190 protein-coding genes, 2 tRNA genes, 7 pseudogenes and 1 riboswitch are annotated in these 168777 nt (G+C 38.8%); of the genes and pseudogenes, 51 read left to right on the top strand and 148 right to left on the bottom strand.

Features of this window, described 5'->3' with window-relative positions; genetic code table 11:
• Positions 1-389: 389 nt before the first annotated feature.
• Positions 390-999: pseudogene (locus ADI86_RS12360) on the top strand (IS5/IS1182 family transposase); the annotation flags it as partial.
• A 421-nt stretch (positions 1000-1420) separates the two neighbouring features.
• On the opposite strand, the gene ADI86_RS08315 reads toward ADI86_RS12360, so the two are convergent.
• The 12 genes from ADI86_RS08315 to ADI86_RS08370 all read right to left on the bottom strand — a co-directional run bounded on the left by ADI86_RS08315 (position 1421) and on the right by ADI86_RS08370 (position 16011).
• Positions 1421-1852, bottom strand: a complete 432-nt coding sequence (locus ADI86_RS08315) for a hypothetical protein (protein ID WP_049532566.1) — start codon at positions 1850-1852, stop codon at positions 1421-1423.
• Entirely contained in the window at positions 1845-2489 is a 645-nt protein-coding gene (locus ADI86_RS08320) for a hypothetical protein (RefSeq protein WP_049532567.1), read from the bottom strand. Before ADI86_RS08320 ends, ADI86_RS08315 begins: the two co-directional genes overlap by 8 nt.
• 246 nt (positions 2490-2735) lie before the next feature.
• Positions 2736-3413 carry a hypothetical protein gene (locus tag ADI86_RS08325; RefSeq protein WP_000615442.1) on the bottom strand — a complete coding sequence of 226 codons (678 nt, stop codon included), beginning with the start codon at positions 3411-3413 and terminating at the stop codon, positions 2736-2738.
• Positions 3391-4131 (bottom strand): hypothetical protein, encoded by a 741-nt coding sequence (locus ADI86_RS08330; protein WP_000590350.1) that lies wholly within the window; start codon positions 4129-4131, stop codon positions 3391-3393. Before ADI86_RS08330 ends, ADI86_RS08325 begins: the two co-directional genes overlap by 23 nt.
• On the bottom strand, positions 4128-4814 hold the full coding sequence (locus ADI86_RS08335) for an ABC transporter ATP-binding protein (protein ID WP_001025883.1): 687 nt from the start codon (positions 4812-4814) through the stop codon (positions 4128-4130). The genes ADI86_RS08330 and ADI86_RS08335 overlap by 4 nt, the downstream gene beginning before the upstream one ends.
• 170 nt (positions 4815-4984) lie before the next feature.
• The gene (locus ADI86_RS08340; protein ID WP_049532568.1) at positions 4985-6328 is read right to left on the bottom strand and encodes a sensor histidine kinase; all 1344 of its coding nucleotides are present in this window, start codon (positions 6326-6328) and stop codon (positions 4985-4987) included.
• Complete coding sequence (locus ADI86_RS08345) at positions 6321-7004, bottom strand: response regulator transcription factor (protein WP_049532569.1); 684 nt, start codon at positions 7002-7004, stop codon at positions 6321-6323. Before ADI86_RS08345 ends, ADI86_RS08340 begins: the two co-directional genes overlap by 8 nt.
• A 129-nt stretch (positions 7005-7133) precedes the next feature.
• The gene (locus ADI86_RS08350; RefSeq protein WP_049532570.1) at positions 7134-8501 is read right to left on the bottom strand and encodes a S8 family peptidase; all 1368 of its coding nucleotides are present in this window, start codon (positions 8499-8501) and stop codon (positions 7134-7136) included.
• Between the two features lie 173 nt (positions 8502-8674).
• Positions 8675-8962, bottom strand: coding sequence for a DUF5966 family protein (locus ADI86_RS08355; protein ID WP_049532571.1), 288 nt, complete (start codon positions 8960-8962; stop codon positions 8675-8677).
• Positions 8963-8975: 13 nt separating this feature from the next.
• Entirely contained in the window at positions 8976-9260 is a 285-nt protein-coding gene (locus ADI86_RS08360; RefSeq protein WP_049532572.1) for a DUF5962 family protein, read from the bottom strand.
• Positions 9261-9334: 74 nt separating this feature from the next.
• Positions 9335-15553 carry a DEAD/DEAH box helicase family protein gene (locus tag ADI86_RS08365; protein WP_193390665.1) on the bottom strand — a complete coding sequence of 2073 codons (6219 nt, stop codon included), beginning with the start codon at positions 15551-15553 and terminating at the stop codon, positions 9335-9337.
• A 47-nt stretch (positions 15554-15600) separates the two neighbouring features.
• A complete protein-coding gene (locus ADI86_RS08370) occupies positions 15601-16011 on the bottom strand; it encodes a thrombospondin type 3 repeat-containing protein (protein WP_049532574.1) in 411 nt (136 codons plus the stop codon).
• Between the two features lie 876 nt (positions 16012-16887).
• Here ADI86_RS08370 and ADI86_RS08380 point away from each other — a divergent pair.
• The 15 genes and pseudogenes from ADI86_RS08380 (at position 16888) to ADI86_RS11390 (ending at position 30883) form a co-directional block, all read left to right on the top strand.
• A complete protein-coding gene (locus ADI86_RS08380; protein WP_000420682.1) occupies positions 16888-17202 on the top strand; it encodes a YdcP family protein in 315 nt (104 codons plus the stop codon).
• A gap of 15 nt (positions 17203-17217) precedes the next feature.
• The gene (locus tag ADI86_RS08385; RefSeq protein WP_000985015.1) at positions 17218-17604 is read left to right on the top strand and encodes a YdcP family protein; all 387 of its coding nucleotides are present in this window, start codon (positions 17218-17220) and stop codon (positions 17602-17604) included.
• A gap of 28 nt (positions 17605-17632) precedes the next feature.
• Complete coding sequence (locus tag ADI86_RS08390; RefSeq protein ID WP_049532575.1) at positions 17633-19018, top strand: FtsK/SpoIIIE domain-containing protein; 1386 nt, start codon at positions 17633-17635, stop codon at positions 19016-19018.
• 2 nt (positions 19019-19020) lie between these two features.
• Positions 19021-19173, top strand: a complete 153-nt coding sequence (locus ADI86_RS11380; protein WP_031764745.1) for a hypothetical protein — start codon at positions 19021-19023, stop codon at positions 19171-19173.
• 22 nt (positions 19174-19195) lie between these two features.
• Positions 19196-20401: a MobT family relaxase gene (gene mobT / locus ADI86_RS08395; protein WP_049532576.1), complete on the top strand. Its 1206-nt coding sequence runs from the start codon at positions 19196-19198 to the stop codon at positions 20399-20401.
• 42 nt (positions 20402-20443) lie between these two features.
• Positions 20444-20665 carry a hypothetical protein gene (locus ADI86_RS08400; RefSeq protein ID WP_001009056.1) on the top strand — a complete coding sequence of 74 codons (222 nt, stop codon included), beginning with the start codon at positions 20444-20446 and terminating at the stop codon, positions 20663-20665.
• 116 nt (positions 20666-20781) lie between these two features.
• On the top strand, positions 20782-21279 hold the full coding sequence (locus tag ADI86_RS08405; protein ID WP_000342539.1) for an antirestriction protein ArdA: 498 nt from the start codon (positions 20782-20784) through the stop codon (positions 21277-21279).
• Positions 21280-21367: 88 nt separating this feature from the next.
• Positions 21368-21760 carry a conjugal transfer protein gene (locus ADI86_RS08410; RefSeq protein ID WP_000723888.1) on the top strand — a complete coding sequence of 131 codons (393 nt, stop codon included), beginning with the start codon at positions 21368-21370 and terminating at the stop codon, positions 21758-21760.
• Positions 21744-24191 carry an ATP-binding protein gene (locus ADI86_RS08415; protein ID WP_000331160.1) on the top strand — a complete coding sequence of 816 codons (2448 nt, stop codon included), beginning with the start codon at positions 21744-21746 and terminating at the stop codon, positions 24189-24191. The genes ADI86_RS08410 and ADI86_RS08415 overlap by 17 nt, the downstream gene beginning before the upstream one ends.
• A 2-nt stretch (positions 24192-24193) precedes the next feature.
• Positions 24194-26371 carry a CD3337/EF1877 family mobilome membrane protein gene (locus ADI86_RS08420; RefSeq protein WP_000804748.1) on the top strand — a complete coding sequence of 726 codons (2178 nt, stop codon included), beginning with the start codon at positions 24194-24196 and terminating at the stop codon, positions 26369-26371.
• The gene (locus ADI86_RS08425; protein WP_000769868.1) at positions 26368-27369 is read left to right on the top strand and encodes a lysozyme family protein; all 1002 of its coding nucleotides are present in this window, start codon (positions 26368-26370) and stop codon (positions 27367-27369) included. Before ADI86_RS08420 ends, ADI86_RS08425 begins: the two co-directional genes overlap by 4 nt.
• On the top strand, positions 27366-28301 hold the full coding sequence (locus ADI86_RS08430; protein ID WP_001224320.1) for a conjugal transfer protein: 936 nt from the start codon (positions 27366-27368) through the stop codon (positions 28299-28301). The genes ADI86_RS08425 and ADI86_RS08430 overlap by 4 nt, the downstream gene beginning before the upstream one ends.
• 313 nt (positions 28302-28614) lie before the next feature.
• Positions 28615-28662, top strand: a pseudogene (locus ADI86_RS12575) (hypothetical protein); the annotation flags it as partial.
• Positions 28663-28677: 15 nt separating this feature from the next.
• Positions 28678-30597 (top strand): tetracycline resistance ribosomal protection protein Tet(M), encoded by a 1920-nt coding sequence (gene tet(M) / locus ADI86_RS08435; RefSeq protein ID WP_049532577.1) that lies wholly within the window; start codon positions 28678-28680, stop codon positions 30595-30597.
• A 118-nt stretch (positions 30598-30715) separates the two neighbouring features.
• Positions 30716-30883: a cysteine-rich KTR domain-containing protein gene (locus ADI86_RS11390; protein ID WP_000336323.1), complete on the top strand. Its 168-nt coding sequence runs from the start codon at positions 30716-30718 to the stop codon at positions 30881-30883.
• Between the two features lie 59 nt (positions 30884-30942).
• On the opposite strand, the pseudogene ADI86_RS08440 reads toward ADI86_RS11390, so the two are convergent.
• Positions 30943-31287 (bottom strand): annotated as a pseudogene (locus ADI86_RS08440) (helix-turn-helix domain-containing protein); the annotation flags it as partial.
• 512 nt (positions 31288-31799) lie between these two features.
• Here ADI86_RS08440 and ADI86_RS08445 point away from each other — a divergent pair.
• Both ADI86_RS08445 and ADI86_RS08450 read left to right on the top strand, forming a co-directional pair.
• Positions 31800-32222 carry a sigma-70 family RNA polymerase sigma factor gene (locus tag ADI86_RS08445; RefSeq protein ID WP_000804885.1) on the top strand — a complete coding sequence of 141 codons (423 nt, stop codon included), beginning with the start codon at positions 31800-31802 and terminating at the stop codon, positions 32220-32222.
• Positions 32219-32449 (top strand): helix-turn-helix domain-containing protein, encoded by a 231-nt coding sequence (locus ADI86_RS08450; protein ID WP_000857133.1) that lies wholly within the window; start codon positions 32219-32221, stop codon positions 32447-32449. Before ADI86_RS08445 ends, ADI86_RS08450 begins: the two co-directional genes overlap by 4 nt.
• Before the next feature lie 225 nt (positions 32450-32674).
• Here ADI86_RS08450 and ADI86_RS12365 read toward each other — a convergent pair whose 3' ends face one another.
• Positions 32675-32926 carry a hypothetical protein gene (locus tag ADI86_RS12365; RefSeq protein WP_001845478.1) on the bottom strand — a complete coding sequence of 84 codons (252 nt, stop codon included), beginning with the start codon at positions 32924-32926 and terminating at the stop codon, positions 32675-32677.
• Here ADI86_RS12365 and ADI86_RS08455 point away from each other — a divergent pair.
• Both ADI86_RS08455 and ADI86_RS08460 read left to right on the top strand, forming a co-directional pair.
• Positions 32910-33113: an excisionase gene (locus tag ADI86_RS08455; protein ID WP_000814511.1), complete on the top strand. Its 204-nt coding sequence runs from the start codon at positions 32910-32912 to the stop codon at positions 33111-33113. The genes ADI86_RS12365 and ADI86_RS08455 overlap by 17 nt on opposite strands.
• Before the next feature lie 81 nt (positions 33114-33194).
• Positions 33195-34412, top strand: coding sequence for a tyrosine-type recombinase/integrase (locus ADI86_RS08460; protein WP_001291561.1), 1218 nt, complete (start codon positions 33195-33197; stop codon positions 34410-34412).
• 405 nt (positions 34413-34817) lie between these two features.
• Here ADI86_RS08460 and ADI86_RS08465 read toward each other — a convergent pair whose 3' ends face one another.
• The 25 genes from ADI86_RS08465 to ADI86_RS08580 form a co-directional block, all read right to left on the bottom strand.
• Positions 34818-37631 carry a phage tail tip lysozyme gene (locus ADI86_RS08465; protein WP_049532579.1) on the bottom strand — a complete coding sequence of 938 codons (2814 nt, stop codon included), beginning with the start codon at positions 37629-37631 and terminating at the stop codon, positions 34818-34820.
• Positions 37632-37642: 11 nt separating this feature from the next.
• On the bottom strand, positions 37643-40000 hold the full coding sequence (locus tag ADI86_RS08470; RefSeq protein WP_193390666.1) for a VirB4-like conjugal transfer ATPase, CD1110 family: 2358 nt from the start codon (positions 39998-40000) through the stop codon (positions 37643-37645).
• The gene (locus ADI86_RS08475) at positions 39951-40310 is read right to left on the bottom strand and encodes a PrgI family protein (RefSeq protein WP_002933260.1); all 360 of its coding nucleotides are present in this window, start codon (positions 40308-40310) and stop codon (positions 39951-39953) included. Before ADI86_RS08475 ends, ADI86_RS08470 begins: the two co-directional genes overlap by 50 nt.
• A gap of 53 nt (positions 40311-40363) precedes the next feature.
• Positions 40364-41218 (bottom strand): hypothetical protein, encoded by an 855-nt coding sequence (locus tag ADI86_RS08480; protein WP_049532581.1) that lies wholly within the window; start codon positions 41216-41218, stop codon positions 40364-40366.
• A 16-nt stretch (positions 41219-41234) separates the two neighbouring features.
• On the bottom strand, positions 41235-41477 hold the full coding sequence (locus ADI86_RS08485) for a hypothetical protein (protein WP_000627865.1): 243 nt from the start codon (positions 41475-41477) through the stop codon (positions 41235-41237).
• Between the two features lie 20 nt (positions 41478-41497).
• On the bottom strand, positions 41498-43375 hold the full coding sequence (locus tag ADI86_RS08490; RefSeq protein WP_049532706.1) for a VirD4-like conjugal transfer protein, CD1115 family: 1878 nt from the start codon (positions 43373-43375) through the stop codon (positions 41498-41500).
• Positions 43375-43863 (bottom strand): hypothetical protein, encoded by a 489-nt coding sequence (locus tag ADI86_RS08495; RefSeq protein WP_000093677.1) that lies wholly within the window; start codon positions 43861-43863, stop codon positions 43375-43377. The genes ADI86_RS08490 and ADI86_RS08495 overlap by 1 nt, the downstream gene beginning before the upstream one ends.
• Positions 43853-44152: a hypothetical protein gene (locus ADI86_RS08500; RefSeq protein ID WP_049532582.1), complete on the bottom strand. Its 300-nt coding sequence runs from the start codon at positions 44150-44152 to the stop codon at positions 43853-43855. The genes ADI86_RS08495 and ADI86_RS08500 overlap by 11 nt, the downstream gene beginning before the upstream one ends.
• A 333-nt stretch (positions 44153-44485) precedes the next feature.
• Positions 44486-45073, bottom strand: coding sequence for a CPBP family intramembrane glutamic endopeptidase (locus ADI86_RS08505; protein WP_049532583.1), 588 nt, complete (start codon positions 45071-45073; stop codon positions 44486-44488).
• Positions 45074-45075: 2 nt separating this feature from the next.
• On the bottom strand, positions 45076-45309 hold the full coding sequence (locus ADI86_RS08510; protein ID WP_000840776.1) for a hypothetical protein: 234 nt from the start codon (positions 45307-45309) through the stop codon (positions 45076-45078).
• Positions 45310-45321: 12 nt separating this feature from the next.
• Positions 45322-45702 carry an arsenate reductase gene (locus ADI86_RS08515; RefSeq protein ID WP_049532584.1) on the bottom strand — a complete coding sequence of 127 codons (381 nt, stop codon included), beginning with the start codon at positions 45700-45702 and terminating at the stop codon, positions 45322-45324.
• A complete protein-coding gene (locus ADI86_RS08520; protein WP_049532585.1) occupies positions 45695-46144 on the bottom strand; it encodes a hypothetical protein in 450 nt (149 codons plus the stop codon). The genes ADI86_RS08515 and ADI86_RS08520 overlap by 8 nt, the downstream gene beginning before the upstream one ends.
• Entirely contained in the window at positions 46128-47486 is a 1359-nt protein-coding gene (gene dcm, locus ADI86_RS08525) for a DNA (cytosine-5-)-methyltransferase (protein WP_049532586.1), read from the bottom strand. Before dcm ends, ADI86_RS08520 begins: the two co-directional genes overlap by 17 nt.
• A gap of 98 nt (positions 47487-47584) precedes the next feature.
• Positions 47585-48379, bottom strand: coding sequence for a replication initiator protein A (locus ADI86_RS08530; protein ID WP_049532587.1), 795 nt, complete (start codon positions 48377-48379; stop codon positions 47585-47587).
• Complete coding sequence (locus tag ADI86_RS12045) at positions 48376-48549, bottom strand: hypothetical protein (protein WP_080983215.1); 174 nt, start codon at positions 48547-48549, stop codon at positions 48376-48378. The genes ADI86_RS08530 and ADI86_RS12045 overlap by 4 nt, the downstream gene beginning before the upstream one ends.
• A 208-nt stretch (positions 48550-48757) precedes the next feature.
• A complete protein-coding gene (gene rlmD, locus ADI86_RS08535) occupies positions 48758-50119 on the bottom strand; it encodes a 23S rRNA (uracil(1939)-C(5))-methyltransferase RlmD (protein WP_049532588.1) in 1362 nt (453 codons plus the stop codon).
• Positions 50120-50192: 73 nt separating this feature from the next.
• Complete coding sequence (locus tag ADI86_RS08540; RefSeq protein ID WP_049532589.1) at positions 50193-51167, bottom strand: DUF1002 domain-containing protein; 975 nt, start codon at positions 51165-51167, stop codon at positions 50193-50195.
• A gap of 73 nt (positions 51168-51240) precedes the next feature.
• Positions 51241-51855 carry a cell wall hydrolase Pmp23 gene (gene pmp23, locus ADI86_RS08545; protein WP_049532590.1) on the bottom strand — a complete coding sequence of 205 codons (615 nt, stop codon included), beginning with the start codon at positions 51853-51855 and terminating at the stop codon, positions 51241-51243.
• A complete protein-coding gene (locus ADI86_RS08550; protein ID WP_000356103.1) occupies positions 51855-52829 on the bottom strand; it encodes a nucleoid-associated protein in 975 nt (324 codons plus the stop codon). The genes pmp23 and ADI86_RS08550 overlap by 1 nt, the downstream gene beginning before the upstream one ends.
• Before the next feature lie 7 nt (positions 52830-52836).
• Positions 52837-54093 carry a serine hydroxymethyltransferase gene (gene glyA, locus ADI86_RS08555; protein ID WP_049532591.1) on the bottom strand — a complete coding sequence of 419 codons (1257 nt, stop codon included), beginning with the start codon at positions 54091-54093 and terminating at the stop codon, positions 52837-52839.
• A 49-nt stretch (positions 54094-54142) separates the two neighbouring features.
• Entirely contained in the window at positions 54143-54574 is a 432-nt protein-coding gene (locus tag ADI86_RS08560; RefSeq protein ID WP_049532592.1) for a GNAT family N-acetyltransferase, read from the bottom strand.
• 1 nt (position 54575) lies between these two features.
• The gene (locus tag ADI86_RS08565; RefSeq protein ID WP_049532593.1) at positions 54576-55178 is read right to left on the bottom strand and encodes an L-threonylcarbamoyladenylate synthase; all 603 of its coding nucleotides are present in this window, start codon (positions 55176-55178) and stop codon (positions 54576-54578) included.
• The gene (gene prmC, locus ADI86_RS08570) at positions 55162-55998 is read right to left on the bottom strand and encodes a peptide chain release factor N(5)-glutamine methyltransferase (protein WP_049532594.1); all 837 of its coding nucleotides are present in this window, start codon (positions 55996-55998) and stop codon (positions 55162-55164) included. The genes ADI86_RS08565 and prmC overlap by 17 nt, the downstream gene beginning before the upstream one ends.
• Positions 55998-57077, bottom strand: coding sequence for a peptide chain release factor 1 (prfA, locus tag ADI86_RS08575; RefSeq protein WP_049532595.1), 1080 nt, complete (start codon positions 57075-57077; stop codon positions 55998-56000). The genes prmC and prfA overlap by 1 nt, the downstream gene beginning before the upstream one ends.
• Positions 57074-57664: a thymidine kinase gene (locus tag ADI86_RS08580; protein WP_049532596.1), complete on the bottom strand. Its 591-nt coding sequence runs from the start codon at positions 57662-57664 to the stop codon at positions 57074-57076. Before ADI86_RS08580 ends, prfA begins: the two co-directional genes overlap by 4 nt.
• A gap of 122 nt (positions 57665-57786) precedes the next feature.
• Here ADI86_RS08580 and ADI86_RS08585 point away from each other — a divergent pair, with 122 nt between their 5' ends.
• Together ADI86_RS08585 and mnmE are read left to right on the top strand one after the other, a co-directional pair.
• A complete protein-coding gene (locus ADI86_RS08585) occupies positions 57787-57969 on the top strand; it encodes a 4-oxalocrotonate tautomerase (protein ID WP_001117401.1) in 183 nt (60 codons plus the stop codon).
• A 137-nt stretch (positions 57970-58106) separates the two neighbouring features.
• The gene (mnmE, locus tag ADI86_RS08590) at positions 58107-59480 is read left to right on the top strand and encodes a tRNA uridine-5-carboxymethylaminomethyl(34) synthesis GTPase MnmE (RefSeq protein ID WP_049532597.1); all 1374 of its coding nucleotides are present in this window, start codon (positions 58107-58109) and stop codon (positions 59478-59480) included.
• A 46-nt stretch (positions 59481-59526) separates the two neighbouring features.
• Here the strand turns inward: mnmE and dapA are convergent, their stop codons facing one another.
• Together dapA and ADI86_RS08600 are read right to left on the bottom strand one after the other, a co-directional pair.
• Positions 59527-60462: a 4-hydroxy-tetrahydrodipicolinate synthase gene (dapA, locus tag ADI86_RS08595; protein ID WP_049532598.1), complete on the bottom strand. Its 936-nt coding sequence runs from the start codon at positions 60460-60462 to the stop codon at positions 59527-59529.
• A 55-nt stretch (positions 60463-60517) separates the two neighbouring features.
• Complete coding sequence (locus tag ADI86_RS08600; RefSeq protein WP_049532599.1) at positions 60518-61594, bottom strand: aspartate-semialdehyde dehydrogenase; 1077 nt, start codon at positions 61592-61594, stop codon at positions 60518-60520.
• 269 nt (positions 61595-61863) lie between these two features.
• Between ADI86_RS08600 and ADI86_RS12485 the strand changes: the two genes are divergently transcribed.
• Positions 61864-61986: a hypothetical protein gene (locus ADI86_RS12485; RefSeq protein ID WP_275043695.1), complete on the top strand. Its 123-nt coding sequence runs from the start codon at positions 61864-61866 to the stop codon at positions 61984-61986.
• 237 nt (positions 61987-62223) lie between these two features.
• On the opposite strand, the gene ADI86_RS08605 is transcribed toward ADI86_RS12485, so the two are convergent.
• A tRNA-Thr gene (locus ADI86_RS08605) sits at positions 62224-62296 on the bottom strand.
• 99 nt (positions 62297-62395) lie between these two features.
• The gene (locus ADI86_RS08610) at positions 62396-62905 is read right to left on the bottom strand and encodes a QueT transporter family protein (RefSeq protein ID WP_049532600.1); all 510 of its coding nucleotides are present in this window, start codon (positions 62903-62905) and stop codon (positions 62396-62398) included.
• Positions 62903-62999, bottom strand: a riboswitch (PreQ1 riboswitch). It overlaps the preceding gene by 3 nt.
• Positions 63000-63027: 28 nt before the next feature.
• On the opposite strand from ADI86_RS08610, the gene ADI86_RS08615 reads away from it, so the two are divergent.
• Both ADI86_RS08615 and mscL read left to right on the top strand, forming a co-directional pair.
• On the top strand, positions 63028-63459 hold the full coding sequence (locus tag ADI86_RS08615; protein ID WP_049532601.1) for a GtrA family protein: 432 nt from the start codon (positions 63028-63030) through the stop codon (positions 63457-63459).
• 80 nt (positions 63460-63539) lie between these two features.
• On the top strand, positions 63540-63920 hold the full coding sequence (gene mscL / locus ADI86_RS08620; protein WP_049532708.1) for a large conductance mechanosensitive channel protein MscL: 381 nt from the start codon (positions 63540-63542) through the stop codon (positions 63918-63920).
• A gap of 41 nt (positions 63921-63961) precedes the next feature.
• Here the strand turns inward: mscL and hemH are convergent, their stop codons facing one another.
• Positions 63962-65056 carry a ferrochelatase gene (gene hemH / locus ADI86_RS08625; protein ID WP_049532602.1) on the bottom strand — a complete coding sequence of 365 codons (1095 nt, stop codon included), beginning with the start codon at positions 65054-65056 and terminating at the stop codon, positions 63962-63964.
• Positions 65057-65209: 153 nt separating this feature from the next.
• Here hemH and pepT point away from each other — a divergent pair, with 153 nt between their 5' ends.
• The gene (gene pepT / locus ADI86_RS08630; protein WP_049532603.1) at positions 65210-66430 is read left to right on the top strand and encodes a peptidase T; all 1221 of its coding nucleotides are present in this window, start codon (positions 65210-65212) and stop codon (positions 66428-66430) included.
• Between the two features lie 72 nt (positions 66431-66502).
• Here pepT and ADI86_RS12490 read toward each other — a convergent pair whose 3' ends face one another.
• The 47 genes and pseudogenes from ADI86_RS12490 to ADI86_RS08845 all read right to left on the bottom strand — a co-directional run bounded on the left by ADI86_RS12490 (position 66503) and on the right by ADI86_RS08845 (position 103963).
• Positions 66503-66628 (bottom strand): hypothetical protein, encoded by a 126-nt coding sequence (locus ADI86_RS12490; RefSeq protein ID WP_275043696.1) that lies wholly within the window; start codon positions 66626-66628, stop codon positions 66503-66505.
• A 163-nt stretch (positions 66629-66791) separates the two neighbouring features.
• Positions 66792-67115 carry an LPXTG cell wall anchor domain-containing protein gene (locus tag ADI86_RS12580; protein ID WP_414717536.1) on the bottom strand — a complete coding sequence of 108 codons (324 nt, stop codon included), beginning with the start codon at positions 67113-67115 and terminating at the stop codon, positions 66792-66794.
• A 12-nt stretch (positions 67116-67127) separates the two neighbouring features.
• Positions 67128-71060, bottom strand: a pseudogene (locus tag ADI86_RS08635) (SIALI-17 repeat-containing surface protein); the annotation flags it as partial.
• Positions 71061-71477: 417 nt separating this feature from the next.
• Positions 71478-71549: pseudogene (locus tag ADI86_RS12525) on the bottom strand (YSIRK-type signal peptide-containing protein); the annotation flags it as partial.
• An 842-nt stretch (positions 71550-72391) separates the two neighbouring features.
• A complete protein-coding gene (gene pta / locus ADI86_RS08640) occupies positions 72392-73366 on the bottom strand; it encodes a phosphate acetyltransferase (protein WP_049532604.1) in 975 nt (324 codons plus the stop codon).
• 42 nt (positions 73367-73408) lie between these two features.
• Positions 73409-74305, bottom strand: coding sequence for an RluA family pseudouridine synthase (locus ADI86_RS08645; protein WP_049532605.1), 897 nt, complete (start codon positions 74303-74305; stop codon positions 73409-73411).
• Positions 74302-75120 carry an NAD kinase gene (locus tag ADI86_RS08650; protein ID WP_049532606.1) on the bottom strand — a complete coding sequence of 273 codons (819 nt, stop codon included), beginning with the start codon at positions 75118-75120 and terminating at the stop codon, positions 74302-74304. The genes ADI86_RS08645 and ADI86_RS08650 overlap by 4 nt, the downstream gene beginning before the upstream one ends.
• Positions 75104-75775 (bottom strand): GTP pyrophosphokinase, encoded by a 672-nt coding sequence (locus tag ADI86_RS08655; RefSeq protein WP_033683732.1) that lies wholly within the window; start codon positions 75773-75775, stop codon positions 75104-75106. Before ADI86_RS08655 ends, ADI86_RS08650 begins: the two co-directional genes overlap by 17 nt.
• Positions 75776-76530: 755 nt before the next feature.
• Complete coding sequence (locus tag ADI86_RS08660) at positions 76531-76911, bottom strand: PBECR2 nuclease fold domain-containing protein (RefSeq protein ID WP_049532607.1); 381 nt, start codon at positions 76909-76911, stop codon at positions 76531-76533.
• A gap of 37 nt (positions 76912-76948) precedes the next feature.
• Positions 76949-77899: a peptidoglycan recognition protein family protein gene (locus ADI86_RS08665; RefSeq protein WP_049532608.1), complete on the bottom strand. Its 951-nt coding sequence runs from the start codon at positions 77897-77899 to the stop codon at positions 76949-76951.
• Complete coding sequence (locus ADI86_RS08670; protein WP_049532609.1) at positions 77899-78234, bottom strand: phage holin; 336 nt, start codon at positions 78232-78234, stop codon at positions 77899-77901. Before ADI86_RS08670 ends, ADI86_RS08665 begins: the two co-directional genes overlap by 1 nt.
• 1 nt (position 78235) lies before the next feature.
• On the bottom strand, positions 78236-78529 hold the full coding sequence (locus ADI86_RS08675; protein ID WP_049532610.1) for a hypothetical protein: 294 nt from the start codon (positions 78527-78529) through the stop codon (positions 78236-78238).
• Between the two features lie 8 nt (positions 78530-78537).
• The gene (locus ADI86_RS08680) at positions 78538-80565 is read right to left on the bottom strand and encodes an SGNH/GDSL hydrolase family protein (protein ID WP_049532611.1); all 2028 of its coding nucleotides are present in this window, start codon (positions 80563-80565) and stop codon (positions 78538-78540) included.
• A gap of 5 nt (positions 80566-80570) precedes the next feature.
• Positions 80571-80834, bottom strand: coding sequence for a hypothetical protein (locus tag ADI86_RS08685; RefSeq protein WP_241486552.1), 264 nt, complete (start codon positions 80832-80834; stop codon positions 80571-80573).
• Positions 80835-80894: 60 nt separating this feature from the next.
• Positions 80895-81371: a carboxypeptidase-like regulatory domain-containing protein gene (locus ADI86_RS08690; RefSeq protein WP_049532613.1), complete on the bottom strand. Its 477-nt coding sequence runs from the start codon at positions 81369-81371 to the stop codon at positions 80895-80897.
• Entirely contained in the window at positions 81361-81822 is a 462-nt protein-coding gene (locus ADI86_RS08695) for a hypothetical protein (RefSeq protein WP_049532614.1), read from the bottom strand. The genes ADI86_RS08690 and ADI86_RS08695 overlap by 11 nt, the downstream gene beginning before the upstream one ends.
• Before the next feature lie 10 nt (positions 81823-81832).
• A complete protein-coding gene (locus tag ADI86_RS12050; RefSeq protein ID WP_162838032.1) occupies positions 81833-81985 on the bottom strand; it encodes a hypothetical protein in 153 nt (50 codons plus the stop codon).
• Positions 81978-82649 (bottom strand): hypothetical protein, encoded by a 672-nt coding sequence (locus ADI86_RS12135; protein WP_053092726.1) that lies wholly within the window; start codon positions 82647-82649, stop codon positions 81978-81980. The genes ADI86_RS12050 and ADI86_RS12135 overlap by 8 nt, the downstream gene beginning before the upstream one ends.
• Positions 82650-82666: 17 nt before the next feature.
• Positions 82667-83044 carry a hypothetical protein gene (locus ADI86_RS08705; protein ID WP_049532615.1) on the bottom strand — a complete coding sequence of 126 codons (378 nt, stop codon included), beginning with the start codon at positions 83042-83044 and terminating at the stop codon, positions 82667-82669.
• Positions 83045-83052: 8 nt separating this feature from the next.
• Positions 83053-83532 carry a phage upper tail fiber protein gene (locus ADI86_RS08710; protein WP_049532616.1) on the bottom strand — a complete coding sequence of 160 codons (480 nt, stop codon included), beginning with the start codon at positions 83530-83532 and terminating at the stop codon, positions 83053-83055.
• Between the two features lies 1 nt (position 83533).
• The gene (locus tag ADI86_RS12140; protein WP_049532617.1) at positions 83534-84580 is read right to left on the bottom strand and encodes a hypothetical protein; all 1047 of its coding nucleotides are present in this window, start codon (positions 84578-84580) and stop codon (positions 83534-83536) included.
• Positions 84581-84590: 10 nt separating this feature from the next.
• Positions 84591-85109 carry a hypothetical protein gene (locus tag ADI86_RS08720; protein ID WP_162489322.1) on the bottom strand — a complete coding sequence of 173 codons (519 nt, stop codon included), beginning with the start codon at positions 85107-85109 and terminating at the stop codon, positions 84591-84593.
• On the bottom strand, positions 85096-86151 hold the full coding sequence (locus tag ADI86_RS08725) for a baseplate J/gp47 family protein (protein ID WP_049532619.1): 1056 nt from the start codon (positions 86149-86151) through the stop codon (positions 85096-85098). Before ADI86_RS08725 ends, ADI86_RS08720 begins: the two co-directional genes overlap by 14 nt.
• Entirely contained in the window at positions 86148-86546 is a 399-nt protein-coding gene (locus ADI86_RS08730; protein WP_049532620.1) for a DUF2634 domain-containing protein, read from the bottom strand. Before ADI86_RS08730 ends, ADI86_RS08725 begins: the two co-directional genes overlap by 4 nt.
• The gene (locus tag ADI86_RS08735; protein ID WP_049532621.1) at positions 86543-86839 is read right to left on the bottom strand and encodes a DUF2577 family protein; all 297 of its coding nucleotides are present in this window, start codon (positions 86837-86839) and stop codon (positions 86543-86545) included. The genes ADI86_RS08730 and ADI86_RS08735 overlap by 4 nt, the downstream gene beginning before the upstream one ends.
• On the bottom strand, positions 86840-87805 hold the full coding sequence (locus ADI86_RS08740; protein WP_049532622.1) for an XkdQ/YqbQ family protein: 966 nt from the start codon (positions 87803-87805) through the stop codon (positions 86840-86842).
• The gene (locus tag ADI86_RS08745) at positions 87802-88464 is read right to left on the bottom strand and encodes a LysM peptidoglycan-binding domain-containing protein (RefSeq protein WP_049532623.1); all 663 of its coding nucleotides are present in this window, start codon (positions 88462-88464) and stop codon (positions 87802-87804) included. The genes ADI86_RS08740 and ADI86_RS08745 overlap by 4 nt, the downstream gene beginning before the upstream one ends.
• Before the next feature lie 14 nt (positions 88465-88478).
• Entirely contained in the window at positions 88479-90920 is a 2442-nt protein-coding gene (locus ADI86_RS08750; protein ID WP_162489323.1) for a tape measure protein, read from the bottom strand.
• A gap of 168 nt (positions 90921-91088) precedes the next feature.
• A complete protein-coding gene (locus ADI86_RS08755; RefSeq protein WP_049512800.1) occupies positions 91089-91490 on the bottom strand; it encodes a phage tail assembly chaperone in 402 nt (133 codons plus the stop codon).
• An 18-nt stretch (positions 91491-91508) separates the two neighbouring features.
• On the bottom strand, positions 91509-91973 hold the full coding sequence (locus ADI86_RS08760) for a phage tail tube protein (protein WP_049500573.1): 465 nt from the start codon (positions 91971-91973) through the stop codon (positions 91509-91511).
• A gap of 18 nt (positions 91974-91991) precedes the next feature.
• Complete coding sequence (locus tag ADI86_RS08765) at positions 91992-93275, bottom strand: phage tail sheath subtilisin-like domain-containing protein (RefSeq protein WP_049532625.1); 1284 nt, start codon at positions 93273-93275, stop codon at positions 91992-91994.
• Positions 93275-93475 (bottom strand): hypothetical protein, encoded by a 201-nt coding sequence (locus tag ADI86_RS08770; RefSeq protein ID WP_049532626.1) that lies wholly within the window; start codon positions 93473-93475, stop codon positions 93275-93277. Before ADI86_RS08770 ends, ADI86_RS08765 begins: the two co-directional genes overlap by 1 nt.
• Positions 93462-93884 (bottom strand): phage tail terminator family protein, encoded by a 423-nt coding sequence (locus ADI86_RS08775; RefSeq protein WP_049532627.1) that lies wholly within the window; start codon positions 93882-93884, stop codon positions 93462-93464. The genes ADI86_RS08770 and ADI86_RS08775 overlap by 14 nt, the downstream gene beginning before the upstream one ends.
• The gene (locus ADI86_RS10695) at positions 93874-94302 is read right to left on the bottom strand and encodes an HK97 gp10 family phage protein (protein ID WP_053092727.1); all 429 of its coding nucleotides are present in this window, start codon (positions 94300-94302) and stop codon (positions 93874-93876) included. The genes ADI86_RS08775 and ADI86_RS10695 overlap by 11 nt, the downstream gene beginning before the upstream one ends.
• A complete protein-coding gene (locus ADI86_RS08785; RefSeq protein ID WP_049532628.1) occupies positions 94289-94645 on the bottom strand; it encodes a hypothetical protein in 357 nt (118 codons plus the stop codon). The genes ADI86_RS10695 and ADI86_RS08785 overlap by 14 nt, the downstream gene beginning before the upstream one ends.
• Position 94646: 1 nt before the next feature.
• Positions 94647-95000 (bottom strand): hypothetical protein, encoded by a 354-nt coding sequence (locus ADI86_RS08790; RefSeq protein ID WP_049532629.1) that lies wholly within the window; start codon positions 94998-95000, stop codon positions 94647-94649.
• A 17-nt stretch (positions 95001-95017) separates the two neighbouring features.
• Positions 95018-95278 carry a hypothetical protein gene (locus ADI86_RS08795; protein ID WP_049532630.1) on the bottom strand — a complete coding sequence of 87 codons (261 nt, stop codon included), beginning with the start codon at positions 95276-95278 and terminating at the stop codon, positions 95018-95020.
• A gap of 15 nt (positions 95279-95293) precedes the next feature.
• Positions 95294-96208, bottom strand: a complete 915-nt coding sequence (locus ADI86_RS08800; protein WP_049532631.1) for a hypothetical protein — start codon at positions 96206-96208, stop codon at positions 95294-95296.
• Between the two features lie 27 nt (positions 96209-96235).
• Entirely contained in the window at positions 96236-96802 is a 567-nt protein-coding gene (locus ADI86_RS08805) for a phage scaffolding protein (RefSeq protein ID WP_049532632.1), read from the bottom strand.
• 144 nt (positions 96803-96946) lie between these two features.
• The gene (locus ADI86_RS08810) at positions 96947-97201 is read right to left on the bottom strand and encodes a DUF6275 family protein (RefSeq protein ID WP_049532633.1); all 255 of its coding nucleotides are present in this window, start codon (positions 97199-97201) and stop codon (positions 96947-96949) included.
• A 23-nt stretch (positions 97202-97224) separates the two neighbouring features.
• Positions 97225-97437 (bottom strand): crAss001_48 related protein, encoded by a 213-nt coding sequence (locus ADI86_RS08815; protein WP_049532634.1) that lies wholly within the window; start codon positions 97435-97437, stop codon positions 97225-97227.
• A gap of 59 nt (positions 97438-97496) precedes the next feature.
• A complete protein-coding gene (locus ADI86_RS08820; RefSeq protein WP_152906158.1) occupies positions 97497-97739 on the bottom strand; it encodes a hypothetical protein in 243 nt (80 codons plus the stop codon).
• Positions 97729-99279 (bottom strand): minor capsid protein, encoded by a 1551-nt coding sequence (locus ADI86_RS08825; RefSeq protein WP_049532635.1) that lies wholly within the window; start codon positions 99277-99279, stop codon positions 97729-97731. The genes ADI86_RS08820 and ADI86_RS08825 overlap by 11 nt, the downstream gene beginning before the upstream one ends.
• Positions 99248-100675 (bottom strand): phage portal protein, encoded by a 1428-nt coding sequence (locus ADI86_RS08830; protein WP_065428629.1) that lies wholly within the window; start codon positions 100673-100675, stop codon positions 99248-99250. The genes ADI86_RS08825 and ADI86_RS08830 overlap by 32 nt, the downstream gene beginning before the upstream one ends.
• Before the next feature lie 11 nt (positions 100676-100686).
• A complete protein-coding gene (locus tag ADI86_RS08835) occupies positions 100687-101943 on the bottom strand; it encodes a PBSX family phage terminase large subunit (protein WP_049532637.1) in 1257 nt (418 codons plus the stop codon).
• Entirely contained in the window at positions 101933-102379 is a 447-nt protein-coding gene (locus ADI86_RS08840; protein WP_049532638.1) for a terminase small subunit, read from the bottom strand. Before ADI86_RS08840 ends, ADI86_RS08835 begins: the two co-directional genes overlap by 11 nt.
• A gap of 1137 nt (positions 102380-103516) precedes the next feature.
• Positions 103517-103963 carry an ArpU family phage packaging/lysis transcriptional regulator gene (locus tag ADI86_RS08845; protein ID WP_049532639.1) on the bottom strand — a complete coding sequence of 149 codons (447 nt, stop codon included), beginning with the start codon at positions 103961-103963 and terminating at the stop codon, positions 103517-103519.
• Positions 103964-104092: 129 nt separating this feature from the next.
• On the opposite strand from ADI86_RS08845, the gene mazE reads away from it, so the two are divergent.
• Positions 104093-104308, top strand: a complete 216-nt coding sequence (gene mazE / locus ADI86_RS08850; RefSeq protein WP_016397663.1) for a type II toxin-antitoxin system PemI/MazE family antitoxin — start codon at positions 104093-104095, stop codon at positions 104306-104308.
• Complete coding sequence (locus ADI86_RS08855) at positions 104292-104645, top strand: type II toxin-antitoxin system PemK/MazF family toxin (RefSeq protein ID WP_000125658.1); 354 nt, start codon at positions 104292-104294, stop codon at positions 104643-104645. The genes mazE and ADI86_RS08855 overlap by 17 nt, the downstream gene beginning before the upstream one ends.
• Positions 104646-104665: 20 nt before the next feature.
• Here ADI86_RS08855 and ADI86_RS08860 read toward each other — a convergent pair whose 3' ends face one another.
• The 25 genes from ADI86_RS08860 to ADI86_RS08970 all read right to left on the bottom strand — a co-directional run bounded on the left by ADI86_RS08860 (position 104666) and on the right by ADI86_RS08970 (position 116885).
• Positions 104666-104887: a DUF3310 domain-containing protein gene (locus tag ADI86_RS08860; protein WP_049532640.1), complete on the bottom strand. Its 222-nt coding sequence runs from the start codon at positions 104885-104887 to the stop codon at positions 104666-104668.
• The gene (locus ADI86_RS08865; protein WP_049532641.1) at positions 104884-105276 is read right to left on the bottom strand and encodes a YopX family protein; all 393 of its coding nucleotides are present in this window, start codon (positions 105274-105276) and stop codon (positions 104884-104886) included. Before ADI86_RS08865 ends, ADI86_RS08860 begins: the two co-directional genes overlap by 4 nt.
• On the bottom strand, positions 105273-105422 hold the full coding sequence (locus tag ADI86_RS12530) for a hypothetical protein (protein WP_342666722.1): 150 nt from the start codon (positions 105420-105422) through the stop codon (positions 105273-105275). The genes ADI86_RS08865 and ADI86_RS12530 overlap by 4 nt, the downstream gene beginning before the upstream one ends.
• Before the next feature lie 198 nt (positions 105423-105620).
• Positions 105621-106169 (bottom strand): hypothetical protein, encoded by a 549-nt coding sequence (locus tag ADI86_RS08875; RefSeq protein ID WP_049532642.1) that lies wholly within the window; start codon positions 106167-106169, stop codon positions 105621-105623.
• Positions 106169-106495, bottom strand: a complete 327-nt coding sequence (locus tag ADI86_RS08880) for a hypothetical protein (protein WP_049532643.1) — start codon at positions 106493-106495, stop codon at positions 106169-106171. The genes ADI86_RS08875 and ADI86_RS08880 overlap by 1 nt, the downstream gene beginning before the upstream one ends.
• Entirely contained in the window at positions 106492-106752 is a 261-nt protein-coding gene (locus tag ADI86_RS08885; protein WP_049532644.1) for a DUF1372 family protein, read from the bottom strand. The genes ADI86_RS08880 and ADI86_RS08885 overlap by 4 nt, the downstream gene beginning before the upstream one ends.
• A complete protein-coding gene (locus tag ADI86_RS08890) occupies positions 106749-107492 on the bottom strand; it encodes a DUF1642 domain-containing protein (RefSeq protein WP_241486553.1) in 744 nt (247 codons plus the stop codon). Before ADI86_RS08890 ends, ADI86_RS08885 begins: the two co-directional genes overlap by 4 nt.
• Entirely contained in the window at positions 107485-107811 is a 327-nt protein-coding gene (locus ADI86_RS08895; protein ID WP_193390667.1) for a hypothetical protein, read from the bottom strand. Before ADI86_RS08895 ends, ADI86_RS08890 begins: the two co-directional genes overlap by 8 nt.
• Complete coding sequence (locus ADI86_RS08900) at positions 107783-107992, bottom strand: hypothetical protein (RefSeq protein WP_049532645.1); 210 nt, start codon at positions 107990-107992, stop codon at positions 107783-107785. The genes ADI86_RS08895 and ADI86_RS08900 overlap by 29 nt, the downstream gene beginning before the upstream one ends.
• On the bottom strand, positions 107979-108137 hold the full coding sequence (locus ADI86_RS11425; RefSeq protein WP_162489321.1) for a hypothetical protein: 159 nt from the start codon (positions 108135-108137) through the stop codon (positions 107979-107981). The genes ADI86_RS08900 and ADI86_RS11425 overlap by 14 nt, the downstream gene beginning before the upstream one ends.
• Positions 108138-108230: 93 nt before the next feature.
• Complete coding sequence (locus ADI86_RS08905; protein WP_049532646.1) at positions 108231-108539, bottom strand: VRR-NUC domain-containing protein; 309 nt, start codon at positions 108537-108539, stop codon at positions 108231-108233.
• Positions 108540-108790: 251 nt separating this feature from the next.
• Positions 108791-110395, bottom strand: coding sequence for a DNA primase family protein (locus tag ADI86_RS08910; RefSeq protein ID WP_049532647.1), 1605 nt, complete (start codon positions 110393-110395; stop codon positions 108791-108793).
• Positions 110331-111128, bottom strand: coding sequence for a bifunctional DNA primase/polymerase (locus ADI86_RS08915; RefSeq protein ID WP_049532648.1), 798 nt, complete (start codon positions 111126-111128; stop codon positions 110331-110333). Before ADI86_RS08915 ends, ADI86_RS08910 begins: the two co-directional genes overlap by 65 nt.
• A gap of 3 nt (positions 111129-111131) precedes the next feature.
• On the bottom strand, positions 111132-111614 hold the full coding sequence (locus tag ADI86_RS08920) for a DUF669 domain-containing protein (RefSeq protein WP_049532649.1): 483 nt from the start codon (positions 111612-111614) through the stop codon (positions 111132-111134).
• 3 nt (positions 111615-111617) lie between these two features.
• The gene (locus tag ADI86_RS08925) at positions 111618-113027 is read right to left on the bottom strand and encodes a DEAD/DEAH box helicase (RefSeq protein WP_080983219.1); all 1410 of its coding nucleotides are present in this window, start codon (positions 113025-113027) and stop codon (positions 111618-111620) included.
• Positions 112984-113685 (bottom strand): AAA family ATPase, encoded by a 702-nt coding sequence (locus ADI86_RS08930; RefSeq protein WP_049532651.1) that lies wholly within the window; start codon positions 113683-113685, stop codon positions 112984-112986. Before ADI86_RS08930 ends, ADI86_RS08925 begins: the two co-directional genes overlap by 44 nt.
• Positions 113682-114155, bottom strand: coding sequence for a siphovirus Gp157 family protein (locus ADI86_RS08935; protein WP_049532652.1), 474 nt, complete (start codon positions 114153-114155; stop codon positions 113682-113684). Before ADI86_RS08935 ends, ADI86_RS08930 begins: the two co-directional genes overlap by 4 nt.
• A gap of 2 nt (positions 114156-114157) precedes the next feature.
• Positions 114158-114505 carry a hypothetical protein gene (locus tag ADI86_RS08940; protein ID WP_049532653.1) on the bottom strand — a complete coding sequence of 116 codons (348 nt, stop codon included), beginning with the start codon at positions 114503-114505 and terminating at the stop codon, positions 114158-114160.
• Between the two features lie 79 nt (positions 114506-114584).
• Positions 114585-114926 (bottom strand): hypothetical protein, encoded by a 342-nt coding sequence (locus tag ADI86_RS08945; protein WP_049532654.1) that lies wholly within the window; start codon positions 114924-114926, stop codon positions 114585-114587.
• A gap of 134 nt (positions 114927-115060) precedes the next feature.
• Positions 115061-115252, bottom strand: coding sequence for a hypothetical protein (locus tag ADI86_RS08950; RefSeq protein ID WP_049532655.1), 192 nt, complete (start codon positions 115250-115252; stop codon positions 115061-115063).
• Positions 115233-115559 carry a hypothetical protein gene (locus ADI86_RS08955; RefSeq protein ID WP_049532656.1) on the bottom strand — a complete coding sequence of 109 codons (327 nt, stop codon included), beginning with the start codon at positions 115557-115559 and terminating at the stop codon, positions 115233-115235. The genes ADI86_RS08950 and ADI86_RS08955 overlap by 20 nt, the downstream gene beginning before the upstream one ends.
• Positions 115560-115571: 12 nt before the next feature.
• Complete coding sequence (locus tag ADI86_RS08960; protein ID WP_049532657.1) at positions 115572-115862, bottom strand: hypothetical protein; 291 nt, start codon at positions 115860-115862, stop codon at positions 115572-115574.
• Between the two features lie 105 nt (positions 115863-115967).
• Positions 115968-116111: a hypothetical protein gene (locus tag ADI86_RS12055; protein ID WP_162838033.1), complete on the bottom strand. Its 144-nt coding sequence runs from the start codon at positions 116109-116111 to the stop codon at positions 115968-115970.
• A gap of 216 nt (positions 116112-116327) precedes the next feature.
• Entirely contained in the window at positions 116328-116672 is a 345-nt protein-coding gene (locus tag ADI86_RS08965) for a hypothetical protein (protein ID WP_049532658.1), read from the bottom strand.
• Between the two features lie 3 nt (positions 116673-116675).
• Complete coding sequence (locus ADI86_RS08970) at positions 116676-116885, bottom strand: helix-turn-helix domain-containing protein (protein ID WP_049532659.1); 210 nt, start codon at positions 116883-116885, stop codon at positions 116676-116678.
• 101 nt (positions 116886-116986) lie between these two features.
• Between ADI86_RS08970 and ADI86_RS11815 the strand changes: the two genes are divergently transcribed.
• The 14 genes from ADI86_RS11815 (at position 116987) to ADI86_RS09035 (ending at position 125651) form a co-directional block, all read left to right on the top strand.
• On the top strand, positions 116987-117076 hold the full coding sequence (locus ADI86_RS11815) for a hypothetical protein (RefSeq protein ID WP_001810072.1): 90 nt from the start codon (positions 116987-116989) through the stop codon (positions 117074-117076).
• Positions 117077-117493: 417 nt separating this feature from the next.
• Positions 117494-117862 carry a helix-turn-helix domain-containing protein gene (locus ADI86_RS08975; protein WP_049532660.1) on the top strand — a complete coding sequence of 123 codons (369 nt, stop codon included), beginning with the start codon at positions 117494-117496 and terminating at the stop codon, positions 117860-117862.
• Positions 117862-118101, top strand: coding sequence for a hypothetical protein (locus ADI86_RS08980; RefSeq protein ID WP_049532661.1), 240 nt, complete (start codon positions 117862-117864; stop codon positions 118099-118101). Before ADI86_RS08975 ends, ADI86_RS08980 begins: the two co-directional genes overlap by 1 nt.
• A complete protein-coding gene (locus ADI86_RS08985) occupies positions 118101-118364 on the top strand; it encodes a type II toxin-antitoxin system RelE family toxin (protein WP_049532662.1) in 264 nt (87 codons plus the stop codon). Before ADI86_RS08980 ends, ADI86_RS08985 begins: the two co-directional genes overlap by 1 nt.
• A 12-nt stretch (positions 118365-118376) precedes the next feature.
• On the top strand, positions 118377-118757 hold the full coding sequence (locus ADI86_RS08990) for an ImmA/IrrE family metallo-endopeptidase (RefSeq protein ID WP_049532663.1): 381 nt from the start codon (positions 118377-118379) through the stop codon (positions 118755-118757).
• 51 nt (positions 118758-118808) lie between these two features.
• Entirely contained in the window at positions 118809-119405 is a 597-nt protein-coding gene (locus tag ADI86_RS08995) for a CD20-like domain-containing protein (RefSeq protein ID WP_049532664.1), read from the top strand.
• Between the two features lie 194 nt (positions 119406-119599).
• Complete coding sequence (locus ADI86_RS09000) at positions 119600-120745, top strand: tyrosine-type recombinase/integrase (RefSeq protein WP_049532665.1); 1146 nt, start codon at positions 119600-119602, stop codon at positions 120743-120745.
• Between the two features lie 133 nt (positions 120746-120878).
• The gene (locus ADI86_RS09005) at positions 120879-121448 is read left to right on the top strand and encodes a CYTH domain-containing protein (protein ID WP_049532666.1); all 570 of its coding nucleotides are present in this window, start codon (positions 120879-120881) and stop codon (positions 121446-121448) included.
• Between the two features lie 112 nt (positions 121449-121560).
• On the top strand, positions 121561-122520 hold the full coding sequence (locus ADI86_RS09010; RefSeq protein ID WP_001283823.1) for a ribose-phosphate diphosphokinase: 960 nt from the start codon (positions 121561-121563) through the stop codon (positions 122518-122520).
• A 9-nt stretch (positions 122521-122529) separates the two neighbouring features.
• Positions 122530-123645, top strand: a complete 1116-nt coding sequence (locus ADI86_RS09015; RefSeq protein WP_000639650.1) for a cysteine desulfurase family protein — start codon at positions 122530-122532, stop codon at positions 123643-123645.
• Between the two features lie 4 nt (positions 123646-123649).
• Entirely contained in the window at positions 123650-123997 is a 348-nt protein-coding gene (locus ADI86_RS09020; protein WP_000863540.1) for a DUF1831 domain-containing protein, read from the top strand.
• 7 nt (positions 123998-124004) lie between these two features.
• A complete protein-coding gene (locus ADI86_RS09025; RefSeq protein ID WP_049532667.1) occupies positions 124005-124220 on the top strand; it encodes a DUF4649 family protein in 216 nt (71 codons plus the stop codon).
• 82 nt (positions 124221-124302) lie between these two features.
• Entirely contained in the window at positions 124303-124944 is a 642-nt protein-coding gene (locus ADI86_RS09030) for a redox-sensing transcriptional repressor Rex (protein WP_049532668.1), read from the top strand.
• Positions 124945-124961: 17 nt separating this feature from the next.
• Positions 124962-125651: a gamma-glutamyl-gamma-aminobutyrate hydrolase family protein gene (locus ADI86_RS09035; RefSeq protein ID WP_049532669.1), complete on the top strand. Its 690-nt coding sequence runs from the start codon at positions 124962-124964 to the stop codon at positions 125649-125651.
• Here ADI86_RS09035 and radC read toward each other — a convergent pair.
• The 3 genes from radC to ADI86_RS09050 form a co-directional block, all read right to left on the bottom strand.
• Positions 125648-126328: a RadC family protein gene (gene radC, locus ADI86_RS09040; RefSeq protein WP_049532670.1), complete on the bottom strand. Its 681-nt coding sequence runs from the start codon at positions 126326-126328 to the stop codon at positions 125648-125650. The genes ADI86_RS09035 and radC overlap by 4 nt on opposite strands.
• A gap of 42 nt (positions 126329-126370) precedes the next feature.
• The gene (gene pcrA / locus ADI86_RS09045) at positions 126371-128662 is read right to left on the bottom strand and encodes a DNA helicase PcrA (protein WP_049532671.1); all 2292 of its coding nucleotides are present in this window, start codon (positions 128660-128662) and stop codon (positions 126371-126373) included.
• A 161-nt stretch (positions 128663-128823) separates the two neighbouring features.
• A complete protein-coding gene (locus tag ADI86_RS09050; protein ID WP_049532672.1) occupies positions 128824-130494 on the bottom strand; it encodes a formate--tetrahydrofolate ligase in 1671 nt (556 codons plus the stop codon).
• Between the two features lie 232 nt (positions 130495-130726).
• Between ADI86_RS09050 and coaB the strand changes: the two genes are divergently transcribed.
• The 5 genes from coaB (at position 130727) to ADI86_RS09075 (ending at position 133978) form a co-directional block, all read left to right on the top strand.
• A complete protein-coding gene (coaB, locus tag ADI86_RS09055) occupies positions 130727-131416 on the top strand; it encodes a phosphopantothenate--cysteine ligase (RefSeq protein ID WP_049532673.1) in 690 nt (229 codons plus the stop codon).
• A gap of 11 nt (positions 131417-131427) precedes the next feature.
• Complete coding sequence (coaC, locus tag ADI86_RS09060) at positions 131428-131979, top strand: phosphopantothenoylcysteine decarboxylase (protein WP_049532674.1); 552 nt, start codon at positions 131428-131430, stop codon at positions 131977-131979.
• Positions 131963-132526 (top strand): ECF transporter S component, encoded by a 564-nt coding sequence (locus tag ADI86_RS09065; RefSeq protein ID WP_049532675.1) that lies wholly within the window; start codon positions 131963-131965, stop codon positions 132524-132526. The genes coaC and ADI86_RS09065 overlap by 17 nt, the downstream gene beginning before the upstream one ends.
• Before the next feature lie 397 nt (positions 132527-132923).
• Complete coding sequence (locus ADI86_RS09070) at positions 132924-133451, top strand: ECF transporter S component (RefSeq protein WP_049532676.1); 528 nt, start codon at positions 132924-132926, stop codon at positions 133449-133451.
• Between the two features lie 11 nt (positions 133452-133462).
• Positions 133463-133978, top strand: a complete 516-nt coding sequence (locus ADI86_RS09075; RefSeq protein ID WP_000159184.1) for a transcription repressor NadR — start codon at positions 133463-133465, stop codon at positions 133976-133978.
• Here the strand turns inward: ADI86_RS09075 and ADI86_RS11435 are convergent.
• The 7 genes and pseudogenes from ADI86_RS11435 to ADI86_RS09105 all read right to left on the bottom strand — a co-directional run.
• Positions 133975-134115: pseudogene (locus tag ADI86_RS11435) on the bottom strand (NUDIX hydrolase); the annotation flags it as partial. The gene ADI86_RS09075 and the pseudogene ADI86_RS11435 sit on opposite strands and share 4 nt — an antisense overlap.
• A gap of 77 nt (positions 134116-134192) precedes the next feature.
• Positions 134193-135158: a substrate-binding domain-containing protein gene (locus tag ADI86_RS09080; protein WP_000789621.1), complete on the bottom strand. Its 966-nt coding sequence runs from the start codon at positions 135156-135158 to the stop codon at positions 134193-134195.
• 103 nt (positions 135159-135261) lie between these two features.
• Positions 135262-136206, bottom strand: coding sequence for an ABC transporter permease subunit (locus tag ADI86_RS09085; protein WP_004248623.1), 945 nt, complete (start codon positions 136204-136206; stop codon positions 135262-135264).
• A gap of 1 nt (position 136207) precedes the next feature.
• The gene (locus ADI86_RS09090) at positions 136208-137686 is read right to left on the bottom strand and encodes a sugar ABC transporter ATP-binding protein (protein ID WP_049532677.1); all 1479 of its coding nucleotides are present in this window, start codon (positions 137684-137686) and stop codon (positions 136208-136210) included.
• 13 nt (positions 137687-137699) lie between these two features.
• Positions 137700-138098: a D-ribose pyranase gene (rbsD, locus tag ADI86_RS09095; protein WP_000759833.1), complete on the bottom strand. Its 399-nt coding sequence runs from the start codon at positions 138096-138098 to the stop codon at positions 137700-137702.
• Positions 138073-138984, bottom strand: a complete 912-nt coding sequence (gene rbsK / locus ADI86_RS09100) for a ribokinase (RefSeq protein ID WP_000036807.1) — start codon at positions 138982-138984, stop codon at positions 138073-138075. The genes rbsD and rbsK overlap by 26 nt, the downstream gene beginning before the upstream one ends.
• On the bottom strand, positions 138984-139958 hold the full coding sequence (locus ADI86_RS09105) for a LacI family DNA-binding transcriptional regulator (RefSeq protein ID WP_000207599.1): 975 nt from the start codon (positions 139956-139958) through the stop codon (positions 138984-138986). The genes rbsK and ADI86_RS09105 overlap by 1 nt, the downstream gene beginning before the upstream one ends.
• A 135-nt stretch (positions 139959-140093) precedes the next feature.
• On the opposite strand from ADI86_RS09105, the pseudogene ADI86_RS11820 reads away from it, so the two are divergent.
• Positions 140094-140171, top strand: a pseudogene (locus ADI86_RS11820) (DNA-binding transcriptional regulator); the annotation flags it as partial.
• Here ADI86_RS11820 and ADI86_RS09110 read toward each other — a convergent pair.
• The 3 genes from ADI86_RS09110 to ADI86_RS09120 form a co-directional block, all read right to left on the bottom strand.
• Positions 140168-140635: an 8-oxo-dGTP diphosphatase gene (locus ADI86_RS09110; protein ID WP_000091556.1), complete on the bottom strand. Its 468-nt coding sequence runs from the start codon at positions 140633-140635 to the stop codon at positions 140168-140170. The pseudogene ADI86_RS11820 and the gene ADI86_RS09110 overlap by 4 nt on opposite strands.
• Before the next feature lie 22 nt (positions 140636-140657).
• Positions 140658-142646: an excinuclease ABC subunit UvrB gene (uvrB, locus tag ADI86_RS09115; protein ID WP_000610420.1), complete on the bottom strand. Its 1989-nt coding sequence runs from the start codon at positions 142644-142646 to the stop codon at positions 140658-140660.
• Positions 142647-142722: 76 nt separating this feature from the next.
• The gene (locus tag ADI86_RS09120) at positions 142723-143676 is read right to left on the bottom strand and encodes a CPBP family intramembrane glutamic endopeptidase (protein WP_049532678.1); all 954 of its coding nucleotides are present in this window, start codon (positions 143674-143676) and stop codon (positions 142723-142725) included.
• Between the two features lie 172 nt (positions 143677-143848).
• Here ADI86_RS09120 and ADI86_RS09125 point away from each other — a divergent pair, with 172 nt between their 5' ends.
• The 3 genes from ADI86_RS09125 (at position 143849) to zwf (ending at position 148392) form a co-directional block, all read left to right on the top strand.
• A complete protein-coding gene (locus ADI86_RS09125; RefSeq protein WP_049532680.1) occupies positions 143849-146014 on the top strand; it encodes an ABC transporter substrate-binding protein/permease in 2166 nt (721 codons plus the stop codon).
• Entirely contained in the window at positions 146014-146754 is a 741-nt protein-coding gene (locus ADI86_RS09130; RefSeq protein ID WP_049532681.1) for an amino acid ABC transporter ATP-binding protein, read from the top strand. Before ADI86_RS09125 ends, ADI86_RS09130 begins: the two co-directional genes overlap by 1 nt.
• A gap of 150 nt (positions 146755-146904) precedes the next feature.
• Positions 146905-148392: a glucose-6-phosphate dehydrogenase gene (zwf, locus tag ADI86_RS09135; protein ID WP_049532682.1), complete on the top strand. Its 1488-nt coding sequence runs from the start codon at positions 146905-146907 to the stop codon at positions 148390-148392.
• A gap of 45 nt (positions 148393-148437) precedes the next feature.
• Here the strand turns inward: zwf and ftsY are convergent, their stop codons facing one another.
• From ftsY to ADI86_RS12495, 19 genes are all read right to left on the bottom strand, one after another.
• Positions 148438-149721, bottom strand: a complete 1284-nt coding sequence (ftsY, locus tag ADI86_RS09140; RefSeq protein WP_049532683.1) for a signal recognition particle-docking protein FtsY — start codon at positions 149719-149721, stop codon at positions 148438-148440.
• A 3-nt stretch (positions 149722-149724) separates the two neighbouring features.
• The gene (locus tag ADI86_RS09145; protein ID WP_049532685.1) at positions 149725-150543 is read right to left on the bottom strand and encodes a Cof-type HAD-IIB family hydrolase; all 819 of its coding nucleotides are present in this window, start codon (positions 150541-150543) and stop codon (positions 149725-149727) included.
• A complete protein-coding gene (locus ADI86_RS09150) occupies positions 150543-151337 on the bottom strand; it encodes a Cof-type HAD-IIB family hydrolase (RefSeq protein ID WP_049532686.1) in 795 nt (264 codons plus the stop codon). Before ADI86_RS09150 ends, ADI86_RS09145 begins: the two co-directional genes overlap by 1 nt.
• A complete protein-coding gene (gene smc / locus ADI86_RS09155; RefSeq protein ID WP_049532688.1) occupies positions 151334-154873 on the bottom strand; it encodes a chromosome segregation protein SMC in 3540 nt (1179 codons plus the stop codon). Before smc ends, ADI86_RS09150 begins: the two co-directional genes overlap by 4 nt.
• Positions 154864-155562: a ribonuclease III gene (gene rnc / locus ADI86_RS09160; RefSeq protein WP_000661487.1), complete on the bottom strand. Its 699-nt coding sequence runs from the start codon at positions 155560-155562 to the stop codon at positions 154864-154866. Before rnc ends, smc begins: the two co-directional genes overlap by 10 nt.
• 288 nt (positions 155563-155850) lie before the next feature.
• Positions 155851-155922: transfer RNA gene (locus ADI86_RS09165), tRNA-Arg, on the bottom strand.
• 66 nt (positions 155923-155988) lie between these two features.
• Positions 155989-156975, bottom strand: coding sequence for a GMP reductase (locus tag ADI86_RS09170; protein ID WP_049532690.1), 987 nt, complete (start codon positions 156973-156975; stop codon positions 155989-155991).
• A gap of 173 nt (positions 156976-157148) precedes the next feature.
• A complete protein-coding gene (locus tag ADI86_RS09175) occupies positions 157149-158462 on the bottom strand; it encodes an McrC family protein (protein ID WP_049532691.1) in 1314 nt (437 codons plus the stop codon).
• Complete coding sequence (locus tag ADI86_RS09180) at positions 158449-160158, bottom strand: McrB family protein (RefSeq protein ID WP_049532692.1); 1710 nt, start codon at positions 160156-160158, stop codon at positions 158449-158451. Before ADI86_RS09180 ends, ADI86_RS09175 begins: the two co-directional genes overlap by 14 nt.
• A 153-nt stretch (positions 160159-160311) precedes the next feature.
• Positions 160312-161091: an L-threonylcarbamoyladenylate synthase gene (locus ADI86_RS09185; RefSeq protein ID WP_049532693.1), complete on the bottom strand. Its 780-nt coding sequence runs from the start codon at positions 161089-161091 to the stop codon at positions 160312-160314.
• A 27-nt stretch (positions 161092-161118) separates the two neighbouring features.
• Positions 161119-161712, bottom strand: a complete 594-nt coding sequence (gene leuD, locus ADI86_RS09190) for a 3-isopropylmalate dehydratase small subunit (protein ID WP_049532694.1) — start codon at positions 161710-161712, stop codon at positions 161119-161121.
• A gap of 9 nt (positions 161713-161721) precedes the next feature.
• Positions 161722-163104 carry a 3-isopropylmalate dehydratase large subunit gene (leuC, locus tag ADI86_RS09195; protein WP_049532696.1) on the bottom strand — a complete coding sequence of 461 codons (1383 nt, stop codon included), beginning with the start codon at positions 163102-163104 and terminating at the stop codon, positions 161722-161724.
• A 3-nt stretch (positions 163105-163107) separates the two neighbouring features.
• Positions 163108-163377 carry a DUF1294 domain-containing protein gene (locus ADI86_RS09200; RefSeq protein ID WP_049532697.1) on the bottom strand — a complete coding sequence of 90 codons (270 nt, stop codon included), beginning with the start codon at positions 163375-163377 and terminating at the stop codon, positions 163108-163110.
• Entirely contained in the window at positions 163374-164411 is a 1038-nt protein-coding gene (gene leuB / locus ADI86_RS09205; protein ID WP_049532698.1) for a 3-isopropylmalate dehydrogenase, read from the bottom strand. Before leuB ends, ADI86_RS09200 begins: the two co-directional genes overlap by 4 nt.
• 11 nt (positions 164412-164422) lie before the next feature.
• Positions 164423-165985 carry a 2-isopropylmalate synthase gene (locus ADI86_RS09210; RefSeq protein ID WP_049532700.1) on the bottom strand — a complete coding sequence of 521 codons (1563 nt, stop codon included), beginning with the start codon at positions 165983-165985 and terminating at the stop codon, positions 164423-164425.
• Between the two features lie 429 nt (positions 165986-166414).
• Positions 166415-167071, bottom strand: a complete 657-nt coding sequence (locus ADI86_RS09215) for an MmcQ/YjbR family DNA-binding protein (protein WP_049532702.1) — start codon at positions 167069-167071, stop codon at positions 166415-166417.
• Positions 167072-167114: 43 nt separating this feature from the next.
• On the bottom strand, positions 167115-167747 hold the full coding sequence (locus ADI86_RS09220) for a copper homeostasis protein CutC (protein ID WP_049532703.1): 633 nt from the start codon (positions 167745-167747) through the stop codon (positions 167115-167117).
• A 90-nt stretch (positions 167748-167837) separates the two neighbouring features.
• A complete protein-coding gene (locus ADI86_RS09225; protein ID WP_049532704.1) occupies positions 167838-168197 on the bottom strand; it encodes a YbaN family protein in 360 nt (119 codons plus the stop codon).
• 292 nt (positions 168198-168489) lie between these two features.
• A partial coding sequence (locus ADI86_RS12495) for an LPXTG cell wall anchor domain-containing protein (RefSeq protein WP_049532705.1) occupies positions 168490-168777 on the bottom strand: 288 nt, incomplete at its 5' end.

The following is a 168777-nucleotide window of genomic DNA, read 5'->3' on the forward strand; positions in this document are numbered from 1 at the left end:
TAAGGGAAGTCCCCAATATCTTTGAATGTTTAGAGTGCTTTTTTAAAACTAAATGACTATAATTCTTGGGGAAGCGCCAGAATTATCTTTAGTCACTTTTACCAAATCCAAGTTAAAATCGTCGTTACTCATTTTTTGAGTCCTCCTTAAAATTTTTTTATTTTTGTTCGAACAATTGAATTATAGAATTATTTTTTCAGAATATAATCAGAAATTGGCAATATAGAAAAAGTTTTCGACACGTTTTAATAAAATATTTGTAATACTATTTTGAATCTACTATGGATTAAATACTACACTAAGATTCGAAAACTATAAATTGATATAATATAGTTATAAAAACAAGATACGAAAAAGCAATGTAACTAACTCCTGAGAACTTTAATTTATTGATTAGTGTTAAAAAGACGCCTTACAAAATATGACATCCTATCTAGATACGACTTATAAATCCAAAAACATTAAGTATAGAAGAACAGTTGATATTAATCTTGAGTTATTCACTCTATTATCCAACTCAACGTCTTCTAGCTTTTGATTTTGGTAATGGAATAGCTACAGTCAACAAAACAATAACATGGGGAGAAGATATTCTTCTTTCTTCAAGTCGATTTTACTTAGACAACTTAGAAGAATAGCTATTGATGTCCCAGAAAGACCTTTTCAACGACCTAAAAGAAACACACCATAAAGACACAAATCAGACTCGCTTTAAAAATACATCATGCATGCCAATTAGTTTTTTTCAGATGGTCATACGCATGATTTTACTCACTTTAAAGAAAAAATGAATCATAGTTTAACAGAAAATCACTTGTCTGTGTGTATTTGAGTTATTTAGGCATTGTGAATCTTCATGAGAATACATTTATTCCTATTAAAAATTCTAAAAATCATCCATTGACTGAAGAGGATAAGCAGTTTAATAGAGAGAGGGCTACAATACGAATTAAAATTGAGTATTTTAATACTAGGTTTAAAACTTTTCAGATTAAGGAATAACCTTATCACAATCGAAAAAAATATTTGAGAATGGTCTATTTATTTCGGACTTTACTAAGTGAGACGTACTAATAATCATACTTCAAATATCTGATCCTTAACTATGCCATAAAAATACTTGTTAGTGTAATGTTCGCTTTAGTAAGTCAAGTGGACATTACCCATCCATAATTAGATATTAGCATCTTTTATATCAAGTAGTTTTGTGATAAAATGTAATTATTCCATATAAATTTTTTCTAATGATGGTTTAGTCTTTTATCATTAGAAAACTTATGGGACTTTTTTCAATAAAATAAGCGCCATAAGTTCTATAGGGGATTCACCCACTATAAAACTTATGGCGCCTATTTTAGATACCTAATATTATGTATTTTTTGCTTTTAAAGACTTTTACCCAGTCTCTATTATCTTATTTTTATTTACATTCGGTATTAAGTTTTATGAATTTTTCCTTATTAATCGTTCTTATTGCTGGCTTACTATCTGTAATAATCTCCTTCACTATATTTTCATAAATCTGTTCTGGGATATCACTTGGTTTTTCAGGAGATAGATATAGTTTAGGTATCATAGTATTATTTAATTTAAAAATCTTTTTTTTATCCACTACTGTATTGCGGACAAATGGAACTTTATCCCCTGCCCTTATCAAAAAATAACTTTCTCTGAACTTTTTATTTCCTCCACATTTAGCTATCATCGTAGCCTTATGAGTTTGACACTTAAACAATATCTTGTTATTTTGAACATTTGAATGACAGATATAATAATGCCTTATTAAGGCTAAATCAGAATTTACATCAGGGAAAGGCATTAAAACCTTAATAACATCCTTCTTGCTAATCAATGACTAATCTCCCACTTGATTCGACTTCAACATAAACTGGATTCAACAATTCCTCGTTTGTACTTAACGAATCCAGCAATTCTAAATGTTCCTCGTTTAAATTCATAAAATCCTCTTTTGAAAATACAAAATTCTTTTGATCTATCCTTAAAATTTCATAGTCGTAGTCAGGCTCCGAACTTTTTAAAAGGTCTAAAATTTCAATATCATCATCTGTAATATCTTTTTCGCTCATTGGAATTTGTTTTTTTCCAGCATCAATTTCTTCTTTATGAGTAGACCACATTTTAAATTGATGCGTCAAATCAGATAACTCGGAATCTGTCAGTGTATTAATAATAAATTGACTTATTCTAGCATTACTTTCATCAATATCAAAATCACATTGTTTTTGTTTAAGATAATCTTGAACTTCAGCTTCTCTATAGGTGATATCACCGTAAAAATTTGAAAATACTGGTCCATTTTTATAAGCTTTTAAATATGTAAAATCAGAGTCTTTTTTTTCTACAAATTGAAACATTTCATATAGAAACAAGAATTTTTGTAGTTGTAACTTTGAGAACTTAGTAATATCTTCTTGCTTGTTAAGCCAAGCAATCTTATCTAACATACTTTTGGAAGTATTTAAAACCATATTCTCCTCCTTATGATTACAAATAAAAACACAAGCACCACATCTGTCACCTGCGTTCATCTGTTTCCCTTCTATACTTATATAGTACAACTATGTATAACTTTTGTCAAGGAATTTCACTTAAAAAATCTAGTAGAGAATAGTTTGCCGGTAGTTTGGAACTTACTAGATTACGACATACCTGTTGTATGACAAATAAGCCACCCGTATGACGAATGGCTATGATTTTTCAGATATAAAATTACTCTACTTAGTATATGATTGAGCGCCTTTTCTGGTCACAATTACTAAATTAGCAACAAACAATAATACAACATAAAAAGTTAAAGCTAATAAATTAGTTGTGCTTCTAAAATTATTTTCTAAAATTATATTAACTGGTAAAATTACTGGAATCCAAAAAATATTAAGAAAAACTTTATTTGTTGCAAATAATATAAATAAACTTTCTACAACAGCAATAAGTAAATTGCCACCTTTCGCAATAAACAATGTCAATAGCATGTGGAAATGATTTAGCAATATTAGTAATAACCAACTAACTATTCCTACGTAAAAATAATATGAAAAGTGTTCTAACTCTATACCTACAACTACCCATAAAGGAATAGTAAGTAAAGATAATAGTAAATCTAACACAAAAATTTTCGCTCCCCATATACTGGCTGTATTTCTCGAGCCTTTAATATTCTGATAATTATTAGCATTGATTTCTTGTTCAGATACTAATAAAGTGATTATCGTAGTTATCATACAATAGCCTAACATGGGTAAAAAGATAATATTTTCCAATACAATTGTGTTATTTACAGATAATATGTAAATTGGAATTGTCAATAGTTGTATAGTAGACAAAATCAAAATAATGTATAGTTGATACGAACCTTTAAATTTAATCATTTCACTTTTTAGCAATTGGATCATTACTTAACCTCCAATTTAACATTAACAAAGAAACAATAAATAGAATCAATGATAGAAATACGGTAAATACTACCATTTTAACGTCTGTTACATGATTTGTTAAATCTAAATCTCCTGACGGTTTTATATACATAAGACTATAAGCAATTTTATAATGATATGTAAAAGGAAAGAAGAACCAAAAGCTACTTTGAGCGATAAAAGGTGCAACCAAAAAACAAATCAAGGAGTTAATAGATACTAAGATATAGGGGTTGATCCGTTTCGAAAATAGATACAAGAGTGGCAATACCCATATGGATGTTATCGAAATAAGTACTAAACAAATTAAGTCACCAATTATATTCAATGATATTAAGTCGCCATACAAAAAATTACTTGTAAATAATAATATAGCTAAAAACCATACGTTCGAAATGAGTAAATCTTTTAATTTTAAAAGTATCTTTACGATATATATTTTTATGCTATCATTTCGAAAGTATATATTCTGGAAGTTTCCTGCAGCTTCTTCTGCTTTATAATCATATAAAAATAACAATCCAATAAGCGTGTACAAAAAGACGGCTTCCCACCAATATATTGAAAAACTTTCTAGAATACTCGGTCCAACAAGTAATACAGCTATTAAAATCGACAATCCAGGAGCTATTATCAAGAATTTTTTGGATGTATTTTTTCGCTGTTTTAACCATTCTGATTTAAATATTTTTATCATATTGCGTCACCTCCATGAACAATTCTTATAAATAAAGATTCTAAATCATCACTTTGAACATTCGAACCATCGTAAAAAATTTGACCATCATGTAAAATAACAACTTTATCTGCCACTTTACTAACTTCATACAGTTGATGGCTAGATAAAAGAATTGTCATTCCTGATTTCTTTAAAGAAATCATTAAATTCAACAATTCCTTTATACCATCTGGATCCAATCCATTGGTAGGTTCATCTAAAATGAGCAAATCTGGACTAGTAATTATTGCCATACCTAATCCCAAACGTTGTTTCATACCTAAAGAAAAGCTCCCTGCTTTTTTCTTTCCCGTATTAGATAGCCCAATCAAGTTTAATACTTCATTAATTCGTTCGTCAGAAATGTCATATAACAATGCTCTTGTTTTTAAGTTATCATAAGCAGATAAGTTCATGTAGATAGCTGGAGTTTCAATAAGCGCTCCAATCTCATATATACCCGCATTTTTTTTCCCATTAAAAATAACCGTACCACTATCAGCATTTTCAAGACCAAAAATAATCTTCATAATTGTTGATTTTCCTGCACCATTAATACCTAATAATCCACAAATACTCCCCTCTTTTATTTCAAAAGAAATATTTTTCAGTACTTCTCTATCCTTATATGATTTTCTAAGTTTTTGAACTTGTATATTCATAACTATAATTCCTCCTTGTTTTATACTTGTATGTTATACTTTATTTTTCAAAATTTGTTCAGAATTTCCAATTTTACAAAATTAAAAAAATAGACAGTCCTCAATTTAGAAAACCATCTATTTTTATACATAACTATTATATGGAAGCTATCTAATATATCCTTACAGAATTATTTTTTAATAAGCAACGTCACTTGAGCGCCACCTCTATCTGGATTTGATAAAAACAATTCTCCTAAATGTCTAGTTGCAACTTGTTTAGCAAATGCTAACCCTAAACCATAGTGCTTATTATTCCTACCTTTATTCTCAGTATAAAATAACTTATCTGCATTTAATAAGGACTGTTCAGTAAAAGGCAGACCATTATTCCACACTACAAAATTAATATACTCTGTTTCCTCAATGATAGTAAGCGTAACTTTTTTTTCTCCAGAACTATATCTTGCTGCATTTGCTAAAATGTTAATTAATGCCCGATTTAAATTAAAGCGATTTCCCTTAAAAAATATTAATTTTGTAGTATTAATAATTTTGAAATCAACCTTTGCATTATTCATTACAGATTTCGCTTCTACTGACAGCTCACTTAAAAATTCGGATAAATGTATCTGTTCTCCATAATCTTTATCTTCAATTAGTAATCTTGAATAATCAATCATTGAACTAAAGTATCTTTCAAAAACTACTATACTGTTATTCATTGACTGAGTGTATTCCTTCTGTTGAACAGTCAAGTTAGTTAATTCAAGCAACTCTAAATTTCCCTTTAGTACTGTTAAAGGAGTTTTTACATCATGAGCTAATGCACCAACTTGAAAAGATAAATCTTCCTTCTCCCTTCTCTCTGATTTGAGTAAATTAGTTAACTCGTCGTCCTTTTGATATAATACAGAGAGAATTTCATCGAACTCTTGTATTTGAGCTGGAATCTTTTTTTCTTTAAATGTTAACTGCCCCATGTTTAAAGCTTTTTTTTGTATAAGTAGAAAATTTTTTGAAAATTCTTTTATTAATCTTGTAAGTGACCAAATGAGTAAAATCGTTTCGAAAACGAAGAAAAATAAATAAGAAAATAGATTAAATGAAATGTGACGCAAATTCGGATTAACAAACTCAGGTATCATGGGTTGCCTGACAGTAAGTACAATCTCTGAATTAGCATAATACCCATAATACACCTCACTATTACTTACAGATTCATTTTTATCAAAAACTTCTCGATAGGCAGGCAAATCCTTTTTTTGATAATTACCCTCTTCAATTGTACCTGTCTTGCGATTAAATACAACATAGTCAAATATAGAGTTATTCATTGCTTGAACTACATCACTTAAATTGCTGGTATCACTCACTGAAATTTCAATTTTAGAGTCGTATACATTTAATTGTCCTGTAAAAACAAGTAAATAAGTAAATATAAAAAATAAAAGTATACTCAGTAACGTACCTGTTACTAGTTCTAAAACAGTCCTTATTATACGTCCTCTAATTGTACTATTCTTCTTAATCATGCCACTTGTATCCCATACCTCTAACTGTTTTTATAGGATTAATTCCATAGGATGAGAATTTTAATCTTATTTGATAGATATACTCAGATATTGAACGAAAGAGGGTTTCAGCATCATCATCATAAACGTTTTCATATATATCTTGTACAGTAAAAATTTTTCTTGGATTGCTAGATAATAGCTCTATGATATCATATTCCCTACTTGTAAAGGCAAGACTATCTCCATTAATACAAACAATTTTTTCTTGTAAATAAATCGTTATTGGGGATAATTCTCGAACAATTTGATTACTTAATTCACCTTGTTTGTATCGTTCTTCTCGTTTGAGATTTGCAGCAACTTTGGCAATTAATTGATTGATGCTGAAAGGTTTTGTAATATAGTCATCTCCTCCTAAATTCAACCCTGATACTATATCATCTTCGGTATCTTTTGCACTAACAAAAATAATAGGAGATCTTACTTTATTTCTAATCTGCTTACAAATTTGCATACCATCTATATTAGGCATCATTACATCTAATAAAATCAAATCAAATCCTTTGAAATTATTAATATTGATTGGTACGGTGACTTCTTGATACGTCGTTACCTGATAGTTTTTCATCTCTAAAATAGTTCGCATCAGTTTCAAAATTTCAAAATCGTCATCTACAACTAATATCTTATACATTCTATCACCTCAAAATATTTTAGAGAACTATCTGCAAAGCTCCGTATTCTTGACAAAGAATAGTCTCAATACATCAATTTGTAATTGTTCTTTATTTTTTAAATTATATTTTTAAAAAATAGTACAAATCTATTTTACACTATCTTGAACAAAATTCGTAATATTTAATAATCTAATTTGAGTGCCGTCAATGTCATTACCTATACAGCAATTATCATACAATAATTTAATTACCTCATCTGGTTGATCTTTCAAATGATATTTCTCAATGATTAACCCAAGTGCTGCTGAAACCTTTGGTGTTGAAATGGATGTCCCATAAGCATAAGTATATTTCCCTTCAAGTGTCGGTACAATAACCCATTCTTTTTCAAATGTTTTATCATTTGCCCACTGTTCATATCCAACTGTTGCTAGTTTATGACTTCCTCCTCCTGTTGCATATATATCTATTACATTATTTCCTTTATTTGAAAAACTAGATACAAAATCGTTATCATTTACTGACCCTACTGTTACAACATTGTCTAATCCCGCAGGAATATCCATAACTTTTCCATCTATATGTGAATAATCCTTCCCCTTAAGTTCTCCAAGGTAATGTTTCAATGATTCTTGATTATTTAAATCTAGACCCTCATCACCTACTGAAGCAACAATTATTGAACCCTGACTATACGCATAATTGATTGCTCTCTGATAAATGTTAATTAATGCTGTTTGGTCATCTTCTATAGTTGAGTTTTTTAGCAAGTATTCACCCAAACTTAGATTAATAACATCAACATCATCTTTCGCTGCTTGAATAATTGCCTTTAATATCCACTGATCTTGTGCATTTCCTTTATCAAATACTCGATACATTCTAACTTTCATTCCAGGAGCAATACCTAAATAATTTCCGTTTGATGAAATCTGTCCAACCACAGAAGTTCCATGGCCTGTTTTATCTAATATATTTTGATTATCAATTAAGCCCGTTTCCAAATCCGCTGTAAAGTTCTTGACAGAAATAATATTTGAAGATACTTCTGGGTTATCGTAAGTAACACCTGAGTCTATCACACCAATAGTAGCTTCACCAGTAGATTTATGACTAAATTTTCTACCTGTACCAATACTCTTTTGCATATCCCATTGATAATCCCAAAAATTCATATTGTTAGTTGTAATTACACTTTCTCCATACAGATAAGTGACATTAGGCTTTACATTCATCATACCATCAATAACTATTTCTTTTATCGAATTATTATTTTCTTTCTTTATCTCTTCTTTACTTTTTCCAGTCGAAACAGTAATAAGATTTATTTCAGGAATAATATCGATAATTTGCATACCCTGTTTAATAAATTTTTGTTGGATAGTATCAACTGTTTCTGTCTCTTTCAGTAGTATATTATATTTAAAATCTGATCCAGCAGTCGCTTGAACTCCATGGACTGAAAAAAATAATGGAAATAATACTCCAACTGATAATAAGAACTTTTTATTCATATAATCCTCCTTAATGTTTTTATTTGAGATTATACCAGAGAAAATTCAGATTTTATTCAGAGAAAAAATCATCTTTACACTACTAGTGAAATTCAAATTTAAGAAAGAATCAATTTCTAAAATTTTTCATGTCCTAAAAACGGCATAAGTTTTGAACTTGTTCAGATTATTTTCTATCCCTTCTTCCACTTATATCCTGTCCAGCATGCTAAAGCAAGTAAAACTAAATTAAAGATGATAAAGAAAGTCGTAAAACCAAATAATCCATTTTGAGCTAAATCTGCCGTGTAAAGTTCAGTCTCAGTAAAGAACAGATAAATTCCATAACCCTCCACGAAAATAAGAAAACTGACAAAACCAATCAGGAAAAGTCCACTGGCAATAAGGAAGATCCTCCATAAAAGAATGAGAATTCCTCCTACTGCTAAAAAAATTACTGGGATAAGGAGTAAATCATTCATGACTTTCTCCTTTCTAATCAATCAACTGACGATAATGGGTGGCAAGAGAGGAATCAAATTCCTCTAGCTTTTGAACTAAGTCCAAATACTCCTCTTTCTCATGATCTTCAAAGTCCACACCTCGATGATTCTGAAGCGCGATTTCCAATTGACTAGTGAGTTCTCGTTTGGAAAAGCTGTAATCCCCTGTCACTTCCTCATAATGTTCCTTTAACTCCTTGTAGGCTTGGTATTCTTCAGGCGTTTGAAATCCCTGTACCAAAGCCTCTTCTAATTGATAATAGGTATCTTCCATCATAATCGTTACCTCGCTTTTTTCTATCTTTATTCTACCGCGCTTTTCTTTTCTTGTCCGCTATTTGTATCTATTTTTTAATCTAATTCAAAAGAAAGTTGTTCTTGCTTTTCTTTTCCTTTTTCATGGAATTGTCTTAAGGCCTGATCAATAATATCTAAATCCGTTTCTGTTTCAATCAATGGCGCGAGTACATCGTATTCGGCCTTTTTAGTTTGATAATCCTCTTCCTTTGGAAAATTTTTCTCAATTTCTACCTTAGCAGTAGTCCATTTATCCTTTAATTCATCCAATAAGTTCTGAGTTTTCACTTGGTCATCTTTAATGTGGTCTATCGTATGCTGAAGCCTTTGAATTGTCCCCAAAGGAGAATACAAATCCAAACTAACAGAATACTGATTTTCTCCTACAATCTTAACAGAGAAGGTTTCAGGAAGAGGCTGATTCGTTGGTAGACTAAGCATTTTAATGTCAAATCCTCGATAACTTGCTAGGGTTCGAAATTCTTTGCTGTCAGATTGATTATGACGGATAAGACGGTGTAGGGATTCACCTGCTTCAGCTCGTTGCTCAAAAACTTGTTTACCTATCGTCATAGAAAATGATTGGTCTTTCGACATTTCAGACTGTTGAATGTCGCCTTCATACTTGCTTAATCGTTTCTCAAGAATGGGCATATTTTCTTCACAGTAAGAGATTGTATGACGATAGTGATCCTTGCTGCGTTGAAAGGCGCGTCTTTGATTTTCTAATAGAGTTAGATCATTCTCTAGTTCCATCTTATATTTGAGATAAGGATTACCTGTTGCTAGTGCCTTAAAATCAGAAGCTGTCATAGTCTGTTCATCAATATCTTCCGCAGCACGAATCGGCTCCTTAGAAGTCATAATCTGCTTAATATAACGGAGTTTGTTCTCCTGAGTTGCCCATAGATAATTATCAAACGAACCTTTGGTAATATAGTGGTAAATATCCACTTCCTTGTTTTCATTTCCCTGTCGGATAATACGTCCATTACGTTGCTGAATGTCACTTGGTCTCCACGGTACATCCAGGTGGTGAACTGCTTTCATCTTGCTCTGAACATTTAAACCTGTTCCTCCTTTTTCAGTTGAGGCAAGAAGAACCCGAACCTCTCCTGCATTAACCTTTCGAGACAAGCTATTCTTCTTTTCATCACTATTGGCATCATGTACAAAGGCAATTTCCATACTAGGGATTCCTCTATCAACTAATAAAGCCTTAATCTCAGAATAAACATCAAAGCCATTATCTTTTTTCTTAGGTGTGCCAATATCTGAAAAAATCATCTGAGTAGCCTTATTTTCCATTCCCTCACGATAAATTCTTTCAACATTATCCACTACCTGAAGCAGTTTATGATTGTCTGCTAGACTATAACTAGAGTCCAATAAACGCATATCAATAGCTAATTTTCGTGCCTCACCCGTAATTTTTAACATGTTATCCTGACTTGGATCAACTGTTCCACATTTGACCGCATCTGATCTCATAACCAATTCTTCTAGATAGAGTTTCTGGTTTTCAGTTAACTCACTCTCAATAGGGATAATATGGGCTTCTGGTACAGGTAAATCCAACATATCTTGTGTTTGAATGTCGGCTGTTTCTTTATAGATTTTCATCAATTCAGGTAGATTGACAAACTTTTTAAATCGTTTCTTAGGCTGGTACTTATCCCCTGTAGGAGCTAATTCCATAGAGTTTTGAATTTCTCCAAAAGCACCTACCCAAGAGTCAAAATAATCAACTTGATAGCGTTTTAAGATATCCGGTTGAATGTAGTTCATCATAGTATACAGCTCACTAATTGAATTTGAAACAGGTGTTCCTGTCGCAAAGACAATATTTTTAAAATCATGTTCTTCCTGAATCTGTCGAACCTTCATTTCCATATCCACATTCTTCTTAGACGTTGTATTGGTAATCCCTGCTACATTTCCAAGTCCAGTAATTGGACGTATATTTTTAAAGTGATGTGCTTCATCCACAAAGAGAAAATCAATTCCTAAGTTCTCAAAATCAATAAAACTATCACGATTAAAGCGTTGGAGTTCTTCCAATTGTTTCTCAAGACCACTTATTGATTGCTCTGCTTCTTTAACGGTGTACTTATTTTCAGAATGTGTTTTAATCTCTCGTAGTTCATTCAGTTTATCCTCGATATAATTCATCTGTCTTTCCTTACTGACAGGGATTTTTTCAAATTGAGAATCCCCAATGACAATGGCATCGTAATCTCCTGTAATAATACGTGACACAAACTGTTTTCTTCTTGCCTTCACAAAATCTTTCTTAGTGGTCACAAAGACTTTTTTAGTAGGGAAAAATTTCATGATTTCTTGGCCAAACTGAGCAGACAAACTAGAGGGCACCACATACAAGGGCTTATGAACCATCCCCAACTCCTTTAATTTAAAGCCAGCACCAAGCATGGTCAAGGTCTTTCCTGAACCTACCTCATGAGCTAACAAGGCTCTTTTTTCTTCTACAATTCTTTGAATGGCATTCTCTTGATGAGGACGAAGACTGATGTTTTGTGCCAAGCCATCAATGACTAAATGGCTACCGTCATACTCTCGACTAACCGTTCGATTATAAAAACGATTATAACTTTCTTCAATGACTTGTTGAACTTCTGGATACCGTGAGACAAAGTCTTGAAAGAGTTCTTGTAAATGCTGCTCTTTTGCTCTTAGAACAGAGGTTTTTTCCAAATCTGTGATGGTCTTTTTCTTTTCCCCTTCCGTAACAGTCATAGTAATAGTCGGTTGGTTCGAATTAAGTAAATTCTCAAAAATCTTTCTTCCTGTATCATAACGTGAGCCACTGACTCCAAGACTACTATCTTTGGCACTTGGATAGCGATAAGCAAATGGTGTCCTTAAATGAACCTGCCCATCGACAGGATTCACTTCAATGACTTGTTCAACATCAGGCGAAGACAATTCAAATTCACGGTTGGTAAAACATTCAAAGGCAAATTTACCATAAACGGATTGAGGAATCCAACGTGACCCTATTTTAAACTCAATATCTGCCAGATGAATCCTTGGAGGGCGAACAGATTCTAACAAATCTAACGCATGAGTCCAATCACATTCTTGGTTGTTTTCCTCTACTAATAGTTGAACTACTTCTATCTTGTTGAGAATATCTCCTGACAAAAACTGGTTCTTAGAAAGATAATTTCTTTCCCCTCTTAAATAGCTTTCTGGATCCATTAAGATCTGGTCACCCAACTCATCTAAAATAGCTGCTTGGCTATGTTCAGGGTAAATTGATACCATAAAGTCTATATCAACCCCTCTACCATCTGATAAACTGGAGTTTAAGGCATCTAAAGCCGTTGAAACTCTTGTAATCACTCTCTCCGGCCTAACCAATGCTTTCTCAAAGGCTAAAGATTTTTTATATTTTACTTTCTGATCTTTAGAATCAATGTATTCATCTTCTAAACTTGCTAGTAAAGAATACTTATCGTCACTATCAAATAAGTTTCGATTGACTGAGACATTCAAGTATCCAAATTGGCTTACAAACCGATCATAGTCACGATTGAGTTTACTAAGTAATACCTGAAAATCTGTCCGACTATAATCTGGATGGCGTTGAATTTCAATTAAGGCTTGATAGGTCTCTCTCAAATCAACCATGCCCTTAATGCGACTAATATCCTTATCCGATAAGGGGCTTTCATAAAAGACCGTTTTTTTGAACAGTCCCTTATATTTCCCTCTTTTACTCGCTTCTTCTGACTTGTAAACATCTAGTGCTTCCTCTTCTGTCAAATGAAGTTGCACGAATCGGTCTATTTTATGTTCAGACAAAGAACTGTCCCAAGCTTTAAAATCTCCCTTCTCATCTACATAATAACTAATTTCGTCTACTTTTGAACTTTTCCGAATGCCATGCGTATCTCGGTAATAAATTTGATTTCCCTCATATCCAAAAGAATAGAGCGCTAAGTCCTCACGTATACGACTTGGGATAGAATTATCCACTTCTTCTTGGATAAAAACAGGTGCTTTCAAAGAATTGTCAATTTGTTTAGGTGCTTCCACATTCTCGAATGCTTTCATTATTTCAGTAGCTAATGTTTCTGATTCCCCCTTAACATTGAGGGTTCCTCCATTAAAATTACGTACTTCATATTCACCCAAAACTTGTGTATTGTATTTCCCATCAAAATAAGGATTGATCCAGACACGCTTATCCTCCTCAAAGGGAATAGAACCACTAAAAACAAGTTCCTCTTCATTAAGATTCTTTGCTTGATTCTTTTGAAAGAAGAGGAGATCTGTGGTCACTCGAGTACCTGCAATCTTTTTAAAAGCCGTATCCGGCAAACGAACTCCCCCTAAAAAATGAGTGTTGGTTTTAATCTCTTGTAAGACATTATCTGTCCGCTTATCCATTGTCCCGATAGATGAGATAATCGACACTTGTCCTCCGTCTCTTACTAAATCAAGTGAGTGTTTGACAAAGTAATCATGAATCATATAAGGTTTATCATAGTTTTTATCGGCAATGCGAAAATTTCCAAATGGAACATTCGTTAAGACTAAATCAAAACTATTATTTTGATAGGGAACTTCTTCAAATCCTCGCACTTCAATGTGGACATTTGGATGGAGTTGTTTTGCGATTTCGCCTGTCACACTGTCTAATTCAACCCCATAGAGTTCTGATTTATCTCGTATACTTCTAGGCATCGCCGCAAAGAAGTTCCCAGTCCCCATAGAAGGATCTAATATCCTTCCTCCCTCAAAACCATCATCCATTAATTTTTGCCAAATCTGGCGAATAATCATTGGGTCTGTATAATAGGCTGTGAGAGAACTTTGTTTCATGGTCGAGTATTCTGATTTACTTACTAAACTCTTAAGAGTTAAACGTTCTGCTTCATACTTTGGATTGAGTTCATCGAAAAATTCATTGGCAAGACCACCCCATCCAACATACTTAGCTAGTAGTTCTTGTTCTTCTGGATTCGCTTGTCGTCCCTCTTTTTCTAATCTTTTAACAAGGTCAATTGCAGCGATATTCGTTTCAATTTTTTCTCGATTTGTCTTAGGGTAAAAGTCCTCTAAATCATCTGGAAAAACGAAATCTTGAACAGGGATATCCAACTCTTCTATACTTGAAATAAGAGTTTCTGTTTCCTTATCCTTTTCATTTTCTTCTTCCAGATAGGAAAACAAATCTATTTCCTGACTTTCACTTGATGAATCAATCTCAATCTCTGAATCTTCTTTTTCAAGTTCTACAAGAGACAATACTTGTTCAATCTCTTCCAAACTGTTCAAGTATAAGATAGGATTTTCTTCAAATAACTGGTTGGAATCATTGAATAGCTCTAGGCGAACTAAGTCATTTAACTGGGCATTTTCAATCGAAACCAACTGAAATACTTGACCTTTATAACTTACTTGTGAACCGATTGGATATTCCCTCAAAGCTTCTTCTACAATTTTATCTACTTTAGATAGGGAATGAACTTCCACATTTTCTTCTACCTGGTCAATATTATCTAAAGGTAAGACCGCTTCCTCTACTTGCTTAGATTTTTCGCTTCTAGCCTTTACATCATCAAAATGAGTAATAATCTTCAGCTTTTGTGTCAGTGGTAGTTGTTGGTAGTTTCCTTCATGATGGACAAGATCCGTAACGGTATCTAAAGTAGCCATCAATTCTGAACCCAAATAGGCTAGAACATCTCCCTCTTTTTCTTCAAAATGAATCTCAAGAACCTCTTTTTCTAGTTCTTTGGAATCAACCATTAGAAGAAATTCCTCTATATCTCTACTAATGCGGTCAGATAGATTATTCGCAACCCGATAAACATTGACTAAATTGACCTCCTGATTCTGATGACATACAAGCTCACTTAATGGTGTTAGCTTTTCTTTTTCAGATTGGATGTAAAATCGAGTGGAAAGGTTATAGGTTGCGACTTCCAGAACTAAGTTTTTCTCAAAATTACTTAATTGAGATAATTTACCTAGACCCGCTTGCCCAAAATTTCTTGTGTAACTTTCTAAATCTTGGTCATTATTTTCAGAACTGGCCTCTAGGAAAGAAACAATATCTTGATGAAACGAATAGACATGAGGTATCTCTTCTATCTTACCCTCTTCAGCCAAAAAACTCTCTACCAAGTCCTGCCATTTCTCATCAAAATGTTGCGCTTGATATCGAAGAAATAGGTCCATTTTCTCCCTATCTTTTGGAATTGTTCCACGAAACATAGCCAATAATTGCATTACTTCCATACTCGCTCCTTTCATCTATACGAAAATAGGAGAATCACATGATTCCCCTACAACTCTATCTCCATTTCAACCTCTTGAGAACTGGTTTCTAAATCACTAGACAAAAGAGAAACGGCATCTGTTCTCATGTAGTAAGTATATAAGTCTTCTAGGTCTTGTTGGTTTTCAATCCCTGTTTCAATACTAATCAGAGCCTGTATAAATTCCTTGTAGTGACTCTCCATCATATCTGAAATCTTTTGTTTCATTTCCATAAATACTGAGGATGGTTCAGTTAAACTTGTTTGGTTTATGTTTTGTAAATCCTTTTCTAAGGGATTTGTTCCTTCTTCTACTTCCACTAAATCTGAACGTCCATCACCATCAGAATCTGCGCTAAGAGGATTGGTTCCTAGCGCCAATTCTTGAGCATCAGTTAGTCCATCTTGATCCGAATCACGTTGATAAATGGCTTCCATATACTTCCTTCTTTCCTAGTTAATCTTTTTTCACTCCAATCCTACCAAATATTCCTTGAAAGAAGTATCACAACAAAAAAGAGAACGAGCCAAAACTGCGTTCTCCTGAAAATGATAAAACATTACTATTAAAATAGATTACATGTAAAACTCTAATCAGGCAGAGCCTGCTAACTCATGACAGAAAAAGATGTTTAGCCTATAGTGCTGGCATTAAAAAATCCTCACACATCACGCAAGGAAATCGCTAAATAAAACAGGCTTTGACCATGTCGGGATTAATTGCAGCACATTCCAAGGATCCAGCTTTTTCTTTTTTTTATAATCGAATTTCCCAAAGAGTAAGCAAGATGAAGGCCGTCATTGCTTATGCTCATAAGATTCTCAGAATCATTTACAAACTACTTTCTGCCAAGCATACTTATCAAAAAGAGAAGGGGCTAGGACTGAGGAAACAGTTCTAACGCCAAAACTAAAAAATTTCAATTACACGCTAGTACAGGAATTGATTTTTTACGCTTTCTTACTGTTTTTTTAGAAAAAAATAGCATAAAAATCTAGTTATCCGCATAAAAACTGGACTTATCACACTTTATCAAGGTCAAAACCACTCAATTTACTACTAATTTACTACTTATGAATGAGCTTTGATACGACGATTTATCCTTGAAAAGTGAAGATATAAAGATACTTCCAATAAAATTTGAATATTTAATAGGTAGACACTTCAAAAAATGAGGTGTCTATTTTTTTACCCGATTTTGAAAGGAAGTGAACTTATGAAAACAAAAAATCAAGAATCAAAAGGTCGTTCCCCACTCTTTAAGACCATCAAACATTCATTCAGCCAATAAAAAAGAAAGGATAGGTAAAAATATGGAACTTAAATTTGTGATTCCCAACATGGAAAAAACATTCGGCAATTTAGAATTTGCTGGCGAGGATAAAGTCGTTCAGCGAAGAATCAACGGACGGCTAACTGTCTTATCAAGAAGCTATAATCTCTATTCTGATGTTCAAAGAGCAGATGATATTGTGGTGGTGCTTCCTGCTGAAGCTGGCGAAAAACATTTCGGCTTTGAGGAACGTGTGAAGTTAGTCAATCCACGTATTACCGCAGAGGGCTACAAAATCGGCACTCGTGGTTTTACAAATTACCTTTTACATGCTGACGACATGATAAAAGAATAAAGAAAGAGAGGAAAAATGATGAGATTAGCAAATGGCATTGTATTAGATAAAGACACGACTTTTGGAGAATTGAAATTCTCTGCTCTACGTCGTGAAGTGAGAATCCAAAATGAAGACGGGTCGGTTTCAGATGAAATCAAGGAACGTACCTATGACTTAAAATCCAAAGGACAAGGACGCATGATTCAAGTAAGTATTCCTGCCAGCGTGCCTTTGAAAGAGTTTGATTATAACGCACGGGTGGAACTTATCAATCCCATTGCGGACACCGTTGCTACTGCCACCTATCAAGGAGCAGATGTTGACTGGTATATCAAGGCAGACGATATTGTGCTGACAAAGGATTCTAGTTCATTCAAAGCTCAACCACAAGCAAAGAAAGAACCGACACAAGACAAATAGTCGCTAGGTAGAAAGGAGACTTTTTCGCATGAAACAGCGTGGTAAAAGGATTCGCCCATCTGGTAAAGATTTAGTCTTTCATTTTACGATAGCGTCACTCCTGCCTGTTTTCCTGCTGGTTGTCGGACTGTTTCATGTGAAGACAATCCAGCAGATCAACTGGCAGGATTTTAACCTATCACAAGCAGATAAGATTGACATTCCCTATTTAATTATCAGTTTCAGTGTCGCAATTCTTATCTGCTTGCTGGTAGCGTTTGTATTCAAACGGGTTCGCTATGATACGGTTAAACAACTTTACCACCGTCAAAAACTGGCAAAGATGATACTTGAAAACAAGTGGTATGAATCTGAACAGGTCAAAACAGAGGGTTTCTTTAAAGATAGTGCTGCTCGTACAAAGGAAAAGATAACCTACTTCCCTAAAATGTATTATCGACTTAAAAATGGCTTGATACAGATACGGGTGGAAATCACGCTGGGAAAATATCAAGACCAACTCTTACACTTGGAAAAGAAATTAGAGAGTGGCTTGTACTGTGAGCTGACGGATAAAGAGTTAAAGGATTCCTATGTGGAATATACTTTGCTCTATGACACCATAGCCAGTCGTATTTCTATTGATGAAGTAGAAGCTAAAGATGGTAAACTTCGCTTAATGAAAAACGTATGGTGGGAATATGATAAGCTCCCTCATATGTTGATTGCTGGTGGTACAGGTGGCGGTAAAACTTACTTTATACTGACACTGATTGAAGCCTTGCTTCATACAGATTCAAAACTGTATATTCTTGACCCGAAAAATGCTGACCTTGCGGACTTAGGTTCTGTGATGGCAAATGTCTACTATAGAAAAGAAGACTTGCTTTCTTGCATTGAAACATTCTATGAAGAAATGATGAAACGTAGTGAGGAAATGAAGCAGATGAAGAACTATAAGACTGGCAAAAATTATGCTTACTTAGGTCTCCCGGCACACTTCTTAATCTTTGATGAATACGTCGCTTTCATGGAAATGCTGGGAACAAAAGAAAACACCGCAGTTATGAATAAGCTGAAACAGATTGTCATGTTAGGTCGTCAAGCTGGCTTCTTTCTAATACTGGCTTGTCAACGTCCAGACGCAAAATATTTAGGCGACGGAATCCGTGATCAGTTTAATTTCAGAGTGGCTTTAGGTCGTATGTCTGAAATGGGCTATGGCATGATGTTTGGCAGTGACGTACAAAAGGATTTCTTCTTAAAGCGAATCAAAGGTCGTGGCTATGTTGATGTAGGAACAAGTGTCATATCAGAGTTTTATACTCCCCTTGTACCAAAAGGATATGATTTCTTGGAGGAAATTAAAAAGTTATCCAACAGCAGACAGTCCACGCAGGCGACGTGCGAAGCGGAAGTCGCAGGTGTGGACTGATCTTGCTGGCTGGTGTGGCAATAGCCACGCCAGCACTTACCCCCCCGTATCTAACAGGGGGGTACAAATCGACAGGAAACAGTCAAAAAAACATTAGAAAATCCTTTGGTTACAAGGGATTTACAAAATTTCAGCGTATGTCAAATGGGCTTTAAAAGTTGACATACGCCTTTTTGATTGGAGGGATTTTTACTGAATGAACAAACTTGGTTACAGCATTTAAAAGAAAAACGCTTGGCTTATGGACTATCTCAAAACCGTTTAGCTGTTGCGACTGGTATTACAAGGCAGTATCTAAGCGATATTGAAACAGGAAAAGTCAAGCCATCAGAGGATTTACAGCAGTCCCTTTGGGAAGCTCTGGAACGCTTCAATCCCGACGCTCCCCTTGAAATGCTGTTTGATTATGTAAGGATTCGCTTTCCGACAACAGACGTACAGCAGGTGGTCGAAAACATCTTACAACTGAAACTGTCCTATTTTCTTCATGAGGACTATGGTTTCTATTCTTATTCAGAGCATTATGCTTTAGGCGACATATTCGTCCTTTGCTCCCATGAACTGGACAAAGGAGTTCTGGTGGAATTGAAAGGTCGTGGGTGCAGACAATTTGAAAGCTATCTTCTGGCACAACAAAGAAGCTGGTATGAGTTCTTTATGGACGTTTTGGTGGCTGGCAGTGTGATGAAACGCCTTGACCTTGCCATTAACGATAAGACAGGGATTTTGAATATCCCTGTACTCACTGAAAAGTGCCAACAGGAAGAATGTATCTCCGTCTTCCGCAGTTTTAAAAGCTATCGCAGTGGCGAACTGGTACGCAAAGAGGAAAAGGAATGTATGGGAAACACCCTCTATATCGGTTCATTACAAAGTGAAGTTTATTTCTGTATCTATGAAAAGGACTACGAGCAGTACAAGAAAAATGATATTCCCATTGAAGACGCAGAAGTAAAAAACCGTTTTGAGATTCGATTGAAAAATGAGCGTGCCTATTATGCAGTCCGTGATTTACTCGTCTATGACAATCCAGAGCATACCGCCTTTAAAATTATCAATCGGTATATCCGTTTTGTAGATAAAGACGATTCCAAACCTCGTTCTGATTGGAAACTGAATGAAGAATGGGCTTGGTTTATTGGGAACAATCGTGAACGATTAAAACTAACCACAAAACCAGAGCCTTACTCCTTCCAAAGGACGCTGAACTGGCTATCTCATCAAGTTGCCCCGACCTTAAAGGTTGCGATTAAACTTGATGAAATCAACCAGACGCAGGTTGTAAAAGACATTCTCGACCATGCGAAACTGACAGACCGACACAAGCAGATTTTGAAGCAACAGTCAGTAAAAGAACAGGACGTGATAACAACAAAAAAATAACTCAAATACAAATTCATTGAATATAGAGAGGAGAACATTTTTATGAATTTTGGACAAAACCTTTATAACTGGTTTCTATCAAACGCTCAATCACTGGTGCTTTTAGCAATCGTTGTGATTGGCTTGTATCTTGGCTTCAAGCGTGAGTTTAGCAAACTGATTGGCTTTTTAATTATTGCGATTATTGCGGTTGGCTTAGTCTTCAACGCTGCTGGAGTAAAAGACATTTTACTAGAGCTATTCAATCGCATTATTGGTGCTTAAATAAAACCGTTCTTTTGTGGAATATAAGTGGTTTTCTTATGTTCCGCAAAGGAATGGTACACCAAACGAAGTGCGGTAGGGATTTTTGAATCTCTACAAAGAAAGGACGTGAATATATGGACGATATGCAAGTCTATATTGCGAATTTAGGCAAATACAATGAGGGCGAATTGGTCGGTGCGTGGTTTACCTTTCCCATTGACTTTGAGGAAGTCAAAGAGAAAATCGGCTTGAATGATGAATATGAGGAATACGCCATTCATGACTACGAGTTACCCTTTACGGTTGACGAATACACTTCCATTGGCGAACTCAATCGACTATGGGAAATGGTATCGGAATTACCCGAAGAATTACAATCGGAGCTATCTGCTCTGCTCACTCATTTTTCAAGCATTGAAGAACTAAGCGAACATCAAGAGGATATTATCATTCATTCCGATTGTGATGATATGTATGACGTGGCACGCTACTACATTGAAGAAACGGGTGCTTTAGGCGAAGTACCAGCTAGTCTTCAAAACTATATTGATTATCAAGCCTATGGTCGGGATTTAGACCTTTCAGGAACGTTTATCTCAACCAATCATGGGATTTTTGAAATCGTCTATTAAATCTGTCGGTACATTACTACTGGCAGATTTTCTATTTTACGGGGTGGCTCAATCAGCTACCCCTATTTTTTATGAAAGGATTGATTACATGAAGAAAATACGAAGCTATACCAGTATCTGGTCTGTGGAAAAGGTACTGTATTCTATCAATGATTTTAGACTTCCGTTTCCCATAACCTTTACGCAAATGACATGGTTTGTCGTGTCACTCTTTGCAGTGATGATACTTGGCAACTTGCCCCCTCTTTCCATGATAGAGGGAGCATTTCTCAAATACTTTGGGATTCCTGTGGCTTTCACATGGTTTATGTCTACAAAAACTTTTGATGGTAAAAAGCCTTATGGATTTTTGAAGTCTGTCATTGCTTATGCACTGCGACCAAAGCTGACCTATGCAGGAAAAAAAGTAACGCTTGGCAGAAACCAGCCACAAGAAGCCATTACAGCAGTTAGGAGTGAATTTTATGGCATATCCAATTAAATACATTGAAAACAATCTCGTCTGGAATAAAGACGGGGAATGTTATGCTTACTATGAGCTTGTTCCTTACAATTACTCATTTCTAAGTCCAGAACAGAAAATACAAGTGCATGATTCTTTCAGACAGCTTATCGCACAAAATCGTGATGGCAAAATTCATGCTTTACAAATCAGTACAGAATCCAGCATACGTTCTGCACAAGAGCGTTCCAAAAATGAAGTCACTGGCAAGCTCAAAGCGGTTGCCTATGACAAAATCGACCAACAGACAGACGCTTTAATATCCATGATTGGCGAAAATCAAGTGAACTACCGTTTCTTTATCGGCTTTAAGTTGCTTCTCAACGATCAGGAGTTTTCTATGAAAAGTCTTACCGTTGAAGCAAAAAATGCTTTGTCTGATTTTGTCTATGATGTGAACCATAAGCTGATGGGCGATTTTGTTAGTATGAGTAATGATGAAATCCTGCGTTTTCAGAAGATGGAAAAGCTCTTAGAAAATAAAATCTCTCGTCGTTTCAAAATCCGCAGGTTAGATAAGGACGACTTCGGCTATCTGATTGAACACCTTTACGGACAGACAGGCACTGCCTATGAAGAGTATGAGTACCATCTATCAAAGAAAAAGCTGGATAATGAAACGCTGATTAAATACTATGACTTGATTAAGCCTACTCGCTGTTTGGTGGAAGAAAAACAGCGATATTTGAAAATCCAGCAGGAAGATGAAACCGTCTATGTAGCTTACTTTACCATTAACAGCATTGTCGGAGAACTGGACTTCCCGTCCTCTGAAATCTTCTACTACCAGCAACAGCAATTTACATTCCCGATTGATACGTCAATGAATGTGGAAATTGTAGCGAATCGTAAAGCCCTATCTACTGTCCGCAATAAAAAGAAAGAACTGAAAGACTTGGATAACCACGCTTGGCAAAGTGATAATGAAACCAGCTCCAATGTGGCGGAAGCTCTGGAAAGTGTGAATGAGCTGGAAACCAATTTAGACCAAAGCAAGGAATCTATGTACAAGCTGTCTTATGTGGTAAGGGTATCAGCAAATGATCTTGACGAACTCAAACGTCGTTGTAATGAAGTGAAAGATTTTTATGACGATTTAAGCGTAAAACTGGTACGACCATTTGGGGATATGCTCGGCTTACATGAAGAATTTTTACCTGCCAGCAAGCGTTATATGAATGATTATATTCAATACGTGACCTCTGATTTCCTCGCTGGTTTAGGTTTTGGTGCTACTCAAATGCTGGGGGAAAATGAGGGGATTTATGTTGGCTACAGCTTAGATACTGGACGCAATGTCTATCTGAAACCTGCTCTTGCCAGTCAAGGGGTTAAGGGTTCAGTAACCAATGCGTTAGCGTCGGCTTTTGTTGGTTCGCTGGGTGGTGGTAAATCCTTTGCGAATAACCTTATCGTCTATTATGCGGTGCTTTATGGGGCACAAGCAGTGATTGTAGACCCAAAAGCAGAACGTGGCAGATGGAAAGAAACCTTGCCAGAGATTTCCCATGAAATCAATATCGTCACTCTGACTTCTGATGAGAAAAACAAAGGCTTACTTGACCCTTATGTGATTATGAAAAATCCCAAAGATTCTGAATCACTGGCTATTGATATTCTGACATTCCTTACGGGGATTTCCTCTCGTGATGGGGAACGCTTCCCAATCCTTAGAAAAGCCATTCGTGCAGTAACCAATAGTGAAGTACGAGGGTTGATGAAAGTGATTGAGGAATTACGGGTTGAGAATACGCCACTAAGTACCAGTATAGCCGACCATATCGAAAGTTTTACAGACTATGACTTTGCACATTTATTATTCAGTAATGGTTATGTGGAGCAGTCTATCAGCTTAGAAAAACAACTGAACATTATACAGGTTGCGGACTTGGTACTTCCCGACAAGGAAACTTCCTTTGAGGAATATACCACTATGGAGCTTTTATCCGTTGCTATGCTGATTGTCATTAGTACCTTTGCTTTAGACTTTATCCATACAGACCGAAGCATTTTCAAGATTGTAGATTTAGACGAAGCATGGAGCTTTTTACAGGTAGCACAAGGAAAAACACTATCTATGAAGCTGGTTCGGGCTGGTCGTGCTATGAACGCTGGGGTATATTTCGTGACCCAAAATACAGACGACCTCTTAGATGAAAAACTGAAAAATAACCTCGGCTTAAAATTTGCATTTCGTTCCACTGACCTTAACGAGATTAAAAAGACCTTAGCCTTTTTTGGTGTAGACCCAGAGGACGAAAACAATCAGAAGCGATTGCGTGATTTGGAAAACGGGCAATGCCTTATCAGTGATTTATATGGTCGTGTCGGTGTGATACAGTTCCACCCTGTATTTGAAGAACTGCTCCATGCCTTTGATACCAGACCACCTGTGCGAAAAGAGGTGTAAATGTGAAACCATCAATAGTAAACAGAATAAAATCAAACTGGACGCTGAAACGTCTAGGTAAAGTGGCAATGACAGTGGCTTTCACACTTGTGATTGCCATTTTTCTTTTAGCCATGCTGGGAACGGTGGTTCAAGCTGCGGGCTTGGTAGATGATACGGTCAATGTGGCAAATGAATACAGCCGATACCCACTTGAAAACTATCAACTGGATTTTTATGTGGATAATAGCTGGGGCTGGCTTCCGTGGAACTGGTCGGACGGGATTGGAAAACAGGTCATGTATGGACTATATGCCATTACCAATTTTATTTGGACAATCAGTTTGTATGTTTCCAATGCGACAGGTTACTTAGTACAGGAAGCCTATTCCTTAGACTTCATTTCCGCTACAGCAGATTCCATTGGTAAGAATATGCAGACCTTAGCTGGTGTGAGTGCAAACGGATTTTCAACAGAGGGTTTCTATGTTGGATTCCTCTTACTCTTGATTTTGGTTCTTGGGGTTTATGTTGCCTATACGGGACTGATAAAGAGAGAAACCACAAAGGCAATTCATGCCATTATGAATTTTGTGCTGGTGTTTATCCTATCGGCTTCCTTTATTGCCTACGCTCCCGACTACATTAAAAAAATCAATGACTTTTCATCAGACATCAGTAATGCCAGTTTATCACTTGGCACGAAGATTGTCATGCCCCATTCCGATAGTCAAGGCAAGGACAGCGTGGACTTAATCAGAGATAGCCTGTTTTCCATACAGGTTCAGCAACCGTGGCTACTGCTTCAATACAACAGTTCAGACATTGAAAGTATCGGTATTGACCGTGTGGAAAGCCTGCTCTCCACCAGCCCAGATTCCAACAATGGCGAAGACAGAGAAAAAATTGTTGCGGAAGAAATTGAAGACAGAAGCAATACCAATCTAACCATTACAAAGACCATTAACCGTTTAGGTACAGTCTTCTTCCTATTTGTCTTCAATATTGGGATTTCCATATTTGTATTCCTATTAACAGGAATCATGATTTTCTCGCAGGTACTTTTTATCATCTATGCTATGTTTCTGCCTGTGAGCTTTATTTTAAGCATGATTCCATCATTTGATGGTATGTCAAAACGAGCCATAACAAAGCTCTTTAATACCATTTTGACACGAGCTGGAATCACATTGATTATTACGACAGCATTTAGTATTTCAACCATGCTCTATACCTTATCGGCTGGTTATCCGTTCTTTTTGATTGCTTTTCTACAGATTGTGACCTTTGCAGGAATCTACTTCAAGCTGGGCGATTTAATGAGTATGTTTTCTCTACAGAGTAACGATTCTCAAAGTGTGGGAAGTCGTGTGATGAGAAAACCTCGTATGCTTATGCACGCTCACATGCACCGTCTACAGCGGAAACTTGGACGTTCCATGACTACTCTAGGGGCTGGGTCTGCCATTGTTACAGGTAAAAAAGGACAGTCGGGTTCGGGGAGTTCTGCAAGGACACAAGCAGATCACTCCCGACCAGACGGAAAGGAAAAATCAACACTTGGAAAACGTATCGGTCAAACCATCGGTACAGTAGCTGATACCAAAGACAGAATGGTAGACACTGCTAGTGGTTTGAAAGAACAGGTTAAAGATTTGCCGACCAATGCAAGATATGCAGTATATCAAGGAAAATCCAAAGTAAAAGAGAATGTCCGTGATTTAACCAGTAGTATTTCTCAAACCAAAGCGGACAGAGCCAGTGGACGCAAGGAACAGCAGGAACAAAGGCGAAAAACCATTGCGAAGCGTCGCTCTGAAATGGAACAGGTCAAACAGAAAAAACAGCCTGCTTCTTCTGTTCATGAAAGACCGACTACAAGACAAGAACAATATCATGATGAACAGACCTCAAAACAGTCTAATATTCAGACTTCATATAAGGAATCTCAACAAGCCAAACAAGAGCGTCCAGCAGTTAAGTCCGATTTTTCAAGTCCAAAAGTGGAACGCCAAGGCAATACCGTTCAAGAAAAAACCGTTCAAAAGCCAGCAACTTCAACCACTACAGCAGATAGAACTTCACAACGTCCAATCACAAAAGAACGTCCGTCTACTGTTCAAAGAGTACCACTACAAAATACAAGAAGTAGACCACCAATCAAAACCGCCACCATTAAGAAAGTCGGTAAGAAACCATGAAGTTGAAAACTTTAGTGATTGGTGGTTCTGGATTATTCTTGATGGTCTTCTCACTGCTTCTGTTTGTTGCCATTTTATTTTCAGATGAACAGGACAGCGGAATTTCCAATATTCATTATGGAGGTGTGAATGTTTCCGCAGAAGTGCTGGCTCATAAGCCTATGGTAGAAAAATATGCCAAAGAATATGGCGTTGAAGAATATGTCAACATACTTCTTGCGATTATACAGGTGGAATCGGGCGGTACTGCGGAAGATGTTATGCAGTCCTCGGAATCCCTCGGTCTTCCACCTAATTCATTGAGTACAGAAGAATCCATTAAGCAAGGTGTGAAGTATTTCAGTGAATTATTAGCCAGTAGCGAAAGGCTCAGTGTAGATTTAGAATCGGTTATCCAGTCCTACAATTATGGTGGTGGTTTCTTAGGGTATGTGGCTAATCGTGGAAATAAATATACCTTTGAACTGGCTCAAAGTTTCTCAAAAGAGTATTCAGGTGGCGAAAAAGTGTCTTACCCCAATCCCATAGCCATACCTATCAATGGGGGCTGGCGATACAACTATGGCAATATGTTTTATGTGCAACTGGTAACGCAGTATCTTGTCACAACAGAGTTTGATGATGATACGGTACAAGCCATCATGGACGAAGCACTGAAATATGAGGGCTGGCGATACGTTTACGGTGGAGCTTCCCCGACTACTTCTTTTGATTGTAGCGGACTGACACAATGGACGTATGGAAAAGCTGGAATTAACTTACCACGAACCGCACAACAGCAATATGATGTGACCCAGCATATCCCACTATCGGAAGCACAAGCTGGCGATTTGGTTTTCTTTCATTCTACCTATAACGCTGGCTCTTATATTACTCATGTTGGGATATACCTTGGCAATAACCGTATGTTTCATGCAGGCGACCCAATCGGTTATGCCGACTTAACAAGCCCCTACTGGCAACAGCATTTAGTGGGAGCAGGACGAATCAAACAATGAGAAAGGAAGATTTAATGATGAAATTTAGAAAAAATCAGAATAAAGAAAAACAGATACCAAAGGAAAAGAAACCTCGTGTCTACTATAAGGTCAATCCTCATAAAAAGGTTGTGATTGCCTTGTGGGTACTTTTAGGGCTTAGTTTCAGCTTTGCGATATTCAAGCACTTTACAGCTATAGATACTCATACTATTCACGAAACAACTATCATAGAAAAGGAATACGTTGATACTCATCATGTAGAAAATTTTGTAGAGAACTTTGCGAAAGTCTACTATTCATGGGAGCAATCCGATAAGTCCATTGATAATCGAATGGAAAGTCTAAAAGGCTATCTGACAGATGAACTTCAAGCTCTCAATGTTGATACAGTACGCAAAGATATTCCTGTATCGTCTTCTGTAAGAGGATTTCAGATATGGACGGTAGAGCCAACTGGCGACAATGAGTTTAATGTAACCTACAGTGTAGACCAGCTCATTACAGAGGGAGAAAATACAAAGACCGTCCACTCTGCTTATATAGTGAGTGTCTATGTAGATGGTTCTGGAAATATGGTACTGGTTAAGAATCCGACCATTACCAACATACCTAAGAAATCAAGTTATAAACCAAAAGCCATTGAAAGTGAGGGGACGGTTGATTCCATTACAACCAATGAAATCAATGAGTTTTTAACGACGTTCTTCAAGCTCTATCCTACAGCGACAGCCAGTGAACTTTCCTACTATGTGAATGACGGGATATTAAAACCAATCGGAAAAGAGTACATCTTTCAAGAACTGGTAAATCCTATTCACAATCGTAAGGATAATCAAGTCACGGTATCGCTGACAGTGGAGTATATCGACCAGCAGACCAAAGCAACGCAGGTATCTCAATTTGATTTGGTACTTGAAAAGAACGGGAGTAATTGGAAGATTATAGAATAACAAATATTGGTACATTATTACAGCTATTTTGTAATCACGTACTCTCTTTGATAAAAAATTGGAGATTCCTTGACAAATATGCTCTTACGTGCTATTATTTAAGTATCTATTTAAAAGGAGTTAATAAATATGCGGCAAGGTATTCTTAAATAAACTGTCAATTTGATAGTGGGAACAAATAATTGGATGTCCTTTTTTAGGAGGGCTTAGTTTTTTGTACCCAGTTTAAGAATACCTTTATCATGTGATTCTAAAGTATCCGGAGAATATCTGTATGCTTTGTATGCCTATGGTTATGCATAAAAATCCCAGTGATAAGAGTATTTATCACTGGGATTTTTATGCCCTTTTGGGCTTTTGAATGGAGGAAAATCACATGAAAATTATTAATATTGGAGTTTTAGCTCATGTTGATGCGGGAAAAACTACCTTAACAGAAAGCTTATTATATAACAGTGGAGCGATTACAGAATTAGGAAGCGTGGACAGAGGTACAACGAAAACGGATAATACGCTTTTAGAACGTCAGAGAGGAATTACAATTCAGACGGCGATAACCTCTTTTCAGTGGAAAAATACTAAGGTGAACATCATAGACACGCCAGGACATATGGATTTTTTAGCAGAAGTATATCGTTCATTATCAGTATTAGATGGGGCAATTCTACTGATTTCTGCAAAAGATGGCGTACAAGCACAAACTCGTATATTATTTCATGCACTTAGGAAAATGGGGATTCCCACAATCTTTTTTATCAATAAGATTGACCAAAATGGAATTGATTTATCAACGGTTTATCAGGATATTAAAGAGAAACTTTCTGCCGAAATTGTAATCAAACAGAAGGTAGAACTGTATCCTAATATGTGTGTGACGAACTTTACCGAATCTGAACAATGGGATACGGTAATAGAGGGAAACGATGACCTTTTAGAGAAATATATGTCCGGTAAATCATTAGAAGCATTGGAACTCGAACAAGAGGAAAGCATAAGATTTCAGAATTGTTCCCTGTTCCCTGTTTATCACGGAAGTGCAAAAAACAATATAGGGATTGATAACCTTATAGAAGTGATTACGAATAAATTTTATTCATCAACACATCGAGGTCAGTCTGAACTTTGCGGAAAAGTTTTCAAAATTGAGTATTCGGAAAAAAGACAGCGTCTTGCATATATACGTCTTTATAGTGGCGTACTGCATTTGCGAGATTCGGTTAGAATATCGGAAAAGGAAAAAATAAAAATTACAGAAATGTATACTTCAATAAATGGTGAATTATGTAAAATTGATAAGGCTTATTCCGGGGAAATTGTTATTTTGCAGAATGAGTTTTTGAAGTTAAATAGTGTTCTTGGAGATACAAAGCTATTGCCACAGAGAGAGAGAATTGAAAATCCCCTCCCTCTGCTGCAAACGACTGTTGAACCGAGCAAACCTCAACAAAGGGAAATGTTACTTGATGCACTTTTAGAAATCTCCGACAGTGACCCGCTTCTGCGATATTATGTGGATTCTGCGACACATGAAATCATACTTTCTTTCTTAGGGAAAGTACAAATGGAAGTGACTTGTGCTCTGCTGCAAGAAAAGTATCATGTGGAGATAGAAATAAAAGAGCCTACAGTCATTTATATGGAAAGACCGTTAAAAAAAGCAGAGTATACCATTCACATCGAAGTTCCACCGAATCCTTTCTGGGCTTCCATTGGTCTATCTGTAGCACAGCTTCCATTAGGGAGCGGAGTACAGTATGAGAGCTCGGTTTCTCTTGGATACTTAAATCAATCGTTTCAAAATGCAGTTATGGAGGGGATACGCTATGGCTGTGAACAAGGATTGTATGGTTGGAATGTGACGGACTGTAAAATCTGTTTTAAGTATGGCTTATACTATAGCCCTGTTAGTACCCCAGCAGATTTTCGGATGCTTGCTCCTATTGTATTGGAACAAGTCTTAAAAAAAGCTGGAACAGAATTGTTAGAGCCATATCTTAGTTTTAAAATTTATGCGCCACAGGAATATCTTTCACGAGCATACAACGATGCTCCTAAATATTGTGCGAACATCGTAGACACTCAATTGAAAAATAATGAGGTCATTCTTAGTGGAGAAATCCCTGCTCGGTGTATTCAAGAATATCGTAGTGATTTAACTTTCTTTACAAATGGACGTAGTGTTTGTTTAACAGAGTTAAAAGGGTACCATGTTACTACCGGTGAACCTGTTTGCCAGCCCCGTCGTCCAAATAGTCGGATAGATAAAGTACGATATATGTTCAATAAAATAACTTAGTGTATTTTATGTTGTTATATAAATATGGTTTCTTGTTAAATAAGATGAAATATTTTTTAATAAAGATTTGAATTAAAGTGTAAAGGAGGAGATAGTTATTATAAACTACAAGTGGATATTGTGTCCTGTATGTGGAAATAAAACACGATTAAAGATAAGGGAAGATACTGAATTAAAAAAATTCCCCCTCTATTGTCCGAAATGCAGACAAGAAAATTTAATTGAAATAAAGCAGTTCAAAGTAACTGTGATTACAGAGCCAGACGCAAAGACGCAGAGCCGATAAAATGAGATTAATACAATCTCATTTTATCGGCTCTTTCCGTTATGTATGGATTCTTTTAATTAGTCTTCGATGTTTCTTGCTTCGTTGATACCGCTGGCTAAAGATTCCATTAAGGATAGTTCTTTGTCTGTAAAGCTATCCATGTATTTCTCTATCTGTAATCGTCGGGTGCTTTTTACCAAGTTATTAGCAGGTAAGAAAAATTCATCAACGGAAACATGAAGTAACGATACAAGGTCATAAAGAACTTGTATGCTGGGGTGTTGCCCTTTATTTTCAATATTAGTTAAGTACCGTGGGTCAATTTCAATCAATGCTCCCACTTGTTCACGAGTTAAACCTCGTTTCAATCGAGCTTCTTTAATGGCTAAACCAAAGGCTCTAAAATCATATTTATCTTCTTTTTACGCATAGTAGACCACCTCTATACATTTTATTGTTCCTACTGAATTAAAAACAGGTATAGAAAAACGTGTTATATGGTTTATAGGTTTATATTTAATAAAAAGCACTACTAAACGCCAATAAAAAAAACCGTTATATGGTAGTGCTATTTACGCTGTTAAAATATTGTATATTACTTCCAAATGGCGGTTTGTTGGAGGTCAACGTCGCCATGAAGTACATCATATACAATAAATTTCCTTACATTGGGTTCTTGTCAAAAAAAGTCGTCTATCTGCAATAGATAAGTACGTCCACCAATGTGGTTTTATAAATCATATAGATAGAATAACAGAAGCATGTAAACAGAGAAATAAATCTGTTTATATGCTTTTTTGGCTATTCAGAACTTTTTTACAAAGTTTATTTATCAGTAATGCAACAAATCCCCCTTTCACATTGGGACTAAGAGTGAAAGGAGATAAACGAGCAAGGCTCACTTCCTTTCCTAGACAGAAAGGGGGTGAGAAACATGAAACCATCTTCTTTTCAGACCACAATAGAAAATCAGTTTGACTATATCTGTAAACGTGCTATGGAAGACGAGCGAAAGAATTATATGCTTTATCTTTCAAGGATTGCAAAGCGTGAGGTGTCCTTTTCGGATGTTGGCGATTATCTTGTTAGCCAGTTTGCGACAACAGATAACTATTCAACTGACTTTCAGATTTTTACACTCAATGGGTTATCAGTAGGCGTTGAAAATGATTTGTTGAGTGAAGCATTACGTGAGTTGCCAGACAAGAAACGTGAAATTCTACTGCTGTTTTACTTTATGGACATGAGCGATTCAGAAATTGCAGACCTGTTGAAATTGAACCGTTCTACTGTCTATCGGCATAGAACCAGTGGACTAGCCTTAATTAAAAAGTTTATGGAGGAATTTGAAGAATGAAAACACAATATCCTATGATTCCCTTTCCTCTCATTGTAAAGGCAACAGATGGCGATACCGAAGCGATTAACCAGATTCTACATCATTACAGAGGGTACATAACGAAGCGTTCCCTACGACTTATGAAAGATGAATATGGCAATCAAAGTATGGTCGTTGATGAAGTCTTACGTGGAAGAATGGAAACCAGACTGATTACAAAGATTTTGTCATTTGAAATTAAGTAATATCCTCTCTCCTTTCGTGGAAGCGTGCTAAACCATTCCACGCTTCCCGAACAGGGAGGTTTGTTATTCCACCAAAGCATATTGAGCTTTCAATGTGTTTTGATAGGCTAACGAGCCATTGTTCTTTGAAAACTGAATAAAAGTAATCGAATACGTTTCGATAAGAAAAGAGCCAACGGAACTAACCGCCATGACCTATCTTATAAAGATAGCGAGCGATTCATGTTAGTGATCCGAGAAGCAATCTTTAGCAGGATTGCCTGCAACGACATTCTTATCGTGATAATGATACTCCCATACAGTCAATAGTCCGAGCGTGATAAAACCGTCGCAGGCAATGAGTATGGCTACATGAGAACCATGCAGGGGTGGAACTCCCGTGAGCTTTGCTAAAGCTGTTCGATTGCTGGTAAAACAACTTTTATGAAATCCAAATAAGTGATTTGGAAAGGAGGATTTTATGAAGCAGACTGACATTCCTATTTGGGAACGTTATACCCTAACCATTGAAGAAGCGTCAAAATATTTTCGTATTGGCGAAAACAAGCTACGACGCTTGGCAGAGGAAAATAAAAATGCAAATTGGCTGATTATGAATGGCAATCGTATTCAGATTAAACGAAAACAATTTGAAAAAATTATAGATACATTGGACGCAATCTAGCGTCGCCAAAGGGTCTTGTATATGATAAAATAGTATTAAGTCGTATCAAGGCTCTTTCCATAAAGGAAAGGAGCAAATGCCATGTCAGAAAAAAGACGTGACAATAAAGGTCGAATCTTAAAGACTGGAGAGAGCCAACGAAAAGACGGAAGATACTTATACAAATATATAGATTCATTTGGAGAACCGCAATTTGTTTACTCGTGGAAACTTGTGGCTACAGACCGAGTACCAGCAGGAAAGCGTGATTGTATCTCACTTAGAGAGAAAATCGCAGAGTTACAGAAAGACATTCATGATGGTATTGATGTTGTAGGAAAGAAAATGACACTCTGCCAGCTTTACGCAAAACAGAACGCTCAAAGACCAAAGGTTAGAAAAAACACTGAAACTGGACGCAAATATCTTATGGATATTTTGAAGAAAGACAAGTTAGGTGTAAGAAGTATTGACAGTATTAAGCCATCAGACGCTAAAGAATGGGCTATTAGAATGAGTGAAAATGGTTATGCTTATCAAACCATCAATAACTACAAACGTTCTTTAAAGGCTTCATTCTATATTGCTATACAAGATGATTGTGTTCGGAAGAATCCATTTGACTTTCAACTGAAAGCAGTTCTTGATGATGATACTGTCCCTAAGACCGTACTAACAGAAGAACAGGAAGAAAAACTGTTAGCCTTTGCAAAAGCTGATAAAACCTACAGCAAAAATTATGATGAAATTCTGATACTCTTAAAAACAGGTCTTCGTATTTCAGAGTTTGGTGGTTTGACACTTCCAGATTTAGATTTTGAGAATCGTCTTGTCAATATAGACCATCAGCTATTGAGAGATACTGAAATTGGGTACTACATTGAAACACCAAAGACCAAAAGTGGCGAACGTCAAGTTCCTATGGTTGAAGAAGCCTATCAAGCATTTAAGCGAGTGTTAGCGAATCGAAAGAATGATAAGCGTGTTGAGATTGATGGATATAGTGATTTCCTCTTTCTTAATAGAAAGAACTATCCAAAAGTGGCAAGTGATTACAACGGCATGATGAAAGGTCTTGTTAAGAAATACAATAAGTATAACGAGGATAAATTGCCACACATCACTCCACATAGTTTGCGACATACATTCTGTACCAACTATGCAAATGCAGGAATGAATCCAAAGGCATTACAGTACATTATGGGACATGCTAATATAGCCATGACGCTGAACTATTACGCACATGCAACATTCGATTCTGCAATGGCAGAAATGAAACGCTTGAATAAAGAGAAGCAACAGGAGCGTCTTGTTGCTTAGTAGTACAAATGAATTTACTACTTATTTACCACTTCTGACAGCTAAGACATGAGGAAATATGCAAAGAAACGTGAAGTATCTTCCTACAGTAAAAATACTCGAAAGCACATAGAATAAGGCTTTACGAGCATTTAAGAAAATATAAAAAGATAATTAGAAATTTATACTTTGTTTCAAATAAAAAAGATGACTTACTGAACCTGTAAGCCACCTAGTCAGTCGGTTTATTCTGGTGTCTGCCACCGCTTGGCCCTTACGTCCAAGATTGCTATCGGATTTCGTTCTGGTGTCCGCCACCGCTTGGCCCTTATGTCCAAGATTACTATCAGATTGACCATGAGCCGACTACTCATCTACACTATTTATTCTACCTGAAAATGGTTAAAATTTCAAGTGTAAACTCTCCTATTTCGTAGTATAAGCAAAACTGATGGCACTATCTGCTTGAGAGATTTTTCTAAAGGTATAGTTAGGGTTGCCACCATAGTTTGTCTCAGACACAAGGAAAGAACCGTCATCATATACTTTCTCGACAAAAGACACATGACCGTAGATGGCTGGTGTGCCATGTGTACCTCCCACAAAAGAAACAATGGCACCTGCTCTTGGTGTAGAGCCCGTTTCTCCACCAAGACTTGAAGCTGTCGCAACCCAGTCCTGACCATTTCCCATGGTATTAATGATTGAAATCTTCTCTCCGTTTCTACCTTTTAGCTTTAATCCTAACTGGTTCATACGAGCCGCAACACCCCATGTACATTGTCCATAGGCATAGGCCATACCATCTCCACCACCAGGAACAGAATGATCATACAAGTCCCCACGAACCCCTTCAAGGGATTGTGGGTCACTCTTTGCCTGTCCTCCATTTGTTTGACTAAAGCCTTTTTCAATTTGATAATACCATTCCGTTGCTCTAGTTTGTCTTTCCAGTAGTTTGTCACCAGAATTTCCCTCCCAATAGGTGAGGAAGAGTTGGGCGAGATTGGCTGAACTGCCCGTATTTTTAAAGAAATCCTTTAACCAACTTTGATAGTAAGGACTATCCCCATGAAGCATAAAATCAAGTTGGAGGTCTAAATCATACCATTTCTTATTTTGGGTGCGTGCATAATTCAACAAGGCTGTATGACGTGTTGACCCATCTGCGGTATCTGTCCATTGCCCTAAACCTAGACCTCTATGAAGAATATTAGGATAAGCACCACTATAAATGGCTGGCCCTCCTATCGCTAACCAGTTTTCATCATCCCATGAGGAATCGGTAGCTCCAACTGGAGGAGATAAATAATCTCCCTCAGCTCGTTTAGGATTGATAGAAGACTCTACCGACCAATTTCCTAAAATAGCCGCAATGGCTTGGGGACTTGCCCCTTGAGATTTCAAAAACTCATAAATATGTTTTGCTCGTTCAAACTCATCACCACCAAACTGACCAATGGCAGGTAAGATAGTTGTCTGAAGTTGAATGACTTTTGGAAAATAAAATTGCGGATTGACGTACACCAATTTTTCTTTCTTGTTCTTAAACTTTTGATAGGAAACTTTCAAACCTGTATCGTCTGGTGTTTCACCAATAATATCACCCGTTAGGACTCTTGTCCCCTCAATCGCACGGCCATTATGAATAGAATACAAGGTTAATCGACTCTCATTCTCTCCTTTTCCGTTAGTGAGAATAACATTGTCGCCATCTAGAGATACAACTCCATCCATTGGTGCGACAATCGTTTGGTGAGCCTTCGCTTCTAGTAGAATGTACTCCTGAAGGGTAGGTTTTCCGTCTAGATCATAATATCCGTAACGATACGTCATGGTTAAACTATCTTCGTTGCTTTTCCCCTCAAATGGATTGTCCAATTCCTGCATGGAAGCATAGACACCTTCTTCTTTTAGTTCCTTCATTTCCTCTTGATCGTCTTTCGATAGTTTATACTTAGGAGTTTCATAGAGGTCTTGCATGGATTTCAAATCATCCCCATCGTTTAAATCATGCCACAAAGTAGACAGATAATCCTTGTAAGTTTCTGAACTAAATAAGTGAACTGGTTTGTCTAACTCATAGTCATGGAATTTAAAGTTCATATACCCCATCTCATCATCAACTTTTGTGTAGTAAGTAATTCCTTTGTCATTTGTGCGAGTATGTTCTGCATCTTCCCAAGTCAGGTGGGTATAAGCTTTTGTTAATTCAAATTCATCTTGTTGAATCAAACTAGCAGATGAAAATCCTAAAAAGAAGCTCATCATAAATAATAGAAGAAAGACTAATCCTCCAACTATCCAGGTTACAGGATTCCCAGCCGCAAATGTAAAGAAGGAAAAGGCTGCTTTTAGTTTTTGATAGATATTTCGGACACTTGTAAGGCCTTGTTTCTTTAATTTTCGATACCGATTTTTAAAGGAACTTGGATTATCTTTCGCTAGTTTCCATCCTTTCCCATCCTTAAAATGATGGTATCGCTCTTTTGTGTTGGTCAGTCTTTTCTTGGTAAAACGACCTGTTGCTTGTCCTGTTTTGACACTAGCTTTTCCAAGATTATAAGAAAGCCGACTGTAGCGTTTCCCTTTTCTAATGGTCTCTTGAAGTGTGCGATAGCCTTCTAAATCTTCATTTTCTGAAGCTAACTCTCCACCTTCACGTCCAAGGACATAAAGAAAAGTTTTGGCTTTCCTACTGACTTTTTTGGACTTATAGGCTTGTTTAGTAGATTTTAGATTCTCTTTTGCGGCCTTGACTTCTTTCTTAGCTTTTAATTCTTCTAAACTCTTCCCTTGAAAGAAAAAATTAGATTTTTGTTTCGATTCCTGACCATAAAGAAATTTTTGATTGGTTTTTCTTTCTTTACGACTCTCTTTTCTTTCTTCTTTTGCTTCTACATTGGCTTCTCTAAATTGCTTCTTGGCTATTTTCAATCGTTTCCTAGCATGAGGCAATCGTCTGTTTCTTAATTCTTTGCGATTCAAAAAAGAAGGAGGACTATTTTGAAGAATATGATTGTAGTCTTCATTTGCTTGTTTTACTCTAGCCTTTGAAGCTTCTCTCATCTCCTCTAGCTTTTCTTTTATCTCTTTTTTCCATGCTTTTTCATCCAGTACAGCGGAATCTTTTTTCTGTTTCTTCACCTCCTTCTTTCCTTGTTTCAAGAATTTCTTCTCATCTTTTAGACTTCTTCTAAATGCCTTTCGTGCACGTATGATTTCTCTTTTATCCTTCATTTACCTTCCCCTTAATTAGAAGCCATTTTATCAGGATCCGTACTCATGATATCAAACAATTGAGTACCTTGAGGAATCTTATTTTTAAAGGGAACGACAACGGAACCAGCTTTTATTAGTCCTGCCCCTTTTTCTGGATTGACTAGGTATTTTTCAAGTTCTTTTGACAATCCTAAGAGTTGAACCAATTCTTCTCGGTCATTTTTTGCTTGCTTGAGAAGAATCATAAATTCACTATTTGCAATAATTCGTCTACCATTTGGATCTAACAATAAGGTTTCGACGTTTTGAGTTATTCCAGTCGGACTGGCTCCATATTTTCTGACACGACTCCACAATTTAAAGAAGAAATCACTGGCATATTTATCTAGTAAGAGAAGCTGCATTTCATCAAAATAAATCCAGGTCTTCTTCCCTAATTTTTGATTCCGAACGACACGATTCCATATCTGATCAAAAACAACCATAAGAGCGATTTGTTTCAGCTCATCTCCTAACTTCTTAACGTTATAAATCAAGAAATTAGATCCTGTCTGAATATTGGTCTTATGAGAAAAAATATCAAGAGAACCTTCGACATACAGTTCCATATCAAGTGCCAAATTCTGCGCTTCTTCTTCTGGCTGTTGACTCAAGACAAAAACCCATTCTTCCAAAGAAGGCTCTTTAAATGACTGATAGGTGAGTCTGGTAACTCGGTCGATAATCGATTTTTCTCTTCCATCCATTTTTCTATCCAATAACTTGCCAATAAAGGATAAAAGAAATTCTGATTTTACCTTTACAGGATCTTCATCCATATTTTCCTCAGACAAGTCAAGGACATTGAGATAGGTTTGGGAATCTGGCGCAATATCAATCATTTCTCCTCCAAAAGCCCGGCCAATGACACTATATTCTGCTTCTGGATCCACGATGATAATTTCAGTATTTTCACCAGACTCCTTGATTTTGGTCGTGATAATTTCATGCTTGGTTGCCATCCCTTTCCCAGCTCCAGATATTCCTAAAATCAGACCAGACGGTGTATTTAATAGACTGCGATCAATGGTAATAATATTACTTGATATTTGATTGATACCGTAATATTTCCCACTACGGTCTTGTAAGTCTACTGAAGTCCATGGAGAGTTCACTGCTACATTAGATGTTAATAAACTCCGTGATACTCCCTCTAAAAAATCACAACCAAATGGCAGCAAACTATTAAAGGCTGCTTCTTGCATATATGGAAGTTTATCAATCATTAGGTCATTTGAGCCGGCCACTTGTTGAATCGTATCTAGAGCTTGTTTGAGTTCTTCTTCATCCTGACCAAAAACACCAATCAAAAAGACTGTTTGAAATAGTTTATCTCCTGTCTCGGTCATGGTTTTTAAGAGTTCTTCAGCTTCATCGATATTGCTTTCTAAAACATGGCCTACTTTTTCCAAATAGATACCTGTACGAGCTAGTTTTTGTTGTTCCCCAATCTTTTGGGATTCCATCAAGGTCTTCTTTGTTCGTAGTTTCTTCATGGCATCTGCCTTAGTCGAACTTTGAGCATGAAGGCTTACAATCAATTCCAAATCTCCTTGCATGAGGTCTCGGATAAACTGATCCCCTAATTCCATGCCGTAGTCTCTCACATAGACAATCTGTAATAAGCGGTCATTGATTTGTAGGTAATTCTTGTTTTTAAAATCCAAGAGATTAGGGGCTATGAAGTGACGAGTTGTCTGACCAGATCTCGTTAAATCACGGTAAGAAAAAGGAAGATGGTGTTCTCCTCTAAGCATATCCGCCAACAAGTTCACACGGTTTTCTCCAGCCAAGGATTCAAATCGAGCATCAATTTCTGAGAAACCACTCTTGAAATATTCTCCAATTTGAGACAAGGAGCGATAAGCTTGTTTGGGATTAGAATCCTTTCTACCAAAGCTAATCAGTTTCACAGCTGAAAAATTATTTTCACCACTGTCTAAATTCTGATTCATCATCCGATTCAATTCTTTACGATAGGTATCATATCCATCTTCTTTTTCCTCATACAAAACACTTTGTCTGAATTTTTCTAAATTCAATCTTTTATTAAAGATAGTCAATTGGAAGTTGGTTTGGTCATCTAAAGAGTTAATCAAATCAGAATACTTCTCAATGATTGCGCCCTTATCTTCTAAACCAACGGTCTGGTAATTGACATCACCAAGTAAATAGCTTTGTGAGAAATAATCTTCTTTTACCTGCATCAGACCATTTTGATATAGGGCTTGATAGGAAAGAGTATTAGCCGTAGAGGGTAACACTTCCTCTTTTTTCCCTTTAACTACTTCCTTTTTATTAGTCATTGAAGTTTTTTGCTTCTTTAATGTATTTGATTTTCTTTTCATGTTCAGGTCCTTTCTTTCCTGTAATTGTGCGTAGGGGAACCGTTAATTCAAAATGAAGACGGTATTTCAAATAATGTTCAAAATATAAATCATTGGGTTTATAGACTCCAAAAAGCATGAGGGGGATGGTAAAAGCAAACACAAAACCGTAAACAAACCAATCTCCAAATTGCCAGAAAAAGAGATTCAAGCCCAAAACAATAATTGTGACAATAAAGGCTGGTAAAACAAAGATGATTTGTCTTGTGGTGAAACCTAACCAAGCCCTGTGTTGGTATTTTGAAATGTCTTTAAAGACACGTGTATTCATGACTTTCCTTTCTAAAAAGGCTAAGAAGCATTCACTTCCTAGCCTTTATCTAATTACATACCTAAGATTGAGCGAGCCGTACGTTGAGAACCAACGAGGGCAATAATCAGTAAGATAGCTTGTACCAAACTACCAAACATAATCGCAAGTGATTGCAGGACTCCTGCACCATTTGAAACAGCTATTTTCCCAGCAGATTCAAACAAAGGAACAAGAGAAACAATCAGAAAAATGAGAACCCCTTGTACCGCATAGACCATAATATTTTTTAAATAGCCAATACCAATAGACTTCCACTCATCACTTAAAAATGTTGGAATCGTAAGAGGGGCAAATGGAATCATAAGATAGAGTTGAATAAATCGAATAGATACCAAAAGATTGTCCATGGCTGCACTTACTATCCGAACAAGCCAAATGAGGAGGGCGAAAAAGCCCACAATCATCCGGCCAATAAATCCTGACCCTTTTAATCCAGAGATGGTATCATACTTTGCCCCACCGTGTGCCACAATCGAGGCCACTTGTTCAATGGCATGACTCGCAATCCCGATGATGGCTTCTACAATGACGGTCGTGTTGGTAATTACAACTGCGACCATGATATAACTAATCAACATCGGGGCTAATGCTTCAAAGGTCATCGCTCCACCTGAGTTAGCAATTTTCTTTGCCATCTTCGAAAATTCTAAGATGAGAACAACTGATAAAATCGCAACTCCAATAGGCTGCATGACACTTTTAGTAATACTAGACATATAAGTCCATACTGTTGGATTATAGCTAGATAGGGATTTAATCAGATCTACCGTAGATTGTAAATCTACATTAAACCCTTCAAATAAATTTTCAGCTGATATTTTTTCAGATGCAAGGTAAACAAAGGGTGAGACTAAACTAAGATTCATGTCATTGTTTATCCTCCTAAATTGAAATCTGGGTTACAAAGGCTCCAGCAGCCCCGACCATAACACCACCGACAATTTCAAGAATGGCATTCCGAACACCTGGTCCACCATCTTTAATATTGGTTGCAAGATTGACAATCCCCACAACAACGAGAAAGGCACCAACTGCAATCAATCCCTTCTGTAACAAAGACATAGCTTGTGCAAACATAGCACTTGCGTCTACTCCATAAACAAAACCTTTAAAATGCGTAATCATCTATTTCCTCTTTTCTATTTTTATTTTAAACTAGATTCAAAGGTTAAATCACGAATTCTAAGGCCTTCAAGATGATTTTCTTGACTTTGATTCAAAGGATTGATTTGATAGTTCCACCACCGTTCATCGGTTTCTTGATTGGCTAGGTACTTCCAGTTTGGATGCTTGATGGAATTGTATTTTTTGCTTTTAAAGACTGGCATATTAGCAATTCGAACCAAGCATTCATGCCGTTTCATATTTCCGACTTCGTCAGTTGTCATTAAATCACGAGCAATCTTTTGATGAGAAAGGGATCCTGAACCTGTCTGGCCAAAGGAACGACTCGTATTTCGAACATCAATGGTTTGTTTACCGAGTAAGCCACTCATAAATTTAAAGGTATCTTCATCATTACCACCTAAATAGACTAAGCTATCACAGTTCCCCAAAATGGTTTTCCAAGCTTCTTTTTCTTTATAGAGTCCTTGAAGTTGGGCAATATTTTGTAGAATAGGAACGAGACTCATATTACGAGAACGAACTGTTGAGGTTTGTTCAGCAAAATCTGGGATTTCTCCTATATTTGCGAACTCATCTAAGTAGACTCTCACATGAAGAGGTAATTGCCCCTTAAAATCAATATCTGCTTGTCTTGTTAGAGTTTGAAATACGGTTGAAAAAAAGAGGGCTGAAAGAAAGCGAAAGGTACTATCGTTATCTGGGATAACTAAGTAAACCATTGATTTTTCCTGGCCCCATGTCTTCATATCAAGTGTATCTCTTTTGGTCAAATCCATGACACTTTGAATATTGAAGAGGGCAAATTTAGCAGTGGTTACAGCTATAACAGAATCCAGAGTCTTATCCTTATAATTTTGAAAATCTGCCCAATTTCGCATGGTAAAATTTTCAGTTCCATACTTTTTAGCATAATTTTCAAATAGAATTTCTAAGACACTTTTTTCTTGGTTTTCACCCTTAGATAAGTGTTTAATGAGTTTTGAGATTTCAGCAAAACTTGGATAACGCCCTCGTTTTTTTCGCTCTTCCACTTCTTTTTTTTGACGTTTCAACAAGTTTTGGTATTTCTTTTGACTTAAACGACTTTCTTCTATGAGTTGTTCTCTTGTTTTGGGTGGATTATAGAAATCGACCAAGTAGGAGGCTAAAGCTCGGACCAAAGTCATAGAAGCTTCATCCCAAAATGGATCACTACGGGATCCAGAGCCTTTGGTATTATTAAAATAAACCGTCAGCATGCGATTCAAATCATTTTCTGTCTCTATATAGCGAAAAGGATTGAAGCCATCTGAGTTCTTCATATTGACTAAATCTAGCACCTTTACTTGATAGCCATGTTCCAAAAAGAGTCTTCCTGTTTTCTCAGCTAAGTGATCTTTAGGATCCACGACAATATTTGAACTATTCATCTGAATCAGATTGGGTTTTACAAAGCGAAAGGTCTTCCCACTTCCTGAACCTCCGATCACCGCAATATTCTTATTTCTATCATATTGGGGTGGTTTTTTATCTAATAATGTCAAACGAACATCTTGTGCTAAAATCGTATCATGAGAAAATTCCTTACCGTAAAAGAGCTTCTTTTCTTTTAGAGTTCCAAAACGGGCGCTCCCGTATTCTACCCCTTCTCGGTATTGTTTTTTACCAGTCTCTAGATAGAGATAAACCAGCAACATCATCACAAAGCCTAGTAGAAAAAAAGCACTTGATTTTCCAGTAAAAGAAACATTCCATGGCGACTGAAGAACTTCATCTTGCCCCTCCATCAGAAGATGAGTCCATTTATCTAAGCTATTTCCAGTATAGGAATCATACAAAAGCGTCAAACGATGAAAAAGATAGCCTAGTAAGATGCCTAACAGTGAGAATAATAGGAATTTCTTTCCACTGTACATCATCTCACCATCTCTTTCTGTTTGACGGCCCCTTCTTGTCTAAAGGTAATTTGGGATTTAGCCTCATCAATTGCATCGTCTAATGACTTATCCATGGTAAAATCAGCTAATTTCTCCGGATCATTAACCATTTTTTCTAACAGATGGTCTAAATGATTGTCCAGAATCGAACGGTCTTTCGTGTAGAAATGTAGAGAATCCCCTTGCCAAGCGATGGCTAAAGGAATCTCTTCTTTTTCTAAAAAAGCTTTAAATTTCTCTATATCAATTGGTTTGTCTAAAAAATCTTTTTTCAGATTAATCGTATCAATCGAATAAGGAGATTGTAGCAATTCTTCTAATTTCTGCACCCCTATCTTATAGGCGGAATCCTGTGCTAAAGCCTGACGCCTAGACCATTCTAGAATCTTTAAGAGACTTTTGACAGTAAATAAAAGACTACGCTCTGCATATTGAACTGCCATTCGTTCCTGTTGTTCAGAGGACATCTGATGCCTCCTTCTTCACAAATAGCAGCTTTCCTTCTTTATAACGATAAGCTATCAATTTCTGACGTTGCTTAATCGACTTAACAACCTGCAGTAGATCTCTCGAATAAGGTTCTCGAAGAGTAACTTCTACTGCTTTCCCATTAACGATACCAACACGTTTAAATTCAATGTAGTCTTTTTTGAGATGTCCTAAGCCCATACCAAAAGGAAAGTGATGAATCAATTGGATGGTACAACCACCTTTATTTCCCATTTGTTTCAAATCATACAAGTTTACTACCTTCATGATTAACTCCTTTATCTAGTTTGTCGCATCGTTTAAGTCTGGTAACGATAAACTCCGTGTCTGTTAGAAAATTCTCACACACGTCTTGTGCCAGTTGCCCTTCACAGGGAAATACTCTCAGTCCCTACTTACACAGGCACGCTAATCAAGACGGAGTGGATTCAATTTTCAAAGAACAGGTAGCTTTATTATAGATAAGAGTAGTTGAAATTTTTATCACATTTTTTATTTTTCTGTAGAGCTAAATTCATACTAAACAAAGATTTTGAAATAAAAGACTAACATTGTTACATAACGTTAGCATTTCATTTCCCTAAAACAAACTAATTTGGTCTAAAAAAGCAGCAAACTATAAACTAGTAGGTTCCACACCAAATGTAGACCCATACTGCCCCATAAGTCCGATTTATAGCGTACCATCCCTAAAAACATCCCAAGTGAAACATATAAACACCAAGCTAGAATGGTTCCTGGATGATGTACTAAGGCAAATAAAACACTTGTCAACGCAACTCGAATATCTAATTTTCTCACCAAATCCCATATAATTTCTCGATACAGAAATTCTTCAACCATACTCGCATTGATTAAAAACAATAAAAATGAAAACCAAGGAACTTGATGTTGAAGGCCAATTAAGTTTGCTTGATTCGTGCTTCCTTGAGCATGAATCAGACTAAAACATAGGCTTATAATTAGTAGGCTAACGAATCCAATACCAAGCCATTTTATCCTAGATTTCATATTGACCTTGACCACTTGTTTTCGTTGGCCATATATCCATAAAAAAGAAATGAGTGATGCACCATAGAGAATCTGTAGTATAGTTAACTCACCGATACAAAGAAATTTCAGTAAGTATAGAGATACCAATAGGACATTTACTTGTTGGAATATATAAACTGGAATTATTCTTTTCATAGTTACCTCCGAAATAAATCTTCATAATCTAAATCTAATACCTGCACAATCCTTTCTACCCATGGACTTTGAGGCATTCGTTGTTCCATCTTATAGTGGCGAATCTTTTGATACAAACGATTCAATTCACTTGGATAGTGAAACTCTCCCGCAAACATTTTTCTGGTTAACTCAATCCAGCTGATATTTCTTTCAGCCAATATAATGGACAAGTTCTCCCAAAATCGTTCAGCCATATTGCTTCTCCTTTAGTTAGATAAATAATGTGTTTGTGCCATGTAAATCAATTGTTTCGTATCTCTTGGCAATAAAGCTCTAGCCTCCTCTAGATTCAGATTTGGATAAACTCTTTTATTTGAAACCGCAAGAGGAAGTCTGATGGTTAGTTCAGGATTTTTTAATATCATTTCAATGAAATCCGTTAATCTTAAATTGTCACGGTTCTTAAATCGTAATAAATTTGGAGATAAAAACTCGAAACAATCTGAAGAATAGCTCATCAGCTCAATTAATTTATCCCTTGTCATTTCAGAAACTGAATGACAAGATACCTCAATGCCATAGTTTTGAAAGAAGTCTAAAAGAAGTTGATTTCTATGGTTATTTTTACTTAGATAGAGATCAATCATGGGAGACCTCCCAAAGATTCGGTTCCATTTGATATTCTGAGACGATTAAGGAATCTAATAGATCTGAGAAGTTAATTGATTTCTTGTCTTCATCATAGGCTTTTACAGTTACTTGGGTTGTAAGTATTCCCTCTTTTCCCTCGGCTCGATAGCCTTGCCCATATAAAACAAAAACAAGATTCTGATTATCATCTATAAAGGCATCAGCTCCGTTCTTTATATCCTGACTTTCAAGGAATTCCATAATGTTTTGAAGATAGGATTCGTAAAATAGGGGGTAGTTGTGTTTTTTATGGTAATCATCTAAAAATGTCACCTCAAACTCACATGGATAATTGGGCATCAAAAATATTTGTTCATCCAGCTGTCTGATTTCTGCATCATGTAATTCTGTTTCTAATTCATCACAATCTAGTATTGACTCTTTATTTAAAGCTTTCATCTTTTTCCTCTACTTCTTTTAATTTCTTTGCGATTGCGGCAATCACAGGAACGGTTACACTATTACCAGCTTGTTTATAGAGCTGACTATTACTAGAGACTTTTCTAGCAGCTTCAAAAGCCCAATCAGGAAATCCCTGCAGTCTAAAACACTCTTTAGGGGTGATTCTTCGTATCCTCAAACGGTAAAATTGTCCATCTATCAAGACACCGGCTACATGATAAACTTGTTTATCTTCTCCTTCATAGCTAGCCACTACTACTTCCATTTGACCACTAGTTGTTAACGTATTCGCTATACCTTTTCCAACTCTACCACGACGATACCGAGAACTTGGTCTTTCCAAATTGATTGAATCTCCTATTTCTGCTTGAGCATATCCTTTTTTAGTTGCTTCCCGCACTTTTAAAAATTGGATTGGTTCTGGAATTAGTATTTTAGGAATTTTATCTCCACCTTGCATTGTAGTCAGTGTTGGAGATAAGCCCTCACTTCCATAGACACGACCTGTCTCCTTAAAGCTAGTTGGTAAATCTCCAACAACGACAATGCCATGACGATCCTGAGTATTTAAAGTAAACATTGGCTCTTGATTATCCTTGAAACGTCTACCACTTTGTCTTTTGTCTAATCTATCTGGTGTCATACAAGGAATCGCAACCTTAAATCCTTCTCCTTTTCCACGAACTAAAGTTGGCGCAAGACCTTCTGAATAATAGACTTTACCACTCATTCCACTTTTTGATGGATTCAAATTCCCTAATTTTTTTAAAATCTCAGAGTTAGTTGCTTGACCTTCTCGTCTGAAAGGAAATAAGAGTCTGGTACCTTTCTTTCTAGAATGTCCGATAATAAACACCCTCTCTCTGTTTTGGGGAACGCCAAAGTCTTTACTGTTAAGCACCTGCCACTCAACATCAAACCCCAACTCATCAAGTGTGGTAAGGATTGTTGTGAACGTCCGTCCCTTATCGTGATTGAGTAGGCCTTTAACATTTTCAAGAAAAAGAAAACGTGGTTGGATTTGTTTGGCCGCCCGAGCAATTTCAAAGAACAGAGTGCCTCTAGTATCTTCAAATCCCAATCGTCTTCCTGCGATTGAAAATGCTTGACAAGGGAATCCCCCACAGATGACATCGACTTTCCCTCTAAGTTTTTTAAATTCGTCATCTGAAACATCTCGTATGTCATGAAATTCTATTTCTCCTTCCGTTTGAAAAATGGACTTATAAGATTTCCTAGCAAATTTATCAATCTCACAAAACCCAATACACTCGTGTCCAACACTTTCCATTCCAAGTCGAAAACCACCGATACCTGAAAATAAATCAATAAATCTCATTTCTTTATCACCCCTTTCTTATCGACTATCATTGTCAGAACTGTCACTCCACTTGAAATGACAATGAGCATAACTAATATCCACTCGATTGGCGACATTTAACCACCTCCTTTTCTAACACGGTTGTTCCAAACGGAATACAAGCCATTAAACACAAATTCAGCCAGTACTTCCGCACGTCTAACAAAGTGAACATTGTCAAGAGCATACTGATAGATTCTTTCAAAATCAGTCATAGCTATATCACTTGCTGTTTCAGAAAAACCTTCTCGTCTAAATTGATCTTGTACCAATCCCCAAATATAATCTCGATCATATTTTGTGACCTTATCTACTTTTCTTCTCAAGATAGGTTGAGTATTCCTCTCTTCCTCATCCTCAATAAATAAAGAATCAGTCTCACTATATTTAGTCTCACTAACTTCAGTCTCACTAACTTCAGTCTCACTAGGGGCTGAATGTGAGACGGGGGACGTTTCATTTTCAACCTGCCCTAGTCTTTTTTTAACACTAGGCCTGTTTGAATTACCTACTGGGGTAGAAGACAACTCCCCTAAATAAATCTTATTAGCTAGTCTTCCTTTCTCACTTGAAGACTGTTGAACTTCATCAATTAAGTCATATTCTTTAAGAATTTTTTTTATGGACAGTAATTTTGACTTCGAACAACCTAACAGCCTCATCAGTTTAGAATTAGAAAATACTAAATAGACTGCTCCTTCTTCATCTATCCAACCACGACTGAGAGATAATTCTAAACGATCTTTTAAAATAGAATAAGCCACCTTTACTTCTAATTTCATATTCATATATTTCTCATCCTCAAAAAGAATTTTAGGTAATTTATAATACCGTTCTGAAGTTTGGTATTGATTTGCGGTAATTCGTTTCATAGCGCTCCTCCAAGTTCTTTGAGTATTAAATCTCCACTTGATTCCAATCGAACCAAGCCACTTTTTTCCAATTCAGCCATAAGAGAGATGGCTTCAATAATATCAATTCCCATTTCACGTACTAAAAATGAAATGACAATATAGCGTGATGATTGTAATTCTTTTGTCATTTTCCCTCCTGAAAATAAAAAAAGGAGAACAATATTCAATTGTTCTCTCTTTAGATAAATATTTATTGTTGTATTCATTTTTCCGATGCGCAAACGACATCTACAAATACATATACATCTATGTGCCTTTTTAGGACTTTTTTGACCTCAAAATTGCCTTTATCTACAAAGACAAAATGCTTGTAAAACAGCTTAAAATCAAGGATTTTCACCCTTTTTTTCGTTGTAGCAACACTACACACTCCACGTGATGCGTCTGCGGAAATAGATCCACCGGCTGGACTTTCTTCAACTCATATCCCAATTCTCGGTAGAGTTTGATATCACGCGCCATGGTTGCGACATTGCATGAGATATAGGCGATGCGGTCTGCTCCTGTTTGGGTACTAGCTTTGATAAAGCTTTCTGTGAGTCCTTTTCTTGGTGGGTCTACTAATATAACACTTGGTTGAATACCGTCTTTGAGCCAATTCTTCATGGCATTTTCAGCTGTATCACAGACATAGTAGGCGTTTGCAATATTGTTCAATTGAGCATTCTTCTTACTATTCTCAACTGCTTCTGGAATCACTTCAACACCATAGACTTCCTTGATGTGTTTCGCAACAGAAAGGCCAATCGTCCCGATACCAGAATAGGCATCAATGACCACATCATCTTCTTTTAACTCCGCAAAGTCAATGGCTGTTTGATAAAGTTTCTCAGCCATTTCAGTATTGACTTGGTAAAAAGCGGGTCCAGCGATTTGGTAATCATTTCCCAACATCTGGTCAGTAATAAAGTCTTGTCCGTAAAGCGTACGCCACACCTTACCAAAAATAGCATTGGTATTCTGGTCGTTGGTATTTTGCATGACAGAGACAATCTCCGGGAATTGCTTGATTAGTTGTTCAATCAATTGATCAACACGAAAAACTTTCGGACGAGTTGTTACCAAAATAACCATGATTTGTCCTGAATAGTGTCCACGACGCACTACAAGGTTCCGAATCAAGCCTGATTGTTCCTTTTCATCATAAGGTTTCAAATCATAACGGCGGAGCAAGTCGCGTAGGGCTACTACTACCTCGTCAATCACAGGATCTTGGATAAAGAAATCTTCCAAAGGCATGAGGTCATGCGAATTCTTACGGAAAAATCCTGTTTCTAAGCTACCATTTACTCGACGAACAGGCACCTGTGCCTTGTTGCGGTACTTGACTGGATTTTCCATACCCAAAGTTTCAGCAACATCTACATCTGCAATTCCACCAATCTTGTAGAGACTGTCTTTGACCTGCTTGGTTTTAAACTTGAGCTGCTCTGGATAGGCAAGATGCCCCAAGTCAGCGATTCCTGAACGCAGGTAAGCCAAATCTAGATCTTGGTTACGGTGTGGTGACTGGATAAGGTATTCTTCAACCTTCCCAAAGCCAATCTTTTTATTAACTTTGAGGACACGCATGAGAATTTTTTCACTCGGTAAAGCATTTTCTACAAAAAATACCAAACCATCCACCTTGGCAACTCCTGCACCTTCATGGGTCAAATCAACAATTTCAACTTCTACAATATCATTTTTCTTTAACATTCTCTTCTCTTTCTATTGGCCGACAAAAAAGACGGCAACGTTACGGTTACCATCTATTATACCATGAAATTTCTTAAGAACCAAAACTCTTAAAGAAGTTAACAATGGCTTGCCAGAGAGAGCTTAAGAAGTTCCCACCGTCCTCTAGTGCCTTATCCGCATCAAAGTTAAGGTTGATATTTTTAAAACTGTCGCCAGCTTGTGAAACGATGCTTTGTTTAAGGTCATTTAAGGTTTTAGTGAAGTCTGCATTGCTGAGGATATCACTCTTTGAAAGATTCAAAGCAAAATTGATGATGATATTAATCTGGTTTCCTGTTATAACCTGATCAAGTTTGTAATTTTTCAAGGTATCTTCAACGATTTTGCGGACATCTTCTTCTGTCAGATTTCCCTTACTTTCTTTAGCTTTGGCAATTCCTGACTTGATATCAGCTAGGGCAACGTTTAATTTATTAGCATCAAAGCCTGACTTGTCCTTGTTTTCAGCATTGATATCTGACAAAGCCTTCAGCTCTTCTTGAGCCAAATCTTTATTAGCTTGTGTCACCTTGGCTCCATTAGCTTCTAGCGAATAGTAAATCCCCGCTAAAGCACTATCACCTGTAACTGGAATAGGCGCTGCTACAGTGATTTTAGCATGTTCCACACCCAAGGTTACTGCTGCATTTCGGTACATATCCTGAGTTACCTTAGTGATGTTTTCTGGTGTTTCAATTTTGACCTCAAGTGGTGACTTGTCACCTAGTTTTTGAATCTTGGCTGATGAATACAGTTGTAAGCTAGAGTCATTGGCCACATTCATGATTTTAGAATAGACATCAGGTGTCATGGTCTTGAGTTCTTTGGTATCCGATGAGGCATTGTAGCCCAGTTTTTTAAGTGTTTGATTTTTTTGGTCTTCAGATAGGGAAGAACCTAGGACATATTCAGGTTGAACATAGGTTTCATCAATGACTTTTTGAACATCTGTTGCTGCATGGGCGCTATTCATAGCTGTTACTGCCCACAAGACCGCAGCACTGGTCAGAAAGAGTTTCTTTCTCATAGGGAATTTCCTCCTTTACCTTTCTAGAGTAATATATCTATCTTAAAGAAAACTTATAGCAAAAACACCTGGTCTAGCCAGATGTTGAAAAGAGAGTGAAACATTTGATGATGTATAGGTTGAGTTGCACCTGTCTAGAATAGTAATAGTTTCCTCCATTTACATAGAGCTCTGCACCGTGAAAAATGGAAATGGGATGAATATAACTATAAGTCTTTCCAGTGGTATTACCAAGCAAAGGGGCAACAATCTCACGAGAGTACTGTTTGGCCAGAGCAAGAGTATTTTCCTTGCCATTTTGGGCGATATAATCGATATAGGCAGGTCCAAAATTATAGGCTTGAACAGCTGTCCAGACATCAACGTCCTTCTTCTGAGCCAGATAAAGATTGTCTGTCAGAGTTTGCACACCTTGTCGAATGCTAGAGGCATTATCATTGATGGTGTTGGTGGAGCCACTTGCAGACTCACTAGACTGCATAACATCGCCTTCTTTTCCTTTTGTTTCAGTATAAATCATAGCGAGCACAAGCTCTTCGTTTGCTGGGGTGTCTTTTTCACTCAAGATTTCGCGCACCATAGGTTGATAGGTCATGACTTGCTTGACATCTTGGTGAACACGGTAAGCTTTATAGCCAGCAAAAAGGAAGACTGCTAGTACAAGCACTCTTCGAATTCGTTTAAACATTATTTACTTTGGATATCCTCGATATTTTTGATTAAGATAGAGTAGGTTCCATTGTCGTTTTGGATAAACTCAACAGACTCAGCATCTTGATAGACGTTATTGGGAACGATGAGCTCAATTCCATTTGACAAGGAGAGTTTTTGGTTTTCAAATTTCTTTAATTGGCGACTGGCATCAATTTCATCAAATTGAACAGGCTCAGGTACAGCTTCCTTGACTTGATCGATAAAGCTCAAACGTGCAGTCAGATTGTTGTCAAAAAGGTCATTTGCCAGTTTCTCAGGTGACAATTCATTGCTTTCTTCTAGGTTGTTGAAAATCGCTGATTTGACCTTGGATTGAAATTGAAAATCATCTGTATTAAAGGTTTCAGCAATTCTCTGGGCTGTTTTTTCCAGTTCCTTGATAGATTTCTTGGGTGAAATCTTAGGAGCGACAGCTAGGAGATTTTCTGAAAAATAGTTCAAAAAAGTCCCATTGTACTTGATTCGTTTTTCAATCAGGTGATACTTGCGACTTTGAAGATTGACCACCAAGGCCTCATCTGCACCCGTCCCAAATCCAGGCAAGTTATTCTGAGTCAGCTTGATGGGATTATCAACTTCTCCTCCAAGGTGAGTCAGGGTCTCACGCAGGGCAATTCGTAAGAAAGCGAAATGTTCCACTCCTTCTTTAGAAAATTGCACAAAAATCAAGTCATTAGTTTTGAGATTTTCTGAAATGCTGAACTCCTCTTTCCAGAGATTAGCCAGTGTTACTGATGTCTCCAACAAATCGTCTGTGATGTGATTGAAGAAGGGATTTTCTTCTTCGAAAATCCCAGTCTTGGCTTCATCTGAATACACACGTTCAATTTTTTTTCGCAGGTATTCTTCAATTTTTGGAGTGATATTGAGAAACTTATCCGCTAGAAACAGCTCGGTATCATCTGGGCTAAACTGATGGATAATAGCTTTCTTAATATAAATGTCCATAAAAATATTAGTCCTCGTATAATGGGAAGGCATCTGTCAATTCTTTAACTGCACTTCTCACTTCTTCTAAGACAGCCTCATTTTCTGCATTCTTAAGGGTTTTAATGATCAGTTCAGCCACTTTACGACTTTCTTCTTCACCAAATCCACGCGCAGTAATGGCTGCTGCTCCGATCCGAATCCCACTTGTCTTGAATGGTGACAAGGTTTCGTAAGGAATTGAGTTTTTATTTAGAGTAATATTGACTTCATCCAGCAAGTTTTGAGCAACTTTTCCGTTTTCTACAACCTTAGTCACGTCCACTAGGAAGAGGTGGTTTTCAGTCCCTCCAGAAATGATACGGAAATCAGGGTCTTGCAAGAAGATATCTGCCATAGCCTTGCTGTTCTTGATAACATTGGCAGCATATTCCTTGAAGGCTGGATCCAAAACTTCTTTGAAAGAAACAGCTTTAGCTGCCACAACATGCTCCAAAGGACCACCCTGAATACCAGGGAAAATTGCTGAATTGATTTTCTTAGCTAAGTCTTCATCATTGGTCAAAATCAAACCACCACGAGGTCCACGAAGAGTTTTGTGGGTCGTTGTTGTAGTGATATGAGCGTATGGCACTGGACTTGGGTGAAGACCAGCTGCAACCAAACCAGCGATATGAGCCATATCTACCATAAGCTTAGCCCCAACAGCATCCGCGATTTCACGGAATTTTGAGAAGTCGATAATTTGAGAATAGGCTGACGCACCAGCTACAATCAGTTTTGGTTTTACTTCTTGTGCTTGCTTCAAGATAGCATCAAAGTTCAAGAGTTCTGTTTCAGGATCCACGCTATAAGAAACAAAGTTGTAGGTTTGACCAGAGAAGCTGACAGGAGCTCCGTGGGTCAAGTGTCCACCTGCTGCCAAATCCATCCCCATAACGGTATCACCTGGCTCAATCAAGGCCATGTAAGCCGCACAGTTAGCTTGGCTTCCTGAGTGTGGTTGGACATTGGCAAATTTAGCACCGAAAATTTCTTTCGCGCGTTCAATAGCAAGAGTCTCTACAACATCCACCACGCCAGTTCCACCATAATAACGGCGACCTGGGTAGCCTTCGGCATATTTATTCGTCAAGATAGACCCTTGAGCTGCCATAACAGCCTTGGAAACTACGTTTTCCGAAGCAATCAACTCGATATTGTTTTGTTGGCGTTCTTCTTCTTTGGCAATAGCATTCCAGAGATCAGCATCATATGCTTTAAAATCATCTTTGTCAAAAATCATAGGTCTTCTCCTTTATAGTGTGACAGGTCATTTAGTTTAAGAAAATAAACTAAATGATGCGAATAAACCGTTTCTGCACTTTATCACAAGTATAACCAACTTTTTCATAAAATGCATGAGCACCCAGACGGTGATCAGCAGAGTTTAAGCGGATAAACTCATAACCACGTCTTTTTGCTTCTTCTTCCAACCCTTGCAGTAAGCATTTACCGATACCTTGACCTTGCGCTTGAGGTGAAACTGCTAAGGCTAAGACATTAAATCCTGCTTTGGAATAGAGTGATTCGTATACTTCAGCATGGACATAACCAAGCAAAACATGACTAGCTTCATCCTCATAGCCAAGTAGGAAATGATGGGAATCCTGAAATAGTCTAGCTAATTGGCTAGCCGTGTCCTCTGGACTAAAAGAATAACCCAACGCCTCTTGGTTGATGTCACAGATAGCTTTCACATCTGTTTCTTGCAAATCTCTTAGCATCTCATTCCTCCTCAAAAGAAATCTCTGGCAACTGAGCAAGGATGTCTTCTCGCTTAATGGCCCCTTGGCGTAAGATTTTCACCTTGTCTCCAGACAAGTCCAAAATAGTTGAATCCTGTCCAGTTAGAAAAGCATCGTCTTCCAGCCCCAGAACCTCTTGGTCAAAATCCTCTAGAATCTGACTAAAGGTCACTCCACTCGCCTGACCTGAGATATTAGCAGACGGGCCAATCAAGGGACCTGTCACTCGAATTAAATCCAGTGTGGTAGGGTGACTGGGCATCCGAAATCCAACAGTTTCAAGACCAGAATTGACCCAGTAGGGAACTCTATCATTGGCTTCGAGAATAATGGTCAAGGGACCTGGCAAAAAGATCTCGACAAGTTTTTGTAGATAAGTTGGCTGATGCTTAGAAAAGTACAAGATGTCCTCTAGAGAGGCAACATTGAGATTGAGTGCCTTGTCTCTAGGACGACGTTTGAGTTGGTAAACATGGTCCACTGCTTTTTCGTCTAGAGCCTTGGCAAAAAGACCATAAACAGTCTCTGTAGGCAGAACAACAGCCCCACCCTTTTCCAATTCTTGTCTAATCCTGTCCATCATCAACTACAACCATCCTATCTTGACCAAATTGGTCTTTGAGTGTTCGAACTCTCTTTTCAGGAAGATGCTTCCTAAAAAGTTCAGGGACACTTTGACCTTGCTTGTATCCAATTTCAAGGTAAATCTTACCACCATCTTTGAGATAGTCTTTTGCATCTTCCGTAATTCTACGGTAAATAGCTAGGCCATCCTCATCTGCAAAGAGGGCTAGGTGAGGCTCTGAATGCAAAACATTCAAACCAACCTCTGACTCATCTTCACGAGAGATATAGGGTGGATTGGAAACAATTATATCATATTTTTCAGAAATTTCTGTAAAACAGTCAGATTTTTTTAAAAATATTTGAAGATTTTGATTTTTAGCATTCTCGGAGGCAAGGTCAAGCGCCTCTTGAGAAATATCTGCTGCTGTCACTGACCAATCGGGTCTATTTTTAGCGAGTGCAAGAGCTATGGCCCCACTTCCTGTTCCGATGTCCAGAACTTTGAGATTATCCTTCGGATTCTCAGCCAAAATGAGTTCTACCAACTCTTCTGTCTCTGGGCGAGGAATCAAGACCCGCTCATCAACTTTTAACTGCATTCCATAAAAATCTGCCTGTCCAATGATATACTGTGCCGGTTTATGAGCTGCTAACTGTTGGAAAATTCCTTTTACAAATACTTCTTCCTCTTCCGTCACTACCTGCTGAAGAGCAAAGACAAAGTCTGTAAAAGAGAGATTTTTCAGGCTACGATAGACAAAAGAGAGGCTTTCAGCTTCCTCTCCTTGTCTTATCAACTCTTCTTCAAAATCTGAAAATAATTGAGCTAATTTCATTATTTGTTTAATTCTTCTAATTTTTGCGTTTGGTCATAAAGAACCAAGGCATCCACAACTTCGTCCAATTTACCAGACAGAATGGTATCTAGTTTTTGGAGGGTCAAACCAATACGGTGGTCAGTCACACGGTTTTGTGGGAAGTTATAAGTACGAATCCGTTCTGAACGGTCCCCAGTACCGATTGTCGACTTACGCTCAGCGTCCTGTTCATCCTGAGCAATCTGAGCAAAGTGGTCAGCAACACGCGCACGGATGATTTTCATGGCTTTCTCACGGTTCTTCTGTTGAGTACGTTCTTCCTGCATCTCAACCTTGATATTGGTTGGCAAGTGAACGATACGAACGGCAGTAGCAACCTTATTGACGTTCTGTCCACCAGCACCAGAGGCGTGATAGATGTCGACACGAAGGTCTTTTGGATCGATATCGTATTCTACTTCTTCGACTTCAGGCATGACAAGAACTGTGGCAGTTGATGTATGGACACGACCTTGGCTTTCTGTCACAGGGACACGTTGAACACGATGGGCACCAGACTCATACTTGAGTTTAGAGTAAACAGACTGACCTGAAACCATGGCAACCACTTCTTTGAAACCACCGACACCGTTCATAGAGGCTTCCATGATTTCAAAGCGCCAGCCTTGGGCTTCCGCATACTTTTGATACATGGTTAGCAAATCTCCAGCGAAAAGTGCTGCTTCGTCTCCACCAGCAGCGCCACGGATTTCAAGGATAATATTCTTGTCATCATTTGGATCTTTAGGAAGGAGCAAGATTTTGAGTTTTTCTTCGTATTCTTCTTTTTCAGCCTTGGCATCTTTGAGTTCTTGCTTGGCCATTTCTTCCAAATCCGCGTCTCCGCCTGATTCTTTAATCATCTCTTCAGCGTCAACGATGTTTTGAAGGACTTGTTTGTACTCACGGTAGGCTGTTACTGTATCACGAGTTGAAGCTTCTTCTTTTGAAAGCTCCATAAAACGTTTGGTGTCAGAGACCACATCCGGGTCACTCAGCAATTCTCCTAATTCTTCATAACGGTCTTCTACAGCTTGTAGTTGATCATAGATGTTCATTTTTCTTCATTCTCCTTATTGATTTCAGGGGCAAAATAATGTTTACGGCAAACTGAGATATAGGTTTCGTTACCACCAATCTGGATCTGTTCTCCATCGTAAACGGGCAGTCCATCCTGTGTTCGCAAAACCATAGTCGCCTTTTTCTTACAATACTGACAGATGGTCTTGATTTCGTCAATCTTGTCTGCTAAGAGCAAGAGATACTTGGAACCTTCGAACAGTTCATTTCGAAAATCATTTTTCAAACCAAAAGCTATGACAGGTATGTCTAACTCATCAACAACACGAGCTAGGTCATAAACATGATGACGTTTGAGAAACTGGGCTTCATCGACCAAAACACAGTAAGGCTTTTCTGGTAGGTCTCGGATATAGCCAAAGATATCTGTCGTCTCCTCAATCGCAAGAGCAGGGCGTTTCATACCGATTCGACTCGACACATAGCCAACACCGTCACGCGTATCCAGAGCCGAGGTCATAATCACAACACCTTTTCCTTGCTCCTCATAGTTATAGGCCACCTTGAGAATCTCAATCGTCTTACCAGAGTTCATGGTCCCATAACGATAATACAACTGTGCCATGTTTCTTGCTTCACGTCCATTTCTAAATTTTTGCTATATTCTAGTATATCATAATTTTCTTAAGCTTTAAACGGCAAAATGTGGTAAAATAGAAGAAATCAAAACTAGTGGAGGAAACTATTATGCCATTTGTACGCATTGATTTATTTGAAGGACGCACGCTCGAGCAAAAGAAAGCTCTTGCTAAGGAAGTAACGGAAGCTGTTGTCCGTAACACTGGAGCACCTCAATCTGCTGTCCATGTCATCATCAACGACATGCCAGAAGGAACTTACTTCCCTCAAGGTGAAATGCGCACCAAATAATCTAGCTTAAGCAGAATTGCTTAGGCTTTTTCAATCTCCAAGTAGCATCCATTGAAGAAATAGTTCAAATTTGTTACAATTTGAAAAGAGACTTGGAAAAATATCCAATAAAAGAGCTATTTATTAAAGGAAACATTATGATTACACGTGAATTTGATACCATCGTTGCTATCTCTACTCCACTAGGTGAAGGGGCTATTGGTATTGTCCGCCTGAGCGGAACAGAAAGTTTTGCTATTGCGCAAAAGATTTTTAAAGGAAAAGACTTGAGTAAGGTTGCTAGCCATACTCTTAACTACGGTCACATTGTTGACCCTCAGACAGGGAAGGTCATGGACGAGGTTATGGTTGGAGCCATGAAATCTCCAAAGACCTTCACTCGTGAGGATATTATCGAGATTAACACTCACGGTGGGATTGCGGTGACCAATGAGATTCTCCAGCTAGCTATCCGTGAAGGGGCTCGGTTGGCAGAACCTGGTGAATTTACCAAACGTGCCTTTCTAAACGGTCGTGTGGATTTGACACAGGCCGAGGCAGTGATGGATATCATCCGCGCCAAGACAGACAAGGCCATGAACATTGCAGTTAAACAATTAGATGGTTCCCTTTCTGACCTCATTAACAATACCCGTCAAGAAATCCTTAACACACTTGCCCAAGTTGAGGTTAATATCGACTATCCTGAATATGACGATGTTGAAGAAGCGACTACTGCTGTGGTCCAAGAAAAGACAATGGAGTTTGAGCAATTGCTAACCAATCTCCTTAGAACAGCCCGTCGTGGTAAAATCCTTCGTGAAGGAATTTCTACAGCAATCATCGGCCGTCCCAACGTTGGGAAATCAAGCCTTCTCAACAACCTCTTGCGTGAGGACAAGGCTATCGTTACAGATATTGCTGGTACTACTCGAGATGTCATCGAAGAATACGTCAACATCAACGGTGTCCCTCTCAAACTGATTGATACAGCTGGTATCCGTGAAACGGATGACATCGTGGAACAAATCGGTGTCGAGCGTTCGAAAAAAGCCCTCAAGGAAGCCGACTTGGTTCTACTGGTGCTAAATGCCAGTGAACCGCTGACAGCACAAGATCGCCAACTCTTAGAAATTAGCCAAGAAACCAACCGTATTATTCTACTCAATAAAACAGATCTGCCTGAAGCGATTGAAACTTCAGAACTTCCAGAAGATGTCATCCGTATTTCAGTTCTTAAAAACCAAAACATTGATAAGATTGAAGAACGCATTAATGACCTCTTCTTTGAAAATGCTGGTCTAGTCGAGCAAGATGCTACCTACTTGTCAAACGCCCGTCACATTTCCTTGATTGAGAAGGCCGTTGAAAGCCTACAAGCTGTTAATGAAGGTCTTGAACTAGGTATGCCAGTTGACTTGCTTCAAGTTGACTTGACTCGTACTTGGGAAATCCTCGGAGAAATCACTGGGGATGCTGCTCCTGATGAACTCATCACCCAACTCTTTAGCCAATTCTGCTTAGGAAAATAAGAAAAATCCATGATCCTTCATTCGGTCATGGATTTTATTGTCTTTATTAGTAATCTGGTCTTAAGACCCCTGTTACAGTTGCCTTAGTTGCTTCGTAGTCGCCATCTACGACAACCTTGATAATACGTTTGGCATCTTCTTCTGGTGCTGGAACAAGAGGTAGACGAGTTGGGCCAGCTTCAAATCCCATATAGTTAAGAACTGCCTTAACTGGAGCAGGACTTGGATAAGAGAAGAGGGCATTGACTTTAGGAATGAACTTACGTTGAATAGCTGCAGCTTTCTTCATATCGCTTTCTGAAATGGCAGTGAACATCTCGTGCATTTCATCCCCATTTGTATGGGATGCAACAGAAATAACCCCGTCAGCACCAAGGTTCATGGCATGGAAAGCATCTCCATCCTCACCTGTATAAATTAAGAATTCTTCAGGCTTGTGCTCAATCAAGTAAGCCATATTGGCCAAACTAGTACATTCTTTGACACCAATGATATTTGGATGGTCAGCCAAACGAAGCATAGTTTCTGGAGTTAATTCGACAACCACACGACCTGGAATATTATAGATAATAATTGGTAGGTCAGAAGCATCCGCAATGGCCTTAAAGTGCTGATACATTCCTTCTTGAGAAGGTTTGTTGTAGTAAGGTACAATAGCAAGCCCAGCAGCAAAACCGCCAAATTCCGCTACTTCTTTGACAAACTCAATAGAGTCACGCGTATCATTAGTACCTACACCCGCAATCAAAGGGACACGTCCATTGACAATCTTTTGTACAGCCGCAAAGAGTTCCAACTCCTCATCGTGGGTCAAGGTTGGACTCTCAGCAGTCGTTCCAGCTAGAAGAATGCCGTCTGTATGATGGGCCAATAAATGCTCAATCAGGGCTGGAATGGCATCAAAGTTAATGGAACCATCCTCGTGAAAGGGGGTAATAAAGGCTGTGATGATTTTACACTCTTTTAAATCTTGATAAGACATGAAAACACCTCTCTATTTCAAAGAAGGAGTTCATCTGAACTCCTAAACGATATGACTATTTTAACTCAAATTTCAATTCAGCTGTTGGACGAACCAAGCCACGTTCATGAAGAGTTTCTGCAATCTGAACTGAGTTCCAAGCAGCACCTTTGAGAAGGTTATCTGAAACAACCCACATGTGGATACCTTTTTCTTCATCCAAGTCTTTACGGATGCGACCAACAAAGGTATCACGTGAACCCACTGCATTGATGGCTTGAGGATAAATTTGATGAGCAACATCATCTTCAAGGACAGCACCTGGGAAGGCTGCGATAGCTGCTTTCACTTCTTCGATTGGAGCCACTTCTTTTGTTTCGATGTAAACAGACTCAGAGTGAGCTGACAAGACTGGAATACGCACACATGTTGCAGATACTGCAATGCTATCATCTTCCATGATTTTCTTAGTTTCCTTAGTCATCTTCATCTCTTCGTAAGTGTAATCATTGTCAGTGAAGACATCAATTTGTGGAAGAGCATTGAAGGCGATAGGATAGTGTTTCTTGTCACCACCTGAAGGCAAGATTTCGGCATGCAAATCACGTGGGGTTACACCATCATTCAAGACTTCACGAAGTTCACGTTGTGTCTCAAGAATTGCTCCCATACCAGCACCTGAAACTGCTTGGTAAGTTGAAACAATGATACGGTCCAATCCCCATTTTTGGCGAACTGGCTCAAGAGCAACCATCATTTGAATTGTTGAACAGTTAGGGCAGGCAATGATACCGTTGTGGGCATCAAGTGCATGAGCATTGACTTCTGGAACAACCAAAGGAACATCTGGATTTTGACGGAAGTAAGATGTATTATCTACTACTACCGCTCCAGCTTTAACTGCGTATGGTGCATATTTAGCTGATGTAGAACCACCTGCTGAAAAGAGAGCAATATCAACTCCTTCAAAAGCTGTTTCAGTCGTTTCTTCAATCGTAATATCTTGATCTTTAAATTTCAAAGTCTTGCCTGCTGAACGTGCAGAAGCAAGTAAACGAATTTTATCGATTGGAAGTGTTGATTCTTCCAACATTTTTATCATCTGAGCTCCGACAGCACCTGTCGCGCCGACTACAGCAACTGTATATCCCATAAATAACCTCTTTCGGAATTTTCTAAAAATTTCTATAATAGATGTATTATACTACTTTTTCCATGAATTGCAAAGCTTTTTCATCATTTTTTGGAAAATAAAAATCCCCGGTCGCTAGACCAGGGACTAAGAGGCATCTTCATGTGATGAGCAGGTTCACACAACTCATCAAGGTCCGCTCCTGCGTTATGACCTCCTTATGCTCAATAGTAGTCCGAAGACTACCTATCGACTCATCGCACCTACTATTCTACTAAAGAGAATGACTTTTGTCAACAGACGAAACTCTTTATACTCTTCGAAAATCTCTTCAAACTTCGTCAGCGTCGCCTTACCGTATGTATGTGACTGACTTCGTCAGTCTTATCTACAACCTCAAAGCAGTGTTTTGAGCTGACTTCGTCAGTTCCATCTACAACCTCAAAAACATGTTTTGAGCTGACTTCGTCAGTCTTATCTACAACCTCAAAACAGTGTTTTGATCAACCTGCGGCTAGCTTCCTAGTTTGCTCTTTGATTTTCATTGAGTATTAGTTTTATTTACACAGATACATAAGAAATATCTTTGAAAAATTTGAGGCAGACATAACAAAAAACCTTGTAAATAAAGGTTTTTTCTGTCTATTTAATGCTAATTGCCGGGATTGAACCGGCGACCTCATCCTTACCATGGATGCGCTCTGCCAACTGAGCTAAATCAGCTTACTTAAAAAGTATACTACAGTTAGAAAATCTTGTCAAGTTTCCTAAGAAATTTTCCTAAAGAAAAAGCCAGGTAAGAGCTACCTAGCTTATCTTCTTCTATTTGCTTAAATCAATTCGACGACCAATTTTACCAATAATAATCGCTCCAATAATCAATGAGGCAAATTCACCAACTCCTGTTGTAAACCAAGTAAGGAAAAATGGTAATTCTGCTACAATATTTAACTCTGCAGCGATAGTAAACATGGAAATTGAAAAGAGGATTGAAAAAAAGAAATGATCTTTTCGAATTAATCCATTAAAGAGGTAATCTTTGCTGTATTTTGCAAAAAGCCAAACACCTAGACTGAGGAATACTAGGGTTGATCCACCACCAACAAAGACATCTAGCAGTCCGAAGCTAAAGAAATTAGCAATCATACAACCGATGGTAACTCCGATGATGTACTTAGGATTGTAAAAAGCCATAAAGTTCATCATTTCTGAAATACGGAACTGATAAGCACCATAGCTAATGGCATTTAGAGGTGGTGTGACAGTTAAAACGACATAGATAGCAGCAACGATTGCAATGTCTGCAACATCACGAATAGTTAATTTTTTCATCTTTTCTCCTTTAGCGGTTGCCCGCGTGTAATATGCTTGGTGAAAGAAGCTAAGCACCAAGGGTTGCTTTATTCAACCTTACCAGTATAGCACAATAGCCTGCTTTATGCTATACTTAAACCATGAAAATTCCTATTCAAAAATTTTTTAACAATGAAATCTTAGCCTATCTCTTCTTTGGCCTTGCAACAACTCTAGTTTCGATTCTCTCACGATTCGTCATTTATCAACTAGGTCATCAGGAACTCCTTGCTACTGGCCTAGCAAATATTATTGGTATCCTATTTGCCTTTAGCACAAATGATAGGATTGTATTTAAGCAAGCTAGGCAGAATTGGCCAAGACGTTTAGTGAAATTTTCTCTTTCCCGCCTTTCTACTTTTCTGTTAGATTTGCTCCTTACTTTTCTATTTGTAACCCAGTTTCCCCACATCATAGGTCAATTCGTAAATGAAAATCTTGACAAAATCAATGCAATCGAAACATTTCTTGCACAATTATTGATAATTATCCTTAATTATATTTTTAGTAAGGCTTTTATTTTTAAAAAATAAAATTTCTGAGCATATAGCTTGCAAGCTCTTCTCAATTAATATATAATGAAGAGTAAAAATTTTTGAAAGGTAAAATGAAAATGTTAAAAAATCTTAAAGCATTTTTGCTTCGTGGTAATGTTGTTGACCTTGCTGTCGGTGTGATCATTGCCTCTGCTTTTGGTGCAATCGTTACATCACTTGTTAACGATATCATCACTCCACTTATTTTGAATCCAGCCTTGGAAGCTGCGAAAGTACAAAACATCGCTGAGCTTGCTTGGAATGGTGTTACATATGGTAAATTCTTGAGTGCTGTTATCAACTTCCTAGTTATCGGTACTGTTCTCTTCTTCGTTATCAAAGGCATTGAAAAAGCTCAAAGCCTTACTAAGAAAGAAGAAGCAGCTGAAGAAGCTCCAGCTGCTCCAACTGAGTTGGAAGTACTTCAAGAAATCAAAGCTCTTCTTGAGAAAAAATAATCATTTAAAAGGATCTAGCACAAAGCTAAATCCTTTTTTCTTTACTCTTTCGGTAACTTGCCTGCTTTCTCAAGCATTTTCTTGATCAAATAAGGCATCTTAACATTTTCACGACCTTTTTTCTCAATCAATTTTTTCACAAATTCTGGCATTTGTAAATCTTCAGATTCAGCCAAAATGTTTTTAGTCTCATCTGAAGGAACTAACTCATCAAAGGTTTCTTCTTCTGGGAGAAATTCCTTAAACTCTTGATGTTCATTAGTTCTGACTGTATTAACCAAGGCATCAATCAAACGAGAATCCGTATTTGGCATTGGTGGTCGATGGTAGGTCACACCCAATTCCTGACACAAGTCATAACATTCCACATCATTATCAAACAAGACTTCAATATGCTCGCTAATGAAGCTGATAGGTACAAAAATATAATGGTCTGGATGTTCTGTCTGTTCTCTGAGATACTCCAAAACATCTGGTTTAATCCATGGAATACCGATATCACTCTCACTCTGCCAGGTATTGGTATATTGTTCTGAACTCAAGCCTAGTTTTTCAGCGACTAGCTTGCTATTTTCAAAAATTTGGTCGATATAGGGGTCACCAAAATCCAAGGCAAAAATGGGTACACTATGGGCTGAAAAGATGACTTTAAAGCTATCCTGCTTTACTTCTTCTTTTAAAATTTTACCAATTTCATCTGCCCAATAGTTTAAGAGCGCTTCTTCCTGATACCAGTCCTTAATGACCAAAAATTGAATTTGCTTGCTTTCTAAAAATTTCTCATAACCCATGACAGAGTAAAAAGAATAATGGGGCTCCAAAATCAGGCAAATACACTGTTCAATGCCGTCTGCTTCCATTTGACCAATCACATCTGGGATAAAAGGTCTAGAAAACTTATTAGCAAAATAAACACTATACTCATTCCCCAGTTTAGCTTCTACTAAGGCAACCTCTTCACGGGTAATTCTTTGCAGAGGCGTACCTCCAATAAGTACATAATTATCATAGAGTGTTTGAATCTCGTGGTCTTGAGGTCTCACTCCACGACGAATATTTGTGAAAAAATCAGCTACACCTTCAAATGTAATCTCTTCTGGCGAACCGAATGTCATCATTAAAATTGCTTTTTTCATAATCGCTTCCTTGTGATATTTTTATCAAGTTTATTTTATCATTTATCCATTAATAAGTAAACGCCAACATAGCGAATTTCCCTAACTTCTGTCTTTTGTTTTTCTCTCTTTTCTATGATACAATGGAAAAAATGAATTCAAAAGGAGTTTTTTATGACTTATCCCAATCTCTTGGATCGCTTCCTAACCTACGTTAAGGTCAACACGCGCTCTGATGAACACTCTACTACTACTCCAAGTACGCAGAGTCAGGTAGATTTTGCTACAAATGTCCTTATTCCTGAAATGAAACGTGTTGGATTACAAAATGTTTATTATCTACCAAATGGTTTTGCAATTGGGACCTTACCAGCAAATGATCCATCGTTAACACGAAAAATTGGCTTCATCTCCCATATGGATACTGCTGATTTTAATGCCGAAGGAGTCAATCCACAGGTAATTGAAAACTACGATGGTGGTGTGATTGAACTTGGAAATTCTGGTTTCAAACTCGATCCAGCTGACTTCAAGAGTCTTGAAAAATATCCAGGACAAACGCTCATCACAACCGACGGAACAACCTTGCTAGGTGCCGATGACAAGTCAGGAATTGCTGAGATTATGACAGCTATTGAATATCTGACTACCCATCCTGAAATCAAACACTGTGAGATTCGTGTTGGTTTTGGTCCAGATGAGGAAATCGGTGTTGGTGCTAATCAATTTGATGCAGATGATTTTGATGTGGACTTTGCCTACACAGTTGATGGTGGTCCATTAGGTGAGCTTCAGTACGAGACCTTCTCAGCAGCTGGGGCTGAATTGCATTTCCAAGGACGCAATGTCCACCCTGGTACTGCAAAGGGACAGATGGTAAATGCTCTGCAATTAGCAATTGATTTCCATAATCAACTCCCTGAAACTGACCGTCCTGAACTGACAGAGGATTACCAAGGTTTCTATCATCTTATGGATGTGACAGGTAGTGTCGAGGAGGCACGTGCAAGCTACATCATTCGTGATTTTGAAAAAGATGCCTTTGAAGCGCGTAAAGCAGCTATGCAGTCTATCGCTGATAAGATGAATCAAGAACTTGGTAGCGACCGTGTCACCCTAAACCTGACAGATCAGTACTACAATATGAAAGAAGTCATTGAAAAAGATATGACTCCAATTACCATTGCTAAAGCCGTTATGGAAGATTTAGGCATCACGCCTATTATTGAACCAATCCGCGGAGGGACAGACGGCTCTAAGATTTCCTTTATGGGAATCCCAACTCCGAATATCTTTGCGGGTGGAGAAAACATGCACGGACGTTTTGAATACGTCAGCCTTCAGACTATGGAACGTGCAGTTGATACCATCATTGGTATTGTAGCTTATAAATAATTGATAAAAAACCGAGCACATCCAACTACGGAAATGCTCGGTTTTAGTATTTTATACTCTTCGAAAATCTCTTCAAGCCACGTCAACGTCGCCTTGCCGTAGATATATGTAACTGACTTCGTCAGTCCTATCTACAACCTCAAAGCAATCCTTTGAGCAACCTGCGGCTAGTTTCCTAGTTTGCTCTTTGATTTTCATTGAGTATAAGAAGTGGCTTCTTTCCCTGCCCCTTTAGTTATCTCCCAATTTTCTCGTCTATTTGATTATATTACACTTGATACAAGGAAAACAATCTAAAACTAATTGTTACAACCTTCTTACATCCAATTCGAATAAACTATTTAGGGACATTTTACATTAACTAGTCTTTTTTTCTTTTGACCATTCCAATCATTCCTAAGAACATGCCCATAATTCCTACAGATGCCAAAGCAGAACCATCTTCACTTCCTGTTTTAGGTAGAACTTCTTGACGATTTGCAGGTGCTTGATAAGTCTTATCTTCTAACATAGCCGGAACTACATATGACTTCTCATCATTTTTATCTACGATGTCATTCATAGTTGTTTCAGAGGCAGTTACATCACTAGTAAATCCTGATTCTTGATGACTTGCAGCTTCTCCACTAGGAACTCCTTCCTCAACGTTTGAAACTCCATGAGTAACTCCTTCAGAACCAGTCATACTACCAGTAAACTCTGGTAAGTTGTGAATAGCTGCTTCAGAATCAGACACACCACCAGTAAACTCTGGGGCTTCATGGATTGCCGGATCTGTTTTACCTGATTCTTCTTTCTTAGTTCCGACCAACACAATTTCATCTTGCGCAACTTCAACAACTTCGCGAAGTTTTATAGTACGACTTCCATCTGATGCTACTTCAGTCAAGATACGTTCCTTGCCTGCACGACCTACCTGAGTCACTCGAGTTTCACCTTTTGGAAGATTTGAATCCTCTTGTTTAACTTTCTTGAAGTTAATTACTTCTTCTACTACTTCAAGACTTGGTTGACTAAAGCTCAATTCTTTAACGCCTGCAGCTGGCTCAGATGTTCCTTCATAAGTACCAACTTCGATGACACGATCTTGTGCTTCTTCACGTTCAACCTTAACTGTCTTACGTGTATCTCCATCTACTTCTACATAAGTCGTTACTTGACCTGCTTTACCATCTGAAACAACTTGTTCCTTACCTTTAGCTAGGAAGGAATTCTCACGACGAACAGTATTAAAGGCGATTGGTTCTGTAGTTACTTCAAGACTTGGTTGCGTTTGAACTAAGACCTTATCTCCTTCAGCTGGAACTGTTGAATGTTTCACTTCCTCTTTCGGAGTCGCTTGAAGACTGTTGATAGATGCCAAAGCTGCTTGCAAGGCCTTATCTACTGCATCCTGAGTCTTAGCTTCTTGGATAGCAGTAAGAGCTTGTTCAGCTAACTCAACTAATTTCTTCTTAGCTTCCTTATCGTCTCCAAGTTCTTTAGTCTTTCTTTCAATCGCTTCTGTCAGACTTGCCATAGCCTTGTCGTAGTTTGGCTCCTCTGGCTGAGATGGAGTTTCTTCGACACCATAGTTTTCTTCCTTATCAAGAATAGCTTGCAAGGCTGTGGCTGTTTTCAGAATTTCTTGAGCACTGGCTGGACTTGCTGAAAGTTGTTCTGATAATTTGTCCAAGTTTGACTTGAAGGCTTGACGCGCCTCTGGAGTGTTCTTTAAGCTTGTTTGATCAAATTTAGCTAACTCATCCTTCCAGTTCTTCATAGCTTGAACTAATTCTTCTTTGGTATAAAGAGCGCTATCTTCTCCACGAGTGATGAACTTATCAACTTGAATACCAATATTTCTAGAGGCATCATTTCGTTTTGGATCCAATTGCAAGGTTACAGCGTGCCAACCTTCTTCGAGCCCAGTCAAACGAACAATAGTCTGATCGCCTTGGCGTGTAGCTGCTGTACCACTGAAGTACTTCTTGCCATTGACATCAGTGGCATTTCCTTGACCATCTTGATACTCAAGTTCTTTACCATCTAGAGTAACCTTGTAGATACCATGTCCAAGATCAACAAAACCTTTGATTTCAAGACCTGTTCCGTAGAAGTAGGCTGTTACGCTAGCATTTTTCTTCTGTTCTTCATTCAAACGACCAAATGATGCCCAAGATTCAGTGTTTTGGTATTTACCTGCTGAATTGGTTTCATGATGCCAACCTGGGCTATAATCAAGTTGACTGGCCTGGTCATCATGACTGAATTGATCTTTTTGAAGCAATTCAGCTTTCATCACTCGAACAGTTGCTTCTGAATCAAATCCAAGCAAGGCATTATCTGATGCGCTTGTCATTTTTACTTTAAAGTCAAAGATAGAGTCAGCTTGTTCCGTAAAGTCAATTGTTGGAATTGTTAAAGTCTTTTCTGTTTCACCATCTTGGAAGGTCAAATCAGCTGTTGTATCCTTATAAACCTTACCATGAACCCCTGTTCCTGGCTCAGTCACGACATGAACTGTCGCAGCTCCCTTGCTACCACCAACACGTTTGATAGTCACAGTAACCGGTTGACCTTTTTGAACTTCATAGGTGGTTTCTTTCAACTCAAACATACCTTTACCAGCATTGTTGAGCGTGTAGATACCTTCAGTTGCAATCGCCTTGCCAGTTTTGTTGACGAGTTTGATGGTATGTTCACCTGGAGCCAAGTCATCTGTTTCATAAACCATCTGGCTACGTTTACGAGCTGCATTATTGGTTTGTACGTCCGCAACCTTCTGACCATCCACGTAAACTGACATTTCACCGTGGTTGGGATCCACTGTAGATACTACATAAGCCTTAGTTCCGTTGAAACGGTAGGTTACACTTGCATCCTTTTTATTGGTCCACATGGATGTACCACGAATACCTTCAGATTCATCATACCAAGTTGTATTAGATTTATCAGCAGTTGTATTTGAATGGTAATCCAAGCCAAGAGGGTAACCATCTGTCTTTTCGATACTGCTTGGCGTCTTATAAACAGAGAAGTTTGTCAAAATAGGGGTTGCTTGTGAATTCGTGATAGTCACACGAATCTTTTGAGTTTCTACAGGTTGACCTTGGACAAGACGACGATAACCAACAGTCGAACCCTCTCCATATGGAACCCAGCGACCATTAAGCTCAACTTCAACCTTAAATCCTGAAATACGTTGACCTTTAGCGATATCCTCTTTGAGTTCGACCACGTCAAAGCGTCTCTTTTGACCAAGATCGACAGTAAATTCACCTGTTTTCGCATCATTTGATAATGCCCAACTAGTATCATCCTTACCATCTGTTAGGTTACCTGCTTGATACAAATGATTCTTACGAGTAGAGCTTGCCGTTACAGTTGCTCCCTTGGCAAAGTCAGTCGCATACATCTGATCCAAGGTTGTTCGAAATTCTTTCAAGCGAGCTACATCTGCATCTGCAAATTTACCTTCTTTGTTTGGTGGAATATTGAGTAGAAGTGGCGTTCCACGACCAACAGACTTGAAGTAGATATCCATCAAATCTTTGATTGATTTTGGTTGTTGATTATCATGGTAGAACCAACCTGAACGGATAGAAACGTCTGCTTCACCAACTGAGTACATATCACCATCTGGATCCCCGTGGTTGAGATAGTCATTTCGAACATCATCAGTGATTTTAGCTTTCTTGACCTTATGCCAAACTGGATCTCCGGCGATACCACGTTCATTACCAATCCAACGGACGCTTGTCGGTTGTGCTGAGAAGATAGCGATATCTCCTTCAGCTTCCTTGATGTACTTGAACCATTCGTCAAAGGTGTAGGTTACTTTTTGAGCTCCACTACCACGCGCACCGTCCATCCATACTTCGATGAATTTACCTTTGTTTCCGTATTTAGGATTTCCAAGGATTTCCTTGAGTTGATTGAGATAGTATTCGTTATACTCTTTTTCAGTTGAAACATGATATTTAGGATTATTAGCATCCCATGGTGATAGGTAAACCCCCATATTCATATCATACTTAGTCGCTGATTTAGAGATTTCTTCGAGAAGGTCTCCCTTACCATCTTTCCATGGACTAGAAGCTACCGTGTGGTCTGTGTATTTAGATGGGTAAATTACAAATCCATCGTGGTGTTTAACAACCATAATGGTTCGTTTGAATCCTGCATCCTTCAAAGTCTTAATCCACTGGTCTGTATCAAGATTAGTTGGATTAAAGTTTTGAGGATTTTCTCTACCATTCCCCCACTCAGAGTTGGTATAAGTATTCATACCATAGTGGATAAAGGCCGCCAATTCTTCCTTGTGGTAGTCCAATTGGGCCTTACTTGGCAGTGGTCCGTAAGCAGCAATTTCTGTTTCTTCATCTTTTGGATCAACTACCGGAGTGACTGGTGTTACTGGTTTTGGATCTTCAATTTTTTCGTATTCAAAAATAACTTGATTCACTCCTTTTTGCTGGATAGTTGCTTCCAAGCTTTCATTCACTGCACGGTAGCCAGTGATTTCTTTAGCTTGGAATCTATGAACAAAGGAAACATCGTATTCCTTACCTTTATTATTGTCCACAGTTGTAGCTGCTAATTCTTGGTCTGTACCTTTCAAGCGGTAATGAAGGTCGAAGTAACCTTTAAACTCCATATGAATGGTCGCATTTTGAAGTTTTTTAAGTTTGTCGAGTTCCTCTTTCATGTCAATTCTTTGACCATTTGAAGAATTCGTTTCAACATCCTCTTTCTCAATAACAGTATTGACGTTTTCTAACTCTCTTGCATAAAAATCACGAGGAATACTTCCAACCTCTTCCTCACCTTTAGTCTCTGTGGATGGAGTTTCAGTTGCACTGTCTGTTTCTATCGTTTTTTCAGACCCTGGATTTGCTTTCAACTCTTCACGGTTTACTTCTGTTCCCTTATCCGATGCAGTTGCCAACTTGGAGGTAAGATCTTTATCAAGATTCGCCAAGTTTCCTGTCTCTACTTCCTTAGGCAATTCTGACAAAGATTGGCCCGCTGTTTCACCATTCGTTGATGGCACCTCTTGAGCCAAAGCAGGTGCAACACCAAAAACAACCGCTCCAATCACTACTGAAGTTGCCCCTACTGCAAATTTTCGAATTCCGTATCGTTATTTTCTATCAAAATGTCTCTGATTCATATTTTCCCTCTCATTTTCTAATTCGGTAAAGCGCTTTCTTTTTTGACTTAAATTTTTTAGCAACTAGGACTAGACAATTTCAAAAGAAACTAAACTATTTAATGTTAATGGAAATTTCCATTATTTTTAATTTAAACAATCTTGCATAGCGTACAGTTCAGCTTTTCAATACGTCATGAAAGACATTTTACTCCTTTCATGTTTCATCTTAACCTTATTATATAATAAATATTTTTAGTTTTAGACTTTACAACAGACAATAGATTCTACTTTCAAAAATAGTTAAAAATTCTAAATTATTTGAAACTAGTTTCAATCATAATCCAATCAAAACAGAGTCTGAATGACAACATCCAATACGAGTATAAAATCTAATAAACTTTTTCATGATAAAACGAGTCTGGGACAAAAAGATTTTGATTTTAGGAATTATTTATTATATAATATATTGAAATAGAATCTGAACAAATTGATTAAGGAATTTAAAGTAATTTCTATAAATATTTTAGAAGCGATAATGTGCAGTTCTAGATTCAATTTATTATATAGCAGATCGAATCTAGAACAGTACACTGTAACTGCTAAACTATTTCTAGAAATTAATTTTCCTTTCCTAATTGATTTGATCATATCTTATTTCAATCTGCTATAAATTGTTAAAATCTATAGATTAGATAAAAAAGCGAACAAAACAGAATTCTGAGTGTCAGATAACTTGTTTTGTTCGCTTCTTATATTTAATGTTAGACTTTTGTCCCAGACCCGTTTTCTAGTTAGAATTACGGATTATTTGGTATAATTTCTCTTTATTGATGAACTGCTTGAGCTGCTGTGATAAGAGTCAAATTGTAAACATCTTCTGCACTACATCCACGTGAAAGGTCATTAACTGGCTTATTCAAACCTTGTAAAACAGGTCCCACAGCTGAGAAACCACCGAGACGTTCTGCAATCTTGTAACCGATATTTCCAGCTTCGATACTTGGGAAGATGAATACAGTTGCTTCTCCAGCCACTTTACTTCCTGGCGCTTTTAAAGCTGCCGTTTCAGGGTGGAAGGCAGCGTCAAATTGCAATTCCCCATCTATTTCAAGATCTGGACGTAGTTCGTGCGCACGTTGTGTAGCAGCTACTACCTTATCAACGTTCTCACCAAAACCAGAACCTTTACTTGAATAACTCAACATAGCAACTTTTGGTTCTATACCAAACATTTTCGCAGTAATTGCTGAGTTAATCGCAATTTCAGCTAAGGCATCTGCATCAGGATTAATGTTGATGGCACAGTCTCCGAAAAGATAACGTTCTGAACCACGAGTCATTAGGAAGGCACCTGAAGTACGAGTCACATTTGGACGAGTTTTAATGATTTGAAGAGCAGGACGAACTGTTGCAGCAGTTGAGTGAAGTGCACCTGAAACCATACCGTCAACCAAGCCCATATATACTAGCATTACACCAAAGTAGTTAACGTCTTCACGTATGAGTCTAGTAGCTTCTTCTTCTGATATCTTACCATTTCGACGTTCCACGAGTGCAACAACCATTTCGTCAAACTGATCATAGTGGTCAGGATCGATGACTTCATAATCATCCATGATCCCTTCAATTTCAAGATAAATTTTAATTTTTTCAGGATTTCCAAGCAAAACAGGAATCACTTCTGTTTCTTTTACCAGGCGTTTCGTAGCTTGAAGAATACGAGGTTCTTTTCCTTCAGGTAGAACGATGCGGACATTTTTACCAACTAGGTTGGCTTTGAGACTTTCAAAAACTTCCATGAGTTTTCTCCTTTAAAATAATAAATTATACTCTAATATTTTTTATTGAGTATTAGTTGATAACTGAGTAATAAGGTTACTGAAATCATCCGGCAAGGGACTTTCTAACTGCAAGTCTTGCTCTAAAAATGGATGATAAAAGGATAGGTAATGGCAATGCAGGGCCTGACGTTGGATGCCATCGTCCAGACTACCTCCGTACAAATCATCTCCCAACAAAGGAAAACCAATATGAGAAAAATGGACTCGAATTTGGTGGGTTCGTCCAGTGTGCAGGCGAATGTCAACCAAGTGAATGTTCCCATAAGAAGCTACAATCTTGTAAGAAGTATGGGCATACTTTCCACCTTTAGCCACTCTTCTGGTAATAATGGAGTCTTCATCACGCGCAATCGGAGCAATAATTTCTCCCTCTTGCTCCAAGTGTCCATCACCTTTAACCAAAGCAAAGTAGCGTTTTTCAATGGATTTCTTCTGCAACTGCTTGTCTAATCGTGCATGGGCATATCCGTGTTTAGCAAAGAGCATCAAACCAGAAGTATCTCTATCAAGTCTAGTTACGATGTGAGCCTGCTGATTTTCATAGTTTTGCTTAACATAGTAACCCTTGATAAAATTGGCAATGGTGTTGGAATGATTAACACTAGGAATAGAAGCCACTCCATAGGGTTTATTCAAGACTAGAAAATGGTCATCCTCATAGAGAATATCCAGCGGGCGCTCGATAGCTTCTAGACTTTCAAAGCCTTCCTCAGCGGGAATATCGATAACAACTCGGTCTCCAATATCCAATAGATAGGTTGCATTTTGCGGTCGGTCATTGACCAGAATAGCGCCACCTCGAAACTTAATTTTAGCTAGCAGTCCCTTAGAAACCTCGTGCTTCTTTAAAAAGGTTTTCACCTTGACATGTTCATCTGCGATAAATTCAAACCTCATTCGTCCACCTCGCCAATAAAAGAATCCTTAACACGATTCCAGAAACTGGTGTGGCTCGGCGACGCGACAAAGTGAATCTTATGATGGTCGATTTGATACTCAATACGCTCAATATTTCGGAAAGAATAAACGCTATTGTCAATCGAAATGGTATGGTAATCATTTCTTGTAGGAATGAGTTCAATCTTATCCTTCTTAGGCACAATAATAGATGAACCGAGCGTACGATAGACACGATTGTTAAGACTGGCAATTTCCGTCAACTGAAGAGCTTCTATAGTAGGGTGTAAGACAGCTCCACCAAGCGACTTGTTATAGGCTGTACTACCAGTCGGTGTCGAAACTGTTAGTCCGTCTCCTCGAAAACGTTCAAAGGGGACACCATTAATTACAATATCCGCTACCATGGTTCGATCCGACCTTCGTATACTAGCTTCATTTAGTGCTCTGAAAATCTTCACTTCCCCATTTTCAAGAAAAACCTTCACATTTAGAACAGGGTAAGAGACTCTTGCTCCGGTATCTAGCTGCAAATTAGTCACTAGCTTGTCCAATTCAAAATCACGATAGTCCGTATAGAAGCCCAAATGTCCCGTATGAACACCGATAAAGCGTACCTTGTCAAGCTTATTTTCGTACTTATGGAAAGCCGACAAGAGCATGCCATCCCCACCAATGGAAACGACAATGTCCGGATTGGTATCATTGAGTATAAACTGATTTCTCTTCAAACGATCTCGCAATTCATACAAAACCCTTTGACTCTGCGGTTTTCTATTGGCTATCAGGTCAATTCGTTTACCTGTATTCTTCATCTGTATCGTCACTGTTTCCTACACCGTCATTTAATTTTCTACTCAAAGGATCAAAAAGTGCCTGGGCTTCTTGGATATCATCACGAATTTTGCCCATTTCTTCATCCAACTGATGGGCAATCTTGGCCGTGATTTCCAGTCGCTTCTTAATCTCCTCTGGGAAATCCCCTTGGTACTTGTAGTTGAGAGAATGTTCTATCGTTGCCCAGAAATTCATGGCCAAGGTACGAATTTGAATTTCCGCCAAGATAGTCTTGGCCCCATTAATGGTATCAACCGTATATTCTACTACCACATGATAGGAACGGTAGCCTGATGCTTTTCGATGAGTAATGTAATCTCGCTCCTGTATGATTCGCATATCCTGACGCTTGCGCAGAATAGCCACCACTTCTTGGACGTCATCTACAAACTGGACCATCACACGTAGACCAGCAATATCCTGCAAATCGTGTTCCAAGGTCGCATAAGTAATACCACGCCGAGCCATTTTTTCCTTAATGCTCTCAATTGGTTTGACTCGACCAGTCACAAACTCAATCGGAGAATGCTTATTTTGTTTACGATATTGCTTACGAATACCACGTAGTTTAATCTTTAACTCACCAACAGCTTGAATGTAAGGATCTAGAAATTCTTCCCATTCTAAGGTCATATATTCTCCCTTGTTCTCATATTATTCTTCGAAAATATCTTTGATTTTTTCTCCAGATTCATATACAATAAATACAATGCTTATTATACCATAAGTTAAAAACGTTTACAAATAGTTGTCATTGATTTTCAATAGTTGAGTTTTTACTTATTTTTCTTTAAAATCATTTTCGTTAATTGCTATCATTTTTTTAAATCGTATTCATCATCGTATTCATTTTCATACTCATATTTGCCCGTATAGTTGAGAAGGTTGCAATTTAATTCTAATAGTTTCCAAAAGGATCAGTGAGTAATTTCACTGTTTTTATTATTGACAAAACACCGTTTTTGACAATAATACTCTGCCATTTGCCTCCCTATTCTTCAAGAAAACGCTTTTTTTGAATAATAGGATTGTAATTTATGTTTCTAATCGTTCAAAATGCGTGTTTTTGCAAAATACAGACTCTAATTTTGTTGACATCAACAAAATTGGCAACCAAGCGCTTTATAAGGCTATTTGTTGATGCCAACAAGTCAATTCTAGACAAACAAAAAAACCGCAAGCCTGAGCCTGCGGTAGATAAACATTTTAGAAAAGTTTTCCTTTCATTTTATTTTTTGAAATTTTAAATAAAAAAGGAGCATTTAAGCTCCTCCTTTGAAATAACGGACACTTGGCTGGTCGGTGTACCCAGCATCTCAGATACCTTTTTCAAGGTGCGGCAGGAACCTTTCTGCCCTCAAATGTCTTTCGTTAATGTTATTCTAGCACTATCTGCTTTTTTTGTCAAGTTTTCTCAATCTACCAGACTTAATACGACTTTGTAACTTGTAATCTTGTATACGATACATAGTCGGAACGTAAAAGAAATTACCACTTTTATGTAACTTGATAGCAACAAGGACATTATCATCAAATCTTTTTACATATTCAAAGCTAGTATCTTTCTCTCGTGGATTAACCCCAACGAAATCTGGATTACTTAGTATGAGTTCCAAGTCTTCAATATGATGAATCACATCATTATGATGGCGTTTCAACATATGACTTCTCAAACCTTCTTTGTTAACTTTGATGTCGCTCGCGTCAAGAACAATATCAAAAATTTCTTTTACTTCATCGGTAACCTGACCGATTTTTTCATGGTCCATAATTTCCTCCGTTATTCCATAACCATTATATCACATTTTATTTAGTCGTAATTAAGCCATCTGGCTCCACTGTGAACTCAGGTTTGTCTGCCATTGTTCCGTCTGGTTTGAGGTAGTACCAGCCTTGACCTGCTCTGACGAATTCATTAGATACCATGTTCCCGTCCTTGCTATCAAGATAGTACCAAGTGTCCTTGTATTTGACCCAACCTGTCTTCATGGCACCTTCTACATTGAAGTAGTACCACTTGTCAGCGATTTTCTTCCAACCTGTGGCCATTTCTCCTGATTTGTCAAACCAGTACCAATTGCCGTCTGTGTGCTTCTTCCAACGGTCTGCAAGCATGTAGCCTGAGCTGTCGAAGTAATACCAGGTTCCGTTGACCTTCTCAAACTTGTCTTTTGGATAAGATCCGTCTGAGTGTACATACCAGTAGCCTGTGTCGTTCTTCTGCCAGCCAGTCTCAACGCTCAAGCCGTTTTCAATATCCTGCTTGAATTGGCTACGGCTGATACCCCATTTAGCCAGATAGGGATAAGGGTCAACATGGTCTGAATGGTTGTCAGGTTGGTTATTGGTACAGTATTCGTGCGTTTTGATGCCTTCCAAGTCGTCTGTATCAAGCGTTTTTGGCAAACCTGCTTCATCTGCTAGATTGCGTAACAATTCGATATACAGACGGTAGTCTGTCATGAACTCTTCCTTAGTTGAATGGCTTTCAATCAGTTCAACTGCTGCATAGGTCTCAGCGTTCCAACCGCCCCCAACGTCCCAAGATCCGTTATTTACAGGGCCTACCTGCATAACTCTGCCATTACCGACAACGTGAGAAAAGAACCCAAGTTCAGGGTCCTTTCTGTAGTGGTAGTCTGCCTCGTTTTGAGCGGTTGAGTTGCGGTTTCCCGTAGAGTGCGCATGTACCTGTCTGTAAGGTTGCACACCAACCTGGGGCAATCCTGTACGTAGTCTGCTTGTATCGATATCCATTACTCTTGTCCTTTCCATGCGTCGTTCATCTGCTTCACGGCTGACTCCACAAAGGTATCCAAGTCCTTATCAGTCATGCTGATGTTATATTTGGTCAGCTCAGCACGAATTTTAGTGCGTGCTTGTTCCAACTTTTCTTCGCCTTTAAAACCAGTTTCAGAGGCGACTTGCTCAACTGCATTGACTGCGTTCTTAGCCAAGATTTCAACGATCTTGATGGTCTTTTCCCCGCCCTTTTGAACCAGGTAGTCTTTGACTGCTTTAACTGCCACCCCTGCCAAAATGACAAGGATGCTGACTGCTCCGTTTGTGATAATTTCTGTGATTTGTTGCATGTTATTCTCCTTTTTCGATTTCTTCCATGCGGTCGTTCATGCGGACCATTTCTTTTTGAATGTCTCCGACCGTGTGAGTGATTGTTGTTAATTCTGTAGTGGTCTTTTCTAGGTGAGTCATCAACCGTTCTTCTCGTCTGTTAGAGTCGGTCTTTGATTGCTCGTGCAAATCCATAATCTTCTTCTCTCGCTTGTCCGAAGTTTTGATTAGATATCGAATGATAATAAAGAAAAGCAAAATAAACAAAATCGCCCAAGCTACCTGACTATGAGCGATTTTTTCAGCTTCTTCAATCGGCGATGTTACACCTCCTTCAAATTAAATTTCAAGCCACGGAATTTGCTAGCAACTCCAGGGATGTTCTTAGCTGTAATTCGATAAAATCCGATATCGAGCACAGCTCCATCTGATAATGACTGTCCATTTGATGTCACAATCACGTTGTCTCCAAAATAGTGGACAATTGACGGACGTTCAATATAAACCGAGACCTCAAACATTGTCTTTGTTTGAGCGGAATTTAATTGACCTTCTAAATCAAAGTTATCTGTTCTATTAATCCACTTGACTTCTTTTTGTTCATCAGTCAAATAATCTGAATAATTCAAATCAGATGCCGCCTTGTTATTTTGATACCCAATTTTACTAACCCCTGAAACAAATACCGTTTGAGGAATCAACTGACTAGCTAAGAATTCTGCCCCTTTTTGATGGCCAAGATCTCCAAAGTGACACATATCAGGAATTAATTCCTTAGTCTTATATTCTGAATTATTCAAAATATTTTGTGTACCTGCATTATAATCAATAAATGGCAATCCCAATTCTGCAGCTAAATCCTTCTTGATGTTGTCGGCTATCGCATTAATCTTCGAACCAAATCGTTTGTAATTCTCAAATTCAGCTTGAGTACTCATTAGTACAGGTTTAATGCCTTTTATCAACAATCGATTGATAACATTGATATGATCGTCTCGAAATGATTTAATCTTACTAGCATCATATACCATATCATTTATTCCCATAGCGATAAATGCATAATTAATTGGTTCATTTATTGGAGACAGAACAGCATCCAAATTTTGACGGAGCCAGCTAATATTTTTTCCAGAAAAACCTCGATTATAAATTGTATGATTAAAATTATATCCACTTTGTTGATTAATAATATTATTGAGTACTCCAGAATATGTATTATCCCCGTCTTTTAGATTATTAATATTATCGTTGTTGCTGGTGTAATTTGAAGTCCTCCAGCCATCGGTAGTGCTGTCTCCCAGCGTCACAATAACAGTTTTTTTAGTCTGAAGGTCGACAATCAGTTCTTCTAATTGCCATACATTGTTTAATAATGATTTTGTAGTCTCAATAAAATTATTATTAGAATAATGCGTGAGCTCTCCAAGATATATTGATGCAATCAAAATATCTGTATTCTTACTTGTAAAAGTTGCTCCACTAGACATCACTGAACTCTTTACTAGCTTAAACTTATTTTCTATAGTATCTAAAATAAGATGATGTAAGAATCCGCTAGTAAGTTGAAGATTTTCATGTTCTTTTATCGAGTAGTAACTTGTACCCTTTGAAACAATAATCTCATTCTGTTCTCCGAATCCGATAAAACTAAACGTTTTTGAATAATTGTCATAAATTATTTTACCTTGTACAACCGAACCGATTAAGCTATCCTGCGCATATTCTGAGTAGCCAATTGTCTTAACGAACATAGAATTAACTGGGTAATGTAAAGTACTCTTATACATAATAGCAAGTATGACTTGCGTTGACGTGATGTTCTTAACGTTCGCCAAAGTCATCACGGTTAACCCTTTATTTTGGAAGTCGTAAACAACATATTCTGATAAGCCAGTTGGTTCGTAACTAATGCTCAAATTATCATTTGGAGCATAATTTTTATTTCCAAACGAAATCCATGTATCTTTTTTTAAGGATACTGTTTTATTCTTGCGATCAATAGTTAATAATCCGTCGAATAAGACGCCGAACGGGTTAGGTACGCCGTCAGTTGGCGATTGATGTTCCGTCAGGTAGTTTCTGCCAGCTAAATCGTTGTGTGTGACAACGTCACGTTTAAACAGGTCGAAATCAATCTTATCTAGTTTTGTGATTACCTCCGCTTTAGTAGCTAGATGAGAAATATTCTGATGTTCAGTTAGATAATGCTTTTCTTCAAGTTCTTCATGCGTCACAATCCGAGAATAGTCAATCTCAGTTGCTTCGTGCATTTCTTCCTTGGTTGCGTAACGTGTCTTGATATCCTTGATATCCTTACCGATTTCCGTTGCTAGATTTTCAAGGTTATTCATAGCAATCACGCTTTCGCTGCATTATAGGTTGCCACTAGGTCAACATTGGCAAATTCGTCAATACGACGGCCAAGATCAGCCAACTTTTGCACGACTGCAGTCTCAACATCTCCACTCAAGCTAGCGATTTTTTCAGCAATCTCTTTCAGAGTGTCAAGATTTTCAGGGATACCATCGCCCAAAATATCATTCTTAACTGCGATTTTCGCCTGCTCGATAGCCTGCATTAACGTATCGTTGTCAATCTTTGTATCGACCAACTGCTTCATCGCTTTGCTATCCGCTCCCAATGCCTGAGCGAATGCAATTAATTTACTTGTATCCATGTTTTACACCTTTCCTAAGTTATAGTACATGAGCAGGTCTGGAATTTCCGGACATACTCCACCTTCGCTTGCAGGTCTTTCTGCAAGTTGTTTTTTTACTTCTTCAGCAATATCCAGCTCTTTGAGAGCATGGACTTCTTCTGTGACCAATTCCTTATCTGAAGCGACTATCTTGATGTGGGTTTCTTTGTCACTTGGGAAAATATACCCACCAGCACTAACCTCTAAGCGGTATTCCCCGATTGGCAAGATAGCGTCCAGATTAAAATTCACGCCTGAGTTCGTGACAGTTACCTTTTTCTTCCATTGGTACTTGCCCATGGTCAGACTAACGACCGCCACCTTCCCTTCAAGAGAGGAGACGGCTCGATAATCTTCGTTTAAGAGGACAAATCCAAAGGTAGAAGCTACATCACCCTGCTTGATGAGGTGACCGCCATCAACTTGATCAAGATTGGTCGTATTGAGATTACAACCCATTCTGCGCCCCTTTCTCATCTTCGACTAAGATGTCATCTCTAATCTGCAACAACTCAAAATTGTTGTACAAGTGATCTATGTAGCCATTGCCCCCCAAAGCTTTATAGCTATTGTGCATGTTCTCGACCACATAAAACTCATCTTTCATAGTAAAACCACGACGGATTGCCCTGCGAATATCACGATCGAGGCGCATCCTCATCGTGACAAGGTGCGCATCGTCGTGTAGTTTTAGCTTTTCCTGTACTTCATCAATTTTGGCGTTGTTCTCGTCAGCAGTAATCTGGACATCTTTGATTTGTTTCTTGACATCATTCAATTCAGAAATGATTTGGTCTGTCAGTTCCTTTGATTTCTTCGGCACTTTATAGCCCAACCAAGCTATGATGATTGGAGTAGCCACTGGTAGCACGTTCATGAAGAAATGTTCTGTTGATTGTAAGACGTCCATAGGCACCTCGCTAGTTCGCCAAATGGCTCAAGCCAAGGCGTTCCAATTCTTTTCGTACACGTTCTCGGAAGCGTTTATTGACAAATGAAAAGTCAATCGCTCCACGTTTCAGCAGGTTGATGTACATGTCGATTTTAGCTTGGTCTAATGTAATTTTACTCATTGTTGCTACCTCCATTGTTTTCACTAGTGCTCGCTTCGCTTGTCGGTGTAGGAATTTCATGTTCTGTCTCGCTTTCTGTTGGTTGTTCTACTGCTGGTGCAGGTTGGGTAGGCGCTTCTGCTACTGGCTGTTCAGTAGTCGGTTGCGCTGGTACTGGTTCAGATACGACCACATTAGGAACTCCGTTTGTGGCTACTTCTGTAGCTGGTTGTGGCTCTGTTTGAACTGGTGGAGTTACTGGAGCAGGTTCAGCAGGAGTTGTCTCTGCCTCAGCAACGTGTGGTGCTTCTTCATGTCCCTCTGCTTCATCCTCGTGTTCATGATCAATGCCATTATGTTTCTCAAGTACTTCCAAGCGTGCAAAGATTTCCTCGATATCATCAGTATTATGCAAGCTGATCTTCTGCATACCTTCCATAAGCTGATTCGCTTGTTCAAGTGCTGCAGTCGTTTTAGCCAACTGTTCTTGGTTCTTAACGATAGCACTTGTAGGGTCTAATTCGGTGCGTAGAATCTCTTTGACTGCTTCAATGAGCGTTTCATCCATATCTCCCAAACGGTCACCCTCTAACTCACGAGTGAAAAAAGTAAAAGGCTTGTCACATTGAATAGAAACTTCCGTCTTGCCAACTCTGAAAAATTTATTTACTAATACAAATTCCATGTTTAATGTTCTCCTGTTTATTTAAAATAAAAATATAGCGAATCGCCACTTCTAAAATTATTTTTTAATACTTGCTTTTGATTGCTATCCCAAAATTTAACATATAATGTACGGGGTGTTATATACGCGTATTTAGCGTACACGGTAGTTATAGTATCATTTGAATGTTGGATTCTTATTTTTACACTATTCACCTTGTTTTCTTCACGATAATTATTATTGAAGAAACCGCCTTTAGCAGTTATATCAAAAACTAAATAGTCTTCTGATTCTGTTGGGGGGTATAAGTATTGAAACCAACCAACGTAGACCCACTTGCTCCAGACAAGTTTGTCACCCACATATCGCTCGACAATGTCTTTACCACCAACATAAATTCCTTCTCTTGTAGCCATAACATCACCTACTCATACACATCATAGATTGTGTTCGAATCTTTCGTTCTGATTGCATCATACTGGGCTTTCGAACCGTACCAGTATTTCATTTGCTGGTTTCCGTTTTGGTTAATCAGCTTGTGTGCAACTACTTCGGACGGTGTGCTTGGAATCCCAAGCGCTGACCTGTTTACTCGTAAAACACCCGAACTATCGACTGTAATCGTTGAGTTATCAGGTCTCACCACACCAGCCTGCCCACTAGTTGCAGTCTTGGCTTTCATCACACCATTCGACACCTCTGTTGTCTGATTATCTGGCCTGACAATCCCGTTTGAGCTAGATGTTGCCACTGATACATTGCTACTGATTCCATTTTTTAATGTCTGCACAGATACTTTCTTCAACCCACGGCCATCATGAATCATGATGTTGTCCGAGTTGTTGACCTGACTAGCCTGTGGCAAATCAGTTACTTTTCGTGTCTGTGTACTAATTACTGCCATCTTATACCTCCATTCTATATTTCCAATCTGCGACAATCACATGACCATTTTCATCAGCAAGTAAGGCATGTTCTGTACCGTCGTCTGTACGAATTGGAGCAGTGAAGTCGTTTTGTAAGAACATGTACTCGATAGCATTTAGTCTATCTTCGTGTTCCTGAAACTCACGCTTCAAAGCCTCTACAGACTCATAGCTTGCTTGTCTAACGTTGTCTACGTTACCAAGCCCAACTTGTTGCTTCGTAACGCTATGTGGATTGTTGTGATTAGTTGTGTGATTGTTAAAATCTTGCTTACTTGCTTGCTCAACATTCGTGACATTCCCTAGTCCCACTTGTTGTTTGGTAACATTGTGTGGGTTGTTTCGATTTTGAATGTGAGCAGTAAGGTCTGCTTGATTTGCTTTATTTGTTGTTTGGTTGCCGATAATCGCTTCAAGACCATCGATATCAGCTACCCTATGACGGTGGATTGCATCGGCCTTCCCATTCCAACGTATTCGTTCCTGGTCAGAAACATGGCGTGGAACATCTCTAATGTGATTATCGATACTGGTTTGTAGTTTTCTTTCTGTCGCTTTCAATTCAGGGACAGTTGCATAAACCAAGTTAGTCGCATTATATTGAATGGTAATCTGGCTATTCTTGCTGATAGTTGTATTGAAATCATAATCTCGATATACATAAGCAGATGTTTTAGGAGGAATTACATCTCCCTGCTCTGCCCAAGTATACATGTACATGAACTCTTCGTGATTCCCACGTTTTGCAAACACACCGATTTCATTTATGATCATTTCGCGCTCAATCCGTGAATTATCAAACCGAGCTGTTAGACGAATTGTATCAGCTACATCAGTCGATAAAGACTGTGTCACTTGCAGAGAATGAACTACTTGTGCAATATTGTTCTTCTTGCCAATGTCCGTCCGATGCCGGCCGCTACCCAAAGCTATTCGAGTGAAAACCAGTGGTTCTCTATTTTGAATTGCTAAGGCTGTTTCGCTGATTGCTTTATCAGTTACAATAGGCTGGATAAAATATCCCATTTATTTCCTCCTATTCAAATCGCACTGAACGAATATCACTGAATGTATGAGCGCTAATATAAATTGTATTCATCATTGGTGCTTCAACCGAGAATTGGATTCCTAAATGAGCAGGAATCAACTCACGCACATACTTTAAGAAACGGTTCAAATACCCCGTCGGTAATTGCCCTAAAAATCGGATATGTACCGCTGAACCCTTGACCGTTACTAAGTTATTGATATTCGTAAAGCTCTTTGTAATTTTTTGTAAACTCACTGAGTTGATTTTAATTTTGGAAGAAATTAAAGTGATTAGATACCGCCTTCGTTCTTCCAAGTCGGTTGTTTTCGGTTTTACCTGAAGAGCCTTTTCCCAACGTGTAATCCAGTCTTCCGTTGCTTCTGGCAGCAACATCAACCGTCTAGTATCAAAGATTAAGTCTGTAATCAATTCCAACTCTGGAATTTCAGTCTCAAATAAATCATTGATTGTTGGATCTAAGACCTCTGGCAAAGCCGATAACATACGATATCTAACGTGCGACATTAATAGTTACCTCCGTTAGCTTAGGCAACATCGTATTTGATAATTCGATACTCTGTTCCCTGTCGTTCAACAAAACACGGTCCACATCTCGAACCCCATTGATTCTGTCAATGATTGTGGCAACTTTATAGTTCCGAACCTCTTTCTCTTCAAATGCTTCTTCACGTAAGTATTTAATGAGTTGGATTCTCGCCTCGTTCTTGATTGTTTCAATGTCTACATCTTCATCAATCTTGATAGTTGCAGTAATACGAACGTTGTAGCCACTTACAGATTGCACGGTCACATAAGCACCAATCGGAGCCACACCTAACCCATGGCCACTTGGTTCAGGATCCAAGTAATTCTTGAACTTCTTTACCAGCTCTGCACTCGCTTCATTACCGTCGGCATCTGTGATGGAAACACGTACCGTGTTTTCTCCCTTCCAGAGTGGTTCAATAAGTGCTGAACCAACACCAACAAACTCACTGGCCCATTTCTTGTATTGGGCAATATTCCCATTTAAAGTCGGTGTTTTCAAGTACTCAATGGTACGTTTACGAAGTTGCTTATCCGTCTCTTCGTCTTCGCCTACGACGATAACAGAGCCGATTTCTGCCCCTTTAAAGTCGCTCAATACATCAATATTAATGAGTTGCCCTCTTACATAGTTAGGTGCATTTCCGACCTGTTCAGCCACTACACTATACTCAAATCCAGAGCGACGTTCTAAGACACGGAAATTATACTCGCTATTAACCACACTAAAACGGGTTCCGAGTGGTATTTCCTGTTTGAATTGAACCAATCGAACTGATGCTGTAGCTGGTAAGCGCTCAACTCCGAACTGTCTACATAATCGAGTTAGGAAGATTCCTGTACTAGTATCTAAAAAGTTGACTTCCTCATACGATTTTAAGACCGTATACTGAATGGCGACTTCTCGAGCTGCAGGCGCAACTAGATTGTACAAGACAGACCCTTGTCTTTTATCATACTTATCATCAAACAAGGCCAGCATATCCTCTAAAATTTCTGGATATGTTTTTACCTTTATCATCTTTTCACCTCCAAATTCATCTCAAATGTCCCGAAATCACTATCAACCATGAACTGCACATAAAACTCATCTTTCTTTACCTTAGTAGAAAAAGAGTGAGCCTCATGAATCCTGTCATCTTCATACAAGGCTTCTTTTATGCGCCGTGCGATATCCATCTGGGCATAATCCATATCCCCACCAAATAGAGCATCTAACTCTACACCGTACCGATGATCATAAATCGTATAGATGAACCGTTCAGTCGTCAGCATGCGTCTGATAGATTGCTTCAAAGCATGGATACCGTCTGTTTCTAGCAAGATATTGGTTTCATCTAGTGTTAAGCTAGGCTGTTTCTTAGCTTCAACAACATTTTTTGCGATGTTTAAAAAGTTTGTTTTAGGAGTACTCATTCATCAGAACCCCCTTTCACTTTGCGCTTGTAGTGGAAAATCTTCTTGTACAAGACATAATAAAACCCTCCACCATCTTGTCTGATAAGATGAAGGGTTTGACCTACGTACTCAGGATCCAATGTTTCATCTGTCCATGTGACAGCAAGCATGGAATCATCCAAAATCAACTCATTGGTCAATTGGATTTTGAGTGGAGAAACCGACAAAACGATACCTGTTGTTATCTTGGCGAACTGGCGATTTTCAATGAAATTACTGATTAGTTTTTTTAAATTTTCTATCACTTCCATCTACTCACCTCCTGCCATAAATAATTTAATCTCCATCGTGTGTTTCTCTGCACTGAAAGAATGAGTTGCCTCTTCAATGACATACCAACCCTTCTTCTCAATATCCTTAACATCCACATAGACTGCATGACCTGCTAAAAAGTCAATGCTGCCAATATCGGCTTTCAGACTGAAAGTTTCTTTGGGACGGTTTTTCATCTTCAGGAGCATTTCGCCCCATTGCTTGATTTGCCCCTCAGTTGCTTTCTCATCCACTTTTTTCATGTACTGAAGTTTTCCCCAAGCGCCGATATTGTAGCTATCCTGATAGATGTAGACCTCTCTCTTCTTGGTTTCTTTGTTCTCTTGTATCAAGCGGACAATATTGGCGCTATCTTCAATCGAACCTTCGAACTCAAAGCTAGACATAAAGGATTCATTCCCGATAATGTACTGGATTGGTAAGTTTTTCGGAGTTGTTAGTGTTAACTCTCCAAACTTGTCATACAAAACCAGCAATTCTCCACTTTGTACCAAGGTCTCGTCCATGGCCTCCTGGATAATATCCAGAGCCTTCTTATCCTCTTTCAACTGAGGGGATAAGGTCACGGCTGGGGCTTTTAGTTCCCCAATCTTCAAATCGAAATCTCCTGCGATTGCTGAGACGATTTGATTGACGTTTTTATCCCTGGCAACGAAGTTGATATTGCGTAGCAAATACTTTATCTGGTCATGGAAGGTCAAGGTTGTCTTGGTATCTTTTTCGTACTTGATTTTGGTCAAATAACCAAAGAATACCTCTTTGTCATCTAGCTTGAAAGCAAGTGGAGAACCATATTCAAAGGCTACTTTTGTAGAGTTGTACAAGCTAATCTCCACGCTCCAAGCCGACCCTTTTCTAGTTGTCTTGAATTCAACCTTTTCAGACACAGTTGCTAAATCCCATGTATCTCCAGTTTTATTGTTCTGATAGAATAATTGCATCATGGTATCACAAACTCCTGTCCAGGATAAATCCAATGAGGGTCTTTGATTTTGTCTTTGTTGGCTTCGTAAATTTCAGTATATCGGCTGCCATCTCCATAAAAGGTCTGAGCAATCCCCCACAGGGTATCACCACTCACAACCGTATGGCTTTTTTGAGCAGGTTTCTCAGTCGTAGGGCTACGTTCTTCCGTGGCTTTCGCCTGCGGTTTCTTTTTAGTAGCCTCAAGCGCCTGCTTGTCTTTGATGGTGACCTTACGGGGTTTATGAGACCGATATTGTAAGAACTTAATCTTATAGATCAGGTCATGTTCATATCCTGTCTTGGTAGATACATCGAACTGTTCCACTAGAAATTTCCCGTTAATAGCAGAACCAAAAGCACCCCCAATCATGAGTTGAATAGGAGTGCCTTCAGTCTTAAATTTACGAATAGAGGAGACAAAGGATTCTGGAGAGACACGGCTATTACGTTGGTAGTTTCCGTCGTATCTTCCACTAGGAATAAAGGATTCAAACTCAATCGATTGAAGTTCTGGATTTCCGACAAGCGGAACGTTACCAGTATCGATGATAGCGACTGTCTCAATTCCTTGCTTGTCCTCCAGTTTGATTTCTTCTGGATTCACTGGCAATTTAATGCCTTCAATAAATATAAACATCTGCTACCTCCTTCCTAGTAAGCCATGAGGCCGTCAGCGCCGTTATTCAAAGCGTCTACAATGGTTGCATTCAAATCATCCAATACGTTGGCATACTGTCCAGCGTTGTTAATGGAGTCGATGTTGGTGACAATCTCTGGTTTCAAGGTAATAAAATTCTGTTGCCACTTCATGGTCGCAACGTCCTTAATTAGCTTGATGTATTCATCGTCCAGCTTGATTTCATCCTCAATCTTTCCGACTTTATCCAATTTACCACCAGTAGGATTATGGCCACCGCCACCTTTTCCTCCGTCGCCTTGTCCAGGGGCTGAACTTGCTGGGCTGAGTTCGTAAGGTGTCTTTCCTTGGTCGCCCAAGAAGTTGTTTCCTGCACCGTTCGCATCTCCAGCTCCTTTGAAGAAACCACCGACAGCCTTATCGATACCTTGACCGATTTCATAACCTTTATTAAAGGCTCCCATTCGGTCTCCAAGTTCAAGATAACCTAGTTGTGGAGTGTCAAGGTGCGGAGTTTCTAAACTAGCTTTGTGTTGTTTGAGACCATCTGCCAAGTGCAGACCTTCAAAGGTTTTCTTAACTGGTTTTTGCATGCTATCAATCGCACCAGCTACATCTCCTGCAAAATTAGTTCTACCAAGCGAAACCGAACCAACTGCACTGATGTTCAACCCAAGACCATTCAAGAAGCCAATCATGCTATTAAATCCGCTAAGGACAGAGTTAATCATCCCTTCAACAGAACTAATAACACTATTGACCATACTATCAACAAATCCTGCAATAGCTACAGCCATATCACGGCCACCTTGAGCAATATCATACCAAGCGCTTTGAACTTGGAAAGACATCTCGTTCCATAAGTTAACAGCACCAGTAACAAACCAGTCGATAAAGTCTAAAATACCTATCAAAATAGTTAAGATAGCCTGATAGAGAAACATCCAGAATGCTATTGCGGTATTTACGTACCAAAAAACACCCTGCAACATCATATTAATCACCCAGATAGCTACGTTAGCAATAGTAAGAAGTATATTCCAAATGGTCATTCCTAGGTAAAATATAGCCCCTATGATAATTCCTGTAGCTGATAAAGCTGCACCAGTAAGATTGTTAAACCATGCGACCAAGGCATAGAAGAGGCCGATAAGGACAATGACTGCCATGACAATCAACATGATTGGGTTCATTGCCATCACTGCATTCAAACCAGCCATTGCAGCTTTCGCAACATTTGTAGCAATACTAAACAAACCTGTCACAATTCTTGCTGCGTTCATTGCGACTATATAAGTTCCTATAGCGATTGCTACAGCAATAATAATCGGTTGAATCACAGACCAGTTATCGATGACAAATTGAGCAATCGGGGCCAACATACTCCAAACAGCTCCAATCATATCCATGGCAAAGATAACCGCTTGAACAACATATTGAAGCACCGTGGCTACAATCTGGGCAAATTGTTGGAATGCGGACGAGTTCACTATCTGATTAATCTTAATCGATATTGGCTCAAGTGCCTTGGTCACAAAGTTCAGGAAGTTCTGCCATGCCCTGCCCCAGGTTAGGGGCATGTTGCGAAATTGTTGATCAATCGCTTCACTTGCTTCTAGCATGGCTGTTTTGACAATGTCAGCCGTTATCTTCCCGTCTGCCCCAAGTTTTTTAACCTCACCACGGCTAACGCCTAGCTTGTTTGCAATAGCTTGGATTAAGGCTGGTGAAGTCTCGGCTAGAGAACGCAATTCGTCACCCTGTAACTTACCACTAGCCATAGCCTGAGTAAGCTGAAGCATGGCATTTTTTTGTTCTTCAATGCTTGCACCACCGACTACAAAGGATTTGTTCATGGTTTCCAAAAAGGCAATTGTTTCGCCATTGTTTTGGAAAACATCGCCAGCTTGCATCCTCATCTTAGCGACACCGTTTGCCATGGTTGTATAGGCTGAACCTGTACGCTGTGCTGATGTATAGATAGATTTTTGCAGTTCCTCTGTCGTCTGCGTGCTGTCTCGAATCATATCTAAACGGGCGTGCATATTGGCATACTCGTCTGACATGCCTATAGCTTGCTTTGTAATTGCACCAACCGCAATACCAGTTAAAGCAGTCTTTAACAAACCTTTCAAAGATACTAACTTACTTAACTTGTTAGAAGCGTTATTAGAGGCATTCCCTAAATCTCTTAGAGCCAGTTCTTCTTTTTTTAGTCCTGCAGCTGCTAGCGTTGCGCTACTTATGAATCTACCATTGATATCAATGACTCGCCCAGCTTTATTGACAAAATATTGTCCAGAATCGCCAGCTTTTTTCATAGCGGACTCTTGAGCCTTCATAGCTTTATCTATGCCAGAACCTGCGTTTTTGACACGCTCCATAGTCGCATAGATTTTATTTAAAGTGCCTGTGACTCTATCGGTCAAAGACATGGTTGTTTGTATATTGGCCAATAGAATCACCTCACTTCTTCATTGCTTTTTTACGTTGTTCCGACTCTTCGTGCATGACTGCAGCGAAAAAGGCTTTCTCTTCTACATCCATATTCACAAATTCACTAGGGCGAATGTAATAGTTTACGAGGGCGAAGTAGGCAAGTTTTGCCTCCGCGTCCTCTTTTATTAGTTTTTTGCCTCGTCAACCTTGTCTTGGAATGTTTGGTTGATACCACTAAGTTCAGTCACAGCTTCCAAAATCAAGGCACTTTCGCCCCAATTGAACATAGTACCGAATAACTCAGAAGCTCCCATTGTTCCGTAAGAATCTTGCAATTCTTTATCATTAAGGTCAGGAACCACGATAGATGCGATACAGATTTCACGATTATATTTAACACCGTCAAAGACACGCTCTTGACGTCCATTACGACCTGGCTTATTGACAAAGCAACGGTCATTGATTAAGTCCGCTTCACGAGCGCTCAACACTCGAATTTTAACTGGCTCCTCAAAAGAAGGAAGCAAGACATCCTTAGTCTCTTCTCCTTTTTTGTTTTGTTTCAAAAATGCTTGTAATCCACTCACCACTATTTCCTCCTTGTGTTAGTATGTAATTTCTTGGAATTCTGATAAGATATCAAAATCTTGGAATGTGAAATCTGTTTCTTCGTCAATGACCTCATCTGCTGATCCATCTAGTTTGAAGATAAGTGATTCTTTGAACAGAACCCCTTTCAGAACGATGGTATAGCGACCTGCGCGAGATGTGCGGTCTTCATTGGTACACTTGATATCAATACGAGGTAGCAACCCGTTTTTGACGTATTCAAGAGCCATCTTCTTCAATTCAGGACGATGGTAATACATCTTCACAGTTCCTGTACCTTCTGCACCGACAATCTTACCACCCTTCATACGAGAGTTGAGAGGGGTAACATCAGCTTTTGTGTATTCGATTTTCGCTTCTAGAGAGATAAGCTCTGCTAGTTCGTACTGCTTGTCATTGATTGTAAAGAAGACCGTTCCTTCTTTAGCAGACAAAGCATCTAATTGGTTCATAATAGCCATTAGCTAGTTTCTCCTTTCTTAATCACAGATAACCGTCATGTACAAGATTTCCATAGCATCTGTTAAGACAATTGGCAAGTTTACCACGACGGATTCTTTGGTAATACCTTGTGAAATCTCAATATCTTTAGCTTGGTACTCCAAGGCTTGCTTTTGAGCCAGTGGGTCCAGGACCATTGTGATGATTCGTTGTTTAAACAACTCACGACCATTCACGTTGTTTGGTACTTTACCGATGAAGTAGTTCTCAAAGATATACTTGACATTGGTATTGATATTATCCATGGTGCGGACAAGTTTGTTCTTACCAAAAATACGACTGTGTTCTGCCGTATAGCTAGTAAATGAGTTCACATCTGACAGGATAATCACTTTTTCATTTCGATAGGCAAAGATAAGCTGACCTTTATTGATGAGCTTTTCAGCCTCTGCTTCATTCTTACGCTCACAATCAATAGCGCCTGGATAAGACTTAAATGTATTGGATTGCAAGCCAGCCCCTGCATACTTACCAGCTACGAAGTATACACAGTCCTTGGCGCTTAGTTTGGTACCATCACTTAATGTAACCCCGTTACCGACTGATACAACACCTTCGTCGTCAGCGTCCGTATAGTCATTCAATACTGCAATGACTGAACGACCAGCGTTTCGCCATTTTTTGATATGAGCCGTAACAAGTGCTTTTGTTGAACTTGTTTCTGTACCAAGCGCTAAAACACGGAAATCTTGCGTGTCTAAACCATTGAGAAATGATTCAACTTCTGAATTAGTTGTTGTACCATCCGCACCACCTTCAAGCAGTAATGTTTTATCTCCTGTTATTAAAATGCCTGTTACATCGATATAATCATTCTTGAATGGCAATGTTGTGATAATTTGTTTATCAACTTCTTTCCCCCAAAAAACAGTCGTTACTTCAAAACCAGGCTCAACTTGTTTTTTGAAGATAACATGGATATTATTACCAGCTTTTCCTTTATATCTAGCAGTAACAGTCATCCCTCCGTTTGTTTTAACCGCCTTTGCACCAGTATTGTTCACACCATTGTAAACAAGGACCTTGCCAGTTCCTTTCAAAGCTTCACGAATCGGAAGGAGTTCATCAATTGGTTTACCGAATAGCTGGCGGAAGTTGCTTGTACCATCAACAAGTGTGAAGGCACCAGGTTCTCCCCAAGATCCAGCAATCATAACTGCTGCAATCGTATTATCTTCCAAAGGAATAATCACATCATCTCTCGATACGAAATTGATGTAGGCCTTTGGAACTCGTTTATTCTGTACTGTCCATTGTGCCATTAGTTAGCCACACCCTTTCTCCAGTCTTCTAAAATACGTCTTACTTCTGCTAGTGAGTATGACTGGTCATCTTCCAGCAAAATGTTTAACAAAGTTGCATCATCTTCAAAATACTTGAGTAATGCCTCTTTACCAAATTTATCTTCAGTGGTTGGTTCCACTGGTTCGGTTACGTAACCTACTTCTTCATTCATTTCCATGAGAAGTTTCACCTATCCTTTCTAATATTTGCATTGTCGGTTCTTCTTCAACCCATCGAACGTATCGAGTGATTGTAAATGTGCATATCAAGTCATTGGCATTGTATTCTACCTTCAAATCATTGATAGGGTATTGATCCCCTAAATAACGAAAGGAAGGCGAATTAAACACCATTTCAATCTCTTCAAACTTCTGGTATAAGTCTGTTGTTTTTTCGGTGTAGTAATGCAGCAAGACAATAAAAACCTGCTTATCGTTTTGGTTTGCCAACCGCTTCCGAGTCACAGGTTTAACATCTACAATAAAACAAGGTGTTTTCAATCCTTGCTGGATTTGTTCATCATACACCTTGCACCCAAACACATCTTTGAGTTGCTTGATGACGAGTGGTCTAATACTATAATCCACCTAGTTCCTCCTTTAGCCTCTCTTCGATTTGTTGCGCAATTTGTGGGATTTTTTGTTTAATCTGTTCTTCTGTCAGTCTCATCATGAAGCGCCCTTCTACCCAAGGGTTGACCAATCGCTTACCAATTGCAGGGACATAACGCCCTACTTGTTGGCGGTGTCCACTTTCAACGAAAGAAGCATACTCCATAGGGTTAAATGCGATAACCTCGTACACGTTCCCGTTTTTGGTCACTTCTATCTTCCATGATTGATTGAGCTTTCCTGTTAGACCTTTTGGTGTTCGTTCCTTAACCTCTTCCAGAAAGGCTAGGCCGATATCTTTAGCAGCCTGCATAAACTCAGAATCAATGATTGCCTGAGCTCGTTCAAGTCGTTTCAAGAACTCTTGAACGTCACTATCATCATAGCCACTCATGTCGTCTTACCACAATTTCTTGATGTGTGACATAAACCATTGGATCTTCACTGGTCAGGTACTTGATACCATCCACAATCAATTTACTACCAGCTTTGATAGCAAATTTAGGCGAACAAAAAATCTTGTGTTCTGTCTTGAGTTGATGCGCTTCGTTCTGCTCTGTATTCACTAAGTTACGAACGGAGACACGACATGGAACCTTCTTATAGCTTTCTTTGAACTCTACAAAATCAGCTCCGTTAGGCTTCGTACCCTCAACAGCAGTAAACACATCCATCTTTTTATCATAGGTCCATTCAATACTTGGCGTTGCCTGAGATAGGACATCATTGATATTCATCCTACCACCTCAACTTTCTGAACCGCTGTAGTTGACTGGTAAAGTCTGATAAGACACTTTCAGCCCGTCTGGCAAGGTCTGACTTACCCAATTCGACCCGAGTATCTCCAACAGAAATATTCTTGCCTTGGACAGCTTGGTCAGGATTACAAACAACATAAACCATCTGAATGGCCACAAATCGCAACTCTAAAGGAAAATCCTCACGATTACAGTAATTAAGAATGTTCTGCATGACTTCATCGACCACTAACTCTTCTGGATAGCATGAATAACGTTGTTCGTACAAGTCAATTAAGGCTTGTCTAGCATCTTCATTATGCTTTTGGATTTCTTCAAATGTCATCTTCTCCATCAGCAGAACCTCTCTTTCTACTTATCTTCCTTAGCGGATTTCTTAGCTAATTTGTCAAACTCGGCCAGAGCATTATCACGTTCAGCTAGAGCTTGGTCACGTTCAGCAACTACTGCTCTGTACTCTTGAATAGTGTAAGTGCGTCCGCCTGTAGCTGGTTCTACCACTACATACTCACCGTCCTTAACTTCTACCACATCGTATCCATCTTCCAAAAAAGTAACTTTTTCAAACTCGTCAATATTGAGGACACGATTATCTTTCTTTACTGTTAACATTTTCTATCCTCCTCTTTAAGGTGCGACGACAAAGGCTAGACCTTCATGCTTAGTCTGGAATAGCAATACATCATCGTAAAATTGCTCGTAGTACAAGTAGTTACCACTTGAAGCAGCACTTGGTTCGTCAAGCCCTACAAATTCATATTTTTGTGGCGCTGCCATACATGGAATATGAATCAAGAAGAAATGGATTTGTTTAGCAGTTGGGTCAACCTTAGCACCGTTTGTGAAGTTGTACAAGGTTTTCATACGGTCAGATGGAATAGACGGCTCAATCGTCACATCGTCCAAACGACCAATAGAACGGTCAATCACTGTGCCTTGACCGTGGATATTAACAGTACGACCAAATTGCTTGATGTTCTTGATCATGCGTTTAACAGTTGGTGTACAGAAAATAACACGACCTTCTGCTGGTACTCCAGCTTCATCCATTTGTTCCATCAGTTCATCGAATGTTGCGAGGAAGTTTTCTTCAGTCAAATTCAATGACTTAATTTGTTTACTTTCTGTATCAAGTGCTTTCTTACGTGAGAACAATTTAGATACCATAAATTTATCCATTTCTGGAACTTTTTCAGTATCATTGAATGTTTTAGTGATGTTAGCAATGGAAGTAACATAGTTATTTTCATCAACATCTGATGGGTCTACTAGTGTTGACCAGTAACGCTCGTTTGTCAATGTGTATGTTTCCCATTGATTTTCATAGTTAGCGTCAATATTCGTAATCGTGCGACGTGTACGGTCTTTACGTCCTTCTTTAATCAAAAGGCGCGGTACTTTGACTTCTTTAGCTCCTGTGAACTTCAAAAGCGTGTTGGATGGAGAGTTCCAAAGTTTGTTAGTGAATAACAATCCGTTTTCACTGTAGCGTTTTTGCAAACCTTGTTGATAAGATTGTGCATAGTTTAATGTTGCTGGCATATTTGTTCCTCTTTTCTAATTTTTTGATTATAGATCTGACGTAAACGCATTAATCATCTGCGTTGTCAGATCGTTAGCAACTGTTTCTTCTTGTGTTGTTCCTTGTGGTTTAGCACCAGCGATGTGCGGTTCTACAGCCTTTTCTGGAGCAAATAAGAAGCTTTTAGATTCCTTCAAAGCTGTCAACTGTTCATCTAATCCAGTCACGGCTCCGTTGTCACCTAATCCCAATTTAGACTTATCTAGTAGACTAGACACGATTCCAGCATCATGAACCTTACCGCTCAAGTGCATTTCAATAGCATGATCTAGTTGCATTGTCTTGAGTTGTTGTTCATGTTCCTTCTGTTGTGTCTTGTACTTGCTGTCCAAGTCTGTGTATTTTTGTTGTAAGTCAGCATTGCCCTCAGCGTCTTTCTTGAGCTGTTTCATGTCCTTATCACGCTCTTTCAACTGGTCTTGCAAGCCCTTGGCATTATCTTCTGCAGCAGACACCTTTGCTTGTAGGTCCTGAGTTGATTTCCCGTGTTCAGACATAACTGCTTCAACTTGTTCTTCAGTCAATCCTAACTGTTCCAAAAATTTACGATTCATTTCTTTTCCTCCTATACGTTTGTTTAACGTGGCAACGACCACGACATTTTGGTAAAGTAAAAAAGCCTTTTAACGCCTTGCCCAGGGCGAAAGAAAACCGCCTCGAATTCGACACGGTTTTAAGTATTTTTGAGTAGTTTTAAGTTACTTGGTGAGTTTACCCTCTCCAAAAACTTGATTTGAAACTTTAGTATAGACATCAACATAAGTTTCTTGTTTGTCACCGTTGTGAGTAACTTCTGCATAATCTGCAACTTTAACCACATTAATGCTGACAAGGGCTTTCCAATTTTGCAAAGTTTTGCTAAACCATACAACAAAGCAGTCTTCAGGTTTAATTTCACGACCTGAAAGACGAGTAAATTCTTGTGATGCTAATTTTTTGGCTTTTTCTAACATTTTTATTTCTCCATTTTTAGATTTTATAGTTTAATTTCTTCAATTTCTGCACGTTTTTCTAGAATTTTTAAATAATTCCACATCGTTGAATGCTGACCTTTTAACAAATCAATTGGGCATTTAGGTTCAAACTCTAGTTGCCCGTTTTCGTATTGACTAAGCATCATACCCAACTTTTGGTATCGTTCTCTCAATTCGTAGTATTCTTTTCTAAATCTTACTTTCCAATCTTCCATATCTTTACTCCTTTCCGAGTACGAAAAAAGCACTTAGATTTCTCTAGGTGCTTTGATAATTAGCTAAATAATACTTCTTTATCAACCAATTCGTCATCTGTATAATCGATTGTAAAAGTATCTCGCTCTAAGATAGACTTAGGTGGATTTGAATGGAAAAGTGGAATACTGTGAACTCTATACTCTTTCCCCCCTATTTTTACAAACTGATTAACTCTCAATTCAGAAAGATCAGGGTTTTCAACAGTAATCGAAACAAGACGATTTGCTACTTTAAAAACATCAATTATCTTATTTTTCATGTTTTTTCAACTCCTTTAGTTCTTGTTTATAAAATTTTAAAGCCATCCTTGTCTGTCTCTGCTCAGATTTTGGAATATCAAATTTCGATGCCACTGAGATTAAATACTCTTGAGCTTCTATTTCTGCTAACAATTGACTCTCTCGACTATCTGTAATCAAGCCGTCTTTAAATTGTTTAGCATGAAATAGTTCCTCTAATATTTCTGATATCAGAGGCTTTTTTTGTAAAACAATCATGTCATGATCCAAGCAACATGCATCCACTCCTCGATTTTTCAAGTAGGAAGATGCTTGGTCGTCTTGCCATACAAAACCACCTGACTCTTTAAAATTTCTCAGTAGTTCTTTTTGTTTAGTGATATTAACCGGTCGACGCTTATCAGGATCTTTATTTCTATCCATACCCTGATTATACACCTTTTCCCCATCTTTCGCAAACAGTTTTTCTTTAATCGCTTCCCCTTCACTCTCCCAACCTGCAAAAATTTCATCCAGAGAACGTTTCTCTTTTGCCATTTTCACAGGAGCGTTATTTAGCAATATATCGAGATACGGGCTAATCTGTTCTGCTTCTTCTGTTCTATCAGTCTTGCCTTTCTTATCAGACTTAACTGCAGGCTTGATAGTGGAACGACAACGAACATGAAAAGGCGGTGCGGTTCGTCCTGGGTCGTATTCTTTGATAGAATAAACCTCATGATTTTCTAACCTGCAAATCTCACTTGTACGACTGTCTAAAACCGCTACAATTTCGTAGTGGTCACCGCCTAATTCCTTGATAGTATCCAACGTCGCGAGGTTGTTATAAAAGGTCGTCTCAGTCCTGACAAGCGTATCAGCCCTATGATAGGCGACTCCTGTACGCTCAGAAAGAGCTCTAGCCATTCTATCAATAGACCAGCCACCTGTTAGGCCTTTATTCAAGACATCGCTGATTGCCTTATAAGCAACTTCTTTATGTACCCACACATTTTCAGAAAAGGTCCTACCGCTCCAGTTACTAGCCATCTTATGCTTAACTGCATCGACACCCAATATTGGTTTCTCTATGATTCCGAAATGTGCCAAGTTCTTAGCTTGATGGATTTTACCTTTGATGTAGACGTCGCTCAGAGCCTCTGTGACCTTGTCATGTATGCCGTCTGGTTTACCGTATAACTCAGCCGTCAGACGCTCAATTTCGGCAAGCAAAGCCTCCTTGCGACTAATACGATGGCGATATCCCAAAGCATCCAACAAAGGTGTCGGTGTGTCAGGATTTAAGGTCATTTCACGAAACCTTTCAAGAGTTACATGCTTAAACTCTCTACGCTCTTTATCCGTCAGATATTGCTTAGCCTCTGCATGGGTCATCTTGTTATCAACTGCATACCTGGCATAGAACTTCTCTATCTCAGAAATCAGCTGATGTTTATAGTCTGCTAAAGATTGGCCAATCTGTGCCATGTACCTATCAGCAACTATCTGAGCGTTGTGTTCCTGTTGTAAAGTTCGCTCAGTCCAGTACTCATCTATCTTTTTCTTGTCCTTGGTCGTCATGGTCATCCTCTACCTTTTTGAAATTGGTCTGAGAGTATGGATCTTGTCCTTGTTCCTGTTGTTCTTTCAATCGTTCCTCAACCTCTGGTTGATACCATGGATGTTGTTCACGAATGCTTAGATCGTCTAAGATACCGATTGAGTTTACACAATCTTGAATAGCTTCAGACTCATTTGAAATGATGTCACGATTAAAGACATAAGTAAATTTAGATGAATCAAACGCTACTCCTTTGTTAGCTGCATACTGTTCTACAAACCAAAGGAATTGCTTGATACCTTTTTGGAACTCGTTTTCTAGCTCATTACAATCCAAATCAAGGTCTGTATAGCGCCATTTAAGAGCCTGACCGCTCGCATTACCTAGATTATCATCTTGGGTATCAATGGCTCGTGCAGCCTCATACAGGAACTTACGCGAGCGTTCGATATCTGTTTCAACTCCGTTAGTATCATTGTCTGCTTGCAGGGTATCTACACCACCATCACTAGAAACTTTGATAGAGCGGAACTTATTCAGATTATTCATGAACTCTCCTAAGTCTGCGCCCTGATAGTTTTTCAAAACGTAAATCAACTTCGGCATATCTGCCAACATATCAGCGTTAGTAGACATTTGAAGTTGAATATTATCAATCAAAGACTTGGTTTGGACTAAAAGACCGTCCTCATACTCATTGTAACGAAATGGAATCAGAGGAACTTTCTCCCAAGTGTAAGGAATCCGTGTTCCGTCTGCGTTGACATAATAAAAATTTCCCTTGGTCTCCTTAGATAGCGGATTGAGTTCCAGGTGTGAATCTGTCCAGATATAATCTGTAATTCCTTGTTCGTCGTAGTATTCTACAAAGGTTTCGGTCTTCTTCACTCCGCTTTCGTATACTGCTTGATTGTAGACACGTACAAAGGCAGATAATTCCAAATGACGCTCATCTTTCCAAAAAGGGATAATCTGTTCACTTGGGATTTTAAACAAGCGTAGACGGCCATTCTCGTCGTAATAAGGCAAGCCATAGGCTATCCCTTTCATCACAGCTTCCTTACCGAGTGACTTAATTGTGGATAAAAGGTCCTCATCAAATACGCTGTCTAAAAAGTCTTGTGATTCTTCTCCCTCAAGCGAGATTGTCGGTTGTTTAGAAAACAAATAACCGACCTTCTGGTCTACCAACTTCTTAAACAAACCTAATTCAATCCTTGAGTTCGTTCGCCAGTCTACATCTACTTTTTTATTTCGAATAGCTGTGCGATTTCGATAGTAGTCATAAGCCTCTTTCATCGTGCTTACTTTCTCAGAATTCTGGTGTTCTCTTATCTCAATCTCTAGTATTTCATTTTGGGTTGTATTCTTAATCAACAACCGCCTGATTAACCATTTAAACCAATTACTCAACATTTCTCCTTCTCCTACCAGAATGATATTCCTGGCTGTCTCATATCGTCTTCAAACGCATATCTAGTTGCGTCGATTGTGTGGTCATTTACTTCTTCTAGTTTAGGCTTGGGATTTCCATCACGGTCAACTGCATAGTCGGCGCTTTCGAACTCTCTTGCAATGTTCGGTGTGCGTTCTGGATCTATCACAATAGCATCCAAATCATCCAACCAGCGTTCTCCATACTCACGACTATCAGGACCTTTCTTAGCACCTTGGACGAGTGGAATATTCAGCTGCAGTTTTAATTCATCAATTGACTTAGGTTCTGCGCTATCACAGGTTATCATCTGAGATTGATAGCCTTTCTCACGGATTCTTTCAGCTAATTCACGGTTGCTAATCTTTACGCCGTAAATTTCATCGATAGCGTAGATAACTCGTTTCTTCTTGTCGTAATGCCATCTCACAAAAGCCAGAGGGTCGTTAGCATATCCAAAGTCATTTCCTTGTCGAATGTTATCAAACCTTGCTATTTCCTCATCTGTAATCTTGCGGAATACCAGATTTTCAAACGGTGCTACACCCGAACCGATAGCCTCGCCCAAATACTCCCAGCGGTAACGCCTCTCTGAGCGCTCTCTCGTGGCCTCTGCCTCTTCGATAAACTCTTTGGCAATAAAAGGATTATCTTTGTAAGTTGAATGGTGTACGTGGGTGTTAGGAGGCTGTATAACACTCTCGTATTTCTTATTCACCCAAGATTGTTTTCTTTTTGGTGGGTTGTAAGAGTAAAAGAACTTATAAAAAAGACCGTCAGCCAATTCTCCACGAAGAAGGGAGTTGGTGATTGTCTTTACTTCATCTTCAGTTTTAAACTCAGCTAACTCCTCAATCCAGCCAATCGCAAATGGGAAGCGACTGTCTTTCAAGGATTTGATACGCTCTGGATCTTGAGCACCACGGAAGATAATATAATTCCCTCTTGGGATATAGGTTATCTTCAAAGGGGATTTATTAATCTTAAATAAATGACCGACCCCTTGCTCACTGATCGCCCATTTCAATTGCTCATAGACCGACTGTTCTAGGGTATTATCTGTCTTACGAATACACACGGCATTGACTGGATAGCGCATAATCAGTTGAATGATAGTATGTCCTAGGTCGCTTGACTTACCAGAACCACGCCCACCTTTTTCAACTACATGTAAGATTTTAGGGTCAAATGCTGCACGCCACATAGAATAAAAAGCCTTTGGGATAAATTCACTCATTCTACGCTTCATCACTAACTCCTATATCATCAACAAATTGAACAACCGAAGACATCTCGATTTCTTTTCTCTCTAAATACGCGCCATTTACTCTGAATATGTGGTCTATAGAGCGTTGTCTTTCTTCAATCGTCGGAGTAAATTCATAAGTCGTTTCCGATACCTCCACGCCTTCAGCAATCTTTACAGTTTTTTTAGAATATCCTTGTTGAGTTTCCCCTCTAGCAATACTAGCAGAGATTGCCAAGGCTTCTACAATTGACATCGAACGTTCGTCAAAAAGTTCCTCTGTACGTTTTTTAATGTATTCAGAAATGTCAACTTTTGTCAACAATCTTTGTCCTATAGACCTCGCTGTTTTATCAGAATACCCTGCTTTTATTGCAGCTTGTGTTGCATTTCTACTGATGATGTACTCATCAGCGAAGTGTTTCTGTTTATCATTCATTTTCCATCACCACCTTTTTTATAATCAAAAAAAGCCACACAATGTGCGACCTTTTTAAGACCTCTCTCTGCGAATTAATATCGCAATTGGAACGACAGGATTCGAACCTGTGACATCTCAATTCCTTGAAATAGGACTTAATCCGTCTACCATATATCCATTAACCAGCATGAGACTACTGCTTTAAACGAGTGACTTTTGATAACTTATAGTTTATTATCTTGTCCACAAATATTCCTACTTGTATCACTCATGCACGATTGGTTAGACCAATCACTCCTTACATCACAAACTACTAAGCCATTTTTCAATTAACGAAGACCCCGCTAAAAATCTAAGCTGCTTTACTCTTTGACTTTACTCTCATCCTTGCGAGATTTGAGTAGGCAATCTAATTGCCGAAGTACACTTTCATTTGTGACGGGCGATGACTTTTGCTTTTTTGAATTTTTTTCTATCTTGAATAGCTTTTAAAATATTAAAAATCATCATTTTATCTATCACAGACACGCATCGCCATGTGTTTCATTCTCTTTTGGAGAACAAAATGCACAGCGCCTGCTTGTTATCAATTGTTTTGCGGACAATCGACTCACCTTACATACTTTTGGGAGGCACCCAATTTTTGTAAAGCATGGTATTAAGCTCTTGTTGCACCTCGAACCAAATACCTTTTTCCTCTTATAGACTCGTCTCACATCCAAACTGCCACGTTTGCATTTCCTCAGCACCTTGCCGTTGGAATCTCTCTGCTTTAACTTCGCCTACCTATTCCAAAACTGAAATAGTTAAGATTAAATTGCTTAGATTGACCATTACTGGCAGGATGTTTGATAGATTTAAAAACATCCTTTTCCTGAGTTACCACAGATTATCTAGGCTAAGCCCTAAAAATGCAAGGCGACTACAACCTTGCGTGTTAATTAGAAATAAATTTTCTGATTTATTTTTTGTAGTCATTAACGGCGATGCCCGGAATCGAACCGAAAAAAATACATAGGAGAAAAATCACTTACCTGTCACCGCCAAAACGAGACCGAAGTCTCGGAAAAATATAATAAATATAAAGGAGACGTCAAATGACCTATCACTTGACAATACTATTTTATCACTTAAAATAAGCCATTTCCTAGCAATTTACTTGCAAATATCTCCCAAAATCTTACGATAGACAATCAGCTTACCTTTTCGATAGGCTTCCGCAAATTCCAAAGCACCTCTACTAAGCATGCGGTAGAACTCACTCTCAGAATAGCCTAAGTCCATATAAATCGCCTTGTCTGATAAATGGATTTTCATATCCATGTACTTCTTTGCTATAATCTGCCGAACATATGGATCCATAATGCAGTTCACAGCTCTCTCAATCTCTAACACCTCTGCCTCTGCATCCACATGTTCGATAACCATGTTCTCAGTAGCTGTGTTTTTACCAGTGAATGTCTTTGGTTCAAATGAGTAGGTCGTTGTGATTTTAGGCAAATACTCAGCGCCTGCCATTCGGACATACGAGCGATAACTCTCTAGAACATCATAGACATTTTTCTTAGTAAATTGCACGTCAACCTTTTTTAATAACCTCACAACATCGCTCCTTTATGATATAATATTTTTAGCGAACATATCACAAAGGAGTCAGCTGTGCTGGCTTTTTTCTTGCCTTGTTCCGTTTTTAGGTGTATACTGTATGTATACAAAGTAAAGGAGAAACAAATGAATACTGTTAAAACTCGTAAGGTTGGAAACTCTGTCACTGTGACCATTCCGAAAACACTCAATGTTCCAGAAGGTCAGGAAATGTTTGTCTACAAGGGTGTAGATAATGTCATTGTCCTAGCTCCAAAAATTCCAGATCCATTTAGTGGTGACACAGACCTACGCATGGAAGATGACTTTGAGGGGGTGAAATTCCTTGACAGCGAAATATGATTACATTCCAGAAAAGCAGGACATCATCTGGATTGACTTTGACCCGTCTGTTGGACGTGAAATTCAGAAACGCCGTCCTGCTATTGTCGTCTCTCGTAGAGAGTATTCGGAGCGGACTGGATTTGTGGCTGTATGCCCTATTACACACGGTCAAAGCAGACTAGAAGAACAAGGACTGCTTGTTCCTGTGCGTTCCAATAAGGTAGATGGCTCTGTCAATCCACTCCAACTCTATACTTTTGACTTTAGAGAGCGCAAGGCTCAAAAAATCACAACTATGGATACAACCAGTTTTCAGAAGGTTGTCCAACTCTACAACTTCATCTTTGAAGCCTAGTCCTTATGGATTGGGCTTTTTTATTCCTTATCCATCTCCTCGATAAGCCAGTCTAGGTTCTTGCGAGCTTTCTTCAGGTCTTCAAGACCGTTTTTCTTCTGGTGTCGTAGTATGTACTTCAAACTGTTGCCTAGATAGAACCCTTTCATCTGTTCGTCTGTCATGAAATTCCTCAAAGCATCGATAGATTCCATGCCGTATCTACCTTGGTAGTGGCTTGGTTTGTTTATATTGTCATTCATCTTAATTCCTCCAAAAGTTCAGGGTTTTCGTATACGTTGCCGATGATTTCAAACGGATATGTGTTAGCTTCAACCAATTCAGCTAAGGGCTCCTCTTCATTGTATTTTTCCGACCTAAACATAAACAAAGCATGTTTTTCGTCCCAAAATATTTTCACATTTATCACTTCATCATCAGTTTTGAATGCTAAAATATCCCCCTCAAAGATTTCCTTGCCGTTCTTATCCTTGAGTCCTGTTGATTGCATGAGGTCAATGTTTTTAAAGCCAACAAATCTTAGTACGTTATCATCATCTACATATTCAGCTTCTCTAGCATCGAAGTATAATCCATCAACAATATGTAATTGTGATGTAATTCTATTCCACAGCCTAAATTTCGGTATCATACCAAATCCTCCTCTTTCACAAATGACCCATCTACCATCTTACCCTTACGGTCTTTAATCTCGTTCCAAGCCATCTGGAAGCACTCAGCGATAGACCAACCTTTCTGCTGACAGTAGATGGTCAGCACCACCAAAATATCACCCACGGCATCCTTGCCCTCATCATCTCGTTTCTTGAGATGTGCCTGTGCCAGTTAGCCTGCCTCCTCAAATAACTTCAATGCTTGAGCCGTGCTATTGTCGGGATTGTCTAACCCTCGCTCTTTCGCCCAATGCTCAACATGATGCGCTAATAATTCCATGTTTGTCGTCATAGCGATACCTCATTATCTTTCTATTTATCCTCAAAATTGTCCTATTTCTCTCAGTTCTGCATAGTCATTTAAAATTCCTCGTAATTCTTCTAGCTCTACTTGAAACTCTTTGAACCAACTACCACTGGGCGATATATGCATCTGTTTCACATCTACAAAATCCATTGGAATCAAGAGGCAATAAGGGCTGTCAATACCTGTACCTTGTTCTCTTTCCAAAAATGCAACTATGAAATCCTGCTCACCTTTACACCTAATCCCCCAATGATATGACTTTCCTCCAGAATATAACGAACTGTATTTCACATCGATTGTCATATTTTTGAAAACAAAATCATAGACAGGATTATTTTTCTTGAAAAGCGCATTGGCATCAACAGCATCAGGTACTAAAGTCTGAAACAACTGTTCTGCTTGTCCACCTAACTTAGCACCTTTACTGCCGAATTGGATTTTATCAGCAATCTTCAAGACACCAGCTTTACGTAATTTTATATGCGCAATGTGCATTGGTAATCCACTCAAGCGTACAGCTGTTCTAAAATCTCCATGCTCCAAATATAAATCTACAATATCCACTACAACTCCTTAAAAATATTCTCAATATATCCAGTCTGCAAGTCATGTTCCTTCCAGATTTTGAAAATCATATCTGAAAAAGTCGGATTGTTAAAACTATTCAAATCATGTATGACTTGCAAAGCCGTATATGCCTTAAAATTCTCTAAACAAAACCAGATACTTTTAAAATCTTTAAAAGTCGCTTGCCAATAGATAAACAGATCATCGTCTACCACATAAGCGTCTGCACGTTTAAAATGCATCGTGTCCAGTTTGATACGTTCGTCTGGTTTCAAACCTTTCAAAATCGCTGGTCGTTTCGGTAATTCAACAGCAATCTTCACAACATTATTTCATCCCCTACTTTGATTTTCTCAAATTGTTCTCTAGTAACCACGAACACCCCATAATCACGAATTGTGACAGTATACAGTTTGCCATGTCGCCCTTTCTCAAGGACACGGCCAAATATCTCAGCGCCTGCGTTATCTGCCTTGTAGACGACAATCGGCTTCTTATCTTCCAAATCTCGAATCCTGTCCATCTGCCAGATGTTTAATCCGGCAGACAATAAAATACAGATAGCGATAAAACGTTTCATTCTGTTGCCTCCTCAATCTCAATCCCTGGGCAATCGAACACCCAGCCGAAGCCAGCTTCTTCTAGTTCTTTGCGGGTGTGTTTGAATATCACATAGTTACTTCCGACGCTAGCAAAAAACCATGTTCTTGATATTTCACCAAATACTAAATAATTTCTGTATTTTGCGATTTCTTTCACCTTAACTATGTACTTCGGTTCTTCCTTGACCTCGTAGCCAAATTGGTGCATGTTTACGAGGGTTTGAATAGGAGTGCCTTCGCCATCATTAATCCAATCATTAAACTCTTTATTTTCTAATTTTTCAGGCTCGTCCCTGAAAGCAATCCAATCCCAAACATTAAATTCAAAATCATCCTTATTTTTCTCATACCAATCCGCCACAAACTGCGGAACCACTGGTTTGTTCAATTCTTGCCGAATCTTATCAGCGTCCTTTAATTGATTACCAACCCATGCTCCCTCAAGTTTTCCTTGTTCGAAACCTTCACGATATTTTATTGAACCGAATCCTTCACCAAATTCATGTAAAATTTCATCAATCCATTCTGACCGACTAAGAGGAAATAACTGTTTCATTCTGCTTATAATATCTTTTAGTTTCAATGGTTGCGGTTCGTCTAGCTGTTCGATTAAAGTAACTGCACTTTCGGTCGGAATACCTTTGATTTCAGTACCAAATATGCTCAAATTGTAAATTCCAATCTTTCTAAACTCTTTAATCAATTCCTGCTTATTCATCTTCGCTTCCTCCATAAATCAAATAAACTGCAATAACTAACTGAGACATGCCTGGCGAATAGCCAACCCAATCATCAAACTCCTTAGATTTTGGCAACCAATCCTTGGTAGCTCCCAAATCATATTCTTTAGGTTTTTCATCGGCGAAGATACATTCCATCGCTCCCATAAACGTCATGCCATCTTCTGTCATTTCCCAGAAATAGTCCGCCCGGTCTTTCACTGCTTGTGGTAAATCTTGTTTGGGAGGCTTAGGCTTCCCGTCTTCTACCTCCCAGCCGTATACTTCATTAACTTTTTTCTTTAAATCTTCCATCATCTTCCAACTCCTCAACTTTCCGTCTTAATTCTTTATTCTTTTTCTTCAACAAATCGCGCTCCAACGCTCTAATCCGTCTCTTACGTACATCGCAAGGCTTCGAATACTCGATTATCTTCTCTTCGTTTTGCTCGATTGTGCGTTTCAGTCCGTCGATTACTGTCTGTTTATCGTAATTCATCTTCTAAAAATCTTTCAATAGCTTCTCTGTGGGAGACTTTCGCCAGACCGTCCAAGTCATCCAGGGCTTTAATATAGTCTGGACGACCTTGTCCATACTGCTTTTTCAAAAATTCAACAAAGAGATGAATTTCTTGATAGGACATTCCAAACATATTTCTTACCCCACTATCCTCTACAATATCTCGTGATACACTCTCCACAAAACGGGTATTGTACTTCTACCTTTAATTGATTATTCATTTGACTAACTCCAACGCTTCCTCGGCGCTTCTAGCAATACCAGCTATCGCACCTCGTTTTTTGACTGTCTCAATAAAATTTTCCTGTTCCGGTCTCACACGACCATTCTCTTTTTTTACTTCGACATAAAATATCTGTCCGTCCGGTCTAAAACCATACAGATCAGCATGACCTTTTGGCAATCCAGTATCAAACCACCTGCCATCTGCGGTCTTTACTTTTCCGACATTCGTTCGAAAAACGGTATATCCTGCTTGAGTCAATGCGACTCTAATTTCATTTTGTACTTCTTGCTCTGATTTCATTTATCCTCCAAAAGTTACCGTTGTGATTTTTAGAACGGTAACCACTACAAATCCAGCAGTACCAACGGTTTACGCCATTTTTTTGCCCCAAGGTTACCGTTACCGTTACCTTTCCCCTTTATTTATATTTATATTATTTATTTTTTTATTATTTCAATATAAAAGAAAGGTAATACGGTAACCAACACAAGGTAAACCCTTGGTACATAAGGCTTAAATTAGGTTACCGTAGTCAAAAAAAGAACGGTAACCTAACGGTAAACGGTAACCAATTCATACCCCGATGTAAGTATCTGACTTTCATCGTTCATCCAAGAAAAACCAACATAATGTTTCGGCACATCTACTGAAGGAATGAATTTCCCTAATGGTTTCATTTTCTTCTTAACCCAACCATCAGGGATATTCTTGGCTAATTGTGTTTCAAATTTACGTTTCGTCAATCTCGTAACACCTTCGTCCTTGCACCACTCCTGATACAACCACCACAAAAATCGGGATGGCAGGCGAGTGGATTCGAATTTATCGAACCATTCACTGATAAACGCCTTAACTGTATCGTTGGATTCTTTGAAATCCTCTAGGGCCTCAATCGATGCTTGCGGTTCGATGAAGCGATCAAATGAAATCTCAAGAGCTTTCTTCAAAACATACTCAAGAACTTCTTCACGATAGATATAGTCGTCCTTAATTGCCCAGTTATCTTCCTTGCTTGAAAATGACTTCTTAAACGGTATAATCGCAAATCGTCTGTAGGTCCCGTTGGTTTTATTCTTAAAACGTGGTAACTCATTCGTGGATTGAATGACAGTTTTTTTAAATACGGTCGTATACGGTTGTTTATTTTTCTCTTCGACCAAGACTGGCTCACCAGTCACGACAGAGTTGAAATTTGAAGATTCATCTACGTAGATACCAGCCTGCACATCGTCTCCGATGATGACTGTCTTACCTTCAATCATGGACAAAGCAAATCGCTCTGAAAATTGATTAAGTTTCAAGCTAGCCACGTTTCGCATACCGACTAGGTTGGTTATAAGTTGCTGGACAGTACCCTTACCGTCATTCCCCTCACCGACAAACCAAATAGATTTCCTGTAAGAGTAATTCCCATTTAGACTGGCTGAAATAACCTGCCAAATCAGTTCGACCAGTTCTTCATCTCCACTCATGAGGTCAAGTAACCAACTATCGATATCCCACCCGTCTATTTCGGGAGACTTAGCAAAATGGTCGTATTCCGTTCCGATGGTTGAGAATGCAACAAACTCATGTGTGAATGGTCGTAGTAATTTCTCTTTCTTATCGTATATCCCGTTCTTCACTAAGATAAACCTACGAGGGTCTTTGTATTCCCCAATTGGAAAATCACATGAGAATCCCTCGTGTTGGTTCAACCGTGGTGTAGAAGCGAGCATGAAGAGAACATTTTTGGATTTCGCTTCACTAAAATTTGGCTCTAGCAAACGAATGACTTTGTAAGCAAAGCTAGGGTCTTTGTGATAATAACCTTTATCTGGATCATAGATTGCGACCCGTTCATTTGGCAGATTCACGATATGTAAAATTTGTTCCATTCCTTGCGCCACTGCCAATTCAGTTAAACGAGTAGGCGCTTTTTTGTTTTCTTCTTTCGTACCATACTGGGTTTCTTTCCATTTGATGTTTTCGAGCCAGTTTTTACGATATTCTCGACAAGCCAGACGAATCTCACGCCAGTCATTTGCTTTCTCGATATAAGCTGGATGTTGGATAATATTGCTTCGATATTCTTTTTTTAATGTCTCTAAATCAAGAACCACCTCTTCTATCCATTTCCTTTCTAACCATACTTTCAAACGTCCTATCCAATTCATCCGCTGGTAGACTGTCTGGAGTATAGTGATTTGCTATCTTTGCTAGTAAATAAGTTGCATCCACATTGACACCACGCATTAGCAACCCACCTACGAAACTCGCCAGGGCGTTATTTCTACCACCTTTATCTCCCAAGCCGAAAACGACTTGTTCAAATAACTTGGCAGTCTTACTCGAGAACTCCCCTCGACTATAATCAGTCGTAAAACTCATAGGTTCCTTGGGTTGTTTAGATGTTTGTAAGATTGAGATTATCTCAGCTGGTGCTTCTGCCATCTGTTCTGTGGACTTATCCCACTTATAACTTCCCTTGGCATTATTGCTAGGTGCAACCAAGACATAATTGTTCTTATTCGCCTTAATATCAATCCCTGGTTTAACTCGTATATCTTGACTTAACTCTATGCCTTTTGGTTTTTTTAGAAAAATGTGCTTTCCACCGCTTGGCGTAGTAGCAGTTAATGTCTTAGGGATATACTGAGACAATTCCCATTCTTTTAAAGACTCATAACCGTTCTCAGTCACCGATACGTCAATATCGATGACAAAGAAATCGGTTGTCCTCCATGCGATATTCGCATCGGGTTGCTCGTGCCAAAATCTTCGGATTTCATTTTCGCTAAATATTTTATCCTTAAATTTCGTGATTGCACGTTTGCTCTTTTTGTCTATTGGGATGACTGAGTAACCTAGTTTTTGATAATGAAGGGCATAATCTACCATCCCAACCATAGATTAGAATGGCAAATCTAAATCATCTGCTTTTGCTGGTGCTGGTTCAGACGATACTGCACCAGAATAAGGTGGCAATTCTGATTGCTCCATCTTACTGATATTCAAGTTATCGTAGGTTTTACCATTGTATTCTGACTGTTCATTTTTGACAGTAACTTTTAACGTTTTGCCTTTGATGATACCTAGGAACTGTTCGATTGTGTTTATCTCAACGCCTTCAGGAATTTTTACCGCCTTTGCATAGCGTTGCAATGCCCACTCTGGATATTGAAGAGTCTGTTTATTGATCCATACCTTATCAAAGATTAGGTTGTTACGGAATTTCTGTTGGAAATCATCACGAATTTTAAGACGGATATCAAGGAAATCTGTTCCTGATTTGCTTGCTGACTGTTCAGCAGTCGCCACGACTACCTCGTATGTTCCGTTTTCCACTGATGAAAATTGTTCTGCTGCTTCGTAGTTTACTGAAAAAAGTGACATTTTTTACCTCCAAATATTTAAACGTTTTTGTTGAAACCATAGCCAACCTGGTTGATAGCCATTGAGTAATCTGAATGCCTTCAATTCGGCTAGGTTTTGACACTTAGTATAATTTTTACCATAGGTCTTGACGCGACGATACACTTTCGCTTCTTCTGTCTTGACCTCTATTTCTTTGCCTTGAATGGTAATAAATTCCATTCCTTGATTGATTTTTGTTAATTGAACATCTGATTTATCTTGTTTGATATCTTGAATGTTTTTCTTCTCGACAATCTCTGCCTTGCAGTATGGACAACAACCGTCCACTAGCTGGTCTCTCCAAAATGTCGCAAAACATTTCTCACACGTCACCGTTGAACGTTCTGAAGGTTTCTTTTTCTTCTTAGTACCATCTAGCGTCCATTCCCTATCGTCATTCGGTAAACCGTGTCGGATATGATTTCCAACGTGGTCTATCAAGATTGCTTTCTTGCCTTCTCTTGGATTTAAGGCCCTCATAGCAAACTGCAAATACAGGGAGAGCGAGTCGGTCGGCCGTAACATAATGCAGACATCTACGTTTGGCAAGTCAATTCCCTCTGTAAATAGATTGACATTGACCATGATTGTGAGTTTGCCTTCTCTGAATGCCTGCATATGGCTCTCTCGTTCGCTCTGTGGCGTTTTTCCAGACACAACGGCTGATTGGTAGCCTTGCTCCAAAAATCGCTTAGCGACCCTCTCAGCGTATTCTACGCTATGTGTATAAACGATAGCTTGTTTCCCTTTGGCTAACCTCTCGTAATGATCAATATAATCGCCATACGTTCCATTGAAACTAAACGCTTCGTCGATTGAATGGTTTGTAAATTCTCCTGACCGTTTCTTTAGTTTAGCCATATCCAATAGATTAATGGAATAGTAATCAAACTCAGCGATATTTCCGTGGTCTTGAAGCCATCGGATGGATTTACCGACTACTAAATCATCTGCTAAATCATGGAATCCCGAACCGTCCAATCGGATAGGTGTGCCTGTGAAAAATAATTGAGTAGCATTACTGAAATAATTTAAGATTGTCTGATATTGTTTTGCTTTGATATGATGAGCTTCATCTACTAAGATTACATCGACTTGAGGCAATCGTTCTAACTTTCGTACAATACTCCCAACCGTTCCGATGATAACCTTATCGAGATTAACTCCGCCACGTTTAAAGGTCTCATAAACCTGCTCATTGATTTCTTTCCTGTGGCTAAAAAACAATACTGTTTTATCTTTATCTGTCGCATTTTTAGCGATATAAGACATCACGACTGTCTTTCCTGAACGGGGTGGGGATTGAACCATTATCTTTCGATTGCCTGCCCTCATGGATTTGATAACGTCAATTATCAGTTCCTTCTGGTAATCTCTGAGCGAAAAGCTCATCTACTTTACACCCCTTTCTATCGTCCAAACGGTTCTTGGCATAGACGCTGGCGCTCGGTTGTAAGATAAAACCTCTCACTTCCTCACCGTCATCTGTCGTCTTTTTGACTAGACGAGCGACTACATCCGTTAAACCAAGAAAGTTATTTAAGATTTTGGAACGAATATCTGGCATGGCCCTGTTGTAAATCATGCCATTTTCATCTGACCACTGATCAGATGTTTCCCAAGCCGTGAATACAATCCGTTTATTTAATTGCAACAAGACTCGTAAACTATCCAAAATAGTAAAATCTACCCTCTGGTAATCCGCCTGCGTTGGTACCCGATGGTTTTTCCCATCTCGACCAAGGTTGGCAAGACACGCTCTGAACAATTCAGATACGTTATCCACAACGATTGTATCGTATGGCTTACCTGCCCCTTGAAGCAATTCCTTAACAACGGTTAACCATTCATCCCAAATCTTATGCGTATCAACATCTGCGATATCGATATTCGGATTACCAGCTAATACTTTGGCTGATTTATCGATATTAATTACCAGAGTCTTCCCTGGAATGAATGAGATGGTAGTCGTTTTCCCAAAGCCTGGATTTCCATAAATCAGGTAACAGGCATCATCATTCGTAATTTCTGTCGCTTTTGTTATTTTCATCTTATACTCAAATTCTTTCTTTCAACTAGGCTGGCGCCAATGATTTCAAGGCCATTCTTCAAATCCTCTTTCAAGCGTTTCTTGTCAGGTTTCCAAGTTGCTACCTTATAAGCTTCTGGCAAGACTGCTTCGTCTACCTCAACGGCTTGAGATTTGCGGAATGAAACCTTAAATAAAGGAGTATCAACACGTTCATGGCCTGTCAATTTCATACTTTCAGAAACTTGTTCTCTCAAGTATTCTTTTTTCTTCTTGTCAAACTTGTTTAAATTCGTCAAGCGTTTGATTTCTGCGTCACGCGCTTCCATATCTGCATCGATATTTTTTACAACTTTGATACAATTTTCAACCTTAGTCTCATAATCAGTTTCCCAATTAATGGAATCCAAGGTGTCTAGTTTGGTTTCTTCGTCTAGTTCCATGTTATAGATTTCAAGGTATTGTCCTGTTAGTTCATATAATGTTGCCATACTTACTCCTCGCTTTGTGCACCATACATTTTCACAATAGATTTAATCATTTCTAAGTTTCTTGTCATTGCTTTGATTTTTTCGCTATTGTAACGCTTATAGTCTGATTCATCTTTTTTGGAAGTAGCTTCAATCAATTTCAACTTATCTTCCAATTCTTGATTTCTGTATCCGTCAAATCTTTCGGTTACATCTCCGTCTTCGTCCACTTGTTTTGTGATGATTTTATTATATGTTCTAATATCTTCAATGATTGATAATGTTTCAAAGCGTGGTTCGCTAACCCATCTTTCTTGATTTTCAAGTGCAATTAAAATCATGTTTGCTAGCATTTTTGTTGTGTCTTCCATGTTTATTTCTCCTTTTTTTAGTTAAGTTTATTAGCTTTTTCTTCTCTTAATTGTCTAATTTTCGCTCCATTAATTTTTTTCATTTCGTTACCTCTTTCATTAGTTTATTTGCTTCTTTGATTAGCAATCGCATAACGTTGCTATCTGTTTCTTTTTCTGCTGCTCTCGTCAGCATATCTACCCATTCACGTCTAGTGTCATTCTTCCAATCAAACAACTCTGTGAGTGATTTTTTATAGTTAAAGTAAGGCGAGTAGTCAATTGACTCATCTTCTAAGCGGACACATCTGCCTGCCTTGAGGTCTTTGAAAAGATTAACCCTCACATTACTATTTGAAGTTCCGACAACCTCAGCTACTTCATCATATGAGGCAGTAGGGTGGTCTTTGTAATATTCCCTAATTCGTTCCGCTTGAGTCATTTAATCATACGCCCTTCCTTTAAATTCATTTTTGATTTCCACGCTCTCACATTTCACACACTCAAGAGGTGGATAGTTATCGTACCAATCAAACTCACGTCCACAATCTGCGCACGTACACTTCCATAAGTACATCATTTCCTCCGTAGTTTCAGTTGGAAATTCTCTGCTTCTAATCTCTTTCTCAAAGATTGTTCCTTTTGCAATTGTTTCTTGAGATCATCGATTTCATGTTGCATATGCGCCATCATTTCAAGGTCACGCATCTTCTCTCTGCGCTTACAAGTGGATAAATCCCACGCTTGTCTATCCCATACGGTTTGCATAGCGTGCTCTCCGTGGTTCTGGCAATGCTAGAGGCTCAGGGCGCAATCCTACAGGCGGTTCGTTGTCGTAGGTAAAGCCTTTGAACTCTCTGCGGATATTCTTGCGGATTTGTTGACGTTCTGCCTCTCTACCACGTTCGTATGCATGGTTATACCCTTGGATAATCATAGACGCAAATTCTTGCTCTTCTCGTCTTTCTTCTTCCTTGCGTTGTTCCTGCAATTTGATATGACGGCAAGCCCCTGCAAATCCAATCAGCAAGGCTCCAACCCCCATTAGCTGGTCTAAAATCGGTGGTTCAAACATTTGTTTCTCTCCTTATGCTCTTAATTTTCGTACTTCTTTTTCTAACTCTAAAATCTCATAAACATCATTGATATCGTACATAATATATTTCCCTTGCTTACGAAATCTTAATCCTTTGCGTTCTAACTTTTTGATATAGCCATGAGTGAAGCCGAACTTCTTCATCAAATCCTGTTGATTGATTGGCATGCGTTCATTCTCTAACTGCTCCTTGACCTGCTTTTCAGCAAAGGCCAGTAATTGGTTCGTGAACAATTCAGCACTTTCGCCGTCCAATCGTAATTGTAGGGTTATACCTTCCATTTTTCTACATCCTCTCAACTATGCGGGCAAGCATTTTTGTGATATAATGGTTTTAATAATTTAAGTGTGCGCCTGACTTTTGTTAGGTGCTTTTTTGCGTTGTTGTCAAACTGTCTTACTTTCCACAGCCCTGAGTTCTATCTCATGGCTGACTTGTCTAAATAGCTTCTCACATGCTATTTTAGCTTCTCTGTACGTTGTGTTTTCGCCGATAAAATAATCAGCAAGTTCGATGATTTTATCTTCCAATATTGCCTCCTACATCAGTCTCAAGACTGATGTAATATCCTCCTAAATTGCTATAATAATTTTGACTAGGACCTCTCACGTTTTAGTCAAAATTCCAATAGAAAGGAGGATAACTTATGACTAAGTCTGATTTGGCACCCTATCTAAATGCAGTTACAAACGAAGATGACACTCTTCTAATCTGCAAAACAGAGCAAGGTGCATATATCGGCGACTTCAGCCCCACATGCGACGATGAAGATTTTGTGCTAACTTACGAAGACATTTCTGTCTCTTTGTCTTACGCACAGGTTCTCTCTGCAACTCTGTTGAAGGCTTAATCGCTGGTTTTAAATGGTCATTCATCCAAATACTAAACAAAAACTGACACTGTCCAACCGTCTTTTTTGTTCTAGTGCTTGGGTGGATTTTTATTTGTCGGTAATCTTCCCAAGCTAATTTATGTCCGTATCCTTTCATAATCTTCGTAAACAATTCAAAAGGTACTTCAAATGTGATTTTGTCAAGTCCAGTAGATTCTACATAATCTTCTGGCAACTCAAACAGTTCTCTGTCTGTCATTCCCTACTCCTCAAATCTTTCCCATGACTCGCTGATTCGCAACTTCTTGTTAATGCGAAGCTTCAAGTCATCACTTCCTTTACCATCTTTGAATAATTGCGTGATAGCTGACGGACTAACACCTACAACGATAGCCAAGTCCGTTTGAGACCACCCACGTTTTTCAATTCGCTCTTTTACAAGCTCAATCCATTTAAGATGTTGTTGGCTCATGCGACCTCCTCCTTTTTGAAAATAAAAAATGCCCTATCTAACTGATAGAGCATGTGGTATAATAGCGACGGCACATCTGCCTTAGAAGGGAGGTGGAGCCTATGGTAGATTACATCTTCACAAATATTATTCTACCCTTGGTGGTCGGTATCGTCCTGATAGTCATCGAAAAATGGCTAAACAAGAAATAGCGACCAACCCACCTTTCTAGCGTAGACTAGAAAAAGCCCTTGCTTTTGTGGTTATCAGCAGGGGCTTTTTTGTAGTTATAGTAGACTACATCTTCACTTCCCCTATATTATCTCACATGCTCTATTCAATTGTCAAGGAACAAAGTTAAAGAGTTAGTAAATTATTTTATAAAATGCTTGACAAAATTAATGTATAGTATTAAAATGAAAGCATAATTAAAAACCTTGATAAAACCTTATATCTATCAATTTTCTTGCTCGCCAAAGCTATTTATTTTTAGATAAGTTTTAACTTCGTTTTTTACTAACTCATTAACTTACAAAAACTATTTTAATACTTCACATTAACTTTGTCAAGTGTTTTAATGAGAAATATTAAATATTTTTTGTCATGTTCTCAGAAAGGTTGAAAAATCAATGTTTCAGACATTTGACAGAATTAAAGAACTTGCCAAAAAGCAAGGACTTTCAATAAATTCATTGGAAGAAAAGCTTGGTTACAGTAGAAATACCATTTATAATTTAAAAAATTCAAAACCATCTACTGAACGAATTTCAGAAATAGCCGATTACTTCAATGTCTCCACTGACTACCTGCTCGGACGAACAGATAACCCTGCTATCGCTGGGAGTGATGAATTTGCTCAAGTAAACGGACAAATCATAGACTTACGCAAAGCAGCAGCCAACACCATGTTATTTGACGGAAAACCACTAAATGAAGATGATATCGACTTCATCACATCCGTCCTATCTGCCCACTTCAAAAACAAAGGAGAACGCTAATGACTATCACTATCAACTTCACAGAAAAAAACTCCTACATCACGGACTACCTAAACAAACACGGTATCGACACAACGACCATGGATTTTGACGACTTCATGGAACTCATGGAAGATATTGAAGACGCACGAGCAGCCGACCAAGCCTATATGGAGTACTTAGCCGACCCTAATCCAAAAACATATACAACAGATGAACTCTTGGAAAGTCTTGGAATGACTAGAGAGGACATCGCCTAATGTACCGACTCGTCTATGAAAGCAAAGCACAAAAACAACTCAAAAAACTCGATGGAGCAACCAGACGAAAAATCATCTCGTGGATGACAAAAAACGTAGACAACTCAAGCAACCCCTATCAACACGCTAAACTACTAAAAGGAAACCTATCAGGTTACTGCCGATACCGAGTTGGCGATTACCGCATCATCTGTGATATCCAAGACGATAAACTAGTCGTCTTAGCCGTAGACATCGCCCACCGCAGAGAGGTTTATAAATAACGAAGGAGAACTATGACACTCGCTAAACTCTGCGAAGAATATCAAGTAGAACTTTGTCTCTTCGACGGTTCAAACTGGCACAGTAGCGGTTTCTACAATCCAGACACAAACGTACTCGCTATTGACCACAACTTGGCTCCTGAACAACAAATCCAAGTCGCCCTACACGAACTCGGACACAAAGACCACACACGCTCAGAGTACCAAAATGCTCGCCTACGCTGTGAAAACGAAGCTGATAGGAATATGATCCATCATCTCGTAAAAGACGCATTAGAAAGCTTAGACGACCCCATAGAGTTTGATTACCTCAAATTCATGTCCTACTACAATCTAAAAACCGTGACAAATGAAATCATGGTCAAGGAAGAATATCTAGCATTAGTAAATTAAAAATATGTGCAACAACTGATCCACACTAAAAGCTGATAGAGAGGGTTCATTATGAAACAAGAACGCAAAGTTTTAGGTATTTTAGCTATTATTTTTGGAGCGCTGGCTCTACTTGGCTCATGGATGCCTATCATCAATAATTTTTCATTCATTTTGGCTATTTTAGCTCTTATTTTCGGTTTAATTGGTTTTGCAGTAAATCGAAAAAGACCAAAAACACTAGCTATTATCGGAACTGTTTTATCTGTTGTTTCGATTGCTATCGTTTTAGCAACTCAAGCTATGTATGCTAAATCATTGAAAGAACTAGGTAAAAACGTTGAAGAGACTGTTAGCTCTGTAAGTTCTTCTATCGAATCATCTCAAAAAGAGGAAGATGCTAAATTTAACTGGACAAAAGAACAGTTTGATGCGCTTCAAGTTGGTGATATTATCAACTATGGAGCTGGTAGAACTAACTACGATGACATTGCTAGTGTTCACGGAGAACCTAACAATGTAACAACTAGTTCAGTAAATGACCACGACAGTAAGACAGTATCATATACTTCTACTGGTAGCAAATACAAGAGCGTTATTCTTTCGTTTTCAAAACAAGACGACGGTTCTTTCTTGTTGACTTCTAAAGTTAGTTCAGGTCTAGAATAAAAACCAACTGTTTCCATTTTGGAAACAACTCAAAAAAATCCCCACACTCGCCATCGCCAAACTTTGAGTGTGAGGATTTAACTTTCCATCAAGCAAGCAATGGAAAGGATGATAAAAAAATACAACTATAGTTTATCATAAGTTCTACACCTTTTCAACTATGCGGGCAAGCAATCGAAAAGAAAGGACTTTTTATGATAAAAAAATATATTACAAAAAAAGGAGAGACTAGATATCTCTTTCAAACATATCTGGGGATAGACCCAGCTACTGGAAAAGAAAAACGCACAACACGCCGTGGTTTTAAAACTATAAAAGAGGCAAAGGCTGCTGAACGTGACCTCCTCTTAGATGTTGAAGAAAATGGTTTTTCTAACAATGATGATTTCCAGAACCCTACATTTGCTGAAGTCGCTGAGTTGTGGCTTGATAGCTATAAAAACACTGTAAAACCAACAACCTATCAGAATGTTAAGAAAAAACTTGATGTTATGATTGACTTGTATTTTACAGATATGAAAATCCAGCAGATCAGTGTAGCTTATTGTCAAAAGGTTGCTATCAAGTTGAGTAATCGCTATATCCTCTATGCCAATTACTACTCTGTAATCAGCCGCATTTTCAAGTATGCCACTTCTATTGACATCATTAAGTCAAATCCCTTAGACAAGATTATCAAGCCTAAAAATAGGCCCTTAAAGGTCAAGGAGAACCATTATACAAAACAGGAGCTAACGGAGTTTCTTAAAGTTTGCAGAGTAGATTGTAAGCCTGTAGAGTACACCTTTTATCACTTACTAGCTTTTACTGGTTTGAGGACTGGAGAAGCTATCGGACTCATGTGGTCAGATGTTGACTTTGAAAATAAACGATTAAGCATTTCTCGAACAGCTGTCGTTATTAATAAAAAACAAACTGTTCAGGACCCTAAAACCAAAATGAGTAAGAGGGTTATCACTTTAGATGATGAAACTCTAAATGTATTGAAACTCTGGAAGCGTCAGCAAATAAAAGAATATTTTCGAGCTAGTGTGCCTTACAAACATGATTCAAATTATATCTTTACGAATAGTTTCGGAGGATGGATTTCTCCTTCAGCTATGAAAGAGAGACTTAGAAGATTCTTTTGGGAACATAACGATATCAAAAAAATCACTCCTCACGGATTCAGGCACACACACGCTTCTCTTCTCTTTGAAGCAGGTGTTACAGCGAAAATTATTTCAGACAGATTAGGTCACAACAATGTCCAAACCACCCTTGATATGTACACCCACATCAATGATAATCAACGTTTTGAAGTTGTTGAACAGCTCATGGATTTCATTCGTTCAAGTTGAAAATACGGTCGTATTCAATATCGTATTCACTTTTGGTTGACATACTAGAAACCCACTGATTTCAAGGTACTAGGAAGCTGTGAGCAGTTTATACCATAAATCCGCTTTCAACGATAAAGAAAAGGTTAAAAAAATGAAACATTTAGAAATTGAATTGAAAACACTATTGAAAAAAGATGAATACAATCGTCTAAAAGACCAGTTCACAGTTGTCACTCCTGTTCTTCAAAAAAATTACTACATCGACACTCCTGATTTTGAACTTCGAGAAAAGAAAGTTGCTATGCGCATTCGAATCTTTGAAGACTGGGCAGAATTGACACTCAAAGTCCCGCAAAATGTTGGAAACATGGAGTACAACCAAAAATTGCAACTAAAAGATGCTGAAAACTATCTGGCTAAGCAAAAACTTCCTCAAGGGCTAGTACTGGATGAATTGGCTCAACATGGTATCCAAAGCAAGAACTGGCAGGTTCTCGGTTGCCTAACAACGCTTCGCTATGAAATTCAAACAGCTATTGGACTTATGGCACTAGATGAGAGTCAGTACTTTGATATAACAGATTACGAATTAGAACTTGAAGTTGAAAATCACGAGCAAGGGAAACAGGATTTCCAGCAATTTTTAAAGGAAAATCATATTTCTTATCAAAAAGCCCCTTCAAAATTGGTTCGATTTGTCAAAAGCATGAAAAATAGCTGAAATAATCTTCATTTTTTGGTAAAATAGAAAAGATAAAAATACACAAATCCTAGTTCATATATGTAAGGCAAATATAACTAGGATTTATAAAGTTTACAGAGGACGGTCTATAATGTCAGATAGAAAAAACATGAAACTTTTCGCACTCAACTCTAACCAAGAGATTGCACAGAAAATTGCACAAGCTGTTGGTGTCCCACTTGGAAAACTATCATCACGTCAATTTTCAGACGGAGAAATCCAAGTGAATATCGAAGAAAGTGTCCGTGGTTATGACGTTTACATCATCCAATCAACAAGTTTCCCTGTTAACAACCACCTAATGGAATTGTTGATCATGGTTGATGCTTGTGTGCGTGCAAGTGCCCACAGTATCAACGTTGTCCTTCCATATTTTGGCTATGCACGTCAAGACCGTATCGCTTCACCACGTGAGCCACTTACAGCTAAACTAGTTGCTAATATGCTGGTTAAAGCTGGTGTTGACCGTGTTCTTACGCTTGATTTGCATGCTGTTCAGGTGCAAGGCTTCTTTGATATTCCTGTTGACAACCTCTATACAGTTCCTCTATTTGCAAAACATTACTGCGATAAGGGGCTCCTTGGCTCAGATGTTGTTGTCGTTAGCCCTAAAAATTCAGGTGTGAAACGTGCTCGTAGCTTGGCTGAGTATCTTGATGCTCCTATCGCCATTATCGACTACCCTCAAGACGATGCAACTCGCAACGAAGGTTATATCATCGGTGATGTTGAAGGTAAAAAAGCTATCTTGATTGACGATATTTTAAATACTGGACGTACCTTCTCTGAAGCTGCTAAAATCGTTGAACGTGAAGGGGCTACAGAAATTTATGCTGTTTCTAGCCATGGCCTCTTCGTCGAAGGAGCTGCTGAACTTCTTGACAATACTAATATTAAGGAAATTCTTGTGACTGATTCAGTAGCAACAAAAGAAAAAACTCCTAAAAACGTATGCTACATCACTGCTAGTGAGTTAATTGGTGATGCTATCGTCCGTATCCACGAAAGAAAACCAGTCAGCCCACTCTTTGCCTACAACAAAAAGAAATAAGGTGATTCTTTGATTTATTTGGACAATGCTGCAACGACTCCTATGTCAGCAGTTGCTATTTCAGCTATGACCAAGGTGATGCAAGAAACCCATGGAAACCCTTCTAGTATTCATGGTCATGGTCGTCAAGCTGGCAAACTCTTGCGAGAAGCCCGTCAGGAACTAGCTCAGTTACTAGGGACAAAACCTCAACATATCTTTTTCACTTCTGGTGGGACTGAAGGCAACAATACTGCTATCATTGGGTACTGCCTTCGTCATCAAGAACAAGGAAAACATATCATCACAACTGCCATTGAGCACCATGCCGTCCTTGAAACCATTGATTACTTGGTTCAACACTTCGGTTTTGAAGCAACCATTATCCAGCCAGAAAATCAAGAAATCACAGCCCAACAAATTCAAAAAGCTTTACGTGGCGATACGATTTTGGTTTCAACCATGTTTGCCAATAATGAGACAGGAAACCTACTGCCCATTGCTGAAATTGGCCAAATACTCAAGCAACACCCTGCTGCCTATCATGTCGATGCAGTTCAGGCAATCGGAAAAATCCCTATACACCCAGAAGAATTGGGCATTGATTTTCTCACCGCTTCTGCCCATAAATTCCATGGTCCTAAGGGAATCGGCTTTCTCTACGCATCTGGCATGGACTTTGATTCCTATCTCCATGGCGGAGACCAAGAACAGAAAAAACGTGCAGGGACTGAAAATCTAGCTGCCATAGTGGCTATGGTTGCAGCCCTAAAAGAAGACCTAGAAAAACAAGAAGAACATTTTCAACATGTACAAAATTTAGAAACTGCCTTTCTGGCAGAGCTAGAGGACATTCAATATTACTTGAATAGAGGAGAACATCATCTCCCTTATGTTCTCAATATTGGATTTCCTGGCCAGAAAAATGATCTCTTACTCCTTCGTCTAGATTTGGCTGGAATTTCAATCTCTACTGGCTCAGCCTGTACGGCAGGCATTGTTCAATCCAGCCATGTTCTTGAAGCTATGTATGGGGCAAATTCAGAACGCTTGAAGGAATCCGTTCGTATCAGTTTGTCGCCAGAAAATACTGTTGAAGACCTACAAACCCTCGCAAAAACCTTAAAAGAAATTATCGGAGGTTAGCCATATGGCATTTGAAAAAACCATTCAGTTAAAAAATTGTCGTTACGACTACACTCTTAGCCCTTCTGTTAAAAAATTCACCCTCAAAGACAACACTTTTTTTGAGACAAAGGTTGGTAACTATGAATTGACTCGCCTTTTGGAAAAAGTGCCAAACAGCGGTGAAGGCTTCCAACTCAAAATCATTATTAACAAGGAACTTACAGGGGCTAAAATCAATATCACTGACAAGTTTGGGCTACGTCTGGTTGATATTTTCAAATCAGAAGACCACCACATTCATCAGGAAAAATTCTATTTCCTCATGGATAGCTTGGTAGAACGTGGTGTATTTACAAAATCAGAAAGATAAATCCAAGATGTTTGAACTGACCTATAAGGACAGCTATCATGTAGAGCGGACTTTCAAGTATGAGGATTATGAAGCTCTCATGCTGGCTCTGTCAGGATGTGTGACTCTACCAGACACACTTTATGTAACTTCTCTGACTTTTAAGGAACAGGAAGTTTACCAAGGACTGGTCGGAGACCTCTACCGTTTTCTATCACATGCAGATTTTTTACATAAAAACTAAGATTTTTCTTAGTTTTTTCTTGTTTCTGTTGATTTTTTCACAATGTTTCTATAAAATAGAAGAATAGAAAGGTTGTGATTTTGTGAAAGATAAACAGTCTGATATTCCAAAAGCTACAGCGAAAAGACTCTCTCTCTACTATCGAATTTTTAAGAGATTTCATGCAGAAAAGATTGAACGTGCCAACTCTAAGCAAATTGCAGAGGCTATCGGTATTGATTCGGCGACAGTTCGTCGTGATTTTTCCTATTTTGGTGAACTAGGTCGTCGTGGTTTTGGCTATGATGTCAAAAAACTGATGACGTTTTTTGCCGATTTACTCAATGATAACTCCATCACCAATGTCATGCTGGTAGGTATTGGAAATATGGGCCATGCCCTTCTCCACTACCGCTTCCACGAACGTAACAAGATGAAGATTATCATGGCCTTTGACCTAGATGACCATCCTGAAGTCGGTACCCAAACTCCTGACGGAATTCCCATTTACGGAATTTCTCAAATCAAGGATAAAATCAAGGATGCTGATGTCAAGACTGCTATCCTGACAGTTCCCAGCGTCAAGTCACAAGAGGTTGCCAATCTCTTGGTGGATGCTGGCGTGAAAGGAATTCTCAGTTTTTCACCAGTCCATCTGCATTTACCAAAAGACGTGGTCGTTCAGTATGTCGATTTGACAAGTGAACTCCAAACCCTCCTCTACTTCATGCGAAAAGAGGATTAGAAAGCGAACATCATTTTATGAAAAAACCAGTTATAGGGATTACAGGAAACGAAAAAACTCATCCAGATGATGACATCATGATGAGCTACGCAGCAAAAGGCTTTGTTGAAGGCATTAAAGACGCTGGAGGGATTCCCCTCATCCTACCAATTGGTAATCAAGAAATGGCCTGCCACTATATCAGTATGATTGACAAGCTCATCTTGACAGGTGGGCAAAATGTTGATCCAAAATTCTATGGTGAACCAAAAACCATTGATAGCGATGACTACCACCTTCAAAGAGATATCTTCGAACTGGCCCTCATCAAGGAAGCTATTAAACAGAAAAAGCCTATTTTCTCTGTCTGCCGTGGAACACAACTCTTTAACGTTGCCATGGGTGGAACTTTATATCAAGATATCGAAGACCACTGGCAGGATTGTTCTGCCGAATACACAACTCAACGCTTGGTTACAGAACCTGATACAGTTCTTCGAGAAATCTATGGAGAAATCTCCCATATCAACTCCTTCCACCACCAGAGTATTAAGGATTTAGCACCTAACTTAAAGATTGCAGCTCATGATCCTAAGGATGGTATTATTGAAGCTGTCATGAGTACGGATGATTTTGCCTTTCTCGGTGTCCAATGGCACCCAGAATTTCTATTTGAAAATCGTCCCAAAGATAAAAACCTCTTTGACTATGTCGTTAATGAACTTTAAATTAAATCCGTCTTTTCACGGTAACTAAAATAACTGGAGTGAGAGACAATCAAGTGGTCCAAGAGGACAATTCCCATCAGGTCGCAGGCTTCTTTGACAAGTTTAGTGACATGATTATCATTTCGGCTAGGGGCTACCGCTCCCGAAGGATGATTGTGAACCAAGATGAGAGAAGTCGCCATATGCTTGATAGCATAGTGAAGAATCTCTCGCGGTTCAGCGATACTACGAGTTGCAGAACCGATAAAAATGGTCTGTTGATGGATGATTTGATTTTGAGTATTGAGATAGAGCGCCACCAGGTGCTCTTGTTTTTTATCCCCCAATTCCTGTTGCATCTTCTTGGCCAACTTTTGACTGCTGAGAATACTTTCCATCTCAAGGGTTTCATGTTTGTGAATACGATTACCCAGTTCAATCATAGCTTGTAATTCTATAGCCTTAACACGCCCGATACCAGACAGACTCTGCAATTCCTGCAGGGTCATTTTTTTCAAATCCGTTAGGCTTGAAAGATTGCTCAATACTTTCTGGGCAATTTCAAAAACGCTAGCTTGACGTGTTCCTGTCCTGAGTAAAATAGCTAGTAACTCTTGATTACTGAGCGCCTCAACTCCTTCTTGGGCCAGTCTTTCTCTTGGCAATAGTGAATCTTCTTGGAATGAAATACTGTACATAAAAATCCTCCTCACTTTATTATTCGTGAGAAGGATGGAAAATTAGATTTTTTTCTCAATTGGAGCCACACTGGCTAAAAGTTTTTTCAGGCCAACTTCTGGGAAATTGATTTTCAATTCCTGTGTAGCACCGCTACCTGAAACTTCTAGAACGGTTCCCTCTCCCCACTTCTTGTGGAGGGCAATGTCACCAATGGACCAATTCGCCTCGCTAGACGCTGATTTTACGCCAGCTGTAAATTGACCAAATGGAAGATCGCTTGACTGAATAGTTTTTGGGGCAGCACTGCGTTTACGGTCTTGAAGAGCTTGGGCAAGACTCATACCTTGACCGAAGGCAAGGCCACCACTGCTATAAGATGCCTTAAAGCTTGTATTGGCTGGACGGGCCAAACCTTGATACTCAAGCAAATCTGAACTGATTTCGTTAATAAAACGAGTCGGACGGTTGTAGTTGGTACGACCAAAAAGCAGGCGCGAGTTGGCATTGGTCAGATAGAGAATTTTCTCTGCACGAGTAATTCCTACATAGGCCAGACGACGCTCTTCTTCTAATTCATCTGGATCTTCAGCCGCACGACTAAGCGGGAAGACATTTTCTTCCATCCCAATCAAAAAGACAACTGGAAACTCGAGACCTTTGGCAGCATGCAGGGTCATTAAGGTCACTTCTGAAGTCTCCTGACTACCTGAATCTGTATCGGCAATCAAGGCCAAGTCATTTAAGAAACGACTGAGTTTGTCCAGACCAGTTTCTTCTTCTGACACGTCAGAGGTGTCGTCAAAGTTTTTCGTCACAGAAAGGAACTCTTCGATATTTTCAACCCGAGCCTTACTTTCCAGAGTTGCTTGGGCATTAAGAATATCAACGTAACCTGTTTTTTCTAGGACAGCCTCAACCAACTCAGTAATGCTTAACTGGTCCAGCTGCTCCCGCAAATCCAGAATCACATTGGCAAAATCCCATATAGATTGGGCTGCCTTACCTTTGATCCCAGACAACATGATGTTTGCAGAAGCATCTAGCATGGACATATCTTGCATATTCGCAAAGTCACGGATTTTCTCGACCGTACCTGGGCCAATTCCACGTTTCGGTTCGTTGATAATACGCTCAAAACTGATATTGTCACTCAAATTGGCAATGAGGTTGAGATAAGCGATAATATCGCGGATTTCCTTACGGCTGTAGAACTTAGTCCCACCAACCATGGTATAAGGAATATTGGACTTGAGCAAGGCTTCCTCAATAGTACGGGACTGCGCATTAGTACGATAAAGAACTGCAAAATCCTTGTGAAGGAAGTTTTGACTCCGACCAAGTTCATCAATAGTTTTAGCCACAAATACAGCCTCATCCAGCTCATCATCGGCACGATAGTAAACGATTTGTTCCCCATCAGCGTTTTGAGTCCAGAGATTCTTAGGACGGCGGTTTTTATTGTTTTTAATGACCTCGTTGGCCGCTTGGAGAATAGTTTTAGTTGAACGGTAATTCTCCTCCAACAAAACAACCTTGGCTTGAGGATAATCCTTTTCGAAATCCAAAATATTCTGCATATCAGCACCACGCCAACCGTAGATAGACTGGTCCGCATCCCCAACCACACAGATATTTTTAAAACGGGAAGCCAAGAGTTTGACCAATTGATACTGGGCATGGTTGGTATCTTGATACTCATCAACGTGGATGTATTGGAATTTTTGCTGGTAGTAGGTCAAGACATCAGGATTTTGATCAAAGAGACGCAAGGTCAGCATAATCAAATCATCAAAGTCAACCGACTCCGACTGACGCAGTTCTTTCTGATAGGCTGTATAACACTGGGCCACGATTTGCGTGTACATATCTCCAGCTTGAGCAGCATAAGCCACATCATCAATCAGGTCATTCTTAGCATTGGAAATGGTTCCTAAGATGCTTCGTTCATTCCATTTTTTAGGATCCAAATTCAACTGCTTGAGAATCCGTTTCATGAGAGTTCGCTGTTCACCAGGATCGACAATTGTAAAATTACGATTGTAGCCAATATGGTCCGCATCGCGACGCAAAATACGAACACACATGGAGTGAAAGGTCGCAATCAAACAGTCCTGAGTGGCTGGATTGAGGCTATAAGCACGCTCCTTCATCTCACGCGCAGCCTTATTTGTAAAGGTAATGGCCAAGATATTCCAAGGATTGACCAGTTTTTCATCAATCAGATAAGCAATGCGGTGGGTCAAAACACGGGTCTTTCCAGAACCAGCCCCCGCCATGATCAACAAGGGACCTTCTGTCGTTTGCACCGCCTCAGCCTGACGGTCATTCATTCCATTTAATAATGCGTTCATCTTCTCTTCCTTACTCTTGAAGTCAATATTTCTATTATATCAGAATTCAGGGAAAATATCTTTACCTAGACTGGTTACGTCTAGAAGGCAACTTCTTATATCTAGATAAAAAATGAGCTTGGATATTATTTCCAAACTCATTTAAAGTCAATTGCAATATACTAAAACAAGCCTAATACTGTTCCATCGCTTTCAACATCCATGTTGAGGGCTGCTGGTCGTTTTGGAAGTCCAGGCATGGTCATGACATCACCAGTAAGAGCAACGATGAAGCCTGCACCTAATTTTGGTACCAATTCACGAATGGTAATTTCAAAGTTTTCAGGTGCTCCAAGTGCATTTGGATTGTCTGAAAAACTATATTGAGTTTTAGCCATACAGATTGGCAATTTGTCCCAACCATTCTGAACGATTTGAGCGATTTGCGTTTGAGCTTTCTTTTCGAAGTTTACTTTTGAACCACGGTAGATTTCAGTAACAATCTTTTCAATCTTTTCTTGGACAGAAAGGTCATTGTCATACAAACGTTTGTAGTTAGCTGGGTTTTCAGCGATAGTCTTGACAACCGTTTCAGCAAGAGTTACTCCACCTTCTGCACCATCAGCCCAGACACTTGCCAACTCAACTGGTACATCGATTGAGGCACAAAGTTCTTTTAAGGCTGCAATTTCAGCTTCTGTATCAGAAACAAATTCATTGATTGCTACAACTGCAGGTACTCCAAATTTACGAATATTTTCAACGTGGCGTTTCAAGTTAGCAAAACCTGCACGCACTGCTTCTACGTTTTCTTCAGTAAGAGCGTCTTTAGCCACACCACCGTTCATCTTAAGGGCACGAAGGGTTGCGACAATGACAACTGCATCTGGAGATGTTGGCAATTTTGGTGTCTTGATATCAAGGAATTTTTCAGCACCAAGGTCTGCACCAAAACCAGCTTCAGTAACTGTGTAATCAGCCAAGTGAAGGGCTGTTGTCGTCGCCAAGACAGAGTTACAGCCATGAGCAATATTTGCAAATGGACCACCGTGTACAAAGGCAGGTGTACCGTAAATTGTCTGAACTAGGTTCGGTTTAATAGCATCCTTCAAAATCAAAGCCAAGGCACCTTCAACCTGCAAATCACCTACAGAAACAGGTGTACGGTCATAGCGATAACCAATTACGATATTAGCCAAACGGCGTTTCAAGTCCTCGATATCCGTAGCCAAGCAAAGAATGGCCATGATTTCGGAAGCAACGGTAATATCAAAGCCATCCTCACGTGGAATACCGTTTAGAGGACCACCAAGTCCAACAGTCACATGGCGAAGAGCACGATCGTTCAAGTCAACGACACGTTTCCAGAGGATACGACGTTGGTCAATTCCAAGCTCATTCCCTTGGTGCAAGTGGTTGTCAATCAAGGCAGAAAGAGCATTGTTAGCAGTTGTAATGGCATGCATGTCTCCAGTGAAGTGAAGGTTGATGTCTTCCATTGGCAGCACTTGAGCATAACCACCACCAGCTGCACCACCCTTAATTCCCATTACTGGACCAAGAGATGGTTCGCGAATAGCAATCATGGTTTTCTTGCCAATCTTATTCAAGGCATCCGCAAGACCAATGGTAATGGTTGATTTTCCTTCACCTGCAGGTGTTGGGTTGATGGCAGTAACCAAAATCAATTTCCCAACTGGATTGCTCTCAACTGCACGAATTTTATCAAGGCTGAGCTTAGCCTTGTATTTTCCATACAACTCCAAATCGTCGTAAGAAATACCAAGTTTCTCTACAACATCAACAATTGGCTTCAACTCAATACTCTGTGCGATTTCAATATCTGTTTTCATTCAAAACTCCTCTAACCTCTTATATGATAATTCATTATAACACAAAACAAGATTTTTAACATCCCAAAACTCTCTAAACGTTCGTAAATATCCCTGTTTTTAAGGTTTTTAGAGTTCTTTCTTAAATTTTATATGGCTTTATAGTTTAAAACTATAGTAGATTCTTTTTATTTTCTATATATATTCAAGCGCTTTCTTTTGCTTATTATTTTTTTTTTGGTACAATAGTGCTATGAAAATTTTAGTTACATCGGGCGGTACCAGTGAAGCTATCGATAGCGTCCGCTCTATCACTAACCATTCTACAGGTCGCTTGGGGAAAATCATCACAGAAACCTTGCTTGCTGCAGGGCATGAAGTTTGTTTAATTACGACAAAACGAGCTCAGAAGCCAGAAGCTCACCCTAATCTAAGCATTCGAGAAATTACCAATACCAACGACCTTCTACTGGAAATGCAAGAACGGGTTGCAGATTATCAGATTTTGATTCACTCAATGGCGGTGTCCGACTACACTTCTGTTTATATGACAGGACTTGAGGAAGTTCAGGCTAGCTCCAATCTAGAAGAATTTTTAAGCAAGCAGAATCATCAGGCTAAGATTTCTTCAACCGACGAGGTTCAGGTCTTATTCCTGAAAAAAACACCCAAGATCATCTCTCTAGTCAAGGAATGGAATCCTGCTATTCATCTGATTGGTTTTAAACTACTAGTTGATGTATCTGAAAATCATCTAATTGACACTGCTAGAAACAGTCTTATCAATAATCAAGCAGACTTAATCATTGCAAATGACCAGACTCAAATTTCAACAGACAAGCATCGTGCTATCTTTGTTGAGAAAAATCAACTTCAATCAGTTAATACTAAGGAAGAAATTGCAGAACTCCTCCTTGAAAAAATTCAAGCCTACCATTCTTAGAAAGGAAAGATATGGCACATATTCTCTTGGCTGTAACAGGGTCAATCGCCTCTTACAAGTCGGCAGATTTAGTCAGTTCTCTAAAAAAACAAGGTCATCAAGTCACGGTTTTAATGACTCAGGCCGCTACAGAGTTTATCCAACCTTTGACACTACAGGTCTTATCACAGAATCCTGTCCACCTTGATGTGATGAAGGAACCCTATCCTAATCAGATTAATCATATCGAACTTGGAAAAAAGGCAGATTTATTTATCGTAGCCCCTGCAACAGCTAACACAATTGCAAAGCTAGCCCACGGCTATGCTGACAACATGGTAACCAGCATAGCTCTAGCCTTGCCCAAAAATATTCCTAAACTAATAGCTCCTGCTATGAATACAAAAATGTATGACCATCCGGCAACTCAGACTAATCTGAAAACATTAGAAACATACGGCTATCAGCTGATTGCTCCTAAAAAATCCCTACTAGCTTGTGGAGACCATGGACGAGGAGCTTTAGCTGACCTCACAATTATTTTAGAAAGAATAAAGGAAACTCTCGATGAAAAAACGCTCTAATATTGCACCTATTGCTATCTTTTTTGCAACCATGCTCGTTGTACACTTTATGAGCTCGCTTGCCTTTAACCTTTTTCCATTTCCAATCAAACCGACCATTGTTCATATTCCTGTCATTATTGCCAGCATTATCTACGGTCCACGAGTTGGGGTTACACTTGGATTTTTGATGGGACTTCTTAGCTTGACAGTTAATACGATTACGATTCTACCTACAAGCTATCTCTTCTCACCATTTGTACCAAACGGAAACATCTACTCAGCTATCATTGCCATCGTCCCACGTATTTTGATTGGTTTAACTCCGTATCTAGTCTATAAACTAATGAAAAACAAGACTGGTCTGATTTTAGCTGGTGCCCTTGGCTCACTTACCAACACAGTCTTTGTACTTGGTGGAATTTTCTACCTTTTTGGAAATGTTTTTGATGGTAATATCCAAAAACTCCTAGCAACTGTTATCTCAACAAATTCGATTGCCGAATTAGTCATTTCCGCAGTTCTAACCCTAGCCATTGTTCCAAGATTACAAACTTTGAAGAAATAAAAACAATCTCCGCTTTCAAGCTTGAAGGTGGAGATTTTGTTCTATATTTTTTTATATTTAGTGAAAATTTTACCAGTATAATAGATTGAAATAAGATACCAACAAATAGATTAGGGAATTCAAATTAATTTCTAGAAATATTTTAGGATTCATGATGTACTATGCCAGTTTCAAACTACGATATTTATACTCAATGAAAATCAAAAAGCAAACTAGGAAGATAGCCGCAGGTTGCTCAAAACACGGTTTTGAGGTTGCAGACGGAAGCTGACGTGGTTTGAAGAGGTTTTCGAAGAGTATTAACTTAAAAATGGCCTATAAACCTAAGTAAATCCTTGCTTTATTGTCTTGTTTATAGTACTATACTAGTGTATATACAGTTAAAAAGGAGATTCTTATGAATACACGGAAAAAGACACAATTTATGACAATGACAGCCCTTTTAACGGCTATTGCGATTTTGATTCCAATTGTTATGCCCTTTAAGATTGTCATTCCACCTGCTTCTTACACTTTGGGGAGTCACATCGCTATTTTTATCGCTATGTTCTTATCGCCCTTGATGGCAATTTTTGTTATCCTAGCCTCAAGTTTTGGATTTTTGATGGCTGGCTATCCCATGGTTATCGTTTTTCGAGCTTTTTCCCATATCTTTTTTGGGACTTTGGGAGCTCTTTACCTACAAAAATTCCCCGATACACTAGATAAACCAAAATCTTCCTGGATTTTCAACTTTGTTTTAGCTGTCGTTCATGCCCTTGCTGAAGTATTGGCCTGTGTTGTTTTTTACGCAACTTCCGGTACCAATGTAGAAAATATGTTTTATGTTCTATTTGTACTAGTTGGATTTGGCACAATTATCCATAGTATGGTAGACTATACATTAGCACTAGCTGTCTATAAAGTGCTTCGAAAACGCCGTTAAAAGGAAAAGCTATGACAAAAGATCGCAAACAAGCCCTTCTCCAACTCTTGAAAGAAGCTCCTAAAGCCCTCAATGGCCAAAGTTTAGCTGAACATTTTCATGTTACACGCCAGGTCATTGTACAGGACATTGCAATTTTAAGAGCCGATGGCGCTCCTATCCTATCCACTAATCGTGGCTACATCTATAAGCAAATTGAAACCAATCCTTATGTTCACAAACTTTTCAAAGTGAAACATGAAGTTGAAGAAATCGGTCAAGAACTCCTTGCTATCGTTGATAATGGTGGACGTGTTCAAAATACCTTGATTGACCATCCCGTTTATGGAGAAATCGAAACCTTGCTGAAACTGTCTTGTCGCAGAGATGTGCAACATTTTCTAGAACAAGTCGAGCATTCAGATTTTAGACCTCTGTCTGAATTGACAGATGGCATCCATTACCACCTAGTCGAAGCTGAAACACAGCAAGACCTCCGCTATATCGAGGAGGCCTTGGATCAACTTGGTTACTTAGTAAAAGACTAGAAGATTTTCTTCTCCCAGCCATCTTCTATACGATGACGGTAGAAAAATTCAGATTTGTCCGGAGCTTCCATCATCTCCATCAAAGGTAGCATATCATAGGCCAGATCCAAGTTTGGAATCTGGTCTTTTTGAATCCAATAGCTCAAATAGTAACAATGATATTTAAAAACCACATTGAATGAAAATTAACAACTACTTGCTTACTAAAAATATATCACCAGTTATGTTGATCAACATTATCCTTAGTCACAAGATAAATTGGAGAAACTGTTTCTTTTTCCAGTTTTTTCCCTTGATAATGATCTATTGCTGATTGAATAGCAATTTCACCCATCTTAGCTGGTTGCTGAGCAATAGTGGCAGTAATATCACCTTTTGCAATAGCATCATGTGCATCTGGTTGACCATCAATACCAACAATTAATACATTGCTAAGACCAGCTGCTTTTACTGCTTGTGCAGCTCCTAACGCCATCTCATCATTCTGTGCAAAGATTGCTTGCACTTCTTTGTTTCCTTGAATCATATTTTGCGCTGTATTCAAAGCTTTTGCGCGGTCAAAATTAGCGGATTGACTAGAAAGAACATCTAAATTTGTCTTTGAAATTTGTTCAAATCCTTTACCTCTATCTACAGTTGCAGAAGCGCCAGGGACTCCTGATAATTCAAAAGTTTTTGCTTTTTCTCCCAATTGCTTGGTAATAAATTCTGCAGCCATTTTACCTGCTTCTACGTTATCAGAAGCAACAGTTGTCAAGACTTCACCTCCATTACTACCGCGGTCAATTAAGATTACCGGAATATTTGCATTATTAGCAGCTTTAATAGATGTAACAATTGCATCAGAATCAACTGGATTAATTAGTAAAGCATCAACATTTTGACTAATAAAATTTTGAATATCATCTGCTTGTCTAGCAGCATCATCTTGTGCATCTGCTATCTTCAAAGTTACTTCTTTTTCTCTTGCGGCTTTTTCAAGACCATCTTTCATAGCTACAAAATAGGGATTGTTAGTAGTCGAAATAGAAACTCCTAATTTTAATTCTTTTGCCGACTTTTGAATCGTAGATTTATTATCATTTGATGAATTTCCTAAACCAGTTTTTCCACAAGCTACTAAAGCAAAAATAAATGTTACAAACAAAGCAAAAATGCTAATTTTTTTAATATTTTTCATGTTATTACTCCTCGTAATATATATCTATAGGGATAGTTTCAATCCCGATTATTGTACGTCATCTAATAAATTGTTACTATTTCCAAAAAAATTGAAAATTATTCTACTGTTTTACAACTTTAAAACGATCAATCAGAACAGCAATTAAGATTACAACTCCTTTTACTACTTGTTGCCAAAATGCTGAAACACCGATAATATTAAGTCCATTATTCAAAACCCCAATAATTAAAGCACCTATTAAGGTCCCCAGTATGCGACCTTTACCTCCTGATAAAGAGGTTCCCCCAAGAACAACAGCTGCAATAGCATCCATTTCATAACTAGCACCTGCTGTTGGTTGAGCAGAACTTAAGCGTGATGTTATAATCAATCCAGAAATTGAAGCCATAATACCTGAAATTGAATAAATGATAATTTTCACTTTATTTAGTTTCACACCTGATATATATGCTGCTTTTTCATTCCCCCCTATAGCATACACAGATTTACCAAATGCTGTTTTATGAAGTAAAACATATAAAACAATAAATACAATAAACATAATAATTACAGGAAATGGAATTCCGACTATATAACCTTGCCCCAAAAATTGAAATAAGAATGTATCACTTAATCCTTTTGTGATAGGATTCCCATTTGTATAAACAAGTGTTGCGCCTCTAAAAATAGTCATAGTTGCTAAAGTAACGATAAATGGAGCTAATTTCCCGTAGGAAATCAATAAACCATTCATCATCCCCAGAATGCAACCCAAAATTAAAGAGATGAGAATTGCTAACGTAACAGGCATTCCAGATCCTAATAGGCCAGCGGTTAGCGCACTGGATAAGGCTAAAATTGATCCAACTGATAAATCAATTCCACCTGTTAGAATAACAAAGGTCATTCCAAAAGCGATCAGTGCATTTGATGTTACTTGCAATAGTAAATTTAACAGATTATTTGCTGTTAAAAAATTTGAATTGATAATAGTGATGACAGCCATTAAAATTATCAATGCTATTACTGTTGTCAATTCTGACATATACTTCATAGTATTTTTCACACTATTGTCCTCCTGTGGCTAGTTGCATAACTTTTTCTTGTGTAGCTTCTTGACGTGTTAATTCTCCACTAATTCTTCCTTCATGCATGACCATAATGCGATCACTGACTCCGATCACTTCTGGTAAATCTGAAGATACCATAATAATCGGCACACCTCGTTCAGCCAATTCATTCATTAATTGGTAAATTTCACGCTTAGCACCAACATCTACCCCACGAGTTGGCTCATCTAGAATCAGTACTTTTGGAGCAATACCTATCCATTTTGCTAAAACTACTTTCTGTTGATTACCACCAGAAAGTGTCCCAACTTCCTTATCTGGATAACCTGATTTAATTCGTAGCCTATCAATTAAACGTTGTACAAATATATCACTTGTTTTATTATCAAAAATGCCATTTTTAACAAAATCACGAGTACTAGGTAAAGTTATATTATCTTTAATAGAAAAATCTAAAATCAATCCCTCATCTTTACGATCTTCTGTTAAGAAACCAATTCCATGCTTAATTGCTTCAAAAGGATTTTTAATTATCAGTTCTTCTTCATTTATTATAATTTGACCAGATTTTAAAGAATCAATTCCAAAAATTGCTCTCATTATTTCAGTACGACCAGCACCCATCAAACCAGAAAAACCAAGAATTTCCCCTTGACGTACATAGAAAGAAATATCCGTAAAAGCATCACCAGAAAGATTCTTAGCTTGAAAAACAATATTCCCAATCTCAGCCTTTTTTTCTGGATAATAATCTTCTAATTCACGCCCCACCATCTTTTGAACTAATTCATCCGCATTAGTTAACTTCGTTCTCTTGGTATCAATTACAAACCCATCCCTCATAACAGTTATAAGATCTGTAATCTTAAAGATTTCTTCCATCCGATGTGAAATATACACAATACCTACACCATCAGATTTTAATCCTTCTATCACTTTAAAAAGTGTTTCAGTTTCACGATCAGTTAAAGCTGCTGTGGGTTCATCCATAATTAACAAGGAAACTTCTGATAATAAACATTTTGCTATTTCTATCATTTGTTGTTGTCCGACTGATAATTGACCAATGATTGCATCGAGAGGAATAGAGATATTAAGACGTTTAAATGCTTCTTTAGCTTTCCTTTCCATACTAGCTTTATCTAGAAACCCAATCGAATTTTTAATTTCTCTTCCTAAAAAAAGATTATCAAGTACAGTCATATCTGGCCAAGTATTCATTTCTTGATGAATAAAACTCAGTCCAAACCGTTCTGCCTCTTGAGGATTAGAAAATGTTTTTTCTTTTCCATCAATAAAAATAGTTCCTGAAGTAGCTGGAAAAAGTCCAGTTAAAATATTCATTAAGGTTGATTTGCCTGCACCATTCTCTCCCATTAAAGCATGAACTTCTCCTGAATTAAGAACCAAATCAATACTTTCTAAAACACGATTATTCCCAAAAGATTTTGAAATATTCTTCATTTCAATTTTCATAGGCAACTCCCTTCTAAATAATAACTCCTGATTGCAAGATTATATTCGAATATGGTGTATCTTCCCCAGTGCGAATAACTGCCTTAACTGTAGTATTCATAGCTTTCAATTCTTCATGACTAATATATTCAATAATTATATTCGATCCTAAAAGATCTAGAACTGCTTGCCACTGTTCTTTGTTTTTTTCCTTAATTTCTTCTGCTAAGAAAATTTTTTCAATAAGTACATGATCTGAATATTCTTTTAAAACTTCTAAAAAACTTGGACTACCTTTTCTTAATGCTAAATCAATTTTATCAATACCTTTTGGAACTGGCAATCCTAAATCTCCAATACAAACCAAATCCATATGACCTAAATCATCAGCTAGTTTTGCTATATTACTATTTAAAATCCCATATTTCTTCATATCCTGGATGCTCCTTTATTTCTTTCAAACTCGGCATGCCACCTTGCGCTCCAAATCTTTGAACAGAAAGATGTGAAGCAATCGTTGCAAAGGACAATGCAACATTCATCTCTTTTCCTTTTGAGACAGCATAAGCAAAAGCACCATTAAACGTATCTCCTGCTCCTGTAGTATCAACTACTTCTGCTTTTATAGCAGGAATCTTCTGAACTGCTGCCCCATCATAATAAATAGAACCTTCAACTCCTAATGTCACAATCATTTTATTAGGATAAATTTTAATAATTTCTTCTAATTTCTTATCTGGAAAAAGCTCTGAACATTCATGCTCATTAGGAGTAATAAAATCACAAAAAGGAATCATCTCTATATCTGTTTCTCTAGCTGGTGCAGGATTGTAAAGTACCTTAACTTTATTTTCTTGACAAAATTTAGCTATAGATAGGTTGGCTTCATGTGGTATTTCATTCTGTAATACAACAATACTTGCATCACTAATCAATTCCCACTCATTTTTCCAATCATTTGTTTTAACTAAATTATTCGCTCCGGGATAATAAATAATTCTATTATCACCTCCATATAAAGTAATTTGTGCAACTCCTGTAGATTGTGGTACCGTTCCCACATGTTCTGTAGAAATATTATTATTTTGCAGATTACTTAGTAAATCTGCTGAAAAAATATCTTCTCCGACGTTTCCAAATATGTAAATATTATCTTCTACACTGGATAATCTACCAATAGCTACAGCTTGATTTGCACCTTTTCCACCCGGAACTATATTAAATGAATCCCCAAAAATCGTTTCACCTCCTTCTGGAATCCTTTTTGTTCTCATAACTAAGTCCATTGAAATACTTCCAACAACAACAATTTTACTCATTACTTTCTCCTTAATGTATTTCTTTCTACGTATCTAACAGGTAGTTTAATTTTAGCTTCATCTATAGAGAACTTATTTGCCATATTATAGATTAGCTTTGCAGCCTGTTCTCCCATTTTATATGATGATTGGTGAATAGTTGATAAAGAAGGATAAATAAATTGACTAAGTACAATATCATCATAACCAATGATTTGAATATCATCTGGGATTTTTTTACCAATTGCTAAAATTTCATGAATATAAGCTATCGCATGAATATCAGAAGGCGCTATAATACTATCAATATTTGGATTTCTTTTTAGATTCTCTTTAGCTTCTGTTTGAATTTTTTCAAACTCAAATGTTTCACTTTCTTCAATACGAATCTCTAAAGATTTATTCCTCAAATAGTTTAAACTTGCTTCAAATCGTTCCGCAATGTTCTCAGCTTTATCATCTAAAACTTTAATAATCATAACTTGCTTAGCGCCAGCATTCCAAATTGCTTTAGCAGCCAAACGTCCACCCAACTGATTATCAGAAAAGACACCGTAACCTGTATCTTTACTAATCCGGTCAACCACAACGACAGGTAACGTCAGATTTGGAAATTCCTTTGTAAAGTCAAGTGTCGTTATAATACCAGCTGCATTTGTTTTTAACAAAAGGTTTATATATTCTTCTAACGAATCATGATCTGAAATAGTACCAACCATAATCCTATAACCTTTATCTTTCAAATATGATTCAGCTCCTCGAACCAATCTTGGGAAGAAGGGATTAGAAATATCTGGCAATAAGAGTCCTACCATTTGATTTTTTTTAGTTTTCAAAGATTGTGCTAATACATTCGGCGTGTAATTTAATTTCTTGATAGCATTTTTTATCTTTTCTCTAGCATCATCTCCGACATAGCCTTTTTTCGAAATATATCTTGAAACTGTTGATTTTGATACTCCAGCTTCTTCAGCAACCTGTTTTATTGTAGTCATCACTCCTCCTTCTTACGTTGTGGAACCGTTCCCTTATTTATATAGTAAGCGTTTTCTTTTATTTTGTCAATACTTTTTTAGAAATATTTTAAATTTATTTCAGAGTACACATGTTTTTACTAATATCCTATTACTATTAGATACGAAACACAACAAGACCTCCACTATATTGAGGAGGCCTTGGATCAGCTAGGTTATTTAGTAAAAGACTAGAAGATTTTCTTCTCCCAATCATCTTCTGTACGGCGAGGGTAGAAAAACTCTGATTTGTCAGGAGCTTCCATCATCTCCATCAAGGGTAACATATCATAGGCCAGATCCAAGTTTGGAATCTGGTCTTTTTGCACCCAAGAAACTTCTCCTTCATCTGAAGAGCGAAGGCTACCAGAGAACTCAGTCGCCTTATAACAAATGACAATATAGCGCCCACCTGTATCTAGTGGCCAATTTTTAATGCCGACAAGTTGAGGATTTTGGATAGTCAATCCTGTTTCTTCGTAGATTTCACGAATGACAGACTCCGCAAAAGCCTCACCATTTTCAACATGACCTCCAGGAAAGGCATAACCAGACCAGCGATTTGTTTCAGGAGAGCGATACTGCATAACCACGCGCTGAGTTTCGGGGTCTTCAATCAGACAAATGTTTGTTAAAATTGTTAATTGGGAACGGGACATATTTTCTCCTTTAGATACTATTCTAATCCAACGCCTTGACTTCCAGCATCATATCACGAATCTGAGCTGCGAGTTCAAAGTCAAGCACTTCGACAGCTTCTTGCATTTGTTTTTCTAGTTTCTTGACGAGGTCTTTGCGTTCTTGTTTATTAAGGCTATTAATATCGACTTCCTTGTCCTCTTCCTTAGCAACTGCCTTGGTCACGGCAATAAGATCACGGATTTCTTTCTTGATGGTTTGAGGTACGATACCATGCTCTTCATTATAAGCCATCTGGATTTTCCGACGGCGGGCAGTTTCATCAATGGCACGTTGCATAGACTGAGTCATCGTGTCCGCATACATGATGACATGTCCTTCGCTGTTACGGGCAGCACGTCCAATAGTTTGGATTAAGCCACGTTCGTTACGGAGGAAGCCTTCCTTGTCAGCATCTAGAATGGCTACGAGACTCACTTCAGGTACGTCAATCCCTTCACGGAGCAGGTTAATTCCGACCAAGACATCAAAGACACCCAAGCGCAGATCACGGATAATCTCCGTCCGTTCCAAGGTCTTGATATCCGAGTGCATGTACTTGACCTTGATACCCATTTCCTTGAAGTAGTCGGTCAAGTCCTCTGCCATTTTCTTAGTCAAAGTGGTGATAAAGGTTCGTTCATTCTTTTCAACACGGGCATTGATTTCACCCAAAAGGTCATCAATCTGTCCCATAGTCGGACGGACTTCTACCTCTGGATCCAAGAGTCCTGTTGGACGAATGATTTGCTCAATCACTGTCTCGGTCTGTTCATTTTCATAGTCACCAGGTGTCGCTGAAACGTAAACAATCTGATGAACGTGACTCTCAAACTCCTCCCGACGGAGAGGACGATTGTCCAAAGCTGATGGCAAACGGAAACCATAATTAACCAGCATTTCCTTACGCGAACGGTCACCATTGTACATACCTTTGATTTGTCCCATAGTCATATGACTCTCGTCAATCATAATCAAGAAATCATCTGGAAAGAAGTCGAGAAGCGTATAAGGTGGCTCACCTTCGCTACGGCCATCCATATGGCGTGAATAGTTTTCAACCCCATTTGTATAGCCCATCTCGCGCAGCATTTCGATATCGTACTCTGTCCGCTGCTTCAAACGCTGAGCTTCAAGTAATTTGCCTTCCTTCTCAAAGACAGCTAACTGCTCCTCCAACTCTGCCTGAATCTTGGCAATAGCCACTTCCATATGGTCGTCATTGGTCACAAAGTGAGTAGCTGGGAAAATCGCCAAATGATCCACTTCTCCCAATACCTGGCCTGTCAGAGCCTCAACCTCACGGATACGGTCAATCTCGTCTCCGAAAAACTCCACTCGAAAGGCATGTTCATCACGGGAAGCAGGGAAAATCTCCACTACATCCCCACGCACACGAAATCTTCCCCGTTGGAAATCAATATCATTACGTTCAAACTGGATATCAACCAAGTCATTCAAGAGTTTATCACGAGAAATTTCAAGACCTGGACGGAGACTAACGACACTATCAGCGTATTCCTTGGGCGAACCCAAACCATAGATACAAGAGACAGAAGCCACAACAATGACATCATTACGCTCCAAAAGAGCCGAAGTCGCTGAGTGGCGGAGTTTATCAATCTCGTCATTGACAGAGCTGTCCTTCTCAATATAGGTATCACTAGAAGGAACATAGGCCTCTGGCTGGTAATAATCATAGTAAGACACAAAATACTCAACAGCATTCTCAGGGAAAAATTCCTTAAACTCCCCATAGAGCTGTCCTGCCAGAGTCTTATTGTGGGCGATGACCAGAGTGGGTTTATTGACTTTGGAAATGACCTGACTCATGGTATAGGTCTTCCCTGTACCAGTCGCCCCCATCAGAATCTGAGCTTTTTCGCCCCCCTCGATATTATCAACCAACTGCTCGATAGCTTGGGGTTGGTCTCCTGATGGTTCATATTTTGATACTAGTTTAAATTGATTGTCTGTAATGCGATTGATCATAAGAATCCTCTCTCCATGTGCTATTCCTATTTTAGCATACTTGTAACATTTTCACGAAGAAAAGGACGGACCGAAGTCACATCCTTTCATTTTCTTTCTTTAATTGATAAGCGAGATAGACAATCAGCAGTAGCAAGATCAGACTTGTCATGATAGATCCTTCTATCCCAAAAGAGCCACCTGATAGCCAATCTTGATTACCTTGTGGTAAAAAGGTCATCAAAGACGTTCCTGACGGCTGACCACTAACTAAAATCCCAAAAAGATTTCCCTGAGCAAAATTCCAAGCCCCATGAATACCTGCTACACCCCAAACTGTATCTGTTTTGAGGAGGTAAAGTGACATGGCAACTCCGAATAAAAAGAGATTCACTAGAGATAGAGGGGTGAGACCAGAATTTCCCGCATGAAGCAGGGTAAAGAACAGGCTAGATATAAGAACAGCTAGTTTTAGATTGGTTCTTGAGGCCAATTGAGGAAGGAGCCAAGCACGGGCCACCACTTCTTCTGTTGTCCCCTGTAAAATCCAAAATGGAACGGTAAAAATGACAAAGGCTAGCGAATAAGGATTCAAGTGAATGGACTCAAAACGATATTGCCCTAATGCTACTAAACCTAACAAGGTCAGAAGAAAAAGTGCCAGACCTATACCAAATCCTTTAAGAAGATTGCTGAAGAAATTCTCTCTATAAAATCCCAAGGTTCGAATAGGTCTTTTCTCAACTTTTCTAGTCCATCTGAACACAGTGTTGAGTATAAAACCAAAAGCCAGTAAATCTAAAATTAAATGAAAGTCACTTGTTTTATCCATCAAGTTTTGCTCCAAAGTCTGCAAGTAGGTTGCAAGATTTTGACCAGCCTCTCCAAAATTTCTAGCAAGTCCGATGAGAGCTAACAAACTAATACCATACAGAGTATAAGCCACAAACTCTCCTATGAAGACAAAAGCAAAGGCTAACAAGGGGCTTGTGTAAAGGTTTAACCGCATTTTGGAAGCTTGGAAGTCTTTAAATATTCTTTTGTTCTTCATATTACTGTCCTGTTTTCTTCTACTATATACTATTATTATAGCACTTTATAGTAGCAATTCAAGAAGGAAAAGAAAATATGGATGTTATATTTTCTAACACGAAAATATAAAAATTTGCCTTTTTTTACTTTTTCTGATATAATGGGAAAATATTCGGAAAAGGAGACTAAAAATGAAGAAAAAATTTCTAGCATTTTTGCTAATTTTATTCCCAATTTTCTCATTAGGTATTGCGAAAGCTGAAACGATTAAGATTGTTTCTGATACCGCCTATGCACCTTTTGAGTTTAAAGATTCAGATCAAACTTATAAAGGAATTGATGTTGATATTATCAACAAAGTCGCTGAGATTAAAGGATGGAACATTCAGATGTCTTATCCTGGATTTGACGCAGCGGTCAATGCGGTTCAAGCTGGTCAAGCTGACGCTATCATGGCAGGAATGACAAAGACTAAAGAACGTGAAAAAGTCTTCACCATGTCTGATACTTATTATGATACAAAAGTTGTCATTGCAACTACAAAGGCACATAAGATTAGTAAATATGACCAATTAACTGGCAAAACCGTTGGTGTTAAAAACGGAACTGCTGCTCAACGTTTTCTTGAAACAATCAAAGATAAATACGGCTTTACTATTAAAACATTTGACACTAGTGATTTGATGAACAACAGCTTAAGTGCTGGTGCAATTGATGCCATGATGGATGACAAACCTGTTATCGAGTATGCCATTAACCAAGGTCAAGACCTCCATATCGAAATGGATGGGGAAGCTGTAGGGAGTTTTGCTTTCGGTGTTAAAAAAGGAAGCAAATACGAGCACCTAGTTACTGAATTTAACCAAGCCTTGGCTGAAATGAAAAAAGATGGTAGTCTTGATAAAATCATCAAGAAATGGACTGCTTCATCATCTTCAGCAGTTCCAACTACAACTACTCTAGCGGGCTTAAAAGCCATTCCTGTTAAAGCTAAATACATCATTGCCAGCGATTCTTCTTTTGCACCTTTTGTTTTCCAAAATTCAAGCAACCAATACACTGGTATTGATATGGAATTGATTAAGGCAATCGCTAAAGACCAAGGTTTTGAAATTGAAATCATCAACCCTGGTTTCGATGCCGCTATTAACGCTGTCCAAGCTGGTCAAGCAGATGGTATCATTGCTGGTATGTCTGTCACAGATGCTCGTAAGGCGACTTTTGATTTCTCAGATTCATACTACACTGCAAACACAATCCTCGGCGTCAAAGAATCAAGTACCATTGCTTCTTATGAAGATTTGAAAGGGAAGACGGTTGGTGTTAAAAACGGAACTGCTTCTCAAACCTTCCTAACAGAAAATCAAAGCAAATACGGTTATCAAATTAAAACCTTCGCTGATGGTTCATCAATGTATGATAGTTTAAACACTGGTGCCATTGATGCTGTTATGGATGATGAACCTGTTCTCAAATATTCTATCAGCCAAGGTCAAAAATTGAAAACACCAATCCCTGGAAGTCCAATCGGAGAAACAGCCTTTGCCGTTAAAAAAGGCACAAATCCAGAATTGATTGAAATGTTCAACAACGGACTTGCAAACCTTAAAGCAAACGGAGAATTCCAAAAGATTCTTGATAAATACCTAGCTAGCGAATCTTCAACTACTTCAACAAGCACTGTTGACGAAACAACTATCTGGGGCTTGCTTCAAAACAACTACAAACAACTCCTTAGCGGGCTTGGTATCACTCTTGCTCTAGCTCTTATCTCATTTGCTATTGCTATTGTTATCGGGATTATCTTCGGTATGTTTAGCGTTAGCCCATACAAATCTCTTCGTGTGATCTCTGAGATTTTCGTTGACGTTATCCGTGGTATTCCTTTGATGATTCTTGCAGCCTTCATCTTCTGGGGAATTCCAAACTTCATCGAGTCTATCACAGGCCAACAAAGTCCAATTAACGACTTCGTAGCTGGTACTATCGCCCTCTCACTCAATGCAGCGGCTTATATCGCTGAAATCGTTCGTGGTGGTATTCAGGCCGTTCCAGTTGGTCAAATGGAAGCTAGCCGAAGCTTGGGTATCTCTTATGGAAAAACCATGCGTAAGATTATCTTGCCACAAGCAACTAAATTGATGTTGCCAAACTTTGTTAACCAATTCGTTATCGCTCTTAAAGATACAACCATCGTTTCTGCTATCGGTTTGGTTGAACTCTTCCAAACTGGTAAGATTATCATTGCCCGTAACTACCAAAGTTTCAAGATGTATGCAATCCTTGCTATCTTCTATCTTGTAATTATCACACTTTTGACTAGACTAGCGAAACGCTTAGAAAAGAGGATTCGTTAATGGCAAAATTAAAAATTGATGTAAATGACTTACATAAGCAATATGGAAAAAATGAGGTTTTAAAAGGAATCACGACTAAATTCTATGAAGGAGATGTTGTTTGTATCATCGGCCCTTCAGGTTCTGGTAAATCAACCTTCCTCCGTAGCCTCAATCTTCTCGAAGAAGTTACTAGTGGTCACATCACTGTGAACGGCTATGATTTAACTGAAAAAACAACCAACGTTGACCACGTTCGTGAAAATATCGGAATGGTGTTCCAACACTTCAACCTCTTCCCTCATATGTCTGTTTTGGACAACATCACCTTTGCTCCTATTGAGCACAAGTTGATGACTAAGGAAGAAGCTGAGAAATTAGGAATGGAGTTGCTTGAAAAGGTTGGTCTAGCAGATAAAGCTAATGCCAACCCAGATAGCCTATCAGGTGGTCAAAAGCAACGTGTAGCCATCGCTCGTGGACTAGCAATGAATCCAGACATCATGCTCTTCGATGAACCTACTTCTGCCCTTGACCCTGAGATGGTTGGAGACGTACTGAACGTTATGAAGGAATTGGCTGAGCAAGGTATGACCATGATTATCGTAACCCATGAGATGGGATTTGCTCGTCAGGTTGCTAACCGCGTTATCTTTACTGCAGATGGTGAATTCCTTGAAGACGGAACACCTGACCAAATCTTTGACAACCCACAACACCCACGTCTGAAAGATTTCTTAGACAAGGTCTTAAACGTCTAAACTCAAACTGTAAGGATTTCCTTGCAGTTTTTTTCTATCTCGTATTGGATTTTTTGATTTTTCGGAAAATTATGTTAGAATTAAGTTTATGAAATGAGATTTCCTCATACCTAGCAAGACTAGGAATAAAAATAGAAATTAGGTAGCTAGATGTCATCTAAGGTTATTGTTACAATTTTCGGTGCGAGTGGAGACCTGGCTAAACGCAAGCTCTACCCTTCCCTTTTTAGACTATATAAATCCGGCAATCTTTCCGAGCACTTTGCAGTTATTGGAACTGCCCGTCGTCCTTGGAGCAAGGAATATTTTGAATCTGTTGTAGTCGAATCTATCCTTGATTTGGCAGATAGTACCGAACAGGCTCAAGAGTTCGCTAGCCACTTCTACTATCAAAGTCATGATGTCAATGATACAGAGCACTACATTGCTTTACGTCAATTGCAGGCTGAACTAAATGACAAATATCAAGCTGAACACAACAAGCTCTTCTTCTTGTCTATGGCGCCTCAGTTCTTTGGAACTATTGCCAAACATCTCAAGTCTGAAAACATTGTAGATGGTAAAGGTTTTGAACGTTTAATCGTTGAGAAACCATTTGGTACAGATTACGCAACTGCAAGCAAGTTGAATGACGAACTCCTAGCAACATTTGACGAAGAACAAATTTTCCGTATCGACCATTATCTTGGTAAGGAAATGATCCAAAGCATCTTTGCAGTTCGCTTTGCAAACTTGATTTTTGAAAATGTTTGGAACAAGGACTTTATCGACAATGTTCAAATTACCTTTGCGGAGCGCTTAGGTGTTGAAGAACGCGGTGGCTACTATGATCAATCTGGTGCCCTCCGCGACATGGTACAAAACCATACACTACAACTTCTTTCTCTGCTTGCCATGGACAAACCAGCAAGCTTCACAAAAGACGAGATTCGTGCTGAAAAGATTAAGGTCTTTAAAAACCTCTATCACCCAACTGATGAAGAACTTAAAGAACACTTTATCCGTGGGCAATACCGCTCTGGTAAGATTGATGGTATGAAGTATATCTCTTACCGTAGTGAGCCAAATGTGAATCCAGAATCTACAACTGAAACCTTTGCATCTGGTGCCTTCTTTGTAGACAGTGATCGATTCCGTGGTGTTCCTTTCTTCTTCCGTACAGGTAAACGACTGACTGAAAAAGGAACTCATGTCAACATCGTCTTTAAACAAATGGATTCTATCTTTGGAGAACCACTTGCTCCAAATATTTTGACTATCTATATCCAACCAACAGAAGGTTTCTCTCTTAGCCTAAATGGGAAGCAAGTAGGAGAAGAGTTCAATTTGGTTCCTAACTCACTTGATTACCGTACAGATGCGACCGCTACTGGTGCTTCTCCTGAACCATACGAGAAATTGATTTATGATGTCCTAAATAACAATTCAACTAACTTTAGCCACTGGGATGAAGTTGGTGCGTCATGGAAATTGATTGACCGTATCGAAGAGCTCTGGGCTGAAAATGATGCCCCACTTCATGACTATAAAGCTGGAAGTATGGGACCTCAAGCCAGCTTTGACTTACTTGAAAAATTCGATGCCAAATGGACTTGGCAACCAGATATTGCCTATCGTCAAGATAGTCGCTTAGAATAAAAAAATTTCCTGCAAGTTTACGCCTTGCAGGATTTTTGCTTCTGATTAGATTAAGCCTTCCAAGAGACCTTTCATAAAGTTTTCTGAGTTAAACTCTCCAATATCATCGATTTTTTCACCAAAACCAATCAATTTTACAGGAATATTGAGTTCTTCTCGGATGGCTAGAACAACACCGCCTCGAGCTGTTCCATCAATCTTAGTCAAGACAATTCCTGTCAAAGGGGTAATTTTTGAAAATTCTTTGGCCTGTACAAGAGCATTTTGACCTGTTGATGCATCAAGAGCCAAGAAGGTTTCGTGGGGTGCTTCTGGCACAACACGTTTGATAATACGACCAATCTTTTCCAACTCAGCCATGAGGTTGTCCTTATTTTGCAGACGACCAGCAGTATCAATCATAAGAATATCGATACTTTCAGCGACAGCACGCTCCATGCCATCAAAGACTACACTGGCTGGGTCAGCTTTTTCAGGTCCAGTCACTACTGGAACATCTACACGTCGACCCCATTCAGCTAGCTGGGCTACTGCCCCTGCACGGAAGGTATCTGCCGCAACCAACATGACCTTCTTACCAGCTTGTTTGTAGCGGTGGGCTAATTTTCCGATAGAAGTTGTTTTCCCAACACCATTAACCCCCACAAAGAGCATGACTGTCAAGCCATCTTGGAAGTGAATACTTTCATCGTAGTTGCCATCCTTTTCATAAAGCTCAACCAATTTCTCAATGATGACACGGCGAAGTGCATCAGGTTTTTTGGCGTTTTCAAGCTTGGCTTCGTAGCGTAACTCCTCTGTTAAGTTAGAAGCGACCTGGACACCAACGTCACTCATAATCAGTAGTTCTTCCAGTTCCTCGAAAAATTCTTCATCAACAGAGCGGAAATTGGCAAAGAAGGCATTCAAACGAGCACCAAATCCTGTACGAGTTTTCTTGAGACTTCGGTCATATTTTTCCTGAACAGTTTCTTCTGCTTGAGGCCTTTCTGCTTCAAGAACTTCAAAACTATTTTCTTCTACAGTTTCTAGGAGCTCAGTATTATCTTCCTCTGCGACTTCTTGTGAGTTTGGAAATTCTTCTATTTCTTCTTGATGAACCTCAACGACTGGCTCTGAATCCGTACTTTCTTCAACTGTGACTTGGATTTTCTCTTCTTCAAACACAGCTTCTTCAGCAATTTCTGCTTCTTCCTGAGGAACTTCCTCAGCTTCTGTAAGGGTAGGCTCAACATCTTCAGACAAATCAAGATTTTCCAGAGCTTCTTTTACAACTTCTTTGATTTTAGGTTCTTCTTTTTTTCCGAATAGACGGTCAAATAATCCCATATCTTAGTTCTCCTTTAGCACATATTCTTCAATAGCCCAGGCAACAGCTTCTTCATCATTGGTCATTGGAGTCACTACATTTGCGACTGCCTTGACTTCAGGAACAGCGTTTTGCATGGCAACACCGAGCCCTGCCCACTCAATCATAGAAAGGTCATTGGCCTCATCACCACAGGCCATAACTTGGCTTTGGTCTATTCCTAGATGGCTGATTAGTTTTGCTAAACCTGTTGCTTTATGAACATTCTTTGGTGACCACTCTAGCAACATTTCACGTGATTTAAAGATTTCATATTGGTCAAACAATTCTGGAGAAATCTTCTGAATAGCTGCATCCAAGGGTTCTTGAGCAAAGGCAGTCACGCATTTATTATAGGTCATTTGACTAGACAAGTCTTCAAAGTCCACTGGAACAAAAGTCAAAGCTGGATTGAATTTGGCATAAAGACTTTCTTGGTCAGATTGAATTTGATAAACAGTTCCTTCTGAGATAGCATCAAGAGGCAGTGATAATTTCTCTGTTTCTTCATACAAGCGTGCCACATCATCATATGAAAAGACTGTTTTATCAAGGATTTCACCTGTATTTTTCTGAACCAAACCACCATTAAATGTAATCGTATACTCATCTTCATGGCCGTCAGTCCCTAGCTCATGGAGAAAGAAATCCATAGCTTTTAAGGGACGACCAGTTGTCAATACAACCTTAATACCACGATCACGCGCAGCTTTCAAGGTTGTCTTGGTACGATCCGTCAGCTTTTTATCAGTAGTCAGCAAGGTCCCATCCAAGTCCAATGCAATCAATTTTATATCTGCCATTATAAGCCCTCCATATAAGCTATAACCGACTGGTCTTTATGGTGACCAATCACAGTCTCTGCTAATTCTAAAATTTCTGATCGTGCATTTTCAGGAGCTACAGGATGTCCCACAACCTGCATCATATGCAAGTCATTTAGATTGTCTCCAAAAGCCATAACCTGATCCATTGTGATACCAAGTTTTTTAGCTAATTCAACAATGGCCACACCCTTATCAACATAGTCCAGAACAATATCAATGGATTCAAAGCCAGTTGTCATGGCCTTAACACCAGGAACGTTTTCGTTTACCCAAGCTTCCCCAGCTTCCAGCGTTTCTTCTGTGAAGTTGGTTGTAAATTTGAAAATGTCATCTGTGATATCTTCTAAACTCGCTACTTTTTGGATATTTTCGTTATAATGCTGACTCTCTTTCAAATAAGTTTCATCAACCGTATCTAGAACATAAGAGCCTCTTTTCCCTGTTAAAAGCAATTTATTGATATCTACATAAGGTGACGTTTTCAGCTTTTCAAAAGTCGTCAAATAAAACTCACGAGACATGGTCGCTTCATACAAGTCTTGACCTTGATATTCTACCAAACTGCCATTTTCCGCAATGAAAATAATATCCTCACGAACATCAGCAAATAATTTTTCTAGAGATAAAAATCCGCGCCCCGAAGCCACCGCAAAGTAAATCCCTTTTTCCTTGTAGGAAACCAAGAGAGACTTGAGGCGGTCCATATCAAAGCACCCATTCCCATCTAGGAAGGTTCCATCCATATCTGTTGCTACTAGTTTAATTGTCATCCTTCAATACTTTCTAAATCTTTTAACTTCACAGAAACAATTTTTGAGACACCTGATTCTTGCATGGTCACTCCATAGATGGAATCAGCCGCCGCCATAGTTCCCTTACGGTGGGTTACGACGATAAACTGGCTATCCTTGTCAAAACGGTTGAGGTAATCTCCAAAGCGTTTAACATTGGCTTCGTCCAGCGCAGCCTCTACCTCATCCAAGATAACAAAAGGGATAGTCTTAACTCGAATGATAGAGAAAAGCAAAGCAAGAGCCGATAGAGCTTTTTCACCACCACTCATGAGGTTAAGAGACTGGATTTTCTTGCCTGGTGGTTGGACAGAAATCTCAACCCCAGCTGTCAGCAGGTCTCCTTCAGTCAAGATCAAGTCTGCCTGTCCTCCACAAAACATCTGCTTGAAGGTCACTTTAAAGGACTCACGAATAGCTTCAAAGGTTGATTTAAAGCGTTCCTTGACCTCATCATTCATCTCTGTAATGGTTTCAAGAAGCAAATTTTTCGCTGACAAAATGTCATCTCGCTGACTATTCAAGAAATCCAGACGGTTGTGGACTTCTTCATACTGGTCAATAGCTTCTATATTGACAGGACCCAGTGAGCGAATAGCCTTCTCTAAATCCTTAACCTCTTGCTCTGCCAGATTGAGATTTTCCAACTCATGCGCCTTTTCTAGAGCTTCAGTATAGCTAATCTGGTACTGGTCTGTTAATTGACTTTGTAAATGGCGCAAGCGCTCGCTGACTTTTTCTTTCTTGGCTTCAGCACGTGTTTGCTTGCGAATCCACTCCTCATTCTGCTGGCGAGCCTGGTCCAAATGACTAGCAATATCATCTAGTTGACCTTCAATATCATCCAATTCAAACTGCTTGCGAATCAAACCTTGTTGGAGATTTGTTTTCTGAGTTTTGGCTTCTTCAGCCTGTTGACTGAGCAGTTCTGTATCAACCTTCTCCAGATTATCAACCTTTTCTTGAAGAAGGCGCTGGATCTCCTCTTGTTCGATATCTAGATTATTTAGTTCCTTACCTAAACGTTCAATATCCGCAACTTCGTAACGTTTTTGCCCTAGCAATTCTGTCTTAAGCAGGCGAGCTTGCGCTAGCTCTTCTTGCAAGTTTTGATAACGTTCTTGGATGGCATTTTTGTTAGACTTAATCTCTTCAATCTCAGCTTCCAAAGTTTGCTTGTCACTGGCGATTGCAGCAAGGCGCTCCTGGCATTTTTCCTTATCTGCTTGCCAATCTCCTTCAGAAAGACGATCTAATTCCTCTACTTGAAGTTTCCAAAGAGTTTCTAATTCTTCAACTTGCTGACTGGTTTGCTGATAAGCGAGGGACAAGCCTTGCTCCTGAATACGAGCCTGCTCTCCTTGAGATTTGATGGCTTCTAATCTTTCTGTCAACGTAGCCATCTCGTCTTGTAAGGTCTTCAAACTCGACTCTTCTGAACGCAAGCTTGCTTCTTCTTCAGCAATTTCTTTTTGTAATTGCTCCAGTTCTGGCTTGATAAAAATGCTGTTATTCTGGCGATTGGCACCACCTGCATAAGAACCACCTGTGCGCAACTCTGTCCCATCCAATGTCACCATACGAACCTGATAATGAACCTGGCGAGCTGCTGCACGCGCATGTTCCACGCTATCAAAAATAGCTGTCGTGGCTAGCAAATTCTTGAAAATAGCTTCTAGTCTAGTATCGAATGTCACCAGCTCATCTGCCATGCCCAGAAATCCTGGACTTGTAGCAATAGCATCTTGATTCTGACTAGAAATCGTACGGGCCTTGATCGTTGTCAACGGAAGGAAGGTCGCACGACCAGCTCTGGTTCGTTTAAGGAAATCAATGGCTCTAGTTGCTGCATGTTCATCTTCCACAATAATATGCTGACTGCTTGCACCAAGCGCAATCTCAAGGGCAGTTTGATAATGCACATCAAAGGTCAGGTGCTCACTAACTGCCCCAATAATCCCACCAAGACGGTCTTTTTCTTGGAGAACACTCTTAACACCTGCATAAAAGTTACTATGATTTCTCAGGATGTTTTCCAAACTTTGAGCTCTGGCCTGCTTGTTTTTAAGACTATCCAAACGGTCAAAGAGTTGACTTTGTTGAGCTTGATAGGAAGTTTTCTGCTCCTCTTGCTCCTTGGCACAGATTTGGTAATCAGCCAATAATTTCTGAACCTGCTCCTTGGCAGTTTCAAGCTCAGCCTCTTGCTGACTTGCCTTTTCTTTAGTTGTAGCCAGTTGTTCTTTGAGCTTTTCTAATTGATCTGCTTGTTTTTGAGAAAGCTGACGGCTATTTTCTAATTCATTCTCGATGCGGGTCAGTTGGTTTGAGACATCCGCTTCTTCCTGTAAAAGCGCTACAAAGCGCTCACGTAAGTGCTCAATCATCTGATCAGGATCATCTGAAAAAGCTAGCAATTCAGCCTCTAATCGATTCAGTTTTTGATTATTTTGGACTAGATTTTCCTCTAAAAGTGCTAAAGAGCTTTCCTTATCAGATTTTTCTTTGCTGAGCGAATTTCTCTTATCCTCCAAAGCAGCCAAACGGGCTTGTGCTTCCTGTTGATTGAGGGCTACTTGCTCAGATTCCAGTTTCGATAGAGCTAATTTTCTCTCTAAATCACTAATCAGACTGGTCAAATCCATCAAACTTCCTTGATCTTTAGCCATTTCAGCCTGTAAATCTTGACGTTGCTTCTTGAGATTTTGATTTTCCTCTTCTTGTTTTTCACGCTTTTGGTAATAACTCTTCAAGAGTTCCTGAACCTGTGCCAACTCTTCTTCTGTCGACTCTAATTCAGCCTTATTTTCCTTGATTTGAGCAACCAGAACGTCTAAATAAATAGCCTTACGTTGACCTTCCAAATCTAGAAACTTACGAGCATTTTCAGCTTGCTTCTCAAGAGGCTTGATTTGATTATCCAACTCGTAGATGATGTCCTCTAAGCGGTCTAAATTATCCTGAGTTTGTTGCAGTTTACTCTCAGTTTCTTTTCTGCGAGTCTTGTATTTTAAAACTCCAGCAGCTTCTTCAAAAATAGCTCTGCGTTCCTCAGGCTTGGAATTAAAAATCTCCTCAACCTTCCCTTGAGAAATAATAGAGAAGGAATCTCGTCCCAAACCTGTATCCAAGAAAAGATCATGAATATCACGCAGACGGACTTTCTTGCCGTCAATTTTGTATTCGCTATCTCCACTACGATAGATATGGCGTTCTACCCTGATTTCTTGGCCTGCATCCTTGATAAATCCATCATTATTATCCAGAGTCACAACTACAGAAGCATAATTGAGCGGTTTGCGACTTTCAGTTCCAGCAAAGATGACATCCGGCATCTTACCACCACGGAGACTCTTAACACTTGACTCCCCTAAGGCCCAACGCAGACTTTCTGTAATATTCGACTTTCCAGATCCATTGGGTCCCACAACTGCCGTCACACCTTGGTCAAAGACGACCTTGGTCTTATCAGCAAAAGACTTGAATCCCTGAATTTCGATTTCCTTTAAATACATGAATCCAGCCCTTTCTCAACGGCATTTTTGGCAGCTTCCTGCTCTGCTAATTTCTTAGAACGGCCTTGACCTTGACCGATGCTCTTACCTTCAACAAGAACTTCTACATCAAAAACCTTATCATGGGCAGGACCCGTTTCGGAAATCACCTGATAACGGATTGCCACATCCCCATTGACCTGAAGCAACTCTTGGAGATGGGTTTTGTAGTCTGTAATCATCTCAAACTCGCCTGCTTCTACCTTAGGTATCATGACTTGATAGATAAATTCCTTGACCTTGGCCACATCCTTGTCCAAAAGGAGGGCACCAAGAAAGGCTTCAAAGGCATCACCAAGAATGGTGTCACGATTGCGTCCACCAGACTTTTCTTCCCCCTTACCAAGTTTGATAAACTGATCAAACTGGCAATCACGCGCAAAACCAGCCAAACTCTCCTCACGGACAATCATGGCACGGAGTTTAGACAAGTCCCCCTCAGGCTTTTTAGGATATTTTTTATACAGATATTCTGAAATCAATAACTGTAGAACAGCGTCTCCTAAAAATTCCAAGCGTTCATTGTGTGAAATTTTTAAGAGGCGGTGCTCATTGGCATAACTCGTATGAGTAAAGGCAGTTTCCAGTAAATTTTTGTCTGCAAATTCGATTGCAAAATGGTTTTTAAGTACAGTTTGTAATTCTTTCATACCAACCTCTTTCTAACTGATAACAGTCCTTTTTATTATATCAAAAAAAGCCCCCTGAGTCACTTTAAAACGGGACTGAAGGGGATTTGGGCATTTTTTAAAATAAGATTTTCAGTTTTATACTCAATGAAAATCAAAGAGCAAACTAGGAAACTAGCCGCAGGCTGTACTTGAGTACGACAAGGCGACGTTGACGTGGTTTGAATTTGATTTTCGAAGAGTATTAGAGGCAAATTTGAGGCAGGATAAACAAAAAGCCCTATTAAAGGCTTTTTTAGGATGTTTACATCCACCCTGAGGGAATCGAACCCCCATCTCAAGAACCGGAATCTTACGTGATATCCATTACACTAAGGGTGGAAACTTGTTTTATTATAACAGAAATTTGCTCTAATAACAAGTTTTTTTCTAGTGAGATAGCCCGTCTTAGTGGGAAGCATCCCCATTCCAGATGGAGTTTTTCACGATAACATAATCAACGTGTTTAAGGTCAGCAACCTGACGTCCACCTGCATAGGAGATAGCACTTTGAAGGTCTTGTTCCATCTCAGTTAAAGTGTCTTGCAGATGACCTTTGGCAGGAAGCAAGATACGTTTGCCTTCCACATTTTTGTAAGCACCTTTTTGATATTGTGAGGCTGAACCGTAGTATTCTTTGAACTGTTCACCATCGACTTCAATCGTTTTCCCAGGACTTTCAATGTGACCTGCAAAGAGGGAACCAATCATGACCATGCTGGCACCGAAGCGGATAGACTTAGCAATGTCACCGTGTGTACGAATTCCTCCATCAGCAATAATCGGTTTACGTGCAGCCTTAGCACACCAGCGTAGAGCAGCTAACTGCCAACCACCTGTACCAAAACCAGTCTTGACCTTGGTAATACAAACCTTACCAGGACCAATTCCAACCTTAGTAGCATCCGCACCAGCATTTTCCAATTCACGCACAGCTTCTGGTGTTCCCACATTTCCAGCAATGACAAAAGTATCTGGCAATTCTCTCTTGATGTGTTGAATCATAGAAATCACGCTATCCGCATGACCATGGGCAATGTCAATCGTGATGTATTCTGGAGCATCAGCCTTGAGCTGGCTAACGAAATCATACTCATAGTCCTTAACACCTACAGAGATAGAAGCAATGAGCCCTTGATCGTGCATACGTTTAATAAAAGGAATGCGCCCCGCCTCATCAAAACGGTGCATAATGTAGAAGTAACCACCTTTAGCTAGTTGCTCTGCTACATTTTCATCCAAAATCGTCTGCATATTAGCTGGTACAACAGGTAGTTTAAAAGTGTGATTTCCTAGAGTGACACTTGTATCTGCTTCTGCACGGCTCTTAATGACACATTTATTTGGAATCAATTGAATATCTTCGTAATCAAAAATTGGAAATTCATTTAACATATCGATGTCTCATTTCTTTTGTAATGACCTACCTATGCTTGCGCATCACTACGTCTTTTCCGACGTTTCCTTAATTTATTATAAACTAAAGTACAGTTTTTGTCAAATTATTTTATAGATTAAAATATATCGTTCGGATTTTATTTATTTAGATATAAAAAGTGGGGAGACTATTATCTACCCACTTCCTTATCAATATTCCTTTTAAAAATTTCTTCGGAGTTTTTCATCATTTCACAAAATTCATTATAAGATGAAGCCTTCTGAGGAATTTGGATAGACCATTTCTTCATCAGAGCTCCATAGCCTGCTAGCTTACCTATCTCGTTATCAACTATCTTTTCCTTGCTTGGAAAAACAAGCCCAGCTTGTTCAGCTTCTAAAATATAAGTATAAGAAATCAGTTGGAACAAGTCCTCACGATTGATTCCCTTTTCAGTCAATTCCAGTTTTTTATATTTAGCATCTAGAACAATCTTTCGTTCTATATCATAAAAATCTGGATATACTTTTCTTTCACGATTAGAAAATACTGAAATACCTTCCGTCTTATCCTTATTTCTAGGATGGATGAACTCTTTTGGCAACAAGGTATGAACATACTCTTCCCAAAGCCAGGCAACATCAAAAAGAATACCATGGATTTTTTGCTCTTGGTATCCTAAACCATGCTTTTCTCTATTTAGGATCATCAGGCAAAGCTCTTGTAATTTTCTGTATTCTCGAAAGTAGGCATGCCGAAGAGGTTTGGTTTGATTTAGTCTGATAATCTTAGCACGATCAGCTAATTTATAAGAGGGCGTTACTCGCACGATTTCCGCCACATTTTCCCTGCTAGTTGAGAGATTATCAAGAACTCCTCTCCCTATACTTTTCTGATTCTTAATGAATTCAATTGTGTGACGAATCAGTTGCATGATCGAATTGTCAAAAGTAAACTCTCTTGTTTTATAGGAAACATTTCCCGTGAAAGGAAGATTTTTCTTGAGATGATTTCCTACATCAATTACTCCCTTAACATGACTATCGTTATGAGAAAATCTCTGGTATTCCTTATAAAGGCCTTTTCGGAGAGCAGTTTGCAAATACTTAGGAAAGAGATACATCAAAAGTTGATAGAGTCTATCTTCGCGTAATAAAGCAACATCTAAACTAGTGAGATTGATATGAAGAACCTTTTGCAAAAGATAATGTAAAAAATAGTCATCACTTTCGTTTGAAAAGCGAGAAGAAATGGTTAATCTCTCCTGGCCATAACCCAGAAATCCAATGACATTTCCTGTCTTGATTTCCTGATTAACTGTTTCCAAAATCTTTTGGTCCTTATCCAAGTCCGGAGAATATTCTAGGTCATTTGGAAAAATAAAGATATTGTCTTCTTTAAAAAGGTTATCCAGTGTTCTGTCAAGGAGTGCTTGGCTTAGTTTGGGATATTCTGCGACAAAGTCTTCCTTAGCAATTCTATGCTGATTATCAGTTATCCGCATTATCATTCTCAACGCCTTCATTATTATCAGCTATAGACTCACTTGCTTCCTCTATACTTGTCTGATTAAATGCTTTTTTCAATGTATCCAAAGTTTCATCCTCTTCATAAGAACCCCGTAAATAATCTTCCAAAAGCGGTTTGAGGTAATCAGACCAGAGTAATTCATAGTCAAAATCTACATCCTTCAACTTAAGGAAATAACTTGGTCCGATATGATAATGACTGTTTAATTCCTGAACGTTTTCGATAGCAGCGTTCAAGTTTCTTAGACGAGTTTTTGCTTCTTCTGCATGGATATTCAGCTCTTTATCCAACATAGCAACTTGACTCTCGGCAGTAACTTCAACAAAACGGAAACGACGACGCATAGCAAAATCGAAGGTATCAACAGATCTGTCTATATCATTCATGGTTCCAATGATATAGACATTGTCAGGGATATAAAATTTCTCATCCGTCTCATGTAAGTTAGCATACTGAGTAGAAACACTTCCCTTTTCACTACGATAACCAGGGTCGATAGAGAAAAAGAGCTCACCAAAAATCTTAGAAATCTCACCACGATTGATTTCATCAATGATGAAAACGAATTTCTTATCTGTGTAAACCGTTGGGGATACATAATCACATAAGCCATAACTTTCTTTCATGTGATCCAAAACAATTTTTTGATAAGTTTCGTACTTTAACTTAGTCTCCTCACCCTTATATAAAAGATATACTTTTTCTTTGGTAGCAACAGGAGAATCAAACTTCACATTCCCTTGACTATTTAAACTGGCTGGAACTGAACTACGAGGGAAGAAGTATTGTCCTTGTTTTTCATTGATTGCATTCATTAGCTTAGTCCACGTTTCCTCAAAATTATCTTGTCCTCCAATCTTCTGAGCTTCTTTAGCCTTCTGGCAAAACTGCTTAAAAATACCATCTTGTAATTTAAACTCAATAGCTCCATCCCCATTTAATACCGGTCTCAATCCCTCTACAAAATCCGTATAATCATAAGATGGGTGAAACTGTACAAAGCCGATTTGATCTTCGTTTCCATCTGTTAATTCTGCAGCTATTTCTTTAGCAAGATAAGTTTTCCCAGTACCAGGTGCCCCACGGAGAATGAGGTTTTTGGATTTTCTTAATATACCACTATAGTTAAATGAAAAATCATTCCTTAACATAGTTTCACTTTCTAATTTTTTATACTTTTTCCAATTAGGATGATTCAAAAAATAGTCATAGTCTTGAATTATGATTTCATCACTTGCACCAAATTTTATTAACTGGTTAGTCTCTTTAGTTCGATACTTAATATCTGATGGAAACCATATTGTTTCTTGCCCCGTAAAGAAAAACCACTCCCTCTCTATATACTCTTTTTTCCAATCAACAATAATGGTATGCCCATCATCTAAAACCTCTTTAACAGTCGCCATTCCACGAATTTTCATCACAGAAACCTTTAAATCATCTTTCTTTACAAAAGGTACATTCTTCTTTTTGACATATGTGGATTTAGCAAATAAAACGTCACCTGGTTTAATTTTATTAAACAACTTTAACATTCTTTGATACTGTTTATTTTCCTCGTTATTATGCCATCCTAATTCCCACTTTCCTTCTTTCATAAAATATTCAAGATAATCATCATCACCAAATTTTGTACCAACAAAAAAATAGTTATTTTGTTCACTGTTCATTTGAATACTCCTTTTTACTTTCACAAGTAAGTTCTATTAATATATAGTTCATCTCTAGCATATCATATCCTATAGAAAAAGAAAAGAAATTCTAAACAAAAAGCCCAGTGTTAGGAGCTTTAATATCTCATAACACTAGACTTCTTTTCAATCTTAATAATACTCTCCCTGACGGTAGTCCCATGAGTTAAAGGTGTCTGACAGGTGCATCATAATCTTATCAATGTCAAGCCCTTTACGGATTACAACTGGAGCTGGTGAAGTTGAGCGTGCTCCTCCTTGTTCTGGGATGAGTTGGCCATCTTTATCGACCATAGAGACCATCACACCTTGCTCGTAGCGAGTTTCAATCGTTTTGTCAGGTTGGATGGATGCCACATAGTCGTCTGCTTCGATGACAAGGTCAACTGCTCCTTCGATACGTTCTCCGATTCCTTCCACCTTACCACGATTTCCTTTTCCAGATGGGTTTGCAGATGAAGCGTAGACCATCTTGCCTTCTTCCCAAAGTTTGGCAGCCAATTGTTCACCAGCTTTACCAAACTTGATAACGAAACAGCTAGTTCCACGAACATCAGTCATCAGTTCTTCACGGCCATCACCGTATGCTTTGAGTTTTTCAAAGGCTTCTGGTTTCCAAGGAAGGATACAGCCAAGAAGAATATCTTCATCCCAATGTTTTTGGTAAAAGTCTTCAATTTCTGGATTGAGTTGTGCTAAAGCGCGAAGTTCATCCATGCTACCGCAGAGAACAACACCTGGCTTGTTACGATTACGCTCTTTAGCTGCGAACTTACGCTCAAGTCCTGCCTTATCGCTCGTCATGATGATGTAGCCAACTTTGGTAGGGCAAACGATACAACCGCCCTCACCTTTTAGAATATCATAGCCTTCTTGTGAAAGTGTTCCGTTCCATTGAATGTGTTTTGTCATAGTTCTATTTCCTTTTCTAATTTTCTTCTAATCCTGCCAGTAGGCTGGTCGTTGTTTTTCATAAGCAGCAATCAAATCTTCATACTGCAAGGTAATACCGATATCATCCAAACCATTTAAGAGCTTGTGTTTCCACTCGCTATCAATATCAAAAGTGAATTCTCCAACTGGTGAGATGATTTTTTGTTGTTCCAAGTCCACAGTTATCTGGTCACTTGGTTGTAGCTGGGATAATTTCTCTCTAACTTCTCTGGGCTGAACAATGGGCAACATACCATTATTGAGTTCATTATTGTAATGAATATCCCCAAAAGACCCTGCAATCACGACCTTAAAACCATAGTCCGCTAGAGCCCAAGCTGCATGCTCCCTCGAAGATCCTGCGCCAAAGTTATCCCCTGAGATGAGAATGCTAGCTTTCCGATATTCAGGTCGGTTAAAGACAAAGTCTGGGTCCTCGGTGTACTTGTCATCCAGATAACGCCAAGCATACATGAGGTACTTACCAAAGCCTTTTTTATCAATTAACTTGAGAAACTGCTTGGGAAGGATTTGGTCAGTATCAATGTTATCATTCATGAGAGGAACAGTCGTTCCCGTATAAACTGTAAATTTCTCCATATCCTCTCCTTACTGGGCTTCTGGCATTTTCCGAACATCTACAAAGCGCCCTGCGATAGCTGCCGCAGCTGCCATGGCTGGACTGCAGAGATGGGTCTTAGCACCAAATCCCTGTCTGTCTTCAAAGTTGCGATTGCTGGTTGAGGCGCAGTGGACACCATCAGGTACCTTGTCAGGATTCATCCCTAGGCACATGGAGCAACCTGGTTCTCTCCACTCAAAGCCAGCATCTAGAAAGACCTTGTCTAAACCCAACTTCTCAGCAGCTCGTTTCACAGGACGAGAGCCTGGTACTACGATTGCTGTTAGGTTGGGAGCAATTTTCTTCCCTTTAACAAATCTCGCAGCCAGCTGTAAATCGCTGAGACGAGCATTGGTACAAGACCCGATAAAAATATAACCTAGTTCAATGTCCTCTGGCTTTTGACCAGGCTCCAAGTTCATGTAATTGTAGGCTCGCTCATCATTCATATCCTTAATTTCTGGGAAGCTGCTGTCAAAGTCAACCCCCATAGCAGGATTGGTTCCCCAGGTAACCATAGGAGCTAGGTCAGAAACATCCATCCGGATAACCTTATCGTAAACGGCATCATCATCACTGACAATCGTTTTCCAATCCGCCACAGCCTCTTCGAAGTCCTTTGGAACACATTCTCGTCCCTTGAGATAGTCATAAGTGATCTGATCTGGATTCATGATACCCATCTTAGATCCAAACTCAATGGACATATTGCAAATGGTCATTCGCTCTTCCATGCTCAGTGCATCAATGGCTTGTCCACGATATTCCACGATATAACCAACACCACAGGCAACGCCGTACTTGGCAATCAAGGCGAGAATATAATCCTTGGAATAAACTCCTTTTTGAGGAACACCTGTGAATTCTACCAGCATTTTCTTGGGTTTGACCTGCCAGAGTGTCTGTGTAGCAAAGACATGCTCCACCTCACTGGTCCCAATTCCAAAGGCGATAGCTCCGAAAGCTCCGTGGGTTGCTGTATGACTATCCCCACAGACGATGAATTTTCCTGGTTGGGTCCGCCCTGTTTCAGGTCCAACCATATGAACAATACCCTGCTTTTCAGAACCGTGGGCCGCATGCTCAATCCCAAACTCCTCAACATTTTCAGCCAGCTTATCAATTTGAGCCTTGGAAATTACATCTCGAATATCATAGATATTGACCGTCGGGACGTTGTGGTCAAAGGTTCCAAATGTCAAGTCTGGTCGTCTCAATCTGCGTCCTGCATCTCTTAATCCTTGAAAAGCCTGAGGACTGGTCACCTCGTGAATATAGTGCTGGTCCACATACATGAGTTGGGGCTGCCCCTCTTCTCCTGTGATGACATGGCGGTCCCATAATTTATCAAAAATCGATTTTCCTGCCATCCATTACCTCCAAATAACATATAAGGCTACTAGTGTGGTCACCATCCCAAGAAACCAAACTGTTTTAAAGTACCATTTTCTAGTCTTGTGGTGAAAGGTCATTCCTGCTAACCAAGCACCAAATCCAGCACAAGTAAAGGCTAAAATGAGTAAGATTTTCTCTGGAATGCGCCACGTACGTCTCCTTGCCTTGGATTTGTCAATGCCATAAATCAAGAAAACCATGACATTCCAAATCAAAAGGGCTAGAGTAATTTTTTCGTCTAACTTCATAATCTTGCAATAATAGCTTCCGTCATTTCCTTGGTCGAAGCCTGTCCTCCTATATCTCTCGTTAAAATGCCAGCAGCTAGTGCACTCTCCACAGCTTGTTCGATACGCTCTGCATCCTCATAACGTCCAAAACTATCTCTCAGCATCATGGCAACTGATAAAATCATGGAAATAGGATTGGCAATTCCTTGACCTGCAATATCTGGAGCTGAACCGTGAATGGGCTCATAAAGGCTTGGTCCATTTTCAGAATGACTGGCTGATGGCATGACCCCAAGTGTGCCAGATAGGACGCTTGATTCATCCGAGAGAATATCTCCGAAAAGATTCTCCGTTACAATAACATCAAACTTAGCAGGATTGGTAATCATAAGCATGGCAGCTGAGTCCACTAACTGGTGTTCCAAGGTCACATCTGGAAAATCCTGTGCGACCTTCTCAGCTACTCTACGCCAGAGTTTTGATGTTGCCAACACATTTTGTTTATCGATGCTGGTAAGGATTTTTCTCCGACTTCTTGCAATTTCAAAGGCCTTTCGAATAATTCGCTCCACTTCCTCATAGCTATAATCGTTGATATCACGCGCTTTTCGCTTTTCAAGAATATGATCTCCAAAGTAAATTCCGCCAGTCAACTCCCGCACCACAACAAAGTCTACACCAGCAATTCGTTCTGGTTTGAGAGGTGACAAATGCTTAAGATTCTCAAAAATCTTAACTGGGCGAATATTGGCATAAAGATTGAGTTCCTTACGGAGAGCCAGCAGTCCTTGTTCAGGCCGAATAACTGCCCCATCATACTGGGGACTACCGATAGCTGCTAGGAGAATGGCATCTGCTTCTCTACTTGCCTTGAGGGTTTCATCAGGTAAGGGATGCCCTGCGACATCTATACCTGCACCGCCAAAAGGTTGTCTGTCTATCTCATAATCAAAGTCTGTTTTTTTAGCTAAAGCTTCCAGAACATCTAAACCGGCCTCCATGATTTCTGGACCGATTCCGTCCCCTGCTAGAGCTACTATTTTCTTTGTCATAGCATTCTCCTTTACAAACTAGGCATGTCACGGTAGGAAACACTTCTTCCCATCTCACCAGCATTCTCCTTTTGAACAAAGGTATTAGCATTGATGTAGGCAATAGCCGAAGCTTTCAACACATCAAAGTCCAGACCTGCTGCATTAAAGATGGTCTCTGTATCTCTATTTTCAACAGTGACCAAAACCCGAGCTTGAGCATCGATTCCATCCGTTACAGCATCAATAGTGTAGGACACCAAGCGAACAGATTGATTAAAGAACTTATCAATAGCGTTAAAGATTGCTTCAACGGAACCTTGCCCTGTCGCATTAAACTCAACCTTCTCACCATCCATATTAGCTAGGCTAACGAGCGCTTCGATGTCATTATCAGCATGAGTTTGCAGTTGTAAATCATCAAAGTGGAAGCCTTCTGGATTTTCAACCATGGTGCCAGCTACCATAGCTCGAATATCTGCATCTGTTATTTCTTGTTTCTTGTCGGCCAGTGCCTTGAACTTAGCGAAGAGTGGCTTGATGTCCTCTTCTGTAAAGTCTAGGGCTAATTCTCTTAGTTTCTCGACAAAGGCATGGCGACCTGACAATTTTCCAAGTGGGAGGCTATTACTCTTGACACCGACCAATTCAGGAGTGATTATCTCATAAGTGAGAGGATTTTTAAGGACTCCATCTTGGTGAATACCAGACTCGTGGGAGAAGGCATTACCACCAACCACAGCCTTGTTTTTAGGAACTGGAATACCAGAGAAGCGAGAAACCATTTCAGACGTATTCATTGTTTCATCCAAAACAATATCACTAGTTGCTTGGAAGAAATCCTCACGAATCTTCAAAGCAACAGCTACTTCTTCAAGAGCAACATTACCTGCGCGTTCACCGATACCATTAATAGTTCCCTGGACACGTCCAGCACCGTGTTTAATTGCTATCAAAGTATTTGCAGTTGCCATACCGAGATCATCGTGACAGTGAACACCAAAGACAACTTTATGATCTGATTTAATATTTTCAGTCAAGTGATCAAAGATACGTGCAAACTCTTCTGGAGTCGTAAAGCCAACTGTGTCAGGGATATTGATATAAGATGCACCTGCATCGACCGCTGTTTGAACAACTTGTAAGAGGAAATCCAACTCTGTTCTAGTCGCATCTTCAGGAGAGAATTCGACGATTTCAAACTTAGAACGTGCGTAAGAAACATGTTCCTTGATGGCTTCTAAAATCTCTTCCTTGCTCTTATTGAGCTTATACTTGCGGTGAATCGGACTAGTAGCGATAAAGACATGAATTTGTGGATACTTGGCATCCTTAAGAGCCTCATAACAAGCATCAATATCAGATTTTACAGAACGAGCTAATCCTGTCACTGCTGTTTTTTTCATGGCTCTAGCAATTTCTTGAACGGCTATAAATGAATCTGGACTAGCAGCTGGAAAACCAGCTTCAATTACAGAAATTCCCCATTTCTCCAGCTGTCTTGCAATGGAAACTTTTTCCTTTATTGAGAAGTTAACACCAGGTGTTTGTTCCCCATCACGAAGGCTTGTATCAAAAAATTCAACTTTACGCATAAGATTTCCCCTTTTCCAAATGTGGTTTTAAAAAAACATCTCGCTCAGAATTCCAAGCGAGATGTTGATTTACTCCCGCTTGGTAAGCCAAACAGGACTAATGCTTTTTGCACTAGCCCGAGTACCTCAACAACAAAGCAAATTGATTAAACTTAGCTGTTTTCATGTTTGACTTTCTCCTTCGTTTGATATCTTGTTTAGTATTTTAGCATAGACAAAAGCGCTTGTCAAGAAAAAATCAAATATTTTCTGAAAATTTCTTCAGTAGAGAATATTTCGCTAATTGAAAGTTATTGAAAAAATATTGATACTCAATGAAAATCAAAGAGCAAACTAGGAAGCTAGCCGCAGGTTACTCAAAGCACTGCTTTAAGGTTGCAAATGGAATCTGACGTGATTTGAAGAGATTTTCGAAGAGTATGAAATGTTTCATTTTTTAGAGGTTAAGTTCCAACTTCTTTCTATCAATTCCAGTACTTCTTCATCTACCAAAGTATCATCAAGGGCCACACTAATCCAGTAACGTTTGTTCATATGAAAGGCTGGATAAATGCCCTTTTTTGAAAGTAAATCAGCCACTTGGTCATGTTTGAGATTGACTGCTTCCACTTGCCCTTCTCTGCCCTTTTCCAGCTTATTCCAAGAGATTTTCATCAAGACAGCATACCACTTTTGATTGCCTTCATGTCTTAACACTGCTGTATCAGGCGATTTCTCCCACAGATACTCCAACTGATTACCATATTTTTCCTGAACTTGAGTCATGATTCGCTTAGTCTGAGGATAGATAAAATCTTGCACATCAAAACAAGCCTTCCGAATCTGGTAAAGAATCTCCAGACAAGCCTCACGGACATTTCCGACAAAACTTCCTCTCATACTTTCCATATGAACTTGAGGATAGAGGTCACCAGTCTCCTGGTCAAAGACTTGAAATCTCACATTATCAACAGTAATGGATACAGTCATGACAAAGTCTCCATCCAAAATCTGGAAACTGTAGGTCCAGACTCCCTCATTTTCTATAAAACCATACGCACTGGTTTTCTCTTGATTAAATTGATAGGATTTAAAAATTTCAAACATAAGTGAAAACTGCTACCCAAAGCTAGCAGTTCCTTTCTATTTTTTAAAAGACAACCTTGGTTCCATGAAGTTGTGTCACGCCCAGCTGGTCGATAAAGGTTTGACGGTTGTCAAGGTCAATCCCCCCACCTGGTAAAATTTCAATCTTACCTTTAGCGTGCTCCAAAATTCTATGATAGTGAGCAAAGCGTTTCTCTAAAGAGTCGCTAGACACACCAGCACGAGTTAAGATACGAGTGACACCAGCTTGGCTGAGCCAATCAATAGCTTCTAGCTGATCTTCATCGCTCAATTCATCGAAGGCCATGTGAAAGACAATTTCCATGCCTTTAGATGCATCAATCAATTTTTCAAGGTTGGCTTTGTCCAACTTCTTATCTGCTGTCAATGCACCAAAGACAACTCCTTGACTACCTGCCTGAGAAGTTAAAGCAATATCCTCAAGCATGATGGCAACTTCTAAATCATTGTAGACAAAGTCACCACCACGTGGGCGAATCATAGTCATGATGGTCGTATCGTAGTCGGCAGCCAGTTCCACAGCCGCCTTAGTAACTCCGTAACTTGGAGTTGTTCCACCAACTGCTAAATTATCACAGAGCTCAATACGACGAGCTCCTGCCTGCATAGCTTTTTCAAGCAAGGTTACATTTTCAGCACAAAATTCGTGAATCATTTGATTCTCCTTAAAGATTACTTTAAATTTATTATATCATATTATTTTGAATATGCTTTCATTTATATCAAGGAAAATAGTTACTATTTTTTATTCTTTGTCTGGAATGACCTTGAAGAGATAATAGGTGATAAAGATGGTCAAAGCTCCCAGACCGATTTTGACCGGCAAAAGAGGCGCAAAGTAAATGGAAATTCCCATCAAGATGTAGATGGATACGATGATTTTTTTCTTACGTTCACGCGCAATGGACTTGCTCTCACGAAAATCAGCTACATATGCTTGATAGAGCTTGGTATGGTAAAGCCAATCTTCGAAGCGCTTGGAGCTTCTGGAGAAACAAGCAATAGACAACAAAAGGAAAGGCGTTGTCGGCAACAAAGGTAAAACAACCCCAACAATAGCCAAGGCAAGTGATAAAAAACCAATAATAAGATAAATAATACGCATAACTTCTCCTAGTTAAAATAATCTTCTTCTAGTTTCGCATACAATGATGAATTTTGTCAAGTTCTAACCCAAAAGAGCCTTTTGTCTCAGGCTCTTTTCACAAAAAGTGAACAAAGCAGATTTTCTGAAAATCAGAATTCTGTCTTGTTCACCTTTATTACATATTAAGTCTAAAAATTCAAATAAAGAATATCTATACTTAAAACATTATTGTTCATAGTACTTATCTTTATTTTTTGAGAATTTGCCCTACTGAAATAGATGAAGTCTTCCTTTCAAAATTTAAAAGATCTTAATCTTCTTTTTTCTTTTGAGCTAGACCAAAAAGTGATGCAACCATACCGACAATTCCAAGTCCAGTCATAACTGCATTTGAATCCGTACCAGTATTTGGCAATTGAGGAGTATTTTCTTTAGCAGAGGTTTGTTTCTCTGGAATCACTGGTTTCTCTGGAGTCACTGGTTTCTCTGGAGTCACTGGTTTCTCTGGAGTCACTGGTTTCTCTGGAGTTACTGGTACGATTGGAACGTAGATGATTGGTGTGTCGTCACCTGGTTTTTCAGGAGTGATTGGTTTTCC

Source organism: Streptococcus pseudopneumoniae, from assembly GCF_001074975.1.
GTDB classification, from domain to species: Bacteria; Bacillota; Bacilli; order Lactobacillales; family Streptococcaceae; genus Streptococcus; species Streptococcus pseudopneumoniae_D.

What these genes read in the sequence shown, in the direction of transcription:
- ADI86_RS08320 (WP_049532567.1), bottom strand. Translation starts at nt 2,489, where the DNA reads ATGGTTTTAAATACTTCCAAAAGTATGTTAGATAAGATTGCTTGGCTT.
- ADI86_RS08325 (WP_000615442.1), bottom strand. Translation starts at nt 3,413, where the DNA reads ATGATCCAATTGCTAAAAAGTGAAATGATTAAATTTAAAGGTTCGTAT.
- ADI86_RS08330 (WP_000590350.1), bottom strand. Translation starts at nt 4,131, where the DNA reads ATGATAAAAATATTTAAATCAGAATGGTTAAAACAGCGAAAAAATACA.
- ADI86_RS08335 (WP_001025883.1), bottom strand. Translation starts at nt 4,814, where the DNA reads ATGAATATACAAGTTCAAAAACTTAGAAAATCATATAAGGATAGAGAA.
- ADI86_RS08340 (WP_049532568.1), bottom strand. Translation starts at nt 6,328, where the DNA reads ATGATTAAGAAGAATAGTACAATTAGAGGACGTATAATAAGGACTGTT.
- ADI86_RS08345 (WP_049532569.1), bottom strand. Translation starts at nt 7,004, where the DNA reads ATGTATAAGATATTAGTTGTAGATGACGATTTTGAAATTTTGAAACTG.
- ADI86_RS08350 (WP_049532570.1), bottom strand. Translation starts at nt 8,501, where the DNA reads ATGAATAAAAAGTTCTTATTATCAGTTGGAGTATTATTTCCATTATTT.
- ADI86_RS08355 (WP_049532571.1), bottom strand. Translation starts at nt 8,962, where the DNA reads ATGAATGATTTACTCCTTATCCCAGTAATTTTTTTAGCAGTAGGAGGA.
- ADI86_RS08360 (WP_049532572.1), bottom strand. Translation starts at nt 9,260, where the DNA reads ATGATGGAAGATACCTATTATCAATTAGAAGAGGCTTTGGTACAGGGA.
- ADI86_RS08365 (WP_193390665.1), bottom strand. Translation starts at nt 15,553, where the DNA reads ATGGAAGTAATGCAATTATTGGCTATGTTTCGTGGAACAATTCCAAAA.
- ADI86_RS08370 (WP_049532574.1), bottom strand. Translation starts at nt 16,011, where the DNA reads ATGGAAGCCATTTATCAACGTGATTCGGATCAAGATGGACTAACTGAT.
- ADI86_RS08380 (WP_000420682.1), top strand. Translation starts at nt 16,888, where the DNA reads ATGGAACTTAAATTTGTGATTCCCAACATGGAAAAAACATTCGGCAAT.
- ADI86_RS08385 (WP_000985015.1), top strand. Translation starts at nt 17,218, where the DNA reads ATGATGAGATTAGCAAATGGCATTGTATTAGATAAAGACACGACTTTT.
- ADI86_RS08390 (WP_049532575.1), top strand. Translation starts at nt 17,633, where the DNA reads ATGAAACAGCGTGGTAAAAGGATTCGCCCATCTGGTAAAGATTTAGTC.
- ADI86_RS08400 (WP_001009056.1), top strand. Translation starts at nt 20,444, where the DNA reads ATGAATTTTGGACAAAACCTTTATAACTGGTTTCTATCAAACGCTCAA.
- ADI86_RS08405 (WP_000342539.1), top strand. Translation starts at nt 20,782, where the DNA reads ATGGACGATATGCAAGTCTATATTGCGAATTTAGGCAAATACAATGAG.
- ADI86_RS08410 (WP_000723888.1), top strand. Translation starts at nt 21,368, where the DNA reads ATGAAGAAAATACGAAGCTATACCAGTATCTGGTCTGTGGAAAAGGTA.
- ADI86_RS08415 (WP_000331160.1), top strand. Translation starts at nt 21,744, where the DNA reads ATGGCATATCCAATTAAATACATTGAAAACAATCTCGTCTGGAATAAA.
- ADI86_RS08425 (WP_000769868.1), top strand. Translation starts at nt 26,368, where the DNA reads ATGAAGTTGAAAACTTTAGTGATTGGTGGTTCTGGATTATTCTTGATG.
- ADI86_RS08430 (WP_001224320.1), top strand. Translation starts at nt 27,366, where the DNA reads ATGAGAAAGGAAGATTTAATGATGAAATTTAGAAAAAATCAGAATAAA.
- ADI86_RS08445 (WP_000804885.1), top strand. Translation starts at nt 31,800, where the DNA reads ATGAAACCATCTTCTTTTCAGACCACAATAGAAAATCAGTTTGACTAT.
- ADI86_RS08450 (WP_000857133.1), top strand. Translation starts at nt 32,219, where the DNA reads ATGAAAACACAATATCCTATGATTCCCTTTCCTCTCATTGTAAAGGCA.
- ADI86_RS08455 (WP_000814511.1), top strand. Translation starts at nt 32,910, where the DNA reads ATGAAGCAGACTGACATTCCTATTTGGGAACGTTATACCCTAACCATT.
- ADI86_RS12365 (WP_001845478.1), bottom strand. Translation starts at nt 32,926, where the DNA reads ATGTCAGTCTGCTTCATAAAATCCTCCTTTCCAAATCACTTATTTGGA.
- ADI86_RS08460 (WP_001291561.1), top strand. Translation starts at nt 33,195, where the DNA reads ATGTCAGAAAAAAGACGTGACAATAAAGGTCGAATCTTAAAGACTGGA.
- ADI86_RS08465 (WP_049532579.1), bottom strand. Translation starts at nt 37,631, where the DNA reads ATGAAGGATAAAAGAGAAATCATACGTGCACGAAAGGCATTTAGAAGA.
- ADI86_RS08470 (WP_193390666.1), bottom strand. Translation starts at nt 40,000, where the DNA reads ATGAAAAGAAAATCAAATACATTAAAGAAGCAAAAAACTTCAATGACT.
- ADI86_RS08475 (WP_002933260.1), bottom strand. Translation starts at nt 40,310, where the DNA reads ATGAATACACGTGTCTTTAAAGACATTTCAAAATACCAACACAGGGCT.
- ADI86_RS08480 (WP_049532581.1), bottom strand. Translation starts at nt 41,218, where the DNA reads ATGAATCTTAGTTTAGTCTCACCCTTTGTTTACCTTGCATCTGAAAAA.
- ADI86_RS08485 (WP_000627865.1), bottom strand. Translation starts at nt 41,477, where the DNA reads ATGATTACGCATTTTAAAGGTTTTGTTTATGGAGTAGACGCAAGTGCT.
- ADI86_RS08490 (WP_049532706.1), bottom strand. Translation starts at nt 43,375, where the DNA reads ATGTACAGTGGAAAGAAATTCCTATTATTCTCACTGTTAGGCATCTTA.
- ADI86_RS08495 (WP_000093677.1), bottom strand. Translation starts at nt 43,863, where the DNA reads ATGTCCTCTGAACAACAGGAACGAATGGCAGTTCAATATGCAGAGCGT.
- ADI86_RS08500 (WP_049532582.1), bottom strand. Translation starts at nt 44,152, where the DNA reads ATGAAGGTAGTAAACTTGTATGATTTGAAACAAATGGGAAATAAAGGT.
- ADI86_RS08505 (WP_049532583.1), bottom strand. Translation starts at nt 45,073, where the DNA reads ATGAAAAGAATAATTCCAGTTTATATATTCCAACAAGTAAATGTCCTA.
- ADI86_RS08510 (WP_000840776.1), bottom strand. Translation starts at nt 45,309, where the DNA reads ATGGCTGAACGATTTTGGGAGAACTTGTCCATTATATTGGCTGAAAGA.
- ADI86_RS08515 (WP_049532584.1), bottom strand. Translation starts at nt 45,702, where the DNA reads ATGATTGATCTCTATCTAAGTAAAAATAACCATAGAAATCAACTTCTT.
- ADI86_RS08520 (WP_049532585.1), bottom strand. Translation starts at nt 46,144, where the DNA reads ATGAAAGCTTTAAATAAAGAGTCAATACTAGATTGTGATGAATTAGAA.
- dcm (WP_049532586.1), bottom strand. Translation starts at nt 47,486, where the DNA reads ATGAGATTTATTGATTTATTTTCAGGTATCGGTGGTTTTCGACTTGGA.
- ADI86_RS08530 (WP_049532587.1), bottom strand. Translation starts at nt 48,379, where the DNA reads ATGAAACGAATTACCGCAAATCAATACCAAACTTCAGAACGGTATTAT.
- ADI86_RS12045 (WP_080983215.1), bottom strand. Translation starts at nt 48,549, where the DNA reads ATGACAAAAGAATTACAATCATCACGCTATATTGTCATTTCATTTTTA.
- rlmD (WP_049532588.1), bottom strand. Translation starts at nt 50,119, where the DNA reads ATGTTAAAGAAAAATGATATTGTAGAAGTTGAAATTGTTGATTTGACC.
- ADI86_RS08540 (WP_049532589.1), bottom strand. Translation starts at nt 51,167, where the DNA reads ATGAGAAAGAAACTCTTTCTGACCAGTGCTGCGGTCTTGTGGGCAGTA.
- pmp23 (WP_049532590.1), bottom strand. Translation starts at nt 51,855, where the DNA reads ATGTTTAAACGAATTCGAAGAGTGCTTGTACTAGCAGTCTTCCTTTTT.
- ADI86_RS08550 (WP_000356103.1), bottom strand. Translation starts at nt 52,829, where the DNA reads ATGGACATTTATATTAAGAAAGCTATTATCCATCAGTTTAGCCCAGAT.
- glyA (WP_049532591.1), bottom strand. Translation starts at nt 54,093, where the DNA reads ATGATTTTTGACAAAGATGATTTTAAAGCATATGATGCTGATCTCTGG.
- ADI86_RS08560 (WP_049532592.1), bottom strand. Translation starts at nt 54,574, where the DNA reads ATGCTAAGAGATTTGCAAGAAACAGATGTGAAAGCTATCTGTGACATC.
- ADI86_RS08565 (WP_049532593.1), bottom strand. Translation starts at nt 55,178, where the DNA reads ATGATGGACAGGATTAGACAAGAATTGGAAAAGGGTGGGGCTGTTGTT.
- prmC (WP_049532594.1), bottom strand. Translation starts at nt 55,998, where the DNA reads ATGAAATTAGCTCAATTATTTTCAGATTTTGAAGAAGAGTTGATAAGA.
- prfA (WP_049532595.1), bottom strand. Translation starts at nt 57,077, where the DNA reads ATGAACATCTATGATCAACTACAAGCTGTAGAAGACCGTTATGAAGAA.
- ADI86_RS08580 (WP_049532596.1), bottom strand. Translation starts at nt 57,664, where the DNA reads ATGGCACAGTTGTATTATCGTTATGGGACCATGAACTCTGGTAAGACG.
- ADI86_RS08585 (WP_001117401.1), top strand. Translation starts at nt 57,787, where the DNA reads ATGCCATTTGTACGCATTGATTTATTTGAAGGACGCACGCTCGAGCAA.
- mnmE (WP_049532597.1), top strand. Translation starts at nt 58,107, where the DNA reads ATGATTACACGTGAATTTGATACCATCGTTGCTATCTCTACTCCACTA.
- dapA (WP_049532598.1), bottom strand. Translation starts at nt 60,462, where the DNA reads ATGTCTTATCAAGATTTAAAAGAGTGTAAAATCATCACAGCCTTTATT.
- ADI86_RS08600 (WP_049532599.1), bottom strand. Translation starts at nt 61,594, where the DNA reads ATGGGATATACAGTTGCTGTAGTCGGCGCGACAGGTGCTGTCGGAGCT.
- ADI86_RS08610 (WP_049532600.1), bottom strand. Translation starts at nt 62,905, where the DNA reads ATGAAAAAATTAACTATTCGTGATGTTGCAGACATTGCAATCGTTGCT.
- ADI86_RS08615 (WP_049532601.1), top strand. Translation starts at nt 63,028, where the DNA reads ATGAAAATTCCTATTCAAAAATTTTTTAACAATGAAATCTTAGCCTAT.
- mscL (WP_049532708.1), top strand. Translation starts at nt 63,540, where the DNA reads ATGTTAAAAAATCTTAAAGCATTTTTGCTTCGTGGTAATGTTGTTGAC.
- hemH (WP_049532602.1), bottom strand. Translation starts at nt 65,056, where the DNA reads ATGAAAAAAGCAATTTTAATGATGACATTCGGTTCGCCAGAAGAGATT.
- pepT (WP_049532603.1), top strand. Translation starts at nt 65,210, where the DNA reads ATGACTTATCCCAATCTCTTGGATCGCTTCCTAACCTACGTTAAGGTC.
- ADI86_RS12490 (WP_275043696.1), bottom strand. Translation starts at nt 66,628, where the DNA reads ATGAAAATCAAAGAGCAAACTAGGAAACTAGCCGCAGGTTGCTCAAAG.
- ADI86_RS12580 (WP_414717536.1), bottom strand. Translation starts at nt 67,115, where the DNA reads ATGACTGGTTCTGAAGGAGTTACTCATGGAGTTTCAAACGTTGAGGAA.
- pta (WP_049532604.1), bottom strand. Translation starts at nt 73,366, where the DNA reads ATGGAAGTTTTTGAAAGTCTCAAAGCCAACCTAGTTGGTAAAAATGTC.
- ADI86_RS08645 (WP_049532605.1), bottom strand. Translation starts at nt 74,305, where the DNA reads ATGAGGTTTGAATTTATCGCAGATGAACATGTCAAGGTGAAAACCTTT.
- ADI86_RS08650 (WP_049532606.1), bottom strand. Translation starts at nt 75,120, where the DNA reads ATGAAGAATACAGGTAAACGAATTGACCTGATAGCCAATAGAAAACCG.
- ADI86_RS08655 (WP_033683732.1), bottom strand. Translation starts at nt 75,775, where the DNA reads ATGACCTTAGAATGGGAAGAATTTCTAGATCCTTACATTCAAGCTGTT.
- ADI86_RS08660 (WP_049532607.1), bottom strand. Translation starts at nt 76,911, where the DNA reads ATGGACCATGAAAAAATCGGTCAGGTTACCGATGAAGTAAAAGAAATT.
- ADI86_RS08665 (WP_049532608.1), bottom strand. Translation starts at nt 77,899, where the DNA reads ATGGATATCGATACAAGCAGACTACGTACAGGATTGCCCCAGGTTGGT.
- ADI86_RS08670 (WP_049532609.1), bottom strand. Translation starts at nt 78,234, where the DNA reads ATGCAACAAATCACAGAAATTATCACAAACGGAGCAGTCAGCATCCTT.
- ADI86_RS08680 (WP_049532611.1), bottom strand. Translation starts at nt 80,565, where the DNA reads ATGAATAACCTTGAAAATCTAGCAACGGAAATCGGTAAGGATATCAAG.
- ADI86_RS08685 (WP_241486552.1), bottom strand. Translation starts at nt 80,834, where the DNA reads ATGAAGCAGTTGGTCGATACAAAGATTGACAACGATACGTTAATGCAG.
- ADI86_RS08690 (WP_049532613.1), bottom strand. Translation starts at nt 81,371, where the DNA reads ATGGGTTGTAATCTCAATACGACCAATCTTGATCAAGTTGATGGCGGT.
- ADI86_RS08695 (WP_049532614.1), bottom strand. Translation starts at nt 81,822, where the DNA reads ATGGACGTCTTACAATCAACAGAACATTTCTTCATGAACGTGCTACCA.
- ADI86_RS12050 (WP_162838032.1), bottom strand. Translation starts at nt 81,985, where the DNA reads ATGAGTAAAATTACATTAGACCAAGCTAAAATCGACATGTACATCAAC.
- ADI86_RS12135 (WP_053092726.1), bottom strand. Translation starts at nt 82,649, where the DNA reads ATGGAATTTGTATTAGTAAATAAATTTTTCAGAGTTGGCAAGACGGAA.
- ADI86_RS08705 (WP_049532615.1), bottom strand. Translation starts at nt 83,044, where the DNA reads ATGGCTACAAGAGAAGGAATTTATGTTGGTGGTAAAGACATTGTCGAG.
- ADI86_RS08710 (WP_049532616.1), bottom strand. Translation starts at nt 83,532, where the DNA reads ATGGCAGTAATTAGTACACAGACACGAAAAGTAACTGATTTGCCACAG.
- ADI86_RS12140 (WP_049532617.1), bottom strand. Translation starts at nt 84,580, where the DNA reads ATGGGATATTTTATCCAGCCTATTGTAACTGATAAAGCAATCAGCGAA.
- ADI86_RS08720 (WP_162489322.1), bottom strand. Translation starts at nt 85,109, where the DNA reads ATGTCGCACGTTAGATATCGTATGTTATCGGCTTTGCCAGAGGTCTTA.
- ADI86_RS08725 (WP_049532619.1), bottom strand. Translation starts at nt 86,151, where the DNA reads ATGATAAAGGTAAAAACATATCCAGAAATTTTAGAGGATATGCTGGCC.
- ADI86_RS08730 (WP_049532620.1), bottom strand. Translation starts at nt 86,546, where the DNA reads ATGAGTACTCCTAAAACAAACTTTTTAAACATCGCAAAAAATGTTGTT.
- ADI86_RS08735 (WP_049532621.1), bottom strand. Translation starts at nt 86,839, where the DNA reads ATGGAAGTGATAGAAAATTTAAAAAAACTAATCAGTAATTTCATTGAA.
- ADI86_RS08740 (WP_049532622.1), bottom strand. Translation starts at nt 87,805, where the DNA reads ATGATGCAATTATTCTATCAGAACAATAAAACTGGAGATACATGGGAT.
- ADI86_RS08745 (WP_049532623.1), bottom strand. Translation starts at nt 88,464, where the DNA reads ATGTTTATATTTATTGAAGGCATTAAATTGCCAGTGAATCCAGAAGAA.
- ADI86_RS08760 (WP_049500573.1), bottom strand. Translation starts at nt 91,973, where the DNA reads ATGGCTATTATGAACCAATTAGATGCTTTGTCTGCTAAAGAAGGAACG.
- ADI86_RS08765 (WP_049532625.1), bottom strand. Translation starts at nt 93,275, where the DNA reads ATGGCACAATGGACAGTACAGAATAAACGAGTTCCAAAGGCCTACATC.
- ADI86_RS08770 (WP_049532626.1), bottom strand. Translation starts at nt 93,475, where the DNA reads ATGGAAATGAATGAAGAAGTAGGTTACGTAACCGAACCAGTGGAACCA.
- ADI86_RS10695 (WP_053092727.1), bottom strand. Translation starts at nt 94,302, where the DNA reads ATGAGTGGCTATGATGATAGTGACGTTCAAGAGTTCTTGAAACGACTT.
- ADI86_RS08785 (WP_049532628.1), bottom strand. Translation starts at nt 94,645, where the DNA reads ATGAATATCAATGATGTCCTATCTCAGGCAACGCCAAGTATTGAATGG.
- ADI86_RS08790 (WP_049532629.1), bottom strand. Translation starts at nt 95,000, where the DNA reads ATGGAGAAGATGACATTTGAAGAAATCCAAAAGCATAATGAAGATGCT.
- ADI86_RS08795 (WP_049532630.1), bottom strand. Translation starts at nt 95,278, where the DNA reads ATGTTAACAGTAAAGAAAGATAATCGTGTCCTCAATATTGACGAGTTT.
- ADI86_RS08800 (WP_049532631.1), bottom strand. Translation starts at nt 96,208, where the DNA reads ATGCCAGCAACATTAAACTATGCACAATCTTATCAACAAGGTTTGCAA.
- ADI86_RS08805 (WP_049532632.1), bottom strand. Translation starts at nt 96,802, where the DNA reads ATGAATCGTAAATTTTTGGAACAGTTAGGATTGACTGAAGAACAAGTT.
- ADI86_RS08810 (WP_049532633.1), bottom strand. Translation starts at nt 97,201, where the DNA reads ATGTTAGAAAAAGCCAAAAAATTAGCATCACAAGAATTTACTCGTCTT.
- ADI86_RS08815 (WP_049532634.1), bottom strand. Translation starts at nt 97,437, where the DNA reads ATGGAAGATTGGAAAGTAAGATTTAGAAAAGAATACTACGAATTGAGA.
- ADI86_RS08820 (WP_152906158.1), bottom strand. Translation starts at nt 97,739, where the DNA reads ATGAAAAATAAGATAATTGATGTTTTTAAAGTAGCAAATCGTCTTGTT.
- ADI86_RS08825 (WP_049532635.1), bottom strand. Translation starts at nt 99,279, where the DNA reads ATGACGACCAAGGACAAGAAAAAGATAGATGAGTACTGGACTGAGCGA.
- ADI86_RS08830 (WP_065428629.1), bottom strand. Translation starts at nt 100,675, where the DNA reads ATGTTGAGTAATTGGTTTAAATGGTTAATCAGGCGGTTGTTGATTAAG.
- ADI86_RS08835 (WP_049532637.1), bottom strand. Translation starts at nt 101,943, where the DNA reads ATGAAGCGTAGAATGAGTGAATTTATCCCAAAGGCTTTTTATTCTATG.
- ADI86_RS08840 (WP_049532638.1), bottom strand. Translation starts at nt 102,379, where the DNA reads ATGAATGATAAACAGAAACACTTCGCTGATGAGTACATCATCAGTAGA.
- mazE (WP_016397663.1), top strand. Translation starts at nt 104,093, where the DNA reads ATGAATACTGTTAAAACTCGTAAGGTTGGAAACTCTGTCACTGTGACC.
- ADI86_RS08860 (WP_049532640.1), bottom strand. Translation starts at nt 104,887, where the DNA reads ATGAATGACAATATAAACAAACCAAGCCACTACCAAGGTAGATACGGC.
- ADI86_RS08865 (WP_049532641.1), bottom strand. Translation starts at nt 105,276, where the DNA reads ATGATACCGAAATTTAGGCTGTGGAATAGAATTACATCACAATTACAT.
- ADI86_RS08885 (WP_049532644.1), bottom strand. Translation starts at nt 106,752, where the DNA reads ATGAAACGTTTTATCGCTATCTGTATTTTATTGTCTGCCGGATTAAAC.
- ADI86_RS08890 (WP_241486553.1), bottom strand. Translation starts at nt 107,492, where the DNA reads ATGAATAAGCAGGAATTGATTAAAGAGTTTAGAAAGATTGGAATTTAC.
- ADI86_RS08895 (WP_193390667.1), bottom strand. Translation starts at nt 107,811, where the DNA reads ATGATGGAAGATTTAAAGAAAAAAGTTAATGAAGTATACGGCTGGGAG.
- ADI86_RS08900 (WP_049532645.1), bottom strand. Translation starts at nt 107,992, where the DNA reads ATGAATTACGATAAACAGACAGTAATCGACGGACTGAAACGCACAATC.
- ADI86_RS11425 (WP_162489321.1), bottom strand. Translation starts at nt 108,137, where the DNA reads ATGTCCTATCAAGAAATTCATCTCTTTGTTGAATTTTTGAAAAAGCAG.
- ADI86_RS08905 (WP_049532646.1), bottom strand. Translation starts at nt 108,539, where the DNA reads ATGAAATCAGAGCAAGAAGTACAAAATGAAATTAGAGTCGCATTGACT.
- ADI86_RS08910 (WP_049532647.1), bottom strand. Translation starts at nt 110,395, where the DNA reads ATGAATTGGATAGGACGTTTGAAAGTATGGTTAGAAAGGAAATGGATA.
- ADI86_RS08915 (WP_049532648.1), bottom strand. Translation starts at nt 111,128, where the DNA reads ATGGTTGGGATGGTAGATTATGCCCTTCATTATCAAAAACTAGGTTAC.
- ADI86_RS08920 (WP_049532649.1), bottom strand. Translation starts at nt 111,614, where the DNA reads ATGTCACTTTTTTCAGTAAACTACGAAGCAGCAGAACAATTTTCATCA.
- ADI86_RS08925 (WP_080983219.1), bottom strand. Translation starts at nt 113,027, where the DNA reads ATGAGCTTTTCGCTCAGAGATTACCAGAAGGAACTGATAATTGACGTT.
- ADI86_RS08930 (WP_049532651.1), bottom strand. Translation starts at nt 113,685, where the DNA reads ATGAAAATAACAAAAGCGACAGAAATTACGAATGATGATGCCTGTTAC.
- ADI86_RS08935 (WP_049532652.1), bottom strand. Translation starts at nt 114,155, where the DNA reads ATGGCAACATTATATGAACTAACAGGACAATACCTTGAAATCTATAAC.
- ADI86_RS08940 (WP_049532653.1), bottom strand. Translation starts at nt 114,505, where the DNA reads ATGGAAGACACAACAAAAATGCTAGCAAACATGATTTTAATTGCACTT.
- ADI86_RS08945 (WP_049532654.1), bottom strand. Translation starts at nt 114,926, where the DNA reads ATGACTCAAGCGGAACGAATTAGGGAATATTACAAAGACCACCCTACT.
- ADI86_RS08950 (WP_049532655.1), bottom strand. Translation starts at nt 115,252, where the DNA reads ATGCAAACCGTATGGGATAGACAAGCGTGGGATTTATCCACTTGTAAG.
- ADI86_RS08955 (WP_049532656.1), bottom strand. Translation starts at nt 115,559, where the DNA reads ATGTTTGAACCACCGATTTTAGACCAGCTAATGGGGGTTGGAGCCTTG.
- ADI86_RS08960 (WP_049532657.1), bottom strand. Translation starts at nt 115,862, where the DNA reads ATGGAAGGTATAACCCTACAATTACGATTGGACGGCGAAAGTGCTGAA.
- ADI86_RS08965 (WP_049532658.1), bottom strand. Translation starts at nt 116,672, where the DNA reads ATGACAGACAGAGAACTGTTTGAGTTGCCAGAAGATTATGTAGAATCT.
- ADI86_RS08970 (WP_049532659.1), bottom strand. Translation starts at nt 116,885, where the DNA reads ATGAGCCAACAACATCTTAAATGGATTGAGCTTGTAAAAGAGCGAATT.
- ADI86_RS11815 (WP_001810072.1), top strand. Translation starts at nt 116,987, where the DNA reads ATGGTAGATTACATCTTCACAAATATTATTCTACCCTTGGTGGTCGGT.
- ADI86_RS08975 (WP_049532660.1), top strand. Translation starts at nt 117,494, where the DNA reads ATGTTTCAGACATTTGACAGAATTAAAGAACTTGCCAAAAAGCAAGGA.
- ADI86_RS08980 (WP_049532661.1), top strand. Translation starts at nt 117,862, where the DNA reads ATGACTATCACTATCAACTTCACAGAAAAAAACTCCTACATCACGGAC.
- ADI86_RS08985 (WP_049532662.1), top strand. Translation starts at nt 118,101, where the DNA reads ATGTACCGACTCGTCTATGAAAGCAAAGCACAAAAACAACTCAAAAAA.
- ADI86_RS08990 (WP_049532663.1), top strand. Translation starts at nt 118,377, where the DNA reads ATGACACTCGCTAAACTCTGCGAAGAATATCAAGTAGAACTTTGTCTC.
- ADI86_RS08995 (WP_049532664.1), top strand. Translation starts at nt 118,809, where the DNA reads ATGAAACAAGAACGCAAAGTTTTAGGTATTTTAGCTATTATTTTTGGA.
- ADI86_RS09000 (WP_049532665.1), top strand. Translation starts at nt 119,600, where the DNA reads ATGATAAAAAAATATATTACAAAAAAAGGAGAGACTAGATATCTCTTT.
- ADI86_RS09005 (WP_049532666.1), top strand. Translation starts at nt 120,879, where the DNA reads ATGAAACATTTAGAAATTGAATTGAAAACACTATTGAAAAAAGATGAA.
- ADI86_RS09010 (WP_001283823.1), top strand. Translation starts at nt 121,561, where the DNA reads ATGTCAGATAGAAAAAACATGAAACTTTTCGCACTCAACTCTAACCAA.
- ADI86_RS09020 (WP_000863540.1), top strand. Translation starts at nt 123,650, where the DNA reads ATGGCATTTGAAAAAACCATTCAGTTAAAAAATTGTCGTTACGACTAC.
- ADI86_RS09025 (WP_049532667.1), top strand. Translation starts at nt 124,005, where the DNA reads ATGTTTGAACTGACCTATAAGGACAGCTATCATGTAGAGCGGACTTTC.
- ADI86_RS09035 (WP_049532669.1), top strand. Translation starts at nt 124,962, where the DNA reads ATGAAAAAACCAGTTATAGGGATTACAGGAAACGAAAAAACTCATCCA.
- radC (WP_049532670.1), bottom strand. Translation starts at nt 126,328, where the DNA reads ATGTACAGTATTTCATTCCAAGAAGATTCACTATTGCCAAGAGAAAGA.
- pcrA (WP_049532671.1), bottom strand. Translation starts at nt 128,662, where the DNA reads ATGAACGCATTATTAAATGGAATGAATGACCGTCAGGCTGAGGCGGTG.
- ADI86_RS09050 (WP_049532672.1), bottom strand. Translation starts at nt 130,494, where the DNA reads ATGAAAACAGATATTGAAATCGCACAGAGTATTGAGTTGAAGCCAATT.
- coaB (WP_049532673.1), top strand. Translation starts at nt 130,727, where the DNA reads ATGAAAATTTTAGTTACATCGGGCGGTACCAGTGAAGCTATCGATAGC.
- coaC (WP_049532674.1), top strand. Translation starts at nt 131,428, where the DNA reads ATGGCACATATTCTCTTGGCTGTAACAGGGTCAATCGCCTCTTACAAG.
- ADI86_RS09065 (WP_049532675.1), top strand. Translation starts at nt 131,963, where the DNA reads ATGAAAAAACGCTCTAATATTGCACCTATTGCTATCTTTTTTGCAACC.
- ADI86_RS09070 (WP_049532676.1), top strand. Translation starts at nt 132,924, where the DNA reads ATGAATACACGGAAAAAGACACAATTTATGACAATGACAGCCCTTTTA.
- ADI86_RS09075 (WP_000159184.1), top strand. Translation starts at nt 133,463, where the DNA reads ATGACAAAAGATCGCAAACAAGCCCTTCTCCAACTCTTGAAAGAAGCT.
- ADI86_RS09080 (WP_000789621.1), bottom strand. Translation starts at nt 135,158, where the DNA reads ATGAAAAATATTAAAAAAATTAGCATTTTTGCTTTGTTTGTAACATTT.
- ADI86_RS09090 (WP_049532677.1), bottom strand. Translation starts at nt 137,686, where the DNA reads ATGAAAATTGAAATGAAGAATATTTCAAAATCTTTTGGGAATAATCGT.
- rbsD (WP_000759833.1), bottom strand. Translation starts at nt 138,098, where the DNA reads ATGAAGAAATATGGGATTTTAAATAGTAATATAGCAAAACTAGCTGAT.
- rbsK (WP_000036807.1), bottom strand. Translation starts at nt 138,984, where the DNA reads ATGAGTAAAATTGTTGTTGTTGGAAGTATTTCAATGGACTTAGTTATG.
- ADI86_RS09105 (WP_000207599.1), bottom strand. Translation starts at nt 139,958, where the DNA reads ATGACTACAATAAAACAGGTTGCTGAAGAAGCTGGAGTATCAAAATCA.
- ADI86_RS09110 (WP_000091556.1), bottom strand. Translation starts at nt 140,635, where the DNA reads ATGTCCCGTTCCCAATTAACAATTTTAACAAACATTTGTCTGATTGAA.
- uvrB (WP_000610420.1), bottom strand. Translation starts at nt 142,646, where the DNA reads ATGATCAATCGCATTACAGACAATCAATTTAAACTAGTATCAAAATAT.
- ADI86_RS09120 (WP_049532678.1), bottom strand. Translation starts at nt 143,676, where the DNA reads ATGAAGAACAAAAGAATATTTAAAGACTTCCAAGCTTCCAAAATGCGG.
- ADI86_RS09125 (WP_049532680.1), top strand. Translation starts at nt 143,849, where the DNA reads ATGAAGAAAAAATTTCTAGCATTTTTGCTAATTTTATTCCCAATTTTC.
- ADI86_RS09130 (WP_049532681.1), top strand. Translation starts at nt 146,014, where the DNA reads ATGGCAAAATTAAAAATTGATGTAAATGACTTACATAAGCAATATGGA.
- zwf (WP_049532682.1), top strand. Translation starts at nt 146,905, where the DNA reads ATGTCATCTAAGGTTATTGTTACAATTTTCGGTGCGAGTGGAGACCTG.
- ftsY (WP_049532683.1), bottom strand. Translation starts at nt 149,721, where the DNA reads ATGGGATTATTTGACCGTCTATTCGGAAAAAAAGAAGAACCTAAAATC.
- ADI86_RS09145 (WP_049532685.1), bottom strand. Translation starts at nt 150,543, where the DNA reads ATGGCAGATATAAAATTGATTGCATTGGACTTGGATGGGACCTTGCTG.
- ADI86_RS09150 (WP_049532686.1), bottom strand. Translation starts at nt 151,337, where the DNA reads ATGACAATTAAACTAGTAGCAACAGATATGGATGGAACCTTCCTAGAT.
- smc (WP_049532688.1), bottom strand. Translation starts at nt 154,873, where the DNA reads ATGTATTTAAAGGAAATCGAAATTCAGGGATTCAAGTCTTTTGCTGAT.
- rnc (WP_000661487.1), bottom strand. Translation starts at nt 155,562, where the DNA reads ATGAAAGAATTACAAACTGTACTTAAAAACCATTTTGCAATCGAATTT.
- ADI86_RS09170 (WP_049532690.1), bottom strand. Translation starts at nt 156,975, where the DNA reads ATGTTAAATGAATTTCCAATTTTTGATTACGAAGATATTCAATTGATT.
- ADI86_RS09175 (WP_049532691.1), bottom strand. Translation starts at nt 158,462, where the DNA reads ATGCGGATAACTGATAATCAGCATAGAATTGCTAAGGAAGACTTTGTC.
- ADI86_RS09180 (WP_049532692.1), bottom strand. Translation starts at nt 160,158, where the DNA reads ATGAACAGTGAACAAAATAACTATTTTTTTGTTGGTACAAAATTTGGT.
- ADI86_RS09185 (WP_049532693.1), bottom strand. Translation starts at nt 161,091, where the DNA reads ATGACAAAACACATTCAATGGAACGGAACACTTTCACAAGAAGGCTAT.
- leuD (WP_049532694.1), bottom strand. Translation starts at nt 161,712, where the DNA reads ATGGAGAAATTTACAGTTTATACGGGAACGACTGTTCCTCTCATGAAT.
- leuC (WP_049532696.1), bottom strand. Translation starts at nt 163,104, where the DNA reads ATGGCAGGAAAATCGATTTTTGATAAATTATGGGACCGCCATGTCATC.
- ADI86_RS09200 (WP_049532697.1), bottom strand. Translation starts at nt 163,377, where the DNA reads ATGAAGTTAGACGAAAAAATTACTCTAGCCCTTTTGATTTGGAATGTC.
- leuB (WP_049532698.1), bottom strand. Translation starts at nt 164,411, where the DNA reads ATGACAAAGAAAATAGTAGCTCTAGCAGGGGACGGAATCGGTCCAGAA.
- ADI86_RS09210 (WP_049532700.1), bottom strand. Translation starts at nt 165,985, where the DNA reads ATGCGTAAAGTTGAATTTTTTGATACAAGCCTTCGTGATGGGGAACAA.
- ADI86_RS09215 (WP_049532702.1), bottom strand. Translation starts at nt 167,071, where the DNA reads ATGTTTGAAATTTTTAAATCCTATCAATTTAATCAAGAGAAAACCAGT.
- ADI86_RS09220 (WP_049532703.1), bottom strand. Translation starts at nt 167,747, where the DNA reads ATGATTCACGAATTTTGTGCTGAAAATGTAACCTTGCTTGAAAAAGCT.
- ADI86_RS09225 (WP_049532704.1), bottom strand. Translation starts at nt 168,197, where the DNA reads ATGCGTATTATTTATCTTATTATTGGTTTTTTATCACTTGCCTTGGCT.